Raw genomic sequence first — 225,804 nt, 5'->3', positions numbered from 1 at the left:
TCCATGGGCGTCACCTCCGCCAGGTGGTGGCCGCCTCCGTGGCCACCGCCCTGAACTGGCGCACCGTGTTGGTCCAGCGGTACTGGGCCGCGCGGTCGCGGGCGGACTTACCCATGAGGGTGCGGCGGTGCGTGGACAGGGCGAGGGTGCACCAGGCCGCCGCGAAGGAGGACTCACCGCGCGCCAGCACACCCGTCTCGCCGTCGACCACGGAGTCGCGCAGCCCGGGCACGTCGAAGGCGATCGCCGGGGTCTCGCGCGCCGCCGCCTCCGTGACCACCAGGCCCCAGCCCTCCACGGCGGAGGGATGCAGCAGCAGCCACGCGGCGCACAGCAGTCGGTGCTTCTCGGCCTCCGAGACACGACCGGCGAACTCCACGCCAGGGCCTGCCAGTTGGTGGAGTCTCTCCCGCTCGGGACCGTCGCCGACGATCACCAGCCGGCCGCCGGTGACCGGGCGGACCCGTTCCCACAGCCGCAGCAGCAGATCGATCCGCTTGTACTCGACCAGCCGTCCCATCGCCACGAACAGCGGCTCGGGCGAGCGCTCGGCGCGTGGGCCCGGCTCCTCGACCCCGTTGTGCACGACCCGGATGCGCTCCCGCTGCACCCCGATCGCGCGCAGCGCGTGGGCCGTCGACGGCGAGACGGCGACCAGCAGATTGCCGCGCTGCGCGCCCGCCAGTGCCCAATGTTCGAGTCTTCGGCCGATCCGGGCGGCGGGCGCCAGCGGGCCGCCGAACCGCATCCGCCACAGGTCCGTGTGGACGTGGTTGACCAGGCACAGGGTGGGGCCGTGGTGCCAGAGCGGTGCCAGGTACGGCATGCCGTTGCAGACCTCGACCAGCAGGTCGCAGCCGCCGACCTGACGGTGGAAGGCGGAGCGGGCGCGCAGGAAGTGGCCCAGGTCGCCGCCCGCCGAGACGACCCGGTAGTCGTGGTAGGCGGCGGGCCCGCCGCACACCAGGGTGACCTGGTGGCCGAGCGAGGTCAGTCCCTCGGCGAGCCGGTCGACGAGGATCTCGGATCCGCCCGCGGACCGGTTTCCCAGGTCCCGGTGGGCGAGGAAGACGATGCGGCGCGGCTGTGGGGGAAGCGCCGGGAGGGACTGCGCGTCGCGCGGGACCGCGGCGCGCAGCGGGGAGGGCACGTGCTGGGGCATGGGTGCTCCAACTCGTCTCAGGGTGCGGAACTCAGCGTGGGGGGTAGGGCGTAGGGCGGGTCGGTCGCTTCGAGGGTGAATCCGTCGATCCGGGAGGGTGAATGCGCCGATCTGATGGGGGTGAATCTGCCGATCTGTGGGGGATGTGGATGCCGGCTGTATCGGGAGTGTGGGCGGGCTGTGCTCGGGTGGGGGTGGATAGTTTTCGCCCGGCGCTGGGAAGCTGCTACTCACCGGGGTGACAAATTCCGGGCTTTGTGGAGCTGACAGGCCATCACATCGTGAGTGGTGAAGGGGAGTTAACGGGCGAACCGGGATCCCGTCGCCCTCGTACCAGCAAAACGCCCCCCACAGCGGCGAGGACGAACCCGAGCACACCGGCACCTATCGGCAACGTCTGCCCCAGCAGGCGCAGTTGACCGCTCTCCTTCTTCGCCTGCTTCACCTGGTCCTTCTGGGTGGCCGTGGTGAAGGCCAGCTTGTCGGCGTCCAGGAGCAGCGTCGAGTCGTACGTGGAACCCGGGGCGCGCAGCGTCCTGCGCGGACCGACCTGGGCGTAGAGCACCCGGCCGGTGCTCTGGTCGACGACCAGCTCGATGCCGTGGTTGGAGTACCACTCCTCGGCCAGCACCTGGGGGCGGCCGGGCTGGTCGACGATGCTGCCGGGCACCAGCCGGGTGCCGATCTTCGTCGGGGGGACCGTGCCGGTGAAGCGGTAACCCGTGTAGCCCTGGATCTTCTTGGTGCCCCGGTAGGCCAGCGTGATGGGTGCGCCCAGGGAGTTGTCCCACCAGCGGTACGCGTGTTTCTGCACGTCGAAGGGGAACTTGAGGTAGGCGTCGCCCTCGAAGCGCGGGTTCTCCTGGCAGCAGTGGACCGGCTGGTTGGTCTTCCGGTCGGTGACCCAGCGGTTCGGGAAGAACTCCAGCGCGTCGTGCGGGTCGGCCGCGGGCAGCGACTTGTCCGTGTCGACCGTCGTCGTCACGTCCCAGATGGCGCGCCCGCTGTGCTCACTGTCGGCGACATCGCCTCTGACCTGCTGGGTGATGGTGATCCGCTTGTCGAACAGGGTCTGGATCTGGGCGGTGTCGAAATAGGCGCCCGTGCCGGTGTAGACGGCGGTCGTGTCGATGTCGACGGGGTTCACGGCGGCCCGCGGTTCCACGTACCACGCGAGCATCGGGGCCAGTACGAGCAGAAACGTGCCGAGGCCGAGCAGGACCAGTGCGAAGGGTGAGGGTTTCCGGCGCATCCGGGCACTCCAGGGGCGTGAGGAGGCTCGACGCACGAGTGATCACGGCTCACGGCTGATCACGGCCGGTCACGGGTGATGCGGGTGATACGGGTGGAACGCGGTGATACGGGTGCGTCGACACCAGGAGGGAAAGTGCACGTGCGGTATGGGCCGGGAACCGTACGGGCACCCTTGACGGGGTGTCAATGCATTGTCGAGACTGAGGACTTGCCGGACGGGACCGGCGAAACGGGCTGCGCGGATCACGGGAACGGGTGGGGACGACCTCCGACAGAGAGGCTCACCCTGCGATGTCCAGACTGTTGGCCGCCGTACTCACCGTCGCTGCCGCCGCCGCGCTCGCCGTGGGTGCCGCACTCGGCATCGTCGCGCTGCTCGACGCGACCCCCGATCAGCCGAACACCCCCCTGATCACGTACGAACATGCCGACCAGGAGCACTGACCGTGCCGCGGAGCGCGCCGGAGGCGGACCGGAAGGTGCAGGCCGGCCACGGGACCGTCGCCATACGCTCGGCCTGGCATGACGTCCCCCGTGCCCAGGTGCGGCAGTTCGCGGCGATCGCCCTCGCCGAGGCGCCGGATCTCGCCGAGGAGATCCTCCGGGAGATCCGCCACGAGTACCCGAACCTGCCCCTCGTCCTCGACGACTCCGGTGAGCCGATGGCCCTCGTCGGCATCCGCCGGGCCATCGAGGTCTTCGTGCAGCACCTGGAGACGGCGGAGGGCAGACCCCGCGTCCACCCCGAGGTCTTCCAGGAGTTCGGCCGCGGCGAGGGACTGCACGGCCGCAGCCTCGACTCCCTGCAGGCGATCTACCGGCTGGGCGTCCGCCTCGCCTGGCGCCGGTTCGCGGATATCGGGCAGCGGGTCGAGATCCCGCCACCGGCGATGTACGAGCTCGTCGACGCGGGATACGAGTACCTGGACGGTCTGGTGGACCAGTCCGTACGGGGTTACGCCGAGGCCGCGGCCCGGCAGGCGGGGGAGCGCCTGCGCCTCCAGCGCCGTCTGATGGAGCTGTTGCTCGCCGAGCACCACCAACGGGGCGACCCTGCCGAGGCGCTCGTCGAGCGGGCCGCGCGGATCGGCTGGCCGCTGCCGGACAGGGTCGCCGTCGGGGTGCTGCTGCGGCCGGCGCGGGAGGCCGTGGCGCCCGCCGTCGGGCAGGGGGTGCTGCTCGACATGGAGTACGAGCAGCCGCGGATGGTGGTGCCCGAGCCGGATGCCGCCGGGCGGCCGGAGCTGCTGCACCGGGCGCTGACCGGGTGGTCCGGGGCGATCGGGCCGCCGGTGCCGCTGGCCGACGCGGCGAAGTCGCTGCGCTGGGCGGATGCGGCGGTACGGCTGATGGAGCGGCGGCTGCTGCCCGCCGGGGAGGTGCTGCACTGCACCGAGCACACCGAGGCCCTGGTGCTCCTCCAGCCCGAGGAGCTGATCGACGACCTCGCCCTGCGCTGCCTGGCGCCGCTCGCGCACTGCGGGCCGACGCACGGGCGGCGTCTCGCGGAGACGTTGCTGGCATGGCTGGAGACCCGCGGCGGCGCGCCGGAGGTGGCCGCGCGGCTCGGTGTCCACCCCCAGACCGTCCGCTACCGCCTCCGCCAGATCAGGGAGCTGTGGGGTGACGAGATCGACGATCCGGACCGGCGGTTCGAGCTGGAGCTGGTACTCCGCGCGCAGCGTCTCCGCGGTGAGCTGGGTGATCCCCACCCCCGCCGCTGACCTTCCCTCGCGCACGGCCGGCTCCGCCCGCACGCCCGTGCACTGTGACCCCCCGCACCTCACAGATACCCACCCATTGCCCGTGCAAGAGCACTATGAGTAGCCTGTGTTCGTCATGCCGATCGGCTGTTGAAATTTCGAACATAGGGAGGGGGCCGGTTGTGGGACGCCTCGTACCTGCCGTGACCCGAGCTCTCGACATACTCGAGCTCTTCCTCGACGGGGACGGGACGCTCTCCGCCCCCGACATCGTGCGCAAGCTCCAGCTTCCCCGGACGACGGTGCACGAGCTGGTCACCACGCTCGCCGCCCGCTCGTACATCGTGCAGGTTCCCGGCCAGCCGGGACGCTACCGCCTCGGGGTGCGCCCGTACCAGCTCGGGAGCAGGTACGCCGAGCAGCTGGACCTCGCCGCCGAGGGCCAGCAGGTCGCCCGGTCCGTCGCCGAGACCTGCGACGAGACCGTCCACGTGGCGATCCTGGAGGGCACGGACGTCATCTACATCGCGAAGGTCGACTCCACGCACGCCGTGCGCATGGTGTCCGCGGCGGGCCGGCGGCTGCCCGCCCACTGCACCTCCGTCGGCAAGATGCTGCTCGCCTCGCTCCCCGACGTCGAGCTGACCTCGCGTATCCCGGACAACGCGGACCTGGTCGCGATGACGCCGAACAGCATCACCGAGCCGGGTGCCCTGCGCGAGGCCCTCGCCGAGATCCGCAGCCGCGGCGTCGCCGTGGAGAGCCGCGAGTCGAACCCGGACGTCAGCTGTGTCGCCGCCCCGGTGCGCGACCGTACGGGCCAGGTCGTCGCCGCTCTCTCCATCTCCGTACCGATGATCCGCTGGAGCGACGAGCGCCGCGTGGAGCTGGAGCAGCTCGCCGCGAAGGGCGCCGTCGAGCTGTCCGAGCGGCTCGGCCACCGGAGCGTGGGGGGATGACCGGGGCGAGCGGGACGGCCGGCGCCACGGGCGGCACGGCCTTCGACGTCGCGATCCGCGCCGAGGCGGCCCTCGGTGAGGGCCCGACCTGGGATCCGGACGCGCAGCGGCTCATCTGGGTGGACATCCTCGGTTCCCGGGTCCACACGTACGACCCCGTCTCCGGGCGCCGCACGGTCATGGTCACCGAGCAGCACGTGGGAGCCGCCAAGCCCCGCGCGGGCGGCGGCCTCGTCGTCAATCTCCGGGACGGCGTGGCGACGTACGGCGGCGCCGAGGGCTTCCGGTGGCTGCACCGCGACCCCGTCCCCGGCCGCCGCGCGAACGACGCCGCGGTCGCCCCGGACGGCTCGCTGCTCTTCGGCACCATGCGCTACGACGAGGCCCCGGGCGGTGGCACCCTGTCCCGGATCACCGCCGACGGCACGGTCACCCCGCTCCTCGACGACGTCGCCGTCAGCAACGGAACGGGCTGGAGCCCGGACGGCCGGCTGATGTACTACGTCGACTCCCCGACCCGCCGCGTCGACGTCTTCGATGTGGGTGACGGTCAACTCCCCCTCAACAGGCGTCCGTTGGTCGTGATCGAAGAGGGCGCGGGCTGGCCCGACGGGCTCACCGTCGACGCCGAGGGTTGCGTCTGGGTGGCTCTCTGGGACGGCGGAGCGGTCCGCCGCTACACACCGGACGGCGAGCTGGACCGGGTCGTGGAACTCCCCGTCCCCCGCCCCACCGCCTGCGCCTTCGGCGGCGCGGACCTGACCGACCTGTACATCACCACGGCGCGTACGGGCCTGGAGGCGCCGCATCCGCTCTCCGGCTCGGTGCTCGTCGTCCCCGGCGCGGGGAAGGGCCTGCCGCAGCCACCGTTCGCCGGCTGACAGTTTTCCCCTCGTATTACCCCTCGTAGGTCCCCGTATTTCCCCTCGTAGGTCCCCGTCCGGTCGTCGACCACCGGACGGGGACCTTCGATTTTTGTGCAAACCATTGACGAGAAAGCGCTTCCTATCTACGGTCCCGTTCGAAGTTACGAGCGATCAACGAAATTTCGAACAGTGAATCTCGAACAGCGAGGGCAGGGCATGGGACGACCTGACCTGAACGACGGGTATCCGAACCGTGGAAACCTGAACCGCAGGAACGTTTTGGCGGCGCTCGGCGGCCTGACCGTCGCCGGCAGCCTCGGCTTCGCCGCGCTCGGCACCGGCGCGGACGCGCTCGCCTCCAGCGCGCGCACCCGGGTCCGTTACTGGAACCTCTTCCAGGGCGGCGACGGCACCAACCAGGTCGCGATGGTGGACGCCTTCCGCAAGGAACATCCGGACATCGCGGTCAAGGACTCCACCCTGACCTGGGGCGGCCCCTACTACACCAAGCTCGCCATGGCCGCGGCAGGCAACCGCGCACCGGACCTCGCCGTCATGCACCAGGGCCGCGTCCCCGGGTTCGCGCCCGGCCGCCTCCTGGACCCCTGGGACATCGACCTTCTGGCCAAGTACGGCGTGCGGGAGAACGACTTCAACCCCGTGCTGTGGAAGCGCGGCGTCGTCGGCGGCAAGCTCTACGCGCTGCCCCTCGACATCCACGTCCAGCTCTGCTTCTACCGCAAGGACGTCTGCAAGAAGGCCGGACTGCTCGACGCCGACGGCCGGCTGCCGGCCGCCGGCTCCACCGACGAGTGGTTCGGCATCCTCAAGGCGGCCAAGAAGCAGCTGAAGAACGGGCAGCAGACCCTCGGCCTGCACGCCAGCGACCAGAACTTCGCCTGGTGGTTCTTCGTCGCCTTCTACCAGCAGCTCGGCGGTGGCTACTTCAATGACGACCAGACCGACGTCACCTTCGACACCGACAAGGCCACCGAGGTCCTGGAGTTCTTCCGCAAGCACGTGACCGACGGCTACGTCACCGTCGGCGAGGCCGACGGCGAGGCCTTCCTCACCGGGTCACCGTTCACCTGGGAGGGCAACTGGTCGGTGCCGTACTTCAACGGCGAGAAGCTCGACTTCGGCGCCCAGCCGCTGCCCCCGGTGTTCGGGAAACCGGCCACCCACGCCGAGTCGCACTCCTTCATCCTGCCCCACCAGTCCGGCCGCGGCGGCGCCGCCGACGAGGGCGCCTACCGGCTCGCCGCCTACATGGTCACCCACGCCACCACCTGGGCCATCGGCGGCCATGTCCCCGCCTATCTGCCCACCTTCAAGGACCCCGCCTACCTCAAGCTCAGCCCGCAGAGCGAGTACTCCAGGCCCGCCATGGAGCACCCGGCCACCGAACCGCACATCTGGTTCGCCGGCTCCACCGGCGTCCTCGCGCAGCGCGTCGGCCCCATCGTCGCCTCCTCCAACCTCGGCTCCGCGAAGCCGGCCGCGGCGGCCCGCCGTATGAAGTCCGCCCTGGAGCAACTGCTCGCCATGAAGAACCCCATGGACGGCAGGACGGCCGCCCAGGAGCTGAAGGGAGCAGGCGCATGAGCAGCGCCACGAGCACGGTCGCCGCCACCACCCTGCGCCCCCGCGCGACCACCGCCGCCGACTCCGCCCGCGTGCGCTGGGGCCGTCGCTTCCAGCACGGCGGCTGGTTCGTCGCCCCGTTCTTCGTCCTGTACGGGCTCTTCGTGCTGCTGCCGGTCGTCCGCGGTCTCTACCTCAGTTTCACCGACGCCAACATCTCCGGCGACCACACCAATTTCGTCGGCCTCGACAACTACCGCGAGGCCTTCAAGGACGACCTGGTGTGGAACTCGCTGTGGCACAGCGTCCAGTTCACCCTGTACGTCGTTCCGTGCATCGTCGTCGTGGCCCTGCTGATGGCGCTGATCGCCCACCACACCGTGCACTTCAAGTGGCTGTGGCGGCTGTGCTTCTTCGCGCCGTTCCTGCTGCCCTCGGCCGTCATCGGCAACCTGTGGTGGTGGCTGTTCCAGCCCACCAACGGCATGGTCAACCACGTCCTCGGCCTCACCACCCCCTGGCTCACCCAGAAGTCCACGGCCCTGCTCGCCGTCGTCGTCGCGACCCTGTGGTGGACGGTCGGGTTCTCCTTCCTGCTTATCCTCGCCGCTCTCCAGAACATCCCCCAACACCTCTACGAGGCAGCTGAGTTGGACGGCGCGAACGCCTTCCAACGCATGCTCCACATCACCGTGCCGAACCTGCGCAACATCACCGGCCTCGTCATCGCGCTGCAGATCCTGGCCTCGCTCCAGGTCTTCGACCAGGCCGTGGTCATGTACCAGTTCGGCCCGGGGCCGGAGGAATCGACCCGCACCTTCGTCCAGTACACCCTCGAACAGGGCTTCACCAGCTACCGCGTGGGCTACGCCTCCGCGATCTCCTTCGTCCTGTTCCTCATCATCGCGGCCGTCGCCCTCGGGCGGATGTGGCTGCTCCGCAGCCGAGAGGAGGGCATCTCCCGATGACCACGCCGTCTCCCACCCTCCGCAAACCCCGCAGCACCTGGACGCCCGCGCAGATCGCCCTGACGGTCGTCGCCCTCGCCCTGTCCGTGATCTGGATGGCGCCGCTGGTGTGGGCCCTGTCCACGTCGCTCAAGACCCCGGCGGAATCGGTGGCCTCGCCGCACTGGATCCCCAAGGACTTCACCCTCGACTCCTGGCGGAAGGTCTTCGAGGCCGGCAACATCCCCAACTGGTTCGTCAACTCGCTGGTCGTGTCGGTCTGCGTCACCTTCATCGTGCTGCTGGTCGCCTCCCTCGCCGGATACGGCTTCGCCCGCACCGAGTTCCGCGGCAAGTCCGTCCTGATGGCCGTGACGATGGCGGGCCTGATGTTCTCCCCGGCGATCCTCGGCGTCCCGCTCTTCACCACCGTGCAGTCGCTCGGCATGGTCGACACCTACTGGGGCATGATCCTGCCGCAGTGCGCCCCCGCCGCGATGGTCTACATCCTCTACAAGTTCTTCCAGTCGCTGCCCCGCGAGCTGGAGGAGGCGGCGTTCATCGACGGCGCGGGCCGCTGGCGGATCTTCTTCACCCTCGTCCTGCCGCTCTCGAAGCCCTCGCTGTCGGCCGTCGGGATCTTCACCTTCATCGCCTCGTGGAACAACTTCCTGTGGCCCTACATGGTCACCAACAACCCCGACCTGATGACCATGCCGAACGGCATCGCCACCGTGCAGAACGCCTTCGGCATCGTCTGGCCGCAGCTCATGGCGGGCGGCCTGATCGCGGGACTCCCGCTGATCGTCGTGTTCGTCTTCTTCCAGAGTCAGATCGTGCGGGGCGTGGCCCACACGGGTCTGGCCGGCCAGTAACAGGCATGACAGGCACAACAGCCATGAGGAGAGAGTGAGTTGAAGCGCCTCAGACTCGCCGCGCTGCTCGCCGCGGCCACCATCGCCCTGCTCCCGTCCACCGCGTCGGCCGACGTCACCTACCCCGACCCCCTCCCGCTCACCGGCCAGCAGATCATCCACGACCCCACGGTCGCCCACCTCAGGAACGGCCGCTACGTCGCCTACTCCACCGGCGGAGTCATCGGCGCCCGCCTCTCCACCGACCTCCACCACTGGGACGACGCGGGCAACGCCTTCACCACGCCGCCGAGTTGGTGGTACGACTACAACTCCACCGCCGACCCCTGGGCCCCCGACCTCTCCTACCGGGACGGCCGCTACTGGCTCTACTACGCCGTCTCCTCCTGGGGCACCAACCACTCGGCGATCGGCGTGGCCACGTCGAAGACCGGCATGCCCGGCACCTGGACCGACCACGGTCCGGCCTTCACCTCCCGGACCACCGACGCCTGGAACGCCATCGACCCGGCGGTGATCCGGGCCGACGGCAAGCTGTGGATGGCGTTCGGCTCGTACTGGACGGGCATCCGCATGGTCGAACTGGACCCCAGCACCGGCAAGGCGATCGCCGACACACCCGTGGAGCACCTGGCCACCCGCCCGGACGCCCCGTACGCGGTCGAGGGCCCGTACATCGTCAAGCACGGCCGCTACTACTACCTCTTCGCCTCCTACGACGCCTGCTGCGCGGGCGTGAACTCCACCTACAAGATCCGGGTGGGCAGGTCGACGACGGTGACCGGCCCCTACACGGACAGCACGGGCAAGCCGATGCTGGAGGGCGGCGGCGACCTGTTCCTCGCTTCTCACGGTCGCTATATCGGTCCCGGTGGTGAGTCGGTCTTCCGTGCTCACGGCGAGGACTGGATCGCCTATCACTACTACGACGGCAACGACTCAGGCACCCCCAAGCTGGGGCTGAACAGGCTGAACTGGACGAGGAACGGCTGGCCCGTCGCCGGTTAGGGGCGCGGGGAACTGCGCGACCAGCCACAGCAAACCCGCAGACAAAACTGAACCCCCGGAAGGAAAGAATGCATACCGCCCGCTTCGCCCTGGACCCCGCCTTCACCATCGGTGAGGTCAACCCCCGCCTCTTCGGCTCCTTCGTCGAACACCTCGGCCGCTGCGTCTACACCGGCATCTACGAACCCGACCACCCCTCCGCCGACGCCGAAGGCCTCCGCACCGACGTACTGGAACTGGTCCGCGAACTGGGCGTCACCGCCATCCGCTACCCCGGCGGCAACTTCGTCTCCGCCTACAACTGGGAGGACGGCGTGGGCCCCGCGGAGGAACGGCCCCGCCGCCTCGACCTCGCCTGGCGCTCCACCGAGACCAACCGCTTCGGCCTGTCCGAGTACATCGCCTTCCTGAGGAAGATCGGCCCCCAGGCCGAGCCGATGATGGCGATCAACCTCGGCACGCGCGGCGTCGCCGAGGCCCTGGAGCTCCAGGAGTACGCCAACCACCCGGGCGGGACGGCCCGTTCGGACCTTCGGGTGGCGCACGGCGACAAGGAGCCCTTCGGTATCGGCCTGTGGTGTCTGGGCAACGAGATGGACGGGCCCTGGCAGACCGGCCACAAGACGGCGGAGGAGTACGGCCGTCTCGCCGCCGAGACCGCCCGCGCGATGCGTCAGATCGAGCCGGACCTCGAACTCGTCGCGTGCGGATCGTCGGGGCAGAGCATGGAGACGTTCGCCGCGTGGGAGGCGACGGTGCTGGCGGAGACGTACGACCTCGTCGACTACATCTCCCTGCACGCCTACTACGAGGAGACCGACGGCGACCGCGACTCCTTCCTCGCCTCCGCCGTCGACACCGAGTCCTTCATCGAGAACGTGGTGGCGACCTGCGACCACGTGGGCGCCCGGCTGAAGTCGAAGAAGAAGATCAACCTCTCCTTCGACGAGTGGAACGTCTGGTACCAGAGCCGGCCGAACCCGCATCCGGTCGAGGACTGGCAGGAGGCCCCGCGCATCCTGGAGGACGTCTACAGCGTCACGGACGCGGTCGTCTTCGGCTCCCTGCTGATCGCGTTGCTGCGGCACGCGGACCGGGTGACCGTCGCCTGTCTCGCCCAGCTCGTCAACGTCATCGCGCCGATCATGACGGAGCCGGGCGGCGCGGCCTGGCGGCAGACGACGTTCTTCCCGTTCGCGCAGGCGGCGAAGTACGGGCGCGGGGAGGTCCTCGACGTCCGCGCGGTGTCGCCGACGTACGAGACGAAGAAGTACGGGGAGGTCGACCTGCTGCACGCCACCGCCGTGCGTGCCGAGGACGGCTCGGTCACCGTCTTCGCGGTCAACCGCAGCCAGACCGAGCCGCTGCCGCTCGAAGTCGCCCTGAACCGGCTGGGGTTGACGACGGTCGTCGAGCACAGCGCGGTCGCCGACGCGGACCCCGACGCCCGCAACACCCTCCAGGACCAGGAACGGGTCACCCCGCACCCCGTCGAGGGCACCACCCTCCAGGACGACGGCACCCTGACCGCCGTCCTGGAGCCGCTGTCCTGGAACGTGATCCGGCTCAGCTAGCGCGCGCGTGCGCGCGGCCGGGGGAGTCCACCGGTGTCACCGGTACCCCTCCGGCCGCGCTGCCCATCAGCGTCAGCCTCACCTCGCCGGGACCGGCCGGGGTGGTGCCGTCGGACAGTACGGCGAGGGCCAGGGTGTTGGCGCCCCGGGTGCGCAGGACGCCGCCTGGCAGGACGAAGGTGTGCTGGGGGCCGACGTCGTTGATGTACTGGCCCATGTTCCAGCCGTTCAGGAAGATCTGGACGCGGTAGGCGCGGGCCGGGTCGTCGGTGAGGGTGAGCCCGATCGAGGCGTCCACGCCCGGGTCGATCGCGAGCCGGAACCCGGTGCGGTACCAGGCGACTCCCTGCCCACGCGCCGCCCGCGGGAAGTCCACGGCCTTCCAGCCGCCGTCGGCGAACCCCGGCAGATGCCAGCCCTGCCGTTCCCCGTACAGCCCGCCGTGGTTGAGCGGTCCCCGCACCGGGTCGGGCGCCGCCTCGCCCTGGATCCGCCAGGTGACGGCCGGGCTCGCCCCCGCGAACGTCACCGCCGTGAGGCCCCGTGCGGCCTTGTGCGTGTCCTTCGCCGCGCCGTCCATGTCGTGCTGCATCCGGCGTACGAGGACGGAGAGGACGTGCGGTCCGCTCGCGTACCGCACGGGGAAGGTGGCCGTGGCGGACCAAGTGCCCTTCCGCACCGTCGACTTGTCCGGCACCGGCATCCGGTGCGCGCCGAGCGGTTTCCCGTCCAGCCACGCCATCAGCAGCCCCTGTGTGCCCGTGACGTACGAGAGGGACACCGACTCGGCGGCGCCCGCGTCCCCCGCTTCCTCGAATCGCCCCCGGTACCAGACGTCTCCGTAGTGGAAGCCGTAGTCGTCGGCGAAGAGGACGGGCTGCCCGGCCGGTACGGGGGTGGTGCTGTACGAGGAGGTCCTGTCCGCGACCTTCCAGGCGGAGTCGTCGAACCCGGCGTCCGACTCGGGGTTCTCGGTGTGGAAGCGCCAGTTGTCCAGCGCGGGGAGGTGGACCGCCGCGACCCCCGGCAGCCGCCGCTCGGCCCGCAGACTCCCGGAGGTGGTCGCCCGGGCCTTCAACCTGCCCTGGTTCCACACCACTTCACTCATCCCGCGCGGCCCCCACACCTCCAGGTCGGCCGCCTCGACGGTGTCCCCGGTGAGATGGACGGTCGTGTCGCGCAGGGCGGCGGTGCGCAGGAGCGCCGGGCCGTACGCGAGCACGGGCCCCGACGGGGTGTCGTGGCGCCACAGCCGTACGGACGTCTCGTCGTCGGCGAGCAGCAGGAGGAAGGGGGCGTCCGTGCCGCCGCCCTCCACCAACACCCGGGTCAGACCGTCGAGTTCGGCGTCGACGCGCAGTGCGCCGGACGTGTACGCGTGGTCGGCCTTCCCCTCCAGCACGGTGACCGTGGGCTTGCTCGCGCACTCGACGGCCGTCCGTGTCGCCTCCCCCTTGCGCCCCGTGAACACGGCGATGTCCTGCCGTCCGGCGGTGAGCCACAGCATCGGCTGGGCGCTGGAGTACCTCAACGTCCGCCGCCCGAGCGGAAGTCCGGTGGCGAGCAGCCGGGCGTCGAGGGCGGGGACCGGCACCGGTAGCGGAACGTCCACTCCCGCGAGGGGGACGGCGGCGAGGACGTCGTCGGCCCGGTCGTTGCGCAGGATGTGGAAGTGCGCCTCGGTGTCCGGGTTGACCAGGTGGTACGCCGTGATCCCGGCGGCCTCCCCCGACGCGCCGCCCTTCGCGCCGACCTGGATGTCGGCCGCCCGGTCCAGCTTGGCGAGGTCGGGCACGGAGTGCAGGAGCTGCCCGAGCTGGTGCATGGGGACCAGCTTGGGGGTGGGTCTGCGGGCCTCGTCGAGGGCGGCGCCGTAGTCGTACGAGGTGTAGACGACCGGCGCGGGCAGCCAGCCCCAGGAGGTCCCCCCGAACGTCATGTAGACGTTGTGGACCTTGATGCCGTTGGCGAGGTTGGTGAGGTAGAAACGCCGCTCGTACGCCGCGTCACGGGTCCGCGCCGACTCCGCGTACCCCTTCCCGTCGAACTCCACCCCGCCCCACGGATCGAACCAGCCGCCCCCGAACTCGGCCAGCAGCCCCGGGGTCTCGGGACTCGCCGTCGAGCCGCCCTTCGTACCGCCGACGCCGTAGTAGCCCCAGTCGGGCGGCGGTGCGAGGGTCGAGGGGTAGCCGTCGAAGCCGTACAGATAGCGGCCGCTCTCGCCGCCCGTGTCGAACGTTCCCGGCGCCCAGTACCCGTTGCGCCCCTTGTCGTTGTGGAAGAGCGGCACGTCGATGCCGTCGGCGCGGACCTTGGCGTAGAGGTGGGCCATGTAGTCGCGCCCGCGGGGGCTGGTGACGTTGTTCGCGTACTCGTTCTCCAGCTGGTAGAGGACGATCGTGCCGCCGCCGTGGGTGTAGAGGTGCCGGACCGCGATCCGGTTCACGGCGGTCAGCCACTCGTCGACGTACGACAGATAGGTCGGGTCGGAGGTGCGGGCGGTGCCCCGGGTGGCGGTCAGCCAGCCGGGGAAGCCGCCCGCGTCGACCTCGGCGTTGATGTAGGGGCCGGGCCGCAGGATCACGTACAGGCCGGTCTCGGCGGCCGTGCGCAGGAACAGGTCGAGGTCGCGGACGCCGGTGAAGTCGTACCGTCCGGGCGCGGGGGAGTGGTAGTTCCAGGAGACGTAGACGCTGATGGTGTTGTAGCCGTGGGCGCGCAGCTTCTCCAGGACATCCCGCCAGAGGGAGGGGCTCGGCAGCCGGAAGGGGTGGACCTCGCCGGACCACAGGACGACACGGCTGCCGTCGACCAGCATCGAGTACTTGTCGAAGCCCACGGTGTGGCGGGTGCCGTCGGCGCCGGGCGGGTCCGGCGCCGGGCCGGTGGGGGCGCTCGCGCGGGCGAAGGCGCCGCCGCTCCCGCTGAGCGTGAGTCCGAGCGCGGTGGTGCCGGCGAGTGCGCTGAAGGTACGTCTGCTCCACACCATGCGGGGCCTTTCGGGGACAGCGATGGGCATCCCCCCCCGGTTGTTCGAGCGAACCCGAGAACTTGGGGGAGGATGCGGCCATTGTCCACAGCGGTGCGTCTTCCCATGGCCGTATGAGGGGCTCGGCGCGGGCGGATTACGCGGTACGGCCGGTACGGTCGGGGCGGATGGGTCAGGAGGGCTTGGCCGCCGAGAGGGCGGTGACCGTCACCTTGTCGTCGCACTCGGCGATGACACCGTCCGTCAGCGCGACCTGGTGCGCCCCGGCACCCGGGACGCCCACCACCAGCGTCGGGTAGCTCGCGGGTGTGGCTCCGGACTTGCAGTAGCCGTCGGCCTCACCCTGGACCTGCACGAACGTCAGCTTCGTCCACGCCTTCCCGCCCGCCGCGACCTTCACCGTGGACGCGCCCCCGGTCGTGGTCACCTTGAGCGGCCGGTTCTTCTCGGGGGAACCGTTGCCCGCCCCCGCCACGGTCGGATACCCCTGGACGGTGCACGCCTTGCCGGACACGTTGGTGAACTCGACGATCGCCGCGCCGGTCCCGGTACCGTCCGGCCGCACCGCGGCCTGGTACATGGACGCCTTGAGATCCGGCAGGCCGCAGGCCTTCGCACCGGTGGACGGCGTCGTGGTGTGCGCCGGAGAGCCGGACGTGGCGGATGCGGCGGGTGTGGAGGGTGTGGAGGGGGAAGCGGAGCCGGAGGTGGAGGTGGACGCCGCCGGCTTGACCGGAGCGCCCGACGGCGAAGAGCCCGCCCCCGCCGGGGTCCCGCCCGGCTGACACGCGGTCATGAGCAGGGTGGCCGCCGACGCGGTCACCATGGCCGTCGCGACTCTGCGGATACCGATGCCGTACATGAAATCCCCCGAAGTGGTTCAGGCGCCGGTCTCTCGCCGACACTCGTCGCTTCAGAGCGCGTCATCGGCTTCCGGGGTTCACCTGCCGGGCTGTCTGTGACATGACGGTGACACAGCAGGTCGCACTGTGCATTTCGGGACAGCTCGATCGCCGACGGCCCGCATGTTCGATCAACGGCCCGCATGTTCGATCAATCGAGCGGCGGTCGGGGAGCCGCCCACAGGAGGTCGCGGGTCAGTTCGAGCACGCTCGGTGTGCCGGTCAGGCTCATCGCCTCGACGAGTTCGTCGGTGAGGTCGTCGATCAGGCGGGTCACGCCGGCGGCGCCGCGGACGGTCAGCGCCCACAGGACGGGCCGGCCGATGAACACGGCACGGGCACCGAGAGCGAGGGCGGCGAGGATGTGGGTGCCGCGGCGCAGTCCGCCGTCGGCGTAGACCTCGGCACCGGTGCCCGCCACCGCGTCGACGACCTCCGGCAGGGCCCAGGCGGTGGGCACCAGCCCGTCCAGTTGCCGTCCACCGTGGTTCGACACGATGAGGCCGGACGCTCCCGCGGCCACCAGTTCCCGGGCGTCGTCGCCGCGCAGCACGCCCTTGACGACGATGGGGAGGCCGCGGGCCCGTTCACGCAGCCAGCCGATGACGTCGAGGGTCAGATCGGGTGCGCGCTCGGCCGCCTCGGGCGAGGGAATCCCGGTGACGTTGCCGTACAGGTCCTCCGGTCCGATGAAGTCGTCGACCTGCGTGCCACGTTGGCCCCGCGACCCGTTGACCGGCGGCGTGTCGGCGGTCAGTACGACCGCCCGCGCCCCGGCGGCGAGGGCCCGCTCCAGCGTCTCGATGGTCAGTACGGGGTCCCGGGCCACGTACACCTGCACCCACCACGGTGCCCCGCTCGGCACCAGGTCCGCGAACGGCACCGCGGTGTTCGAGGTCACCGCCAGCAGCGAACCCGCCGCCGCGACGCCCCGCGCGGTGGCGGCCTCCCCGTCCGGGTGGGCCTTGCGCTGCAGGGTGCTGGGCGCGACGAGTACGGGGGTACGAACGGGCGTGCCGAGTACGGTCGTAGACGCGTCGCACGTCGAGACGTCCCGCAACAGCCGTGCCCGGAAACGGAACTGGTCCCAGGCCGAGGTCGCCTCCGCGACGCTCATGCCGCGACCGGTGCCGCGCCGGAAGTACGCGTAGACGTCCTCCGGCAGCACCTCGGCGGCCCGCTCCTGAAGACCGTCCATCCAGCGACCGATGTCTGTCACCTGACATCCCTTCGTCGTACGGTACGACGAAGCAAGGGTGCCCCAGGCACCCGCCTCGGCGGTCTAATTCGCTCGACACCGAGGGGCGGGACGGTGATGCTGCACCCCTATGACGCGAACCGATACGCCAACCGCCTGGGACGAACGCACCCAGCTGACCACCTTCCTCGACTACGCCCGTGCCACCGCCCGCGCCAAGTGCGAGGGGGTCTCGCCGGAGGGCGCGCGGCAGGCCCCGCTCCCCGGATCCCCGCTGATGACGCTGTGCGGGCTGATCAGCCACCTGCGCTGGGTCGAGCACTACTGGATCCACGTGATGTTCCTCGGTGAGGAGGACGACGGGCCGATCGCGGCCGCGACGGAGGAGGATCCCGATCCGGAGATGCGGATCGCCGTCGACGTGCCGTTGCCCCAACTCCTCGACGAGTACGAGGAGCAGAGCGCCCGCTACCGTCTCCTGGTCGCCGAGCACGACCTGGACACCAAGGCCAAGCGTCCCTTCCGCGACGGCCGGTACATGGACCTCCGCTGGATCGTGCTCCATCTGATCGAGGAGACCGCCCGGCACAACGGCCACCTGGACATCGTCCGGGAACTGGTCGACGGCGAGAAGGGAGCCTGAAGCCATGGGCGAGTCGGCGGGGCTGAACCCGACCATCCGCACCCTCACCTTCGACTGCACCGGCGATCCGTACGATCTCGGCCTGTTCTGGAGCGAGTTGCTCGGCCGCCCGCTGGACGACGACGACAAGCCGGGCGACCCGGAGGCGTTGCTGCGAGACCCGTCCGGCGGCCCGACACTGCTTTTCGTGCGCGTCCCCGAGGGCAAGTCGGCCAAGAACCGCATCCACTTCGACCTCCAGCCGCAGGGCCGCACCCGCGCCCAGGAGGTCGCCCGCGCCCTCTCCCTCGGCGCCCGCCAGATCGCCGACCACACCCGCCCGGACGGCGGCGGCTGGGTCACCCTCACCGACCCCGAGGGCAACGAATTCTGCGTGGAGCGCGGCGAGTTGGGCTGAGCGCGCGCCAGTGCTACGCGCGCGTCACTCCGTTCACTGGCGCTACGCGCGCGTCACCCCGTTCAACGGCACCCGCCGTGCCTCCACCCTCCGCCGCGCGATGCGCCACACCCCATCACGTCGCACCACGACGTCCTCGTACGACACCGATCCGCACCGGCCGTCCGCCATGACCCCCAGTCCTTTGGACCGCACCCGCGCGCGGCCGTCCCCGAGGTCGTCGGTGATGACGATGTTGGTGACGTGATGGGCGACGGGGTTCGCGGCGCCGAGGACGAGGGTCGCGTCCCGGATCGCCGCGATCCCGGCCAACTCGCCCTGTCCGAAGGCGGACACGTCGTAGACGACGTCCTCGGTGAACAGTTCCGTCAGTTCGTCGAGGCGTCCGTCGTCGAAGAGATGGCCGTGCAGGGAAACCAACTCGGCGATGGCCAGGCGGTCTTCGGTGGCGAGTGTCATGGCGGGGCCTTCCATGTGCGTACGTCGCGTGTGACATGAGGTGTGACGGGCGTCACGTTCTTGGGTTCGAACTTTTGCGCTTGCCGTGCATCTGGTCGGTGTCGGGTCACTGGGTGGCTTCGGAACAGCACATCTCCGTAGCCGTCCATTCCATTTCACCGAGGAACTTTCATGGGCTATCTGCGCGGATTCATCCCCTGGATCGTCGCCGGCGTCGTCTCGTCCTTCGACTGGCGCTGGGGCGCGATCGCGGGCCTTGTGTCGGGGCTCCTGCTCCTGCTGCAGGACCGCTTTCGCGGGGTCGGCCTCGACGCGCTGATCCTGGAGATCAGCACCGTCGTGTACTTCGTCGTGGTCGGCGCCGTGGCCGTCGCCGACCCGGGCTCGGCGCTGGCGGACCACACGGACGTCGTCTCCTTCGGCTGGCTGGCCGCCACCGCCTGGGGGACCCTGGCGATCCGGCGCCCCTTCACGCTGGGCATCGCCAAGCGCCAGACTCCCCCCGAGTACTGGGACATGCCGGAGTTCGTCCGGGTCAACAACCACATCACCAGTGCCTGGGGCGCCGGCTTCACCTTCATCGGCGTCAGCCTGGCCGTCTGCGGCGCGGTGGACGCCCCGGCCTGGGTGGGCATCGCCGCCCATGTCGCCGGTCTCGTCGGCCCCGCCGTCTTCACGAAGGTCTACCCCGCCCGGGCCCAGGCGCGCCTGCTGGCCGCCCAGGCGCCGGTCACGGCCGTACCCCGATAGACCGTCCCCTGCGTACGAGAAGGAGCAAACACATCGTGACCACCACCCCGGAAGCAAAGAACGTCGTTCTCGTCCACGGCGGATTCGTCGACGGATCGGGCTGGAGGGGGGTCCATGAGCTGCTGCGCGCGGACGGCTGCACCGTCAGCGTCGTCCAGAACCCCACGCTCTCGCTCGAAGGCGACGTCGCCACGACCCAGCGGGTACTCGACGCCCAGGACGGCCCGACCGTACTGGTCGGACACTCCTACGGCGGCGCGGTGATCTCCCAGGCGGGCAACCACGAGAACGTGTCCGCACTCGTGTACGTCGCGGCGTTCGCACCCGACAAGGGCGAGTCCGTGAACACCCTCATCGCCGACCCGCCGCCCGGAGCTCCCGTCCCGCCGATCCTGCCCCCGAACGACGGGTTCCTCTTCCTCGACCGGGAGAAGTTCGCCGCGTCCTTCGCCGGTGACCTGCCCGCCGACGAGGCCCGGTTCCTGGCCGACTCCCAAGTGCCGTGGGGCCTGGACGCGTTGGGCGGGACCGTCACCCTCCCCGCCTGGCGCACCAAGCCGAGCTTCTACCTGGTCGCCACCGACGACCGCATGATCCCGCCCCCGGCCCAGCGCGCCATGGCCGAGCGGGCGGGCGCGACGGTGAGCGAGACCGGCGGCAGCCACGCCGTCTACGTGTCCAAGCCCGGCGAGGTCGCCGCGCTCATCAAGAAGGCCGCCGCGGGGGCGACCGCGTGACGAACGAGACAGCTCTTCCCTTGTATCTCCGGGGCCGCTTCGCCCCGGTCCCCCAGGAGCACGGCGCGGCCGACCTCACCGTGCGGGGCTCCCTGCCGCCCGACCTGGACGGCCGCTATCTGCGCAACGGCCCCAACCCGCTGCCCGGCCAGGACAACGGGCACTGGTTCACCGGTCCGGGCATGCTCCACGGCATCCGGCTGCGGGGCGGACGCGCCGAGTGGTACCGCAACCGGTGGATCCGCACCCGGCAGCTGGACGGGCACCCGTTCATCCGCGCGGACTCCACCGTCGACCTGGCCGCGACGCCCGCCAACACACACGTGATCCGGCACGCCGACACCGTCCTGGCCCTGTGCGAGGTCGGTCTTCCCCACTGGGTCACCCCCGAGCTGGAGACCGTCGGACCGTACGACTTCGGCGGGCGGCTGACCACCGCGATGACGGCCCACCCCAAGGAGGACCCGGTCACGGGTGAACTTCACCTGTTCGGGGCCGGGTTCGCCCCGCCGTACCTCACCTATCACCGGGTCACCGCGGACGGACGGCTGCTCGACAGCCGGCCGGTCGAGGTACCTGGCCCGACGATGATGCACGACTTCGCCATCACCGAGCACCACATCGTGTGGATGGACCTGCCGGTCGTCTTCGATCCCACCCTGGCCGGTTCCGGCGGCGGCATGCCCTACCGGTGGGACGAGGAGTACGGCGCGCGGCTCGGCGTCATGTCCCGTACGCCCGGCAGCACCGACGTGCGGTGGTACGACGTCGATCCCTGCTACGTCTTCCATGTGGGCAACGCCTACGAAGATGGGCGGGGGCGCATCGTGCTGGACGCGGTGCGCTACGACCGCGCCGGCTTCCAGCACACCTGGTCGGACATCGGCGGCTCCACGGGGGCGAGCGGTCTGGTCGGGGTGAGGGAGCCGGGCCACTCCCAGGCCTCCTCCGTCCTGCACCGCTGGACCCTGGACCCGGCCACCGGCCGCGCCTCCGAGTCCCCACTGGACGATCGTGACGTCGAGTTCCCCACGCACAACGAGACCCTCACCGGGCGCGCGAACCGCTACCTCTACACCGTCTCCGGTGCCGGCATCGCCAAGCACGACCTCACGCGCCACACCAGTCACGCCTACGAGACGCCCGGCAGCCGCTACGCGGGCGAGGCGGTCTTCGTACCGGCGGCGGACACCACCGGCGAGGACGAGGGGTGGCTCCTGTCGCTCGTCTCGAACGACGACGGCGAGGCCGGGGAACTGCTCGTCCTCGACGCCGCGGAGATGACCGTCCAGACAGTGGTGGAACTGCCCCACCCCGTCCCGGCGGGGTTCCACGGAAGCTGGCTGCCGGAGCCCGTCCAGCGGCCCTGAAGGGCCAGGGCTCTCACGACCCCAAGTGCGAGGTCTATCCTGCGCGCATCGCCATCGCGACGGAGGCGTTCGGACATGATGCCCCTCACCTCACCCACGGACGAGGAACTCACCCGCCGGGCGCAAGCCCGCGAGACCGGAGCCCTCGGGCTGCTGCTGGCTCGCCATCAGGCGCCGATGCGCGCGGTGGCGATGAGCCTGCTCGGCTACGGCCCCGACGCGGAGGACGTGGTGCAGGACGCCGCACTGACCGCGCTGCGACGCATCGGGGACGTACGGGATCCCGCGGCCGTGGGAGCCTGGCTGCGGGCGGTCGTGCGCAACGCCGCCCGCATGCGGCTGCGTGTCGCCCGGGAGACGCCAGGACTGGACGGCCTCGACCACCTGCACCCGTGTGATCACGAGCCGTCGCACCCGGAGCGGGTCGTCGAGCAGCACGCGATGCGGGACTGGATCTGGGACGCGGTGGAGGAACTGCCCGAGCAGTTGCGGCTGGTGCTGATGCTGCGGCACTTCAGCGGCATCACCTCGTACCAGGACATCGCCGCCGCCTGTGAGATACCGGTGGGCACGGTGCGCAGCCGGCTCAACCAGGCCAGGGCGAAGCTGGCCCAGGTGCTGTTGTCGACCGCCGCCCAGGCGCACGACGACGCTTCCGTTCTCACGGAGGGCAGCAGGCAGGAGGCCCTGGAGACCCTGGAGGGTGCCGCGCGTGGCAACCTGCCTCGGGAGATAGCCGAGCTGTGGCCGGCCGAGACCGAGCTGGTCGGTGCGCTCAGCCGAACAGGAGAACGCACCCACCCCTTCCCGGCCATGCGGCAGAACCGGGAATCCGGGGTGCGCCAGCACCTGCGCCACGTGGTGGCCAGCCGGGACATCACCATCTGGGAGATGGACGTCATCAATCCCGTCGGCGCCGTCAGCCCCTGCCCGCCGACCCTCGCCTGGCTCATGTTCCGGCGGGACAGAAGAGTTCAACGACTACGGGTGGTCTTCCCCGAACCTCCGCGCTGAGCGTTGTTCCGGCGGGGACGGCCGTGACGATCAAGGTCTTGGCTGCTTGGGCCGCCTCAGGGTCTGGCAGGCGTGACGAGGTCCGTGGTGGGGCGAGATCTGGCCGACGAGTTCCCGGAAGCAGATCAGGGCGGTGATGGGTGGGATTCCGACGACGACCATCGCCAGCAGGGAGCGCGGGGACTGGCCGACGCAGAGGGCGACCGCCGTGGCGGAGGCGATCAGCATCACGGACCAGGACCGTCTGGCGCTCCGGTGCTGAACGGACGCCCGAAGAATGGACAGACCCGCCACGAGCCACGGTCCGTACACCATGAGCGGCCACCATCGGGCCAACTTTGCCGAAACGACCAGTAGTGAAATACCACGCAGTTGGTTGTATGAATAAGAGACGGACCATCCCAGCATCATCACCGCGGATACAATGATCATTACGACCAGGAAAACAACCGTGATGATCCTGTGTTTAGCTGCAATGGCCTGGAATCCCGGCCGGGGCCTGCGCCGGTTGACCGGGCGGCGCGGCAGGGCGTGGCTGTGCGGCGGGGCCGGAGCGGCGGGCGTCACGCTCGACGTCGTGTACAGCATCTGCGCCAGCTCTTCGTCCGGATCCCACGCGTCCGGCTCGATCGCGGGCTCGGGGACGTGCCAGAAGTGTTGCGTCCCGAGCGGATCGGCGCCGGTGAACGGGGGGTTCAGCGGATCGTAGGCGGTGGCTCGCGGATCGAGCTGAATGTCGCGGAGGGTGGGATCGTCCTGAGTCCAGTCCATCTGTCTGCGGCTCCTTTGCGCCCTGGCTCAGCGGGATCCATCTGCGGTGTGTCCGTCCCACGTGGCCCGCAGGTATTCGCTTTCCATGCGGGTCATGGCCTTGAGGAACTCCTCGAGCAGGTCCGCGCAGTGCTCCAGGCGTGCCCTCCCGTCGGCGGTATCGAGCCAGTCGTTTGCGTGCATATCTTTTGTCGTCACGGCTGAATAACGAGCACCATAGGGCGTAAGGCATTCGGTCATTCAGGGGAATGTGCGTCCATAGATCCACAGATCAATTGAGATGATCGTGGTGTTATCGAGGCGAGGGCCCCGCCGGTCTCCGGCGGGGCCCGTTGTGGGGATCCGTGGGTCGGACGTCAGCTCGTTTCGACGCCGACCGTCAGCGTGCCCGTGTAGCCCGACGCGGCCGTGCTGCCCAGGGCCGTCAGGGTGAGGAGGCCGGACGCGGCGCCTCCGTCGTCGTAGATCGAGTCCTGGGCGAGGGTGGTGCGGGTGACCGTGTTCGTGGAGTACGGGGAGATCCTGGCCACCGCCGTGGTGATCGTCTCGTCGAAGAAGAGCTGGCCGGTGTGGAGTTCCCGGCCGCCGGTGAAGCTGCCGTCCGAGGTGAGCGTGACTCCCGTGTGCACCTTGAGGTGGATGTGGATGCAGCGGCCCCGGTACCAGCCGGGGTAGATCGTGGTGAGGTTCGCGACGCCGCCGGCGTTGGTGAGGACGCCGCCCCGCAGGAACGAACCGTCGTCCGGTTCGCTGTGGCCGTTGTTGCCGACGAAGCCGGAGTACTCGCCCAGCGCGTCGCAGTGCCAGATCTCCACGAGGGCGCCGGAGAGCGGGGCGCAGGTGCCGTCGTCGACGACGGTGAGCGCGAGCTTGAGCGGGACGCCCGGCTTGCTCTCGGTGATGTCGGCGCGGACCAGGGCGCCGTCCAGGTAGTAGGGGCCTTCGGTCATCTCCTTGGTGAGGGTGCAGACGGCCGCCGCGGCGACGGGGGCCGAGTGCACCGCGTTCGTCGTGTCGGTTGTGGGGGCTTCCGGTGCGGCGGCGCCCACGGCCAGGGTGGCGGCCGTGGCGCCGGTGGCGATCAGCACCGTTCGGCGCCCGATCGGGTGGGCTGCTCCTGAAGTGTCTGTCATGAACACGGCAGATTAGGAACGGATGCTGTTGGTCAGCTGTCAGTACGGCAAAGTGATGAGCCGTCAAGTTCCTTGTAGGACAGGTGAACCGGGTCCGGGTCGGGTTGGCTCAGACGGTCGCTTCGAGGGTCACGTCGATGTTCCCCCGGGTGGCGTTGGAGTAGGGGCAGACCTGGTGCGTGGTCTGTACGAGCCGGTCTGCGGTCGCCTGCTCCACGCCGGGCAGGTGGACCGAAAGCTTCACGGCCAGGGTGAAGCCCCCGTCCTCCTTGCTGAGCAGGCTCACGGTCGACGTGACGGTGGAACCGGGCACCTTCACGTCCTGCTGGGCCGCGATCAGCCGCAGTCCGTTGTGGAAGCAGGCCGCGTAGCCCGCGGCGAAGAGCTGCTCGGGGTTGGTCCTGTCGCCACCCGGGCCGCCCATCTCCCTCGGCACGGCGAGGACCTCGTCGAGGACTCCGTCGAGGCTACGGACCTCCCCGTTGCGGCCGTCGCCGGTCGAGAGGGCCTCGGTGGTGTAGAGCGTGGTGGTGGACATGGTGTCTCCTTCTGGTTGGACTTGGGCAGGTTTGAGTAGGCATGCGTGGGCATGCCGAAGAGAGGGGTGAGGGTCACCCCGGCTACTGGACGGAAACGGAATCCGTGTCGACGGCGGTCCGCGTGCGCGGGGCGGTGACCTGGGCGAGCAGGGTCAGCGCGGCCTGTGAGGAGGAACCCGCCGCCGCGGTGACCGCGACGATGCGCTGCCCGGGCTCGTTCGGGACCGGCATCGCCTGCTGGACGACGTCCATCGGGCCGACCAGCGGATGCCGCATCCGGTGTGTCGCGATGTCCCACGCACGAACGCGGTGTTCGGACCACAGAGAAGTGAACTCGCGGCTCTTCATCGTCAGTTGACCGATCAGCTCGGCCAGCTCCGGATCGTCGGGGTGCTCGCCGACCGCGAGCCGCAGCTTGCCCACCGCGTCCCGGGCCTTGCGCTGCCAGTCCTCGTACAGATCACGCGTGTGCGGATCCAGGAAGACCAGCCGCGCGGTGTTGGGCCGCCGGGCCGGCTGCTCGGGACTGTCCGGATCGAGATGCCCGGCGAACAGCGCGTGCCCGGTGCGGTTCCATGCCAGGACGTCGCTCCGGCGGCCGAGCACGATCACCGGGGTGTCCCCGAAGGCGGCGATCAGCTGCCTCGTCGCCTCCGAGACGCGCTCGGGTGCCGGGCGGCGGGGCCGACTCCTGCCGCTCTTGCGCACCACCCCGGCGAGGTCGTGCAGGTGGCGGTGTTCGGTCTCGTCCAGGCGGAGCGCCCGGGCGATCGCGTCCAGTACCTCCACGGAGGCGTTGAGGGACAGCCCCTGCTCCAGCCGCGTGTAGTACGACTGGCTCACCCCCGCCAGCTGGGCCAGCTCGTCGCGCCGCAGCCCGGGCACGCGTCGGCGCTCCCCGAACGTCGAGAGCCCGACGTCGGCGGGTCGCAGCTGCGCGCGACGCGTACGGAGGAATCGACCGAGCTGGTCCTTGCTGTTCATGGACTCGAGTATGGGCGGGTCCGGCATGGGTAGCCTGCCCCTCCCAGTGACACGTTGTGACTCCGTCGGTTCAGCGGGGGGTGGTCGAGGCGTAGTTGAGGAAGTCGGCCCAGGTGGTGGGGGAGAGGGCGAGGTGGGGGCCGTCCGTGTTCTTGGAGTCGCGGACGTGGATGGTACGGGGGCAGGTGGCGACCTCGACGCAGTCGCCGTCGCCGCTGCTGCTGTAGCTGCTTTTGAACCAGGCCAGTTCGGACGTGCTCATAGCGCTCCTCGCATCCGCTCCAACAGGCTCACGGAGTCCTGAAGGGTGAGAGCCTGCGAACGCATCCTGGCATACCGCCGCTGGAGGACGCTGATCTCTTTTGGGTCGGAGAAGAACAGGCCGCCGCGCTGGGCTTCGTTGTAGGCGTACCACTTGTTGTCGGGGGTCTCCAACTGCTGGAGGGGGCCCGCCATTCCGGCATGCGACTCCAGCACCAACGGCATGATCTGGACCTCGACGTTTCGCAGTGCGGAGACCTCCAGTACATGGTCGATGAGCTCGCGCGTGACCTCGACTCCGCCTGTACGCCGCAGGAACAAGTGCTCTTCGAGGATGAAGCTGAATGCGGTGTTCGGCCGCTCTCGCAACAGTCTTTGACGCTCGGCCCTTGCTGTCCACTGGGCCTCGATCTGCTCGTCGTCCAGGGACGGCAACCGATCGGTGAACAACTGCCGCGCATACGCCTCTGTCTGCAACAGACCGGGAATCAACCGGCACTCATAGGTGTAGAGAGTGATCGCGGTCGTCTCCAACCTCGCCCACTGCCTGAACCACGCTGCCAACCCCGGCTGCCTCGCCAGATGCCCCGCCGCCTTCCGTAACGCCCCGGTGTTGCCCAGCACCTCCTCCGCCCGCTCGACGAACGTCGGATCCGGCATCCTCCGTCCCAGCTCCACCGACGCCACCGTGTGTTTGGAGAACCGCACCCGTTCCCCGAACTCCTCCCGGCTCAGCCCCGCATGCTCCCGCAGGGCCTGTACGACCGCCCCGAACGTCCGCAGACTGTCCGACGACTCGGGCTCTCCACCCGTCCCCACCGCACCATCGACCACCATGGGTCACCTCCCGCACCCCATGGTCACGCCCAGTGACCGGTACTGTCCAGTCCGTCACCGCGTACGCTCCCGCAGCGTACGCGGCGCCGACCTGGTGAAGTGGCCGTGATCACCGCCAGATTGGGCCCATGACCGCACCACCCACCCCCCAACACCCGGTTACCGTACGTGTGTTCACGCAGCGACTCAGCGCCACCCCGCGCGGCGCCCGCCTCGCACGTCACCTCGTCCTGCACCAGCTGCACACCTGGGGCATCCCGCACGGCACGGACGCCTCCGACACCGTCGCCGTGATCGTCGCCGAGCTGGCCGCCAACGCGGTCACGCACGGGCGTGTACCCGGCCGGGACTTCGAGCTGCGGCTGTCGCTCGTCACGGGCAGCGTCCGCGTCGAGGTCACCGACACGCGCAGTGGGCCGCGTCCGCCGGGACCCGGTGACGTACCGGCCGCCCGTCCCCTCGACGAAGGCGGTCGGGGCCTCGTACTCGTCGAGGCACTCGCCGACCGGTGGGAGGTGCTGGACCGGGAGCCGCCCGGCAAGACCGTCCGCGCCGAGGTCGACCTGCCGGGGTGGCTGTCCCTGGTCAGGAGGTCGAGCGGGTCGCCTTCCCGATCGACGACAGCACCGCCTCCGGATCCCCGCCCGGAGCCACCGACCTGCCGATCTCTGCCCTGATCGAGGCCACCACCTGGGACCAGTTGGTCTCGGAGAGGGGGTAGAGCTCCATGTTGCCCAGGGCGTCCAGGCCGTTCCAGAGCTTGCTGTACTGCTTGTCCTGGCGCATGGCGGCGCTCGCCGCGGTGGTGACGGGCAGGAGCTGGTACTCGGCGGCCTGCTGGGTGACGTACTTGTCGCCGTAGAGGAAGTCGAGGAACTTGCCCGTCGCCTCGCGGTGGCCGGCCGAGCGGAAGGCGATCGTCCAGTCGGCCGTGCCCATGGTCGGCACGGTCCGGCCGGTACGGCTCGGGAGCGCGACGGTGCCGTAGGGGACGCTCAGGGTCGAGTCCTCGATCTGGCGCATCAGCGAGAGCGGGGCGTTGACCATGGCCGCCTTGCCGTCCATGAAGGCCTGGAGGGCGGCGCCGCGGTTGAGCTTGCCGGGGAGGGTCGGGCCCGTGAGACCTTCGGCGACGAGGGAGGAGCGCAGCCACTTCAGCGTGGAGACGTTCTCCTTCGAGGTGAGGGCGTAGCTGCCGCTGTTGTCGGTGTAGCCGCCGCCCCCGGCCAGCAGCCAGGTCAGGGTCTCCGCCTCCGCCTCCTCCGGGCCGAGGGGCAGCGCGATCGGGTACGTCACGCCCATGGCCTTCAACACGCGGGCGTCCACGAGGAGTTGCTGCCAGGTGGTGGGGGGCTTCAGGCCCGCCCGGGAGAAGAGGTCCTTGTTGTAGTAGAGGAGGCGGGTGCTCGCCGTGAACGGCAGGCCGTACTGGACGCGGCGCACCTGCCCGGCCTGCGCGAGGCTCGGTACGAAGCTGCCCTGGGCGGAGATCGACAGCAGCTCGTCCGCGCGGTAGAGCATGCCCTTGGCCGCGTACTCGGCGTAGCTGTCGGTCTGCACGACGTCCGGCGCCCTGCCCTGCTTGACGAGTGCGGCGACCTTCGCGTCGACCTCGTCGGCCGGGTAGACCTTCGTCTCCACCCGGATGTCGGGATGGGCGGCCTGGAAGGCGAGGCCGACGCGGTCCCAGAAGCCGATGGAGTTCTTGTGGACACTGTCGCCGTAGTTCGTGGCGACGACGGTGAGGGTCGTGGTCTTCGCCCCCGACCCGGAGTCCGTGCCGCAGCCGCTCACGCCCACCGTGAGGCCCAGCGCGGCCGCCATCGTCATCATGATCCGGGCTCTACGACGCACGGCACCCACCCCTCCTGGACGAAGAGCGTTGATCGTAGGCCGGGAGGGGCGGTGGCCACAGGGCCGCCGCCATTGCGTTTTGGTTCCGGTGGTGTGACGGGACAGGTGATCTCATGGGCGCCGTCAACGACTCACAAGGAGATCGACCGTTGGTTGCCAGCAATCTTGTTCTCATCTCCAACGCCGGTGACGTGGGCCGCACGGTCCTCGACCAGCTGCGCGCGCAGGACGTGCCCACGCGGGTGATGGTCCGCCGCGACGACGCGCGTGCGGCCGAGTTGCGTGTGCTCGGCGCGGAGGTCGTCATCGGCGATCTGACCCGGCCCGAGACCGTCGCCGCCGCGCTGGAGGGTGTCGGGCGGATGTACTTCGCGATGCCCGTGTCGCCGGACCAGCTGCTCGCGGCGACCGTGGTGGCCAGCGTGGCGCGCGAGCACGGGGAGCTGGACGGCCTGGTCGACATGTCCCAGATGACGGTGTCGCAGATGACCGCCACCAGCACCGAGGAGTCGGACCAGCAGCGGCTGCACTGGCTGTCTGAGCAGGTGTTCGACTGGTCGGGCCTGCCGGTGGTGCACGTCCGGCCGACGGCGTTCCTGGACAATCCGCTGTTCACCACACTGGCGGCGCGATCGATCCGGGACAACGGCACGATCGCGCTGCCGTTCGGCACCGGACGCACCTCGCCGATCGCCGTGGACGACGTCGCCCGCGTCGTCGCCACCGTGCTCCGCGACCCGGCCCCGCACATCGGGCACGTCTACGAGCTGACCGGGCCACGCACGGTCGACATGAACGAGATGGCCGAGGAGTTCTCACGGGCGCTGGGGCGTCCGGTGTCCTATGTCGACGTGCCGCTGGACCGGTGGCGGACCGAGGTGCTGTCCAAGGCGGGCCTGCCGCCGCACACCGAACAGCACATCGCCACGATGGCCCGACTGCACCGGGAAAACCGCTACGACCGCACGTCCGACGACGTCGAACGCGTCACGGGCGTGCCGGCCCGGACGATCGAGGCGTTCGTGGCCGCGCGCAGGGACTTCTACTTGGGCTGAACCCCGCGCACGCCGTGACGGACAGGTCCTCGGACAGGGCCTGAGCGGGCCCGGCGAAGTCCGCCGCGGTTCGGCAGCGCCCTGAAGGGGCGCGGGGAACTGCGCGACCAGCCACGACGGACTCGCAGGTGGCGTACCGCACTTTCAGCGGAGCGCTCAGCCGACCTGGTTGTACATCGCGCCCGCCGCCGGCCAGCCCGTGGGCTGGGGCGCGGGTGCCGGTTCCGGCTCGGTGCGGCCCCGTACCTGGGCGGCGGTCAGGCCCCGGTTGCGCAGGCCCGGCATGCCGGTCTGGCCCAGCCCGGCGGCCGGGGCGGGGGCCATGGCGGGCATCGCAGGTACCTGCGGCGGCGGCTGCATCGACCGTGCCTGCGCCTGGGCCGCCGGTGACGGGGCCTGGGCGACGGCGGGGATCGGCGCCTGCTGTCGTTGTGCCTGAGCCTGTGCGGCCTGGGCCATCTGCGCCATCTGGGCGACCGCGGACATCTGCGGCGCCTGCGGCATCATCTGGGCGGCCGGTTGCATCTGCGGGGCGGGCTGCATCTGGGCCACCCCGGGCATCTGCGCGACGTTGGGCATCTGGGCGACCGCGGGCATGGGCTGCTGCTGCGGCGGCATCATCGCGGCGGCCGGAGCAGGGGCGGGGACCAGACCCGGCATTCCGGTGGGGGCCTGCGCCGGGGCTGGGCCCGGCCAGGTCTGGGCGGGCGGCAGGCTCGGCATCGCGGCGGCCTGCGCGGCCAGTGGCATGCCGACCCCGTTCGTCTCGCTGATCAGACGGTCCACCGCCGCCGTACCCGAGCTGTAGCTGGTCCCTGTGCCCAGCTCGGGTACGGCGGCTCCCCTCCTGGACCCGTAGAGCACCTGTTCCATGCCGGACACCAGGCGACGCACGTCCGTCTCGGGGCGCACTACGAGTCTCAGGAAGCGACTGGACGAGCCGATCTTGTTGCCGCACTCACGGACCAGGATCCGGTGCTCGCTCAGCAGTCGGTCGCGCACGACGGTGCCCTCGGCGCCCACGGGAAGCCGTACGAAGAGGAAGTTGCCCTGCGAGGGGTAGACCGTCAGGCCGGGGAGCGCCGACAGCTGGCGGGCCATGTCGAGACGGTCGCGGCGCACCAGGTGCAGGCTCTCCATGTACTCGGCGCCGTGCTCCTTGAGCATGAACACCACGGTCTCCGCGAAGGAGTTGAGGTTCCACTTGGGCAGCATGGAGCGGATCTTGCCCGCGAGCGCGGGGTTGGCCACGAGATAGCCGAAGCGGATGCCGTGCAGGCCGAAGTTCTTGCCGAGGCTGCGCAGGACGATGACGTTGGGCCGCAGGACGGCCTCTTCCACGACGCTCGGGTCGTTCTCGGCGTCGGCGAACTCCAGGAACGACTCGTCGATGACGATCAGGTCCAGGTCCTGGAGCTGATCCATGAAGTTGACGACCGCACGGCGGCTGAGGAAGCCGCCGTCGGGGTTGTTCGGGTTGCAGATGACGGCGACACGGGTGCCGCGGGCGCGGATGAACTCGATGTACTGGGCCGGGTCCAGAGCGAAGCCGTTGGACTCCATGAGCGGGAACATGTCGACCCGCTTGCCGGTCTCCATGGGCTGGTCGGTCCAGCGGCCGAAGGTGGGGACGGGGATGGCGAGGGACTCGCGCACGAGCAGGTGGTCGATCCAGGTGATCAGTTCCGTGGAACCGTTGCCCATCGCGACGCAGCTCGGCGGGAGTTGGAGCAGCGCGCACAGCTCGGCCGTGATCGTGTCGGCGCTGCTCGGGTAGTACGTGATGATCTCGCGCAACCGCCCGGCCAGTTCGTCGAACATACCGGGGGTGGGGAAGTACGGGTTGCACGGGATGCAGAAGTCGATCGGGCCGACTCCATCGCTCTCGCGGGCCAGCGCAGCCATCGAGGGGCTGTGCGCCGCAGTGCCGCGGAACAGCGAGGCGACGTTGTCGGCCATGGAACCTCCGGTCTCTGGGTGGCCCGTGCGGGGGAGCACGGGCCGCCCTTTCATACGGAGGCGGAGGGGGCGCCGTTCAACTCGTGGGGATCGAGTAAGGGTTGACTTTTCCAGGCAACCGAAAGGGCCCCGGTGGCGTCACCCACCGGGGCCCCGATGTCACACGGACGTCAGGCGGACGTCAGGCGGACGTCACGCGCTGAACGAGTGGACCGTCGTCGTGCGGTACGTCTGCCCAGGTCGCAGCACCGTCGAGGGGAACGACGGGTGGTTCGGCGAGTCCGGGAAGTGCTGGGTCTCCAGGCACATGCCGTCGCCCTGCCGGTAGGTGTGACCGGAGGGGCCGACCAGGGTGCCGTCCAGGAAGTTGCCCGAGTAGAACTGCACGCCCGGCTGGTCCGTCGCGATCTTCAGGGTGCGGCCGGACTTCGGGTCGCGCAGGGTCGCGATGTGCTCGGGCTTGGCGGTGACGCCCTTGTCGAGGACCCAGTTGTGGTCGAAGCCCTTGGCGGTGACCAGTTGCGGGTGGCCGACACGGATGTCCCGGCCGATCGGCTTGGCCTTGCGGAAGTCGAAGGGGGTGCCCGCGACCTTGGCCAGCTCACCGGTGGGGATCAGTCCCGAGTCGGTGGGCGTGTAGCGGCCCGCGGCCAGGTGCAGCTCGTGGTCGTAGATGCCGCCGCTGCCCTCACCGGCGAGGTTGTAGTACGTGTGGTTGGTGAGGTTGACGACCGTGGCCTTGTCGGTGGTGGCCCGGTAGTCGATGCGCCAGTCGCCGTGCCTGGTGAGGGTGTACGTCACCTGTACCTTCAGCGTGCCCGGGTAGCCCATCTCGCCGTCGACGCTGGTGTAGTGCAGGTGCAGGCCGACGTCGGAGCCCGAGGTGAAGCCCTCGATGTCCCACACCTTGGTGTTGAAGCCCTTGGCGCCGCCGTGCAGGCTGTTCACGCCGTCGTTGACGGAGAGCTGGTAGGCCTTGCCGTCCAGGGTGAACCGGCCCTTGGCGATGCGGTTGCCGTAGCGGCCGATCGTCGCCCCGAAGAACGTCGTCCCCGCGACGTACGAGGCGAGGTTGTCGTAGCCGAGGGAGACGTTGGCGTAGCGGCCGTGCCGGTCGGGGATCTCCAGGGACTGGACGATGCCGCCGTAGGAGATGACCTTCAGGCGCGTGCCGCCGTTCTCCAGCGACCAGCGGTAGACCTTGGTGCCGTCGGCGAGCTTGCCGAAGAGCTCCTTCACCGGCTTCCTGCCTCCTGTGCTGGCGTGGGCGGTGCCGACCGTGCCGGCGGCGAGTCCCGCGGCCGCGGCCGCGGCGATGACCGTACGTCTGCTCGTTTCCATGTGCGGCTCCTGCAGTGGAAGAGGAAGGCCCCCACCGTGGTGGGGGCCTTGACGAGACTTACGAACCGACCTTGCGCTTGTTCCACACGTCGAAGCCGACCGCGGCCAGCAGTACCAGACCCTTGATGACCTGCTGCCAGTCGGAGCCGATGCCGACGAGGTTCATACCGTTGTTCAGCACGCCCAGGACGAGACCACCGATGATCGCGCCGAGGACCGTGCCCACGCCGCCGCTCATCGACGCACCGCCGATGAACGAGGCCGCGATCGCCTCCAGTTCGAAGTTCAGACCGGCCTTGGGCGAGGCCGCGTTGAAGCGGGCGGCGAAGACCAGACCCGCCAGGGCCGCGAGCATGCCCATGTTCAGGAAGACCAGGAAGGTGACCTTCTTGTCCTTCACACCCGACAGCTTGGCCGCCGGGAGGTTGCCGCCGATCGCGTAGATGTGCCGGCCGATGACCGCGTTGCGCATCAGGTAGCCGAAGCCGGCGACCAGGACGCCGAGGATCAGCAGGACCACCGGGGCGCCCTTGTAGCTGGCGAGCAGCATGGTGACGGTGGCGACGGCGGCGATCAGCGCGACGAGCTTGAGGAGGAAGAGGTTGCGCGGGAGTACGTCGAGGGAGAACTCCGTCTGACGCTTGCGGTCGCGGGTCTCCTTGACCACCACGAACGCCATCAGCCCGATGCCCAGGAGCAGGGTCAGGTTGTGGTAGTTCGTGTTGGGGCCGACCTCGGGCAGGAAGCTGTTGGCGACCTTCTGCAGACCCTCGGGGAACGGGCCGATCGTCTGGCCCTTGAGGAAGATCTCGGTCAGACCGCGGAAGGTCAGCATGCCCGCCAGGGTCACGATGAACGACGGTATGCCGAGATACGCGATGAGGAACCCTTGCGCGGCGCCCGCGGCGGCGCCCATGGCCAGACACAGCACCAGGGCGATGGGCCAGGAGATGTTGTGGTTGACCATCAGCACGGCTCCCACCGCGCCCACGAACGCCGTCAACGAGCCGACCGACAGGTCGATGTGGCCCGCGATGATGACGAGCATCATGCCGATCGCGAGGATCAGGATGTAGCTGTTCTGCAGCACCAGGTTGGAGACGTTGCGCGGCAGCAGCAGGTCGCCGTTGGTCCACACGGCGAACAGCACCACGATCAGACCGAGGGCGAACAGCATGCCGTACTGCCGCATGTTGCGGCGCATGCCGTCCAGCATCAGCTGAAGCAGGCTCTCGCCCGTGGCCGATCCGCTCTTGCCGGGCGGCGCCGGGGCCGGCGTCTTGGCGGTCACATCCGTGCTCATCGGGTTACCTCTTTGTCCTTCGTCATCTGGCGCATCAGCGTTTCCTGCGAGGCCTCCGCCCGCGAGAACTCACCCGTCAGCCGTCCTGCGGCCATCGTGTAGATGCGGTCGCACATTCCGAGCAGCTCCGGGAGCTCGGAGGAGATGAAGACGACCGCCTTGCCCTCGGCCGCCAGCTTGTCGATGACCGTGTAGATCTCGAACTTGGCGCCCACGTCGATCCCGCGGGTCGGCTCGTCGAGAATCAGCACCTCGGGGCCCGCGAAGATCCACTTGCTGAGGACGACCTTCTGCTGGTTGCCGCCCGACAGCTTGCCCACCGGCTCGAAGACGGTCGGCGCCTTGATGTTCATGGACTTGCGGTAGCCCTCGGAGACCTGCCGCTCCTCGTGCTCGTCGACGATCCCGCGCTTCGACACCTTGCCCAGGGCACTGAGCGTGATGTTGCGGTTGATGGTGTCGATGAGGTTGAGGCCGTAGTGCTTGCGGTCCTCGGTGACGTACGCGATGCCGTGTCCGACCGCTTCGGAGACGGTCTTGGTACGGATCTCCTTGCCGTCCCGGAGTACCGTGCCGCCCGCGTAGCGGCCGTAGGTGCGTCCGAAGACGTTCATCGCCAGTTCGGTGCGTCCGGCGCCCATGAGTCCCGCGATGCCGACGATCTCGCCGCGCCGCACGGAGATCGACACGTCGTCGACCACCTTGCGCTGCTGGTCGATCGGGTGGAACACGGTCCAGTCGCGGATCTCCAGGGCGGGCGCGGCGCCCTCCTCCGGGTGGTGCGGCGTCCGCTCCGGGAAGCGGTGTTCGAGGTCGCGGCCGACCATGCCGCTGATGATCCGGTCCTCGTTGGTCTCCGGGGCCTTCACGTCGAGGGTCTCGATGGTCCGCCCGTCGCGCAGGATGGTCACCGAGTCCGCGACCCGCTCGATCTCGTTCAGCTTGTGGGAAATGATGATCGAGGTGATGCCCTGGTTCTTCAACTCCAGGATGAGATCGAGGAGTTTGCCGCTGTCCTCGTCGTTCAGGGCGGCCGTCGGCTCATCGAGGATGAGCAGCTTCACCTGCTTCGACAGCGCCTTCGCGATCTCCACGAGCTGCTGCTTGCCCACGCCGATGTCGGCGACGCGGGTCTGCGGGTTCTCGTCGAGCCCGACCCGCCGCACCAGCTCGGAGGCGTGCCGCAGCGTCTCGGTCCAGCTGATGAGCCCGCGGGTGGCGTGCTCGTTGCCGAGGAAGATGTTCTCCGCGATGGAGAGGTAGGGCACCAGCGCCAGTTCCTGGTGGATGATCACGATGCCGCGGTGCTCACTGGCCCTGATGTCCTTGAACGAGCAGACCTCGCCCTCGAAGAGGATGTCCCCCTCGTAACTCCCGTGCGGGTGAACGCCGGAGAGGACCTTCATCAAGGTCGACTTGCCGGCGCCGTTCTCCCCGCAGATGGCATGGACCTCGCCCTGTTGGACGGTCAGAGTGACGTCCGACAGCGCCTTGACGCCGGGAAAGGTCTTGACGATCGAGCGCATTTCCAGGACGGGTCCCGCCATGGTCGTGCCTTCCAATCACTAGAGGGTGGCGGTTACTTGAGGTCGCTGTCCTTGTAGTAGCCGGTGCCGACCAGTTCCTTCTCGTAGTTGGTCTTGTCGACGCTGACCGGCTGGAGCAGGTAGGCGGGGACGACCTTGGTGCCGTTGTCGTACGTCTTGGTGTCGTTCAGCTCGGGCTTGTTGCCCTTGAGGGCCGCGTCGACCATGCCCGAGGCCACCGTCGCCAGCTTGCGGGTGTCCTTGTAGACGGTCTGCGTCTGCTCGCCCGCGATGATCGACTTCACCGAGGCCAGCTCGGCGTCCTGGCCGGTGACGACCGGCAGCGGCTTGCTCTTGGAGCCGTAGTCGTCCGACTTCAGCGAGGAGAGGATGCCGATGGAGATGCCGTCGTAGGGCGAGAGCACCGCGTCGACCCGGGCGCTCTTGTACGACGAGGTCAGGATGTCGTCCATGCGCTTCTGGGCGGTGCCGCCGTCCCAGCGCAGGGTGGTGACCTGGTTCAGTGCGGTCTGGCCGGACTTGACGACGAGCTGCTTCTTGTCGATGTACGGCTGCAGGACCTTCATCGCGCCGCCGAAGAAGTACTTCGTGTTGTTGTCGTCGTTCGAGCCGGCGAAGAGCTCGATGTTGAACGGGCCCTTCTTGGAGCCGTCCGCGAGACCGAGCTTCTGCAGGATGTAGTTGCCCTGGAGCTCGCCGACCTTCGAGTTGTCGAAGGACGCGTAGTAGTCGACGTTCTTGGTGCCGAGGATCAGTCGGTCGTAGGAGATCACCGGGATCTTGGCGTCGGCGGCCTGCTGGAGCACGTTGTTCATCGACTTGTTGTCGATGGCCGCGATGATCAGGGCCTTCACGCCCTGCGTGATCATGTTCTCGATCTGCGAGACCTGGGTGTCGGGGTCGTCCTCGCCGAAGGCCAGCTTGGTCTTGTAGCCCTTCGACTGAAGGTCCTTGACCACGTTGTTTCCGTCGCCGATCCAGCGCTCGGAGGACTTGGTCGGCATCGAGATGCCGATCGTGGCGCCCTTGGTGCTCCCCGAGGAGTCCTTGCTGCCGCCGTCGCTGTTCTGGCCACAGGCGGTCAGGGTGAGGGCGAGGGAGGCCGCGCCGGCGATGGCGGTGAGAGCGGCTCTGCGGTTGCGCATGATCATCATCCTTGATGTCTTGGACCGGCTCGGTCTCGCGTTACGGGGATGCTCCGAGAGCGTTGCGAGGGATGACCGAGTAGAGGTGTGTGGGATTGTGCGCGGCTGTGTCGTCTTGTGTGAAGGGGGTTTGTGCGAACGTTATGAGGTGGTGTTGAAGCGCGTGAGAGTTCCGGGCAGCCGGGATCCGAGCGGCGCCATGTCGCCGTCCGCTCCGTGCCGCGCGAGCAGGTCCAGGGCGAGCCTGCCGCGACGCACGCGTTCCTTGGCGGTGTTGAGGGTCAGGTCCCTCAAGTGGTGCCCGTACGGGTAGATTCCGGGGGCTTTGGACAGGCCGAACTTGAGGTACAGCGGTGCGCCGCGCCGGATCAGCTCGGCGACCTCGTACATCCGCACATAGCCTCCGAGGTCGTCGGGAGCCTCGATGTACATGTCCATGGGGGCGGCCGAAACTCGCCGTATCTCGGTGAGATGATCGAGCGTCAGATCACTCGGCACGTTGATGGAGTCCGCGCCGAGGTTCTCGTACACCGCGTACGAGGCCGGGTTGACCGGCCCCACCAGTGCCGAGAGCTTGAGGGTGGTGTCGGCCGGGATGATCCCCGCCGCACGCGCCCGGTGCAGGGTCCACAAGACGCCCTCGTCGGCGACGAGGAGGCACTTGACGCCCAACTCCGTTGCGCGGAGAGCGTCTTCGACGCAGCCGGCCACCGCGTCGTGGCCGCGGGCCCGCAGACCGCCGCCGCGTGAGTCCGAGCGCACCGAACCGCCGATGTCCCAGGTGCCGCGCGGCCCGGTGAACAGGCAGAGCTCGATGTCTCGTTCACCGGTGGCCTCGACCATCTCGGTGATCTCGGCGTCGGTCAGCATCCAGACACCGCTGCCCTGGCTGATCCGGTGGATCGGTACGTCGAGCCGCGAGGACTCCTTGAGGACCACGGCCAGGGCCTCGGGCCCCTCCACGGAGGGAACCTCGGTGCGCCAACGGCCGCCCCCCGGGAAGGTGTGCGGCGAGGCGTCGGCGGGGGAGAGGGCGGGCGCGCCCAGGCCGAGCGCGGCGAGCGCCTGCTCACCGGGTCGACGGGCTGCCGTAGGGGCGGCGTCGGTCACTGGCTGTCCTTCGTGTTCGAGGGTGGCGCGTACAGATGTGGTGCGGGTGCAGATGTGGTGCGTGTACAGAGAGGTGGTGCGTGTCCTGGCGCACGGTGCGTGCACCGGTATGTTCGATATTTCGAACGAGGTTCGCGACCTTGGGTGTGCGGGGCCTTGGTGGTACGCCGGTACGGAGCCGTCAGGTAACTCCGTACCGGCGTACGGCTCGGGGGACTACGGCTTCAGCAGGACCTTTCCGACCTTGGGATCGCCGGACCCCACCAACTCGATGGCCTGCGGGAACTCGGCGAGCGGCAACTCGTGCGTGACCAGCGGCAACGGGCTGAGCAGCCCGGCCCCGAAGACCCGCACGGTGTGCGCCCAGGCCGCCGGCGGCGCACCGAACACGGTGTGCACCTCCAGCTGCCGTACGACGAGATCGGTGGGGTCGAGCCCCTCGGCGCCCGGCGCCGGGATCCCCGTGAGGACCAGACGTCCGCCGCGCCTCAGTAGGGAGGCGGCGGTGCGCGCGGCGGACGCGGACCCGGCGGTCTCGATGACGACGTCGAAGTCGTCGGGGAGTTCCTGGTCCCTCGTACGGAAGTCGGTGGCGCCGAAGTCCCTGGACAGTGCCGCCCGGTCCGGCCGGGTCCCGACCACGAGCAGCTCCGCCGGAGAGTTCGCCTTCAGGAACTGGATCGCGAACATCCCGAGCGTGCCGGTCCCGACCACCGCGACCCGCTCACCGGGCAGGGCGTTCGCCTTCAGCGCGGCGGCCGCGATGCAGGCGGCGGGCTCCAGGAGGGCCGCCGCCGTCAGGTCGGCGTCGTCCGGCAGCACGTGCAGCAGCCGCGCCGGGAGGGTCAGCGTGGTCGCCATCGCGCCCGGCTGGGTGAACCCGGTCTCCTCGTACCCCGCCGTGCACAACGTTGTCTCGCCCGCGTGGCAGCGGTCGCAGACCTGGCAGTTGCGGAACCCCTCGCCGACGACCTTGCGTCCGACGATCGACTCCGGGACCCCGGCCCCGACCGCCTCGACGGTCCCCGACCACTCGTGGCCGGGCGTGAGCGGATAACGGACGTACCCGTCGGGACGGTTGCCCTGGTAGACCTCGCGGTCGCTGCCGCAAATACCCACGGCGTGCACCCGCACCAGGGCCTCACCGGCGCTCGGCCGCACCGGCTCGTGCTCGATCAGCCGGTGCTCGCCCGGCGCCTCGACGACGACCGCGGTGCTCACTGCGACCCCTTGGGCTTGCGCTGCTCCCAGCCGTCGGCCCACAGGTCGAAACGGGCTTGCTGCTGCGGGAACTCGGCCGCCGCGTCGACGTCCAGCTCGACGCCGAGACCGGGCTCGTGGGACAGCTCGAAGTAGCCGTCGACGACCTGCGGGGCGCCCTTCACGACCTTCTTGATCTCCGCGTCCGCGAAGTCGTTGAAGTGTTCGAGGATCTTGAAGTTGGGGGAGGTGAAGCCGACTTGGAGGGAGGCGGCGGTGAGGACGGGGCCACCGACGTTGTGGGGCGCGACGAGGACGTAGTGCGCCTCGGCGGTGGCGGCCAGCTTCCGCGTCTCCCAGATGCCGCCGATGTGACCGACGTCGGGCTGGATGATGTCCACGGCCTGGCTCTCGAAGAGCTCGCGGAACTCGATGCGGTCGTGGATGCGCTCACCGGTCGCGACCGGGATGTCCACCTTGGCGGCGACCTTCTCCAGGGCCTTCAGGTTCTCCGGCGGGACCGGCTCCTCCAGCCACGCGGGCTTGAAGGGTGCGAGTTCGCGGGCGAGCCGGACGGCCGTGGAAGGGGAGAAACGGCCGTGCATCTCCAGCATCAACTCGGCCTCGGGGCCGATCGCGTCGCGCACGGCCTCGATCAGCGAGACGGAGTAGAGCGTCGCCTCGTGGTCGAGCTCGAAGTGCCCGGTCCCGAAGGGGTCGATCTTCAGCGCCTTGTACCCGCGCGCCACGACCTCCTGGGCGGCCTTGTGATAGGCCTCCGGAGTTCGCTCGGTCGTGTACCACCCATTGGCGTAGGCCTTGACCCTGTCGGTGACCTTGCCACCGAGCAGCTGCCACACGGGGACGCCGAGCGCCTTGCCCTTGATGTCCCAGCAGGCCATCTCGATGACCGCGATGCCGGACATCACGATCTCGCCGGCGCGCCCGTAGTCGCCGTACTTCATCCGTCGGACGAGGTCCTCGACAGCGAACGGGTCGGAGCCGAGAATGTGATTGGCCTCCGCCTCCCGCAGATAGCCGATCAGTGCGTCGGTGTGGCCCAGCATGCGGGTCTCGCCGACTCCGGTCAGGCCCTCGTCGGTGTGCACCTGGACGTAGGTCAGGTTGCGCCAGGGCGTCCCGACCACGTGTGTGCTGATTCCCGTGATGCGCACGGCAGTTGCCCCCTGTGCTCTTGCGGCTCTGTTCGAAATTTCGTCACACGTTCGAAATGCTGGCGTGACAGTAAGGACGTGGCCCCGGAGGTGTCAATGGGTCGAACGGAACGGTCGGCGACGGATTTTGCCGGTATGCCTCGGCTCGTCGCGCGCGCGATGGTGCGAACGGGGTGCGGGGCGCGCCGGAACAGGTGGTTCCCTACATAACTTTCACAGCTGTGACTATGAACGTTACCTGTGAGGAACTTACTCTTCCGGCGTCATGGACTACTGCGACCCGTGCCGACGGCACCTCAATGGCGCCCTTGCCTGCCCGGGGTGCGGCACCTCAGCCGAACAGCTCCGCACGCATGCGGACCAGACCGACATGCGTGCCGGAACGGGCGCGGGGGCGGTCGATGCCGGTGTCGACTCGTTGTACGAGGGCGACAACGACGACGATGAAGATCCCGACGACGAGGACGAGGACGGCGAGGGGGAGCGGTCCGGACGGGCCGCTGCCCGGCGGCGGAACCGTGGGCGCGGGCGGGGCCGGGGCCGGGACTCGGAGGGGCCCGGCGGTGCGAGCCGTCGGGACCGGAAGGCCGCGGCGCATCGTCGGCGTCGGCGTCGGGTGCTGCTCATCGCCGCGGGGTTCGTGCTGGCGGCGGGTGGGCTGAGCCTCGCCGAGCTCGGCATAGACGGGCCGGGGCTGCTGCCGAAGCCGGCCGCGGCCGGGGGTGAGCCGGCGGACGGGTCGGCGTCCTCGGACGCCGGGACGGCGCGGCCGATCACCGACGCGGGGGGTTCGTCCGGGGGTACGTCCACCGCGACGGCCTCTCCTGATGCGTCGGCGTCTCCCTCCGCTTCCAAGTCCGCCAAGGGTGACAAGTCCAAGGACGACAAGAAGAAGGGCACGCAGGAGCAGTCGGCGACGACGGGTACCGGGGTGGTGCCGTCCGCGACGTCCGGCCCCGTGTCCTCGACTCCGCCGAAGTCGTCCCCCAAGCCGACGGCCGCGCCGACCTCGGCCGCGCCGTCGCCGTCGCCTTCACCTTCGCGGTGCAACCGTTTCCTGTGGTGGTGCACGTAGGGGGTTCCGTGGTCTTTTCGGCTGCGGGCGGGTGGGGGTTGCTCGCGCAGTTCCCCGCGCCCCTAAAAGCTCGGGGCGAAGCCCCGTCTTAGGGGCGCGGGGAACTGCGCGACCGGCCCCCACTCAGCCGCACCCGAAAACTACGGCGCGAGCATTCTCTGCAGGAGGTCCCGGAGGGACAGGCGCTCCTCGGTGGAGAGGCCCGCCAGGGGCTCACGGGCGAAGTTGAGGGCGTCGCGGAGGGAGCGCGCGACACGCCTGCCCTCCTCCGTCGCCGCGGCCAGCTTCACGCGGCGGTCGGACGGGTCGGGGCGCCGCTCGACCAGGCCCCGCGCCTCCAGCCGGTCCACGATCCCGGTCACGTTCGACGGCTCGCACTTCAGCTTCTGGGCGAGCCGCCGCATCGGCAGCGGCTCCAGGGAGAGCAGGCTCAGAAGTCGCGCCTGCGCCCCGGTCAGCGCATGCTCGGCGGCAGCGTCCTCGTACTCCTCGTGATAGCGGGCCACAACCGTGCCGATGAGGTCCACGACCTCGAGGGTCAGCGGGTCGATACGGGTTGTTCTTTGCGTGGCCATGGGCTCCAGGCTACTCCGTTACTTGACATCATGAAATATGGAGGAGCATGGTTGTTTCAGGTACTGAAGTATTAGAGCCGTAGTCGCACGTACCCGTGCATGCACGCAGGAAAGGCACCCCCTCATGACCGAGACCCAGCTCCCCGCCGTCAACCGCGAATGGCACCTGGTCAGCCGCCCGGTCGGCTGGCCGAAGCCCGAGGACTTCGCCCTGGTCGAGGCCGAGGTCCCGCAGCCGGGGGAGGGCCAGGTCCTCGTACGGAACGCGTACGTGTCCGTGGACCCGTACATGCGCGGCCGCATGAGCGCCGCCAAGTCCTACGTCGCCCCCTTCGAGCTGGGCAAGGTCATGCAGGGCGGCGCGGTCGGTGAGGTCATCGCCTCCAACGCCGAGGGCGTCGAGGTCGGCGACCACGTCCTGCACTTCTTCGGCTGGCGCGAATTCGCCGTCGTGGACGCCAAGCAGGCCGTCAAGGTGGACCCGCAGGCCGCGCCGCTGTCGACGTACCTCGGCGCCCTCGGCATGACCGGTCTCACCGCCTACGCGGGCCTCCTGCGCACCGCCTCCTTCAAGGAGGGCGACTCCGTCTTCGTCTCCGGCGCCGCCGGCGCGGTCGGCAGCCAGGTCGGGCAGATCGCCAAGCTCAAGGGCGCCTCGCGCGTCATCGGCTCCGCCGGCTCCGACGAGAAGGTCAAGCTGCTCGTCGAGGAGTACGGCTTCGACGCCGCCTTCAACTACAAGAACGGCCCGGTCAGTGAGCAGCTGCGCGCCGCCGCCCCGGACGGCGTCGACGTCTACTTCGACAACGTGGGCGGCGACCACCTGGAGGCGGCCATCGGCTCCCTCAACCGGGACGGCCGCATCGCCGTCTGCGGCATGATCTCCGTCTACAACAGCACCGAGCCCGTCCCCGGCCCGAAGAACCTGGCCCGCCTCATCCAGACCCGCGGCCGCATCGAGGGCTTCCTGGTCGGCGACCACTACGACCTGCAGGCGCAGTTCGTGCAGGAGGTCGGCGCCTGGGTCCGCTCCGGCGAGCTCAAGTACAGCGAGACGGTCGTCGAGGGCATCGAGAACAACCTGGAGGCGTTCTTCGGCGTCCTGCGCGGCGACAACGTCGGCAAGATGATCGTCAAGCTCTGACCCTCCGGGTCCCCGGTCCCCGGTCTCCGGTCCTCCGGAGATGCTGTCGCTGGACTTTCGGTATACGGTAACTTCTTTCCGAAACCGTCGCGATCGTGGGCGCGAGTCGCGACGGACCAAGGAGGAACGCACCGTATGTCCATCCAGCAGACCGATGTCCTCTACACCGCCGTCGCCACCGCCGAGAACGGTCGCGACGGCCGGGTCGCCACCGACGACGGCAGGCTCGACGTCGTCGTGAACCCGCCCAAGGAGATGGGCGGCAGCGGCGCCGGGACCAACCCGGAGCAGCTCTTCGCCGCCGGGTACAGCGCCTGCTTCCAGGGCGCCCTCGGTGTCGTCGCCCGCCGGGAGAACGCCGACGTCTCCGGTTCGACGGTCACCGCGAAGGTCGGTATCGGCAAGAACGAGGACGGGTTCGGGATCATCGTGGAGATCTCCGCGACGATCCCGAACGTCGACGGGGCCACCGCACGGGACCTCCTCGAAAAGGCCCACCAGGTCTGCCCCTACTCGAAGGCGACCCGCGGCAACATCACCGTGACGCTCGTCTGACAGCGCTCGTTGTACACGGCGGAGGCCGCACCCTAGGACGTGGGGTGCGGCCTTTGCCCTGTCGTGGGAGACGGACGGCAGTGTCCTACGAGACGGTCAGCAGCGCCCTTCCCACCTGCGGGAACTCCCCCTTCGGATGATCACGGAAGAGCGGCTCCGTACCGAAGAGCACGGCATGCGGACCGCTGACGACAGCGGCCTGGCCGCCGGCGGCCTCAGGCCCTCCCGTCCCGTCGGCCAGCGGGCGCCAGTGCCCGGAGACGAGCGGATCGCCCGGCGCGTAGGCCTGCTCGACACGCACCCCGGGGCCGAGATCGGTGAACCAGACGGGCGCGTAGACGAAGCCGTGGTCGGGCGCGTTCGCGGTGAGCGGTCCGCCCGAATTCACCACCCGCACCACACCGTTGGCGTCACCGTTGCCCTCCACCGGCCGCACCGCCAGCAGCCCGGCCGCCGAGTTGAGCGCGGCTCCGACGGCTCCGCGGCCGACGAGACCGTGGGTGTGGAGGAAGGCGTCCAGCGCCGCCCGCGCGCCCTCGTTCAGACCGGCGTGGTCGAGCCCCGAGGACACGAACAGCACGTCCACCGCGGACCAGTCGAAGCCCGCGTTCAGGACGGCCGTCGACACCGGCACCACGTCGAAGTTCATCTCCCGCAGCGCGAAGAGCTCACCCGGCGTGACGGCCGCGGCGACGCGGACGCGGTGCAGCGGTGTTCCCGGGCTGCCTTCGGTCGTCCTGGTCTGTCCGGTCGCGTCGAAGGCCACGTCGTACGTACGGGCGAGAGCGGCGGCCCGTGCCCGCGCCGACCCCGGCACGACGACACTGCCGTCCGCGAGCCGCCGTACCGAAACCCCCTGCTCGAGAAGGGAGTTGAGGGCGGCGATCTCCTGCGGGGTGTCGAGACGCAGACGCAGATCACCACGCGGGGCGACGTACCCGACCCGCGCGGCGGCCTCGACCCGACGGGTGGCCACGGCCGACAGCCCCCCGCTCCGTACGGGCACGACCGTCGCGCCCCACAACCGTCCCAGGCTCCAGCCCGAGATGTCGTACATCACCGACACCTTGTCACTGATGTCCCGCCCGTCGGCCAGCATCACATTGGCCAGACCGCGTTTGGGCTGGTGCAGGTCGACGACGTACGAGCCCTTCGCGTACGACCGTCCGGCCAGCCGGAAGTCGCGGGTCGCGCGGGTGACGCGGACGTCGTTGGCGAGGAGATGGTCGACGAGGCGGGCGGCGGCCGTCGCCGAACGCTGGGCGCCGCCCGCCGGGATCACGTAGGCACGCGGGAAGTCCGTCGTGTAGACGTCCTCGGGACCGATGCCGGGCACCCCCGGCACCGTCTCGGCCGAGACCGGCACCTGGGCCGCGCCTGTCGCGCCGCGCCGGAAGACCTCGATCTGGTCGGCGATGATCGAGGCGCGGTGGGTCCGGGCGTAGGCGAGGGTCGCGCGCATGGCCGCGCCGGCCACGTCCACGTTGATGGCCGACCTGCGCCGGAGTTCGGCCACGGGCAGGGTGTCGTACTCCGAGTTGTTCACCGCCAGCGGGATCTCCACGGTGTGCGCGGCGACCGCGCCGTGGAACGCCTGGTACTGGGGCGTGAAGATCGGCGGCCAGTCGTCCCAGCCCTCCCGCTGGTCGCGGAAGGGGATCTGGACGGGCTCGACACCGTCCTTCGCGGGGGTGTGACCGAGGCCGTTGACGGCGGCCTCCATGCCGAGGGCGTTGGCGTAGGTGTTCTTGAGGAAGAGGTCGTACTCGTAGTTCTCGCCGTGCGGCGGGGTCGTCGGCTCGATCAGGGTGCCGTTGACGTACCCGTGCAGGTCGAGCATCACGGCCGGCTGCTTGTCGATGGCGATCTGGCGGATCGCGCGCGCCTCGGGCTGCGAGGCGGTGATGAAGTCCCGGTTCAGGTCGAAGCCGTTGGCGTTGGCGCGGGTGCCCGCGATCCGGCCGTCCGGGTTCGCCGTGATGTTGAAGTAGAGACGGCTGTGGGCGAGGAGGTCGGTCGTCTGCGCGTCCTTCGCGCTCGCGAGCCGCTCGATGAGCTGGAGGGCGGCGTCGGTGCCCTCCCATTCGTTGCCGTGGATGTTGTTGTCGAAGAAGACCGGCGTCTTGTACGACGCCTTGACCGCCGGGTCCTTCGCCGCCGCCTGCGGCGCGTTCTCGATCAGCTCGCGCATCCGCTCCTGGTCGAGGGACTCGCGGGCGGACTCCGGGGCGGTGACGGTGACCAGGTAGAGCCGGTGACCGCCGGCCGAGCGGCCCGCGACCTCCACGCTGACACGGTCGCCGAGCCGTTGGAGGGCGTTCAGCTTCGGGGCGATGGCGTGGTATGGGGTGAGGCCCAGCTTGATGGACTTGTCCGCCGGGTTCTCCGGGTCGGGGGAGAGGACCTGCTCACGCGGATAGCCACGGCGGGGGGCGGCGAGGCCGGAGTCGGACAGGTCGGTGACGGGGCTGGTGAGGGCGTTGCGGGCGGCGTTCGCCGGGGCTCTGGCGGCACCCGTGGGCTGGTCCGTCCCTTCACGGACAGGGGGTTCGCGGTCCGCGGTGGCGCTGGGCGGGGCGAGGAGAAGCGATCCGGTCGCGGCGGTGAGGACAGTGGCGATCAGGACGGGTCTCGGTAGGCGCACGCGTCGTACCTCCGGTGGGGGGCCTGAGATCGGTACGGGTCGGTAGGGCACGGGTCAGTAGGGCACGGGTCGGTAGGGCGTACAGGTCGGTAGGGCGAGGTGTACCCGTTCGACTCTTCCTCAACAAGAGGGCCTGGGGGCCACGGTGGCCCCCCCTGGACGCCATGGATGCCACGGATGGTGCATCGCCGACGGGCCGAAGGGGGCATGCTGAGGCCATAAGACGCCGTAGGGGGCCAGCGGACGGGTCCATGTGGCGAGGTGCCGTGCGTGGCGAGGAGGGCTCATGTCCCCGATTCCGTCGCTCCCCAGCATCCCCAGCAGGGATGACGTGCTGCGTATGGCGCGCAGCACGACCGACATCACCGGCCAACTCCTCGACACGGCCGGGAACATCACCAGAATCGCCCTCAACACCTTCGACCCCCGGGACGGGTCGGGGGCGGAGGCGCTGCGTGTGCTCCGGGAGACCACGGCGGAGTTGGCGGAGGCGAGTGCGTCTCCGCAGGCGCAGGAGGCGTTCTACCGGATCGTGGACACACTGACGCGGCTCGGAACGACCGGGGCGCCGCTCGCGGTGCATCCCGTGAGCCGGCCCGCGCAGGCGTTGCTGGCCGCGCTGGGGGACAGTCTGCTGCCGATCCTCGACGCGGTGGAGCCCGCGGTGCAGGAGGCGGCGGACGCGTTGGGGGACTTGCTGGAGGCGGGGTCGCCGTTGCTGCCCGCGGTGGCCGGGGTGGCGGCGGGGGCGTTGCTCGCCTTGACGCCGGTGATACGGGCGGCGGCGGACGTGTTGCGCGACTCCTCGCCCGAACTCCGGCGTATCGCCGACGCGTTGACCTCGGCGTTGGCTCCGTTGCTGCCGCTGCAGGTGGCGCTGGCCGAGCGGGCGGCCGCGGCGGGGGTGGGGGTGGTGCGGGCCGCGCTGCCGCCGCTCGCCGACCTCACGGAGGCGGCGGCGGCCACGACGGACGCGGTCCGGCCGGTGCTGATCGCCGGCGAGGAGTTCCTCGTCTCGGGCCTCGAACATCTACAGCCCCTGCTCCTGGCGTCGGCGTCACGGACGGGGCGGGTGGCTCGGGCGGTGGCGGTACGGGTCTCCGCGGCGGTGTCGCCTGCGGCGGAACGGGGGCTTGTGGTGGCGGTGACGCCGACCTAGCCGAGTCGCCGCCTCCCGCCTCCGACCGCGGACCGGCGAGGGCGGGGGCTGCGCCCCCACGCCCCCGCCCGCCCGGATCCATTCGGCCGCGGACCGGCGGTGGCTGGTCGCGCAGTTCCCCGCGCCCCTGAACCGGGGCTGCGCCCCGTATTCTCCGGTCGTCCGGGTTCGTTCGGCTGCGGGCCGGTGGGGGTTGGTCGCGCAGTTCCCCGCGCCCCTAAGAGCCTCGGGGCGTCCGGCGTTCGAGCCCAATGCCAAACACCGCACCCCACCCACCCCGTCCCGCACCATTCAGCCTGTCCGGCGATTGAGGACAAGGCCGAAGGCCGATGCCCCACCCACCCCGGTGCGCACCATTCAGCCTGTTCGGCGTTTGTGGACGGGGCCGGAGGCGAGCCCCGTCCACCCTCCCCCCGGTCCACCCGCCCACCCGGCCCGTATCACTCAGCCCGTCCGGCGTTTGAGGACGAGGCCGTTCAGGCCGTGCGGGGGTCCAGGGGGCGCAGCGCCCCTGGCGGGGGTGAGGGGGCGGAGCCCCTGGGGATGGGACGGGTAGGGGCGGCGGGGGCGAGGAAAAGGGCCGGTAAAGTTCGGCGTATGCGTGATGTCGGGGCGGGGTTCGGTTATCTCATACAGGGCCAGCGATGGGTGGCACGGCACGGGAAGCAGTACGGGTTCGGACTGCTGCCCGGCCTGATCACCCTCGTGCTGTACGCGGCAGCGCTCGTCACCCTCGCCCTGTACGGCGAGGACTTCGTCACCTGGTCCACCCCCTTCGCCGACGACTGGTCCAGCCCCTGGCTGGGCCTCTTCCGCGGCTTCCTCACCGCCGTACTCTTCGCCCTCGCCCTCCTCCTCGCCGTCCTCACCTTCACAGCCGTCACCCTCCTCGTCGGCCAGCCCTTCTACGAGTCCCTCTCGGAGAAGGTCGACAGGGACGTCTCCCCGGACGGCACGGCCCCGGAGTCCGGCCTCCCGCTCTGGCGCGAGCTGTGGATCTCCGCGCGAGACAGCCTCCGCATCCTCGTGCGGGCCGCCGTCTGGGGCGTCCTCCTCTTCGCCTTCGGCTTCCTCCCGTTCATCGGCCAGACCGTCGTCCCCGTGATCGGCTTCTTCGTCACCGGCTTCTTCCTCACGGAGGAACTGACCGCGGTTGCCCTCCAGCGCCGAGGCGTCGACCTCCGCGACCGCCTCACCCTGCTCCGCTCCCGCAAGACGCTGGTCTGGGGCTTCGGCACCCCGCTGGGCCTCGCCTTCCTGGTCCCGTTCGTCGCCGTCTTCCTGATGCCGGGCGCGGTCGCGGGCGCCACACTGATGGCCCGCGACCTGCTGGACGAGGAAACGGACGAGCCGGACGACGACCACGACGACCACGGCGGTCACGACAACCACGACGACCACGACGACCACGAACAACGCGCCGCCGCGTGACCGAGACGACCCTCGCCGTGGCCGTCGTCATGGTCCTCGCCGCTATCGCCCCGTCCCGCTGACGGCCACCGTCACGATCGCCCGCACCTGAGCGATGATGTCCAGCCGGTTCCGAACGAACTCGGGGTCCGTGACCGTACCCGTCGCCGGGTCCGTGTTGCCCGTGCCGAACTGCAGTACGGGCGTGTGGACATGCCCGCCGGGCAGGCTGTCGTGCAGACCGAGGCGGTCGCGCAGCAGCGTCGCTCGGTAGGCGATCTCGTTGGAGAGATAGTCCCCGCCGCCCCCGGCACGCGCCGTCGAACCCGGGGTCGGCCCGTCGGGACGTACGACCGGATCGGTGCCGCCCGCCGGGATCTCGGTCACCGAGGTGTGGTCGTACACGGGGAAGCGGCCCGTGGGCGCGGCCACGATCCGCGCGTACGGGAGCGTCGTCGACGTCCACTGCGGCTGCGAGGCCGGGTCGGTGACGGGGATCGTCTCGGTGCGGGAGACGTTCTCGTTGTCGGGGAAGCCGCCCCGCCAGGCCCCGTTGGTCCGCTCCACGTCGAAACGGCCGACGCGGCCCTGGCTCACCGTGGTGAACAGATCCACGCGCGGGAGCTGGCGGCGCAGCGTCCGTTCCACCGTGCCCTCGGCGAAGTCCTGCCAGCGGACCGGGAACACGGCGGTCTCGATGCGCGCCGGGCCGTCCGCGGTCAGGATCGTCGTGCCGTCCAGGGCGAGGGCGGTGGCCCCGGACGGGTTGGAGATCCGGACGTCACGGTCCAGCGTGAACGGGTCGAACCCGGTGAGCAGAATCCGCTTCACGCCCTTGGCGTGCGGATAGCGGATGGTGTTCTCGCCGCGCGAGTTCTCCTCCAACTCGGCCAGTAGCCTGGCGCGTTGCGTGTCCGTGAGACCGAACTCCGGCTCCCACTGCCGCACTTCGCGGGTCATGCCCAGCCGCGCCCAGTACAGCGGCCGGTCGTCGTCCCGGCTCAGGTCGCCGCCCGCCGGGCCCCGTCCCTGCGCCCGGTCGACGGCCCGCTGCCACAGCCGCGCCCCCTGCCGTACGACGACACGCTCGGCCTGCCCGAACGAGCCCGCCCGCTCCAGCGCCCGCGCGAACCCGGGGGCCACCGTGTCGAATCCGGAGCGCCGCAGGATCTCCTGGGGAGCGGCCTGGTCGAGGCGCTGCTCCTCGACGGTGACGGGGGCCGCCGCTGCCGCCGACGCGGTGGGCGCCGCGGCCAGGCCGCCCACCAGGGCCAGTCCGAGTACGCCTGCTCCGAGTCGAACGCGTATGTGAGTCAAGGGAGTTCATGCCTTCCGTCGCCGTGGGGTGCTGCCGGACGGCCGCAGTATCGCGTGACGGAGGGGACGTACGCCATGAGGTGTGGCACCGGCAGCCGAAGCGGCCGGGGTGGCTCGGGCGACGGGTGGCTCAGGTGGGCAGGTGGGTCGCCGCCTCCCGCAGTGCCCCCAGGAACGCCCGCGCCGCCGGTCCCAGTGACCGGCCCCGCACCGTCGCCGCGTACACCGCCCGTGCCGGCGCCTCCTCGTCGCGCACCGCGAGCAGCGCGATGTCCGGGCGTACGGACTCGGCGGCGAGCGCCGGGACCAGGGTCACCCCGAGCCCGGCTGCGACGTACCCCTGCTTGGCCGTCCACTCGGCCACGACATGCGCGACGCGTGGCCGGAAGCCGTGCCGCAGGGCCGCGTCCAGCAGGGTGCCCTCGGGGCGGGCGGAGCCGGATATCCAGTCGGCGTCGGCGAGTTGGGGGAGGCGGACGGAGGGCTCGGCGGCGAGCGGATGGTCGGCGGGGACGGCGACGTACAGGGACTCGTCGAGGAGGTGGTGCAGGGCGTACGGGTCCAGCGGGGCGCGGCCCGTCGTGGAGACGATCGCCAGGTCGAGGCCGCCCGCGGAGAGCCGCTCCAGGAGCACGGGCGTCAGGCCCTCCTCGCGGGTGAGCCGCACCCCCGGATGGCGCACCCGGAACGCGGCGATGGCACGGGGTACGAGCGCGGCGTCGGCCGTGGCGAACGCGCCGAAGCGCAGCCGGCCGCCCGCGACCCGCCGCAGCGCGGCGAGTTCGCGGTTCGCGTCGTGTAGCCGCTCGACCACCGCCTCGGCGTGCGGCACGAGGAACCGCCCGGCCTCCGTCAGCCGTACGCCCCGGGGCAGCCGGTCGAAGAGCGGGGCTCCGCCGAGCGCCGACTCCAGCGAGGCGATCTGCCGGGACACCGCGGACTGCGTCCAGCCGAGGGCCCGCGCGGCCACCGTGAACGAGCCGTGCCGGGCGACCTCCAGGAAGACCCGCAGCCAGGTGGTGGAGAGGTCGGGTACGGCATGCGGGTTGGGCATGAGAGCCATGCTAGACATTCGCTTGTCGCATCACGTGGGCCCGCCTAGCGTCGAAGGCATGGAAAAGATCGCATTCCTCGGGCTCGGGCACATGGGCGCCGCGATGGCACGCCGACTTCTCGCCGCGGGATTCCCGCTGACCGTCTGGAACCGCACCGCCGAGAAGGCCGAGCCGCTGGTCGCCGAGGGCGCCACCCTCGCCCCGTCCCCGGCCGAGGCCGTACGGGACGCGGACGTGGTGATCACCATGCTCGCCAACCCGGCCGCGCTCGACACGGTCGCGGACGCCATCGTGCCGGAGCTGCGCCGGGGCACCACCTGGGTGGAGATGTCGACCGTCGGACCCGACGTGGTCAAGGAACTCGCCGCCCGGCTCGGGGAGGGTGTGACGTTCGTCGACGCGCCCGTGGCGGGCAGCACGGACAAGGCGGCCGCCGGGCAGCTCGGCATCCTCGCGGGCGGCGAGCTGACGGGCGTCGGGCACGTGCTCGTCCATATGGGCACCGTCACCCGCACCGGCCCGCTGGGCTCCGGCGCCGCGCTCAAGCTCATCGTCAACACGGCCCTGCTCGGCGGGGTCGCCCTCGTCGCCGAGACCATGGCCCTCGCGGACAAGCTCGGCATCGACGAGAAGGTGGCGCGCACGGCGCTCGCGAACGGCCCGCTCGGCGGCGCCGTCGGCCGCGCCTTCGCCGAGGACGTGCACTTCGCCACCGCGCTCGCCGCCAAGGACGTCGCCCTCGCCACGAAGGTCGCCGAACTCCCCGTACTCGAAGCGGTGTTGGAGCACTACAAGCGGGCCGCCGCCGATCCCGCCGTCGCCGGCGCGGACATCACGAAGGCCGTCGAACACATCCGCCGCTCCGCCTGAGAGGGCCTCCCATGCAGATCACGCTCGACAACCCGCCCTCGGCGCCGGGTCCCGCCAACGGCTACTACTCCCAGGTCGCCCGGGTCGAACTGCCGGGTGCGGGCGCCCTGTTGTACCTCTCCGGGCAGGTCGCGGAGGGCGCCGACCTCACCGAACAGAGCCGCGGGGTCTTCGAGACCATCGACGCCCTGCTGGGGGCGCACGGGGCGGGCCTGGCGGACATCATCAACATCCGTACGTATCTGACGGACATCACCCAACTCCCCGCCTACGGTGCCGTACGTGCCCAGTACCTCACCGGTGCCCCGCCCACCAGCATGACCTTCGAGGTCTCCCGCCTCTTCAAGCCGGAGGCCCTGATCGAGATCGAGGTCGTGGCCGCCGTACCGGCCGTACCGGCCCCGCGTGACGCACACGGGCCGGAGTGATCCCTTCCGGGTGATACTGCCGCCCATGAAGGCAGTGAACCTGGGCGTCCTCTTCCTCATCGAACTCGGCGCCCTCGCGGCCGTCGGGTACTGGGGGTTCACCCGCGCCGCGGCGACGCCGCTGACCTGGCTCCTCGGCCTGGGCGCCCCGGCCGTACTCATCACGCTGTGGGCGCTGTTCGGCTCGCAGAAGGCGTCGTACAAGACGCGCGGCGCGGTCCGTGTCGGTTTCGAACTGCTCTGGTTCGGGGCCGGCGTGGCCGCGCTGGCCTTCGCCGGGGCCAACGGGTGGGCGATCGCCTTCGCCGCCGTCTGTGCGGTGAGCAAGACGCTGGCCGTGATCTGGCACCAGTAGCGCGGGCGGTGGCGGAGGCGGAACAGTGGTGGTCGGGTTCAGTCCTCGCCGAGCAGCGCGAGGAAGTCCCGGAAGGCGCCCGGCATGTCCACCGACTCCGGGTCCAGGAGCCACTGGAACTGGAGGCCGTCCATCACCGCCACCAGCAGCGGGGCGGTGCGCTCGGGCGTGAGCCCGTTCGGCAGCCGCTCCCCGTACTCGGCGCGCAGCACCGCCGCCATGCTCGCGCGCACCCGCGCGTACCGCTCGGTGAAGTACTCGCGCGCCGGGTGCCCCTCGGTGACGCTCTCGCCGAGCAGCGCCGAGAACGTCTGGATGATCCCGGGCCGCATGGCGTTGTACTCGACCAGTGAGGCGAGCAGGTCGACCCGCCACTGGGTGTCGGGCACGGCGTCCCACTGGTCCCGCTCCTTGAGCACCGCGACGAGCAGCGCGTCCTTCGTCGGGAAGTAGTGCAGCAGCCCCTGCTGGGTCAGCCCCACGCGTTCCGCGACCGACGCCATGCTCGCGCCCCGGTAGCCGCGCTCGGCGATCACCTCCAGGGCCGCCCGGACGATCTCGGCGCGTCGCTCCTCGCTTCTGGCCCTGGTGCCCATGGCGTCACCGTACGGCATGCGCACCCATAGAATGTAACGAAGAAATCACGAAACCTACTGCTCTACAGGTATCGGATGCAGGATGGACGCGCAGAGCGGATTCAAGGGCTCACGGATTCCCGGGCTCACGGATTCCCGGGCTCAGGGATTCCCGGGCTCACGGATTCGCGGATTCACGGACTCACGGACTCAATGAGGAGGCACCGCGATGGCGGGAACGCGCACACCGGCCGACGAGGCCCGCGAGGCGGTCGTCGAGGCGGCCCTCGGCAAGCTGGACCTGGACGCGAAGACGAGGCTGCTCGCCGGGCAGGACATGTGGTCGTTGCCCGCGCTGCCCGAGATCGGCCTCAAGTCCCTCGTCATGTCCGACGGCCCGATCGGCGTACGCGGTGTCCACTGGACCGCCGACGACCCGTCGATCGCGCTCCCCTCGCCGACCGCGCTCGCCGCCACCTGGGACCCGGCCCTCGCCCGCCGGGCGGGCACCCTGCTCGCCCAGGAGGCCCGCCGCAAGCAGGTCCACGTCCTCCTCGCCCCCACCGTCAACCTGCACCGTTCCCCGCTCGGCGGCCGCCACTTCGAGGCGTACAGCGAGGACCCGTACCTGACCGGCGAGATCGGCTCCGGCTATGTCCAGGGCGTCCAGTCGGGCGGCGTCGGCACCACCGTCAAGCACTTCGTCGCCAACGACGCCGAGACCGACCGCTTCACGGTGAACAACCTGCTCTCCGAACGCGCCCTGCGCGAGCTGTACCTGGCCCCCTTCGAGGCCATCGTCGCCCATGCCCATCCCTGGGGCATCATGACCGCCTACAACACGGTCAACGGCACCACGATGACCGAGCACCACCACCTCGTGAACGAGATCCTGCGCGGCGAGTGGGGGTTCGACGGCTTCAACGTCTCCGACTGGACCGCCGCCCGCGCCACGGCCGGCGCCCTCGAGGGCGGTCTCGACGTCGCCATGCCCGGTCCCCGGACCGTGTACGGGGAGGCGCTCGCCGCCGCCGTCCGCGCGGGCGAGGTCGAGGAGGCCAAGGTCGACGAGGCCGTCCGCAACGTCCTGCGGCTCGCCGCCCGCGTCGGCATCCTGGAGGGCGCCGAGCCGGTCGTCACCGAACCGCCCGCGACGGTGGACGGCGAGGCCCTGGCCCGCGAGATCGCCCGCCGCTCCTTCGTCCTCGTGCGCAACCAAGGGGCTCTTCCGCTCGGGGGAGGGCGCGGGGAAGGGCACGGGGAAGCGCGCGGCGAAGGGCACAAGGTCGCCCTGATCGGCGCCGCCGCCCGCGACGCCCGCATCCTCGGCGGCGGCTCCGCCACCGTCTTCCCCGCCCGGGTCGTCCCGCCCCTCGACGGCCTCACCGCCGCCCTCCCCGAGGGCAGCCTCACGTACGCCGTCGGCGCCGACCCGAACGAGGAACTCGCCGTCGCCGACAGGGGGTTCACCCTGCGGGCCGTCTGCCGCGACCGGGACGGCGCGGTCGTCGGCACCGGCTCGGCCCCCAACGGCCAGATCCAGTGGATGGGCGACGACCTCCCCGAGGGCGTCACCCACGCCACCCTCCACAGCGTCGAACTGACCGGCACCTTCACCCCGCGCGAGAGCGGCACCCACACCCTCGGCATCAAGGGCCTCGGCGCGTTCACGCTCACCGTCGACGGCACGGTCCACTTCGACGACATCCAGCGCGGCACGAAGGACGACCCCTTCGAGGCGTTCTTCGGCGCCCCCGTCGAGCGCGCCCAGGTGGATCTCGTCGCCGGTGAGACGTACGAGGTGGCGCTGCGTCACGTCATCGTCGTCCCCGAGGGCGCGCCGCTGAAGGTGGTCGGCTTCGCACTCGCCCACCAGGACCCGCGCCGCGACCCCGACGAACTCATCGCCGAGGCCGTCGAAGCCGCCCGCGCCGCCGACACCGCCGTCGTGGTGGTCGCCACCACCGACCGCGTCGAGTCCGAGGGCTTCGACCGCAAGGACCTCCGGCTGCCGGGCCGTCAGGACGAGTTGGTGCACGCCGTCGCCGCCGCCAACCCGAACACCGTCGTGGTCGTCAACGCCGGCTCCCCGGTCGAGCTGCCGTGGCGCGAGGAGGTCGCGGCCGTACTGCTCAGCTGGTTCCCCGGCCAGGAGGGCGGCGCCGCCCTCGCCGACGTCCTCACCGGCGCCCACGAGCCCGGCGGCCGGCTGCCCACCACCTGGGGCTCCCTCACGGCCGCCCCGGTCACCCAGGTGGTCCCGGCCGACGGCGAACTCCCGTACACCGAGGGCGTGTTCATCGGCTACCGCGCCTGGGAGAAGGAAGGCAGGACCCCCTCGTACGCCTTCGGACACGGCCTCGGCTACACCGACTGGACGTACGAGTCGATCGAGCTCGGCGACGGCGACGGGGGTGCCGGTGCCGGTTCGGGTGCCGGTGCCGGTTCCGGTTCCGATTCGGGTACGACGACGGTCACGGTCCGCGTCCGCAACTCCGGTGCGCGGGCCGGGCGCGAGGTCGTACAGGTCTATCTGGCGCCCGTCGAGGCCGACGCCGAGCGTCCGGCCCGGTGGCTCGCCGCCTTCGCGGGCGTCGAGGCGGGCCCCGGCGAGAGCGTCGACGTCGTCCTCGTCCTCCCGCGCCGGGCCTTCGAGGTCTGGGACGAGAGCACCGGAGCCTGGGTGTTTGTGAAGGGTTCGTACGAGATTGCTGCGGGTCGCTCGATCGTCGACCGTCGGGTCGCGGCGACGATTAACGTCTGACGCGGGACGAGTCCACCCCGAGCAGCCCCGGTCCGGAACCTGACATCCGGATCGGGGCTCGTCGGTTCTCGGCCACCTGTGGCAGACTCGCGGGCCGGAACACGCCGGTTCGGGGGAGAACAACGCATGTACCCAGGTCAGCAGCCAGGCCCGTACCCACCGCAGGGGCCCTATCAGGGGCAGCAGCCCTCCTACCCGCCCCCGCAGCAGGTCCCGTACCCGCCTCAGTACCAGCAGCAGCCCCAGGCCCCTCAACAGCACCTGGGCGAGGGCGAGATGCGGCTGGACCCCCACCTCACCCCCGACCAGCGACAGCTGGTGCTGCGCATCCAGCAGCAGGCGAAGACATACGCGTACGGCTTCGTCCTCGGCATCCCGCTGACCTTCGGCGGCGCCCACTACGGCGTCACGCGGACACCGGTCGGCTTCGCGGCCACGGCCGTCGGACTGGTCGCCGTGGCCGTCGGCCTCTTCGCCATGACGCGGATGCGGGCCCTCAAGCAGCAACTGCGCCTGATCACCCCGGACGCCTGGCGCTCCCCGGCCGCGCATCTGCCGGGCGCCCGCAAGGCCGCCACCCTCGCCGCGTACCTCAACGGCGTACTCGTCCTGCTGTCCCTCGGCGCCGCGGGCTATCTGCTCTACAAGGGCGCCGGATGGGGCGCGTACGGCAACTCGTTCGGCTTCGGCGCCCTGGTGCTCGGCGCGTTCATCCCGTTCGGCATGGGCATCGCCGCCGCCACGACGATCCCGCAGCTGCTGCGGGTGATCCCGGCCGGCGCCAAGGTCGGCCGGAGCCTGTACTCGATCATCATGGTGCTGGCCACCACCGTGCTCGTGGAGGGGATCAAGGGCAAGTCCCCGCTCCCCGCGCTGATCGGGGCCGTGGTGGTCGCGGTCTGCCTCGGCGCGATGACCCTGCTGGGCAGGGCCACCAAGCGGATGCGCGGCGAGAGCGTCTGACGGTCGGTCGCCGGTCGTCGGTTACTGGTCGCGGACGCCGAACCCGTACACGGTCTCCGACCGGTACACCCCGCCCGGCCGCAGTTCCGTGCTCGGGAACTCCGGCCGGTTGGGGGAGTCGGGGAAGTGCTGGGTCTCCAGCGCGACGCCGTCCCCGGGGGCGAAGGGGTCGCTCAGGTGCTCCGCGGTGTACAGCTGGAGCCCGGGTTCGGTGGTCGCGACCGTCAGCGTCCGCCCGGAGGACGGGTCGTGCAGCTCGGCGACCTCGACGGCGGTCTGCGTGAGCCCCTTGTCGAGGACGAGGTTGTGGTCGTAGCCGGCGCCGACCTTCCGCGCCGTACGGAAGTCGAACCGCGTCCCGTCGACGGCGTCCAGCGCCCCGGTGGGGATCAGATCGGCGTCCACCGGCGTCAACCGCGAGGCGTCCAGGCGGAGTTCGTGGCCGCCGGCGTTGCCCGTACCGGCCAGGTTCCAGTACGTGTGGTTCGTCAGGTTCACCACGGTCGGCGCGTCCGTGACCGCCTCGTACGCGATCCCCAGCGCGCCCCCCTCGTCCAGGGTGTACGTCGCCGAGACCTCCAGACGGCCCGGGAAGCCCTCCTCGCCGTGCGGGGAGACCCTGGTCAGGCGCAGCCCGTGATCGACCGGCTCCGCGTCCCACACTCGCTTGTCGAAGCCGCGCTCCCCGCCGTGCAGGGAGTTGGGCGGGTTGTTCGGCGCCAGGTGATAGGTGAGGCCGTCGAGCAGGAAGCGGCCCCCGGCGATCCGGTTCGCGTACCGCCCGACGAGTGCCCCGAAGTACGGCCCCGTGTGCGTCAGATAGCCGTCGAGGTCGGAGAACCCCAGCACCACGTCCGCGCGCACCCCGTCCCGGTCCGGGACCTCGACCGACTGGACGATCCCGCCGTACGTCAGGATCCGCACCCGCACCCCGGCACGCTCCAGCGTCCAGCGGTGGACCGGGGTGCCGTCGGGAAGAGTGCCGAAGAATTCGCAGTGCATGATCGAAAGCCTAGGCCAAGGATCCGAACGACAGGGCCCAGGGCCTGCCGTTCGGATCAGGTCGTTTCAGGAGACGGTGCTTGACCAGCGCCGGTGCGTGCCAGACCCCGTGGCCCAGGCCTGATCCGAACGGCAGGCCCTAGCTCACCGGCTTCGTCGCCGTCACCACCCGATAGGCCATCTCCGCGAGCCGCGCCTGCCCGTCCCTGCTCGGGTGGAACCAGTCCCAGTGGCTCAGCTGGTCCGTGCCGAAGCGGTAGTCGAAGACCGCGCCCCCGTCGAAGCGGCAGTGCTGGTCCTTGGCGCACACCTCCTTAAGGACCTGGTTGTACGCCTCCACCCGGTCCTGCACCGTCGTGCGCCGCCGCATCGCCGTCGTGGTCAGGGAGTCCGCGTCGCCCAGCATCGAGGGGCAGATACCCAGCTTCCAGATCTGCTTGCCCAGCGGGTTGCTCCGCCCCTCGGACCACAGCCGCTTCAGATCCGGCACGCTCGACACGTACACCTGGGTCTTGGGCAGCGCCTTGCGCAGCGTGTCCATGGCGTCCTCGAACTCGGCGCGGAACTCGGCGACGGGGGTCATCGCCGACACCGACGAGCGGCAGGCGTCGTTCGCGCCCGCCATCACGGTCACCAGCTCTGGCTTGTTCGTGACGGCCTGTGCCATCTGGTCGGGGAGATCCGCCATCCGGGCACCGGTCACCGCGTAGTTCCAGCTGCGCTCGGCGGCCCCGGCCTGCCCGAGCAGCCGCACGGCGAGGCTCTTGACCTTCGTGTCGCTGCCGGTCGCCCAGGACACCTCCGGACAGTCGGACAGCACGGTGCACGCGTCGAAGCCGCGGGTGATGGAGTCCCCGACGGCGGCCATCGACGTCGGGCTGCGGTCCCAGGTGGGGGTCGGCTTCGGGAACGCCTTGGCCGTCGTGCCCCGGGGCGCCGGGGAGTTGTCACCGACGGCGTCGCAGCCGGCGACGGCGACGCCCAGGAGAGCCGCCGACGCGATGGCGAGGGCGGCCCGAGAACGGTGAATCCTGTGACGCATCCCCTGGTCCCCTCGTTCGTCAAGCACGATTGCTCAGCACCATTGCTCAGCACCCATGCGACACGGTTGGCCGACACCCCGCAGTACGCGACCGGTCGCACCGCGTCCCCTTGGGTGAAACCTCAATGTTTCTGGGCGCTGGGACCGACGGTACGTCACACTCCTTGCGCCGCCGCACGGTAGCCTCGCCACGTGGCCGCCCTGCCACAGCCTTTCCGCTAAGTTACAAGATGTCTCGCTCTGTCCGGAGGCCCCAGTGACGACACGTGGAGTTCTCTACGTGCACTCCGCGCCCCGCGCGCTGTGCCCGCACGTCGAGTGGGCGGTCGCGGGCGTGCTCGGTACCCGCGTCAACCTCGACTGGATCCGGCAACCCGCCTCGCCGGGCACCTGGAGATCCGAGTTCTCCTGGAAGGGCGAGGTCGGCACCGCCTCCAAGCTGGCCTCCGCGCTGCGCGGCTGGCAGATGCTGCGCTTCGAGGTCACCGCCGAGCCCTGCCCCACGGCCGAGGGCGAGCGCTACAGCTGCACCCCCGAACTGGGCATCTTCCACGCGGTCACCGGAATCCACGGCGACATCCTCATCCCCGAGGACCGCCTGCGCGCCGCCCTCCTGCGCTCCCAGCGCGGCGAGAGCGACCTGGAGTCCGACCTCGCCAAACTCCTGGGCAAGCCCTGGGACGACGAACTGGAACCCTTCCGCTACGCGGGAGAGGGCGCTCCGGTCCGCTGGCTCCACCAGGTGGTTTGACTCTTAGTCGCCCTCAGGGGCAGCTCCCTGTTTTTAGGGGCGCGGGGAACTGCGCGCCCAGCCCCCACCAGCCCCCACCCGACGAACAAGCAAATGTGGCCCGAACTCCACCAGGGAGTCCGGGCCACACGCCGGTTCAGTACACCTACGGCCGAATTCAGATCGTACGGAACGCCAGCACCACGTTGTGCCCACCGAACCCGAACGAGTCGTTCAGGGCGGCAATGCGGCCCTCGACAGGCAGCTTGCGAGCCTCCCCGCGCACGATGTCGGCGTTCGCCTCGGCCTCGGGGTCGAGGTTCTCGACGTTGATGGTCGGCGGAGCGATCCGGTTGTACAGCGCCAGCACCGACGCCACCGACTCCACACCCCCCGCGCCACCGAGGAGATGACCGGTCATCGACTTGGTCGCGGAGACCGCCATGTGGTCGGCGTCGTCCCCGAAGACCTTGCGCAGCGCCTTCAGTTCCGCCACGTCACCGGCGGGCGTCGAGGTCGCGTGCGCGTTCACGTGCACGATCTCGGCCGGGTCCAGGTCGGTGTTGTCGAGCAGGTTCTGCAGGGCGTGGGAGATGCCGCGCCCCTCCGGCTCCGGCTGCACGATGTCGTGGCCGTCGGCGGAGATGCCCTGGCCGACCGCCTCCGCGTACACCCGGGCGCCGCGCTTGGCGGCGTGCTCGGCGGACTCCAGGACGAGGACGCCGGCGCCCTCACCGAGGACGAAGCCGTCACGCGCGACGTCGTAGGGGCGCGAGGCGCCCTGCGGGTCGTCGTTGTTCTTGGACATCGCCATCATGTTGCCGAACGCGGCGATGGGCAGCGGGTGGATCGCCGCCTCCGTACCACCGGCGACGACGACGTCGGCGCGCCCGGTGCGGATCATCTCGATGGCGTAGCCGATGGCCTCGGCGCCCGAGGCGCAGGCGGAGACGGGGGTGTGCACGCCGGCGCGGGCGCCGACGAGCAGACCCACGTTGGCGGACGGGCCGTTCGGCATGAGCATGGGAACGGTGTGCGGGGAGACGCGGCGGACGCCCTTCTCCTTCAGCACGTCGTACTGGTCGAGCAGCGTCGTCACGCCACCGATGCCGGAGGCGATGACGGTGCCGAGCCGGTCCGGGTCGACGGAGGCGTCGTCGCCGGCCTTGTCGGTGAAACCGGCGTCGGCCCAGGCTTCCTTGGCGGCGATCAGAGCGAACTGCGCCGAGCGGTCGAGACGGCGGGCCTGCGGGCGGGGGATGACCTCGCCCGGCTCCACGGCGATCTGCGCCGCGATTCGGACCGCCTGGTCGGCGGCCCAGTCCTGCTCCAGGGCGCGGACACCGGACTTGCCGGCGACGAGGCCCTCCCAGGTAGAGGCTGCGTCGCCACCCAGCGGTGTGGTTGCGCCGATACCGGTGACGACCACGGTGCGATTGGTCGAGCTCACGGGAATTCTTTCTCCAAATACGAGGATTCAGCGGCGCCACCGCCGGGTGGCGGGGCAACGGACTGATCGGTGGACCGGGCCGGGCGAACCGGGCCCGATCGCTGGATCAGGCCTGGTGCTTGAGGATGTAGTCGGTCGCGTCGCCGACGGTCTTGAGGTTCTTGACGTCGTCGTCCGGGATCTTGACGTCGAAGCGCTCTTCGGCGGCGACGACGACCTCGACCATGGACAGCGAGTCGACGTCCAGGTCGTCGGTGAAGGACTTGTCCAGCTGGACGTCCTCGGTGGGGATCCCGGCGATCTCGTTCACGATCTCGGCGAGACCTTCGACGATCTCTTCCTGAGTGGCGGCCATGTCAGGCGCTCCTTCGGTGTGTATCCAGAGAGGGTTGGCGGTATTCCGTACGGACCGGATGATCCGGCACGGAGTGCCTAGGGGAGAGTAACGACCGTCGCGGCGTACACGAGACCCGCCCCGAAGCCGATGACGAGCGCGGTGTCGCCGCTCTTCGCCTCGCCGGTCGCCAGAAGCCGCTCCATCGCGAGCGGGATCGAGGCGGCCGAGGTGTTGCCGGTGGTGCGTACGTCACGCGCGACCGTGACGTGCTGCGGCAGTTTCAACGTCTTCACCATCGAGTCGATGATCCGCTCGTTGGCCTGGTGGGGAATGAAGACGTCCAGGTCGTCCGCGGTGATTCCGGCCGCGTCCAGCGCCTGCTGGGCGACCTTCGCCATCTCGAACACGGCCCAGCGGAACACCGCCTGGCCCTCCTGCGTGATCGCAGGGAACTTGATCTCGCCCTTGGAGTCGAGGGGAAGCTCGGACACGTCGCCGATGCGGAAACGGTCCCACGGCACGGTCTGCTTGATCGTGCCGGCCTTGTCGCCCTCGCTGCCCCACACGGTCGGGCCGATGTGCGGCTCCTCGGAGGGGCCCACGACGACCGCGCCCGCGCCGTCACCGAACAGGAAGGCCGTCGCACGGTCCTCCAGGTCGGTCAGGTCGGACAGCCGCTCCACGCCGATGACGAGGACGTACTCCGCCGAACCCTCGACGATCATGCCCTTGGCGAGCGTGAGGCCGTAGCCGAAGCCCGCGCAGCCGGCCGAGATGTCGAAGGCGGCGGCCTTCTGCGTGCCGAGCTTGTCGGCGATCTCCGTCGCGACGGCCGGAGTCTGGCTGAAGTGCGAGACGGTCGAGACGACCACGGCGCCGATCTGGTCGGCGTTGATCCCGGCGTCGGCGATGGCCTTGCCGGACGCCTCGATCGACATCGCGGCGACGGTCTCCTCGTCGGAGGCCCAGTGCCGGGTCTCGATGCCGGAGCGCGAGCGGATCCACTCGTCGGAGGAGTCGATCGTCTCGAGGATCACCTCGTTCGGCACGACCCGGACGGGACGGTAGCCGCCCACACCCAGGATCCGCGCGTACGGGGCGCCCTTGCTGGGCCTGATCTTCGACATGCTCTGTCGGCTCCTTAGGCGGAGGCGTGCTCGGCGATGAGCTCGCGAGCCGCGTCGAGGTCGTCGGGGGTCTTCAGCGCCAGGGTCTTCACACCCGGCAGCGCGCGCTTGGCGAGCCCGGTCAGGGTGCCGCCCGGGCAGACCTCGATCAGCGCGGTCGCGCCGAGCTCCTGGAAGGTCTCCATGCACAGGTCCCAGCGGACCGGGTTCGCGACCTGGCCGACCAGTCGCTGCACGACCTCGGCGCCGGTCGTGACAACCTTGCCGTCCTTGTTCGAGACGTACGCGATCTTCGGGTCCACGGGGCTCAGGGCCTCGGCGGCCTGCGCCAGCTTCGCGACCGCGGGTGCCATGTGGTGCGTGTGGAACGCGCCGGCGACCTTCAGGGCCACCACGCGGCGGACGCCCTCGGGCTTGTCCGCCTCCAGGGCGGCCAGCTGCTCCAGCGTGCCGGCGGCCACGATCTGGCCCCCACCGTTCACGTTCGCCGGGGTCAGACCGAGCTTCTCCAGGTGCGGGACCGTGGTCTCGGGGTCCCCGCCGAGCAGCGCCGACATACCGGTCTCGGTGATCGCGGCGGCCTCGGCCATCGCCAGACCCCGGGTGCGCACGAGCTTCAGCGCGGCCGTGGCGTCGAGCACGCCCGCGAACGCGGCGGCGGTGATCTCACCGACGCTGTGACCGGCGACGGCACCGGGGCCGAGCTCGGCGACGTCACCGAGCGCGGCGGCGGAGAGGAGACCGGCGGCGACCAGGAGCGGCTGCGCGACAGCCGTGTCCCGGATCTCGTCCGCGTCTGCCTGTGTGCCGTAGCGGGCAAGGTCGAGCCCGATGGCGTCCGACCACGCGGCGAGGCGGTCGGCGGCACCGGGGAGATCGAGCCAAGGGGTCAGGAAGCCAGGCGTCTGAGCGCCCTGGCCGGGAGCGACGAGTACGAGCACTCTCACACTCTCTCTTGTGGACGGCCACGGCCGCCCGTGGGGACAGGGACGAAGAACACGAAGGGGAATTGTAGAGCCCCGACAAAAGCCTAGGCTTGAGGATCCCCATCGGCCAGACGCCCCAGGATCAGCGCGATCCGCAGTGTGAACGCGGATCGTACATCCGAAGGCGACCAACCGGTGACGTCAGTCACACGTCGGAGCCGGTAGCGCACGGTGTTGGGGTGAACGAAGAGCATCCGGGCCGCGCCTTCGAGGCTGCTCGCCTGTTCCAGATAGACACTGAGCGTTTCCAGCAGCGCGGAGCCGGCTTCTTCAAGCGGTCTGTAGATCTCCTCCACCAGTTGCTCGCGCGCCGAGGGGTCTCCGGCGATCGCGCGCTCCGGCAGCAGATCGTCCGCCAGAACCGGGCGCGGGGCGTCCTGCCAGGCGAAACACGCCTTCAGCCCGGCGGCGGCGGCCTGCGCGGAGCGGGTCGCGGCGAGCAGATCGGGCACGATCGGCCCCGCGACGACGGGCCCGGCGGCATAGGGCCCGATCAACGACTTCGCGACCCCGAGCGGGTTGTTGTTACCCCCCGCGATGACCACGAGCCGGTCCCCGAGCACACCGGTGAGCACCTGCAGCTTGGCGTGCCGGGCGGCGCGCCGGATCGCCTCGACCGTCAGCTCGCTGTCACCGTCGGGCGCCGTACCCAGCACCACGCAGACATGTTCGGGCGAGTTCCACCCGAGGGCGGCGGCCCGGCTGACGGCACCCTCGTCGGCCTCGCCGGAGAGCACGGCGTTCACGACGAGCGATTCGAGGCGGGCGTCCCAGGCGCCCCGGGCCTCGGCGGCCTGCGCGTACACCTGGGCGGTGGCGAAGGCGATCTCCCGGGCGTACACGAGCAGCGCCTCGCGCAGTACGGACTCGTCGCCCGGGGCGGCGACCTCGTCGATCGCGCTCTCCATGACCTCGATGGTCGTGCGCACCATCTCCACGGTCTGCCGCAGGGTGATCGCCCTGGTCAGCTCGCGTGGCGCGGTCCCGAACACATCGGTGGAGATGGCCTGCGGGGCGTTCGGGTGCCGGAACCACTCGGTGAAGGCCGCGATACCGGCCTGAGCGACGAGCCCGATCCAGGAACGGTTCTCCGGTGGCATGGCCCGGTACCACGGCAGCGTCTCGTCCATCCGCGCGATGGCCTGGGCGGCGAGACTGCCGGAGGACTTCTCCAGCCGCTTCAGGGTCGCGGAGTGCGCGTGGATGTCGTGCGCTGGGCGCTCGGTGTTGCTGGATTCGGGTTCGGGCACGGGACAAGACTGCCTTATCAGGACGGAGGCGTGCGGCGGCGGGTCGCAAGTAGGCGGGGGGAGGGCCTGGGGCGGGGCTACGGTGTCCGTTGTGACGGACGTACGGCGACGACGGCGGAACGAGCGGATCTGATGGACGTACGGCGCGCGGACGAGCGCTACCACGGAGGTGACCCGGACGCCGGGATCACCTCCTTCCACGCCTTCTCCTTCGGACCGCACTACGACCCCGACAACCTCCGCTTCGGCGCGGTGATCGCCTGCAACGAGGAGTGGCTCGCGCCCGGCGCCGGCTTCGACGAGCACCCGCACAGCCACACCGAGATCGTCACGTGGGTGGTGGAGGGGGAGCTGACCCATCGCGACTCGGCGGGCCACGAGTCGGTGGTCCGCCCCGGGGACGTCCAGCGCCTCAGCTCCGCGGGCGGCGTCCGCCACGTGGAACGCAACGACGGCTCGGTCCCCCTCGCCTTCGTCCAGATGTGGCTGGCCCCGCTGTCACCCGGCGGCGAACCGTCCTACGAAGTCGTCCACGGCATCGCCGACTCCACGCCGTACGCCGTCCCCGAGGCCGGGGCGATGCTTCATGTGCGGAGGCTGGCGGCGGGGGAGCGGACGGCGGTGCCGGACGCCGGGTTCGTGTACGTCCATGTCGTCCGCGGCGAAGTGCTCCTGAACGGCGAGGAGTTGGGCCCCGGCGACGCGGCCCGCATCACCGAGGCCAAGGACCTGGAAGCGGTGGCGGGAGCCCCCGCGGAGCTGTTGCTGTGGGAGATGACCCCCACGATCTGAAACTCCGATCGCCATCGAGCCCCGGCCGACCGGAGGCTTTTAGGGGCGCGGGGAACTGCGCGACCAGCCCCCACCCACCCGCAGCCGAAGAACCGGTGGGATCAGGGTCGTAGGGCTGTCACCACGGCATCCGTGAACGGGGGCCAGGACTCGACCGCCCAGGGGCCGAACGCGCGGTCCGTGAGGGCGACGCACGCCGCGCCCGCCACCGGGTCGATCCACAGGAACGTACCGGACTGACCGAAGTGACCGAAGGTCCGCGGGGAGGAGGAAACCCCCGTCCAGTGGGGGGACTTGGAGTCGCGGATCTCGAAGCCGAGCCCCCAGTCGTTGGGGTTCTGGTGGCCGTACCCGGGCAGCACCCCCTTCGTACCGGGGTACTGGACGGTCATGGCCTCCAGGACCGTACGCGGATCGAGCAGCCGCGGCGCCTGCACCTCGGCCGCGAAACGCACCAGGTCCGCCACCGTCGACACCCCGTCCCGCGCGGGCGAGCCGTCCAGCGACGTCCTCGTCATCCCCAGCGGCTCCAGCACCGCCTGCCGCAGATACTCCCCGAAGGGGATGTCGGTCGCCTTGGCGACATGGTCCCCGAGCACCTCGAACCCGGCGTTGGAGTACAACCGCCGCTCCCCGGGCGCGGACGTCACCCGGTGCTCGTCGAACGCGAGCCCGGAGGTGTGCGCGAGGAGATGACGAACCGTCGACCCGGCAGGACCGGCAGGCTCGTCGAGCTCGATCGCCCCCTCCTCGTACGCGACGAGCGCGGCGTACGCGGCCAGCGGCTTGGTGACCGAGGCGAGGGCGAAACGCTGATCGACGGGACCGTGCGACCCGAGCACCGCCCCGTCCGCGCGGACGACGGCCGCCGCCGCCGTGGGAACGGGCCAGTTCTCGATCGACGCCAGGCTGCTCTGCAAAGACATGCCTACGAGCCTAAGCGGCTCACAGCTGCAGCCGCATCGACGGGTCGGCCTTGCGGACGAATCCGAGCGAGGCGTACAGCGGCTCGGCCGCGGCGGACGCGTTGAGGTCGACCTGGCGGACGTTCCGTTCGCGGAACCAGTCGAGGAGCGTCTCCATGCACGCCCGCGCGTACCCCCGCCGCCGCGCGTCCGGATCGGTCGCGACGCTGAAGACGTGCCCGACCGCGCCGTGCGGATTGCCCGCGCGCCCGATCCGGTACTCGATCGTCCCCGCGACGAGCGCCGCGAGAGCGCCGGGCCGGTCGGGGTGGTCCGGGTGGTCCACGACGAAGGCCACGAAGTCCCCGTCGAGGTCGGCGAGCCTGCCGCGTATGGTCGGAAGGGACTGGGCGTGCCACTCGGTGGACGAGGGGCCGGCGGAGGCGAAGACCGAGTCGATCATCACCTGGCGCAGCCGCAGCACTTCCTCGGCGTCCTCGGGCACGGCACGGCGTACGAGACTCATGATCCGCACGGTAGTCAGGGTGCCCCGCGCACGTCTCCGTATTTTCGGCGGGCACCCGTCGGACGTCGCCGGGCGGGTTCTCACCCGAATCCACTTGCTTCGAGTGCACTCGAAGGTTTTAGCGTGGAGGTCATGACGGTGATGGAGACCACGGCCGAGGCCGCCGAGACCGGCACCAGTACGCGTACCCGGGACTGCGCCGCCCCACCCCATCGGCACCGGCGCCCGGACGGTCAGGACAACTACACGATCAGCGAGGTCGTCGCCTTCACCGGCCTCACCGCGCACACCCTGCGCTGGTACGAGCGGATCGGGCTGATGCCGCACATCGACCGCTCGCACACCGGCCAGCGCCGCTACAGCAACCGCGACCTGGACTGGCTCGACCTCGTCGGCAAGCTCCGGCTGACCGGTATGCCGGTCGCCGACATGGTCCGGTACGCGGAGCTGGTGCGCGAGGGGGACGAGACCTACATCGCGCGCTTCGAGCTCCTGGAGGCGACCCGCCGCGACGTCAAGGCGCGGATCGCCGAGCTCCAGGACACCCTGGCGGTTCTCGACCACAAGATCAGTTTCTACGCGGACGCCGGGCGTGCCCTGGCGTCGGAGAGGTCCCGATGACGGACAGCAGGATCGCGAACGTGGAGCTGGGCACCGGCGGCCCCGAGGTCGGCGTACAGGGCCTCGGCTGCATGGGCATGAGCGCCGCGTACGGGCCCACGGACGCCGACGAGGCCCGGGCCACCCTGGAACGGGCGCTGGAACTGGGCGTCACGCTCTTCGACACGGCCGACGTGTACGGCCTGGGGGAGAACGAGAAGTTCATCTCGCCCTTCGTCAGGGCGCACCGCGACGAAGTCGTCCTCGCCACGAAGTTCGGCATCTTCCGTGATCCCGCCGATCCGACGAAGCGGACCATCCGCAACGACACGCCGTACATCCGCCGGGCCGTCGAGGGGAGCCTGCGGCGGCTGGACGTCGAGGTCATCGACCTCTACTACATGCACCGCCGTGACGTGAACATCCCCATCGAGGAGACCGTCGCCGCGATGGCCGAGCTGGTGCGCGAGGGCAAGGTCAAGCACCTCGGGCTGAGCGAGGTCACCGGCGGGGAGCTGCGCGCCGCGCACGCCGTGCACCCGATCGCGGCCGTGCAGTCGGAGTGGTCGCTGTTCAGCCGGGACATCGAGGCGGGCGTGGTGCCGGCGGTCCGTGAGCTGGGCGTCGCTCTGGTGCCGTACTCGCCGCTCGGGCGCGGTTTCCTCACCGGTTCGTTCGTCCACGCCGAGGATCTGACCTCGGACGACTTCCGCCGTACGATGCCGCGTTTCACCGGCGACAACGCGGCCGCCAACGCCGCGCTGCTGGAGCCGGTGCGTGCGGTCGCCGAGGCGCACGGGGCGTCGCCGGGGCAGATCGCGCTGGCCTGGGTGCAGCAGCAGGCGTCGTCGCTCGGGTTGCCGGTGGTGCCGATCCCGGGCACGACGAGGCGCAGCCGGGTCGAGGAGAACACCGCGGCCACGCGGATCGTCCTGACGGAGGACGAGTTGGCGGTGCTGGAGCCGATCGCCTCGAAGGTGGCCGGGGAGCGGTACGCGGACATGTCGTTCGCGTCGGCGGGGCGGGAGTAGAGCTCTGCGGGGCGGGAGCGGAGCCGCGCCCCGCGGACGACATCAGAGCTCGGCCAGCAGTTCCGCCTTCTTCGTCGTGAACTCCTCGTCCGTGACGAGGCCCGCCTGGTGGAGTTCGCCGAGGTGGCGGATGCGGTCGGCGATGTCGGCCGGGTCGCGGCGGGGAGCCGCGGTCGCCGGGGTGGGACCCGAGGCCCGTACGGCCGCGAGGACCGAGGCGGCGAACGGGAGGGACTCGTGGACGGGGCCGTAACCGAGGCCGAAGACGACCGCCGCCGGGTCCTGGTCCGCCTGGGCGGGCTGTGCGGTGGCGGGCTCGCGCCGCAGGAGCCGCAGATGGCCCTCGAAGACCTCGGGGGAGCGCCACTCGACCCCGCTGAGGCCGGTGACCGGGAAGCTCTGGTCGCCGGCCTTCCACTTGGCGGAGGACGCGCCCGTCCAGAACCAGCGGAAGGACACCGCCCTGCCGTCGAAGGAGGCCTTCCCGTCGTACGCCTTGAAGTGGAGCGGCGCCTCGGGCGGCGCGACGAGGTAGCGCTCGGGCGGTTCGGCGTCCTCGGTGAGCGCGGCGCGCAGCTCGTCCGCGTAGTACTCGGCGAGGGTCTCCCGGTCGGCCGGCAGCACCAGCCGATAGGGGTCGCCCCCTTCCTTCAGCTGTCCCGCGGCCGCCTCCATCAACGGATCCGCGCCCGCTCGCGGCACGGCGTGCAGGACGACCGTTCCGCGCTTGCCCGGCGTCAGTGTGACCCCCGCTATCGCCTCCAGGGGGATACGCCGTTCGCCGAGCGCCTGGAACAGCTTCGGCGTACGGATCCCCCGTTCGAAGCGGATGAGCACGGAGTCGGACTCGAACTCCCAGGCGGCATGAAATCCGGCCAGTACGTCACCCATGCGGGCCATCGTAAGCGGCTCGCACGTCTGCGTCGCCTCCCTGGGCGAACCGCAGTTTTTCGACCTCTACGCGCGTCCCGCCGCCGGGGTGTCGGACAAACCCTGTCGGCACGCGTCATCCTCGTGTGCGCACTGCACCGCCTGGTACGCGCCAATGCCGATCTCGGCGAAGTTGCGCAGGCTCTCGGTGCCCGGCTCGAAATAGCCTCCGTGGCCGTTCGCGCCCCGCGCGGACAGCACCCGGGCCCCGAACGCCTTCGACACCGGGTCGGCGCCGTGTCCGAGCCCGCCGAATTCGAGGTAGGGCACGTCCTGGATCCAGTCGCCGGAGTCCCGCATCGCCCAGACCCGGGCGGTGGTGTGCAGCGAGGACGCCTTCTGGGCCCGCATGCCGGGGCTGCCGGCGACCGCTATGTCGGAGACCCGGGAGGGCAGGGTGCGGGCGGCGAGACCGCACAGCACGGAGCCGTAGCTGTGGCAGTAGAGCGCGACGGGCGCACGGCCGGGCAGGGCGCGCAGCAGCGCGTTCAGCCGGATGGCGCCCTCCTCGGCGCGGCTGCCGGTGGCGGCGTCCATGCCGAGTCCGCTGGGCGTGGTGTAGTCGGCCCAGGCGATCACGGCCGTACGGGCGTGGGGGGCGGCGGCGTGCTCGGCCCCGTACAGGGCCTGCGCCATGCCGACCGGCGCCGAGTACTTCTTGTTGGTGCGCTGGAACGTGAGCAGATCGGTGTCGACGCCCGGCACCACGATGGAGATCCGCTCGGCCCGGTCGAGGTTTCCGAAGACCTCGGCGACCCGGCCCGAACCCATGGGGTCGAAGGCGAGGAAGTCGCGCCCCTTCTCCAGCATCGCCTCGTAGCGGTGCATACGGCGCCCGGCCTGCTGCTGTCCCAGGGACGAGAGCCGGTTGTCGTGCATGCGCTTCGTCTCGACCTCGCGCTGCTGGTCGATGGCGACGCGGTTGGCCTCGTAGCGCAGGGTCACGGGCGCGCCGTTCATGTTGCCGACCGCGAGCGGATAGCGGTGGGCGAGACGGGTGCGCTCGTGGACGTCGAGGGACGCGAAGAAGCGGGCGAGGCGGCTCGGCGTGGTGTCCGGGTCAGGCAGTCGCTGTCCGGCGACGCTGCCGTGCTCCCACGCGGAGCGGGACGACTGGAGAGGGGTTGCCCCTCGATGGCCCTGGAGTGCGGTCCAGCCACTGGTGGCCAGCATCACGAACACCACGGCCAACGCGAGCAGTGCGCGCCAGACGTTCAGTTGGGGGGATGAGTCGAAGGAAGTCACTGAGAGGACACCCTAGGAGAAGGTTGGCGCCTCCCGTTAAACGAGTGACTGGTATCACGTTTCTGGCAGGGTAATTGGGGCAAACCGGGTTCAGTTTCAGATAAATAGTGACGCTGTGTGCGCGGAGTTGATCGTTCCGTGCGTCGCTCCAGACGCCATTCCGCCCGCCGTTGCGTACGTCACTCCGCACGTCACGCCGCACGTCACTCCGCGCGCCACTTCTCCGCCAACGCGGGCCCCACCTGGTCGAGGTAAGCGGTGGTCAACTCGCGGATCGCCGGGATGCTGTGGTCGGCCCCCTCGCTCCACAGACGGCCCGTGATGCGCATCACTCCGCCGAACACGGCCACCGCGACGCGCGGTCTCGGGTCCGCGTCCACGTCGAGTCCCTCGCGCTCGGCGATGACCCGCGCGATCTCCTCCTCCAGTTCCGCCGAGCGGCGCAGGTAGGCGGCGAGGAGGGCGGGTGTCGACTCGATCAACTGGTAGGCGCGCATGTGCAGTTCGAGCGGCACGACGGACTCGATCGACTCGCCGATGGTGTCCCAGCCCTCCAGGACGGCGCGGCGCAGCGCCTCCAACGGGGCTTCCTGGGGCGGGCGTTCGCGTACGGCGTCGAGGAAGCGCGCCTCCGCGACCCCCTGGGTGAACAGGGCGACCTCCTCCTTGCCCGCGAAGTACCGGAAGAAGGTGCGCTGCGAGACGTCGACGGCCTCGGCGATCTCGTCGACGGTCGTCCGCTCGTAACCCTGGGTGGTGAACAGTTCGAGGGCGGCCCGCAGCAGCGCCTCCCGGGTGCGCTGCTTCTTGCGCTCGCGCAGGCTCGCCGGGGGCGACGTCTGGGCGGCTGTCGTCTCCATGAGGTCCTCTTCTGTTCTTTCAGCCCAGCTCAGCGTACTGGTGGGTGACGTGACAGTTACCGACTTGTGAATTGGTTTGTCAACTGTCAGTGGCTGTCACTAGCCTCGAAGGTATGACTAGTCAGACCACCATCGACACGACGGGTTCGGGGGACAAGGCTCCGGTCGCTCCGTCGGACAAGGCGCCGTCCGACGGACTGCGCGGCCATCCGTGGTTCACCCTGTTCACCGTCGCCGTCGGCGTCATGATGGTCGCCCTGGACGGCACCATCGTGGCCATCGCCAACCCGGCCATCCAGAAGGACCTGGGCGCGAGCTTCGCCGACGTCCAGTGGATCACCAACGGCTACTTCCTCGCGCTCGCGGTCACCCTGATCACCGCGGGCAAGCTCGGTGACCGCTTCGGCCACCGCCAGACCTTCCTCATAGGCGTGGTCGGTTTCGCCGCGGCCTCCGGCGCGATCGGCTTCTCCAGCAGCATCGCCCTGGTCGTCACCTTCCGCGTCTTCCAGGGCCTGTTCGGCGCGCTGCTGATGCCGGCCGCGCTCGGCCTGCTGCGAGCCACCTTCCCGGCCGAGAAGCTGAACATGGCGATCGGCATCTGGGGCATGGTCATCGGCGCCTCCACCGCGGGCGGCCCGATCCTCGGCGGTCTGCTGGTCCAGCACGTCAGCTGGCAGTCGGTGTTCTTCATCAACGTGCCGGTGGGCGTCATCGCGCTGGTCCTCGGCCTGATGATCCTGCTCGACCACCGCGCCGAGAACGCCCCCCGCTCCTTCGACGTCCTGGGCATCGCGCTGCTCTCCAGCGCCATGTTCTGCCTGGTGTGGGCGCTCATCAAGGCCCCGACCTGGGGCTGGGGCGACGGGGTGACCTGGACGTTCCTGGGCGCCTCGGTACTCGGCTTCGTGCTCTTCGCCCTGTGGGAGAAGCGGGTCGAGGAGCCGCTGATCCCGCTGGGGCTGTTCCGCTCCGTACCGCTGTCGGCCGGTGTGGTCCTCATGGTGCTGATGGCCATCGCCTTCCTGGGCGGCCTTTTCTTCGTCACGTTCTACTTGCAGAACGTGCACGGTATGAGCCCGGTCGACGCCGGTCTGCACCTCCTCCCGCTCACCGGAATGATGATCGTGGGCTCACCGCTGGCCGGCGCCCTGATCACCAAGACGGGCCCGCGCATCCCGCTCGCGGGCGGCATGGCCCTCACCGCGATCTCCATGTACGGCATGTCCACGCTGGACACGGGCACCAGCGGCGCCGTCATGTCGCTCTGGTTCGCCGGTCTCGGTCTCGGTCTCGCGCCGGTCATGGTCGGTGCCACCGAGGTCATCGTGGGCAACGCGCCGATGGAGCTCTCCGGTGTGGCCGGCGGCCTCCAGCAGGCCGCGATGCAGATCGGCGGCAGCCTCGGTACGGCCGTGCTGGGCGCCGTGATGGCCTCCAAGGTCGACGGCGACCTCGCGGGCAACTGGGCCGACGCCAAGCTGCCGCCGCTCACCCCGGCCCAGCTCGACCAGGCCTCCGAAGCCGTCCAGGTCGGCGCCGCACCGGTCGCCCCGGGCACTCCGGCCGCACTCGCCGAGAAGATCACGACCGTCGCCCACGACACGTTCATCTCCGGCATGAGCCTGGCCTGCCTGGTCGCCGCCGGGGTCGCCGTCGTGGCGGTCTTCGTCGCGCTCCTCACCAAGCGGGGCGACAACGCCGAGGCGGCGGGGGCGGGCGCGGGCCATATCTGAGTCTGCGTGTCTGACCAGCCCTGTTTTGCGCAGGTTTCACCTATCCGGGTGACACCGCCGAAGATCCCTCCCACCCGGCAGCCGTCGCACCTCACAGTGGGTCAAGTCCTCCGCACGACATGGGAGGACCACCGGAACTGCGGCGCGCTGCCGGAGGGGGGCAGCGCGCCCGCAGTCCGCAGAGGGGCGGGGCCGCCCCTTCAGGGGCGCCCTTCAGGGGCGCGGGGAATTGCGCGACCAGCCACAACGGACCCGCACCCGACAACGAACCCCCCGCTAGTGCGAACGTTCTTCCGCACCCTCTGGCACCGGGTGCCGAACCCCACCAGCCAGCGCAGCCACCTCCGCCCGGAGCGCCCGCACTTCCTCCGTGAGCGACTCGATCGCCGCCGTCTGTCGCCGCTCCTCCACGTCGTCCTTCTCGAACCGCGAGATGAACCACGCGGCGATGTTCGCGGTCACGACACCGAGCAACGCGATACCGGAGAGCATCAGCCCGACCGCGATCATCCGCCCGAGACCGGTGGTCGGCGCGTGATCCCCGTACCCCACCGTCGTCATCGTGGTGAACGACCACCACACGGCGTCACCCAGCGTCTTGATGTTCCCGTTCGGCGACTCCCGCTCCACCGACAGCACCGCGAGCGAGCCGAACATCAGCAGTCCGACGACCGCGCCCCCGACGTAGGTCGTCAGCCGGATCTGCTCATCCATCCGGGCCCGCCGCCCGACCAGCGTGAGCGTCGCGACGAGCCGCAGCAGTCGCAGCGGCTGGAGAATCGGCAGGATCACCGCGCACAGGTCCATCCAGTGCGTACGGACGAAGTCCCTGCGGTCCCGGACGAGTATGAGGCGCACGAGGTAGTCGGCGGCGAACGCGCCCCAGACCGTCCACTCCACGGCCGTGCACGCGCCGGTCAGGCCACGGCTCGCGTCGCTGTCCACGATCGGCACGGCGTAGGCGACGGCGAAGGCCACCGCGAGTCCCAGCAGGGGCCGCTGCGTGCGCTGCTCCCAACGGACCTGCACGGATTGCTCGTTCATGTCCGCATCGTAGGTGCACACAGCACACGCGAGAGGCGCGGGAAACCGGCTGGCCGGCTCCCCGCGCCTCTCGTTCCTGTCGTTTGTTTCCCCGGCGCTCGCGAGGAGCGCCTACGCGTCGCCGCCCGCGGCTCCCGGGTCGGCCGACGCCACGTCGAGCAGCTGATAGCGGTCGATCGCCTGCTTCAGCACCGACCGGTCGACCTTGCCCTCACGGGCCAGTTCGGTCAGCACCGCGACCACGATCGACTGCGCGTCGATGTGGAAGAAGCGCCGGGCCGCGCCGCGCGTGTCCGCGAAGCCGAAGCCGTCCGCGCCCAGCGACTGGTACGTGCCCGGCACCCACCGCGAGATCTGGTCCGGAACCGATCGCATCCAGTCGGAGACGGCCACGAACGGACCCTCGGCGCCGCTCAGCTTCTGCGTCACGTACGGGACGCGCTGCTCCTCCTCGGGGTGCAGCAGATTGTGCCGCTCCACGTCGACGGCCTCGCGCCGCAGCTCGTTCCAGGAGGTCGCCGACCAGACGTCGGCGCGCACGTTCCACTCCTCGGCGAGGATCCGCTGCGCCTCGACCGCCCACGGCACGGCGACACCGGACGCCAGGATCTGCGCCGGGACGGAACCCGAAGTTCCTTCCGCGTAGCGGTGGATGCCCTTGAGGATGCCGTCCACGTCGACGTCCGCGGGCTCGGCCGGGTGCTGGATCGGCTCGTTGTAGACGGTGAGGTAGTAGAAGACGTCCTCGCCGTGCGGGTGTTCGTCGGACGAGCCGTACATCCGGCGCAGACCGTCCTTGACGATGTGCGCGATCTCGAACCCGAACGCCGGGTCGTACGCGACACAGCCCGGGTTGGTCGAGGCGAGCAGCTGCGAGTGGCCGTCCGCGTGCTGCAGGCCCTCACCGGTCAGAGTCGTACGCCCGGCGGTCGCGCCCAGGACGAAACCGCGCGCCAACTGGTCGGCCATCTGCCAGAACTGGTCACCGGTGCGCTGGAAACCGAACATCGAGTAGAAGACGTAGACCGGGATCAGCGGCTCGCCGTGCGTGGCGTACGCCGAACCCGCCGCGATCAGCGAAGCCGTGCAGCCCGCCTCCGAGATGCCGTCGTGCAGCATCTGACCGGTCGGCGACTCCTTGTAGGCCAGGAGCAGATCGCGGTCCACGGACTCGTACTGCTGACCGAGCGGGTTGTAGATCTTCGCGCTCGGGAAGAACGAGTCCATGCCGAACGTGCGGTACTCGTCGGGCGCGATCAGCACGAACCGCTTGCCGATCTCCTTGTCCCGCATGAGGTCCTTCAGCAGTCGTACGAACGCCATGGTCGTGGCGATCGACTGCTGACCGGAGCCCTTCTTCACGCTCGCGTACGCCTTGTCGTCCGGCAGGGCCAGCGGCTGCGACCGTACGACGCGGGTGGGGACGTATCCGCCGAGTCCCTTGCGGCGGTCGTGCATGTACTGGATCTCTTCCGAGTTCCGGCCCGGGTGGTAGTACGGCGGCGCACCGGACTCCAGCTCCTTGTCGGAGATCGGCAGGTGCAGACGGTCCCGGAAGCCCTTGAGGTCGGCGACCGTCAGCTTCTTCATCTGGTGCGTGGCGTTGCGGCCCTCGAAGTTCGGGCCGAGCGTCCAGCCCTTGACCGTCTGCGCCAGGATCACCGTCGGCTGGCCCGCGTGCGCCTTGGCCGCCGAGAACGCCGCGAAGATCTTCTTGTGGTCGTGACCGCCGCGCCCCAGGTGCAGGATCTGGTCGTCGGTCATGTTCTCGACCATCGCGCGCAGCCGGTGGTCGTCACCGAAGAAGTGCCGACGGATGTAGTCGCCCGTCTCGGTGGCGTACGTCTGGAACTGGCCGTCCGGGGTGGTGTTCAGCTTGTTGACCAGCACGCCGTCGCGGTCCTGCGCGAGCAGCGGGTCCCAGGTGCGGTCCCAGACCAGCTTGATGACGTTCCAGCCGGCGCCCCGGAACTGGGACTCCAGCTCCTGGATGATCTTTCCGTTGCCGCGCACCGGGCCGTCGAGGCGCTGGAGGTTGCAGTTGACGACGAACGTCAGGTTGTCCAGGCCCTCTCGAGCGGCGATGGACAGCTGTCCGAGCGATTCCGGCTCGTCCATCTCGCCGTCCCCGAGGAACGCCCAGACGTGTGACTTGGAGGTGTCCGCGATGCCGCGCGCCTCCATGTAGCGGTTCATCCGCGCCTGGAAGATCGCGCCGAGCGGACCGAGGCCCATGGAGACGGTCGGGAACTCCCAGAAGCCCGGCATCAGGCGGGGGTGCGGGTACGAGGACAGACCGTACGGGGCCTTCGACTTCTCCTGCCGGAACGCGTCGAGCTGCTGCTCGGAGAGTCGGTCGAGGAGGAACGCGCGGGCGTAGATACCGGGGGAGGCGTGCCCCTGGAAGAAGATCTGGTCGCCGCCGTCGCCCTCGTCCTTGCCACGGAAGAAGTGGTTGAAGCCGACGTCGTAGAGCGAGGCGGAGGAGGCGAAGGTGGCGATGTGACCGCCGACGCCGATGCCGGGACGCTGGGCGCGCGAGACCATCACGGCGGCGTTCCAGCGGGTGGCGTTGAGGATCTTGCGCTCGATCTCCTCGTTGCCGGGGAAGAAGGGCTCGTCCTTGGTGGCGATCGTGTTGACGTAGTCCGTGCTGCGCATCTCGGGCACGGCCACGCGCTTCTCGCGGGCCCTCTCGATCAGCCGCAGCATCAGATAGCGGGCGCGCTCACGGCCGCGCTCGTCGACGGCGGCGTCGAGGGAGTCGAGCCACTCCTGGGTCTCTTCGGGGTCGAAGTCCGGGACCTGACTGGGAAGGCCGCCAATGATGATCGGATTGCGATCGGATCCGGAAACCACGCTGTTCCTTCACTGTCAGAGGGGCGTGTGAGGGCTGCCCGAGGGGTTGTCTGGGAAGCTGTCTGGGGCGGTTTTTCGGTCTGTCTGCACCGTTCCCCATCGTGTACCTCGGGAACGGAATCGTCATCTCTACCGAGAGGTAACCAACACATTCCTGCAGTTCGTTGGGACGTGCCCGACCAAAACGCAACGATACGCTCACTCCGTGACGCGTTCCGCAAAGTCGTTCGGGTCTCGTACGCTCCAAGGGTTCCGAAATTCATAAATGGGGCAGAAGGGTGTGGTGTGCGTCACTTGTGGCCTTGAATCCACGCCTGGGGTTGCGCCGACACCGCCGGGATCGTCACCGTTTCGGCGGTCTCGACGGCCGGGTACTTGCGCGATCCGCCCCGCCCGTGTGGACTACGGCCAATGCTTCGCGTACGCGCGTGGCTGAGACATCTACCGAAACATGATCAGGAGGCAAGCCGTGAGCGCGACCGCGGACCACGCGGAGGAGCGGACCAACCCGGCCGGCAGGCTGGGGTTCGAGCCCGGACAGGTGGTCCAGGAGATCGGCTTCGACGACGACGTTGACCACGAGCTCCGTGAAGGTATCGAATCGTTGATCGGCCAGGACCTGGTCGATGAGGACTACGACGACGTCGCTGACGTCGTGTTGCTGTGGTTCCGCGACGAGGACGGCGACCTTACGGACGCTCTGGTGGACGCCATCGGTCTCCTTGAGGACGGCGGCATGATCTGGCTGCTGACCCCGAAGACCGGCCGGGACGGCTACGTCGAGCCCAGCGACATCAGTGACGCCGCCCAGACTGCCGGCCTCTCCCAGACGAAGAGCATCTCGGTCGGGAAGGAGTGGTCGGGCACGCGTCTGGCCACGCCCAAGTCGAAGCGCTGAGCTCTCGCTCCGTCTGCCGCACCAAACCACCCAAGAGGCCCCCGTCGGCGTCCCGCCGTCGGGGGCCTCCCCCATGCCCCGGCCGTCCCACGCGTCCGCCGGGGCCTCCGCGACCAGGCCTGTGGGGGCGCGCGAGCACCACCCGCGCCGGACCACCGCACCGCCACACCCCACCCGAGCCCGGGCTCCGGGGCAGGCCGGCACCCACCCGGATGGCGGCAGCCCCCACGAGACGTTGCACCCCGGGCGCGCCGCGTCGGGATGGGGGTGGCGCGTGGGGCGCGTGGTCGGGGTGCGACCGGTGGGGTGGGGGGTGCTGCGTAGGGTGGGGTTCACCCGAACAGGCCCTTGGAAGGGGAGCGTGTGACTATGGCGATCGAGGTCGGCACCGAGGCACCGGACTTCGAGCTCAAGGACAACCACGGCGCCACCGTGAAGCTGTCCGACTTCCGTGGTGAGAAGAACGTGGTGCTGCTCTTCTACCCGTTCGCCTTCACCGGCGTGTGCACCGGCGAGCTGTGTGCCCTGCGCGACGAACTGCCGAAGTTCGTCAACGACGACGTCCAGCTGCTGGCCGTCTCCAACGACTCCATCCACACCCTGCGCGTCTTCGGCGAGCAGGAGAGCCTGGAGTACCCGCTGCTCTCCGATTTCTGGCCGCACGGCAACACTTCGCGCGCGTACGGCGTCTTCGACGAGGACAAGGGTTGTGCCGTGCGCGGCACCTTCATCATCGACAAGGCGGGCGTCGTCCGCTGGACCGTCGTCAACGGTCTGCCGGACGCGCGTGACCTGAACGAGTACGTGAAGGCGCTCGACACTCTGTGAGCCCGACACCCTGTGATTGTTCGGTCGCAGGGCCTGCAGGGTGCGGGAACCCGTCACTAGGATCGACACGTTGATCCGATACCAACGCACGACGGGGCTCCCCGCCCCTGGACACCATTGGGAGGACTCGTGGGAGTCAGCCTCAGCAAGGGCGGCAACGTATCGCTGACCAAGGAGGCCCCGGGACTGACCGCGGTCATCGTCGGTCTGGGATGGGACGCCCGAACCACCACCGGCGTCGACTTCGACCTCGACGCCAGCGCCATCCTCACGAATGCGGACGGCAAGGTGAGCACCGACCAGAACTTCGTGTTCTTCAACAACCTGAAGAGCCCGGACGGTTCGGTCGAACACACCGGGGACAACATCACCGGTGAGGGCGAGGGCGACGACGAGCAGATCAAGGTCAACCTCGCCGCCGTGCCCGCCGACGTCCAGAAGATCGTGTTCCCGGTCTCCATCTACGACGCCGAGAACCGCCAGCAGTCCTTCGGCCAGGTCCGCAACGCGTTCATCCGCGTGGTGAACCAGGCCGGCGAGGCGGAGATCGCGCGCTACGACCTCTCCGAGGACGCCTCGACGGAGACCGCCATGGTCTTCGGCGAGCTGTACCGCAACGGCCCGGAGTGGAAGTTCCGTGCCATCGGCCAGGGCTACGCCTCGGGCCTGCGCGGCATCGCGCAGGACTTCGGCGTCAACGTCTGACACGACCGTCGGGCGGGCCCGCGTCGGACGCGAACGTTTGATCTGAACGTTTGACGCGACCGTCCGACGTGAACGTCTGAGCCGTACGGCCTTCGGCTCCAGGCCCGGCGCCGCACGCTTCATGTGCGGCGCCGGACCCGCTGTACCACCGCGCGCAGGCCGCGCGGAACAACTGAAAGTCTGACCTCGGGGAGGACCAGCATCATGGGCGTCACGCTCGCCAAGGGAGGCAATGTCTCCCTCTCCAAGGCCGCACCCAACCTCACGCACGTGATGATCGGGCTCGGCTGGGACGCGCGCTCCACCACCGGAGCCGATTTCGACCTCGACGCCAGCGCCCTGCTGTGCAATTCCGGCCGGGTGCTCGGCGACGAGTGGTTCATCTTCTACAACCAGCTCAAGAGCCCGGACGGCTCCGTGGAGCACACCGGTGACAACCTCACGGGTGAGGGCGAGGGCGACGACGAGTCGATCCTGATCGACCTCTCCAAGGTGCCGGCCAACGTCGACAAGATCGTCTTCCCGGTCTCCATCCACGACGCCGACAACCGCGGTCAGACCTTCGGCCAGGTCAGCAACGCGTTCATCCGGGTGGTCAACCAGGCCGACGGCCAGGAGCTGGCGCGCTACGACCTCTCCGAGGACGCCTCGACGGAAACAGCGATGATCTTCGGCGAGGTCTACCGCTACAACCAGGAGTGGAAGTTCCGAGCGGTCGGACAGGGGTACGCGTCCGGTCTGCGCGGCATCGCGCTCGACTTCGGAGTCAATGTTTCCTAGGGCCCGCCCGAGTCAGCCGAAGGGGCGGCCCTCTAGACTTCGTGGTCAACAGTAGGTAAAGCCGAGTACGGCGCGGGGGAGACCCGTACATACACGATGATTGGGTAGCCAGTGCTTCTGAAAACCTTCGGCTGGTCGTTTGCGGTCACCGCGCTCGGCTTGGTCGCAGCGGTGATCTACGGGGGGTGGACCGCCTTTGGCATCGTGGCGATCCTGGCCATCCTGGAGATCTCGCTGTCCTTCGACAACGCGGTGGTCAACGCCGGGATCCTGAAGAAGATGAGTGCCTTCTGGCAGAAGATCTTCCTCACGGTGGGTGTGCTGATCGCCGTCTTCGGTATGCGACTGGTCTTCCCCGTCGTGATCGTGGCGGTCACGGCCAAGAAGGGTCCGATCGAGGCGGTCAACCTCGCGCTGACCGACAAGGACCAGTACCAACAGCTGGTCACGGACGCCCACCCGGCGATCGCCGCCTTCGGTGGCATGTTCCTTCTGATGATCTTCCTCGACTTCATCTTCGAGGACCGGGACATCCAGTGGCTGCGCTGGATCGAGCGCCCGCTCGCCAAGCTCGGCAAGGTCGACATGCTGTCGGTCTGCATCGCCCTGGTCGTGCTGCTGGTCTCCTCCATGACTTTCGCGGTCCACGCCCACCAGCACGGCGGCGCGCACATCGACAAGGCGCAGACGGTGCTGATCGCCGGCATCGCGGGCCTGATCACGTACATGGTCGTCGGCGGACTCTCCGGCTACTTCGAGGACAGGCTCGAGGAAGAGGAGGAGCGGGAGCACGAGGAAGAGGAGGAGGCCGCGCGGACCGGCAAGAAGAAGCCGGCCGTCGTCCTCGCGGGTCAGGCCGCGTTCTTCATGTTCCTCTACCTCGAGGTCCTGGACGCGTCCTTCTCCTTCGACGGTGTCATCGGCGCCTTCGCCATCACCAACGACATCGTGCTGATGGCGCTCGGCCTCGGTATCGGCGCCATGTACGTCCGCTCGCTCACGGTCTACCTGGTCCGCCAGGGCACCCTCGACGACTACGTCTACCTGGAGCACGGCGCGCACTACGCCATCGGCGCCCTCGCCGTGATCCTCCTGGTCACCATCCAGTACCAGATCCACGAGGTCATCACCGGTCTCGTCGGTGTCGTCCTGATCGGCTGGTCCTTCTGGTCCTCGGTGCGTCGCAACAGCGCGCTCGCGGCGGCCGAGGGAAAAGCGACGGCCTCGGACGACAAGACTGAGGTCTCGTCCGGGGTGTGAGTCCGGGAGCGTGATTCCGGGAACGCTCTGAGCGGGGCGGCCGTCGAGGACGAGTCCTCGTGGCCGCCCCGTCGCATATCCAGGCAACGTGGGGGCGGGACAAGGCAATGGGCTTCTGGGACGACCTGTGGCGCGGACGCTCGACGGACTTCGACTCCGGCAGTGCCGCCACCAATTCCATAGAACTGACCAAGCGGAACCACACGGTCTCGCTCACCAAACAGGGCGCGGCCACCGGCAACCTGCGCATCAACCTGTCCTGGCGCATGCGCACGTCGGACATCGGCGGCGGCCAGCAGCGGGGCAGCCTGCTGCGGCACCCCTTCAAGACCTTCAAGCCGGACGTGGTCCAGGCGCACACCCAGAGCATGGTGAACGTCGACCTCGACCTGGGCGTCATGTACGAGCTCGCGGACGGCTCCAAGGGCGTCGTGCAGCCCCTGGGCAACTTCCTCGGCGACATCAACGACCCGCCGTACGTGAAGCTCAGCGGTGACGACCGGTTCGGTTCCGCGTCCGGCGAGACGGCCTACGTCAACCTCGACCACCGCGACGACATCAAACGGCTCCTGGTCTTCGTGTACATCTACGACCAGACGCCCGCCTTCGACCGTACGCACGCCATCATCACGCTCTACCCGAGCAACGGGCCCCGGATCGAGATCGGCCTCGACGAGCGGCATCCGCAGGCCCGCTCCTGCGCGGTGGTGATGATCGAGAACAACAAGGGCGAGATCACCGTGCGGCGTGAGGTGAAGTTCGTGTACGGCTTCCAGGCGGAGCTGGACCGGTTGTACGGGTGGGGGTTGCAGTGGGGGCGGGGGTACAAGTCCAAGGCCGACCGTTGATGGTGCGCCCAGGAGCTCGGGTGCGTCGCTGTGTCGCACGACTGCGGGTTCGTTGTGGCTGAGCGCGCCCACGCGGCGGAGCCGCATATCGAATACAGCCCCGCGCCCCTTCGGGGGCGCTTTCCTAGCGTCCGATGAATTGCGGGCCCTGCGGCGGCAGCCTGAAGTCCGGGTCGGGGAGGGAGCCGACCGCCTGCGGGAAGCCGTAGGCCGGCTGGACGGCCGGGGCCGTCTGGGGCCCCGGGTAGCCGTAGGCGGGCTGGCTGGTCGGCTGGGGGTAGCCGTACGCGGGCTGGGCGGGGGCCGTCTGCGCGGGCCCCGGATAGCCGTACGCGGGCTGCTGGGGCACCGGGGCGGCCTGCTCGGGCGGGAGCGGCACCGAGGTCTCCGGGGAGGCCGCGGGGTCCGCCCAGGCGGTGGCGTCGGGTACGGGCGCGACCGCCTCCGGCTCGGACTCGTCCACCGTGATCCCGAAGTCGGAGGCGAGCCCCTCCAGACCGTTCGGATAGCCCTCGCCGAGCGCCCGGAACTTCCAGCCCTGACCGCGCCGGTACAGTTCGCCGCAGATCAGCGCGGTCTCCGTACCGGTCTCCGGCTTGATGTCGAAATAGGCCAGCGGCTCACCGTCGGACCCCGTCGTGCCGGTCGTGGCGGACGCGTCGTACAGCAGAATGCGTAGGGCGCGTACCTGGTCGAAGGTGACGCCGTCCGCCGATGCGACCAGCAGAATCTGTCCGACACCGGACTCGACACCCGCCAGATCCGTCTGGATGGTGTCGGTGAGGCCCTCGGCGACGCGTTTCTTGCCAAGTCGCCACACCTTGCCCGAGGGATGGCGTGGCTGGTTGTAGAAGACGAAGTCCTCGTCGGATCGCACACGACCGTCGGGACCGAGGAGCAGCGCCGAGACATCGACATCGGGGACACCCTGCCCGGGCGTCCAGCGCAGCACGGCACGTACCGCTGTGGCGTCCAGCGGGACGTTAGACCCCTTCAGCATCGCGTGCGTCATGCGGTCATCCTGCCCTCTCGGTCCTGGTCACGACAACGCGGGGGTAAGGATTCCCGGTCGGGATGTGCGGGCAACCGACATGGCCGAGTTACCTGAACTTCACGCCTGGTGGGAACGACTGACATGGATTTGTACGTACTATTACCGGCCACATCACATAGGTCCGCCTAGCCGCAACGGGGGAGTTTCATGCGTCATTTCGGGCATATCGCCCCTGAAGAGCGGCAGCGTCTCTTCCACCGGGAGCCGTGCGTCTTCACCGCCGACTCGCCCGCCCGCGTGCTCGCGGCGGCCCTCGGCGCCACCCTGTACAGCCCCGCGACCAGACCCCACCTCGCCGACGACGTCGTCAAGCAGGCCGGACGCGGCGTGGTCTCCATGGTCCTGTGCCTGGAGGACTCGATCGACGACGCCGAGGTCGTGGGCGCCGAGGAGAACCTGGTCCGGCAGTTCGCCGACCTCGCCGGACGGCCGGAGACCGACGGGCTCCCGCTGCTGTTCGTACGGGTCCGTGAGCCCGAGCAGATCCCGGACCTCGTCCGGCGGCTCGGCGCGTCCGTACGGCTGCTGTCCGGGTTCGTCCTGCCGAAGTTCACCGAGGAGCGGGGCGTCCCGTTCATGGAGGCGCTCGCCGCGGCCGAGTCCGCGAGCGGCCGGCGGCTGTTCGCCATGCCTGTCCTGGAGTCGCCCGGGCTGCTGTACCTGGAGAGCCGCCGGGAGACCCTGGTGGGCATCTCCCGGGTCGTCGACAAGTACCGCGACCGCGTCCTCGCGCTGCGCCTGGGCGTCACCGACTTCTGCTCGGCTTACGGGCTGCGCAGGGCGCCCGACATGACCGCCTACGACGTCCAGATCGTCGCCTCCGTGATCGCGGACGTGGTGAACATGCTGGGGCGCTCGGACGGCACCGGGTTCACGGTCACCGGGCCCGTGTGGGAGTACTTCCGGGTCCAGGAGCGCATGTTCAAGCCGCAGCTGCGCCGCAGCCCCTTCCAGGAGGGTGAGGTCGAGGAGCTGCGCCAGGCGCTGATCGAGCACGACCTGGACGGGCTGCTGCGCGAGATAGCCCTCGACCGGGCCAACGGCCTGCTCGGCAAGACCTGCATCCACCCCTCGCACGTCCCGGCGGTGCACGCGCTGTCCGTGGTCAGCCACGAGGAGTACAGCGACGCGCAGGACATCCTCAGGCCCGAGCGGGGCGGCGGGGGCGTGCTGAGGTCGGCGTATACGAACAAAATGAATGAAGTGAAGCCGCACCGCGCCTGGGCCGAGCGCACCCTCCAGCGCGCCGAGGTGTTCGGTGTGGCGAACGAGGACATCGGCTTCGTGGAACTGCTCGCGGCCGCCCTGCCTGCGTGAACCGCGCCGGCCCGACCGACCGACCAACAAGGAATCGATGAAGAACGTGGTGTGGACGGGGACCTGGGTCGCCGAGCGACTGGGTGTCGAGCTCGTCGGTGACGAGAGGCTGAGCGACCTGCTGGGGCTCGCGCTGCGGCGCAACCCCCGCCGGGCGCATCTGCTCGTGTCGAACGTGCTCGGCAAGCACGTCCCGCAGTCACCGTCCGTGGTGTACGGACACGGGTTCGCGCTCGGCCGGCGGGTACGGGAGCTGCTCGGCGCCGAGGACGCCGGCGCCGCCGTCGTCCTCGGGTACGCCGAGACGGCCACCGGCCTCGGCCACTGCGTCGCCGACGGCGTGGGCCTCGCGCCTTACCTCCACTCGACCCGCCGCCCCGTCCCCGGCGTCGACACGGCGGGCGGCTTCGAGGAGTCCCACTCCCACGCCACCTCCCACCTCCTGCTGCCGGAGAACCCCGCGCTGCTGGCGGGCGCGGGCCCCCTGGTCCTCGTCGACGACGAGTTCTCCACCGGCAACACGGTCCTCAACACCATCCGCGACCTGCACGCCCGCTATCCGCGCGACCGCTATGTGGTCGTGGCCCTGGTCGACATGCGCTCGGCCGCTGACCTGGGCCGTCTGGCGGAGTTCGCGACGGAGATCGGCGCACGGGTGGACCTGGTCACCGCGGCGAGGGGCACCGTGAACCTCCCGGAGGGCGTTCTGGAGAAGGGCCAGGCACTGGTGGCGGAACACGAGACCACCGAGGCCACCAGGACCACCGAGAACACCAAGACCGCCGAGAACACCAGGACCACCGAGCCCGCCGACAACCGTCCCGGGCACCCCGGTGCCGCCCGGGTCGAGCTCGGCTGGCCCCGGGGTCTGCCCGACGGGGGGCGGCACGGCTTCACGCCCGGGCAACGAATACGGCTGGACGCGGCGCTGCCCGCGATGGCCGCGCGGGTCGCCGAAGCGCTGCCGGAGGGGGCGCGGCGCGTCCTCGTACTCGGCTTCGAGGAGCTGATGTACGCGCCGCTCAGGCTGGCCAGGGAGCTGGAGCAGGTGGTGTCCGCCGAGGTGCGGTACTCCACGACCACGCGCTCCCCGGTGCTCGCCCTCGACGACCCCGGTTACGCCATACGGACGCGCCTCGTCTTCCCGGCCCACGACGACCCCGACGACGGACCGGGTGAGCGGTACGCCTACAACGTCGCGGGTGCCGGTTTCGACGCGGTCGTGGCCGTGGTCGACTCCGCCGCCGACACGCCCGCCCTGCACACCCCCGACGGTCTGCTGGCCCGGCTCGCGGAGCACACCCCGAGCGTCCTGCTCGCCGTCGTTCCGGCGTACGTCCCCGCACGGCCGTCCACCGAAAGGCCCTCCATGCTCCCCGAGCCCCTCCGTGGCCCAGCCTTCTCCTCGTACGCGCCCGACGAGGTCGGCTGGCTGCTGCAGGACCTCTCGGACGTGACGCTGGAGGCGCCGACCGAGGAGCGCGAGGAGGCGATCCAGAGCGGCGGCGCCCACTACGCGGAGTCGCTGCCGGTCGAGTACCAGCCGAGCCCCCAGTACCAGGAGCTGTTCCAGACGGCCCTCGGCACCTCGGCCGCCCGGATCGCCCAGGCCGTCGGCGCCGTCACCGAGCTGGTGCTCGCCGAACGCTCTCCGCACCCCGTACTCGTCTCGCTGGCCCGCGCGGGCACCCCCGTCGGTGTCCTGATGCGCCGCTGGGCCCAGCACCGGCACGGCCTCGACCTGCCGCACTACGCCGTCTCCATCGTCCGTGGCCGCGGCATCGACGCCAACGCGCTGCGCTGGCTGGCCGCCCACCACGACCCGGCCGACGTCGTGTTCGTCGACGGCTGGACCGGCAAGGGCGCCATCACCCGCGAACTCACCGAGGCCATCAGGGAGTTCGAGTCCGCCGAGGGCGTCACCGGCTTCGACTCGGAGATAGCGGTCCTCGCCGACCCGGGCTCGTGCGTACGGACGTACGGCACCCGCGAGGACTTCCTCATCCCCTCCGCCTGCCTCAACTCGACGGTCTCAGGGCTGATTTCGCGTACCGTGCTGCGCTCAGACCTGGTCGGCGAGTATGACTTCCACGGCGCGAAGTTCTACCGCGAGCTCGCCGGCTCGGACGTCTCCGTCGACTTCCTGGACGCCGTCGCCGCCCACTTCCCCGATGTCGCCGACGCGGCCTGCGCCCAGGCCAAGGAGCTCCTCGCCACCGACCGCACCCCCACCTGGGAGGGCTGGGCTGCCGTCGAGCGGATCAGCGAGGAGTACGAGATCCACGACGTGAACCTCGTCAAGCCGGGCGTCGGCGAGACCACCCGCGTGCTGCTGCGCCGCGTCCCCTGGAAGATCCTGGCGCGTGCCGGAGCGGGCACCGACCTCGACCACGTACGCCTGCTCGCCCAGCAGCGCGGGGTGCCCGTCGAGGAGGTCGACGAACTCCCGTACACCTGCGTGGGGTTGATCCACCCGAAGTACACGCGCGGCGCGACCGGCGCCGACGGCAAGGCGGTGACGGTCTGATGTCCGTGCCCAAGGTGCTCGTCGCCAGCGATCTCGACCGTACGCTGATCTACTCCTCCGCCGCCCTCGCGCTGACCATGCCCGACGCGCGGGCACCCCGGCTGCTCTGCGTCGAGGTGCACGAGGCCAGGCCGCTGTCGTACATGACCGAGACGGCCGCCGCGCTGCTCACCGAGCTCGGCGACACGGCCCACTTCGTGCCCACCACGACGCGCACCCGCAAGCAGTACCAGCGCATCAACCTGCCGGGCCCCGCGCCCGAGTACGCGATCTGCGCCAACGGCGGGCATCTGCTCGTCGACGGTGTCTCCGACCCCGACTGGCACGCGGCCGTGACCGCGCGGCTCGCCGACGAGTGCGCGCCGCTGGCCGAGGTGCGGGACCACCTCGCGGCCACCGCCGATCCGGCCTGGGTCCGCAAGCACCGGGTCGCCGAGGACCTGTTCGCCTATCTGGTGGTGGAGCGCGAGCTGCTGCCCGAGGAGTGGGTGAAGGAGCTCGCCGTCTGGGCGGAGAGCCGGGGCTGGACGGTGTCGCTGCAGGGCCGCAAGATCTACGCCGTGCCGAAGCCGCTCACCAAGAGCGCGGCCGTGCGCGAGGTCGCCCGCCGCACCGGCGCCCTCCTCACGCTCGCCGCCGGTGACTCCCTTCTCGACGCCGACCTGCTGCTCGCCGCCGACCGCGGCTGGCGGCCCGGCCACGGGGAACTGGCCGAGGCCGACTGGACGGCGCCGGCGATCACCGCCCTCCCGGAGCGGGGGGTCGCGGCGGGGGAGCGGATCCTGCGGGAGTTCACGCACGCCTGCCGACCGGGCGCGGTCTGAGCGGGGGTCGGCGCGGCCTGTGCGGGTGCCACGTTCGGCCTGAGAGTGCGACACGCCCGGGCCGCACGGAGGATTCGGGCGAAGAAAAGCTGAAGACTTCCTGAAAAATCCTGGTCGATCAGCCGCAGCAACCGCCGCCGCAGCACCCGCCTCCGCCCCCTGCGGACGGGCCCGGGGAAGGCGCGGACGCCGACCCGCCGGTGGCGACCGCGACGGTCGACAGGAGTTTCACCGTGTCGTCGTGCCCGGCGGGACAGTCCGCCGGAGCGGCGGATTCCGCCATCGGGCGGCTCAGTTCGAAGGTGTCGCCGCAGGTCCGGCAGCGGTACTCATAGCGAGGCATACGCACAGGTTAGCGGCCGGGAGCCGACGATCGAAGCCTTCCGCGGCCCGGTCACGCACCGGGTCGCGCCGTGATCCGGAACCCGGACCTCCTCGATTCCTCCCCGATTCCCGCCCGGTGCCTTCAGAGGGCCGACTTGACCTGCTGAACATTTCTGTCTGGTTCCTGGGCGAGGAGATCGTATTAGTCGCTGATAATTTAAGAGGGCCGCGACGAGCCGCAAGGTCGGGGAGGGGGGCTCGCAGCCGCATGTGCGGCAGCTGCATCTACCCGCGCGCGCAATTCCGAAGTGCGGAGGGAGACGCAGTCGTGACCGAGGCATGGCATCGAACAGATGCCCCGCAACTCCTGGGCCGTCCAAGCGCCGGAGCCGTCCGTGGCTAGCGGGGAGGGCGACGACCGCCGGAATCGCCGCGGGCTCGGTCCGCAACGGCCCGCGAGCCGTGATGCGGAGGATTCCGCGAGCCGTCGTACGGGAGACCCTGCGAGTCGTCGTGCGGAAGACTCCGCGAGCCGTCGTGCGAAAGACACGGAGAACGAGACTCCCGCCGAGCGAACCACTCAGCTTCGCCTCCCGCCCGGCATCGAGGAGACCACTCAGCTTCGCCTCCCGCCCCGCGCCGAGGAGACCACTCAGCTCCGCCTCCCGCCAGGCGCCGAACGTCCCGCCGAGAAGACCACGCAGCTTCGCGTCCCCACACGCGCCGAGATCGAGGCGCACTCAGGTGCGGAGGACCCCGCACAACGCGCCGATCGAGGGACGACTTCCGGCCATCGCGGCACCCGCCGCAAACCGGCCATGCCCTCCGCGCTCGCCGGACGCTGGGCGCGCATCGCGCGCCGTCTGAAACCGGCGTACCCGCGCCCCGGCCGCACCGGCTGGCGGCGCTGGGTGCCCTCCTGGCGCCAGTGGCTGGGAGCCTGGGGCCTGGCCATCGGGCTGAGCGGAACGTTTCTGGTGATCGCCTACGCTGCGACAGACATACCCCAGAACCTCAACACGTACGCCACCCAGCAGGACAACGTCTACTTCTGGTCCGACGGGACGCCCATGGCCCGTACCGGATGGGTGCGGCGGCAGGCGATGCCGCTGAAGGACATACCCCAGGACGTGCGCTGGGCGGTGCTGGCCGCGGAGAACCAGAGCTTCTACTCCGACCCGGGCATCTCCTTCAAGGGCATCACCCGCGCCCTGGTGCGCACGATCGGCGAGGGCAACACCGAGGGCGGCTCGACGATCACCCAGCAGTACGTCAAGAACGTCTACCTGAACCAGAACCGCTCGGTGAGCCGCAAGTTCACCGAGGCGATGATCTCCCTCAAGCTCGACCAGAAAATGAGCAAGGACAAGATCCTCGAGGGCTATCTCAACACCAGCTGGTTCGGCCGCGGCACGTACGGCATCCAGCGCGCCGCCCAGGCCTACTACGGCAAGGACGTCGGCGAACTCAACGCCAGCGAGGCCGCGATGCTCGCGTCCCTGCTGAAGGGCGCCGGCCTGTACGACCCCACCCTGAGCCAGGCCAACCACAAGCGCGCCGTGGAGCGCTGGTCCTGGATCCTCGACCGCATGGTCAAGATCGGGAAGCTGTCGCCGGCCGAGCGGGCCAAGTACACGAAGTTCCCCGAGCCGACCACGCAGTCCCAGACCTTCGACACCGGCAAGCAGAGCGACTACCTGGTGGAGCTTGCGACCCAGTACGCCAAGAAGGCCGCGCACATCTCGGACCAGCAGTTCGACCTGGGCGGCTACCAGATCTACACGACCTTCGACCGGAAGCGGGAGACGGCGCTCGCCGACGCCGTGACCAAGGCCCGCAACAAGGCCCTGAAGAGCGACCCCAAGGCGGCGAAGACCGCCCACTACGGGGCCTCCTCGGTGGCCGCCGACGGCAAGATCCTCGCCGTCTACGGCGGCCCCGACCACCGTACGCAGGGCTACAACGAGTCCAACGCGAGCACCGTCCCGGCCGGTTCGGCGTTCCTGCCGTTCGTCTACGCGGCCGGGCTGGAACACGGCGTCCACAAGACCCGCGACAGTACGGCGACACCGGTCACGCCGGAGACGCTCTACAACGGTGACGACAACATCCCTGTCACCACACCCGAAGGGCCCTACTGGGACCGCGCCAACAAGAAGGTCGCCGCCCACAACGACGGCAACAAGTCCTGGGGGCAGATCAGCCTGCGCAAGGCGCTCGCCCAGTCCGTGAACGTGCCGTTCATGCAGCTCGGCATGGACACGGGCCTGGACAAGGTGCGGCAGACCGCCGAAGCGGCCGGGCTGCTCTCGTCGACCATGGGTCCCCAGGTGCCCGCGCTGTCCCTGGGCAACTCCACGCCCAGCGCGATCCGGATGGCCAACGCCTACGCCACCTTCGCCGCGGGCGGGTCGCACACCGAGCCGTACTCCGTGCGACGCATCACCCGCAACGGCTCCCAGGTCGCCCAGGACACCCCCCGACCCCAGCGCGCGGTGAGCCCCGAGGTGGCCCGCGAGGTCACCGAGGGGCTCACGGACGCCTTCGGCACGGCGCACCCCACCGCGGCCCTGAGCGCACCGGAGACGGCCGGGAAGGCCGGCACCACGGCGGACGACACCGCCGCCTGGTACGTCGGCACGAATCGTTCCGTGTCGACCGCCGTCGTCCTCTACCGCATCGACCTGGCCAAGAGCCTCGAACCACTGCCGCTCAAGGGGCTCGCCGGCACGTCCGCCGACGACGTCCCGTACGGCATCTGGGCCGGCGCCATGAGTCCGCTCGGCTGACCGCGACGGCCACGAGGCCGCCCACCCCGACGGCCGAGAGGCCACCGCGCATCCCGATGGCCGAAAGGCCCCCGCCCGCTCCTTCCACCCCCCTCGCAGAATGTGCCCCGTATGAACTCGAAGCACAGCGGTCACCGCCGCCGCGAACCCGCGCCCGCTCCCGGTTCCGCCCGCCAGGGTTTCGTGGCCATGGCGGCCTTCCTCGTCGTGACGTCGACGACCGCCACCTACCTGGCCCTGAACCACTCGGACGACACCACACCGGCCGCCTCGGCCGGCGGTCCCCGCTCCGGGGCCGGCGCCACCAAGACGACCAAAGAACCCCCGTGGGACGGCAAGACGAAGGTGCTCGGGGACGGCTCCACGTCCTACACCGGGCCGCAGAAGGGCCAGTTGAAGCCCGTCCCGCTCAAGCCGGGTGAGAAGCCGCCCCAGTTCGTCGTCTTCTCCTGGGACGGCGCCCTCCAGGGCGACGACAAACTCTTCACGCACTACCAGGAGTTGGCGAAGCAGTACAACGCCCACATGACGTTCTTCCTGACCGGCATCTATCTGCTGCCCAAGGACAAGAAGACCCTCTACAAGCCGCCGATGCACGCGCCGGGCGCCGCGGCGATCAGCTACGCCACCGACCAGCACATCCGCGACACGCTGGTGGAGCTCGGCAAGGCGTACAAGGAGGGCAACGAGATCGGCACCCACTTCAACGGTCACTTCTGCGAGGACAAGGGCGGCGGGGACTGGAGCGTGGCGGAGTGGGAGAGCGAGATCAACCAGTTCTTCTCGTTCGTCGAGAAGTGGAGGACCAACACCGGCTACACCGACCTGCCGGCCCTGCCGTTCGACCCCACGAAGGAGGTCAGCGGCGGTCGCGCGCCGTGCCTGGAGGGCCAGAAGAACCTGCTCAAGGCCATGAAGGCGACCGCCAAGGACTACGACTGGCGCTACGACGCGAGCTCCTCGGGCAACCTCCAGATATGGCCCAACAAGAAGGAGGGCGTCTGGGACTTCCCGCTGCAGCTGCTCCCCTACGAGGGCGGCAAGTTCCAAGGTCTGTCCATGGACTTCAACTTCCTCGCCAACCAGTCCGGCGACTCGACCGAGGGCGACCCGGCCAAGTACCCCGAGTGGGAGCAGCAGACCGTCGCGTCGTACATGGACGGTTTCAACCGCGTGTACTACGGCAGCCGCGCACCGCTGTTCATCGGCAACCACTTCGAGAACTGGAACGGTGGCATCTACATGAAGTCCATCGACCAGGTCGTCAAGAACGTGTGCACGAAGAAGGGCGTTCGCTGTGTGTCCTTCCGTGAACTGGCCGACTGGCTCGACGTGCAGAAGCCCGCGACCCTGGAGCGCCTGCGCAGTCTGGATCCCGCGCAGTCCCCGGACTGGTCGACGGTGGTGAAGTAGCCGTGAACGGCGCCCCGACTTTCGGTGCGTCAACTTACCCTTTTCTCAAGGGAGTTGACCTGGGCGTGCATGAAATCCACCCGGGTTCACCACAGTTGAGGAGGACGTGTAAAGATTCCCTCCCCGGCATCTGATCGGGTGTAAGGAGATCATCAGTGAGATCGAAGATGTTGAGCCGATGCTCGACCCTGACGGCGATAGCCGTCTCCGCAGTCCTGCTGCCCCTTTCCTCCGCCCACGCGGCGACCGCGTCCGGCACCGTGAACCGGGCGACGGCCGACGCGTTCGGCCGGATGGCGGACGCCGTGCTCACCGACCGCACGGCGGCCCTCCTCGACAAGAGCCAGGCGGCACCCCGCACGGCCCTCGCGTCGAAGTCGACGGGAGGCGTCAGGCTGACCGCCGCGCTGGCGAAGACGGAGGACACCGCGGTGACCTCCCTGCGCGGCACCCGCTCCCGCCTCGCGGCGCTGGGTGAGGCCTACACCGCCGCCGACACCAAGGTCACGGTCGACAGGACGCGCAGGTGGGGCAAGGTGGCCACCGCCTGGGTCACCGAGACCACCGTCCTCACGTACAAGAAGATCCGCGGCGACGAACCCGGCACCACGGGCTTCAACGCGCACCACGTGCTGACCTTCGCCGCCCAGCCGGACGGCACCTGGAAGCTCTCGGGCCTGCGTACGACCGACAAGGGCGCCCACCAGGTCAACGAACCCGTCACCGCCGCCCCCGCGCGCAGGACCCCGATGGCCGTTGTCGACGCCCCCCCGGCAGCGACCACGTATCCCGCGCCCGCCAACCCCAAGAAGCTCACCGGAGGCGCGTACGACTACGCGGCGATGGCGACCTACGCGGAGAAGTACTGGAAGAACTACAACACGGCCTACCGGAAGTTCAACGGGGTCGGCGGCGACTGCACCAACTTCGTGAGCCAGAGCCTGCTGGCGGGCGGCTGGCAGCCGATCAGCACCGTGACCCCGGAGGAGTACGACACCTGGTACTACGTCGCCAACGGCCAGTCCGACTCCTGGGCGGGCGTGAACGAGTGGTCCTGGTTCACCCAGACCGCCAAGCGCACCACGCCGCTGGCGAACGTCTACCAGATGGACGTCGGTGACGTCCTGCAGGTGGACTTCGACAGGGACGGGGCCAAGGACCACACCATGATCACGTCCTACCGCAGCTCCAGCGGCATGCCGTACCTGACGTACCACGACGCCGACACCTACCGCCGGTCGCTGTCGAGCATCATCGCGTCGTACCCGACCTCGGCGTACTACGCGTACCGCACCTGATCACCTGGTCACCTGATCTCCTGAGGTGACCTAGGGGTCCGTGGTCCCGGGCGGCTCGGCGGCCTTGGTCTCCGATGCCTTGGTCTCCGAGGCCTTGGATTCCGCCGCCTCGGTGGATTCCGATGCGTCGGTGGATTCCGCTGCCTTGGTTTCCGTGCCGCCCACGGCCTTGGGCGTCGGCGCGGCCCTGTGCGACTGCTGCAGGGCCGTTGCCGAGGCCGACTCCCGCAGCGCCCGGATCTGCTCCGCCCGCTCGGCCTCCTCGGGGTGGCGGGCTTTGTAGTACGGGTTGTCGTGCGGCAGGGCCGAGCCGACCCTCCCGTACATCCCGAAGAACATCAGCAGGACGCCGACCACAAAGCTGAACAGCACGTTCTGGATGTGGAAGGCGAGGAAGTTGTAGCGGCCGTCCAGCAGCGCCAGGTTCAGGAAGCCGTCGAGGATGAACAGGACGCCGAGGACCATGTTGAGCGTCGAGGCGAAGTTCCCGCCGATCACCATGCCCGCGAACAGCAGCAGCCCCACGCAGATGGACAGCACGCTGAGCGAGCCGTTGGTGTTCAGCCCCATGACCGTGTCCCCGCGGGTGGTGAAGAAGCCGACCTTGTTGGTCAGGCCCAGGATGCCGAAGGCGAGCAGGAAGAGGCCCATCAGGCCCGCGCCGATCCGGTAGAACGTGTTCAGCCGGTGATCGACCGGCAGATGGTCGTCGAAGGCGATGCGTCGTCGGGTTCCGGGACGAAGTACGTGCGTGGCCATGTCCGCCTCCCTCTCCAGCTAGCGGAGGCCGTACGTACATCCCAGCATCCGCCCGGAGGCCGGGGACCGCCAACACCGGGGACCGGGATCGCCGGCACCGGAGAAGCTCAGACCGGGCCGCCGCGCTCCTCGCGGATCTGGGAGACCACCCGGGCGGCCGTCGCCCGTACCGCCTCCGTCTCGGTCAGGAAGTGCCAGTAGTCGGGGTGGCGCCCCTCCAGCGCGGCGATGGCACGCTCCAGCCGGGCGACGGAGTCGTCGAGCGGGCGGGCGTGCCGCGGATCCGGGGTGTTGCGGCCCGCCATGGCCAGGCGCTGGGCGTCCCGGACGGCGAAGCGGGTGCGGTCGATCTCCTGCTGGGGGTCCTTGGACACGGCGTTCAGCCGTCGCAGCCGGTCGCCGGCCGCCGACACGGCCTCGTCGGTACCGTTCAGCAGCGCGCGCACCGTGGACAGCAGCGCGGTGGCGTCCGGCCAGCGCTGCGCGTCGCGCGCGGTCTGCGCCTCCTTCAGCTTCAGCTCGGCCTGCCGTACGTTCTCGGTGGCCTGCTCCGGTACGTGCTGCAGGTCCTGCCAGCACGCGGCCGAGAACCGGCGCCGCAGCTCGCTCAGCACCGGCTCCACCTGCCCGGCGCGGGTGGTCAGCGCCTGGGCGCGGGTGCGCAGCGACACCAGCCGGTGGTCGATCTCCGCGGCCCGCTCCGGCAGCCGCTCGGCCTCCGCGCGCACCGCCCCGGCCTCCCGGGAGACCCGCTCGGCGCGCTCCAGCGTCTCCGCTACGCCATGCTGTCCGGCCCCTTGGTTGAGCTTGGTCAGCTCGGGCCCGAGCGCGGCGAGCCGGCCGGCCAGATCATCGGCTCTGAGGCCTGTCTTGCGGACGTTGTCGAGGGCGTTCGAGGCGGCGAGCAGGGCCTGACGGGCGCGCTCGACGGCGGGCGCGAGCCGGACGAGCTGCGTCTCGGCCTTCCCGAGCAGCGGCGCGAGTCCCTGGCCGAACCGGTCCAGGTCCTGTTTGACCCGCCCCAGCTGGTCCTTGGCGGCGGTGAGTTCGGCGCGGGCGCGGGTGGCGACCGACGCCTCCAGCTCGTCCCGGTCGAGGTCGTGGGCGTCGACGGCCTCAATGTACTTCCCACTGGCCTCGTCGATGCGCCGGCCCAGCGCCTCGAAGTCGGAGACGGCGCGGCGGGCCGCGGGGGAGTCGTCGACGGCGATGATGGTCTCGATCGAGATCCGCAGATCGCGCTGGGCGGTGTCCAGCTCGTAGAACGCCGCCGCGGCGGCGTCCTTCGCGGCCTGCGCCTCGGCCCGCTGACTCTCGGCGCGCCCGCCGAACCAGCGCCGGGTGCCGCCACCGGCGAACGCCGCGGGCAGCACGAGGGCGGCGAGGAGCGGGAGGGTGACGAGGGTCAGCACGTCACGGTATCGATGGAGCTGACGGCGTACCGACTGCGCGCGTGGCGCAGACGGCGTGTACGGCTCTGAAGGTGTCGCCGTCACATCCCTCTCCCGTGCTGTCATCCGCCTTGCCCGGTCATTCTCCCACCGGTTAAGGACGAACACACGGGCCGGTTAGTTCGCGGTTCGTACTGTGATGCTTCCGTCGTTCGCGCGGGCGGACACGACGTGCGAACTGGCCGGGTCCCGGGGCACGGACACCCGCACGGATCCGTCCCCGCTCTCGGCCGTCACCCGGTACGTGTCGTGGGGCAGCCCGATGGTGAGCGAACCGTCCTGGCTGCGGGCCTCGACCAGGTCGGGTACGACGCCGAGTTCGAGTTGTACGGACCCGTCCGAGGTCTGGGCGCGCACGTGACGCGAGTCGATGCCGAGGGCGTGGATCGAGCCGTCGGCGGTACGCAGGTCCAGCGCGCCGGAGGAGTTCGTCACCCGGACGCTCCCGTCCGACGTACGGATCCCGAGCGCCTCCTTGAACCCCTCCGCCCGTACGCTCCCGTCCCCGTCCACGACCTTCACCGCGACACCGCGCGGCACGACGATCCGGTGCTTGGCGCTGCAGTCGGCGACCACGCCGGAACACTTCATCCGCAGCGTCAGCCGGTCGTCCTTCATCGTCCAGGTCACGCGCGGATCCCCACCGACGACGATGTGCCCCTGGAACCACCGGGTGACCTCGACCTTGTCCGCCGCGGCGGACCCGGCGACCACGAGCTCAAGCGCGGAGTCGTCCGAGTCCACGGTGAGCGTACGACCGTGCAGCGCGAACGCCCGATGCTCCGGATGCCTGTCGTCCCCGGCACTCGCCCCGCAACCTGCGGCGGTCGCGACGAGAGCGCCGACGGCACCGGCGACGGCCGCGGTCCGCGCAGCCGTCTGTGTCCGAGTCCGAGCCATGAAGATCTCCCCCTGGAATGAAACGCCGACGCGCTCCGATGCCCTTCGACGCCTTTCGACCGTACGGTTCCGGGGTCCGCCGGGGGATCCGGGCTGCTCCCGGACCTGAGGTGGGGTTAACCCCCGGATACGGGTTTGCGGGGCATCCCCCCGGGCAATGTAGGCTGTCGACTCGTCCTGGGCGCGTAGCTCAGCGGTAGAGCGCCGCCCTTACAAGGCGGATGTCGGCGGTTCGAAACCGTCCGCGCCCACCAGTCTCAGGACATGACTAAGGCCCAGGTCAACCGGTGTGAATCCGGGGACCTGGGCCTCTGTAGAGCGCGGCCGGTGTCCGCAAGGTGGCCTTCCCGGCCTCGCTCGTGCCCGAGCTGAGGCCTTCGACTTCTGGAACCCTGGGTGCCAGGAGCCATTCGCCGAGTGGCTGTGGAAGCGGCTGGGTCGGCACAGCTCCCTGGGATGGGCAGCTGAGATCGAGCGCGAGGCTGAAGCCTCCAACACACCAGCGGTCGAGCTGTTCTTCAGCCTGCTGGACGAGTACCGCGCTGAGCGCGGTCAGCCCAAGGGATAGAACTTTCTCTACTTCATCAAGGCGCCGCGCGAGCGCGGCGTGCGCGGCCCGGCCCCCGGCCGGGCCTGCGCTTCTGTCTCCGCCGCGAACCTCTCGTGCGGTGGCCCGCAGACCAGGGAGACATGCGTCAAGGTTCCCTCCTGCACGTCTTCGGCCCAGGGGGCCTGATCGTCTTGCCGACGCACTGGAGCACGACAAAACTGGCTATGTGGGCATTCCGGAACGTGCTCGGAAGGGAGGAGATCCCGCAGCCCGGCCGATAGACGATCAAAGGGAGAGGGAGTCATGACGGCACAGAGTTCCGCGACTCCAACCGTGACCAGGCAGCCCGACGGTCTCGGCAAGCGGGTCGGCGAGGTAGCGGAAATCACCGTTCTCTTCGATGCCAAGCCAGGCGGGGCAGAGAGGTTCCACCAGAACGCCGCCAAGATCCAGGACGACGCCTTTCAATACGAAAAGGTCGTCGGCACTGTCCACGACTTCCGTGTCACTTTCATCAACAATGACACCCAGGTCATAGGCGCGGTCACCTATGACGGTGACTTCAAGCCGTACATGGCTGACATCTTCGCCAACGCCGCACCGTGGTTCGACGAGATGTTCGAAGGTGTCGTTGAGGGCTGGCCCGGGGCGACCTCTCCGAACATCGTCGACTGGCTGGCGACGAAGATCGTGGAGGCCGACATGTGGTACGCCTCCAATCCGACCATGACGGTCGAGGACACCGCCAAGGCACAGAAGGTCACGCAGGCGTTCAACGCGTTGCTGGATACCGCGTCCAGCTAGCGGCTGTCTCGCGTCCCAGGTGCCCACAGCCCCGTGGCCATGGCGCCTGGGTACCACCAGGCGGCCTGGCAACGGCGCGCGGTCGTCGGCTCGGGCCCCGTCAGGGAGGTCGCAGCATCATGTCCGACCATCTTTCCGGCACTCGCGCCCTGGCCGATCCGGCCATAGACCTGACCGACCTCTATGCCTTTCCCAGCCCCTCCCGGTCGGGTCGGCTCGTCCTCGTCATGAATGTCTTTCCCAACGCGCGGCCGGGAGCCCTGTTCTCTGACGCTGCCGGCTATCGTTTCCGCGTCCGTCCGGCATCCGTGCCCATGGGAGACTCCGGCTCACTCCTCGATGTCGGCACCGACGAATTCGCGCTTACCTGCACCTTCTCGATTCCGATCGGACCCGATGACAACGGGGAGTTGGCGCAGCGGGGAACGTGCGAGCTGCCCAACGGGGAATCGATTTCGTTGCTGGTGAATGACGAGCGGGGCGGCGAGGGACATGGCGTGCGCTGCTACGCCGGGCTGCGGCTGGATCCCTTCTTCATGGACGTGGCCAAGGAGGTGGAGACGCGGGCGAGGCGGCGGCTCGCCTTCGTACCGAAGGGCACCAACTCCCTGGAGGGCGCCGACGTCCTGACCGTCGTGGTAGAGCTCGACGTCGCCAGGGTGTTCGGGGCGGCCTCGGGGAGCGTCTTCGCCGTTGCGGCGGAAACCGTCACGGTCGGGCCGTATCCGGTGCGCCTCGAACGCCTCGGCCGCCCCGAGGTCAAGAACATTCTCCTGTCGGACAACGGGGTCGACGCCGCCAATAAGGTCGTTGACCTGCGCGATCTCTACAACGAGGAAGATCCGTTCCGGCTGGGGCCGAGCTACGAGGCCGCCTATCGCTCACGCCTTAACGCCAACCTGGTCTTCTTCGACGGTCTCGACGGCGAGCTGGACTGGACGACGCAGCCGGACGGGACGCATCCGCTGACGGAGCTGCTGCTCGCGGACTTCCTGGTCGTGGACGTTGCCAAGCCGTACGCCGAAGACAGCTATTTCGAGATCGAGCGGGCCCTGCTGGAGGGACGGGAGCATGCGACCTGTGGCGGCCGGTCGCTCAACGACGATGTCATCGACACGCTCTACACGCTGATCGTCAACGCGGGCCATGGCCCGCGCGTGAGCGACGGCGTCGACGGGACCGTCCCGGCTTCGCGCGAGTTCCCGTACCTGGCACCGCCCAACCCCGACCCGCCCGAACCCGTTTCCGTCCCGACGGCCGCCGCAGGCTGATGAGCAGTTCCAGGGCGGCCACTCTTGCAGACGGTGAGAGGGGGCCCGACCTTGTGGGCGGGCCGCCCACGACAGCCGGCATCATCGCCATGGGCAACCTCGACGCGCGCATCGAAGGTCTGACGGCGCAGGCGACACGGGGACGACTCACTGCCGACGGCTGGGGCGAGTTGGTGGAGCTGACCGCCCTGCGCGGGCATGTACGGGGCCGCATCGACGAGGCCGAGCGCGCGGCATCGCTGGCCGAGACGTTCGTCGACCAGGTGCCGTGTGATCCTCGCTCGTTTGTGGCGCGTGCCAGGCTGGCGGGCCTCTTCCATCGATTCGCGGCGGCGCTGGATGATCTGGACGCGGCGGCTGCGCTGGGGCTCGATCGGCGCAGCGTGGACCGGGAGCGAGCCGCCGTCTGTCAGGCGGTCGGGCGGTACGACGAGGCGCTTGCGCTGCATCGACAGGGGCTGTCGATGCAGCAGGACTTCTGGACCCTCGGCGCCATGGCCCGCTGTCGGGCCGAGAGCGGCGAGGTGGACGAGGCCGAGTCGTGGTTTTTGGCAGCGAGACGCGTCTTCCGCGGGGTCAGTCCCTTTCCGCCGGCGGTCCTCGAATTCCAGTGCGGGCAGATGTGGCTGGCCCAGGGTGGACTGGTGAGCGCGCGCGTCTGGCTGGAGTCGGCCACTCGCCGACTGCCGTCCTACGTGCCGGCGCATGGCCACCTCGCTGAGGCCGATGCCGCCGAAGGCAGGGTGGCCGTAGCGATAGAGCGCCTGCGCCGATTGGCCCTCGCCAGTGACGATCCCGACTACGCGACCCGGCTTGCCCGCCTCCTGGGCAGGTGCGAGGCATCGACGGAAGCTCGGTTCTGGCGTGCCCACGCTGCCGCACGCTACGAGGAGTTGATGGCGCGCCACCCCGAGGCGTACGCCGATCACGCGGCGGAGTTCTGGCTGACCGTCGGCGGCGATCCCCAGCGAGCGCTTCGGCTCGCGCGGTGGAACCTCGCGCTCCGAGCGACCCCGCGCGCTCAGGCGCTCGTCAATCGCGCGATGTGCCGTGTCGGACAGCACCGAAAGTAGCGGCAATTGGTACAAAGTCGCCGATAGTCGACCGGAAGGACGTCATGACAGCGACTGAAGCAGCGCCGCTGCAGCTGGACGAGATTCAGGGCATCGTGCTGCGTGACCGGCCGTCACCGTACGTCGGCACCTACATCCTGTTGCGTGTGGACGATCCCGGCGCCGGGCGCGAGTTGATGGGGCGTCTGGCCGAGCTGGTCGACTCCGCTGCGAACTGGTGGCAACCGGACCTGCCCGCGCTCCTCAACGCCGGACTGACGTACCGGGGGCTCGAAGCGCTCCAGGTCTCACCGGTCGCCCTGGGCACCTTCCCCGAGGAGTTTCGGCAGGGCATGGCGGCGCGTGCCGAGTTCATCGGTGACACCGGGGAGAGCGCGCCCGCCCGCTGGGAGCCGCCCTTCGGTACCGGCCAGGTACATGTCGTGCTGTCCCTCCTGGCTGCCGACCAGGAGTCATTGGCGGTCGTCCTCGAACGTGCGCGCAAGGCCCACGCGCAGCTTCGCGGTCTTCAGGTTGTCCATCGGCAGGACTTCTACCAGCTGTCCAGCGGGCGTACCAGCTTCGGCTACAAGGACGGCATCGGCAACCCCGCGATCGAAGGCAGCGGTGCCGAGAGTCCGCCCGGTGACGGTTCCGTGCTCAAGGCAGGCGAATTCGTGCTCGGCTATCGCGACGAGACGGGAAACCTGCCGCCGATGCCGCAGCCGGCCGAGCTGGGCCGCAACGGCACCTTCGTGGCCTGGCGGAAGCTGCACACGCGCGTCGCGGCCTTCCGCCGCTATCTCCACGACAACTCCGGCAGCCCGGAGGAGGAGTCGCTGCTCGCCGCCAAGATCGTGGGCCGCTGGCAGAGCGGCGCCCCGCTGATCCTGGCGCCCGAGCACGACGACCCGGCCCTGGGAGCGGACGCCCAGCGCAACAACGGCTTCCGCTACGAGTCCGATCCGCATGGCGCGATCTGCCCCCACGGCGCCCACGCCAGGCGAGCCAACCCGCGCGACTCAGAGATCATCGGTGACGTCCGCCTGCACCACATGATCCGACGGGGCACCAACTACGGTCCCCCGCTTCCGGCCGGCATCCTGGACGACGACGGCGCCGACCGTGGCATCGTCTTCGTCTTCATCGGCTCGCACCTTGACCGTCAGTTTGAATTCGTGAAGTCGCAATGGTTGAACGACGGCCATTTCACCGGCCTCGACCAGGAGAAGGACCTGCTCACGGGCGACAACGACGGCACGGGCATCTTCACGATCCCGCAGCACCCCATCCGGCGCCGCCTGCACGGCGTAGAGCGTTTTGTCACCACCCGCGGCGGAGAGTACTTCTTCCTGCCGAGCCTCAGCGCGCTGCGCTGGCTGGCCGACGTCCAGTGAACCGAGCTCGCGGCTTGCTCTGATCGACGGCAGGGTAAGCGTGGCTGAGGCCGGTGGGGAGCAGCCAGGCAACGCGCGCCTGGTCGGTCGGAGCACCCGCCGTCGTGGCTGGCTGGGTACAAGGGCAAGGCCCCGGACCGATCATGGTCCGGGGCCTTTGACATCCACGGCTGACATCAACGAGCACGGTCACTGACGACCGGTGCGCCTCCTGAGCAGCCGATCCAGGTTGTCATTGGTCGTGGCGATCGCAGTGGTCATGACGTCCGTCGTGGCCGTCGTGCCCGTCGCCGTCGTGCCCGTGGTGCTCGATCGTGGTGGTGTCGGTGGCGGTGTGAGTGGTGGTGTCACCGCCTCCAGTGACGGTGGCGGTGTTGGTGACCCGTGCACGGGCGTTGCAGGAGACGTCGACCTTCAGGGTGACGGGCGGGTAGCTGTGCCCGGCAGGCAAGACGTCGCTGCGGGTGCAGGTGAGGGTGGCCGGAGTGCAGTGCCATCCCCTGCCGGTGATCCTGTCGGCCCGTAGACCTGTGGGGAGGATGTCGTGGACGGTGACCTTGGTGCCGTTGGTCGGGCCGACTGCGGTGACGTTACCCACAGTGATGGTGTAAACGCCGTCCTCGCCCCGGGTGAAGGTGCCCGCGTGACTCTTGGCGATGGTCAGGGAGGGGTGGCCGACTGGGATGACCGTAAATGTGAGGCCGGTACTGCCGGTGCTGTCGGTGCTGTCGGTGCCGCTGGGGTCAGTGGTGGCGGTGCCACTGGGTTCGGTGAGGCCGGTGGTGGTGAAGGTGTCGTTCACCGGCACCGTCCTGTCGTTGGCCTGGGCGACGTAGGCGCGCTGAACCGTGGCGGTCCAGGCTGTGGCCAGGACGATCGCCAGGACGGCCAGCCCGACTGTCACGACCGCCCCCGGCTTGCGGGGCCACACCCTCAGCCACAGTCGGAACATGCCGCCCGTACCTCCCGTGCCGCGGCTTGCTTCAGCCCGCCCTCTCCCATGCCTGAACACCGACATCTCCGCTTCCAAACCGTCGATAACAAGCCATAGCTACTCATCGTGACATAAATATCACTTTACGCTTCCGCGAGTCGGCTCGCGGATACGACACGACGGTGATCGCGGCGAGCACACGAGACTCGACCAACACAGCGGGGGCTCCGTCGGAGTGGTCACCGGCGGCGCCGGAGGAACGTGGAGAGCAGAAGGCACAGAGCGGTGAGGACGAGGGCTGAAAGCCCGGCGACCACAGGGGTGGGGAAGTGTCCTTGCTGGGCGACCGACGCGGCGACCGCTCCGGCGCTACCGGGAGTCGTCGGGAAGGTGATGGTGGCGCGCGTGGTGTGCTCGACCAGGCCGCTTTTGAGCGTGAGCTTCGCGGTCCACGGGCCGTCCGGCAGCCGTGCGTCCAGCGGGACGACCGCCTCCGCAAGGTCGCCCGGAGCCAGTGTGGTGCCCGTCTTGGCCGAGAACGGTCCAGCGCGCAGTCCGGCAGACCCATCGAAGAGGGAGAGTGCCCCGCTGATGTCCAGGGCGCGGCCCCCCGTGTTGTGGATCCGGGCGCGAACCTCCCCCCGCCCGTCGCGGGCTCGGGTCGGATAGAGCCGCTCGATCTTGAAGTCCGAGGGTGGCTCACCACCGGGACCGACGTCGATGTACATGCGGACGCCCACCCGGCCCAGCATCGCCACATTGTGCGTGCGGTCCGTGGCGGTGCCCGTCTGCGCCCAGATGACACCGTATCGCTCCCCGGCGGCGGCGTCCCTGGGCACCCGGATGGTGGTGCGTACTCGCGCCGTTTCGGAGGCCGCCAGCTCAAGGTCCGCCGTATCGAGTGACGTCCAGCCGGTCAGCTCGTTGGAGGTGCGCTCCGGCGCGAAGGTGAACTCACCCTTCGCGATGGTGGCCGCCGCGGCGTAGACGTTGACGTGCATCGGTGTGGACGACTCGTTGGTGACCTCCACCCGCCGCTCGATGGTCGAGCCGGGCGCGACGTGGTCGACGATGTAGGCCTGCGCCCTGGGATCGACACGGCGGCTTTCCGGAGCGTCGAGCAGCTTGATACTGATGATCCTGCCCGCAGCCGGGTCCTGGGGGGAGGACACCCCGGGCGCCCCGTGCCCCGCCGCCGGCATCACCCCGGCCGCCTGTACGAAGGCCAGCACCAGCAGCAGAACCCAGTACCGGCGCGCACCCTTCATTCCGTCAGGCAACGGATTGGGTCAGCGTTCCGGTGTAGGCCCCGCCGATGGCGCCGGCGGGCACGCTGACGGTGACTGTCGGGTTCCAGGTCGCGGTGTTGTCTCCGACACCGGCGCTCCCGGTGACCACCGTCTGCCCGGAGTTGCTCAGCGTCACGCTCGTTGGAGTGGCGGTAATGGTGCCGGTCGTCGTTACCGTCCCGGTCGTGTAGGTAGCTCTGGTGGCGGGGATCGTCGACGCACCGCTCGTGAAGTCCGTCTCCGCCGCGGTCGCCGTCCAGGAGGCCGAGAGGAGGGCGCGATCGTCGGTCACGGTCACGGGGCCGATCGGCGCGCTGATCTGGGTGCCGGGCGCTCCCGAGCCGAGGGCGGCGCTGGCCGGTACCGACAGCGTCAATGCGCCGGACGTGACGGTGTACGTGACTGTGGTGCTGGGGTCGTCCGCCGCGACGGCGGGGCCCGGCTGGATCAGGACGAGAGCAGCGGCTGCGGCCGCGACAGATAGGCTTCGTGCGCGCACGGTAACTCCCGAAGTAGCCGCCCGCCAGCGGACATCCTGGCTGACAGCGGACATGCTGGCTGACGTGACGCAGACAATCGGGCGCGGCCTGTTCACACAAGCCGACGCGCGCCGCACTCCACCACACGAATGACCACATTTCAGCTGGAGCGGGGTGACCTGCGGCATTAATACGTCAAGCTGAGCGACTAACGGGCCGTGACGTGCCGATGGCAGCGAGTCGGCCGCAGCCCCGCACGTGGGCACGCCTCTGCCGTGAAGTGGAACGGCGTCGGCGAGCCGGTACACCTCGGGCACGGAAAGGTACGGCCGCTCGGGTGTCAACTGGCTCAACCCGGTAAGGGGAAGACACGACGCCCTATCGCTGTCTGTCGAAGTCTGTTTCTTACCTAGCCTTACTTCGGCGGTCGTATAGTGCGTCGGTTACTGGCGGACCCCCGAAGGGCTACGGCGAAACCCCATGTCTTTGCCAGGCATACGGGCAGTGGTGACACCCCTCCCCAAACGCCTCGACTCCCTCACGAGCCTGCGCTTCTTCGCGGCCTTCGCTGTCTTCACCACCCACTTCACCGGGAGCGGCGGCAAGACCGGGCTGGGACGGGCGCCGTTGATCTTCCCCTACGCGCAGTTCGGCGGAAACGGCGTCAGCCTCTTCTTCGTTCTGTCCGGTTTCCTGATGATCTGGGTCTTCAAACCGAACGAGCACCCAGGCGCCTTCTACTGGCGCCGCGTAGGCCGGATATGGCCCGCCCACCTGGTCGCCCTGCTGCTGGGCACCTACGCGTACTACACGGCGGCGCACCTCGCGATCAGCTGGCCCAGCCTGATCTCCTCCGCCTTCCTGGTGCAGACCTGGTCCCCGAACGTCACCCCGGCCCTCCCCGGGAACGAGGTGACCTGGACGCTCAGCGTCGAGCTGCTCTTCTACGCCCTCTTCCCGCTGCTGGCCCGGATCGCGGTCAGGCTGCGCACCCGCTGGCTCGGGGCGGTCACGGCAGGCGGACTGGTGGGAATGTGGGCCGTGGACTGGTTCGCCACCACCCACTACTCGCCCGCCCACGCGGCCTGGGTGATGCGCCACCCCGTGGTCTACCTGCCGGAGTTCCTGCTCGGCATGACGGTCGCGCTCGCGGTCAAACGCGGCTGGCGGCTGCCGCTGCACCCCTCGCTGCCGGTGGTGCTGTTGGCGGCCTGGGTCTACTGCTACTACGAGGGCCAGGCCGGGTTGCCGGCGGGGGCCGCCGCGCAGCTCGACTATCTGGTGCGGCCGGTGGTCGCGGTCCTGGCCGCACTGATCATTCTCGCCTGCGTCCAGCGCGAGGTCCGCGGACTGCGCGGCGTACTCAACGCCAAGCTGATGGTCCAGCTCGGCCTGTGGTCGTACTGCTTCTACCTCCTGCACCACTCGATCAGCCGGCTGGCCATCTACCAGTGGGGCCGCATGCCCGACAACAACGGCACGCTGTTCGCGCTGGTCGGCATGTGCGTGGTCGTCACCGTGCTGGCCTGGGCGTTGTACTCCGCGGTGGAGGAGCCCGCGGAGAAGTGGTGGCGGCGGCACACGCCGCAGCGGTGGCTGCCGCAGGGGCCGCCCGGCGGGCGAACAGCGGCGGTTCCGCCGTCTCGCCGGCCGGAGAGCGAACCGCGCGAGGCGGTCGCCAACACGTCGTGAAGCCGGCCTCGTGATCGTCATGTGCGTCGGATGACCAGCACGGCCACGTCGTCGAGGTGGTCCACCGCGACCGCGGCGTCGAGGACGCGGTCGGCGATCTGCTCGGCGTTCAGTCCGTCATGGAGGGCCGCGCCGGCCAGTGTTCCGGCTCGCTCCAGTCCGGCGTCCAACGTGAGGCCCGGTCCTTCGACCACACCGTCCGTGACCATGACGAGCGCGCTGTCCTCGTCCAGGGTGAAGGTCTCCTCGCCGTACTCGGTGTCGGGCACGACTCCCAGGACCGGGCCGCCCGGCAGCTCGCGGATGCTGTGGCTGCCGTCCTTGCGCGCGCACAGCAACGGCACGTGGCCGGCGCTGGTGCCGATGACCTGTCCGTCGCGTGGGTCGAAATGCAGCATGGTGCAGCTGGCGAATCGTGGGGGAACCATCGTCGTCAGCAGCTCGTTGGTGCGCATCAGTACGGTCCCCGGATTCCGTTCCTGGGCGGCGATCGCGCGCATGGACAAGCGCACCTGTCCCATGAGGGCGGCGGCGTCCACGTCATGCCCCTGGACATCGCCGATCTCCAGGGCGACCGCGCCGTCGGGCATCTCGAAGGCGTCGTACCAGTCTCCGCCGATGTCCAGCCCGTCCCGGCTCGGCCGGTAGCGGGCGGCGACCTCCAGGCCCGCGAGATGCTCGGGCAGCCTGGGGAGCATGGTCTTCTGCAGCGCCGTGGCCAGCTCGACTCGTGCCTGCTGCAACCTGATGCGCCTCAGTGCCTGGCCCGCCAGGTCGGCCAGCGTACCCATGAGGATCCGCTCGTCCAGGGACGGCCGGTGTCCGCTGTGGTAGGTCACCAGCCACGCCCCGAGCGGTTGATTGCCTGCCTCGCTGAGGGGGGTGATCGAGGTGGCGTAGTCGGAGCCGAGGAGGCCGAGCCGCGGAAATTCAGCCCCGTGGGGCCAGCGGTGGATGTAGTCCTTCCGGTCGGGGATGAACTGCGGCTTGCCGGTGCGGATCGACTCGGGCAGGGCGCTCGGGTGGTCCAGCGGCAGGCCGTGCAGGACGTCGGCCTCCCACATGGCTATCCCGGCATCGGTGGAGACGCGCAGGCGGCCTTCGTCGACGAGTGCGAGCAGGGCGCCGCTGGCGCCGAAGGTTGCGGCGAGCCGGGTGAGGGCGACCTGCTGCAGCTCCTGCTCCGTGGCCGCGGTGATCAAGCCGGAAGAGAAGTCGGCGATGTCTTTGGCCCGCTGTCGCTCGGCGATCAGTGCGGCCTGCGCCGCCTCCTTGCGCTTCTCCTGCTTGGTGTCGTCGCGGACCAGCCCGAAGATCCGCTCGGGGCCGCCGTATCCCAACTGGATCCGACGGGTCTGGGCGGCCAGTTGGTGCCAGCCCTCGTGCTGGGGGAGGTACCGCACCCTCACCCAGGGGGACTCCTGGGCGGACGCCGAGCGCAGGAGCTGCCGCAAGGCCTCCCGGTCGTCAGGGTGCACTGCCGACACCACTCTGGAAAGCGACGTAGCGGGATCAGGGAAGAGCGCGGCCACGGCGGGTGCGCCACCGAGCCACTCCATCTGGTGGTCATGGGGTGAATACATCCACAGGCCGAGGTGGGCGGCCGTGGTGGCCATCCGGAACGGGATCAACAGGCTGGTCAGGTCGTTCCGCGCATCCAGTGAGTGCACCCAGACCAACTGCTCGTCACCGGTGGGATCCTTGACCGACCGCGCCTCGATCAAGCTGGCGACGGGTGCTCCGTCTCGCGCGGGGAAGTCCAGCACCCGCATCGCGACGGCCTTCGTCTTGGCGGCGTGGGCCACGAGGCTCTCGGCCGACATTTGCTGGCCTGCGGGCCACAGATCACCGAAGTCACGTCCCAGGCACTCCTCCGCAGACCTGCCCAGTGCTGTGGCCATCGCGGTGTTGACGCCGAGGACAGCACCGTCCGGGGTCAGAAGAGCCGCCGGGTCAGCCCCTTGAAGGAGTTCGTCCGAGGTGTCCATCTGCGGCTCCCTGGCCCATTCCAAAACGGCCTGTTCATCCATAATCGCGCATTTTGCCGTGCCTTTGGATTGCGCGATGGAGATCCGAGGCCCAGGCCGGCCTGGTGCTCCGCCGCTGGATCAGGACCGTGCCGGGCAGGCCGTCGCGGGACCCGAGGACGCCGGAAATTCGGTGGTTGCGCTTGTGGGTGCTGGCCATACTGCGGCCATGGATCCCGTGACTCTGGAGACCGCGCGACTTCTGCTCAGGCCCTTCGGCCCCTCCGACGCGGACGCGGTGTACGCGGCCTGTCAGGACGAGGACATCCAGTACTACACGCCGGCGCCGTCACCGTTTCGGCGTGAGGATGCCGAGAAGTACGTCGGGGAGACCGCGCCCCAGGGCTGGGCCGGGGATCGCGACCACATCCTGGGTGCCTTCCGGTCGGACAACGGTGCGCTGGTCGGTTCGTTCTGTCTGACGAGGCTCTCCGAGGGGGTCTACGAACTCGGCTACTGGGCGGCCAAGGAGCAGCGCGGCCGGGGGTACTCCGCGGAAGCGGCCCGGGTCCTGTGCGACTGGGGTTTCGCCGTACTCGGGGCACACCGGATCGAGTGGTGGGCGATGGTCGGGAACGTGCCCTCCCGCGCACTCGCCGAGAAGCTCGGCTTCACCGTCGAGGGAACCCTGCGCCGTCGCACCGTGGTCAGGGGTGAACCGCGTGACTGGTGGGTGGGCGGACTTCTTAAGCCCTGATGGTCGAGAGCTCTGACAGTGGAGAGTTCTGACGGTCGAGAGTTCTGAGGGTCGGACGTCCGGCCCCGTCATTCCTCGGCGAAGACCAGGTCCTCGATGGGGTGGGTCATGCGTACCGTCCCGCCGTTGACCTCGACCACGTGGTGCAGGCCGGTGAGGGTCTTGGCGGTGGGGCCCTGGGAGAGGATGCGGAATCGGTCGGCGCCGCCGAAGAGGTAGCTGGGGAAGCAGTCCAGCGAGGTGTCGGGCGCGAAGCGCAGGTGGTCCGCGAGGCGGCGGAAGAGCTTCGGGAGCAGCACCAGGTCGTCCGTGAGGGAGGACAGGCCGGTGATCGCCGCCCCGGTGGTCGTCGTGTCCTTGGCCCATACGCCGAGGCCCGCCGACCTCGCCTGCTGGGACACCGCGGTCAGCTCGGTGCGCAGGTCGGGGAAGAGGTTCGAGTAGAAGGTCGGGAAGACCAGGCCGAGCTCGAGCAGGTGGTGGTTGGCGGTGGTGCGGAGCAGCGGCACGTCCACGGTGATCCAGTCGCCGCTCTTCTTGCCCGCGGGTGGTGCGCCGCGACCGGCCAGCGCGACACAGCGGCTGTGTACGTCGATCGCGCTCGCCAGGATGAAACCGGGCACGCTCTCCGGGGTACTGGCGGTGACCTTCTCGCCCGCGTGCTGGACGGTGGTGAAACCGAGCCAGCTCAGCAGCTCGTCCCGGGCGGCGTGGGCGAGGTCCAGCGGCTGGTGCACCTCGTGCGGGCCCGCGCCCAGATAGTGGGTCTCCAGCGCGTCGATCGCGTCGAGCCGCAGGTTGGCGCCGCCACGGCTGTTCCGGTGAGTCTTGTCGATCTTGTGCGTGCCGGGGATCTCGTACCAGAAGGCCGCGTCGTGCGGGTCGAAGCGGACGGTGTCGCCGTCCGGTTTCGCGTTCAGGATCCGGTAGTCGCCTTCGATGAGGAGCATGGGCATGAGTACCTCCGCGTCGACGCCGGTGACTCATTGTTGCCGCGCGGGGGCTCCCGCGTACCCGGAGCGACATGGAATTACGACGTTTGTGGCGGGCCTTCGTGGGCGTGCTTCAGCTTCGCGCGGGCGTCCACCGTGTCCGGTGGGGCGACCTCCGACCAGAAGCGGTGGCAGGTGACGAAGACGGCGAGTTCTCGTTCGCGTTGGCGGAGCTTCTCGACCTCGGCCTGTTCGTCGGGTGTCCAGCCGGGGGAGGCGGGGCGTTCCACCTTGCGCCAGCCCTTGTCGTCGCTGAAGCCGTCCAGGGGCTCCACCGACCAGGGGAGCCTCTTGAGCAGGGCCAGGAGCTCCGCCCGGACCTGATGCAGCTCCTCCTGGCCTGCCAGGAGGTCACTCGGGAAGTCATAGGTCGCAGCCACGCGGCAATGGTACGCCTGTTCGAATTTGAGGTGCGAGTTCCTTCGGGGACTTCACGCGAACGGGTGGGGCGTCCGCGGCGGACGGCTTCCTGTCGCGGCGGCCCGAACCGTCAGTCGTCGTCGGCGAGTTCGCGGCTGCGCGCGTTGGCTCGGTCCACCTCGGCCATGTGCTCCTCGGCCCAGGCCCTGACCATGGCCAGCGGACCCTCCAGCGACAGGCCGAGCGGAGTGAGCCGGTAGTGCACGCGCGGCGGCACCGACGGTTCCACCCTGCGGTCGACCAGGCCGTCGCGGGTCATGCCCTGGAGGGTGACCGACAGCATCTTCTGTGAGACCCCGGGCATCCTGCGCCGCAGTTCCGCGAAGCGCACCTCCTCAGGGGACGCCTCCGCCAGCACTTTGACGGCCATCGACATCCACTTCGTACCGATCCGGTCGAGCAGGCGACGGGTCGGGCACTGCGGATCGAACAGATCCCCGCGGTTCCCGTCGCGGGGCTGTGGTGGAGAAGGGGTCATGAGGGGGTCACCTGGGGCTCACTACCTGTCGTGGAAGTGCGGTCTTGGCGTCTCCAGGTTAGTCACCTAGCGTTTGGTTGTCACCATTGGTAACCACCTCGCCACCCCACCCCCCACCTGGAGGTCTCATGTCCGTCGCACTCCGGCAGGTCGAAGCCAACGGCGTCGAACTCAACGTGGCCCTGGCCGGCGAGGGCCCGGCCGTACTGCTGCTCCATGGCTTTCCGCACACCTGGCAGCTGTGGACCCACGTCCTGGACGGGCTCGCCGGGCGGTACCGAGTCATCGCACCGGACCTGCGCGGATGCGGCGCGAGCGCGCGCACGGCGGGCGGCTACGACGCCGGTACGCTCGCGGCCGACGCCGAAGCCCTCCTCGACGCCCTCGGAGAGACCTCGGCCGCCGTGGTCGGCATCGACGCGGGCACCCCGCCGGCGTTCCTGCTCGCGATGCGCCGCCCCGACCTCGTCCGGCGACTCGTCGTCATGGAGTCGCTGGTGGGCAGGCTGCCGGGCGCCGAGGAGTTCCTCGCCCACGGCGCGCCCTGGTGGTTCGGCTTCCACGCGGAATCCGGCGGCTCGGAACCGGGCCACTCGGAACCGGGCCTCGCGGAATCCAGCCTTGCGGAATCCGACCACGCGAAACCCGGCCTCGCGGAATCCGTCCTGACCGGGCACGAGGACCGGTACATCGACTGGTTCCTCGACGCGGGCACCCTCGGGCAGGGCGTGGACCCCGCCGTCCGTGACGCCTTCGTCCACGCGTACACCGGGACCGGGGCCCTGCGCTGCGCCTTCTCGTACTATCGCGCCCTGCCCGAAAGCTCCCGGCAGATCCAGGAAGCCGTCCGTACGGCCCGGCTGACCGTGCCCACCATGGCCGTCGGCGCCCACCCCGTGGGCAGCGCGCTCGAACGACAACTGCGGCCGGTGGCCGACCACTTGATCGGCCACGTCATCGAGAACTGCGGGCACATCATCCCGCTGCACCGCCCGGACCGGCTCCTCGGTCTGCTGGAGCCGTTCCTTGCCCCGGCGGGGTCAACGGGTCAGCTCCAGCATCATGGCCGGCGGCAGTGACGGATTGGCCGCGGCCGCCTCCGCTACGCGGCCCTCGGCGTCGCCGAGCAGTTCGACGACGACCGGTACGGGCAGGGACGGGTGGGCGGCGGCGATCGGTCGCGCCTGTCGGTCGGTCAGGCAGGCGAGCAGGGCCGGCGCCGTCGCGTTGCGGTGCCGAGCGACCTCGCGGAACGCCTTCGGGACCGGTGGGTCGTGTCTCGTCACGTGCTCCAGGAGGGACGGCGACGCGTCCGGGTTCGTCGCCACCCTGGCCAGCACCCGTACTCCGTGACGGTCGATCATGTCGCGCAGCCGGGCCTCGGAGAGGCCGGGGTGAGGGGCGATGGACTTGAGCACCTTCGCGTCGGTGTCGGCGGCCAGCGCGTCGCGTGTCCCGGGCGGCAGATCACGTCGTGCGGCCAGAAGCATCCGTACGGCCGGGTCGGGAGACTTGGCCAGGCTCTCGACCTCGGCAGGGGTGGCGGCGGCGATCCGTGGCAGCAGGGTCGCGCCGATCTTGGCGGTGCCCGCCAAGGAGGCGAGCAGATCCAGTGGCACGCGGGGATTGTGGGCCAGGCTGCGCCGTACGTCGGGGCTCACGTCGGTGGCCAGCGCGCGCAGGTGGGCGGCGTCGACCCCGGGGTTCTCGGCGAGGTCGCCCCGTATGCCGGGCAGCGGATCGTCGGCCAGCCGTCCCCATACCTCCGGGGGCAGATCGGAGCGGCCGGCGAGCGACCAGCGCAGCAGCGCCGAGGAATGGCCGGCGAAGCCGGCGGCGGCGCGGGCGGGAGTGGCCGGGTTGCTCAGTGCCTGCCGCCACATGTCGTGCACCGTGGACTCGTGGGAACCGGTGCAGAACGCGCCCGGCGGCAGGTCGTCGGCCGGGTGCGGGTGCGGGTGCGGATGTGGGCGAGCGTGAGGGGCCGGAGTCCGCTCACGGTCGCAGACCAGGCAGTGCCGCGCCGGAGGCAGCCCGTCCCCGGTCAGCATCATCTCCAGTACGGCTGGTGGCGTCGCCTCGTTGGCCGCGACCGCGCGGCGGACCTCCGCATGCGGGTGTCGCGCGAGCCGGGCGGCCATGTCCGGCGTGGTCCACAGCGCGAGCTCGGCCACCACCGCGATCTCCGAGTCGGCGGCGAGCGTGTCCGTCACATCGGGGGGAAGGTCCGGGCAGGCGGCCAGTTTCTCGCGGCGCTCGGTGACCGGATCCGTCGCGAAGCGGCGCGCCCACTCCGGGAGGCCGGCCCCCGTGTCGAGCAGGGCGAGCGCGGCCTTCGGCTGGGCCACGGGATCGATGTCGGCGGACGTCAGCCGTCCCTCGTACGCGAGGTGTACGGCGGTGCCCTCGTCGCGGGCGGCCAGCGCGAGTGCCTGGGCGCGGCCGAGGTCCTTGCGGGCGGCGAGTTCCGTGGCGATCTCGTCGTCGGCGACCGTGATCAGCCGGTCGACCAGCTCGGCGGGGAGGGCCGGGTTGGCGGCGAGCCCGCACAGGATGTGGTTCACGGGGGCACATCCTGCCCGGGACGGGTGGGAAGCGCCCGCGGATTTCTTTCCGGTTCCCTTCGCTCCCCGTATCACCGGACATTGCTCAGCCCAGTAGTTTGCTCAGCCTGGACTGTGCAGTTCGAACTGGACAGTCTGGACTGAAGGTCCTAGCGTGGGGGCATGGACGACAGCAGGGATGACACCGAAGGTGTCGACGGCGTCTCCGGGTCCGCCGCCCGTGCCGCGCGGGATCTCCGGGTCGCGTTCAACCGGCTGCGCCGGCGGATCCGGGAGGTCGCCGAGACGGAGGGTGAGGCGCAGGACCTCACCCCCTCCCAGGTGTCCGCGCTCACGCTGGTGAGCAAGAGCGGCGCCGCGACGGCCAGTGGACTCGCGGCCTCCGAGGGGGTGCGCCCGCAGTCGATGGCCGCCACGCTCGCCGCGCTCGACCAGTACGGGCTGATCGAGCGCAACCCCGACCCCGGGGACGGCCGACGGCAGCTCGTCACGCTCACCGACGCGGGGCGCGAGCGCATCGAGGGCACCCGGCAGGCCCGTGCGGAGTGGCTGGCCCGGGCCTTCGAGGACCGCTGCACGGAGGCCGAGCGGCAGACCGTCATCGAGGCCATGGCCGTACTGGACCGGCTCACCCGGCCGTGATGCCCAAGATATCCGGACTCGCTCGCTCCGACCGGCCCTCGCGCCCTCGCCCCGCGGACTCCTTCGACCGGCGGCTGATCGCCCCGATGGTCCTCGGATCCGTGCTGAACCCCATCAACTCCGCCATGATCGCGGTGGCGTTGGTGCCGATCGGGGCCGCGCTCGGGGCACCGCCCGCGCAGACGGCCTGGCTGGTCACGGGGCTGTACCTGGCCACCGCCGTGGGGCAGCCCGTCATCGGACGGCTCGTGGACACGTACGGACCTCGTCGTCTCTATCTCATCGGGACGGCGCTCGTGGGGATCGCCGGACTGCTCGGCGCCCTCGCTCCGAGCCTCGGCGCGCTGGTCGCCGCCCGGGTGCTGCTCGGAGTCGGCACCTCCGCCGCGTACCCCGCCTCGATGAGCCTCACCCGCAGCGAGGCCGAGCGCACCGGGCGGGACAGCCCGGCCGGAGTGCTGACCGCGCTCGCCGTCTCCGCCCAGACCGTCTCCGTCGTCGGCCCCACCCTGGGTGGACTGCTGATCGGCGTGGGTGGCTGGCGCACCATCTTCCTCGTCAACGTGCCGCTGTCGGTGGCCTGTCTGGTTCTCGGTGTGCTGCGGCTGCCGAAGAGTCCGGGCGGGCGGCGGGAGAGGCGGAGCGTCGATCCGCTCGGCATGGCGCTGTTCGCCGGTCTGCTCGCCGCCCTCATGTTCTTCCTGATGAAACCGCGGGCCGACCACTGGTGGCTCCTCGTCCTCGCCGGCGGCGCGGCAACGGCCTTCGCGCTGAGGGAGGTTCGCGTCGCGGAGCCGTTCATCGATCTGCGGGTGCTCGGCGGCAACGTCCCCATGCTGGCGACCTTCCTGCGTCAATTCCTCAGCTTCACGACGGCGTACGCGTTCCTGTACGGCTTCACGCAGTGGCTGGAGGAGGGGCGGGACCTGTCCGCCGCCACCGCCGGACTCGTACTGCTGCCCCTGTCGCTCAGCGCGCTGGCCGTCTCCGCCGTCACCGGGCGCCGCGAGGCGATCCGGGGCAAGCTCGTCGTGGGCGGTCTGGTGCAGATCGCCGGGTGTGCCGCGCTGTTGGGCGCGAACTCCGGCAGTGCGATCTGGCTGCTCGGCGCAATCGGGATCGTCATGGGCATCCCGCAGGGCCTCAACGGCCTCGCCAACCAGAACGCCCTCTACCGGCAGGCCGACCCCGCCCGTATGGGCTCCGCGGCCGGCCTCCTGCGCACCTTCATGTACCTCGGCGCGATGGTCGCCTCCGCCGCCGACGCGGCCGTCTTCCCCCATGGCGCCGACACCGGGGGCCTGCACGACCTGGCCCTCTTCATGCTCGCCGGAGCCACGCTGCTCCTGGCGGTGACCCTGCTCGACCGATCCCTGCGCTCCCTCGCGCCCTCCACCCCCCGAAAGGCCTGACCATGGCTGTCACCACGCTCGACCCGAAGACCGCGCTTGTCGTCATCGACCTGCAGAACGGCATCGCCGGAAACCCCGGCCTCGCCCCGCACCCGGCCGCCGAGGTCGTGGAGCGGGCGGCCCGGCTCGCGGACGCGTTCCGCGAGCAGAGCCTCCCCGTCGTCCTCGTCCGGGTCACCGCCGCCACCGACGGCGCGGACGGCGTCCCCGGGCGCATCGACGGCCCCGCCCGCGCCCCGCGCGTCTGGCCGGAGGGCTGGGACGTCCTCGTCGACGAGCTCGCCGGTCACCCGGAGGACATCGTCGTCACCAAGCGGAACTGGGGCGCGTTCTACGGCACCGACCTCGACCTGCAGCTGCGTCGCCGCGGGATCACCCAGATCGTGCTGGTCGGCATCGCCACCAGCATCGGCGTCGAGTCCAGCGCCCGCGCCGCCCACGAGCACGGCTACCACGTCACCCTGGCGACCGACGCGATGTCCGACATCGACGCCGAGACCCACCGCAACAGCGTCGAGCGGATCTTCCCCCGTCTCGGTGAGACGGGCACGACGGACGAGATCCTGGAAGTGCTGGCCAAGACCCACGTCTGAGCCGCGCGTCGGGTGAACCGTCGTCGGGGTGAGCCGTAGCCGGGGTCAGTGGCGGCGGTTGCCCTCCAGCTCCTCGGGCTCCTCCGGCTCCTCCAACTCCCGCACCAGCCCCCGCGCCACCGGCACGGACACCCCGTGCCGGTCCGCGGCCCGCAGCAACGCGCCGCCGATCGCGTCCAGTTCGAGCGGACGGCCCGCCTCGGCGTCGCGCTGCATGGAGGACTTGGTGTCCGGCGGGAAGGCGTCGTAGCGGGCGAGGGCCACGGCCGGGTCCGCCGGGGCGCCGCACGCCCGGCTGACGGCGGCCGTCTCCGCCACCAGGGCCGTCAACTCCTCGCGGTGGCGTGTACGGACCTCGCCCAGCGCTACCCCGTAACGGGTCGTCAGCAGCGCGAACGGCGCGAGGAACGACATCTTCGCCCACAGCGTCGCCGCCTCGTCGTCCTGCACGCGGACGGTGGGGCCGGTGGGGCCGGTGGCCGCCAACACCCCGGCGAGCGCGTCCAGTCGGCCGCGCGGCACGCTCTCGCCGGTCAGGTCGATCTCGGCGAAGGGGCTACCGTGTTCGACGACCCCGGGTGCGGTCCGGGTCGACTCGACGCGGATGACGGCGGGGGCGACGCGGGCGGCGCCGTAGCGGGCGCGCAGCGTCGCGGGGTGTTCGACACCGTTCAGGAACGGGACCAGCAGGCCGTCGCCGAGCACCTCCGGCCGTACCCGCTCCAGGGCCGCGTCCAGCGCCGTGTGCTTGACGGTGATCAGGCAGGCGTCGACCGGTTCGCGCAGTTCGGTGTCGGCCTCCACGGCCGCCGTGAAGTCCCCGAACCGGCCGCTGCGGACGCGGATGCCGTCGGTGCGCAGCGCCCGCGCCGTTTCGTCCCCGGCCAGACAGATCACCCGGTGTCCGGCCCGGGCCACCAGCGCCGCCAGCAGCCCGCCGACGCCGCCCGGGCCCAGTACCGCCACGGTCGACCGTTCCTGAGACCGTTCCTCGGCTCGTTCCTTCGACTGGTCCTTCGTCATGGCTGTTCGATCCTCTCGTCGGTCGGCCCCGGAAGGTGGCCGCCTCGACGTAGATCATCCCGCTACGGCGACAGGACCGACGCCCCGGGTTCCCACAGGTGTGCGCGAGACTGGACGCATGTGCCGCAGCATCAAGACACTCCGCCCGCCCGTGCTCCCCGAAGAGGCCACCGAGGAGGAGATCCGGGCCGCCGCCCTCCAGTACGTCCGCAAGGTGTCCGGATTCCGCGCCCCGGCCGCCCACAACCGTGAGGTGTTCGACCGCGCGGTCGAGGCGATCGCCGCCGCCACGGCCGAACTGCTGGACGGGCTGGAGGTACGGGGAGCCGCTCAGCCGCAGCGCGCCGGATAGCACCCCGCGCGTCCGCAGGTCCGCGCGTCCGCGCATCCGCAGGTCCGCGCATCCACAGGTCCGCGCGGACGCGTATCCGCGTATCCGCAGGCCCGTGGGTCAGGCGCCGGTGCCCGACTCCTGGGGTTCGGGACGGCGCATGAGGTACGCCGCGCCCGCCCCCGCGCCGAACAGCGCCAGGAACGACACCCCGGTCGCGAACCAGCTCGCGCCCAGCCACTGGCCGCCGAAGTAGCCGAGGGCGACGCTGTAGGCGGCCCAGACCAGGCCCGCCACGATCGACCACGGCAGGAACTCGCGGACCCGGCGGTGGGCCGCGCCCGCGCCGAGTGAGACGACGGAGCGTCCGGCGGGCGCGAAGCGGGCGAGGACGACCAGCGCGCCCCGGGCGCCGCCGCCGCGCGCGAGGACCGCGCCGAGGCGTTCCTGCGCGCTGGACAGCCGGCGCGAGCGGGCTATGGCCCGGTCCAGGCGTTCGCCGCCGCGCCAGGCCAGCCGGTAGGCCACCAGGTCGCCGAGGACCGAGGCGGTGGCCGCGGAGAGGGTGAGCGCCAGGATGTTGGGGACCGCCTGCCCGACGGCGGCCCCCGCGGAGGAGCCCGCCGCCGCTGCCGTGGCCGCCGTGATGACGAGGACGCCGCTCGGGAGGACCGGCAGGAAGACGTCCAGCAGGACCGAGACGGCCACCGCCGCGTAGATCCATGGGCTGCCCGTCAGCGGCCCCACACTCTCCAACACCGAAACTCCCCTGTACTCCCCCGTTGGCACGACCTCGCCGCTACGTCGCGGGGGAGCGGCAGGCGGCCTGTGACAGCCATACAGCGTACGCGGCGGGTGTGACAGGAGGGTCACTGGGGGTTCAGGTGGTGAGGGGAGGTGGGCGCCGGGCCGGATGACGGCCGGGTCAGGCCGCGACGGGCTCCGAGGCACGCTCGTCCGCACGGGACGCGGCCGTGCGCCCGGCGAGGAGACGGTCGAGGCCGAGCGCGCCGGAGCCGGTGAAGACCAGCAGCAGCATGGTCCAGCAGAACAGCACGGAGAGCTCGCCGCCGTTCTGGATCGGCCACAGGGCCATCGACTGGTGCACGTCGAAGTACGCGTACGCCATCGAGCCCGACGCGATGAAAGCCGCGCCGCGGGTGCCGAGGCCCAGCAGCACCAGGGCGCCGCCGACGAGCTGGATCACGGCCGCGTACCAGCCCGGCCAGGTGCCGGACGGGATGGAGCCGCCGTCGGTGCCGGCCGCGCCGCCGAGCACACCGAAGAGTGAGGCGGCGCCGTGCACGGCGAAGAGCAGGCCTATGACGATGCGGAACAGGCCGATGGCGTACGGCTGGGCGCTGTTGAGGCGGTCGGTCATGTGGGGGACTCCTTCGGTCTGGTCCGGCCCGTGGGGGAACCGGATCCTGGGGGCGGAACCGAGTGAGTCACCAACGTTAGGTGAACCTAATCAATGCTTGCAAGTTCAACATTTAGCCATGCTCCGGGTTCCGCTCGGGCTTCCGTTTCCGCTGTCGCCGCACGTAGCGCGGCCCGCGCCACCGCGTCGGCGTCCGAAAGCGTGACCGAATCCACACCCGGCCGGGCCCCGGCCGCGGTCACCCAGTGCACGCCCTCCGTGGGCACCCCGAAGGCGAACCGCCTTGCGTGCGCGCGACCTTGACGGTCGATCACACGGTAGGGGCGCGGTGTTACGTCCAGCCCTCCGGTTTCGTAACCGTCGCTCGTGTGCGGGCGGCACGCGCCCGTCCTCAGCAGCCGGGTGAGCAGCTCGTCGCCCGTCCGCCTGAGGTCCGGTTCCGGCAGTCGCGCCTCTATCAGCGTCGTCGCGCGCACGGTCGAACCCGGCACGTCGGGGGAGTGCGCGACCCACGCCCCGTCCTCGGCCCGCACCTCCAGCCGGGGGCCCAGGACGTCCAGGACACCCGCCTCGATCAGCGCGGCCATCTCCTCGACACGGCGGCGGGGCGGCCCGATGGAGAGGAAGGCGTTGAGCGGTGTGTACCAGCGGTCCAGGTGGTCACGCCGGGAGCCGCCCGGCAGGCCCCCGTGGTCCACGATCCGCCGCACCTCGTTGCGCAGGTCGCGCAGTACGTCCAGGGCGGCCTTCAGGGGGCCGTCGACGTTCCCGAGCGCGGCCTGCTCGGCGTCCTCGCGCAGATGCGCCAGCAGCCAGGAGCGCCAGGCGCCGGGCGTGGCGAAGTCGCGGCCGGCGTACGGGCGCGAAACGCGGTCCCAGCACCAGCGCTCGCCCTCCGGGACGCCGAACTCGTCGAGGACGCGGGCCTCTTGAGGGCTCCGGTGCGGGGTGGCGAGGAAACGGTCCCGGAACTCCAGCAGCCTCGGACGCTCCCAGCGCCCGGCGCACACCCCCTCGTAGTAGACCGTCTCCACCTCCTTCGCGATCAGCGGCCATATCTCGCCCAGGAAGTCCGGCGCCTCACCGGAGTCGGCGCGCTTGCGGAAGCCGGCGATGACCTCGTCGGTGAGGGCGAGGGGGAGGTGGCGGCCGTAGGGGCCCTTCGCGTTGTCGCCGCGGGCCTGGTACGGGACACCGCGGCGCGAGCCCGCGTACAGACGGGGCTCGCGGCCGGAGGGGAGGTAGCGCAGGCCCTCGGCGGTGCGGGTGAAACGGCCGCCGCGGCCCGTCGTGAGCAGGGCCATGTGGTCGAAGAAGTTGAGACCGAGGCCGCGCAGCAGGACGCCTTCGCCGGGCGCGAGGGCGGCGGCGGAGAGGTCGACGTCCGCCGGGTTGGCGGGCGGGATGTGGCGCAGGCCGTGCCGTTCGGCGTACGCCGTGAGCTCGCGATGGGCGCGGTCCGGGGCCGCCGGCAGATGGCCCTGGGCGAGGACGACCGCGGACAGCTCCGGCAGGGCGCGCCCGTTGTCGAGGGTGAGGGTCTGGCGGCCGTCGGGGTCGTCGTCGAGCCGTACCGCGCGCGCCGGGTGCACCTCGACGCGCACGCCGGGCGGCGCCCCGCGCACCGCCTCGGCGAACACCCACTCCAGGTAGCGGCCGTAGTGCGCGCGGGTCGGGTAGTCGTCCGGGCCCAGCTCGCCGCCCGCCCAGGTGTGCAGGCTCGGCCCGGGGCGGACCGGACCCGAGCAGTCCACGCTGTCGTCGGTGAAGAGGGTCACCTGCGAGGCCACGGTGTTCATCAGCAGATGCGGCGACTGCGCGGTGCGCCAGACGCGGCCGGGGCCGGGCGGCGACGGGTCGACCATGTGGACCGTCAGCCGTGCTCCGGGCGGGAGCAGCTCCGGCGCGGAGGCGCACAGGCGTTCAAGGACGCTGGTGCCCCGCGGTCCCGCGCCGACGACGGCGAGGGACACATCGACGGCAGGGGTGGTCCCGGAGGGCGCGGCGCTCACTGCAGACAAAGGTGTGACTCCCGGGCATGGAGGGCGCATGACGGCGAACCGCCTGCTGGGAGCTCCACGGGAAGGTCCCCTGGAAGCGGACGGTCCGCCTCATCATGCCGTCGGCGAGAACTCGAACCGAGCCCCGGGCGGGGGGATCGCCGCCCGCTGTGGGATGCGTCACGGGTATCTCACGCGGCCCTCACGCACCCCTCGCACGGCTATCACGCTTGCTTCACAAGCGTGTTGTGAACGACAGGAGACGTTCACGAAGCGATCTCGGACTCCATGACCGTACGCAGCCGGGCGGCGCCCCCGCCCTTCCCCGCCCGCGCCTGTTCCAGCCGCAGCCGGGCCGAACGTCCGTGCAGGGTCAGGGTCATGAGCTGGTTGCCGAACCAAGGGCCGCCCGTCTTGCGCCAGTCGACGGGCGGCCGGTCGCACTTGCCGTGCCGGGCGAACCTGCGCCCGATCGCCCGGCCGACCGCGCTCCACCCGAAGCGGAAGCCGAGCCTTATGGACAGGGGGATGGAGTTGTGGACGGGGGAGCAGGTCAGCTGGAGGACGCGGGCGTCGGGGGAGCGGGGGGAGGCGGGTGTCCCAGGGGTCCGGGAAGGCCACTGGGGCTCGGCGATGTAGGCGTGGTGGACGTCTCCGGACAGCACGGACACCGTCGCCGGGGCGTCCGGCCCGGAACCGGCCTCGGCGATCAACTCCGCGAGCGCGGCGAAGGACGCGGGGAAGGCCGCCCAGTGCTCGAGGTCGGCCCGGCGGCGCAGCTTCTCCCCGAACCGGGCCCAGCGCGCGCCCCGTTCACCCCGGCACAGGGCGGCGTCCCAGGCCTCGGCGTCGTGCACGAGGTGGGGGAGTAGCCAGGGCAGTGAGGTGCCGATCAGGAGGTGGTCGCGGGAGCCCGGCGCGTCCAGCGCCTGCTCGCGCAGCCACCGCTCCTCGCCCGCGTCCAGCATCGCCCGCCGGTCCTCGGCCAGCACGCGGGCCGCCCGGGTGTCCACCATCAGCAGCCGTACGCGGCCGAAGTCGCGGCGGTAGCTCCAGCGGACGGAGGCCGGGTCGGCGTCGGACTGGGCGGCGAAGGCGCTCAGCACGTCGGTGCCGTCGGGGGTCTCGCGGACGGCGGCGTACAGGGCGTCCTCGGCGAGTTCGCGCGGTGAGAGGTTGCCGAGGTGCTGGTGGACCCAGTACGACATCAGTCCGCTCAGCAGCCGCTCGCGCCACCACGCCGTGGCCCGCATGTCGGCGAGCCAGGAGGCGCTGGTGTTCCAGTCGTCGATGACGTCGTGGTCGTCGAAGATCATGCAGCTCGGCACGGTCGACAGCAGCCAGCGCACTTCCGGGTCGAGCCAGGATTCGTAGTAGAGGCGGGTGTACTCCTCGTAGTCCGCGACCTGGTCGCCCGGGGGGTCCGCGAGGTTGCGGCGGGCGGCGAGCCAGCGCTGGGTGGCCTTCGAGGTCTCGTCGGCGTACACCTGGTCGCCCAACAGGACCAGGACGTCCGGCCGTTCGCTCCCGGGCTCGCCCGCGATACGGGCCGCGAGTGTGTCCAGCGCGTCGGGGCCGGCCGGGTCCTTCTCGTCGGCGGGCGGCGCGGCCCAGCGGCAGGAGCCGAAGGTGACACGGACGGCGTCCTCCTCGCCCCGGGTGCGGACGACGGAGGGCGGGAAGGGGGAGCCGGGCAGCGGCCAGACACCGACGCCGTCCAGCAGTACCTCGTAGGTGGTGTCCGTGCCCGGGGTCAGACCGCTCACCGGCACCAACGCGTAGTGATGCCCGGCGACTTGGAAGGTGCGGGCCGAGCCGCGGGCGCCGTCGGCGCAGCGCACCTCGGCGGTGCACGGACGGCTCGCCTCGACCCAGAAGGTCGCGGACGAGCCGTCGACGTACCTCAACAGCGGTCCCAGGCGCAGCTCCGCCAAGGTGATCACCCCTCTCCGTCGCCCCGTACGGTACGGAACGACGGAGAGGAGCGGGGAGGTTCCGGGAACTGCGCCGGTTTCCGTGGGGGGAGGGGACCGGTGGGGATCCGTGGGGGGAGAGGTGCGGGGATCGGTGCGGGGGATCAGCAGCCGCTGAGGACCGAGCTGAGCTTGCTCTTCTCCGCCGAGTCGACCTTGAGGTTGTAGTAGTACTTCACCTGGACCCAGGCGCGGACGTAGGTGCAGGCGTAGGAGCTGAGCGGGGGCATCCACTCGGCCGGGTCCTGGTCGCTCTTCTGCTGGTTCACGTTGTCCGTGACGGCGATGAGCTGCGGACGGGTCACGTCGTTGGCGAAGGCCTGGCGCTGGGCCGTGGTCCAGGCGCTGGCGCCGGAGTCCCAGGCCTCGGCGAGCGGGACGAGGTGGTCGATGTCCAGGTCGGAGGCGGCGGTCCAGGTGGCGCCGTCGTAGACCGAGTACCAGGTGCCGCTGGTGGCGGTGCAGGCGGAGTTGGTGACGACGTTCGAACCGTCGCGCTTGAGGACGTACTCACGGGTGTTGCAGGTGCCGCTGATGGTGATCCAGGTGGGGAACAGGTCCCGGCTGTAGCCGGTGCGGTTCTCCGTCGCCACGGTGAGCGAGGCGAGGTAGGTGCGCGCGGTCGCGGCGCTGACCGGGGTGGGGAGCGCGGCGGAGGCGGTCGGGCCGTTGAAAATCCCGACCATGGCTATCAGGCCGGTGAAGGCCGCGAGTATGCTCAGCCGTCGACGCGCGTAGACCTTTGGCATGTGAACTCCCTTGAGGTGGGGGGACGTTGGGGCGAGCGGGCCCATGCTCGCGGTGGCGCATTTCCGGAAGGTGTGAGGCAGGTAAGAAGCTAGTGACGTGCGCATGACATGCCAAGGGGTTCGGGGTAATCGGTTTCTGCGGATCGGGGAAGGCGGGCTCCGAGGGTGCGGCGGTGTGGCCGGTCCGAGGGGCTCGGGACCTTTGGCCCTGTCCGGCCCGTTTCGGCATCCCGTACGATGGGTGGCGCAGAAGGGGAGTAGCTCTTCGCCGGACCGTCGACATACTGCTCAGCTCGTCTGAGCCGGCGCCCGGAGGCAGACCGTCACGGTCGGCCAGCGAGACCTTCGGCAGAGCAGTGCACTGTCCGCGCGTATGTCCTCGTGCGGGCGCCGATGTGTGCTGCCGTGCCGAGGTGTCGCGTAGCAGTCACAGCACTCTCGGTGGGGCAGCCCCGACCGATTGAGGGATTTTGATCAGCATCACCGTGATGGCGCTCGTCTTCGGCGTCGTCTTCCTCGCCGAGCTGCCGGACAAGACCGCGCTCGCCGGGCTCGTTCTCGGCACCCGTTATCGCGCCTCGTACGTCTTCGTGGGCGTCGCCGCCGCCTTCGCCGTGCACGTCGCGCTCGCCGTCGCCGCGGGCAGTGTGCTGACCCTGCTGCCGCAGCAGATCGTGCACGCGATCACGGGTGTGCTGTTCCTCGCCGGTGCCGCCGTGCTGCTCCTGAAGAAGGGCGACGGCGAGGAGGAGATCCGTGATCCCGCGAACCAGAGCTTCTGGAAGGTCTCGGGGGCGGGCTTCATGCTCATCCTGGTCGCCGAGTTCGGTGACCTCACGCAGATCATGACGGCGAACCTCGCGGCCCGCTACGACGACCCGCTCTCGGTCGGTCTCGGTGCGGTGCTCGCGCTCTGGGCGGTGGCCGGACTCGGCATCGTCGGCGGCAAGGCCCTGATGAAGCGGGTTCCGCTGGAGCTCATCACCAAGGTCGCGGCCATGCTGATGCTGGCGCTGGGGGTCTGGAGTCTGTACGAGGCGGTGGCGGCCTGAGCCACTGGCGCCCTGCTCGTCGGGGTGCCGTGGCCGGGTCCGACGCTCGTCCGTCGGGGTGTCGTCGCAGGGGTTGACGCTCGTCCCTCGGGGTGCCGTCGAAGGGTCCGACGCTCGTCCTGGTCGGAGGTGGTGGCGCCGGTCCCTCTTGTTTTGTATCGTGGAGAAACAAAGTGGCTCCCGTCCGCACTCCCTGACCGGCGGGCGGGGCCGCCTTGTTCCCGGGGGGCCCGGTGCTGATCCAATGGACGCCCCCGGCCCCTTCCCCCATGCTCTGGAGCCTGCCGATGACGGCCACCACCGTTCTGACCGCCCGCGCCCTCCTGCTCGACATGGACGGCACCCTCGTCAACTCGGACGCCGTGGTCGAGCGCTGCTGGCGCCGCTGGGCCGAGCGGCACGGGCTGGACGGGGACGAGGTCATGAAGGTCGTCCACGGGCGGCAGGGGTACGCGTCGATGGCGGTGCTGCTGCCGAACCGGCCCATGGAGCAGAACTACGCCGACAACGCGCGCATGCTCGCCGAGGAGACCGCGGACATGGACGGGGTCGTCGCGATTCCGGGTGCCGCGGAGTTTCTTGCCTCGCTGGAGGGGGTGCCGCATGCCCTTGTCACCTCCGCGGATGTGGGGCTGTCCACGGCGCGGATGGCTGCCGCCGGGCTGGGGCTGCCGGATGTGCGGGTCACCGCGGAGTCCGTCGGTGCGAGCAAGCCTGATCCCGAGGGTTTTCTGAAGGGTGCTGCCGAGTTGGGTGTGGCGCCTGAGGACTGTGTGGTCTTCGAGGACTCGGGGGCGGGGATTTCTGCTGGGCGGGGGGCCGGGATGCGGGTGGTCGGGGTGGGGCCCCGGGCCGGCTTTCATCGGCCGGATGTCGTCGTGCGTGATCTGACGCAGGTGCGGGTGGAGGTTGTCGGGGGCGGGACGATACGCCTGCGCATCGCCTGACACCCGTTTTCCTCGCCCCCGCCGCCCCTACCCGTCCCATCCGCGTCTGGGGGCTCCGCCCCCAGACCCCCGGGTGGGTTCGTCGGCCGCGGGCCGGTGGGGGCCGATCGCGCAGTTCCCCGCGCCCCTGGGGGGCCGGGGCTGCGCCCCAGGCCCCCCATCGGCCTCAACGGCCTCGTCGATGCGCGCCAGCGCTCTCAAGGGGCGCAGGGGATGCGGGGCGAAGCCCCCGCCTCAGGGGCGCGGGGAACTGCGCGAGCAACCCCCACCGGGCCGCAGTCGAAGTGCTCCGGGTGGGCGGGGGATGTGGGGCGCAGCCCCGTTTTTAGGGGCGCGGGGAACTGCGCGATCGGCCCCCACCGGGCCGCAGTCGGCGTGTTCACCGAACCCGCCGAACCGCTACGGCGTCTGTGTCTCGCTCTCCAGGCTCGCCCGCGTCGGCGTCCCGTACACCCCGGACTTGTCGCCCGTGATGCCACGAGCCCACTGGTAGCGGCGTACGGCGTCCTCGACCTGGCGGGAGTACGTGCCGTCGGCCCGGCCGGTGTAGAGGGACAACTGGCGCAGGCGCAGTTGGAGTTCGGTGACCTGGGGGCCCTGGTCGCCGCGGCGCAGGGTCTGGGCGGGCTGATCGCCCGTGGAGCCCTGGCCCGGCGCCAACGAGGCAGCCGCGGTGGGCGTGGGTGTGGGTGTGGGGGACTGTGCGGGGGTGGGCGGCTGTGATCGCGTCGCCGTCGCCGTCGCCGACGCTGACGCCGAGCGTGTGGGACTTCCGCCGGGTGATGGGGGTGCCGTGGTCGTGGGGGACGTGGCGCCTTCGGGGGCCGACCCCGAGCCCGATCGCGGGGACGCGGACGTCGGCGTCGGCGTCGACGTCGGCGTCGGTGACGGATCCGGGACGCTCGCCCGTACGTCGTCCGGCAGCGCCCTGTCCCGCGCGGGGGCGTCGTAAGAGAACAGCCCGCTCGCGAACCCCGCCGCCGCCACGACCGCCACCGCGGCCCCGGTCACGGCCAGCAGAGCCGTACGCCGTCGGCGCCGGGGAGGTTCCTCCGAGAGGGGGAGTGGGGCTGGTTCCGGCGGTGGGTACGGGGTCTCGTTCGCGGAGTAGACGTGTTGTACGGCGGTGAGGGCCTCCGACGGCACCGTACGCAGGCGCATGGTGGCGGGGGCGGACTCGTTCGCCGTCAGGTCCACGTACGGGCGGATGCGCAGGGGATCGAAGTCCTCCGCGGCTGCCGCCTCCGCGGTGCGCGCGTCGCGCAGGGCGTCGGACGCGCGCCGGGTGCAGGCGCAGGACGGGGTACCGTCCGGCGTCCGTGGCGCGGCGCACTCGGGGCAGACATGCCCGTTCGGTTCAGTCACGCGTTGGGTCCCTCCCCCTGAGACTCGCCCCCTCGGAACTCCCGAGGTTAGTCACATCCACCACACCTTCTCCCAGGAGCCCCCGGAATCCCGCCTTCCGCACCCGTTACAAGCTTCAACAGGCCATAACCCGCCATACCGACCACCATGGAGGGTGACCCAGACCCCAGGGGCTCATGGGAGGTCCGCATGACGGGCGAGACACCCGGTGATGTGCACGACCCGGACGCACCGCCGCACGACCCCCCGTACGGTGTGAACGAGTCGGCCGTGCGGAGGCGCTCGGCGGCCGCCGTCGACGCCAAGGAGGCGCCGGTGCACGGCAGCGTCGTCGTCTCGATCGGCGCGCTGCTGCTGGGCATGCTGCTGGCGGCCCTCGACCAGACGATCGTGTCGACCGCGCTGCCCACCATCGTCAGCGACCTGGGCGGGCTCGAACATCTGTCGTGGGTGGTCACCGCGTATCTGCTCGCGTCGACCGCGGCCACTCCGCTGTGGGGCAAACTCGGCGACCAGTATGGCCGGAAGAAGCTGTTCCAGGCCGCGATCGTGATCTTCCTCGTCGGGTCCGCATTGTGCGGAATGGCGCAGAACATGGGCGAGTTGATCGGCTTCCGGGCCCTGCAGGGCCTCGGTGGCGGTGGGCTCATCGTGCTGTCCATGGCGATCGTCGGCGACATCGTCTCGCCGCGCGAACGGGGCAAGTACCAGGGGCTGTTCGGGGCCGTCTTCGGGGCGACGAGCGTGCTGGGCCCCCTGCTCGGCGGGCTGTTCACCGAGCACCTCAGCTGGCGCTGGGTCTTCTACGTCAACCTGCCGGTCGGCGTGGTCGCGCTCATCGTGATCGCGGCGGTCCTGCACATCCCGAGGAAGTCCGCCCAGCACGTCATCGACTACCTCGGCACGTTCCTCATCGCCGCGGTCGCCACCTGTCTCGTTCTCGTGGCCTCGCTCGGCGGCACCACCTGGGGGTGGAGTTCGCCGCAGATCATCGGTCTCGCGGTGCTCGGTGTCCTGCTCGCCGTGGCCTTCGTGGCGGTGGAGCAGCGGGCGGCCGAACCCGTCCTGCCCCTGAGGCTCTTCCGCATCCGCACCTTCTCCCTCTCCGCCGTCATCAGCTTCATCGTCGGTTTCGCGATGTTCGGCGCGATGACCTATCTGCCGACCTTCCTCCAGGTCGTCCGGGGCGTGAGCCCCACCCTGTCCGGCGTGTACATGCTGCCCATGGTGTTCGGGCTGCTGCTGTCCTCGACCGTCTCCGGGCAGATCGTCAGCCGTACCGGACGCTGGAAGGTCTTCCCCATCGTGGGCACCGGTGTCACGGCGCTCGGTCTGCTCCTGCTCCACAAGCTCGACGAGCACAGCAGCACCGGCGAGATGAGCGTGTACTTCCTCGTCTTCGGCCTGGGCCTCGGCCTGGTCATGCAGGTCCTGGTCCTGATCGTGCAGAACGCGGTCTCGTACGAGGATCTGGGCGTCGCCACCTCCGGCGCCACCTTCTTCCGCTCCATCGGCGCCTCGTTCGGCGTGGCCATCTTCGGCACCGTCTTCGCGAGCCGCCTCGGCGACAACCTGGTGGCCGTGCTGACCGGAAGGCAACTGCCCGCCGGCATCACGCCGAACAGTCTCAAGGCCGACCCGAAGGGCATCGCCGACCTGCCGTCCGCGCTCCGCCAGCCCGTCCTGCACGCGTACGCCTCGTCGATCACCGACGTCTTCCTGTACGCCGCCCCGGTCGCCCTGCTCGGCTTCGTCCTGGCCTGGTTCCTGCGCGAGGACAAGCTGCGGGGTTCGGTCACGGCACCCGACATCACCGAGACGCTCGCCACCAATCCGGTGGAGCGGTCGTCGTACGACGAGGTGTGCCGCGCGCTGTCCGTGCTCGGCACCCGGGAGGGCCAGCGGGAGATCTACGAGAAGATCACCGAGCGGGCGGGGTACGACCTGCTGCCCGCCGCGAGCTGGCTGCTGCTGCGGATCAAGAAGTACGGCTGGGCGGAGCCCGCGCTGCTGGCCGAGCGCAGCACCGTACCGCTGCCCGTCGTACTGGCCGCGGCCCGGCAGTTGGAGGAGCGCCGCCTCGCCGCCCGCGAAGGGCTCGACCTCGTCCTCACGGACGAAGGCCGCGAGGTCGCCGGGAAGCTGGCCAAGGCCCGTGAGGAGTCCCTGGCGGAGCTGCTCGGCGACTGGTGGGGCCCGGACCGCCCGACCGATCTGACCAAGCTGGTCAAGGAGCTGAACGGCGAGCTGTGCGGGTCCGACGCGGAGCGGCCGCACGACGGGACGGTGCCGCGTACGCATCCGCGCGGGACACCGGCGTGAGTCCGGACACCGGCTTGAGTCCTCCGCCGGACTTCAGCGCGTCAGCTTCTTCGTGAACCAGTGGTCGGCGTAGGTCTCGTCGTTGTGCGGCTCGGTCTCCTCGTAGCGGTGCCGCGCGTACAGGGCGCGTGCCTCCACCAGGTCACCCCGGGTGTCGAGGATCAGCCGCTCGGCGCCGAGGCCGCGCGCCGCCTCCTCGGCCGCCGTGAGCAGCAGCGCCGCGCCGCCCCGTCCGCGCAACCGCTCGCGCACGAACACGCGCTTCAGCTCGCCCGTCGTGGCGTCGAGCATCCGCACCCCGGCCATGCCGCCGGGGCCGCCGCCGTAGCGCGCGACCAGCAGCACCCCGCCGGGCGCCTGGAACTCGGCACCCGGGGTCGCCGCGATCTCCCGCTCCAGTTCCTCGGGGTCGGTCGGGTGCCCCTCGTGCAGCAGGTACCAGCGGTCGCTGACCTCCGTGTAGTACGCGCGCCACAGTGCGGCGGCGACGGACGAGTCGAAGGGCTCGGGGGCGATGGTCCAGTTCATGGCGGTCATTGTCGGGAGGCGCGGCCCCTGGTTCGCAAGCGGATTTCGGCGGGGCGCCGGTGGGGGATTCGTTTGAGTGCGGGGTTCCGGGCAACCCGGTCCTCGAACCGGCCCGTCGGGTCGAGAACCCCGGAAGGCACCCATGTCCACAGGCCTCATCATCGCTTTGATCGTGATCGTGGCGGTCGCCGTCGTCGCGGCCGCGCTGATCCTTTTGGCCCGCAGGCCGCAGGGCGGGCGCACACTGCGGCGGCGCTTCGGGCCGGAGTACGACCGGGCCGTCGCCCAGCACGACGGCGACGCCAGGGCCGCCGAGCGTGACCTCGCCGAGCGGGTGAAGCGACACGGCTCGCTGCGTGAACGGCCGCTGGAGCCCGCGGCCCGCGACGAGTACGCGGCCCGCTGGGGGGCCGTTCAGGAGCGCTTCGTCGACTCGCCCCAGGAGGCGGTGGCCGAGGCGGACCGGCTGGTCGCCGAGCTGGCCGGCGCACGCGGCTTCCCCGACGGCGAGCGCTACGAGGAGCAGCTCGACGCGCTCTCCGTCCACCACGGACACCATCTGCACGGCTACCGGCGCGTCCACCAGGCCACGTACGCCACCACCGCGGGCGCCGACGGCGGCACGGAGGAACTCCGCGCGTCCATGGTGGAGGCCCGCGCCCTCTTCGAGGAGCTGCTGGCCCCGGTTCGCGAGGACGGCCGCCAGGACACCGCCGGCACCGCCCCCGCCGCGGCATCCGTCCCGGACGGGCGTTCCCACCGAGCTCATGTTCCGTCGGTACTGACCAGGCGTCATGCGAAGGGGAGTTGAGGAAGTGAAGAAGATGACTTCGGACAACGGCGATGAGAACACTCCGCGTCGTGAGGCGATGACGGGTCGCGGCGACGTCGACCCCCTCGTCCACCGGCACGCCGAGGACGCCCGGGCGACCGGCCCCGGCACCCCCGCCGACCCGGCCGTCCGCGACCCCGGCGAGGCCCCCGGCGGTGGCGAGGTCCCCGGCGGTACGGGGTCCCGCGAGACCGCGAACCCGTCCCGTTCGACGGCCGACGGCACGCGGACCATGCCCGCCGACGATCGCGACACCCGCGCAGGACAGGGCGCCGACATGCGGGTCGGGCAACAGAAAGCCATGCGCGCCATGCAGCCGGATTCCGCCCGCGCCGGGCAGCAGGAATCGGCCCGTGCCGGGCAGAGCGGTCCCACCTCCGCGGGGCAGCGCGGTACCGGTCCGCAGGGGGAAGGCGACGGGGCGTTGCTGTCGCACGACGAGTGCGACAAGTACGCGTTGCGGATGCAGCACGCCGTCGGTGGGTTCGTGGACGGCCCGCGGGCGTCCGTCGAGGAGGCGGACCATGTCCTGGAGGAGCTGACCACCGAGTTCACGGACGCCATGACCCGGCGCCGCCGCAACCTGCGGACGACCTGGCAGGCGGCCGGTGAGAGCGACACGGCCGACACGGAGAAGCTGCGGCTCGCCCTGCGCGACTACCGCGAGGTGACCGAGCGACTCCTGCACCTGTAGGTGACCGAGCGACTCCTGCACCTGTGGGAGAGCGAGCGACTCCTGCACCTGTGGGAGAGCGAGCGACTCCTGCACCTGTGGGAGAGCGAGCGCCTTCTGCACCGGTCAGGAGGCCGAACCGTCGAGTACCACCGTGAGGCCGCGCCCCGGACCATGTTCCGGGGCGCGGCCTCACCCGTCGACGGGGTCATCCGGCCCGGCGCTCGCGCCACTCCCGGACGATCTCGTCCACGTCGTACGGCTTGAGGCCGAGGGGAGGTCCCGGCGGCGGCTTGAACATGACCTCGCGGATCTTGGCGTTGATGTCCTCGACGATCCGGCGCACGACGCGCTCGGAGGGCGCCACCGAGGCCGCCGCGAGCGCGTCCTCGGCCTCCTTGCGCAGGGCCAGCGTCGGCGGCAGCACCGACAGCCCCTCGCGGGCCATCTTCCGCTTGATCCACCACAGTTCGTCGTACGGCGTGTCGGTCACGCCGGGCATCGGCCTGCCCGCACCGGGCAGGTCCGCGAACTCGCCGCGGGCCTCCGCCTCACGGATCTGTCGGTCGACCCAGGTCTCGAAGCTGACCCCGGGTGGCTTCCGTTCGGTCATGCGTCCATTGTGCCGTACGACACACGATCGGACGATCGGGAGATTTATCATGCGGCGGCGGCGCGTCAACCACACTCGGTAGCAGGAGGGTTGAAGCGCCGCGGACCGGATGAACGCTGGAACTCGAAGGAGCGCACGTGCTCGAACTCACCATGGCCTCGGTCACCGGGGCGGACGCTGGTGCGACGGCCGGAATGCTGATGGCCGACGCGCCGAGCGACCCCGGAGCCGTGCTGCGGGTGGGCCGGGACCGGGCCGTGTGCCGGCTCGCGACCCCCGACGACTGGCTGTTCGTCTCCCGGGTCCACCTGGAGTTCCTGTGCGGCCCGGACGGTACCTGGCAGGTCACCTGGCTGCACGGGTCACGCCCGGAGCCCTCCGCCGAGGTACGGCTGACGCTGGCCGGACTGCCGACCCAGGCCGTCCCGTACGGCGGGACGGCGAAGCTCCCCGCGGGAGGTTCGGGGGAGATCGTCATCCTCGACCGCACGGGACCGCACAGCGTGAACGTGGGTTTCTACCACGAGACCTGAGCCCGCCGGAGGGGGGAAGCGGGCGTCAGGCCAGCACGCGCGCCAGCGCGAACCCGTCGTACCCCTTGCTGCCCACCGTCTGGATCGCCGTACCGCTCAACTTCGGGTGGGCGGCGATCAGTTCGAGGGCGGCCCGGGTGCCCCGCACGCTCGGTTCGGCGCTGCCCGCCTCGGTGACCCGCCCGCTGCGCACGACGTTGTCGACGACGATCAGGCTGCCGGGGCGGGTGAGCTTGAGGGCCCACTCGACGTAGTGCGGGTTGTTCACCTTGTCGGCGTCGATGAACACGAAGTCGAACGGCTCCGGGTTCTCCTCGGCCAGCTTCGGCAGCGACTCCAGCGCGGGTCCCACCCGCACCTCGGTGATCTTGTCGAGGCCCGCGCGGGCGAGGTTGCGGCGGGCGACCTCGGCGTGCGTGGCGTCGTACTCGAAGGTGATCAGCCTGCCGTCGGCCGGGAGCGCGCGGCCCAGCCAGATGGTGCTGTAGCCGCCGAGGGTGCCGATCTCCAGGATGCGGCGGGCGCCCTGGATCTCGGCGAGCAGCTGGAGCAGCTTGCCCTGGTTCGGCGCGACGGCGATCTGCGGCAGCCCCGCGGCGTCGCTGTCGCGCAGGGCCGCCGTCAGGGTCTCGTCGGCGGGGGCGAGGAGGGTGGCGAAGTAGTCGTCGACTTCGTTCCAGAGCTGCGACTCGCTCATGAACCATGCCTTTCGTATGCCTAGTTAGAGGTCCTAACTAGTCCCGCGACCCAACCTACACGGCGGGCGCGGAGCCCGGCAGCGGGCGACCCGCGGACTCGGTCATGAACCACACCGCCACGCCACCGACGACGGCCGCGGCCATCATGTAGTAGGCGGGCATCATCATGTTCCCGGTCGCCCCGATGAGCGCCGTGGTCACCAGCGGGGTCGTACCGCCGAAGAGCGAGACGGAGACGTTGAAGCCGATGGACAGCGAGCCGTAGCGGACCTTCGTCGGGAAGAGCGCCGGGAGTGCGGCGGGCATCGCGGAGGTGAAGCAGACCAGCAGCAGGCCCAGCGCGCCCATGCCGAGCGCGACCGCGAGCAGACTGCCCTGGCGGATCAGCAGGAGCGCCGGCACGGACAGGGCGAGGAAGCCGACGCAGCCCGCGGCGATCACCGGGCGGCGGCCGATGCGGTCGGTCAGCGCGCCCGCGAAGGGCTGGACGATCATCATCAGCGCCATCACGCCGAGGACGACCAGCAGGCCGTGCGTCTCGTCGTACTTCAGCTCGCTCGTCAGATAGCTCGGCATGTACGACAGCAGCATGTAGTCGGTGACGTTGAAGACGAGCACCAGGCCGACGCAGAGCAGCAGCGCGCGCCACTGGCCCGCGACCATGTCGCGCAGCCGCACCTTGGGGCGGTCCGCCTCCTTCTTGGAGGCCTTCGCCAGTTCCGCCGCGAACGCCGGGGTCTCCTCCAGGCGCATCCGCAGATACAGGCCGATGATCCCCATCGGGCCCGCGATCAGGAACGGCACGCGCCAGCCCCAGGACAGCAGGTCCTCGGTGGACAGGAAGGCGGTCATGAGGGTGACCAGGCCGGCGCCGCCGATGTATCCGGCGAGGGTGCCGAACTCCAGCCAGCTCCCGAAGAAGCCGCGCTTCTTGTCGGGCGCGTACTCGGCGATGAAGGTGGAGGCGCCCGCGTACTCGCCGCCGGTGGAGAAGCCCTGGACGAGCCGGGCCGCGAGCAGCAGCAGGGGAGCGCCGACGCCGATCGTGGCGTACGACGGGATCAGGCCGATCGCGAAGGTGCCCGCCGCCATCATGATCATGGTGAGGGCGAGGACCTTCTGGCGGCCGACGCGGTCGCCGAGCGGGCCGAAGACCATGCCGCCGAGCGGGCGGACGAGGAAGGCCGCGGCGAAGGCGCCGAAAGTGGACAGCAACTGCGCGGTGGGGTTGCCGGAGGGGAAGAAGACCTTGCCCAGCGTCACCGCGATGTAGCTGTAGACACCGAAGTCGAACCACTCCATCGCGTTGCCGAGGGCCGCCGCCTTGACGGCCCGTTTGACCAGGGCCGGATCGGTGACGTAGGCCTCGGGCGGCGCGGGGGTCCGGGGTCGGGGTACGGCGGGGGTGACTGCTGTGGCGGACGGCAAGGGCATGCCCTTCGTAGGGGACGGGGACGTGGCTCACCCGGAAGTGGGCCGAAAAGCGACCATAGGGGCACTCGTCCGCATCACGTGCCGTAGGCAACTCGATGCATAGTGCAAATAAATGCGCCGTACGCAGGGGTGCAGGCCCGGTCGAGCGCCGCTTTTCCGGGGCCTCTCTGTGAGCTATGTCGCGAACGAACGGGGGAACCGGAACCATGCACGCACTATCTTCATCCGGACAAAAGGCGGGGGGCCGTCAGGTGAAGAGGGGGTTGACTGCGTCTCTCCATCGGGGCGTGCGAGCCTCGTAAGGTCCGAGCGGGGTCCGGACGCACGGGGCACGCGGGACGAACGGGACAAACGGGGTGGGAGGGTCGGCGGGGCGTGGCGAACGTTGAGCACGGCGGGACAGCGGGCAATGCCTTCGGGGCGGGGGCGGCGGAATCGGCGAGAGCGAGACTGCGCGCGATCCGGATAGGACTGTGGGTGATAGCCGCGGTCCTGGCGATACGGCAGGTCACCGTCGTGCTGAGCACCCCGAAAGGGGAACGGCTGACGGACCTGGAGACCTGGGTCGGACCCAACGGCGTCCTGCATGTGAAGGGATCGCTGTACGACTCGACGCAGTTCACCGGCACCCCCTTCGGAGGACTCGTCCTCAAACCCCTCACCCGCGCCGCCGAACAGGCGCTCGGCTGGGGCTGGACCTTCGGCAGTCTCTCGCTGGTCGTCGTGCTCGGCCTGGTCGTCGCACGCGCCCTGCCCCAGCCGGTGAGCCGGCGCACCGCCCTGCTCGCCGCGCCCGTCGCGATCAGCCTGCTGATGCTGTCACTGCCGGTGCGCAACGCCCTCTACCTCGGCCAGACCAGCATCATCCCGGTGCTGCTCGTCCTGCTGGGCTGCTTCGCCGTCCGGGGTGAGCGTGCCAGTGGCCTGCTGATCGGTGTCGCCGCCGCCCTGCAGCCCACCATGCTGCTCTTCGCGCCGCTGCTCTGGTTCACCGGGCGCCGCCGCGCCGTCGAGTCCACCGCGATCACCTTCGCCGGCCTCGGCGCGCTCGCCTGGGCCGCGATGCCGCACGACTCCACCACCTACTGGGTGCACCACCTGGCGGGCGTCGGCCTCGGCGGGGACGCCGACGACCTCTCCAACCAGTCGCTGCACGGCGCGCTGCTGCGGCTCGGCCTCAACGGCCCGCTGGAGATCACCCTGTTCCTGCTGCTGGGTGCCGCGGTCGCCGCCCTCGGCCTGCGCCGCGCCATCCGCTACGCACGGGACGGGCAGCTGCTGCTGGCCGTGGCGATCACCGGCTGTGTCGCCGTCGTCGTCTCGCCCACGTCCTGGCAGCACCAGCTGCTGTGGGTGCTGCTCGCGCTGGTCGGCAGGGTCGGCAAGAAGACCTCGGACCGCCCCATGTGGCCCGTCGCCGTCATCCTCGTCATGACGCTGCCCGCGAAGATGATGCTGCCGAACATGGCGGCGCTCTTCCCGCTGCGCGACAACGTGGTGCTGCTCGCCGCGCTCGCCGCCGCCACGATCGTGCCCTTCCTCTCCCGCACCTCGGAGTACTACCGGGCGCCGATCCCCACCGACTACGCCCGGCCCGTCCCCACGCGCTGGAAGCGGGTGCCGCTGCTCCCCTTCCTCGGCCGCGTGTTCACCCGCCCGAACCTGCTGCTCGAACTGCTCCTGATCCGCGTCGGCTACTCCGCCTACCAGCAGGTCAGGCTCGCCGCGACGGGCGGTACCAACGCGGGCGGCCGGACCACCGCCGAACACCACGGCGACCAGATCCTCTCCATCGAGCGGTTCCTGCACATCGACATCGAGCACTGGGTCAACCACGCCGTGTTCAAGGTCGAGTGGCTGCGGGACTTCTTCGACTTCTATTACGAGTCGTTCCACTTCGTCGTCCCGCTCACCGTCCTCGCCGTGCTCTACGCCCGCCGCCCCGGCGACTACCGCTGGGCGCGCTCGGCGCTCGGCTTCGCCACCCTCATCGCGCTCCTCGGCTTCTGGCTCTTCCCGCTCGCCCCGCCGCGCCTGATGCCGGGCCTCGGCGTCGTCGACACCGTGCACGGCGTGCAGGACTTCTCCAAGCCGGACTACGGCACGCTGACCGCGCTGACCAACCAGTACGCGGCGATGCCCTCGCTGCACTTCGGCTGGTCCCTGTGGTGCGGAGTCGTCATCGCGGTCCTGGCGCCCAAGTGGTGGATGAAGGCGCTCGGTCTGCTGCACCCGCTGTTCACGGTCTCCGCGATCGTGGCGACCGGCAACCACTGGGTGCTGGACGCGGTGGGCGGCGCGGCCGTCGTCGGCGCGGGCTTCGGCCTGACTCACCTCCTCCAGGGGCCGCGGCCGAGGCCGCTGATGAAGCCCGTGGAGGTCAGCATGAAGGAGCCGGTCCCGGCGACGGGCCGTACCCCGAGCTGATCCGGTACTCACCCGGCTCGGTCACCGTCAGCCGCGTGAACTCGCCGTCCCGTGTCAGGCAGCCGCCCGGCGCGCGCAGCCAGGGCGAGTACGCGACCCGCACGGTCACCGGGCCGGGCCTCGGCACGCGTACGTCCACCTCGGCGCTCGTCGTGCGCAGCACGGAGCCGGGCGCCGACACCAGCGGCACGGCGTCGCGCACCCGCAGCACCTGCCAGTTGGCGTCGCTCCACACCGGCTCCAGCCACGCGGGCCGGCTCCGCACCAGCCGCGCCTCCGCCTCGGCGAACCCGTCCGGCTTTCCCGCCGGCAGCACGACGAATCCCACCGCCCAGCGGTCCAGCCAGGCCCGATAGGTCGCCTCCGAGAACGTGCCGTCGTAGAAGAGCCGCCCCCGCTCCATGTCCAGCTGACGGTTCCAGCCGCGCGCCAGGTTCACATGCGGGGCGAGCGTGGAGGCCTCGCGGTGGTTGCGGGCCGGGACCACCTCGACACGGCTGCGGCCGGCGCCGAGCCGCTCCAGCGTCCGTACGACGCCGTGCGTGTCGGCGGCCCAGGCGGGCACGGCCGTGGACACCTCCAGGTCGTCCACGGTCTTCTGCCCGACCCAGGCGACGGAGAGCACGAGCGCCACCACCAGCGCCACGCGCCGCACCACATGCCGCCCCCCGGGCGCGGTGAGCAGCGCCGCGAGGAGCGCGGCGGGCGCGAACAGCTCCGCGAACCGCTCCACGTTCGTCCCCACCGGGGAGGCGATCAGGTACGTCAGCACGGTCCCGACCGCGTACACGACCCCGCACCACCGGGCCACCCGCCAGCCGCGCGGGGCCAGCGTGGAGATGGTCAGCCCCAGCAGCACGGGCGGCCAGATCCGGCCCGAGGGCATCAACTGCTGTCCGGCGAAGGGGAACAGCAGTGTGGTCGCCCCGACGACGACCACCGGCGGCACCAGCAGCACCGCGGCCCGCACCCGGTCCCGTACGGCGAGATGTCCGGCGCCCACCACCACCAGGAACAGTCCGGCCACCGGGCTCGCCATGGTCGCCAGTGCCGCGTACGCCGCCGCCTGCAGCGTCCGCCGCTCGCCCGTCAGCAGCACACAGGCGGCGAGACCGAGGGCGACGCCCAGCGCGAAGGTGGTACGCCCGGAGGCGACGTCGCACCACAGCGCGAGCGAGGCCAGCAGCGCGGGGCCCACCGGTCGCCGTATCCCCGTGCGGGCGATCAGTACGGCGGCCAGCCAGGTGGCGGCGAGCCCGGAGACCACCGTCACCGGGCGCACACCCAGCGCGGCCATCAGATACGGCGAGATCAGGCTGTAGTTGGCGGTGTGCATCCCGCCGTACCAGAAGAGGTTGTACGCCGATCCGCCGTGCCGCGCCACGAACTCCGCCCACGCCACCTGGGCCGCGAGATCGCCACCGCCGGTCGCGAGGAAGGCCCACCACACCGCGTACAGCGGCAGCACGGGGAGGGTGGCGAGGAGAGGGAGACGGTGGCGCAGCCAGAACGCGTGAGGCGGGCGTTCTCCGCGTACGGCCGGGTGGTCGGGCCGGACGGGGGTCAGCTCGGCAGAGACCACGGTGCACCGGTTCCGTTCGAAGCGTCGGTTGTCTTCGGAGGTGGGGGGATGGCTGAGCCACCGGTGAAGACGCGAAACGGAACGGTGACGTTCATCGGAGGTTCGTCTCGGGGGAGGCAGGGGCGGGGCGTAGGAAGGATGCCCCTGCCTCCCGCGGGACGGGCCGGCGGACACCGGGAGTCCGTCGGCCCGAGCGTGCGGTGCGGTCAGCCGGCGTCGACCTGGAGTTCCTTGACGCCGTTGATCCAGGCGGAGCGCAGTCGGCGCGGGTCGCCGACCAGGGTGAGGTCCGGCATCGCGTCGGCGATCGCGTTGAAGATGAGGTCGATCTCCAGGACGGCCAGGGACTTGCCGAGGCAGTAGTGGGGGCCTCCGCCGCCGAAGCCGAGGTGGGGGTTGGGGTCGCGGGTGATGTCGAAGGTGTCCGGGTCATCGAAGACCTCGGGGTCGTGGTTGGCGGAGGCGTAGAAGATGCCGACGCGGTCGCCCTTCTTGATCTGCTTGCCGCCGAGTTCGGTGTCCTGGGTGGCGGTGCGCTGGAAGGAGACGACCGGGGTCGCCCACCGCACGATCTCCTCGGCCGTGGTCGCCGGGCGGGTGCTCTTGTACAGCTCCCACTGCTCGGGGTGGGTGAGGAAGGCGTGCATGCCGTGGGTGATGGCGTTACGGGTGGTCTCGTTGCCGGCGACCGACAGCATCAGCACGAAGAAGCCGAACTCGTCGGAACCGAGGTTGCCCTCGTCCTCGGCCGCCACCAGCGTGCTGACGATGTCCTTGGCCGGGCACTGCTTGCGGTCGGCGGCCATGTTCATGGCGTACGAGATGAGCTCGGCGGCCGACTCGGCGCCGACCTCCTCGGTGATGGCGTACTCCGGGTCGTCGTACGCGATCATCTTGTTGGACCACTCGAAGATCTTGATGCGGTCGTCCTGGGGGACGCCGATCAGCTCGGCTATCGCCTGGAGGGGCAGTTCGCAGGCGACCTCGGTGACGAAGTCGAAGGGTCCCGAGTGGGCGCGGGCGCCCTCGACGATCGCGAGGGCGCGGGAGCGGAGCCGTTCCTCCAGCGCCCGGATGGCCCTTGGCGTGAAACCGCGTTGCACGATCTGGCGGACACGGGTGTGCTCGGGTGGGTCCATGTTGAGCAGGATCAGCCGCTGGGCGTCGATCGCGTCGCGCTGCATGTGCTCGTGGAAGCGGATGATCGCGGTGTTGAGGTAGGAGGAGTAGATCTCCGGGTGCGTGGAGACGTACTTGACGTCCGCGTGCCGGGTCACCGCCCAGTAGCCCTCGTCCTGGAAGCCGGCCAGACCGGCGGGCTGGGGGATCCAGCGGACGGGTTCGGCCCGGCGCAGTTCGGCGAACTCCGGCAGGGGCACGCGGTGGTGCAGCAGATCGGGGTCGGTGAAGTCGAACCCGTCGGGCAGCGCGGGACAGGGCATCGGCGACCACCCACCATTCTGACGGTCCATCAGGAATCCGGAATTGCCGTGAAGGTAGTAACGGGTTCTACAAGTCGCAAGGGGTATGGCGCCCCGAATTCCGTGGGGAGTTCGTGCAGATCACGACTTCGGGCGCTGCACGACCCTTGCGGCGCGGGGGCTCCGATCCGCAGACTGCACACAGAACTGGTACGCGTTCTAGTTCTGCGCGGTGGGTGGGCCGGGACGCCCCGCGCTGCGCGGGTCAGCAGGGCCTGGCCGCCGGACAGGCCTGAGGAGAGGACGAGCCCCCATGGCCGCGGAACCCGTGATCGTCGAAGCCGTACGCACCCCCATCGGCAAGCGAGGTGGCGCGCTCGCCAACCTCCACCCCGCCTATCTCCTGGGCGAGACCTACCGTGAACTCCTCGGCCGCACCGGCATCCACGCCGACTGCGTCGAGCAGATCGTCGGCGGCACGGTGACGCACGCCGGCGAGCAGTCCATGAACCCCGCGCGCACGGCCTGGCTCGCCATGGGCCTGCCGTACGAGACGGCGGCGACGACGGTCGACTGCCAGTGCGGCTCCTCGCAGCAGGCCTCCCACATGGTGGCCAACATGGTCGCGGCGGGCGTCATCGACGTCGGGATCTCGTGCGGCGTCGAGGCGATGTCGAGGGTGCCGCTGGGCTCCGGCTCCAAGCACGGCCCCGGGAAGCCGTTCCCGGACGAGTGGAACGTGGACCTGCCCAATCAGTTCGAGGCCGCCGAGCGCATCGCGCGACATCGTGGCCTGACGCGCGAGAACGTCGACTCGCTGGGGCTCGTCTCCCAGGAGCGCGCCGCGAACGCCTGGGCGGAGGAGCGCTTCAAGCGCGAGACCTTCGCCGTCCAGGTGCCGACCACCGAGGACGAGCAGCGGGCCGGACAGGGCATGTGGCGCCTCGTCGACCGCGACGAGGGGCTCCGCGACACGTCCATGGAGGCGCTGGCCGGCCTCAAGCCGGTGATGCCCACGGCCGTCCACACGGCGGGCAACTCCTCGCAGATCTCGGACGGCGCGGCGGCGATCCTCTGGGCGTCCAAGCGGATGGCCCGGGCGCTGAAGCTGCGCCCGAGGGCGCGGATCGTGGCCCAGGCGCTGGTGGGTTCGGACCCGCACTTCCATCTGGACGGGCCGATCGACGCGACGCGCGCGGTGCTGGGCAAGGCGGGGATGTCCTTGAAGGACATCGACCTCGTGGAGATCAACGAGGCGTTCGCCTCAGTGGTGTTGAGCTGGGCCCAGGTCTTCGAACAGGACCTGGAGAAGGTCAACGTGAACGGCGGTGCGATCGCGCTCGGGCACCCCGTCGGGGCGACGGGTGCCCGGCTGATCACCACCGCCCTGCACGAACTGGAGCGACGGGACAAGGAGTTCGCGCTGATCACGATGTGCGCGGGCGGCGGACTGGCCACCGGGACGATCATCCAGCGGTTGTAGTCCACGAGACGAAGGTGGCGAAGGCGGCGGGGGCGATCGTGAGGATCGGGCCGGTGGGGTTTTTTGAGTCTCGTACGGCGATGGTGGTGTCCAGGGTTTCGGCGATCTCTATGCACTGTCCGCCCTGGTCACCGCTGTAGCTCGACTTACGCCACTGGACCGCCGTCAGAATCGCGTTGTTCTCCATAGCGTTCCTCCATCGCGCGCCGGATCAGCTCCGCCGAGTCCCTGAGGGAGAGCGCGGAAGCTCGGAGATGATCGTAACGGAGTGAACAGTCCTTGACCGTGTCCGGGCTGGCGGTCGGATGCCCGCTTCCGTAGCTCTCGGTGTAAACGATGGTCGGGTCACTCGCGAAGCGGTAGAGGTCGAACGAGCCTTGCAGTCCAGCGTGTTCTCCAGCCGAGAACGGCAGCACCTGGATGTTGATCCGGGAGTTGTCCTCGAACGACAACAGGTGGGCGAGTTGCTCTCGCATGGTCTTCGGGCCGCCGATCTGCTGGTGCAGCGCGGCCTCGCTGAGGACCGCCCAGAAGACCGGCGGTTCCCCCTTCTCCAAGATGCGCTGGCGGGCCAGCCGTACAGCGGTACGGTCGTCAAGGTCGGTCTGGTCCAGTGCGCCCAGCACGGCACGCGCGTATGCGTCGGTCTGGAGGAGACCGAGGACCATGTGCGTCTGGAAGGAACAGATCTCGACCGCCCGCGCCTCCAACTCCGCCACCTGTTGGAACCAGGCCGGAAGTTGACTACGCATCACCAGTCCGACCAGCCGGGACAGTAACCCACCCGTTCCCAGCGCCGCGTCCACCCGCTCGCTGAACTCCGGCGTCGGCAGCTTCCTCGCCGTCTCGATCTGGCCGACCAGTGAGCCGGTGTAGTTGACGATGTCGCCGAGCTGCCGCTGTGTCAGGCCCGCGGACTCGCGATGGCGTCGCAACTCGAACCCGTAGTAGTCGAGCGGGGACGCGCCCGGGTCGAGGATGTTGATATGGGTCACGTACGGCCCCTCTCGCGCGCAACTCGGTCCACTCCGGGACCCGTTGTATTCGTTCCGTAGCCGAGCGTAGTCGTGCGAGGTCAGTCTCGTAGCGTGAACGAACACATTCCCCCCACCCTCCTGGGCCCCCGCCCCGCCCAGTACGCGATGCGGATCACCGTCGGCGCACACTCGGTCCGGCACATCCGGCGGATCGTCAGGTCGCTGCTGGAGGAGTGGGACTTGGCGGAGCTGGCCGACTCCGTGGAGCTGGCCGTGACCGAGCTGGTCGCCAACGTCGTACGCCATGTCCCGGACCGGCGCTGCGCGTTGCTGGTGCTGCGGCTGACGGCAGGTGTGAGGGTGGAGGTCGCGGACGGCTCCCCGCAACCACCCCGCGTGCCCGCCGAGTTGTCGCCGGAGGCGGAGGGCGGGCGCGGGCTCGTGCTGCTCGACGCGGTGGTCGACAAGTGGGGTGTGGGCCCGGGGCCCGGGGGTGGCAAGACGGTCTGGTTCGAGTGCCGACCGGCTCGGCCGCCGGGCCAAACCCGGGGGGCTGGGAATCACTCATGGTGATGATGATCGTGCGAGGGAACCCGAACATCCGTTTTTGCCCCCTGATGATGAGCCTCACATCCACATCGCACGACCCCGGGGCATATGCCCCGGGGTCTTCGTGCGGCCCGACGGAAGGGGATCAACCGCAGTGAGCAATGAGAAGGCGGCCCGCGAGCAGCAGTACGTCGGTTCGATCGGGCTGATGGCCCCGCTGGACCAGCCGAAGCCGCCACCGGCCCCGGCGCCGGACGAGACGTGGCACTTCGGACGGCACCTGAACGCCGACCAGGAGGGCCAGGAAGGCTACGTGCCGGTCTACGACGGCACCGCCTGGGTGTACTACGGCAAGGGCCACAGCGGTGTGCAGCGGCCGGTGCTGATGTCCGACGGCTTCAACATGGGGCCGAGCAGTCTGGACGAGCTCTACGACGGCTTCGAGCGGGGCGAGTACCCGCTGATGAGCCAATTGCGCGAGCGCGGGCGGGACGCGGTCATCTTCGGCTACGGGGAGCGCTCCGCGTCGATCCTCGACAACGCCGGGTACGTGATCGAGGCGATCACGAGGCTGATCGACGAGCGCACGGGCAAGGCACCGCTGGTGGTCGGCGGGTTCAGCATGGGCGGTCTGGTCACCCGCTATGCCCTGGCGCGGATGGAGACCCAGAAGATGGACCACCAGACCGAGATGTACTTCTCCTACGACAGCCCGCACCGCGGCGCGTGGGTGCCGATCGGTCTGCAGGCGTTCGCGCACTACATCAAGCGCGGCAACCCGGCCAACAGCGCGCTGTCGGACCAGATCAACAGCCCGGCCTCGCGCGAGCTGATGTGGCGGCACATCGAGACGGTGGACGGCACTCCCGGGCAGGACAAGGCCCGCTCCGACTTCCTCGCCGCCCTGGAGCGCGTCGGCAGCTGGCCGAGGCGACCGCGGAAGATCGGTGTCGCCAACGGCACCGGGAACGGCCAGGGCACGGGGATCGCGCCCGGCGCGGAGGCGTTCCGCGCCACCGGGGTGCTGTTCCCCGGCACCACCATCTACACCCAGTCCGAGGGTGACGACGCCCTGGTCGCCGAACTGAAGGCGAACTTCGGGAAGAACGAGACGATCACCACCGACGGGTTCCCGGAGATCGACGGCGCTCCCGGCGGCACCCTGGCGACCTTCGCCATCGCCGCCAACACGCTCAACAAGCTGATCCCCGGCAGTGCCGTGGCCCCGGTCCCCGAGATCTGCTTCGTGCCCTCGGTCAGCGCGGTGGCCGTCCGCGACCTGGACACCACCGCCCTGTTGAACACCGACATCGACGCCCTCGACCCCAGCGAGAGCGAACTCGACGCGTTCCTGTGCGCCTCCCAGAACGAGGAGCACACCAAGATCACCGAAGAGCTGTGCACCTGGCTCCTCGCCGAAATCGACCAGCGGTAGCCCCGCCGGGATCCGTGACGGTCACAGCCGCCCGGCCGCGGCAGCACATCGGTGCTGCCGCGGCCGGTCCGCGTCACTCCCGACCGGACGTCGCGACCGCCAGCACCCCCGCCAGCACTGCCGCGAGCAGCAGGGGGATGCCCAGGCCGTGGTGGATCACCAGCCACGCGCCGAGTGCCGCGCCCGCCAGCATGGCGATGACGGCCGCCGTACGGCGCGGGGAGCGGTGGCCCGAGCCGTCGCCGACCGCGGACTCGGAGGCGAGGCCGGTCAGGGTCATCGTCAGGACGGTGGTCGTGAGGTCCGGCACACCGAGTTTGCGGACCGTCGCGTTGCGCAGGCCCATCGCGAAGGCCGTGAGGGCGATCAGGGTGTAGGTGGTCGCGGTGGCGCCCGGCGCGACGAAGGCGACCACCGCGGACACGCCCACGAACACCGTCTCCGCGACGAGTGTGACCCGCGCCCAGGTCCGGCGCGAGCCGCCGCCGTAGCGGCCCGCGATCCGGCCCCCGGCCGCCGCGCCCGCCAGGAAGAAGGCCAGCGAGGTCGAGGTGTGCGGGATGGAGAAGCCGGGGGCGCCGGCCGCGGCGAAGCCGAGTACCACCACGTTGCCGGTCATGTTCGCCGTGAAGACGTGCCCGAGCCCCAGATAGCTCACCGCGTCGATCAGCCCGCTCACCACGGTCAGCGACAGCAGCACCACCACCAGACGCACTCCGCGCGCCTCGGGGTCGGCGGGCCGTGGCCCGATGTTCCCCGCGCCCTCTGCGCTCGGATCGCTCATGGGGGCTCCGGGGGGAGGTGGCGGGCACGGTGCGCTCAAGTCCACCACGTACGCGGGGGGACTCCCGGACACCGGGGCGCCCCGCGTGTCCGTCCGGTGCGTCGCACCCCTGGGGCAGCCGTGCCCGTGAGGTCCTCCGCGGTGCCCCTTGTGTCCTTCCGTCCGGGTGCGTCCCGGAGTCACCATGGCCCCTTATACCTCTGGGGACAACGGAAGCGGGCGCTCAGGCGTACGACGGGAGCCCGGTGGATGAAGAGGTGGGTGGAGGGGCGTATGGACAGGCGGCAGTACGGCGAGGGCGGGCGCTCACGGGCGGGATCACCGGCACGTACCGCGCCCCTGCCACGCCCCGCCTCCCCGGGCCCCCACCAGGCCAGGACCGTCTCGGACGCCACCCCCAGGACGCCCGCCGAGATGACGGCGATCCAGCGCACGGCCGGCAACCGGGCGGCGTCCGTGACCGTGCAGAGGGTGGGGGAGGCGAGCACGAGCGCGCCTCCCACCGCCGAGGAGTCCGGCCGGGAGGACCAGGGCGCGGCCGTGATCACGCGGCTGAGCCGGTCGATCGAGGGCCATGTCGTCGTGGCGAAGATGAAGGTGAACCCCCTGGCGCCGGGCACGTGGTGGCCGGAGCACTGGATGCCGGAGGGGCCCGCGCGCCTGAAGCGCACCCTGGAGCGGCGGGTGATCAGCGGCGAGCTGTTCGGCGCCCAGGACCTTGAGGACATCAGGACGCTCTCCCAGGTGAACCCCCAGTGGCTCGCGAAGGTGGGTATCGGCACCCTCAAGGAGTCCGAGGACTACATCCAGGGCGACCACAAGGACTGGCTGCGGAACCCTCCGGGCAAACGCATCCTCGCCGCGACCCTGGCCTTCCAGCGGAACGCGCCGGGCACACGCCCGGCGGGCGCGCCCACCCCGATCGCCCCGGACTACACCCTCGGCCGTTTCATGACCACCAAGGCTCCCGGGGTCTCAGACGCGGAGAAGCAGACCCTGCGGGCCGAGCGTGACGAGCAGATACGGCAGACCGCCGTCGACACCCTGCACCCGGCCGGACTCCCGTCCGAGCGCCTCCACCCCGACGCGGACAAGGCCGAGACGGTGAAGCACGCGGCGAAGGACGCGAAGGCCCGTGACGTCTTCACCTCCGTCCTGCTCCTGCTCCAGCACGGACTGAAGACCTACGACCCGGGGGCGGAGGTGGCCGCGCACGTCGACTATCGCGAGGGCGACGTCGTGCGGGCGCTCGCCCACGGCGGCCGGGTCAACATCCGCATCCCCGCCCTGCGCGCGGGCGAGTCGCCCCAGTCGTTGACGGACTTCCTGGGCGTCACCGACCGGGGCCGACGCGCGGGGTTCGTCGACAAGCGCGACTTCGCCACGCACCGCACCGCCATCGAGAAGAACAAGGAGGGGGGCGAGCCGGGCAAGTTCCAGGAGAAGGGCGGCATCGGCGCGTCCGTCGCGAACTTTCTGACGCCTGCCGTGCCCCATGTCGGGCCCGAGCGTCCGCAGCTCATGGGCATGGACATCTCCGGCGGCGGGTTCGGCTCGCAGGACTGGAACGGCGACGTGGTCCTGCCGAACGGCTCGTACGGCCACATGCTGCTGATTCTCACCCCGCCGACCGCCGCCAAGGACGGCTCCCTGCTGGTCGGCATCGAGACGATCAAACCCCATGCCGTGAGCCCGGTCGGCTATGTGCACAACGCCCGGTCCACCGAGGCCACGGCCAACCCCGAGTCGGTCCTGCACGGTCACAAGGGGGACAAGGTCGGCACCGGTGGGCTGAAGCGCAACGAGCGCCTGGTGGAGCTGCGGGAGCTGGGGAAGGCCCAGGGAAGCGGGGACTGGCGCGCGTTCCTGGACAAGATCAAGCGGGAATGGCTCGACGAGCTGGAGAAGAACAAGGGCGACGTCGCCGAGCAGCGGAAGATGTACGAGCGGCTCGTCGGCCGGCGGCAGCACTTCTACGAGCAGACCGAGCAGGTTGAGCGGGCCGGGCAGACCGAGTAGGCCGATTCGTTCGATGTTCGGTGGGCATGGCGAAGGCGGCGGCCCCGGGGATCGGGGGGCCGCCGCCTTCGCGTATGCGGGTGCCGTGGGGCGCCGGTGGTCACCGGTGGGCCGCTCAGTACCAGTTGTGGGCCTGCCAGAAGTTCCACGCGGCGGCCGGGCTGCCGTAGCGGGAGTTCATGTAGTCCAGCCCCCACTTGATCTGGGTGGCCGGGTTCGTCTTCCAGTCGGAACCGGCGGCAGACATCTTCGAGCCGGGCAGGGCCTGGACCAGGCCGTAGGCGCCGGAAGCGGAGTTCGTGGCGCTGGGGTTCCAGCCGCTCTCGTGCTCGACGATCTTGCTGAAGGCGGTGAACTGCGCGGCGTCCGGGATCATCTTGTGCGCGATCGCCTGGGCGGAGGAGGCCTGGCCGGTGGCGGCCTGAGCGGGGCTCGCGGCGAGGACCATGCCGGTGGCGGCGGCGGCCACGGCGGCGGTGGTGAGGACCTTCTTCGGGGAAGCGGCGATGTTGCGGATGAAGGAGACGGACACGCGGAGAACCTCTCTTAGGAAACAGGGCGGTCGCGGTGCGCCCTGTTCCACACGACGTGTGGTGGAGGCGTACATCGGCGCCGCGACCCGGGTGGGTTCGTGGCGCCTGGCGACTGCTTCAGAGAAACAGGCTCAGGGGGGTGTCCGCAATGACCCCTTTTACTAGTGGTGGTCGCATCCGGGGGAAACGCCCCTTGTGTGACCTGGGTCTCAAACCCCAGGTCAGAGGGGTTGACGACGCGTCCATGCCAGGCCTTCGGGGCTACTAGCCCGCTTCGTATGTGACGTGGGTCCTATGGGCTGCTTCACCCCGCGACTGGCGGAAGGTGTGCGGGCGGCTACGGGGCGCGTCCGAGTGGTGTGACCTGGGTCGCACGTCACCGGGGTTCGAAGGTGACCGGGGTCTCAAAGGCGGCCCGCCGCGTCGCCCTGCGCAGCGCCTTGAGGAGGGGCGCGCCGAGCGTGAGGGTCAGGACGACGGTGACGACGGCCCGGCCCAGGTCCCAGCCGAGGGAGGTGGCCACGCAGTAGGCGAGGAAACGGGCCAGGTTGGCGGTCACGTCGGCATGCGGGTCGAAGGCGACGTTCGAGGCCAGCGCGCCCATGAAGGGCCAGCCGGCCAGGTTCATGACCGTGCCGTAGGCGAACGCGGCGCAGAACCCGTACGCCGCGAGCAGGGCGAGTTCCCCGCGCCCGCGCATCCGGTCGGGGCCCGGCAACAGCCCGGCGCCCATCGTGAACCAGCCCATCGCGAGCATCTGGAACGGCAGCCACGGGCCCACCCCGCCCGTGAGCAGCGCGGAGGAGAACATGGTCACGGATCCGAGCACGAACCCGAACCCCGGTCCGAGCACCCGGCCGCTCAGGACCATCAGGAAGAACATCGGCTCGATCCCGGCCGTCCCGGCGCCGATCGGCCGCAGCGCGGCGCCGGTCGCGGCCAGCACTCCGAGCATGGCCACCGCCTTCGGGCCGAGCCCGGACTCGGAGATCGTCGCCGTGACGACGGCGACGAGCAGCACCAGCAGCCCCGCGAACAGCCAGGGCGCGTCCTGCGCGTGCGCGGCGACCTGCGAGGTGGGATCGGCGAAGAGTGGCCAGCCGAACCCGGCGACCCCGACGGCGCTCACGAGGCAGAGGGCGGCGAGGGAGCGGGGGCCGAGGCGGACGGCTCTGGTCCTGACCTCCGGTGTCGTCATGCCAGGGCCTCCCTGACCTGGGTGACCGTGAGCCACGGCTGCGGCGCGAGCACCTTCGTGACCTGGGGGGCGAAGGACGGGGAGGCGACGACCACCTCGGCCGTGGGGCCGTCGGCGACGATCTCGCCGTCCGCGAGGACGACGACACGGTGCGCGAGCTCGGCGGCGAGTTCCACGTCGTGGGTGGCCAGGACGATGGTGTGCCCCTCGGCGGCCAGGCCGCGCAGGACCGTGACCAGACGGGCCTTCGCCGCGTAGTCCAGGCCTCGGGTCGGCTCGTCGAGGAGCAGGAGCGGAGGGCGGGCCGTCAGGACGACGGCCAGCGCGAGCGCCAGCCGCTGGCCCTCCGAGAGGTCACGGGGGTGGGTGTCGTCCCCGATGTCCGGCAGCAGTTCGGACACCAGGGCCCGGCAGGTACCGGGCTCGGCCCCCGCGTCCTCGTCGGCCGCCGTGCACTCGGCGGCGACCGTGTCGGCGTACAGCAGGTCGCGTGGTTCCTGCGGTACGAGACCCACTCGACGTACGAGGTCCCGTGGTGCCGTCCGGTGCGGGACCGCGCCCCCGACCAGGACCGAACCGGCCGCCGGTGCGACCAGTCCGACCAGCGTGCCGAGCAGGGTGGACTTCCCGGCCCCGTTGCGGCCCATCAGCGCGATGATCTCGCCGGGGGCGGTGGTGAGGTCGACGCGCCGGAGCGCCTCGACGCGGCCGTGGCGGACGGCGAGGGCCTCGATCGAGGCCGGGGCCGTCGCCCGTGGAACCGCCGTCCGTGGAACCGTCGCCCGCGGGGCTGTCGCCCGCGAGGTCCTCGGCTGCGGGGTCCTCGGCTTGGGGACGAGTTCCGTGAGGCGTTCCCGCAGGGACCCCGCCCTGCGTCGTGCGTCGCGCACCGTGAGGGGGAGCGGGGACCAGTCGGCCAGCCGGCCCAGGTCCACCACCGGCGGGTACACCGGGGAGACGGCCATGATCTCGGACGGGGTGCCGAGCGTCGGCGCGGCGCCCGGGGACGGGAACAGGGCGACCTGGTCGGCGTACTGGATGACCCGTTCGAGGCGGTGTTCGGCCATGAGGACGGTCGTGCCGAGGTCGTGGACGAGGCGTTGCAGGACGGCGAGGACCTCCTCGGCGGCGGCCGGGTCCAGGGCCGAGGTGGGCTCGTCGAGGACCAGGACGCGCGGGTGGGGGGTCAGGACCGAGCCGATGGCGACGCGCTGCTGCTGGCCGCCGGAGAGCGTGGCGATCGGGCGGTCGCGGAGGTCCGCCAGGCCCAGCAGGTCCAGTGTCTCCTCGACGCGGCGGCGCATCACGGCCGGCGCCAGACCCAACGACTCCATGCCGTAGGCGAGTTCGTCCTCGACCGTGTCCGTGACGAAGTGGGACAGCGGGTCCTGGCCCACCGTGCCGACCACGTCCGCGAGCTCGCGCGGCTTGTGGGTGCGGGTGTCCCGTCCGGCGACCGTGACCCGGCCGCGCAGGGTGCCGCCCGTGAAGTGCGGCACGAGACCGGAGACCGCGCCGAGCACGGTCGACTTGCCGACGCCGGAGGGCCCCACGAGCAGGACGAGTTCACCCTCCGGGACCTCGAAGTCCACGCCCTGGACGGTGGGTTCGACAGCTCCGTCGTACGTCACGGAGACATCCTCGAAGCGGATCATGAGGGGTCCTTGGGGGTGGAGGGTTCCCGCGAGTGGGGTGTCGGGGCCACGAAGGCGGGGAGCAGGCCGAGCAGGATCGCCGCCGCGGGCCACAGGGGCAGGGCGGGGGCGGTCAGCGGGAGGACACCGGGGCTCAGCGCCGAGGCGTCGTACGCGGCGGAGGCGATCAGTCCGGCGGCGACCGCGACTCCGGAGCCCGTCACCAGCCAGGCACGTGCGCCCCACACGTCCGGGCGGTAGCGCGTGCGGACCGAGCGGCGCCCGCCCAGCCACAGCCCGCCGAGCGCCGCGGCCACTCCGGCGAGCAGCACGGGCAGGCCGTAGGTGCCGCCCTCGGCGGTCAGCACTCCGTACGTGCCCGCGCAGACGCCGAGCAGACCGCCCAGCGTCAGGACGGTGGTCGTACGGCGGACGGCGGGCGGTACCTCGGCGGTGCGGCCGTAGCCGCGGGCGTCCATCGCCGCCGCGAGGGCGACCGAACGCTCCAACGCGCCCTCCAGGACCGGGAGTCCGACGTGCAGCAGGCCACGCAGCCCACGGTCGGGGCGGCCCCGCAGACGGCGGGCGGCGCGCAACCGCCGGCCGTCCGCGATCAGGTTCGGCGCGAAGGTGAGCGCGACGACCACCGCGACGCCCGCCTCGTACAGGGCGCCCGGGAGCGACTTCAACAGCCGCGCCGGGTTCGCGAGGGCGTTCGCCGCGCCGACGCAGATGAGGAGCGTGGCCAGTTTCAGGCCGTCGTACAGCGCGAAGAGCAGGCCCTCGGCGGTGACCCGGCCGCCGACACGGATGCCCTGGGCCCAGTGGGGGAGGGGGAGTTCGGGGAGGGTGACGAGGAGGTGGGTGCCGGGGACGGGGGAGCCGAGGAAGACGGCGAACGCGAGCCGGATGCCGAGGACGGCGATGCCGAGTTTGACGAACGCGGTGTAGGAGTGGGCCCAGGGCGCGTCGGTCCTGCGGGCGGCCACCACGTAACCGGCCACGGCTATGAGGAGGGCGAGCAGGAGGGGGTTGGTGGTGCGGGAGGCGGCGGTTCCCAGGCCCAGGGCCCAGATCCACCAGGCCCCTGGGGGGAGGGCGTTGGAACGGTGTGCCTTCGGCGCGCGCGTCATCGTCGGTCGCCGTACTCAGGGCCGGCGGCGGCGGGTCTGCCAGACTGCCGCCCCGCCGAGCGCGGCGACCGCGACGACTCCCGCGAGCAGGCCGAGCGACGGGCCGTGCCGGGTCGGTTCGGACGTGGCGTCGGTGTTGTCCTTGGTGCCGGCTTTCGCGGTGGTGGCGGGCGCGGTGTGTGACGTCGCGACCTGGTCGCCGCAGCCCTTCCCCGGGTAGCCCGAGATGGCGCACAGGAGGGCGTTGGTGTCGTAGCGGAGAGGCTTGGCGACCGTCGCGAGGGCCTCGGCCGTGGTCGCGTCGGCGGGGACGCGGGCACAGACCGTCCGCGGTGCGGGCGGCGTCTCGCCGCCCGGGGCGTCCGCGGTCGTGCCCGAGTCGATGACGAGGGCCACCCGCTTGTGGCCCGCCTGGGCGGGCGTCTTCGCGCAGATGGACGCGAAGTCGGCGTGGCCGCGTGGCTTGGAGGCGTCCTGCGAGTCCGCGCTCACCGCGAAACGGAAGCCCTGTACGTCGCCGTCGGACGGTCGCGCGGTCGACGGGCCCTGCGTCGCGTAATTCCACTTCCCGCCGGTCAGGTCCCAGAACGACCAGTAGCGGTAGCCGACGGCTTGAGCCTGTCCCGCGCCGCCGATGACGAGGAGGAGCAGGGACAGGACCAGCGCGTACGTCCGACGGCGGTTCACGGCTGCTGCTTCTTGTTGCGGGCGCTGATCAGGAAGCCGATGCCGATGCCGCCGACGAGACCGACGCCGATGATCCACCAGACGCTGACGCCGCTGTCGTCCTTCTTCTTCGCGGCTTCCGCGGCGGACGCGGACGCCGTGGGTTCCGCAGGGAGGGACGCGGGCGCGGGGCCGGTGGCGTTGAGCTGCTTGACGAGGTCCTGGCCGCCGAAGTCGCGCGGGTCGAACGTCGCCGCGTCGGCGGCGAGGACGAGCTGCGCGTACGCGGCGGGTCCGGACTGCTCGGCCCACTGCGCGGAGTGGGTCTCCAGCCAGCGCATCGCGTCGGCCGCCTTGTCGCCGTGCCCGGCGGTCGCGAGCGCGACGACCGCGTCCGCCGTGTTGCCGTAGTCGGGCTGGTTCTTGGCGCCGGGCATCACCGACGTGAGGTGGTGGTCCTTGGCGAGCGCCTTGACGAGGTACGCGGCACCGTTCTGGGCCGCCCGCTGGGGGCTGTCGGCGGCCTTGCAGGAGAGGGGGTCGGCCACGGGCTTCAGGGGCTCACCGGCGAGGCCCTTGCCCAGGGCTCCGACCACGGCCGCCGCCGTCGCGTCCGCGTTGGCCGCGAGCTTGCCCTTCTTGTCCGGCTGGTAGGCGAACGCGCCCCCGTCGGTCCCGCCGCACGGGATCGACAGCTTGACGAGGGCGTCGTACGGCGACTTGCCGCCCTTGGAGACGTCCGCCGGCTTGGTGCCCATCGCCGCCAGTGCCCCGATCACCACGGACGTGGAGTTCGCGTCGCTCGCGCCGCCCGCCGTGTAGCCCCAGCCGCCGTCCTTGTTCTGCACGGACTTCAGCCACGCGACGGCCTTGCCCGTCTCGCCGCCGTGGCCGCCGAGCGCGGCGAGGGCCTGTACGGCCGCCGAGGTGCTGTTGGTGTCGACCATCGTCTTGGCGTCGCACTTCGCTGCCGCGTCGGCGCGGTATGCCGCGAACGCCCCGCTCGCGCACTGCTGCCCGGCCAGCCAGTCGACGGCCTTCGCCGCGGGCTTCACACCGACGGTGTGCTGGGCGAGCAGCGCGAGGGACTGCCGCCAGACGCCGTCGTAGGTGGGGTCGGAGGTGCCGTAGAGGCCGGAGGGTATCGCCGGGGCGGGCGAAGGCGAGGCGCCCTCGGCCACGGCGGCCGGGGCCAGGGCCGTACCGATCACTACGGTGGCGGCCAGTACCGCGGCGCTGCGGCGAACAATCATGACTCTCCCTGCGGAAGCCGGGCAGCACCGGGCGCAGGCTTGGCCCCGAGCGGCTCCGGCCCCGTATCCCTCGACGGTGCCGGCCACCGACGGGCTGCCGGTGGCACGAGCCGGTCACGTCCCGCACGAGGCGATCCGGCTCGCCACCCCTGCGGGTGGCTCACGGTTGCGGGTCAGCGCCGGAATTGCACCGGCTTCTCCGCGTACGGGTGTGATGACGACCTGCTCACTGTACCGGCCCGTAGGAATCGCCTGAGGAGTGGCTGTGCGGCCCCCTCGCGGGCCTATGCTGCGCTCGCGACGTGCTCTGTTCGAACACGTCGGAATTCGCCGGTCCCGGGGGGGACTTGGAGTCAGGGGGGACACGAAGATGCGCGGCACTGTGGACGAGAAAGCTCAGTCGTGCCCGGAATGCAGCACTGAGGTGCGCACCGACCCGCGGTTCACGGCGTGGTGTGCGGCCTGCGGATGGAATGTGGATCCCGGCGAGCCGGAAGAGAGACCGGGGCGGCTGGAGGGACTGCGGCGGTCGCTGGCCCGGCGGCACGGGGAGGCACTGCTGGCCGAGGTGTCGGCCGACGGCGATCCGCGTCCGCGCCGCGATACGGCCGCTGTCCTGGCGTACGCCGTCGCGCTGGCCATCCACGGCGCCACGATCGCCCTGCTCGGCACGGGGGTCCTGCTGGTGATACTCGGCTGGGGCACCGCTCTGCCGGTGGTGGGAGTGATCCTTCTCCTGCTGGCCTGGCTCCTTCGGCCCCGCTTCGGACGGCTGCCGGACGACGCGCCCGTGCTGCACCGGGCCGAGGCGCCCCAGCTGTTCGCCCTCGTCGACGAGATCGCCTCCGTCGTCGGTACGACCGGGGTCCACGCCATCGCCCTGACGACCGACGTCAACGCGAGCGTGACCACGTACGGAGCGCGCCGGCGCCGACTGCTGGCCATCGGGCTCGGGCTCTGGGAGATCACCACCCCGCAACAGCGGATCGCGCTGCTCGGACACGAACTCGGTCACTACGCCAACGGGGACACCCGGCAGGGACTGGTCATCGCCAACGCGCTCCAGTCCCTGGCCACATGGCGCTATCTGATGCGCCCGATCTCTCACCCCACCGTCCCCGAGATGGCGCTCAACGTGCTCTATCTGCTGCCCTACGGAGCCGCCCAGGGCCTGCTGATGCTGCTCGACCAGCTGACGATGCGCGCGAAGCAGCGCGCCGAGTACCTGGCCGACGCCGCCGCGGCCCGGGCCGGTTCCAGCGAGGCCGCCGTGGCGCTCATGGACCGCCTCCTCGTGACCGACTCGGCGGAGACCCTGCTGCTCCGCATGTCCAACGTCGGCCAGGTGATCCGGGCCCAGGACGCGGAGCGTCGCGAGCCGTGGCGCGATCTGTGGGACCAGCTGGCCGCCCACGTGGACTCGATCCCCGAGCACGAGTACGAGCGCCAGCGCCGCGTCGGAATCCTGCGCGGACACAGCGTCGACTCCACCCACCCACCGACGCACCTGCGCCGGGCCTGCCTGCTCGCCAGGCCCGCCGTGGCCGCCGCGGTGGTCACGGACGACGAACGACAGCACGCCCTCGACACCGAACTGGCCCCGCCCCGAGCCCGCCTCGCCCGCCACGTACTCGCCCGGTAGGAGCGGATGGCGGCGGTACCCGGATAGGTTCGGCGGCATGAGGACGGGGAGACTGATCGGTTCGGGTCGTTCGGCGGATGTGTTCGAGGTGGAGGGGGAGCGGGGCTGGGTGGTGCGGCGCGACCGGGACGGGTGGGGGGACGCGTCGGCCGAGGCGGCGGTGATGGAGTACGTGCGGGGGCATGGGTATCCGGCGCCGGCCGTGCGGGCGGCGAGCCGGACCGAGATGGTGATGGAGCGGCTTTCGGGGCCGACCATGCTGGCGGCGTTCGAGACGGGGGAGATCGGCGCGCGGGAGGGTGGTGGCGTGCTCGCCGGACTGCTGCGCGCGCTGCACGCCGTGCCCGGTCGGGGTTCCGGCGACGCGGGCGTCCGCGTACTGCACCTGGATCTGCACCCGGACAACGTGATGCTCACCCCGGACGGCCCGAAGGTCATCGACTGGTCCAACGCCGAGGACGGGCCGCCCGGCCTGGACTGGGGCATGTCCGCCGTGATCCTCGCGCAGGTCGCCGTCGGCGGTGAGGTCTACGCGGAGTTGGCCCGCGAGACGCTGGTCGCGATGCTCGACGGGAACGCGGACCGGGTGACGGAGGAGGGGCTCGCGGAGGCGCGGGTGCGGCGGGCCGCCAATCCGACCATGAGCGCACACAAGGTCCAACTCCTCGGGAGCGCCGAGAAGTTGATCCGGACGTTGCTCCTCTGAGTGGTGTGGCGCCAGATGTCTCGCACCAACGGCATCGGTCACGGCACGGGTGTCGGAATGGTTGCCTCCGTGGGCTGGCACAGGACCAGGGCGAGATCGTCGGCGAGGGCGGCTCCGGTGTGGGCGAGCAGGCGGGCGTGCAGGGACCGCAGGGCCTCGTCGGGGAGCGGCTCGCGCAGGGCGAGCGCCGCCTCGCCGAGGAGGGGGAAGGGGGCGCCCTCCGCGTCACGGGCCTCGGTGAGGCCGTCGGTGTAGAGGAGCAGCCGGTCGCCGGGCTGGAGCCGTACGCGGTACTGGCGCGGATCGGGACCGAGGCCCAACGGCGGGGTGGGGACGGGGGGTTCGAGGAGTTCGATGCGCCGGCCGGAGCGCAGCGGGGGCGGATGGCCGCAGTTGACGAGCCGCACCTCGCCGGGCGCGAACTCGGCGAGCACCGCGGTGACGAAGTCCTCGGGGCCCAGTTCGGGGGTGAGAAGGGCGTCGAGTTCGGCGGTGAGGGTCGTCAGGTCGGGTGCGGTGTGGACGAGTTCACGGAAGGCCGTGATGGTGTCCGCGGCCAGCCGGAGCCCCTCGACGCCGTGGCCGCGTACGTCGCCGACGAGGACCCGCAGGCCGTACGGCGTCACCGCGACGTCGTACAGGTCGCCGCCGACGGCCGATTCGTGGGAGACGCTGTGGTACCGGGTACAGACCCGGGTGCCGTCGAAGGTACGGGAGATGGGCCGCAGGATCGCGGTCTGGGTGACCCGGGCCACCTCGTGGGCCCGCGCCAGCCGCTCGCGGAGGCGGTCGCGCTGCCGGGCCGCGTACACGGTGAGCGCGCAGCCGACGAGGAGTCCGCCCCAGCGGATGCCGAAGCCGGTGCTCGGCACCGCGTCGTCGCCGATCCCCATGGCCAGGCCCAGGACCGCCGACCAGCAGCACACCAGCACGGTGTGCCGGACGCCGAGCCGGGCGCAGGCCAGCAGTGGGCCGATGAGCAGCAGGGTGATGAGCGGTGGTACCCGGTCGAAGAAGAGATCCGGGACGGCGATCAGCAGACAGGTGGCGAGCGGCGCGAGCAGCATTCGGCGTTCCCGCCGCTCCGGCCGATCCCGCTGTTCTTGATGTCCTTGGTCTTCTTGGCGTTCTCGTCGATCTCGCTGCCCCTGCTCCCTCGTGCCCATCACCCGACGATCTCCGAACAAAGACCGCCACACCCTCACCAACAGGGAGTTGATCGCATCTCGTCGAAAGGTGCCCGGAACTGTCGTGGTGCCGACGCTCTTCTGTCCGAGTTCCCGGACAGTCTCCGGAGCCGGTCATGATCCGTCCAGACTGGTTGTCGTGTCCGACAAAACGACCGAGCCGACGCATCCCACCGGCGGCGGCCCCGGCAATCTGCCGCCCGAGACGCACAGCTTCGTCGGACGGCGGGAGGAACTGCGCTGGCTGGAGACGGAGTTGGACCCCTCGGTGGGCATACACCGGCTCCTGAGCGTCGTCGGCGTCGGCGGAGTCGGCAAGACCCGGCTCGCCCTGCGCGCCCTGGCCCGGCTCCAGGAGGCCTACCCCGACGGCGTCTGGCTGGTGGAACTCTCCCCCCTGCACACCGCGGGCCTGGTCGGCCTCGCCGTCGTGGAGGCGCTGCGGCTCACCGACCAGTCCACCGGCCCCGTCACCGAGGTGGTGGCCGAATGGGCCTACGGCAAACGGCTGTTGCTGGTGCTCGACTCCTGCGAACACGTCCTCGCGGACTGCGCCGTGCTCGTCGAGACCCTGCTGCCCGCCCTCCCCGGCCTGCGTGTCCTCGTCACCAGCCGCGAACCGCTCGGACTGCCCGGCGAACTCGTACTGCCCCTGGACCCGCTGCCGGTCGCCGACGACGCGGTCACCCTGTTCGCCGACCGCGCCGCCCTCACCGGGTTCACCCTCGACGACACCAACCGCCCCACCGTGGAGTCCGTCTGCCGCCGCCTCGACGGCATCCCGCTCGCCCTCGAACTCGCCGCCGCCCGCCTCTGCGAACTGTCCCTGGCCCAGCTCCACGGCCGGCTCGGCGAACGCCTGCCGTCCCGGCTCGACCTGCTCAGCGCCCCGCGCGACGGCGCCGGACCGCCACGCCACCAGACACTGCGCACGGCGATCGGCTGGAGCCACGAGCTGTGCGCACCGCTGGAGCGGCTGCTGTGGGCCCGGCTCTCGGTGTTCGCGGGCGGCTTCTGCGTGGGCGCCGCCGAGGAGATCTGCGCGGGCGGCCCGCTGCCCGCCGGACGGATCGCCGCACTGCTCGCCCGGCTCGTCGAGCAGTCCATCGTGCAGCGCCACCGCACCGACCCGGCCCGCTTCCGGCTCCTCGACACCGTCCGGGAGTTCGGCGCCGACTGGCTGCGCGCCCTCGGCGAGGAACACGCCGTACGGCTGCGCCACCGCGACCACTTCCGGCGGCTGGTCCGCCAGGGGTGGACCGAGTGGAACACCGGACGGCAGGTCGCCTGGTGCGAACGCACCCTCACCGAACACGCCAACCTGCGCGCCGCGATGGACTGCGCGCTCACCGACCCCGACCGCCGGATCGCCCTGGGGATGGCGGCCGACCTCGGCTTCCTGTGGCGGCACTGCGGCTCTCTGCGCGACGCCCAGCACTGCCTGGACCTCGCGCTCGCCACCGACCCGCCGCCCGGACCCGACCGCACCCGCGCCCTGTGGGCACGCGGCGCGGTGGCGCTGCTCCAGGGCGACCTGGAGGTCGCGGCGGACTGGGCGGAGCGTTGCACGGACGCGGCGGACACCCAGGCCGACCCGGTGGCCGTGGTGGCCGCCGCGTACCTCACCGGGGGCCAGCTGGCGCTGAGCGGCCGGCTCGGCGAGGCGATCGACGTACTGTCCGCCACGCCCCGACTGCCCATCAGACAGGACGGGTTCGGGGCCGCCCAGCTCCAGGTCCGGGTGGCGCTGTCCTTCTCGCACCTGCTGCGCGGTGACCACGACCGGGCGCGGACGGTGGCCGAGGAGGTGCGCGAGGCCAGCGTGGAGTGCGGGGAGTCGTGGGCGGGCGCCTTCGCCGACGGGATCGTCGCCCAGACGGACCTGGCCCGCGGCGCGGTCCGCGCCGCCGTCGACAACGCCCGCACCGCGCTCGCCGGGCACGGCCTGCTGCACAACACCGTCGGCGCGGCCATGGCGCTGGACGTCCTGGCCGCCGCGGTCGTCGCGGCCGGGGACGGCCCGCGCGCCGCCCGCCTCCTCGGCATCGGCGAACGCGTCTGGGAACTCACAGGCCGGGCCCAGATGGACTCGCCCGACCTCCTCGCCACCCGCCGTTCCCACGAACTGCGCATCCGTGCCGAGATCGGCGACAGCGCCTACCGCGCGGCGTACGAGGAGGGTTTCGGGATGGCGTACGAGGAGGGGCTCGACTACGCGGCGGAGGGCCGCTGACGGGGGGTGGGGCCGCCGAAGGGCAGGAACAGGGTGCGGGTCGAGAGCAGCCACGTCCCGTCGACCCTGCGGAAGGTGTCCTCGTAGTGTCCGATCTGCACGGGAGGTCCGGACGGGACCATGCCGCCGGTGTGGCCGTCGACCCGGTAGGTGGTGAAGTACGAGGTGGCCCGCGCCTCGGCCGGTGAGTCCACGGTGACCAGCACGTTCGCCATCATGCGGCGCGAGAGCCGGTCCGCGGGGCGCCCGCCGAAGTACGCGCGCAGGGCGGCACGCCCCTCGACGAGCCGATCGCCCTCCGGCCACCGCCAGACGCCGTCCTCGGTGAACAGGTCGGCGACGGAGGAGGGTTCACCGAGGTCGAGACGGTGGACGAAGCCGAGGACGAGACGCTCGCAGGCGCGCTCGGCGAGAAGTCGTTCGAGGGCGGGCTGTTCGAGAGGGTCCATGAGCTGTTGCTATCAGCTCCGGGCTTGCGGTCTCCAACGCATTACAGCGCCGCGCGAACGCGATGCAACGCCACACGAACGCGTCACAGCGCCACGTACGTCACCGGATCACTCCCCGTCACCGCCTCCGCCCGGCCCAGTTTCACCAGGCGGCGCACATGGGCCTCGGCCTCCGACACCGCGATGTTGCGGGAGGTGAAGGGGATCTGGTCCCACGGGCGGTTCCACTCCATGCGCTCGGCGAGCTGCCAGGCGGTGAGCGGGGTCTCCAGGAGGGCGAGCAGGCCGGTGAGCCGGTCCTCGTGGTGGGCGAGCAACTCCCGTACGCGGCCGGGGGCGTCGGTGAAGGCGTGCTGGTGGGCCGGGAGCACCTCGGCCGGGTTCAGCCGGCCGACGCGCTCCAGGGCGTCCAGATAGTCGCCGAGGGGATCGGCGACGGTGGCGTCGTCGGGATCCTCGTACAGGCCGATGTGCGGGGTGATCCTCGGGAGCAGGTGGTCGCCGGAGAAGAGGCGGCCGTTGCCGGGGAGGGCGGCCGGGTGGGTCTCCTCCAGGTGGAGGCAGACGTGGCCGGGCGTGTGGCCCGGGGTCCAGATCGCGCGCAGACGGCGGCCCGCCAGGTCGAGGAGCTCGCCGGGGACGATCTCGCGGTCGGGGAGCGCGGGGGCGAAGGTGGGCAGGCCGGTGGAGAGCCGGGCCGTGCGGGCCGCGCGCAGCTGGGCCACGTGCTCCTCGGGGGCGCCCGAGGACGCCAGCTTGTCCGCCATGTAGGAGAACCAGCGGTCGGGCCGGTTCTCCCGGGTCCGCCGCACGATCGCGGTGTCCAGCGCGTGCATCGCGATCCACGCCCCGGAGGCCTCCCGCACCTTGCCCGACAGACCGTGGTGGTCGGGGTGGTGGTGGGTGATGACCACCCCGTGCACCTCGGCGACGGAGACGCCGCAGGCGGTGAGCCCGGCGGCGAGGGCGTCCCAGGAGGCCGGGTCGTCCCAGCCGGTGTCGATCAGCACGGGGCCCAGGTCGGTGTCGACGAGATGGACCAGCGTCGTGCCGAGCGGGTTGTCCGGGATGGGGACCCTGATCGACCGTACGCCCCCGCCGTGATCGGTCACCTGCGTCATGGATTCCCACCAATCGCCGTGTTCTCGCCACTATAACTAGAACCGATTCCATTGGGTGCTCGAACCAACCGTTCTGTGGACGGTGTGCGAGTCATGGGTCCGGCCCGTGGACTCCGTCGACCGGAGCTGGTATCAGTTCTCATATCTGATGAAGCGTCAGAAACCAGGGAGGCGGTCGGTCGTGACCGAGCTCGTGGAGCACGGACAGCTGTTCATAGGCGGGGAGTTGACGGACCCCCTGGGCAAGGACGTCATCGAGGTGATCTCGCCGCACACCGAGGAGGTCATCGGACGCGTCCCGCACGCGTCGACCGAGGACGTGGACCGGGCGGTCGCCGTCGCGCGCCGGGCGTTCGACGAAGGACCCTGGCCCCGGATGAGCCTCGACGAGCGGATCGCGGTCGTCACCCGGATCAAGGACGGGATCGCGGTACGGCACGAGGAGATCGCCCGGGTCATCTCCTCCGAGAACGGCTCCCCGTACTCCTGGAGCGTCCTCGCGCAGGCCCTCGGGGCGATGATGGTGTGGGACGCGGCGCTCACGGTCGCGCGGAACTTCACGTACGAGGAGACACGCGACGGCGTCCTCGGGCGGATCCTCGTGCGGCGCGAGCCGGTGGGCGTGGTCGCGGCCGTGGTGCCGTGGAACGTGCCGCAGTTCGTGGCGGCCGCCAAGCTCGCGCCCGCGCTGCTGACCGGCTGCACGGTCGTACTGAAGCCGTCGCCCGAGTCGCCCCTGGACGCCTATCTGCTGGGCGAGATCGCGAAGGAGGCCGGGCTGCCGGAGGGTGTCCTGTCGATCCTGCCCGCCGACCGCGAGGTCAGCGAGTACCTGGTCGGACACCCCGGCATCGACAAGGTCTCCTTCACCGGATCGGTCGCGGCGGGCCGGCGCGTGATGGAGGTCGCCTCGCGCAACCTCACCCGTGTGACGCTGGAGCTGGGCGGGAAGTCGGCGGCGGTGGTCCTGCCGGACGCGGACCTCGCCACCGCCGTCCCCGGAATCGTCTCGGCGGCCTGGATGAACAACGGGCAGGCGTGCGTCGCGCAGACCCGGATCCTGCTGCCGCGCTCGCGCTACGACGAGTTCGCGGACGCCTTCGCCGCGGCGGCGGGCGCGCTGGTCGTCGGGGACCCGCTGGACCCGGCCACCCAGGTCGGCCCGCTGGTCGCAAGGCGCCAGCAGCAGCGCAACCTCGACTACATCCGCATCGGCCAGGAGGAAGGCGCCAAGATCCTCACCGGCGGTGGCCGTCCGCACGGGCTCGACCGGGGCTGGTACGTCGAGCCGACCCTCTTCGGGGACGTCGACAACTCCATGCGGATCGCCCGGGAGGAGATCTTCGGGCCGGTGATCTGCCTCCTCCCGTACGGCGACGAGGACGAGGCCGTGAAGATCGCCAACGACTCCGACTACGGGCTGAGCGGCAGCGTCTGGACGGCGGACGTCGCGCACGGCATCGACGTCGCGCGGCAGGTCCGTACCGGCACGTACTCCGTGAACACCTTCAGCCTCGACATGCTCGGCCCCTTCGGCGGCTACAAGAACTCGGGGCTGGGGCGGGAGTTCGGGCCCGAGGGGTACGGCGAGTTCCTCGAGCACAAGATGATCCATCTGCCGGCCGGCTGGGAGGCCTGAGGATGGGCGACCGCTGGGGGGTCGAGGTCGACCGCTCCGTCTGCATCGGCTCCGCCCAGTGCGTCCACCGCGCCCCGGAGGCCTTCCGGCTCGACACCGCCATGCAGTCGCATCCGGCCGAGGCCGAGACCGACGCCAACGAGAAGATCCTCGAGGCGGCGGAGAGCTGTCCGGTGGAGGCCATCATGATCACACTGCTGGGCAGCGGGGAGCCGGTGTTTCCACCGGAGGACTGAGGGCGGGAGAGGTCGGGCGCGATCCTGAAAAAAGTCCCTCTTTGGGTGGGTTCATTCCGCTGTAGGCGTTCTATCCTGGTAGTGGCCTACGAGGCGAGTGAGGGAGTTCAACCGGAGTAGCCGACTTTGGCGAGAGGCAGCAACTTCCGCCGGGGCCGACGTCGACGGTCGGGCTGAGAGGCCTGAAGGTAGTAGTCGGACCGGAAGGCGACCTCCATCACCTGATCCGGACCATGCCGGCGAAGGGAACCCGTCTCGTAGGTTTTCACGTGCCTTCGCGCACCGACGCCATGCCTAGCGCCTCTCGGTCGGCTCCGTCGGCTCCGTCAGGTCGATCAAGCGGCACACCGTCTCGATGTCGATCTTGACCTGGGCGATGGAGGCACGGCCGGAGAGCCAGGTGATCAGGGCCGAGTGCCAGGTGTGCTCGATGACCCGGACCGCGGAGAGCTGCGCGGGGCTCGGGTCGTCCAGCCCCATCGCGTCCAGGATGATCACCGTGGTCTGCCGGGACACCTGGTCGACCTCGGGGCTCACACTGCGGTCCGCGAAGGTCAGCGCGCGGACCATGGCGTCGGCGAGGTGCGGCTCGCGCTGCAGGGCGCGGAAGGCCCGCATCAGCGTCTCCGCCACCCGCTCCGCCGCCGTGTCCCCGGCCGGCGGCTTCTTGCGGAGGGTGCCGTGCATGTGCTCCAACTGGTCCTGCATGGTGGCGACCAGCAGATGCACCTTCGAGGGGAAGTAGCGGTACAGCGTGCCGAGGGCGACCTGCGAGGACTCCGCGACCTCGCGCATCTGCACCGCGTCGAAGCCGCCCCGGCTGGCCAACTGCGCGCTCGCGTGCAGGATCCGGCGGCGGCGTGCCTCCTGCCGCTCGGTGAGCGGGGGAGAGGCCGGCTGCGCGGCGGGTCGCGCGGACTTGGCTTCCACCTTGACTTCCGCAGGCATGGGTCCCGTTCCGTGGTTCAGCTGGAGGAGCGACGAGACAGCATGGCAGACACTTCCGTGGGTCAGAACACATCCGTCATGTCATCCGTCCCGACGCTTCCGTCGTGGCGCGGATCACCTGATCCACTGCTCACAGAGACGCTACCTGCCGGTAGATTCAGTGCTCCTCGAACGATCAAGTCTGAAACTTGTTCTAGATTAGCGTCCCGGCGTAATCTCGCGGGAATGTGCAGGGAGAAGGGGGCCGTAAGTGACCGCTGAGGCCATGGAGGCGGGCCCCGGAGCGGGCGCGGCCACCAACGGTGACGGACCGTTGCGCATCGCGCTCCTCACGTACAAGGGGAACCCGTTCTGCGGCGGTCAGGGCGTGTACGTACGGCACCTCTCGCGCGAACTGGCCCGTCTGGGCCACCGGGTCGAGGTCATCGGATCCCAGCCGTATCCCGTGCTGGACGAGAACCTCCCCGAGCTCGGCCGCAATCTCACCCTCACGGAACTGCCCAGCCTCGACCTGTACCGCCAGCCGGACCCCTTTCGCACCCCGAGGCGCGAGGAGTTCCGCGACTGGATCGACGCGGTCGAGGTCGGCACGATGTGGACCGGCGGCTTCCCCGAACCCCTGACCTTCTCCCTGCGCGCCCGCCGCCATCTGCGCGCCCGGCGCGGGGACTTCGACGTCGTGCACGACAACCAGACGCTCGGGTACGGGCTGCTGGGGGACGTCGGCGCGCCGCTGGTCACCACCATCCACCACCCCATCACCGTCGACCGCCAGTTGGAGCTCGACGCCGCCGAGGGGCGCCGGCGCCGCGCGTCCGTACGCCGCTGGTACGCCTTCACGCGCATGCAGAAGCGTGTCGCGCGCCGTCTGCCGTCCGTGCTCACCGTCTCCGGCAGCTCGCAGCAGGAGATCGTCGACCACCTGGGCGTCGCCCGGGACCGTGTCCACGTCGTGCACATCGGCGCGGACACCGACCTCTTCTCGCCCGATCCGTCCGTGCCGCAGGTGCCGGGCCGGATCGTCACCACGTCCAGCGCGGACGTGCCCCTCAAGGGGCTCATCCACCTCGTCGAGGCGCTCGCCAAGGTGCGCACCGAGCACCCCGGCGCGCATCTCGTCGTCGTCGGCAAACGCGCCGAGGACGGGCCGGTCGCCCAGGCCATAGAGCGGTACGGCCTCGAGCGCGCCGTCGAGTTCGTCAAGGGCATCTCGGACGCGGAGCTCGTCGACCTCGTACGGTCCGCCGAGGTCGCCTGCGTGCCGTCCCTGTACGAGGGGTTCTCCCTGCCCGCCGCCGAGGCGATGGCCACGGGGACGCCGCTGGTGGCCACCACCGGCGGGGCGATCCCGGAGGTCGCCGGACCCGACGGCGAGACCTGCCTCGCGGTTCCGCCCGGCGACTCGGGGGCGCTGGCCGCCGCGCTGAGCCGGGTGCTGGGCGATCCCGAACTCGGGCTGCGGCTCGGCTCCGCCGGACGCGCGCGGGTACTGGACCGCTTCACCTGGGCCCGCGCCGCCGAGGGCACGGTGGCCCACTACCGCGAGGCGATGGCCCTCTCCCACGCTCGGCTCCGCTCGCGCGGGGGGACCCCCGTCGCGCCGACGGCCATCGCGCCGGGCGCCGCCCTGTCCGGCGCTCCTGCGCAGGGGGCCGTCGCGCCAAAGGTCACCGCACCGGCAGCTGCCGCAGCGGTCCCGGCCGCGCAGGCGTCCGCCGTCGCGCCGGACGACCCCGCCCCGGCAGCCGTCGCCACGGTCGGTGTGGGCGCTGTTTCCGCCCCCGCAGGGACCCCCGGCCCCGTAGATTTCGGCCCGGCGACGGGCGTCACTCCCACCTCCGATCGTGAAAGCAGGGCCACGTGCTGACCGTCGACTTCTCCCGGTTCCCGCTCGCCCCGGGCGACCGCGTACTGGACCTCGGATGCGGTGCCGGCCGGCACGCGTTCGAGTGCTACCGGCGCGGCGCCCAGGTCGTCGCGCTGGACCAGAACGGCGAGGAGATCCGCGAGGTCGCCAAGTGGTTCGCGGCGATGAAGGAGGCCGGCGAGGCCCCGGTCGGCGCCACCGCGACCGCGATGGAGGGCGACGCGCTCGCGCTGCCCTTCCCCGACGCGTCCTTCGACGTCGTGATCATCTCCGAGGTCATGGAGCACATCCCGGACGACAAGGGCGTCCTCGCCGAGATGGTGCGCGTGCTGAAGCCGGGCGGGCGCATAGCGATCACCGTGCCGCGCTACGGACCGGAGAAGGTCTGCTGGACCCTGTCCGACGCGTACCACGAGGTCGAGGGCGGCCACATCCGCATCTACAAGGCGGACGAACTGCTGGGCAAGATGAAGGAGGCCGGGCTCAAGCCGTACGGCACCCATCACGCCCACGCCCTGCACAGCCCCTACTGGTGGCTGAAGTGCGCGTTCGGCGTCGACAACGACAAGGCGCTGCCCGTGCGGGCGTACCACAAGCTGCTGGTCTGGGACATCATGAAGAAGCCCCTGGCCACCCGCGTCGCCGAGAACGCGCTGAACCCGCTGATCGGCAAGAGCTTCGTGGCGTACGCGACCAAGCCCCACCTGCCCCTCGACTCCGCCGCGGTGGACGCTTCGTGACGACTCCACGCACGCCCCGGACAGAACACCTCGTCCTGCCCGGGGTCCTCACCGCGGAGGAGGCCGCCGCCACGGTGCGGGCCGTCCTCGGGGTGCAGCGACCCGACGGCGCCATACCGTGGTTCCGCGGACACCACCTCGACCCGTGGGACCACACCGAGGCGGCCATGGCACTGGACGCGGCGGGGGAGCACGAGGCGGCCGAGCGGGCGTACGAGTGGCTGGCCCGGCACCAGAACCAGGACGGCTCCTGGTACGCGGCCTACGCAGACGGGGACGCGGACGACGTCACCGACCGCGGCCGGGAGACCAACTTCTGCGCCTACATCGCGGTCGGCGTCTGGCACCACTACCTCGCCACCGGCGACGACGCCTTCCTCGACCGGATGTGGCCCGCGGTCTACGCGGCCGTGGAGTTCGTGCTGCGCCTCCAGCAGCCAGGCGGGCAGATCGGCTGGAAGCGCGAGGACGACGGCACGGCGGTCGAGGACGGCCTGCTGACCGGGAGTTCGTCCATCCACCACGCGCTGCGCTGCGCGCTCGCCATCGCCGAGCAGCGTGAAGAGCCGCAACCCGACTGGGAGCTGGCGGTCGGCGCGCTGCGGCACGCGATCCGCAGGCACCCCGAGCGGTTCCTCGACAAGGGCCGCTACTCGATGGACTGGTACTACCCGGTGCTCGGTGGCGCGTTGACCGGCGCCGAGGCCGAGGCCCGGATAGCGGAGGGCTGGGACCGGTTCGTGGTCCCGGGGCTCGGCGTGCGCTGTGTGGTGCCCAACCCGTGGGTGACCGGCGGTGAGTCGGCCGAACTCGCCCTGGCGCTGTGGGCCGTGGGCGAGTCGGACCGTGCCCTGGAGATCCTCCAGTCCATCCAGCACCTGCGCGACCCGAAGACGGGCCTCTACTGGACGGGCTACGTCTTCGACGCCCGGACGATCTGGCCCGAGGAACTCACCAGCTGGACGGCGGGTTCGCTGCTCCTCGCCGTCGCCGCGCTCGGCGGCGACGAGCCGACCTGCGCGGTCTTCGGCGGCGAGCGCCTGCCGCTGGGCCTCGACGCGGAGTGCTGCTAGGGCCTGTCCGGCGGATCAGGTCGGAGGAAAGTAACGACGCCTCTGCGGCATGATCGGCCGGACAGGCCCTAGGTGTACTGACCTGTGAGGTTGGGGACGCGGCTGGCGGGTGGTTGGCCCTTGAGCGCGGTGTGTCCGCGGTGGTGATTGTAGGTGTGGAGCCAGACGGGGTATGCCTCGCGTCGCTCGGCTTCGCTCCGGTAGGGCTGTGCGTAGGCCCATTCGTCGAGGAGGGTTCGGTTGAACCTCTCCACTTTCCCGTTGGTCTGGGGCCGGTAGGGGCGGGTGCGTTTGTGTGAAATCCCCGACTCTGCAAGGGAGTTGCGCCAGAGGTGCGATTTGTAGCAGGAGCCGTTGTCGGTCAGGACGCGTTCGACGGTGATCCCGGCCTGGGTGAAGAAGGCGTGGGCGCGGGTCCAGAAGGCGACGGCGGTCTCCTTCTTCTCGTCGGTGAGGATCTCGCTGTAGGCGAGGCGGGAGTGGTCGTCGACGGCGTTGTGGAGGTAGCTGTAGCCGGCGCCGGAGCGGGTCTTGCGGCCCGCCTGGCGTCCGAGGGTCTTGTGTCCGCCGCCGTCGGGGATGTTGCCGAGCTTCTTGATGTCGACGTGCACCAGCTCGCCCGGGCGGTCGCGCTCGTAGCGGCGGATCACCCGGCCGGTGGCCCGGTCCAGGTGCGTGAGCCGGGCCAGGCGGTAGCGGGTCAGGACGCGGTGGACGGTGGCCGGGTTCAGGCCCAGGAGGTAGGCGATGCGGGCCGGTCCCCAGCGGCGCAGCACGCGGACCTTGATGATCCGGCGTTCGGTGCGGGTCGGGGTCCGGCGCGGGCTGCGGTGTGGGCGCGAGGACCGGTCGGCCATGCCTGCCTCGCCGAGTTCGCGGTAGCGGCCGGCCCATCGCTGAGCCGTCGTGGGTGAGACCTGGAAGCGTTCGGCGGCCCGGCGCAGCGTCCAGCCGTCCTCTACGACGCAGCGGGCCAGACGCAGGCGTCCGGTCTCGGTCAGGGGTGCATTACGGTGGAGCACGAGGGCCTTTCGGTCGGTGTAGACGTCGCAATCCACACCGAACCCGGAAGGCCCTCACTCGTTCAAGATCACCCCACCGTGAAACCTGTCACCAACCTCCGTGGACAGAACACCTAGGGCCTGTCGGCAGCCCGGCGGGGGCGGCTCAGTGGCGGTGCATGCGGTTGGCGATGGCGTGGCCGATGAAGAGGTACACGACGGCGGCCAGGCCGTAACCCGCGACCACGCGTGCCCACGCCTTGTCGAAGGTGAACAGGTCGCGGGACCAGCCGGCCAGCCAGCTCGCCACGTTGTGGACGAACTGGACCAGGTCGTTGGCCCGGTTCGCGTCCAGGAGGTACATCAGGATCCACAGGCCGAGGATGACGGCCATCACGTCGGCGACGATCGCGATGACCGTGCCCGCTTGGTTGGAACCGTTGCGATATCGAGGGGACATGACCTCCGGGTTGCCGCGTATGCGTGGATGAAACCCGTGGGGGACGGAACCCGAACGCCTCGCTCGAGTGGCGCAGCGGCCGTGTTCGGGTGAGCCTGCTGGAAGAGCCGTGTCTCCCGGAAACCGGGAGAACCGTTCCCTTCCCCGGAGGACCCCGTGCCCGTACCGATACGGCGCCTCGTCGTGGCGCTCACCGTCTGTTGCGCCCTGCTCGCCGGCGCCACGGCCTGCGGCAGTGGCAGCAGCGCCACCAAGGACACCGCCGCCGTCGTGGCGGCCGCCACCCCGTCCAGCAGCAGCACCGTGGAGAAACAGAAGCTCTCCAAGACCCGCTTCGTGGCGAACGCGGGCCTGGCCGCAGGAGCCACCTACCAGTGGATCGTGAAGCCCTGGAAGGCCGGCAAGTTCAAGAAGGGCGCCAAGGGCCGCAGGACCGCCCTGATCAAGGCGGCCCTGGCCGGCACGTTCGCGTACAACCGGCTCAAGGCCGCGAAGAGGAACGCCGAGGGCGACCCCACTCTCTCCAAGGCTCTCGCCCCGCTCAGCGCCGGCATCGACTCCCTCAAGAACCTGCCGTCCAAGCTCCGCAAGGGCGACTCGACGGACGCGACCGCGGGTGCCTTCGACGACATCATCAACAAGGTGAAGGACGCGGGCAAGAGCGCGGGCGCCCCGGTCACCGACAAGGTGCCGTCGGCCTCGCAGCTGTCCGGCGGCTGAGCCCCGCCCGCCGTGCCGCCCCTGGGAGTTGAGCTCGGCGAGGACCGTGCCGGGGCTAGGAGTTGAGCTCGGCGAGGACCCGTAGCGTGTGAGGGTCCGGTGACAGGACCAGCAGGTCCGTCACCGGGCCCTTGCGCCACAACTCCAGCCGCTCGGCGATGCGTTCTCGCGGTCCGACGAGGGAGATCTCGTCGGCGAACGCGTCCGGGACGGCGAGCACCGCTTCCTGGCGGCGTCCGGCGAGGAACAGCTCCTGGATGAGCCGGGCCTCCTCCTCGTACCCCATCCGTGCCATCAGATCGGCGTGGAAGTTGCGCGCCGCGTGCCCCATCCCGCCGATGTAGAAGCCGAGCATCGCCTTCACGGGCAGCAGCCCTTTGGCGACGTCGTCGCAGACGCGGACGTGGGCCATGGGGGCGACGAGGAAGTCGGCGGGGAGATCGCTCAGCGCGGCCTCGTAGGCCCCTGGGCGGGTCGGCGACCAGTACAGCGGCAGCCAGCCGTCCGCGATCCGGGTCGTCTGCGCGATGTTCTTCGGTCCCTCGGCGCCGAGCAGGATCGGCAGGTCGGCGCGGAGCGGATGCGTGATCGGCTTCAGCGGCTTGCCGAGCCCGGTGCCGTCCTCGCCCCGGTAGGGGTGCTGGTGGAAGCGGCCGTCGAGCTCGACGGGCCCTTCGCGCCGGAGGACCTGGCGTACGACGTCGACGTACTCCCGCGTCGCGGTCAGCGGCGACTTCGGGAACGGACGCCCGTACCAGCCCTCCACGACCTGTGGCCCCGACAGCCCGAGGCCGAGCATCATGCGCCCGCCCGAGAGGTGGTCGAGGGTGAGCGCGTGCATCGCGGTGGTGGTGGGGGAGCGGGCGGCCATCTGCGCGACGGCCGTGCCGAGCCGGATACGGGTCGTGTGCGCGGCGATCCAGGTCAGCGGGGTGAAGACGTCCGAGCCCCAGGACTCGGCGGTCCACACGGAGTGATAGCCGAGCCGCTCCGCCTCCTGGGCGAGCGGCAGATGGTCCGCGGAGGGGCCGCGCCCCCAGTAGCCGAGTGCGAGGCCGAGCCGCATGAACCCTCCAGGTGTTTGGTTCTGACGGGACGTCAGTCACGTGCGGGCCAGGCGACTGTACGGCAACGGCCCCCCGCCCGGAAGGACGAGGGGCCGTCGGAGGCCGTACGGGAGCGGACGAGGCGGGTCAGCCGCGCTGGATCCCGGAGGTGTCCTGCAGCACGCCGCGACGGCCGTCCTGCGTCTGCGCCACCAGATTCGCGCCGCGCTGCTCCACGGCCAGGTACCAGGTACCCGGCGCGAGTTCGGCGATCGGCGTCTGCGAACCGTCCTCCGCGAACAGCGGACGCGGCACCGGTACGGCGAACCAGAACGGCGAGAAGTCACCGGCGGGCGGCTGCGGTTGCGGGGTCGGCGCCTGCTGCGGCTGGCTGGGCTGACCGCCGAACGCCTGCGCCTGCTGCGGCTGACCGCCGAAGGCCTGACCCGGCTGCTGGGCACCGGGGTAGCCGTAGCCCCCGGGCGGCTGGGCGCCGTAGGGCTGGGGCGCGGCGGGCTTGGGGGCGGGGACGAGCGCGGCCTGCAGGGCCGGGACGAGCGGGGTGGCGATGGCGCCGGCGGCCATGATCAGCGTCGCGATGAACGCGAGGATGAGGCCGGTGCCGGCGCTGACGCCCGCGTCCGAGGCGCTGCCGACGTTGTCGACGCCGCCCATCGGGTCGAAGACGTTCCCGAGCGCGCTCCACGCGGCGAAGACCGTGAAGGCGACGCCGAACTGGCCGAGGTCGAGTCCGACGATCTTGGGCACCTGCGGCAGGCCGTGGGAGACGACGACCAGCGCGGCCCCGATGAGGCCGGCCAGGACCACGCCCAGCAGCAGCGGTCCGCTCGACCAGGCGCTGGGGATGCTGGCACCGCTAGAGGCCCCGTCGATCGAAAAAATGTCGAGGAACGACGCGATGAACAGCAATACCGCTGCTCCGATCACCACGCCGTCGCCTCGAGTGAGGGAGCGGATATTCACTTCAGGTCCTTCGTCAGTCGTCTCGTCGTCGGTGGAGGCGTCGCTGACACCATGTCGCCGTAAGGCCCTGGTGTGAAGCGCGGGGGTGGCCCCTCATCGTAGGGACGACACTATCGCCCGTCCGATCAGGGTGTCCGTCGGGTTCGATCCGCCGATCACTACCCGCGCAGGAAACTCACGATTCCCTCAGAGATCCCACGTGCCGCCTTCTGCCGCCATGCGCCACTGGTCAGCAACGCAGCGTCCTTGCTATCGCGCATGTTGCCGCACTCGATGAACACCTTGGGAACCGTTGACAGATTGAGACCGCCGAGATCACTGCGGACGTCGAGTCCGGTGCCGCCGCCGACGTAGTTGGAGGGCGCGCTGCCGGTGTCGCGGACGAAGTTGCCCGCGATGCGCTCGCCGAGATCGCGGGAGGGGGCGACGATCGCACGGGTGTCGGCGCCGCCGGAGTGGACGGACGCGGGAAGGATGACGTGGAAGCCGCGGTTGCCGGCCGCGGAGCCGTCCGCGTGGATGGAGACGACCGCGTCGGCGTGCGCGTCGTTGCCGAGGCGGGCCCGCTCGTCGACGCACGGGCCCCAGGAACGGTCGCCGTCCTGGGTGAACTTCACCGTGGCGCCCTCCTGTTGCAGGAGCGTACGCAGCCGGCGGGCGACGTCGAGCGTGAACCGGGCTTCCGTGTAACCCGCGTTGGTCGACGTGCCGGTCGTGTCGCACTCCTTCCAGTTGGTGCCGATGTTCACCTTGCGGTTGATGTCGGCCGAGTGCTGGAAGTTGCCGGGGTTGTGGCCCGGGTCGATGACGACGACCTTGCCCTTGAGGGGCCCCGCGGCGGCGGGCAGGTCCGAGGCCGCGGGAGTGGCGGGGCCGGAGAAGGTCGAGCTCGGCGGCTTCCCGTCGTCCGTCCCGGACGCGCTCGGTGTCCGCGCCGCGGCGGAGGCGGATCCGGGTGCCGCGGAGGAAGCCCCGGGTGCGCCCGAGGAGGTCGTCGACGTGGCGGACGTACTGCCCCCGCCGCCCGAGTCACCCACCGCCTGCCACACCAGCCACCCCACCAGCGCACCCGGCACCAGCGCGGCGACCGCCACCGTCATCGGCCCACGCCGGGAGCGGCGGGGGCCGGGAGGATCGAAGTCAGGACCTACGTACGACACGTCAGCGACTCTAACCGCGCTCTCAGATCCCCGCTCCCGTTCGCCGCAGGACGCGCAGTGAGTCGGTCGCCGAGACCTCGGTGAACGCGCCGGACTCCAGGGCCCGGAGGTAGACGCGGTAGGGGGCCTGGCCGGTGAACTCGTCGGCCGGGTCGGGGAACACGTCGTGGATGAGGAGCAGGCCGCCCTCGGCGACGTGCGGCGCCCAGCCCTCGTAGTCGCCGGAGGCGTGCTCGTCCGTGTGGCCGCCGTCGATGAAGACGAGACCGAGGGGCGTGCGCCAGAAGGCGGCGATCTGCGGTGAACGGCCGACCATCGCGACCACCTGGTCCTCCAGACCCGCCTTGTGGAGGGTGCGGCGGAAGGTGGGAAGGGTGTCCATCCGGCCGATCTCGGGGTCGACCGTGGCCGGGTCGTGGTACTCCCACCCGGGCTGCTGCTCCTCGCTGCCCCGGTGGTGGTCGACGGTGATCGCCGTCACCCCGGCCGCGCGCGCCGCGTCCGCGAGCAGGATCGTGGAGCGCCCGCAGTACGTGCCGACCTCCAGCAGGGGCAGTCCGAGCCGGCCCGCATCGAGGGCGGCCTCGTACACCGCGAGCCCCTCACGGAGCGGCATGAACCCCTTCGCGGCCTCGAAGGCGGCCAGGATCTCCGGCTTGGGTGCCGCGGGCGTGGGGTCCTGCATCGGGAGTCCTCCATCGGGTGCGAACGGCAGCGTCGCACGTCTGCCTGTGCGGGTCCGCGCGTACGTGCCTGTGAGCGCCCCATGGTGCACCACACCCCCGCCGCGGCGGGGACGGGGGTGTGGTGCGGTGGGGCCGGGCCCCAGGGTCTGCCGTTCGGGTCAGGCCTGGGCCGGGACGGTCTCGCTCGGCAGCGCGAGGTCCAGCTCGACGGGGCGGTCGTCGCCGGAGTGGGTCGCCGAGGAGGCGAGCGGGCCGTGGCCCGGTGCCCTGGCGGCGAGGACGTACGCGCCCTCGGCGGGCACGGCGAGCACATAGCTGCCGTCCGCCTCGGAGAGCGTGGCGCCCGCCTGGCGACCGCGGCGGTCGATCAGGGTGACCTTGGCACGGGCGACCGTGCCGCCGTCGGCGTCCAGCACCCGGCCGCGGAAGCCGCGGAGCACCTCCTGGGCGCGTTCCAGGGCCGCGTCCTCCTCGCTGCTCGCGCGCAGCTGCGGCTTGGTCGCCGGGCGGCGGCCCGGCAGCAGCAGGGCGAAGAGCAGACCGATGGCGACCGCCCCGGTGGCGATCAGGAAGGAGACCCGGAAGCCGTGCATGGTGGGGACCTCGAGGCCCCCGACGTTGTTCGCGGTGTTGGCCAGGACCATGCCGATGACGGCGCTGGAGACCGACGTGCCGATCGAGCGCATCAGGGTGTTGAGGCCGTTGGCCGCGCCCGTCTCCGAGGCCGGGACGGAGCCGACGATCAGCGCGGGCAGCGAGGAGTAGGCGAGGCCGATGCCCGCGCCCAGGACCACCGAGATCACGATGGTCTGCCAGGCGGCGCTCATCAGACCGAGGCCGGCGCCGTAGCCGATCGCGATGATCAGCATGCCGAGGATCAGGGTGACCTTGGGGCCGTACTTGGCGGAGATCCGGGCGTAGACCGGCGCGGTGAACATCATCGTCAGGCCGAGCGGCGCCACGCACAGACCCGCGACCACCATCGACTGGCCGAGGCCGTAGCCGGTGGCCTTCGGCAGCTGGAGCAGCTGCGGCAGGACGAGCGAGACGACGTAGAAGGAGACGCCGACCATGATCGAGGCGAGGTTGGTGAAGAGCACCGAGCGGCGGGCGGTGGTGCGCAGGTCGACCAGCGGCGCCTTCACGCGCAGTTCCATCACGCCCCACAGGAGCAGGACGACGGCCGACGCGGCGAACAGGCCGAGCGTGGTGGTCGAGGTCCAGCCCCAGTCGCTGCCCTTGGTGATCGGCAGCAGGAAGAGGACGAGGCCCGCGGACAGGCCCGCCGCGCCCAGTCCGTCGAAGGTGCCCTCGGCGCGCATCGGGGACTCCGGTACGGCGACGAGGGTCAGGACGATCGCGACGGCGCCGAGACCGGCGGCGAGGAAGAAGAGGGCGTGCCAGTCGGCGTGCTGCGCGACCAGGGCCGCGACCGGCAGCGCGAGTCCGCCGCCGACGCCGATGGAGGAGCTCATGAGGGCCATCGCCTCGCCGAGCTTCTCGCGGGGCAGCATGTCGCGCATCAGGCCGATGCCGAGCGGGATCGCGCCCATGGCGAAGCCCTGCAGGGCGCGGCCGACGATCATCACCAGCAGTGTGCTGGTGAAACCGGCTATGAGCGAGCCGACGACCATCACGGACAGGCTCGCGAGCAGCATCCGCCGCTTGCCGTAGAGGTCACCGAGCCGACCCATGATCGGTGTGGCCACGGCTCCCGCGAGCAGCGTCGAGGTCATCACCCAGGTGGCGTTGCTGGGTGCGGTGCCCAGCAGCTCCGGCAGGTCCTTGATGACCGGAACGAGCAGGGTCTGCATCACCGCGACAACGATGCCCGCGAAGGCCAGCACCGGCACGATCGCGCCGCCGGGCCTCCGGGTGGGCTGGTCGGTCGTCGTGTGCGTCATTGCGTGAGGCCTCCAGGCCAAAAGAGAGAGGGAGGAAGGAGGGGAGGAGCGGTGGACGTCCGTGCGGGACTCCGTGCGGGACCGCGCGGGATTGCGTGCGGGATACGTGCATCAGGAACCCGGTGCGCCTGGGCAACTATTCCGATGCTTCGGCGTACTAACAAAATCTTGACCTTCCCATGAGGAACTGACCCGGCATCAGACCTGGCGGCCAAGTGAAACGTGTTCTAGTCTGGCGCGCCATGAAGGCCTACGTCGCCGGGGTCGGGATGACCAGGTTCGAGAAGCCCGAGACCCGTGATTGGCAGTATTGGGACATGGCACGAGAGGCGGGGAGTGCCGCGCTCGCGGACGCCGGGATCGCGTACGCCGAGGTGGAACAGGTTCCTGTCGGCTACTGCTTCCAGCCCTCGACCGCCGGCCAGCGCGCCGCGTACGAACTCGGCCTGACCGGCGTCCCCGTCTACAACGTCAACAACAACTGCGCCACCGGATCGAGCGCGCTGATGCTGGCCCGGCAGTTCGTCGAGGGCGGGGTCGCGGACTGTGTGCTCGCGCTGGGCTTCGAGAAGATGAAGCGCGGGGCGCTGGGGGGCGGTGCGGACGGGGGAGACTTCTCGACGTCTCCGGTGGCCCGCCACTACGGCGTCATGGCCGCCCGGCACGGCTTCGAGATGTCCCCGCCCACCGCGCAGATCTTCGGCGACGCGGCGCGCGAGCACATGGAGAAGTACGGCACCACCGAGGCACAGCTCGCCGCCGTCGGCGCCAAGAACCACCGCCACTCGGCGAACAATCCCTACGCCCAGTTCCAGGACGTGTACGGGGTCGACGAGATCCTCGCCGCCCGGGTCGTGCACCGGCCGCTGACGAAACTCCAGTGCTCGCCCACCTCGGACGGGGCCGCCGCCGCGGTCGTCGTGTCCGAACGGTTCCTGGAGCGGCACGAGCCGGCGCGCCAGGCCGTCGAGATCGTCGCGCAGGCCATGACCACCGACACCGAGGAGTCCTTCGCGTCCGGCTCCTGCGTCGACGTCGTCGGACAGCCGATGTCGCGGGAGGCCGCGCGCCAGGTGTACGAGCGGTCGGGACTCGGCATCGACGACGTGGACGTCGTGGAACTGCACGACTGCTTCTCCATCAACGAGCTGCTGACCTACGAGGCGCTCGGGATGTGCGAGGAGGGGGAGTCCGGCGAGCTCGTCGAGTCGGGGGCCACGACGTACGGCGGGCGGTGGGTCGTGAACCCGTCCGGCGGGCTGATCTCCAAGGGACATCCGCTGGGGGCGACCGGGATCGCCCAAGTGGCCGAGCTGGTATGGCAGTTGAGGGGCGAGGCGGGGCTCCGGCAGGTGTCGGGCGCACGGGTCGGGCTCGCCCACAACATCGGGCTGGGCGGGGCGGCGGTGGTCACGCTGCTACGGGCGGCGGGCTGATCACCAAGGGTCCGCTCGAGGCTGCCGCGATGTTCGGGCTGCCGCGATGTTCGAGGCCGCCTCGGTGTCGGGTGCACGGGTGGCCCTAGGACCTGTGGCCCAGGGCGAGTGCGGCGAAATCCCGATGCAAGGACCGTAGGGCGGTTGAGAGCATGACACTCATGCTTCGAGCCGCGGAAGACACCCGAATATCAGCTCGCGTCGCGCCGCCCACCTGGCTGGTGGTGGCGCTCGCCTGCGCCGGACAGTTCCTCGTGGTGCTCGACGTGTCCGTCGTGAACGTGGCGCTGCCGTCCATGCGGACCGACCTGGGGCTGAGCGCGCCGGGGCTGCAGTGGGTGGTCAACGCGTACGCGATCGCCTTCGCCGGGTTCATGCTGCTCGGCGGGCGGGCCGGTGACCTCTACGGGCGCAAGCGGATGTTCCTGGTGGGGCTCGCGCTGTTCACGGTGGCCTCGCTGGGCGGCGGGCTCGCCCAGGCGGGCTGGCAGTTGCTGGTCGCGCGGGCCGCGCAGGGGCTCGGAGCGGCGGTGCTCGCGCCCTCGACGCTGACGATCCTCACCTCGGCGGTCCCGGAGGGCGCCGCCCGCGCGCGGGCCATCGCGACCTGGACGGCGGTCGGCGCCGGGGGCGGGGCGGCCGGTGGTCTGGTCGGCGGGCTGCTGGTGGACGGGCTGTCGTGGCGGTGGGTGCTGCTGATCAACGTGCCGGTCGGCGCGGTGGTGCTGGCGGGCGCCGCACGGTGGCTCGTGGAGAGCCGGGCCGGGGACGGGCGGCGGCTCGACCTGCCGGGCGCGCTGCTGGTGACGGCGGGGCTCGCGACCCTCGCGTACGGGATCGTGCAGACCGAGGCGGAGGGGTGGGCGGCGGCCGCGACCCTCGTACCGCTGTGTGCCGGGCTCGCGCTGATCGGCCTGTTCCTCCTGGTCGAGGCGCGGACGCGGGTGCCGCTGATGCCGCTGCGCCTGCTCGGTGTGCGGGCGGTGGCGTCGGCGAACGCGGCCATGTTCGTGTGCGGCTCCGCGATGTTCTGCATGTGGTTCTTCATGACGCTGTACGCGCAGAACGTGCTCGGCTACTCGCCGCTGGGCGCCGGGCTCGCGCTGGTGCCGAGCTCACTGGCGGTGGTCCTCGGCTCGAAACTCGCACCGCGGCTCATGCCGGTGGTCGGGGCGCGCAACGTCGCCGTCATCGGGTCGCTGGTCGCCGCGGCGGGCTTCGGCTGGCAGTCGACGATGACGGCCGACGGCTCCTACCTGACGGCGATCATGTTCCCCGGGATCCTGATGATGGCGGGCGCGGGGCTGGCCGCCACCCCGCTCGCCTCGCTCGCGACCTCGGGCGCGGCGCCGGGGGACGCCGGTCTGGTGTCCGGGCTGGTCAACACCTCCCGCACGATGGGCGGTTCACTCGGACTCGCCGTCATGTCGACCATCGCGGCCTCGCGTACGGGGAGCGGCGCGTCGGCGCAGGCACTGACGGCGGGATACGCGCTGGCCTTCCGTACGGGCGGGTACGTACTGCTCGGCGGGGCGGTGCTGATGCTGCTGTGGCTGCCCTCGAAGATCTCCGCTCGCTGAGGCCGCCGAAGATCTCCTGCGGTCGGGGCAACGAAATCCGGTCCTCGTGGACTCCTTTGTACATCTAGGAGGTGCCCATGGGGGATCGGAAGCAGGCTCGGGACGAGGAGTTCCAGCGCTTTGTCATCGGCCGCTGGCCGCGGTTGATGCGTACGGCATTTCTCCTTACGGGGGAGCAGCACGCCGCCGAGGACCTGGTCCAGACGACGCTGGAGCAGGTCTATGTGGCCTGGCGCAGGGTCGGCGCGGCCGACGACCCGGAGGCCTACGTACGGCGCGTGATGATCAACGCGCATGCCCGCAAACACCGCAGAAGGCTCAAGGAGTTCCTGGCGCCGAAGGACGACTCGGGGCTCACGCACGAACTGCCCGACCAAGGTGACCGGATCGCCCAGGCCGACGACCGCAGCGCCCTGCTGACGGCGCTCGTCCAACTGCCGCCGCGCCAGCGCGAGGCGGTGGTCCTGCGGTACTGGGAGGACCTGAGCGAGAGCCAGGCGGCGGAGGCGATGGGTTGTTCGGTGGGCGCGGTGAAGAGCAACGCGGCGAAGGGGATCGCGAAGCTGCGCGCCATACCGGGCCTGGCGGACATGGTGACGCACGGAGGGCGGAAGTGATGAGCGCGGACCGGGAGACGAACCACGACATGACACACAGGGACATCGCCTTCCTGCTGGCCGACGCCGCGGACGAGGCGGAGATCGGCATAGCCCCCTACCAGGCGGTGGTCCGCGGTGGCCGCCGCCGCAAGGCCCGCCGCTGGGCACTGGCGGCAGCGGCGGCGCTGGTGATCGCCGGTTCGACGGGGACGCTGGCGCTGGCCGGGGTGACGGGCGGCGACGCGCAGAAGGTCGCGCCGGCGGCGACACGGCCGCCGGCGGGCGACGAACGGCATGTGTACGAGCCGCAGCGCAGCGACCTGGCCAGGGGAACCGAGCACGGCAAGAAGTGGAAGGTCGTCATCGACGTCTGGGGAGCGCCCCGGAACAAGGCGGAGGCGCAGGGTCAACTGGACGCGATGACCGGGTCCGGGCTCGGCAAGCCGTGGGTGAACGTGCGCGACGCTTCCGAGCTCATCGGCAAGAGCTCGTACTTCGTCCGCCTGACCTTGGACGGCAAGGCGTCGATCAAGTTGCTGGGAGCGTTCGAGAAGGGCGACACCATGGCGGGCACGGACCTCACGTCCGGCGCGATGCCGCTGGACACCAGTGGGACGGCGACGAGCAGGACCGACCAGCGGCTCGTGGTCGGTCAGGTCGCCACCACCGCCCAGGAGGTCACCTGCACCTGGGACGACGGCTCGACGACCGAGGCGTCGAGGCCCTCCCCGGGCACGGGCATCGTCGGGGACTTCGAGGATGCGATCCGCCCGGCGGACGGTTCCCGGTCCGACTGGTTCGTCTGCCTGGGACCGGAGGGAAGGACCTACAAGGCGGCGGCGGTGACGAAGTAGGGCCCTGGCGCGCGGTGCGGCGGGCGGCCGGCGGTCGGCGGTCAGAGCCAGCCCTGTTGGCGGGCCTCCCGCATCGCCTCCATGCGGTTGCGGGTGCTCGTCTTGCCGATCGCGGAGGAGAGGTAGTTGCGGACGGTCGACTCGGAGAGATGGAGCTTGGAGGCGATGTCGGCGACGGTGGCGCCGTCCACCGAGGCCTTCAGGACGTCGCACTCACGGGCGGTGAGCGGATTGGGTCCGGCGCTCAACGCGGCGGCGGCGAGCGCCGGGTCGATGACCGTCTCGCCGGTCAGCACCCGCCGGATCGCCTCGGCCAGGTCCTCCACGGGGCCGTCCTTGACCAGGAAACCGGCGGCGCCCGCCTCCATCGCGCGCCGCAGATACCCGGGCCGGCCGAAGGTGGTGAGGATCAACACGCGGCAGTCCGGCGCCTGTTCGCGCAGTACGGCGGCGGCGTCCAGACCGCTCATCCCGGGCAGCTCGATGTCCAGCAGGGCCACGTCCGGGCGGTGGGTCAGCGCCGCGTCCACGATGGCGTCGCCCGCCGCGAGCTGGGCGACGACCTCGATGTCCGGCTCCATCCCCAGCAACAGGGCGAGCGCGCCGCGCATCATTCCCTGATCCTCGGCAAGCAGGACACGCACGGACTTCGTGGGCCGGTGGTCCCGGGGCATCTCGTTCACGGGGCCAAGCGTAAGGCGGGGGAAGGCGCGTGACCCGTCGTGGTGCGCACTTCGCCGGAAACTAAAAACTCTCCATGGTTCGACTCCGCGCGTCTTGACGGCCCTTGACTCCGGGCAAACAATCGCCTCGACATTCCGTGATCGCCTTTGCCGATCCTGTCCCGAGCCGATATTCGCAAACGTTCGACATTTCGACCGGGAATTGTTCGGCATTTCGATCGAACGATGTCCGGTATTTCGACCGGGTACCCGCACTGTCCTACCAGGAACGGAAGAGGTGCATTGTGTTACCAAGATCGTCGCGCCCGAGAAGCGCCGTGCTGGCCGTGCTGTCGGTGCTGGCGGCCGTCGTCGCGCTCGCCGTCGGCACCCCGGCGGCCACCGCCGCGGGATCGCTGCCCTGTGACGTCTACGCCGCCGCGGGCACGCCCTGTGTCGCCGCGCACAGCCTCGTCAGAGCGCTCTACTCGTCGTACAACGGCTCGCTCTACCAGGTGCAGCGCGCCTCCGACAGCGCCACCGCGAACATCGGTCTCCTGGCGGCCGGCGGGTACGCGAACGCGGCGGCACAGGACTCCTTCTGCTCCGGCACCACCTGCGTCATCACCAAGATCTACGACCAGTCCGCGCGCCACAACGACCTCACCGTCGAGGGTGCGGGCGGGGCGGGCGCGGCCGACGTCGGGGCGCCCGCGGACGCGCTGCCGGTGACCGTCGGCGGCCACCAGGTCTACGGCCTGGAGATCTCGGCCGGCATGGGTTACCGGGACAACTCCACCTCGGGCGTGGCCACCAACGGGGCGGCCGAGGGGATGTACATGGTGACCTCCGGCACCCATGTCAACGGCAGCTGCTGCTTCGACTACGGCAACGCCGAGACCAACAACAAGGACACCGGCAACGGCCACATGGACGCGATCAACTTCGGCACCGAGTGCTGGTTCTCGCCCTGTTACGGCCAGGGCCCCTGGGTGCAGGCCGACCTGGAGAACGGCCTGTTCCAGTCGGACTCCGGCTACAGCAAGAACACGTCGAACACCGGCACCGGATCGATGCCGTTCGTGACCGCTTTGCTGAAGAACAACGGTCAGAACCATTTCGCGCTGAAATACGGCAACGCCCAATCGGGCGGCCTCACGACCACTTATTCCGGGGGTGAACCCACCACCAGTGGTTACTCGCCCATGCATCAGGAGGGCGCGATCGTCCTGGGCACCGGCGGCGACAACAGCAACGGTTCCATCGGGTCCTTCTTCGAGGGCGTCATGACCTCGGGCATCCCGACGGACGCCGCCGACGACTCCGTCCAGGCCAACATCGTCTCCGTCGGCTACGGCGGTGCGACCGGCAGCACCGGCTCGCTGACGGCCGGGTCGGAGATCTCGCTGCGCGCGACCACCTCGTGCTGCACGACCGACTACATCCGCCACCAGAACAACGCGGCGGTCATCTCGGCCATCACGTCGAGCAGTTCGACGCTCGACAAGGGCGACGCCACCTGGATCGTCCGCAGGGGCCTCGCCGACAGCTCCTGCTACTCCTTCGAGTCACGCAACTACCCGGGCGACTTCCTGCGGCACTTCAACTACCAGCTCTACCGACAACCCATGGTCGGCACCACGCAGTTCAGACAGGACGCCACGTTCTGCGCCGGGACCGGCAAGAGCGGGACGGGGTCCTCGTTCGCTTCGTACAACTACCCGACGAGATACCTCCGGCACTACAACTACAACGTCTACATAGCCAGTGACGGCGGCTCGAACACCTTCGACAGCGCCACCTCGTGGACGGACGACGTGAGCTGGGCGGTCACGGCTCCCTGGGCGCCGTAGCCACCGAAGAGGACGCCAAGTCCGCCGCGTCCACCGGAAGTTCGGCGGTCACCGTGAAGCCGCCGCGTGGCGACGGGCCGGCCGTGAGCGACCCGCCCGCCGCCGCGAGGCGTTCCGTCAGGCCCTTCAGACCGGTGCCGCCGATGCCCTCGGCGGGACCGGTCGCGGAGGCGCCCGTGCCGGTGCCGTCGTCCGTGACGGTCAGGCGGACATGGCCGCCCGGTACGCCCTCGACGGTGATCTCGCAGCGGGTCGCGCCGCTGTGCCGTACGACGTTCGTCACCGCCTCCCGCACCACCCAGCCCAGCAGGGCCTCGCTCTGCGGGGTCAGCGGGGCGCCGGACTGGCGGACCACGGGGTCGACGCTCGCCGCGGACAGGGCGGAGCGGGCCCGGTCCAGTTCCGTGGTGAGGCTGCCCTCGCGGTAGCCGGTCACCGCCTCGCGGATCTCGGTCAGCGCCTGCCGGCCCACGGACTCGATGTCCGTGATCTGCGTGAGGGCCGCGTCCAGGTCGCGCGGGGCCAGTCGGCGGGCCGCCTCCGACTTCACCACGATGACGGAGAGCGTGTGGCCGAGCAGGTCGTGCAGGTCGCGGGAGAAGCGCAGGCGTTCCTTCTCCACGGCACGGCGGGCCAGCTCCTCGCGGGCGGCGCGCAGCTCCCGTACGGCCTCGGAGAGGGAGAGGATCGCCGCCGTCACCATGGTGGACAGGAAGGTGCCGTAGGCGACGTTCACCGCGTCCCAGCCCGCGCGGAAGAAGGAGACCGCCGCCGCGAGCGCGGTCAGGCCGAGACCGATCTGACCGAGCCGCGGGCCCCGCAGCACCGCGCCGGTGGCCAGGCCGAGCAGCGGGAAGAAGTACAGCCAGCTGCCGCCGTAGCCGAGGGCCAGCCCGCAGGTGACCAGGCCCATCAGGACGAGGGCCACCTTGGTGGAGCGGGCCTCGCGGGCCTCTTTCACGAAGGAGCGGAACGTCACGTAGATGTAGAGGGAGTTGAAGGCGAACAGACCCAGGCCGCCGATCCAGGGGTTCGCGGTCTTGCCCTGGAGGAGGTTGGAGAAGGAGCCCATCCCCATCAGCAGCCACGGCAGCAGCGCGAAGCCGGTGGGTGGCGGCCCCGGGTTCTCGGGCATCTTCCCGCCGCTCCTGCGGGCGGCCCGCTGCTCGGCCTTGAAGCGTTCCATGTCGGCCCGCCAGCGCGCCCGCGCCGCCCGCCACCCCTTCACCTGGCAGGTGACCTCTCGTATCCAGGACATGTCCCCGCTCCCCCTTCGGACGTTCCGCTTCAGATGGTCCGCGCGGCCCTGCGGTACGAGACCACAGCGTACGAACCGAAGACCAGTAGCCAAGCCGTGAGAACCGCCACCGCACCCAGCGCCGGTGCGTCGCCGTCGGCGACGGAGGTGCCGAGCTGGGCGATGCGGTTCGTGGGGGTGAAGCCGGACAGGGACCGGAGCCAGCCCGGGAAGAGCGTGAGCGGGAACCATAGACCGCCGACCACCGAGAGCCCCAGATTGCACACCATGTTCGCGACGCCGGTCGTCTGCGCGGTGAGCCGGTAGCCGTTGCCGAGGCCGAGCAGGGTGAAGGGTATCGAGCCGAGCCACAGCAGCACCGCGACCGCGGCCCACTGCCAGACCTCCAGCCGTACGCCGTTGACCAGGCCGCCCGCCGCCAGCACCGCGGCGATCGCGGGCAGCACGGTCACCGAGCCGGTCAGCGTCCGCCCGAGCACCACCTCCCGCGGGGTCATCGGGGTCACCCGCAGCTGCCGCAGCCAGCCGATCCCCTTGTCCTCGGCGACCCCGCCGCCGGTGTTCAGGGCCGAGCCCACCGCCCCGTACGCGGCCATGCCGATCATCGAACCGGTCTTCCAGCCGCCGTCACTGGCGCCACCGAGGTTGGTGAACAGGAGGTACATCATCACGGGCATCGCGATGCCGCCGATGACGAAGCCGGCGTCACGCAGCGTCCGGCGCACTTCGAGGCGCAGATAGTCCAGCATCACACCGTCTCCAGAACATGCGAGGTGAGCACCATGAACGCGTCGTCCAGGGACGCGGGGACGACCTCCAGGCCGCGGATCGCGCCGAGCCCGGCCAGCGCGAGCACCGTCGCGTCCGAGTCGTCCGTGCGCAGCAGGGCCCGGTCCCCGCGCACCTCCACCGACACCACACCGGGCAGCAGGGTCAGCCCCTCGGTGCCCCGGCCCGCGAGGTCGAAGGAGACCAGGTTGCCGCCCACCGACCGCTTGAGCTGCTCGCCGGTCCCGTCGGCGACGAGCCGGCCGTGGTCGATGACGAGGATCCGGTCGGCGTGCGCGTCGGCCTCCTCCAGGTAGTGCGTCGAGAACAGGACGGTGTGACCACGCCGCGCGTAGGACCGCATCGAGTCCCAGAACGCGCGCCGCGCCTCCACGTCCAGCGCGGCGGTCGGCTCGTCGAGCACGATCAGGTCGGGGTTCCCGGCGAGCGCCACCGCGAACCGCACCCGCTGCGCCTGCCCGCCGGAGAGCCGGTCGACGCGCCGCCCGGCCAGATCCCCGATCCCCGCGAGCTCCAGCGCGTCGGCGACAGGGAGCGGCGCGGGATAGCGGCCCGCGACGAAGGAGACCAGCTCACGGACGGTCACGCGGGGCACCGGCCGGGTCTCCTGAAGCATCGCGCCGACCCGCCCGGCACGCACCGCCGCCTCCGGGGGGCCGCCGAAGAGCGCGACCGTCCCCTCGTCCGGCTCGTTCAGACCGAGCAGCAGGGAGATCGTGGTCGACTTCCCCGCGCCGTTGCGCCCCAGCAGCGCCACCGTCTCGCCACGGCCGATCTCCAGATCCACCCCGTCCACCGCGCGCACCGCGCCGAACGCCTTGACCGCCCCCGTGAAGGACACGGCACGCTCTGTCCCACCTGTCTGTGTCATGCCTGAGACGGTACGAATCCGCGGCCCCTGCCCGACAGATGCGCTTGTACGGACTCCGGCAGGACAAATGTCACGGCCGGGCGGACGGACCGTTGACCTGACAGAGCGTCAGGAGCCTTCACAACTGCCGAGTGCTGGGCTATACAAGGGTCGCCGGACTGGAACGCGTTCTAGATCGGCCAGTGTCGACCTCGGTGCGGCCGACGGTGCGGACGGCCGCACCGAGGTCTTTCGCGCTACTGATCAGGAGCCCCATGCCCATCGACGCCGCCAAGGCCCTCGCCGCCGAACCCCGCAGCGGTGAGATCACCTGGGACCGCAAGGACGTCCAGCTCTACCACCTCGGCCTCGGAGCGGGCGTCCCGGCGACGGATCCCGACGAGCTGCGCTACACCCTCGAATCGAAGCTGCACGTCCTGCCGAGCTTCGCCACCGTCGCGGGCGCCGGTTCCCCCGGAGTGATCAGCGGCCTGTCCATGCCCGGCGTCGACGTCGACCTCGCCCGCGTCCTGCACGGCGGCCAGACCATCGAACTGCACCGCCCGATCCCGGTCGAGGGCAAGGCCCTGGCCACCGGGCGGATCGCCGCCGTGTACGACAAGGGCAAGGCGGCCGTCCTGGTCATGCGCACCGAGGTCGCCGACGCCGAGGGACCGTTGTGGACGAACGACGCCCAGATCTTCGTACGGGGAGAGGGCGGCTGGGGCGGCGACCGCGGCCCCTCCACCCGCCTCGAGGAGCCCACCGGTGCGCCGGACCGGACCGTCGAGCGCCAGGTCCGCGAGGAGCAGGCGCTGCTCTACCGGCTCTCCGGCGACTGGAACCCGCTGCACGCCGACCCCGAGTTCGCCAAGCTCGCCGGGTTCGACCGGCCGATCCTGCACGGGCTGTGCACGTACGGGATGACGCTCAAGGCGGTCGTCGACACGCTGCTCGGCGGGGACGTGGCGCGCGTCCGCTCGCACACCACGCGCTTCGCCGGGGTCGTGTACCCGGGGGAGACCCTGCGCATCCGCATGTGGCGGCGGGAAGGCAGCGTCCGGGTGGCCGTGAGCGCCGTCGAGCGGGACGACGCGCCGGTCCTCGCCGACACCGTCGTCACACACTCCTGAGCCCAGCCCGTCAGTGATCAGCCCGTTGTCGAGGGGAGCCGCACCATGCGCGCAGCCGTACAGCACGAGATAGGCCAGGACAAGCTGGAAGTGCTCGACGACATCGAGGCGGTGGGCTTCGGGCCGGGCAAGGTGCGGATCCGGGTACGGGCCACCGGGCTGTGCCACTCCGACCTGTCCGCGATGAGCGGCGTACTGCCGCAGCCCGCGCCGTTCGTACCCGGCCACGAGGGCGCCGGGGAGATCGTCGAGGTCGGCGAGGGCGTCACCCATCTCAAGCCCGGCGACCGGGTCGTCGTCTGCTGGCTGCCTGCCTGCGGCGTCTGTCCCGCCTGCAAGCGCGGCCAGAGCCAGCTGTGCCTGGCCGGGTTCATGAACGCCGGCACGCCCAACTTCCGGCGGCCCGGCCAAGACGTCTTCGGCTTCGCCGGGACCGGCACCTTCACCGAGGAGGTCGTGGTCGACGCGGGCTCCGCCGTGCCGATCCCGGACGACGTGCCCTTCGACATCGCGGCCCTCATCGGCTGCGGAGTGACGACCGGCCTCGGCGCCGCCCTCAACACCGCGGACGTGGCGGCCGGTTCCTCGGTCGCCGTGATCGGCTGCGGGGGCGTCGGCATCTCCGCGATCCAGGGCGCGCGCCTCAAGGGCGCCGCCGAGATCGTCGCCGTCGACCCGGTCGCCTCGCGCCGGGAGGCCGCGCTGCGGTTCGGCGCGACGAAGGCGGTCTCGCCCGACGAACTCCCGGGCGCGAAGCAGTCGGTGACCGGTGGCGAGGGCTTCGACTACGTCTTCGAGGTCGTCGGCCGCTCCGCCACCGCCCGCACCGCGTACGAGAACACCCGCCGCGGCGGCACCCTCGTCATCGTCGGCGCGGGCGCCATGGACGACTTCCTGCAGCTCAACATGTTCGAGCTGTTCTTCGACGAGAAGCGGATCCTGCCGTCCATGTACGGCGGCGGAGACGTCCTGCGGTCGTACGAGCGGACGGTCGCCCTGTGGCGCGCGGGCCGCATCGACCTGGAGAGCCTGATCACCCACCGGGTGCCGCTGTCCGGGATCAACGAGGCGCTGGACCAGATGCGGACGGGAACCGCGCTGCGTACGTGCATCGAGATCTGACCCCCACGACCGCCGCCACGATTGCTGAGGACTTCGATGTCACTGCCACTTGAAGGGCTCGCCGCGATCGTCACCGGCGCGGGGCGCGGGCTCGGCCGGACCGAAGCGCTGGAACTGGCCCGCCTGGGTGCCGCCGTCGTCGTCAACGACTACGGGCAGCCCGGGCGGGACGGCTCCGGCGCGGCCTCGGCCACCCCCGCCGAGGAGGTCGCCGCCGAGATCCGCGCCGCGGGCGGCCGCGCCCTCGCCCACACCGGGGACGTCTCCGACCGCGAAGGGGCCCGTGAGCTGGTCGACCTGGCGATCGGCGAGTTCGGGAAGCTCGACATCCTCGTCAACAACGCGGGCATCCTGCGCGACCGGATGGTCTTCTCGATGTCCGAGGACGAGTGGGACTCCGTCATCCGCGTGCATCTGAAGGGGCACTTCAACACGACCCACTTCGCGTCCGCGCACTGGCGGGCGCGGTCCAAGGCGGCGAACGGGCCGGTGTACGGGCGGATCGTGAACACCTCCTCGGAGGCGTTCCTCGCGGGCTCGGCGGGACAGCCCAACTACGCGGCGGCCAAGGGCGGCATCGTCGGGCTGACGACCTCGACCGCGCTGGCGCTCGCGAAGTACGGCGCGACGGCCAACGTCATCTGCCCGCGCGCCCGGACCCGGATGACCGAGGACGTGTTCCACGGGTTCGAGGTGCCCGATCAGGGCCTCGATCCCCTCGCCCCCGAGCATGTCGCGCCCCTCGTCGGCTACTTGGCCTCGCCCGCCGCCGCGCACGTCAACGGACAGCTGCTCGTGGTGCACGGCGGCATGGTCGCGGTCGTCGAACGGCCGCGGGTGGCCGCCAAGTTCGACACCAAGCAGGATGCCTTCACCTACGACGAACTCGACGCACTGCTCGGCCCGTACTACGCGCAGCGGCCACCGGGGGAGACGTTCGCGGCGGCGGAGGTACTGGGACTCAAGCACACCTAGCTCGCCCGACAGCTACCCCTGGTCGTCGTGCTCCGGGCTGAGCAGTCGGCCGTCGGTCGACAGGGGCGGGTGTGCCAGCTGGGGCAAGTAGTGCCGGAAGAACAGTTCGGCGACCAGCTCGCGGCGGCTGCGCACCCCCACCTTGCCGAAGACCTGCTTCAAATGGTCCTGCACCGTGTACTCGGAGACCCCGAGGTGCCCGGCGATCTCGCTCGTCGAACGGCCCAGCAGGACGTGCTGGGCGATCTCCCGGGCCCGCGGCGACAACCCGTACACATCCAGGACCAGCGCGGTCAGTTCGGCGGGCTCGGTGGGGCCGACGGAGACCACCACGGCCGGCTCACCGTCCTGTTCGAGGGGCCAGGCCCGCAGGGAGATCCACCGGCCGGTGCCCGTGGGCGCCCGGACGTGCGCGCCGGCCCCGGCCTGTTCGCCCCGGGCCTGCACGGCCAGCGCCCGCAGCAGGTACGGGCCCCCTTCGCCGCGCCCGGGCGCGTGCTGCTCCTGGAGCTGGTCGAGCCAGTGCTGCGCGGTCGGTGACATCGAGCGGATGCCGAGGTCGCCGTCGAGCACCACCCAGCCGGGCGCGTCCGGCAGCGGTCCGCAGTCCACGCCGGACAGCAGCAGCGAGCGGCGCAGCGCGGCGCACGCGGGCACGCTCACGGCCTCGGCGACGGCGAGCTCGGCCGCGGAGAAGGGGCGGGTGTGCGCGTCACGGCACAGCACGAGCAGGCCCCAGGTGCGCGGTCCGTGGCGCAGCAGGATCCGTAACTCGTCGGTGAGGCCGAGAGGCCGGAGGATCTCCCGGTAGTACTTGCTCTCGTCCAGCCGCCCGTCGGTCGATCTGCTGAGCAGGCTCACCTTGCCCGAACGCCGGGTCAGCGCCCGCAGGTTGTCGACGTCGTCCTGCTCCACGTGCTCGATCTCGAAGAGCCGCCGCATGCTCGACTCGGGGAACCCCGACTCGTGCTGGCCGCCCGTGTCGAGGAGGGTCGACGGGTCGAGGACGACCCCGCACCACACATCGGCCGGTACGGCGTCCAGCAGCACCCGGGTCGTGCGGTCGAGCACGGCGAGGGCGCTCAACTCGCCCCGCAGCCCGCGTTCGAGGCGGCTGGTGGTCTCGGAAAGGATCATAGGCGTGTCCCGGAAGCTGGAATGCCCTGAATACCCTGAATGCCTTGGCTGCTGAATATCCGGAATGACTGGAAGAGCTGGAATATCGGTCTGTCATATCCCAGGAATCTGGGATACCCCCGCGGATGTCGGTTCCGTACCGTGAGACTCGATTGTGGGGGTCGGCCCACGCTCCGACAAGAGGACGTCACCCGCGCGTGGGGCCCGGGGGAGCCCCGCATGAAACGGCCCCGCTCGCGCCGAGCGCGAGCGGGGCCGTATCGCTGGTCCTGCTTACCGTCAGGCCGATGTGTTCTGCTGGTCGGACGGCTTGCGGTGGCGGCCGTGAGGGGTCGCCTCGTCGTCCCGGCCGGAGACCGGGCCGCGGTGCTTGCCGTGGCCTTCGTCCTGGACCGTCGCCTCGTGGGCGTCGGTGGCCGGCGGTTCCATGGTGCTGGTTTCGCTCATGTGGAAGTGTTCACCCCGTCAACAAGATCCTTCTTTGTAGCCGGGGGATTCTAACCGGTCGCTCACGCGGGAACGGGGGCGGGTGACCTGTTCTCGCCCCCGGGCCCGCCGTCGGCCCGGAAGGCCTCGTCCTCGGGTACCGCGCGGGCGAAGAGGGGCCGCCTCTTCACGGGGGACTGCCCGCTCAGCGGTGCCTGTTGGAGGGGGACCGGGCGCGCCGCGGGCCGTTCCGGCGGAGGGGGCGCCTCCGCCGTCACCGCGGCGGCGGGCGCCGTCACCTTCGCCACCCCGCACGGCACCGCCCCCGTCGTGTACGGCAGTTGGAGGACCCCCTCCCTGGTCCACAGGCCCGCGCCCGCCAACCAGCCCTCCGGGGCAGCGAGATGGTGGACCTGGCGTTCGAACGGCCGCCACACGCCCACCCAGCTGCCGGCCGGCCCGTCGATGCGCAGGGCCACCGCGCAGGCCTCCGGCGTCAGTACCTGCCCCGGCTGGACCGCGAACGGCGTCACCGCGCAGTCGGTGGCGCGCAGACAGTCGGGGAAGCGGATCGGCAGGGTGCTGCCGAGGACCCCCCAGCCGAGGCGGTCGTGGCCCGGGGACGGCGCGTCGGAGCGGACCAGCAGCAGTCCGCTGTCGGCGTCCGCGAGCAGCAGCCGGTCGTCGCTGTCCTCGGCGATCTGCAGCAGTGGCGTTACTTCACCGCCGCGCCCCAGGTCGACGACCACCGTCTTGGTGCGGCCGTCCTGGTGGCGGTCCAGGGCCAGCAGGCGCCCCGTGCCGTCCAGCCAGACCCCGCCCGAACAGTGGCCCGGCACCTCGGCCAGGTGCTCGGGCCCGAACACCCCGCCCGCCACCAGCCACACCGCCGTGGAGCCACGGCCCGCGGCGAGGGCGTACGCGTGCTCCCCGTCCGGCGCGGGCGGCAGCAGCCACAGCCGGGTGTCCTCGTCGTGGCACTCCACCGCGCCGAGGAGCAGTTCCCCGGTGCCGGGCCCGGTCGGGTACAGCAGCGAGAACGTGTGCCGCCCGTCCGCGACGCGGTGGATCAGCACCCGCCCGTCGGACATCGGCAGCACCTCGGTGCCGGGCTCCTCCGGCTGGTGGGACGGCAGCGGTACGGCGTAGGGCTCGGGGCCGTCCAGCGTCCAGCGCTCGGGGAACCAGCACTCGCCGTCGAGGACGAGGCGGGCCGCGTAGGTTCCGTCCGCGGCGATCACACAGGTGGGGCGGGCGATCACATCCATGGGGCGGGCGATCGCATCCGCGGGGCGGGCGGTCGTATCCGTGGGGCGAGTGGCCCGCTCGTCCCCGGGTTCCGCCGCAGGCTCGGTGGCACAGGCCGTCATCGTTCGGTCACCTCCGGCGACGAAGCTAGTTTTCGCACGCACAGACGTGGGACCGGCGGGCGGGCGCTTCACACATAAGGGTGGCCGTGCCGCGATTCGCCTGAGGGAACGGCGATGCGTGTGCTGAACGGTGCGGGGAGAAGGGGGTGGGGCCCGGATCATCAAGGGCCGCCCGCGGCCGGGACCCCTGGTCGCGCACCCCGGGACCGGCCCGCGACCGGTGGGGCACCGGCCCAAGCCAGGTAGCCTTTTCCCCGTGCCCCGTCTGTCTGAAGTCATCGCCGCGCTCGACACCCTCTGGCCCCCCGAGAGGGCCGAGGGATGGGACGCGGTCGGCACCGTGTGCGGCGAGCCGGACCAGGAGATCACCCGCGTCCTGTTCGCCGTCGACCCCGTTCGGGAAATCGTCGACGAAGCGGTGAAGCTGGGCGCGAACCTGCTGGTCACCCACCATCCGCTCTATCTGCGCGGGACGACGACGGTCGCGGCCGACACCTTCAAGGGCCGGGTCGTGCACACCCTCATCAAGAACGACATCGCGCTGCACGTCGCCCACACCAACGCCGACCGCGCCGACCCGGGAGTCAGCGACGCCCTCGCCGGGGCGCTCGACCTCCGGGTCGTACGGCCGCTCGTGCCCGACCCCACCGACCCCGAGGGCCGCCGCGGCCTCGGCCGTGTCTGTGAGCTGGACCACCCGCTGACCGTCCGCGAACTCGCCGCGCGCGCCGCCGGGCGACTGCCCGCCACCGCGCAGGGCATCCGCGTCGCCGGTGACCTGGAGGCGGTCGTACGGACCGTCGCGGTCAGCGGCGGCTCCGGCGACAGCCTCTTCGACGACGTGCGCGCCGCCGGCGTCGACGCCTTCCTCACCGCGGACCTGCGCCACCACCCGGCGTCAGAGGCCCGCGCCCACAGTCCTCTCGCGCTGCTCGACGCGGCGCACTGGGCCACCGAGTGGCCCTGGTGCGAGCTGGCCGCCGCCCAGCTCGACGAGATCTCCGACCGCAAGGGATGGGACCTGCGGGTCCACGTCTCCAAGACGGTCACCGACCCCTGGACCGCCCACGCGGCGTCCACCGAAACACCTAACGCAATGGGAGCCCCCAACTGAACGCCGCGCCCGCCGACCAGATCCGACTTCTCGACGTCCAGGCCTTCGACGTACGCCTGCAGCAGCTCGCGCACAAGCGCAGGTCCCTTCCCGAGCACGCCGAGATCGAGTCGCTGAACAAGGACCTCACGCAGCTGCGCGACCTGCTCGTCGCCGCGCAGACCGAGGAGAGCGACTGCGCCCGCGAGCAGACCAAGGCCGAGCAGGACGTGGACCAGGTGCGCCAGCGCGCCAACCGCGACCAGCAGCGCCTGGACTCCGGTGCCGTCACCTCCCCCAAGGACCTGGAGAACCTCCAGCACGAGATCACCTCCCTCGCCAAGCGGCAGGGCGACCTGGAGGACGTCGTCCTCGAGGTCATGGAGCGCCGCGAGTCCGCGCAGGAGCGGGTCGCCGAGCTGACCGAGCGGACCTCCTCCGTGCAGTCGAAGATCGACGACGCGACCGGCCGTCGGGACGCCGCCTTCGAGTCCCTCGACGGCGAGATCGCCTCGGTGACGAAGGAGCGCGAGGTCGTCGCGGCCTCCGTCCCCGCCGACCTGCTGAAGCTCTACGACAAGCTGCGCCAGCAGCAGGGCGGCGTCGGCGCCGCGCGGCTCTACCAGCGCCGTTGCGAGGGCTGCCGCCTCGAGCTCAACATCACCGAGGTCAACGACGTGAAGGCGGCCTCCCCGGACACCGTGCTGCGCTGCGAGAACTGCCGCCGCATCCTGGTGCGTACGTCCGAGTCCGGTCTGTAAGGGGCGCGGGGCGTGCGGGAGTTCATCGTCGAGGCCGACGGCGGTTCCCGGGGCAACCCGGGACCCGCGGGGTACGGCGCCGTGGTCATCGACGCGGCCACGGGGGAGACGCTGGCGGAGCGTGCCGAGTACATCGGCATCGCCACCAACAACGTCGCCGAGTACCGGGGCCTGGTGGCGGGCCTGCGCGCCGCCCACGAACTGGACCCGGCCGCGCGCGTACGGGTCCGGATGGACTCCAAGCTCGTCGTCGAGCAGCTGTCCGGCCGCTGGAAGATCAAGCACCCGGACATGAAGCCGCTGGCCGCGGAGGCGGCCCGCGTCTTCCCGCCCGACCGGATCACCTACGAGTGGATGCCGCGCGAGCAGAACAAGCACGCGGACCGACTGGCCAACGAGGCGATGGACGCGGGGCGGCGCGGCGAACAGTGGTCCCCGTCCGCATCGACGGCGGAACTGCTGACGCCGGGTTCCGCGGCGCCCCTTCAGGGGCGCGAGGAACTGCGCGACCAGCCCCCACAGCCCCGCACTCCGACGACTCCCGGCTCCGCCCCGTCACCCCGCGGCGAAGCCACGAAGTCCGAGGACGACGCACGGGCCGCACGCAACGTGGCCACACCGGCCCCGTCGACCGGCTGGGGCGCGACCGCCGACATGGGCGCCCCCACCACCTTCGTGCTCCTGCGTCACGGCGAGACCCTGCTCACCCCCCAGAAGCGTTTCTCCGGCAGCGGCGGCACCGACCCGTCGCTCTCGGACGTGGGCCGGGAGCAGGCCGAGCGCGTCGCCGCCGCGCTGGCCGCACGCGGCACCGTCCAGGCGATCGTGGCGTCGCCACTCACCCGTACCCGCCAGACCGCCGCCGCCGTCGCCGCCCGCCTGGGACTGGACGTCGCCATCGAGGACGGCCTGCGCGAGACGGACTTCGGCGCCTGGGAGGGCCTGACCTTCGCCGAGGTGCAGGAGCGGTACCCCGAGGACCTGAAGACCTGGCTCGCCTCCCCGAAGGCCGAACCGACCGGCGGCGGCGAGAGCTTCGCGGCGACCGCCCGCCGTATCGCCACCACCCGCGACAAGCTCATCGCCTCCTACGCGGGCCGCACCGTCCTGCTCGTCAGCCATGTCACCCCGATCAAGAGCCTCGTACGGCTCGCGATCGGTGCCCCGCCGGAGTCCCTGTACCGGATGGAGCTCTCCGCGGCCTCCCTGTCGGCGGTGGCGTACTACGCGGACGGCAACGCCAGCCTGCGCCTCTTCAACGACACCTCTCACCTGCGCTGAGCGACCCGGGCCCGCAGGTCACCCGCGCCGAGCGGCCCGGGCCCGCAGGATCTCGGCGGTCTCCCGGTCCGCCGGCAGGAACGCCTCCAGGTGGAGCTCGGCGAGCGTCACGTCGACCGCGGTCGCGAACGACGTCAGCGTGGTGAGCAGTCTCAACTCGCCCTCCGCGCACCGCAGTCGCAGCGGCACGGCGAACCCGAGATAGTCGGCGCCGGGCTCACTCGCCGGTACGTAGTCCGCCAACTCCTCGGCCAGGGAGGCGAGTCGGGTATCGGGACTGCGCACGGCACGAGCCCGCAGGTTCTCCACGATGTGCTGCCCCCACGCGTCCAGGTTCACCACCCGTGAACCCATCCCGCGCGGATGCAGCGCGAGCCGCAGCACATTGACGGGCGGCGCGAGCAGCGCGGGGTCCGCGCCCTCGGTGAGCACGTCGAACGCCTCGTTCGCCGCGACGAGTTCACCCCGCGGACCCGCCACCACCGCCGGATACGGCAGATGCCCTTCGAGGATGCTGTCCAACGCCTCACGTACGGGCTTCAGCGTGACCGCGTCGAGCGGTGACTCCGCGAACGCGGGCGCGTAACCGGCCGCCAGCAGCAGCGAGTTGCGCTCCCTCAGGGTCAGGCCGAGCGACTCGGCGAGCCGGATCACGATCTCCCTGCCGGGCACCGAGCGTCCGCGCTCGATGAAACTGACGTACCGCTGGGTCGTGCCCGCCCGCGAGGCGAGCTCCAGCTGACTGACCCGGCGGCGGTGCGCCAGCGCAGCAGCTCCCGGGCGAAGGGCGGGGGTTCGGTCACCGAGGCGGCTGCGGTGCTGATGGTCATGGCTCAGTTGTACGTCACGGGTAGGACAGTCCGGCCATACCCCACGGGGAATTGAGCGGCGTACCCCGTCCGAGCAGCATGGACGCATCCACGGAGCACACCCCAGAGAGCCGACATGCGCGCCTACCACCTCGAAACGCCCGGCACCGTCGACGGCATCGCCCCGCGTGAGACGGACCGCCCCGAGCCCGGCCCCCGCGACATCCTCGTCCGCGTCCGCGCCGTCTCCCTCAACAAGCGCGATCTGCTGATCCTGAACGGTACCTATCCGCTGAAGGCCGTGCCGGACGTGATCCCGCTGAGTGACGGAGCGGGCGAAGTCGTCGCGGTGGGCGCGGAGGTGACCCGGTTCGCGGTCGGGGACCGGGTGGCGAGCACGTACTTCCCGAAGTGGATCGACGGCAGGATCACCTCCGCGCGGATCGACCAGCCCGGCGCCACCCTGCCCGGCATGCTCACCGAGTACGCGCGCCTCGACGAGAACGCGGCGGTGCGGGTGCCCGGCCACCTCGGCTGGGAGGAGGCCGCCTGCCTGCCCTGCGCGGGCGTCACGGCCTGGCACGCGCTGACCGGCGGGGAGGCGGTGGTCCCCGGCGAGACGGTGCTGACCCTCGGCACGGGCGCGCTCTCGCTGTTCGCCGTGCAGTTCGCGAAGCTGCTGGGCGCCGAGGTCGTCGCCACGACGTCGAGCCCGCAGAAGGCCGAGCGGCTCAAGGCCCTGGGCGCCGACCACGTCGTGCGGTACGCCGACCACCCCGCGTGGGGACGGACGGTCCGCGACCTCACGGGCGGGCGTGGCGTGGACCTCGTCGTCGAGACCGTGGGCCCGGAGACGATCGAGCAGTCGGTCCGCGCCTCGGCGCTCTACGGCAGGATCGTCCTGGTCAGCGCCAACAGCCCGCGCAAGGCCTCTCTGGAGATCACGACGGACGCGCTCGCGTCGAGCCTGGTGACGATGCGGCGGCTCTTCGTCGGCAGCCGTACTCACTTCGAGTCCATGAACCGGGCCCTCACCCTGCACGGCACCCGCCCGGTCGTCGACCGGACCTTCGGCTTCGACGAGGTCCACGAGGCGTTCCGTTACTACGAGTCCGGCGTGGCCTTCGGCAAGGTCGTCATCCGCGTGGCCTGAGCGCGGCCGCCTCGCGCGCCAGGCTCTCCACCCGCCCCCAGTCCTTCGCCGCGATCGCGTCCTCGGGAAGCATCCATGTCCCGCCCACGCAGCCGACGTTGGGGAGGGCGAGGTAGTCCGGCGCGTAGGTGGGGCCGATGCCGCCCGTCGGGCAGAACCTGGCCTGCGGCAGCGGTCCGGCGAGCGACCTGAGGTACGCCGTGCCGCCCGCGGCCTGCGCCGGGAAGAACTTCATCTCCCGCACCCCGCGCTCCAGCAGCGCCACCACCTCCGAGGTCGTGGACACCCCCGGCAGGAACGGCACCCCGGACGCCTTCATGGCATCGAGCAGTACGTCGGTCCAGCCGGGGCTGACCAGGAAGCGGGCGCCCGCGGCCACGCACTCCGCCACCTGCGTCGGCGTGATGACGGTGCCCGCGCCGACCACCGCGCCGGGCACCCCGTCCGCGATCGCCCGGATGGCGTCGAGCGCGCACGCCGTCCGCAGGGTCACCTCTATCGCGGGCAGCCCACCCGCCACGAGTGCCGTGGCCAGGGGTACGGCGTCCGCGACCTGGTTCACCACGACGACGGGTACCACGGGGGCGAGATCCAGCACGGAGGCGGCGGGAACCGAGGGCAGCGGTGAGCTCATGGGCTCATCGTGCCCTCGTCGTGCAGCATGCGCAAAGGGCGTTGCATATGCTGCAACGACCCCTGCTCCGGTGCACCGGGCCGCTCCAGTGCACCTCGTGCGGCTCTAGTGCACCTCGTTCACCAGCACATCCAGCGCCCAGGCCGTCCCCGCCCGCGCGGGCGCCTGCACCTCCACCTCGTACCCGAGGTCCCGCAAGGTCTCCACCAGCTCCGCCGGACCGGCGGGCGCGGCGCCCGCCGCCAGCAGACTCCGTACGATCCGCCCCTTCGTCGCCTTGTTGAAGTGGCTGACCACCTTCCGGGTGGGCGCGTGCAGCACCCGGACCGTCGCCGTCCGCCCGGCCACCTCACCCTTCGGCTTCCACGCGCCCGTGTACGCCGAGGACCGCAGGTCGAGCACCAGCCCGTCGCCGGCCGCCTCGGGGAGCGCGGCGGCCATCGGCGTACGCCAGTGCGCGCCCAGCGCCCCGAGCCCCGGCAGCCTCACCCCCATCGAGCAGCGGTACGACGGGATCCTGTCCGTCACCCGGACCGCGCCCCACAGCCCGGAGAAGACCAGCAGCGAGCGGCTCGCGCGCCGCTTGGCCGCCGTGTCCAGCGAGGCCAGGTCCAGGGCGTCGTACAGCACCCCCGTGTAGATCTCCCCGGCCGGGCGCGCGCCCGCGCTGCGCAGCTGCGTGTTCTTGGCGATCTCGCCGCGCAGGCCCTCGCTCAGTCCGAGCACCTCGCGGGCCTTCTCCTCGTCGCCGGCGCACAGCTCGGCCAGCTCGTCGAGGACCGCCCGACGCGCCTCGGTGAGCCCGGGCAGGGACAGCGACTCCAGCTTCAGCGCGGTTCCCCGGCCGGAGGGTGCCTTGCCCTCGGAAGGCGGCAGCAGCACGAGCACGGTGGTGTTCTCCTAACGGTGGGTATGGCCCGGCGCCAGCCTAAGGGGTCCCTCCCGGACGCCGAACGCGCTCGGGGTGCCGCCCGGGGGCACGCGACCTACGCTCGACCCATGCCGTGCCGCCACATCCGCGCCACCTGCGTACCGGGGGCTCCTCTGCAGGCCGCCCTGTCCGCCCTGCGGACCGGTCTCGGCGTGCCCGGGAGCTTCCCGCCCGGCGTACTGGAGGAGGCCGCCCGGCCACCCCGCCTGCCTCCCCATGACGCGACGGACATCCCCTTCCTCACCATCGACCCGCCGACGTCCTCCGACCTCGACCAGGCGATGCACCTGTCCCGCCGCGAGAACGGCCGCGGCTACCGCGTCCGGTACGCGATCGCCGACGTCGCCGCCTTCGTCACCCCCGGCGGCGCCCTGGACGCCGAGGCGCACCGCCGCGTGACGACCCTCTACTTCCCGGACGAGAAGGTCCCCCTCCATCCGACCCGGCTCTCCGAAGGCACCGCGAGCCTCCTGCCCGACCAGACCTGCCCGGCCGTGCTCTGGACGATCGACCTGGACGCGGACGGCCGCACGGAGAGCGTCGACGTACGCCGTGCCCTCGTCCGCAGCCGCGCCAAGCTCGACTACGCGCACGTACAGAAGTCGATCGACGACGGCACGGCGGAGGAACCGCTCGCCCTCCTCAAGGAGATCGGGACGCTGCGCGAGCGTCTGGAGGTGGAGCGCGGCGGGATCTCCCTCAACGTCCCCGAGCAGGAGATCGTCGAGAAGGACGGGACGTACGAACTCGGCTACCGCGCCCCGCTTCCCGCCGACGCCTGGAACGCGCAGATCTCCCTGCTCACCGGGATGGCGGCGGCCGACCTGATGCTCGCGCACGGCACCGGCGTCCTGCGCACGCTGCCCGCCGCCCCCGACGGCGCGGTCGGCCGCCTTCGCCGTACGGCCAGGGCCCTGCACATCGACTGGCCGCACCACGTCTCGTACGCGCAACTCGTCCGCTCCCTCGACCCGCACCTGCCGCGCCACGCGGCCTTCCTCCAGGAGTGCACGACGCTGCTGCGCGGCGCGGGCTACACGGTGTTCCGGGGCGGCGCCCTCCCGGACGTCACCTCGCACGCCGCCGTGGCCGCCCCCTACGCCCACTGCACGGCCCCCCTGCGCCGTCTCGTCGACCGCTACGCCTCGGAACTCTGCCTGGCCGCCGCCGCGGACGAACCGCCCCCCGACTGGGTGCTCACCGCCCTCGACACCCTCCCCAAGGAGATGGCCGAGGGCTCCCGACGCGCGGGCACCGTGGAACGCGAGTGCGTCGACATCGTGGAGGCCGCGCTCCTCAAGGACCGGGTCGGGGACATCTTCGACGGGTGTGTGGTGGACGTGATGGAGCGTCAACCCACGGTAGGCACCGTCCAGTTGGAGTCTCCCGCAGTCGTCGCCCGCATCGAGGGCGGTACCGGGACGCTGCCGCTGGGGGAGCGGTTGCGGGTCCGCCTCACCCAGGCCGACCTGGGGACGGCGAAGGTGCGGTTCGCGCCCGCGTGAGGGCCCGTGCGAGTTCGTCGGGGTCGTCCGCGTGCAGCCGTACGAGACGGACGCGACGTTCCCGGCCGAGGAAGGTGAAGTGCGCCACGGGGGTGGCCAGTTCGAGGGTCACGTCGGTCTGGGCGCCCACGGCGAGGTTCAGTTCGCCCTCGGCGGGCTCGTGCGTGGTGCGCAGCTCGCGGCGCACCGCCGCGATGTCCGCCAGGGGTATCCGCAGATCCACGTGCGCGCCGTCGCGGACGCGCAGGTGCGTGGAGTCGAGGAGGTGCGGGCGCGTCACACAGGCCGCGTGCACGCCGACGACCAGCAGCACGGTGTAGACGTCGAGGACGAGGACGACCGCGTGGACGACCGGCCACCCGCGCAGCAGCACCGCCATCCCGGCCGTCTCGACGACGCACACGAAGGCGAGTCCCCCCATCATGGCGCCCTGGCCCCGCGCGTGACCGAAGGGGCGACCGTCGCGCGTGCCGTGCGTCCGTCGGGTCACCCACAGCAACAGGCTCGCGAACAGGCGCAGTTCATGCCGTACGAGGGCGCGCGCGATCCTCATCGCCCACGCTCCGTGAACATCCGCATCGCCCGCCGGATCGCCTCCGCCTGGGCCGGGGCGACATCGGCGTACAGGGCGCGCAGAAAGCTGTCGTCGAGGCCGGGAGCGAGGTCGGTCTCCGGGAGCAGGGAGTCGGGCAGGCAGTCGGCGAGTGCCCGGGCCGCCTCCTCCACGCGCGGGTCGTCGGCGTCGTAGGGGTCGGCGTCGGCGAGCGCGTCGAGGAGCGCGTACACCTCGTGCGCCCGCGCCACGGCGGCGGGCGTCTCGAAGGCACTGCCCAGCGCCGCCATCAGCCGCTGCCGGCTCTCGGGCGAGGCCACGGTGTCGATCAGAGCGAGCACCTCGCGGTCCCTGGCGGCCATGGGGGACTCGGGGCCGTGCGCCATCCCGGTGAGCAGCGCGGCCAGTTCGGGAGAGACGGGGCCCTCGGCGGGCAGGTTCCCGTCCCGGTCCAGCAGGGCACGCAACCGCTCCCGCCGCTCCCGGATCGCCGCCTCCTGCCGGGCGAGATCGGCGTCGAGCTCCTCCAGTACTTCGGCGAGATCGCGCCCCGCGTCGTCCGCCAGCACGTCCCGCACCTCGGCGAGCCCCAGCCCCAGCTCGGTCAGCCGCCGGATCCGGGCGAGCACGACGGCGTGCCGCAGCGTGTATTCCCGGTAGCCGTTGGGGCGACGCTCGGGCTCCGGCAACAGCCCGAGATGGTGGTAATGCCGCACCGTCCGCGTGGTGACACCGACGGTGACGGCGAGTTCTCCGATCCGCATGCCCTCAGTAGAAACGTTGACGCTGCGGCAAGGTCAAGCGAGAAGATCCTCGGCGGCATGAAAACGCGGCCGCCGGCGTTGCACCCCTGACGAGACGACCGGGGAGGCGGCCATGGGTGCACGACGTGAAGAGGCCCGCTGGACCCGGGCCACTCTCGGCCGTGACGGTCCGCCCCTCGACCTGCTGACCGCACACTTCGACCAGCACCGCTACGCACCCCACGCCCACGACGAGTTCACCATCGGAGTCTGCGTCGGCGGCTCCGAGATCATCGACTACCGGGGCGGCCGCATCCACACCGGCCCCGGCTCGATCGTCGTCCTGGCTCCGGGCGAGATGCACACCGGCGGCCCGGCCGCTTCCGACGGCTACGCCTACCGGGCCCTGTACGCCGAGCCTTCCCTGCTCACCGAGGGAATTCTGGGCAGCCTCCCGCACTTCCGGGACCCCGTCCTCGACGACCCCGAACTGGCCGCCGCCCTGCGCACCGCCCACACCGACCTGAGCGCCTGCCCCGACCCCCTGGAGGCCGAGTCCCGCCTCCCCTGGCTGCTGGCCGCCCTCGCCCTTCGCCACTCCACGGCCCGCCCGGCGTGCGACACGGTCCCGGGAGCGGCCCACATGGCCCACGCCGTACGCGACCGCCTCGCCGACGAACTCCAGGCACCCCCGTCACTCGCCTCCCTCGCCACCGACCTCGGCCTCTCCCGCTACCAGCTCCTGCGCGCCTTCCGTACGACGATGGGGATACCGCCGTACGCCTGGCTGGCCCAGTACCGGGTGAACCGGGCCCGCGCCCTGCTGGAGAGCGGCCTGCGCCCCGCCGAGGTCGCCCCGCTCGTGGGCTTCGCGGACCAGGCGCACCTGACGCGCTGGTTCCGCAGGGTGCTCGGGGTGACACCGGCGGCGTACCGGGCGAGCGTGTCGCCGGCGTCGTAGCGCAACAGCGTTCAAGACACCTGACCGCCGGGCAGCCGAAACTCCCCCCATGACTGCACGCGGCTGGTTCCTGTTCTCCCTGATGGGAGTGGTCTGGGGCATCCCCTACCTGATGATCAAAGTGGCGGTGGACGGCGTGTCCCCGTCGGCGGTGGTGTTCACGCGCTGCGCGGTGGGCGCCGCGCTGCTGCTTCCCTTCGCGATCCGCCAAGGGGGCCTTACTCGGACCGTACGAACGTACTGGCGCCCGATGCTGGCCTTCGCGTGCATCGAGATCATGGTTCCGTGGTGGACCCTCACGGACGCCGAGCGCCACCTGTCCAGCTCCACGGCGGGCCTGCTGATCGCGGGCGTACCGATCGTGGGCGTGGCCGCGGCCCGCCTCTTCGGCGACGCGGAGCACCTCGGCACCCGCCGCTTGTTGGGCCTCGCCCTCGGCCTGTCCGGCGTCGCGGTCCTCACCGTCCCGCACCTGACCGGCGGCGACGCCCGCTCGCTGGCCGAGGTACTGCTGACGGTGATCGGGTACGCGACCGCCCCCGTCATAGCCGCCCGCCACCTCAAGAACGTCCCCTCGCTCCACCTCACGGCCGCCTGCCTGACCCTGGCGGCCCTGGTCTACGCCCCCGCGGCGGCCGTCACCCACCCCTCCGGGCTCCCCTCCCCGCAGATCCTGGCCGCCCTCGCTGGCCTCGGCGTCATCTGCACCGCGGTCGCCTTCGTGGCCTTCCTGGAACTGATCAAGGAGGCTGGCCCGACGCGGGCGACGGTGATCACGTACGTCAACCCGGCCGTCGCCGTCGCCGCGGGCGCCCTCTTCCTCGACGAACGCCTGACCCCCGGCGTCCTCGCGGCCTTCGCCCTCATCCTGGCCGGCTCTGTGCTCGCCACGGCCGGCCCGAGGCGCACCCCACGCCCGGTACCATGGTCCACACGGCAGACGAGCCGGGCGGACGGCCGCGTGGAGGTCCTTGTGGACCTTCCCGAGGAACGTCCGGGCTCCACAGGGCAAGGTGGTGGCTAACGGCCACCCGGGGTGACCCGCGGGACAGTGCCACAGAAAACAGACCGCCTTGGACCTCGGTCCTCGGTAAGGGTGAAACGGTGGTGTAAGAGACCACCAGCGCCTGAGGTGACTCAGGCGGCTAGGTAAACCCCACCTGGAGCAAGGTCAAAAGGAAACACCTCGGTGTTTCTGCGCGGACGATCGAGGGCTGCCCGCCCGAGTCCGCGGGTAGACCGCACGAGACCGGCGGCAACGCCGGTCCTAGATGGATGGCCGTCTCCCCGGCCGCCGCGAGGCGACCGGGCGACAGAACCCGGCGTACAGCCCGACTCGTCTGCCGCTCTTTATTTCCTCAGGTCAGAGGCCATGTTTTTTCGCTGAACAAACTGGCTCATCGCAGAAGAGGGTGCAGTCGGGGTCTGAAGCCGCCGGTGTCGAGCAGGCTGCGGGTGATGTAGTTCGTCAGGTTGCGGAAGCCGAGGGCGGTGCCGCGGAGCTGTTCGAGTCGGCCGTTGACGGCCTCGGTCGGGCCGTTGGACGTGCCGGGTCGGTCGAAGTGGGCCGGCGCGTCAGCGGCGCGCTGGTTCAGTGTTCTGCCGAGTCGACTCAGCGCAGCGGGTCGGGTCGGCGATCAGCAACTGGTGGCCGGTCGCCAGGACGGCGTCGTTGACGGTGTTCCAGGACACCCCGAGCCCGGCGGTGATCCGGGCGATCGACATCCGGTCGATGACCACAGTCTTCAACGCCCACACCACCGCCTGCGTCGAGAGTTTCACCCTCGACGCGGCGGCCGCGGTCGTGTCTTGGCACCAGTCATCAGGGTCGGCCACTCGACAGAGCAACATCGCGTGGTCGGGATGCGGCTGTTGGTCGACCACTTCCAAGCCGAGGTCATCCATCCGGCAGAACGTCGTCGGGCCAGCAGGGCAGAAGGTGGCGTCACGCACGAGCCCAGGGCGCAACCGCGGTCTTTGGGGATCGGTGATCGTCCGGTGGCGTTCGGCCGATCAGGCGCGGTCGTGGAGAGTGACCTGGTAGCCGTCGGGGTCGGCGAAGGTGAAGGTCCGACCGAAGGGGCCGTCGATCGGTGCGGAGACGATGGTGTGACCGTCGGCGACGAGAGCATCGTGAATGGCCTGGACGTCTGTGGCGTGGAGCCAGATCGCGGCACCGATGCCGGGCTGGGCGACGGATGTGAGATCGGTGCCGGGAACGACGTCGCGGAGTGCGAACGCGATCGGCTTCGTCTCGAAGACGACGGCGTGCGGAGGTCCGGCCTGCGAGCGGACCAGGCCGAGGTACTGCTCGTAGAACGCCCGCGAAGCGTCGAGGTCGCGCGCTTGGAGCGAGATGAAGTCGGGGCCGGTGGCGGGCATGGTGATGCTCCTTCTTTTCGTGTCAGCTTTCTGACACGGGCAACCTATGTCAGAATGCTGACATGAATCAAGACGGTGTCGACCTGGAGACGTCACTGGGCTATCTGCTGAAAGAGGCGTCGAGCGTCCTCCGCGCAGCCATGGAGGAGGTGCTGCGGCCGCTCGGGATGAGCGTGACGCACTACTCCTGCCTCGAACTGCTGGCTCAACGACCGGGCTTGTCGAACTCCGAGCTCGCGCGGGGCGCGTTCGTGACACGGCAGACGATGAACGTGCTGCTCCAGGCCCTGGAACGAGAGGGCCACGTGACCAGGCCCGCGGAGGCACCCGTCGGGAAGGTTCTTCCCGCGCGGCTCACGCCTCGCGGCCGACAGAGCCTCGAGAAGGCGACCGTAGCGGTCCGGTCCGTCGAGGTCAGAATGCTGGCCGGCATGACCGAGACCGAGCAGTCAGGCGCGTTCCGGATCCTGCGGAGCATGATCCATTCCCTGCGCGAGGGCAACGACGGCGCATAGCTCGTTCCCCGGCGCACGTCTCGTCGCGCCCGGACAGGAGTGCTGCCGAGCGTGAAAATCCGTGCCGGCGACCTCGAAAACCGACGGACCCCGACTGCACCCTCTTCTGCGGTGAGCCCCATAACTTCTCTGCCCGACTGTCTCGACCGCCGATCGGCCCTGGCCGGACCCGTCATCCGGGTGTCGCGCGAGGCATGGGCGCGCAGGCGCGCATCCAGGAGTTGCGTCCGAGTACCGAGAGCGATGCATGGATGTCAGTCCGTCCCACGACCGGCACGCCAGTCGGAAGACATGAACCAGAAGACATGAACTAGTGCGCCAGGAAAGGGAGTTCGATCGTAGGATGTGCCGCGAATGATCCGCGCCCCGGTTGAAGGACGTACACGAATCATGAGCGACCCTGTGACGACGCCCGAGCCGGCGGACCAGCAGAAGATCGACACGTCGGTGCCGCACTCCGCCCGTATCTGGAACTACTGGCTCGGCGGCAAGGACAACTACCCCGTCGACGAGGCGGCCGGTGACGCGTACACCGAGGTGTTTCCAGGGATCGTCACCATCGCCCGCTCCAGCCGTGCCTTCCTGCGTCGCAACATCGCGTATCTCGTCTCCGAGGCGGGTATCCGGCAGTTCCTGGACGTCGGCACCGGCCTTCCGACCGCGCAGAACACCCACGAGGTCGCCCAGGGGCTCGCTCCCGAGGCGCGGATCGTCTACGTCGACAACGATCCGATGGTGCTCGCCCACGCCCGCGCCCTGCTGTACTCCACCGAGGCGGGCGCGACCGCCTACATCGACGCCAACGTGACGGACCCGGACCGCATTCTTGAAGTCGCCGCCAAGACACTGGACTTCGGTCGTCCCACCGCGCTCATCCTCAGCAACATCCTGGGCCATGTCGCCGACTACGATCAGGCCCGTTCCATCGTCACCCGGCTGATGGAAGCCCTGCCCTCGGGCAGTTACCTCTCCATCAACGACGGGTCGCGCGGCATCGACCCGGTCTTCGAGCAGGCCCAGGACGCCTACAACAACAGCGGCGCCGTTCCGTACAACCTGCGCTCCATTGATGAGATCACCGCGTTCTTCGACGGTCTGGAGCTTGTGGAACCCGGTGTCGTCTCCGTGACGGAGTGGCGTCCGGAGCCTGGTTCGGGCGTCCGGGAGGTCATCGCCGAGCACGGTGGACTTGCGCGTAAGCCGTAACGACGGGAGGGGCGCGGTCAGGTCGACGGTACCGGGTCGGCCCTGGCGGGAGGCGGTGCGGCGGTCTTTCGGGCGGCACCACCGCCGTACCGTTCGCTGCCCCTGCCGGCACAGGCCGGCGCACGCGGAAGACACTGAGGTCTCACGGGGCGGTTGGTGCTGGACGGGCCTCTGCGCCGCAATGGGCTACTCCACTGTGCACAACCTTCCGGAAGGCCGCCGGTCTGAACAGACACACACCTACGCGAGCTACCGGGGGGTAGTCATGCGACGGATAGGTACTGCACTGGCCGCGATGATGCTGGCGGGCGGCGGTCTGTTGGCCGGCACGGTTCCGGCGGTGGCCGCGCCGGCGGCCGTGGACTGCGCCGTGACGTGGGGGAGCCTGGACAAGACCGGTGACTCCGTTGCCTCCAGGCGACTGGTCGACGTGAGGGCCGGACAGCACGAGTGCTTCGACCGTCTGGTCTTCGACGCCCAGGGCACGGCGGCCGACCCCATCGGCTACACGGTCCGCTATGTCGACGTACTGCACCAGGACCCGAGCGACGTCGTGGTTCCGATCAAGGGCGGAGCCATCCTGGAGATCTCGCTGTTCTCCCCGCGCTACGACCCGGCGACCGGACAGCCCTACCCACCGCTTCCCTCCGTCGACGTCACCGGGTACCGGACCTTCCGGGAGTTCAAGTTCACAGGTGGCTCCGAGGGCTACACCCAGGCCGGACTGGGCGTGCGCGCCCGGCTGCCGTTCCGGGTCTTCCAGACGGCCAACCATCTCGTAGTGGACGTGGCTCACACCTGGTGATCCCGTACGGCCGGGGGTGCGCCCGGAAGAAGCAGAGGTCAGAGCGCGTCGACCCCGCTCACCCTCCAGCCGTCGGACGTAAGGGCCACCGTCATCCGCACCCGGTTCAGGTCCACGCGGGAGCCCGAGACCTGGGTGCTCGTGGTCACCTGGTTGACGAAGAGGAGGACCACGGCCCGGTCGGCCGAGGCCGAGATCACGGAGGCCGCAGGGGAGCCGCCGGTGGGCTGCGCCACCGTGGCCTTCACCACCCCCTGGTACTTCCTGGCCGTCGGCCCGACCACCGTCGTGGTGGTCTTCCGGTACTCGTCGCGGAAGTGCCCGGTGAGCCGGGCGAGGGCCGCGGCGAAGTCGCGGTCCAGGTGCCTGTAGTCGTACGACAGCACGACCGGCGCCGCCTGGCGTGCGGCCGCGAGTGCCTGACCGCGCGCCTGTTCGGCCCGCACGCCCTCCCGGTAGCGCCACCCGAGAACGGTGGCCGCGACCAGGCCCGCCAGGAGCAGGACACACAGGGCGGCGGTGAGCAGCCGCCGCCGACCGTGCCGCCCAGCCGTACCGGGGCCGGGCTCACCCTCCTCCTGTGGTGCGTCCTCCTCGAAGCACTCCGGCGAGGGCTCGGGCGGGTCGTCCCAGCCGTCCTCATCGGGGGCCTCGATGAGCACGGTGCGGCCGGCGGCCGGTGCCTCGGGCCGTCCCGGGGCCGCCTCGTCGGTGGACGCCGGGTCCGGTTCGAGGTGGCCGCGCTCCGCGCGCTTGGCCGCCGCGCGGGCGACCGCGGTCATGGTGTGCCGGGTACCGGATCCGGCACCGGAACCGGAGCCGCGGCTTCGGGTGGTCGTCTTCGCCACGGTCTTACTCCTCATGTCCTCGTGTCCTCATGGGTCGTACGGCGGGGAGGGCGCGGTCAGCCGACGAACTCGACGTCGGAGGTCAGCCAGCGGCCGTTTCGGTGCACCAGGTCGAGCTGCAGGCGGTAGGTGCGCGCCTCGCCCTTGGGGGCGGCGGTGTTGGTCACCGTGCTGTCGGCGACCACCAGGACGCGGGCCGAGTGCTCGTCGGAGCGGACGATGCCCGCGTCGAGGATCTGGCCCTCGGACACGGACTCGTTCGCGGCGACGAGCTTGGTCAGCTGCTCGGTCTGCGCGGCGAACTGTTTCTTGAAGTCGCCGGTGGCGCCCTGGAGGACGTTCGCGCTGTCCCGGTCGTAGTGCCGGTAGTCGAGCGAGGTGAAGTTCAGCGCCGACTGGCGGGCCGCGGCCAGGATGTCCTGGCGCCGCTGCGCCCTGTCGTGCTGGTCGTAGAGCCCGAGGACCAGCCAGATCGTCAGCGCCGTCGTGAGGACGGTCGCCACGGCGAGCGCCACCGACGACGCCCTGCCCGACCACGCCCTGCTCGACAGGGTCTTGCCCGACACGGTCACGTTCATGGTCCTGTTCATGGTCCCGCTCATGCCATCGGCCCTACCAGCAGCCATTGCCACGACTCCTTTCCGAACATCGCCTGTTGGCCGCCCGTCGAGCCGATCTCGACCGGTCTGCCGTCGGGGCCGGTCGCGGTGCCGGTCTCCGGGTCGTAAGGCGTGATGTACGGCGTCACGTACGCCGCCTGGTTCGCATCGCCGGAAGCGGCCGACGCTCCGGGGGCGTTCTGCGCGCCCCGTACCGACGTCTTGCTTCCGCGCGGGGCCGTGCAGCGTGCGTCGGTGTTCGCCTCGCGCGGGCTGGTGTCCGAGGGGTCGCGCCGTGCCGTGCCGTACCCCTGGGTGCACGGCGGCGGGTCGTCGGCGTTGACCACCAGGCCGAAGTGGGTGGTGCCGTCGCCCGGGACGACCGTGTAGCTGCCCGCGACCAGTGCCGGGAAGGTGACCAGGGACTGCTCCACGCCGGGCAGGTTGGCCAGCGTGACCTGGCCACCGCTGATCAGATTGGCCAGCAGGACCGACAGGCGCGGAGAGATGTTCTTCAGCAGCGAGTTCACCTGCTGCGCGGCCGGTGTCGCGTTGCCGATCAGCTTGCGCAGGTCTCCGTCGCTCGACTTCAGCTGTGCCGTGAGAGCCGAAAGGTCGTGCGCGAACGACTTGATGGACGAGCCCTGGTCGGACTGCGTCTTGAGGACCTTTCGCGAGTCCTCGATCAGCGAGATCGTCTGGGGGAGTGACTCGGAGGCCGACTCCACGAGCGCGTTGCCCGAGTCCACCAGTCGGCTCAGATTCGGGCCGGTGCCCGAGAAGGCCTTGCCCAACTCGTCCACGGTGACCCGTAGATCGTCCTTGCCGACCGAGTTCACCAGCCGGTCCAGGCTCAGGACCAGGTCCGTCGTGGGCAGTGGCACGCGCGTGCTGCCACGCGGGATGGCGCTGCCGTCGAGGAGGTACGGGCCATGCGAAGTACGTGGCTGTAGATCCACGTATTGCTCGCCCACCGCCGAACGGTTCGCCACCACGGCGAGGGTGTCCGCCGGGATGCGTGGCGTGCCGTCCTTGATGTCGAGAGCGACCGAGACGCCGTCGGAGCCGGTCAGTCGCAGTGTGCCGACGCGACCCACCGGCACTCCGCGGTAGGTGACCTCGGCGCCGGGGAAGATGCCCCCGGAGTCGGCGAAGTCCGCTTGCACGGTGTAACCGCGGCCCAGGACGTCGTCCACGAGACCGGTGTACTCGGCGCCGACGTACGACACCCCGACGGCGGTGACGGTGGCGAAGGCCAGGAGCTGGGCCTTGACCGTACGGGTGATCACGGCTGAACCCCCTTCAGCATCAGCTCCGCGAGCGCGAGGTCGATTCCCTCGGGCAGCCCGCGTCGGGTGGTGTAGCTGCTGGTGCACACCGGCGGGCACAGCGGCCCGCCCCCGCCCGAGGGGGCCGACGGCAGCGCCGGGGACGACGGCAGGCTCGGTGTGCTCGGCAGCGCCGTGGGCGTCGGCACGCTCGGCAGATCGGGGAGACCGGGGAGATCCGGTACGTCGGGAGTGCGGGGCTTGTGGGAATCGCCCTTGCCGCGGCCGGAGTTGCCGTCCGTCAGGTTTCCGTAGAGGTCGGACAGATCGAGGTCGGCCGTGATGTCGAGGTTGACGTAGTCGCCCTTGACGGCGTCCACCGCGTTGCGCGGGAACGGGTAAGTGGTCAGCAGCTCGAGGGAGTTGGGCAGATCGTCGCCCGCCTTGTTCAGCTGTTGCAGGATGGGCCGCAGCTGTCTGAGGTTCGCGACCGTGTCGTCGTGCGAGGCGTTGACCACCTTGGTGCCCGTCGTGCCCAGCTTCGACAGGGCGGTGAGCATCCTCGTCAGATCGCGGCGCTGGTCGGCCAGGACCTTCAGGGCAGGTGGCATCGTGTCGACGGCCTGGGCGATCGTCTTCTTCTCCTTGCCGAGCCGCCCCGCGAGCCGGTCGACGGCCTCGAGAGCGTGGACGATGTCCTTCCGCTGGTCGTCCAGGCCGCCGATGAAGGTGTTCAGCTCCTTGAGCAGCGATCTGACCCGGTTCTCCCGGCCGTCCAGGGCCTTGTTCAGCTCCACGGTGATCGTCTTGAGCTGGGCCACTCCGCCGCCGTTGAGCAGCGCGGAGAGCGCGGACAGCACCTCCTCGATCTCCGGGTTGCGGCCGCTGCGGGACAGCGGGATGCGGTCGCCGTCCCCGAGCCGGCCCATGGGGGCCGTGCCGGTCGGGGCGGAGAGCGCGACGTACTTCTCGCCGAGCATGCTGGTCTGCCGCAGCTCGGCGACCGCGTTGGCGGGCAGCTTCACCGAGTCGGCGACCCGCAGCCGTACGCGCGCGTGCCACCCGTCCAGTTCCACCTTCTCGACCGCGCCCACGGTGACGTCGTTGACCTTCACGGCCGACTGCGGCACCAGGTCGAGGACGTCGCGGAACTCGACGGTGACGTGGTACGCGTGGCCGTCGGAGGCGGCTCCGCCGGGCAGCTGGACGTCGTACCAGCCGTTGAACTCGCAGCCGGACAGCAGGAGCGAGCCGGCCGCGGCCCACGCGACCGCCCCGACCTTGCGCAGTGCGCTCATGCGCTCGCCCCCAGAATTCCGCCGAGCGTCCGGTCGACCGTGCCCGTCACCGCGGGGCCCTGAGGCACCTTCGGCAGGGAGTCGAAGAGGTCTTTGAGCTCCTTGCAGTCGGGGTTCTTGCCGCCTTCGTCGCCGGTCGTCCTCAGTACGGAGCACAGCAGTGAGGCCGGATCCTGTGCCTGCTGCGCGTTGTTGCGGGTGTCGAGGGTGCCCGAGGACGGGTTGTAGGCGTTGTTCAGGTTCGACAGACCCGTGGGAGCGACCTCCAACAGCTCGGCCAGTGCGGCCCGTTGGGTGACGAGCACCTTGGTCACCTTGCTGAGGCCCCGTACGTTCGAGGTCAGCGACTTCTTGTTGTTCTTCACGAAGGCGGACACGTCGCCGAGCGCCGTCCCCAGGTTCTTGAGTGCGTCCGCGAGGTCCTTGCGCTCGCCCGCGAGCTGTCCGGCGACCTCGGCGAGGCTGGTGTTGAAGGACCGCACGTTTTTGTCGTCGGCGGCCAGCGCGGCCGTGAACACCTGCAGGTTCCGCACCGTGCCGAACAGGTCCGTGCGGCCGTCGGACAGCGTGGTGACGGCCTGCGAGAGGTCTTCGACCGTCTGGTTGAGGTTCTCGCCCTGGCCGTCGAGGTTGTCCGCGCTCACCCCGAGCAGCCGCGACAGCGAGCCGTCCTTGTTGGCGCCCTGGGGGCCGAGCGCGTCGGCCGTCGTGTGCAGGCTGTCGAAGACGCGGTCCAGTTCGACCGGTACGGCCGTCCGCGTCTCGGGGATGACGGCGCCGTTCCGCAGTACCGGGCCCTTTCGGTACACCGGCAGCAGTTGTACGTAACGGTCGCTGACCACCGAGGAGTTGATGACGGCGGCCTTGGCGTCCGCCGGCACCTTGCGGCCTTCGTCGTACTTCAGCTCCACCCGCACCCGGTCGCCCTCCGGCGTGATCTTCTCGACCTCGCCGATCCGGACGCCGAGGACGCGGACGTCCGAGCCGGGGTAGATGCCGACGGTGCGCGGGAAGTACGCGGTGACGTGCACGGACTCGGAGCGCGGCCACAGCACGTAGGTGAGCGCGGCGACGAGGGCCAGTGCGGTGACCACGGCCACGCGCCTCTTCAGGTTCTTCACCGGGTGCCTCCCGTGCGCGGCACCACTGGAGCGGCGACCAGGTTCTGGACATAGCTGTCGAACCAGCGGCCGTTGCCGAGGGCGTTGCTGAAGACCCGGACGTAGGGCGCGAGCAGCTTGACGCTCCGGTCGAGGCTGGATTGGTTCCGTTCGAGCATCCGCACCACGGTGTTCAGGCCCTTGAGCGCGGGCCCGATCTCCTTGTCGTTGTCCTCGACCAGGCCGGAGAGCTCGATGCCGAGCGCGGCGGAGGTCTTCAGCAGCTTGTGGATCGCATTGCGCCGCTTGCTGATCTCCTTGAACAGCTGGTCGCCGTCCTTGACCAGCGCGGTGAAGTCCGCGGAGTGCTCGGCCAGTACACCCGTGACACCGCTCGCGTGGTCGAGGAGTTCGCCCAGCGCCTTGTCGCGCGAGGCGACCGTACGGGAGATCTTCGACAGGCCCTTGATGGATGCCCGTACCTCGGCGGGCGAGTCCTGGAACGTGGTGGAGATGGTGTCCAGGGCCTTCGCCAACTGGTCGGTGTCGACCTTCTCCGTCGTCGTGGTGAGATCGCTGAACGCCTGCACGACGTCGTACGCCGGAACCGTCCTCTTCAGCGGTATCTCGCTGCCGGGCTTCAGCTGTCCCGGTCCCTTGGGATGCAGCGCGAGGTACTTCGCGCCGAGGATCGTCTTGACCCGGATCGAGGCGCCGGTCTCGGTGCCGAACCCCGGATCGCCCTTGATCTTGAAGGTGACCTTGACGTGGTCTCCGTCCAGATCGACGTCCTTGACCTTGCCGACCTTGACGCCCGCGATCCGCACCTCGTCGCCGGGCTTGAGGCCGCCCGCCTCCGAGAAGGCCGCGCTGTACGTCTCGCCGCCGCCGATCAGCGGCAGGCTGTCGGCGTTGAACGCGGCCACGGTCAGCAGCGCGAGGAAGGTGAGGCCGACGGCTCCGATCACCACGGGGTTGCGCTCGCGGAACGGGGTCAGCCGCGGGCGGCGTATCCGTATGCGGGGCAGCTTGGGCGGGTCGATGCGGACTTTGACCAGGGGTTCGGGGCGGCGGGGGCGGGGTGCCCGGCGCGGCAGGAGCCGTATCTTCGGGAGCTTGGGCGGGTCGATGCGGACTTTGACCAGGGGTTCGGGGCGGCGGGGGCGGGGTGCCCGGCGCGGCAGGAGCCGTATCTTCGGGAGCTTCGGCGGGTCGATGCGGACCTTGACCAGCGGCTCCGGGCGGCGCTCACGGGTCCTGCGCGGAAGGAAGTGCTTTGTCATGCGCCGCACCTCGCCCTCGCCACGTGCAGCTCGGGAGTGAGCACCTGCTTCGTCTTCGGCAGCACGATCCGGCCGTCGAAGTCGCAGAGGTAGAAGTTGAACCACGAGCCGTAGGACGCCGTCCCCGTCAGCTCGCCCAGCTTGTTCGGCAGCCGCTTCAGCACGCCCTCCACGGTGTTCTCGTTCTTGTTCAGCGTTCCGGTGAGATCGGTCAGCTCGGCGATGTCGTCCTTCAGGGGCGGACGCGCGTCCTTGAGCAGCCCCGAGGTGGCGTCCGTCAGATCGCCGATGCCCACCAGGGACTGCCCGATGGGCTTGCGGTCGGCGGACAGCCCCGAGATCACCCGGCGCAGCTGCTTGAGAAGCCCGGAGAAACGGGCGCCGCGCTTGTCCAGCGTCTCCAGCACGGTGTTCAGGTGGTCGACCACCGAGCCGATCAGCTTGTCGCGGCCGGCCAGCGTGGTGGTGAGCGAAGCCGTGTGCGCGAGCAGGCTGTTGACGGTGCCGCCCTCACCCTGGAGGGTCCGGATGATCTCGGTGGCGAGCTGGTTGACGTCCTGCGGGCTGAGCGCCGCGAACAGTGGCTTGAAGCCGTTCAGCAGCGCGTTGAGGTCCAGTGCGGGCTGGGTGCGCGACAGCGGGATCGTGCTGCCGGGCTTCAGCCGGGTGCTGTCTCCCGCGCCCTCGGTCAGGGCGACGTAACGCTGTCCGACCAGGTTCCGGTAGCGGATGACCGCGCCGGTGCTGTTCAGCAGTGGCCGGTCCTCACCGACAGTGAAGGTGACCTCCGCCAGCGTCCGGTCCTTGATCCGGATGCCCTCGACCTGGCCGACCCGCACCCCGGCCACCCGGATGTCGTCGCCCTTCTCCAGGCCCGTCACGTCGCTGAACACCGCGCGGTACGTGTGCTCGGGGGTGAGGGAGATGTTGACGATGGTGGCGGCGAGCAGGGCCGTCGCCAGGATCGTCACCAGGGCGAAGAGGCTGAACTTGATCAGCGGGGCGGCGGCCTGCCGGGCTCCTGACGTCCTCGTGGACCTCGTAGTCTTCGCGGTCTTCGCGGTCTTCATGATCCTCGTGATCCTCATGCGACGCTCACCGCCGTCCCGCGCGCCATCGGTCCGAACAGCAGCGTCGCGACCGGCGGTACCTCGTCGGCGGGCACGCCCATGACGGGCGCGACGAGCGAGCCGACTGCGCGCTGCTCGGCCCGGGTGGCGGAGACGCCGCCCGGGCGGGACGAACCGCCCTTCGCCGAACCGTCGTTGAGGTGGACCCCGGGCGCGGGCACCGGCGGATGGGGCAGGTCGCGGCAGTTGGGCCCCGACCGATCGTCGTAGCGCGGATACTCGCCGGGTTCGTACGCCCCCTGCGGGCGGACGACTTCGAGCGTGATGTGCATCTTGCCGCCCCGGAAAGCCTGCTCGGATGCCTGCTCCTCGCGCACCAGGCCGGCGAAGAGGCAGGGGTACTCGGGCGAGTAGCGGGCGAAGAGGTCGAGCGTGGGGCGGGAGACCCGGCCCAGGGTGATCAGCCGGTCGCCGTTCGCGTCGAGGAAGTCGTTCGCGGTGCCCGCGGCAGTGGCCGTCGTGGTGAGCGCGGACGCGAGCCGGTCCCGCTGATCGACCAGGGTACGGCTGGTGGTGACGGTGTTGCGCAGGATCTCCATCAGGTCGGGAGCCGCGTCGCCGTACACCTGGGCGACATCGGCCAAGCGGGCGAAGTCCTCGGTGAGGGACGGCAGGTGCGGATTGAGCCGGTGCAGATAGTCCTCCACGCGCGTGAGGTTGTCGCCGATCCGGTCGCCGCGCCCCTCGAGGGCGGTGGCGAACGCGGAGAGCGTGGCGTTGAGCTTGCCGGGCTGCACGGTCCGCAGCAGCGGCAGGAGGTCGTTCATCAGCTGCTGGAGCTCGATGCCGACGCGGGTGCGGTCCTGGGTGATGACGTCCCCCGCGCGGATGGGCCTGGCCGAGGAGCGGGCGGGCGCGACCAGGTCGACGTACTTCTCGCCGAACAGGGTCTTGGGCAGCAGGCGTGCGTGCACGTCGGACGGGATGGACGCGACGTACTCCGGCTTGAGCGCGATGTCGAGCGTCGCCTTCGTCCCGTCGGCGTGGACCGCGCGCACCTCGCCGACCAGCAGCCCGCGCAGCTTGACGTCGGCGCGGGGATCGAGCTGGTTGCCGATGCTGTCGGCCTCCAGCTCGATCCGTACGGCCGGGGTGAACACCTGTTGGTACACGGCGACGGACAGGGAAAGCAGCAGCGCGAGCACGGCGAGGAACACCACGCCGTACAACCGCAGTCTCAGCACTCTCATACGGCTCACCCCGCAATCCGTACGGTCGTGCTGGCGCCCCAGATCGCGAGCGACAGGAAGAAGTCCAGGACGTTGATCGCGACGATCGAGGTGCGCACGGCGCGGCCCACGGCGACGCCGACGCCCGCCGGGCCGCCGCTCGCGTAGTAGCCGTAGAAGCAGTGCACCAGGATGATCAGGACGGCGAAGACGAGCACCTTCCCGAAGGACCACAGCACGTCGACCGGCGGCAGGTACTGCTGGAAGTAGTGGTCGTAGGTGCCCGCCGACTGCCCGTAGTAGCCGGTGGTGATGGTGCGGGCGGCAAAGTACGAGGACAGCAGCCCGACCACGTACAGCGGGATCACCGCGACGAAACCGGCGATCATCCGGGTGGTCACCAGGAACGGCAGCGAGGGCACGCCCATGACTTCCAGGGCGTCCGTCTCCTCGCTGATCCGCATCGCGCCCAGCTGCGCCGTGAACCCGGCGCCCACCGTCGCGGACAGCGCGAGCCCCGCCACCAGTGGCGCGATCTCCCGGGTGTTGAAGTACGCCGAGAGGAACGCCACGAAGTTCGAGGTGCCGAGCTGGTTGAGCGCGGCGTAGCCCTGGAGGCCCACCTCCGTGCCGGTGAAGAACGACAGGAAGGCGATGACGCCGACCGTGCCGCCGACGACGGCGAGGGCGCCGCGTCCGAAGCTCACCTCGGCGAGCAGCCGCAGGATCTCCTTCTTGTAGCGGCGTACGGTGCGGCCCGTCCACGCCAACGAGCGGCCGTAGAAGGACAGCTGGCTGCCCAGTTCCTCCAGACGATTCAGCAGCGCCACGACTCAGCCCCTCTGCGGAACGACTTGGAAGTACACGGCGGTCATCACGAAGTTCGTCACGAACAGCAACATGAAGGTGATCACCACCGACTGGTTCACCGCGTCGCCCACGCCCTTCGGGCCGCCCTTCGCGTTGAGTCCCTTGTACGAGGCGACGATCGCGGCGATCGCGCCGAACACCAGCGCCTTGATCTCGGCCGCCCACAGGTCGGAGAGCTGGGCGAGCGTGGTGAAGGAGGCGAGATACGCGCCCGGCGTGCCGTTCTGCAGGACGACGTTGAAGAAGTAGCCGCCCGCGACGCCCACCACCGACACCAGGCCGTTGAGCAGCACCGCCACCACCATCGACGCCAGGACCCGCGGGACGACCAGCCGATGGATGGGATCGATGCCCAGCACCTGCATCGCGTCGATCTCCTCGCGGATCTTCCGCGCCCCGAGATCCGCGCAGATCGCCGTACCGCCGGCGCCCGCGATCAGCAGCGCGGTGACGATCGGCGAGGCCTCCCGCAGCACCGCGAGGACCGAGGCCGCCCCGGAGAAGGACTGGGCGCCGAGCTGCCGGGTCAGGCTGCCGATCTGCAGCGCGATGACCGCGCCGAAGGGGATGGACACCAGGGCCGTCGGCAGGATGGTGACGCTCGCGACGAACCAGGCCTGCTGGATGAACTCCCGTGCCTGAAACGGCCGTCGGGGCATGGTCCGGACGACGTCCAGCGCCATCGCGAAGAGGTTCCCCGAGTGCCTCAGCGCCCCGGTGGGTGACAGTCTCATGCGCCGGTCACCGCCTTCCGGTGCAGCTCGGCCTCGCGTCTCGCGATCGCCTCCCAGCGGGCCGGACGGGCGATGCCGGGGCCCGGCATCAGGCGTGGCGTCATGTCGTTGCCGACGTGGCGGGGTTTCCGGTCCGCGTCGGCGAGCCGCGCCAGCTCCTGCTCGACCTGCGCGGCGTCCTTCTCCTCCGCCATCCCGATCGGCCCCTGCATCCGGCCGTTCAGGAACTGCCGTACGACAGGCTCGTCGCTGGTCAGCAGCTCCTCGCGGGGCCCGAACATGACCAGCTCACGGCGGAACAACAGCCCGATGTTGTCCGGCACCTGGCGGGCCGAGGCGATGTCGTGCGTGACGATCAGGAAGGTCGCGTTGATCTGCGCGTTGAGGTCGACGATGAGTTGGTTGAGGTACGCGACGCGCACCGGGTCGAGGCCCGAGTCCGGTTCGTCGAACAGGATGATCTCCGGATCGAGGACCAACGCTCGTGCCAGCCCGGCCCGTTTGCGCATCCCACCGGAGATCTCGCCGGGCAGCTTCCCCTCCGAACCGATCAGCCCGACCATGTCCATCTTCTCCAGCACGATGCGCCGGATCTGGCTCTCGGACCTGCGGGTGTGCTCGCGCAGCGGGAAAGCGATGTTGTCGTACAGGTTCATCGAGCCGAACAGCGCGCCGTCCTGGAACAACACCCCGAACAGCTTCCGCACCTCGTACAGCTCGTGCTCGCGCAGCTTGGTGACGTCCCGGCCCGCGACCTTCACGGAACCCCGGTCCGGCTTCAGCAGTCCGACGAGCGTCTTGAGGAACACCGACTTGCCCGTGCCCGAGGGGCCGAGCATGACCGAGACCTCCCCGGCGGGCAACGTCAGCGAGACGTCCTGCCAGATGACCTGGTGACCGAAGGACTTGGTCAGCCCTTCCACACAGATCTCGACACCCATCCGGTCCACCCTTCGGCCGTGGAGCAGCTCCGACATCTGCTCTACGGGGAGGGGCCTGGCGTCCGTCGCGACGGGGGCGGATTTTTTTCGGGGGTCTTGCGGCCGGGTTTCCGGCGGCTCGACGGCCGCGCGTTTTCCGCTGGTTCTACGGCAGTCCTTTTCCGGCGGTTCTGCGGCAGCTTTCCGGCGGTTCTACGGCAGCGCGGTCGGGGTCGGTACGTCGACCGGGGCCGAGGACGTGGCGGGAGCCCCCGGGAGGGCCGGAGGCGTCGTCGGGACCGTGGACGTGGCCGGCAGATCGGGGAGGCCGGGCACGCTTGGCAGGTCGGACACGCCGGGGACATCGGGGACGGACGGCACGGGTGACAGCGAGGCGTCCGGCAGCGGTGGCACCGACAGAGGCAGCAACGACCGGACGTCATCGCCGGGCGGCATCGTCGGCGTCGCCGCGTGGGACGCCGAGGCGGACGACAGATCACGGGCGTTCGGGGCGGCCACCCGGCCGACGCCGTCGGGCCGGACGGTCTGCTTGGTCGCCTGGGCCATGCGCGACACGGAGGGTCGGGGAGCCGTGCCCTGCCTGTCCCCGTCGTGGACGTACGGCAACACGAACCCCGCCACCACCAGGGTCGCGGCCGTCGAGGTCACCGCCACGGCCTGCGCGTGCCCGCCCGCGCGTAGCTTGCCGCGCTCCCACAGGAACAGGGCGAGGCTCAGCGTTCCGGCCAGCGAGTTGCGCAGCGTGCGCCGGGCCCGGGCGAGCAGCGACTCGACGGTGCGATAGCTCAGCCCCATGCGCACGGCGACCTGTCCGACGTCGAGGCCCTCGGACTTCAGCCGGAGCGCCTCGGCCTGGCGCCCGGGCAGCTCCCCGCTCCGCACGGCCAGCCACTTGGCCTCGGCCCGGTCGCACACCGCCTCCTCGACGGGCACCGGACCCGGCGCGGCGAGCGTCGGGCTGCGGTGTACCTCGGCCTCACGGTTGACCTGGCGATACCGATCGACGCACAGCCGCATGGTCACGGTCGTCAGCCAGCCGCCGAGGCGCTCGTCGTCCAGGTCGGGGCGCTCCGCGGCGCGCAGCATGGCCTCGTGCACCGCGTCCTCGGCGTCCTCCGGGCTCATCGACCTGCGCCGGGCCACCTTGAGCAGTTGCTCGCGGTGGCTCCACATGCGCTGCCAACGGTCGTGGGCCGCCTGTATTTCCGCAGGCATGTCCGGCATGTCCGTCGCCATGAGGGCCCCTTTGCGCTCACCCGCCGGTCCTGTGCCGTCCGGCGGGTGGTGACATTACCGCCCGGTAGTCGCGGTTGTGGAGGGGGCGGAGGTCGTCGAGTCCCCGCTGTTACTGGTCAGCGGACCGCCGCTGGGCAGCAGGTCGTCGCCGGGCAGTTCGATGTCCGTGCCGGGCGTGGGGAGTTGGGGCTTCTCCGTCGGGGTGGCCCCGCCTGCCGGACGGGACGTGACGGGGGTCGGCGAGGGACGTGCGGACGGTGTCGGGGAGGGGGCGGCGCTCGGACGGGCGGACGGTGTCGGCGAGGGCTTCGGCGTGGACGGCGGCCGCGACGGCTCCGGGTGCGCCGAGGACTTCGCGGGGCTGTCCGGCGCGACCCGGTACCCCTCCAGGAAGTACGCGTACCAGGCCCTGACGGTGCGCAGATACGCCTCCGAGTGGTTGTAGCCGAGGATCGCCCGGTCCAGCTCGGCCGGGTCGGAGAGGTCTCGTCCGCCCGCACACAGGTAGCGCCCGGCGGCGAGCGCCGCGTCGAAGACGTTCTCCGGGTCGGCCCGCCCGTCGCCGTTGCCGTCCGTGCCCCAGCGGGCCCAGGTCGACGGGATGAACTGCATCGGTCCGACCGCCCGGTCGTAGGCCGCGTCCCCGTCGTACGCGCCGCCGTCGGTGTCCCGCACGACGGCGAAGGCGCCGCCGTCCAGCCGCGGCCCGAGGATGGGCGCCACGGTCGTACCGTCCGCCGTCACCCGACCGCCGCGCGCCTGCCCGGACTCCACCTGGCCGATCGCGGCCAGCAACTGCCACCGCAGCCGGCAGCCGGGCGCGGTGCGTGCGAGTTCCGCCTCGGCGTGCCGGTAGGCGGCGAAGACGCTCGCCGGCAGCGCGGCGTCCGCCACCGACGCCTCGCCCTTGCCTTCCCGGGCCCGCAGCGGCGGGAGGTCGGTGCGGTACCGGGTGTCGCCCGACACGCTCGGCCCCTGCTCGGCGGGCGCCTGTCGCGGGGGTACGGAGTCCCGTGCCGGGACCGCCCCCGGCGCCTGTGACGCGGTCAGCGCCGCCATGGCCGCCGCCGCGACCGCCGCACTCCTGGCGCCTCTGACTCTGTGCCCTGCCACGTCGCGTTCCCCTCGCTGTGAGCTGATGTCGTCTGCTCTACGGGGCGGGGCGGCGGGTCCGTCGCACGGAGCGGGGCGATTTCGGGAAACGAGGTCCGCACCCGCCTCCGTCAAGATCTCCCCGAGCGGCCGGGGCGGTGCGGTCTTGAGGACCCGGCGGACGCGGGGGTGCCGACGCGAGGGCTTCGCGGTGCCAGGCCAGTGTTTGCACGGCCCGGCCAAGGGCGTGACCCCTGAAGGGAAGCCGCGTACCAGGCCGCTCGGGGAACATTGGCCCGACGGCCCCCGGGGCGCCGTCAGCCCGAGGTGCCCCGGCCGGCCTCCCGGCCCCCCGCCGCCCACGACGCAAGGAACCGCAGGCCCTCCTCGGTGGGGGTGTCGGGGGTGGCGGTCCAGATGATGAGTTGTTGGTCGGGGTCGGTGCCGGCGGTGAGGGTGTCCCAATCGAGGACGAGGGTGCCGGCGATCGGATGGTTGAGGGTCTTGGTGCCGGTGGTGCGCGCGGCCACGTGGTGGGCGGACCACCAGCGGCGGAAGTCGGGGTCCTGCTCGGAGAGGTCGTTCACGAGAGTGGTGAGGCGGGGGGAGCCGGCGTTGTGGGCGGCCTCCATGCGGAGTTGGGCGACCGTCGTGCGGGCCGTGGTCTCCCAGTCCGCGTACAGCTCGCGCATGGCCGGGGAGAAGACCATCCGGGCGTAGTTGCGTTCCTCCGCCGGGAGCTGGGCGAAGTCGCCCACCAGGGCTGCGGCCAAGGGGTTCCACGCCAGTACGTCCATCTGGCGGCCCAGGACCATGGCGGGGAGGGAGGCGAGGTCGTCGAGCAGTCGCCGCAAATGTGGGTGGACCTTCTGCATGCCTTGCGGGCGTGGGCGTGCGGGTTCCTTGCCGGCGAGTTCGAAGACGTATGCGCGCTGGTCCTCGTCCAGGTCCAGGACGCGGGTGATGGCGTCCAGGACGGGCTCGGACGCCTGGACGCGGCCCTGTTCCAGGCGGGTGTAGTAGTCGGTGCTGATCGCGGCCAGCGTAGCCACCTCCTCCCGGCGCAGGCCCGGCACCCGCCGGACGGTCCCGCCGGGCAGCCCCACGGAACGGGGGGTGAGCTCCGCGCGCCGGGCCCTGAGGAATTCGCCCAGTTCGGTGGATGCGTTGCGCGTCATGGCCCCTATTTTCGCAACTCTCGCAGGAACCCGGGTGGTGACTCCGTAGGGGGCTTCAGGCGTGGTGTTCGGCCAGTGCGTGTGCTGCCGTGGTCAGGAAGTCGTTCACGTGTCCGTCGCGGCGGGCTTCGAGTACGGCGAGGCAGATCTCGGTCGGTGGGACGTCGGTCACCGGCCGGTGTACCAGGTCGGGGCGCGAGTAGGAGCGCGCGATGCTGCGCGGTAGCAGCGCGATGCCCTGCCCGACCGCGACCAGTTCGAGTTTCTCCTCCACCGTCGCGGTGCGGCGCGCCTGGAAGTCCAGGATCGTCTCGCCGTCGAGGGCGGCCAGGGTCAGCCGGCGGCGGGACGCCAGGGGGTGGGTGGTGGGGAGGCACACGACCTTCGGTTCGCTGCCCACCGGGATGGTGTGGATCCCCTCCGCGTCGAAGGGGTGGCGCAGGAAGCCGACATCGGCCCGGCCGTCCCGGAGCGCCTCGCCCTTCTCGTACCAGTTCAGGTGGAGCAGTTCGATCTCGATGTCGGGGTGGGTCCGGGTGAACGCGCGGACCGCGGGGGAGACGCTCAGGCCGGGGGCGAAGCCGACGACCAGACGGGCGGTGCGGGCGGCGCCGTGCACCCGGCGGGTGGCGGCCTGCGCGGCGGCGAGTACGCCCGGCGCGTCTTCGTAGAGTTGCCGGCCGGCCGGGGTCAGACGCACGCTGCGGGTCGTGCGCACCAGCAGCGCGCAGCCCAACTCCTCTTCCAGCGCGCGGATCTGACGGCTCAGCACGGGCTGTGCGATGTGCAGTTGCCGGGCGGCGCGGCCGAAGTGCTCGTGCTGCGCGACGGCCGTGAAGTACCGCAGTTTGCGCAGGTCCAGATCCATGCCCTGAGGGTATCAATGTGCCCGAAGAGGTATTGGACGCGTGATGTGCCGCGAGCGCAGAGTGACCGGGTGTGGTGTTCGGGCAGCCCGTTCGCCGTTCCCCAGGAGGTTCCTTTCGTGATCGTCATTACTGCGCCCACCGGGCAGATCGGCCGCCAGGTCCTCGACATCGTCCTGGACGACGTTCTCGATGGAGGGGAGTCGGTTCGGGTGATCGTGCGCGATCCCTCCCGGCTCTCCCCGGAGGTGCGTGAGCGGGTCGAGGTCGTGGTCGGCTCGCACGGCGACCCCGATGTCGTCGACGCGGCGTTCGCCGGTGCGGACAGCGTCTTTTGGCTGGCGCCGCCGAATCCGCGGGCCGCGCGGGTCGAGGACGTCTATGTGGACTTCAGCAGGCCCGCGTGCGAGGCCTTCAAGAGGCGGCGGGTTCGGCGGGTCGTGGGGATCTCGGCCCTGGGGCGCGGGGTGCCCGGCGATGCTGGGCTGGTGTCGGCGTCCCTGGCGATGGACGACCTGATCGCGGGTACGGGGGTGGGCTATCGGGCGCTGACTTTGCCCTCGTTCATGGACAACATGCTGCGCCAGGTCGAGGCCATCAAGAGCCAGGGCATGTTCTTCCAGCCGGTCAGCGGGGACCTCAAGGCGCCGACCTGTGCCACTCGCGACATCGCCGCCGTGGCCGCCGGGCTGCTGCTCGACCACTCCTGGAGCGGGCAGGGCGAGGTGCCGGTGCTCGGGCCCGAGGACCTGTCCTTCGAGGACATGGCGCGGATCATGTCCGAGGTGCTGGGGAAGCCGGTGCGGTTCCAGTACGTCGCCGTCGAGTCGTTCAAGGACACGTTGACGCGGCGGGGGATGTCCGAGGCGATGGCGCAGGGCATGGCGGACATGGCGACGGCCAAGGACCGTGGCCTCGACAACGCCGAGCCTCGCACCCCGGAGGCCACCACCCCCACCACGTTCCGGCAGTGGTGCGAGGAGATCCTCAAGCCGGCCGTTCTCGCCTGACGGCCGCGACGCGCGAGGGCCGCGACGCACGAGGGCCGTAACGCACGAGAGCCGTAACGCGCGAGAGCCGGACGGCGGCCCCGGGTCTTCGGGCGCGCCGACCGGCCCTGCCGCGTCCGGCGGTCAGGCCTCGCGTACCTCCTCCAGGCGTACGGGACGGTGCTCGGCCAGTGAAAGGGCGCAGGCCTCGGCGATCCAGCCGGCCTCGATGGCATCGGCGACCGTGCACGGCGAGGTGGCGCGGCCCGCGACGACCTCCGTGAAGGCGGTGAGTTCGGCGCGGTAGGCGGGGGCGAACCGGTCCATGAAGAAGTCGTGCGGCGGACCCGCCGGGAAGGTGGCGCCCGGCTCTACGGAACGCAGCGGCAGCTTGTCCTCCAGGCCCACGGCGATGCTGTCGCGCATGCCGTGCAGCTCCAGGCGGACGTCGTAACCCCGCGCGTTGTGGCGGGAGTTGGAGACCAGGGCGATGGTGCCGTCATCGAGGGTGAGGATCGCGGACGCGGTGTCGACGTCACCCGCCTCGGCGATGTACTCGGCACCCCGGTTGCCACCGGCCGCGTACACCTCGACCACCTCGCGGCCCGTGACCCAGCGCACGATGTCGAAGTCGTGCACGCTGCAGTCACGGAAGATGCCCCCGGAGACCGCGACGTACGCGGCGGGCGGCGGCGCCGGGTCCAGCGTGGTGGACCGTACGGTGTGCAGCTTGCCGAGTTCGCCGCTCACCACGGCCTTGCGGGCGGCCACACAGCCCGCGTCGAAACGCCGGTTGTAGCCGATCTGCACCTCGACACCGCTGTCCCGGACGCTTTCCAGCACGTCGAGGCTCTCCTCGACGGTCCGCGCCACCGGCTTCTCGCAGAACACCGGGATACCCGCCTTGACCGCGGCGAGGATGAGCGCGGGGTGCGCGTCGGTGGCGGCCGCGATGACGATGCCGTCGACCCCGGCGGCGAGCACCGCCTCGGGGGAGTCCACCGCCGTCGCCCCGAACCGCTCCACCGCCGCCGCGGTGGCCGCCGCCACCGGGTCGCTGACGACCAGGGTGTCCACCGCGTCGAGCCCGGCTAGGGTCGCCGCGTGGAAGGCGCCGATCCGGCCCAGTCCCAGGATGCCGATACGCATGAGATTGCTCCTAAAGCCAGTGAGGGTGTGCCCGCCGAGAGGGAGGGGCGAGAGGGGAGGGAGAGGAGGGGGAGGGGGAGGCTGGGGAGAGAGGGGGAGTCCGGCGAGGGG

At 70.7% G+C, this 225,804-nt stretch carries 211 protein-coding genes, 1 tRNA gene, 1 other RNA gene, 2 pseudogenes and 2 riboswitches (1 of these 217 cut by a window edge); of the genes and pseudogenes, 96 read left to right on the top strand and 119 right to left on the bottom strand.

Annotated elements, in window-relative coordinates; genetic code table 11:
- The 3 genes from FNV62_RS18445 to FNV62_RS18435 form a co-directional block, all read right to left on the bottom strand.
- Positions 1–5, bottom strand: partial view of a class I SAM-dependent methyltransferase gene (locus FNV62_RS18445; protein ID WP_097284582.1) — the 5' end (the start) only. 775 nt of this gene lie to the left of the window's left edge; the window shows 5 of its 780 coding nt (coding positions 1–5); the start codon lies at positions 3–5; the stop codon falls past the left edge of the window.
- Positions 6–10: 5 nt separating this feature from the next.
- A complete protein-coding gene (locus FNV62_RS18440; protein WP_060901984.1) occupies positions 11–1,162 on the bottom strand; it encodes a glycosyltransferase family 4 protein in 1,152 nt (383 codons plus the stop codon).
- 274 nt (positions 1,163–1,436) lie between these two features.
- A complete protein-coding gene (locus FNV62_RS18435) occupies positions 1,437–2,414 on the bottom strand; it encodes a DUF3068 domain-containing protein (protein WP_144315422.1) in 978 nt (325 codons plus the stop codon).
- A 293-nt stretch (positions 2,415–2,707) separates the two neighbouring features.
- Between FNV62_RS18435 and FNV62_RS54595 the strand changes: the two genes are divergently transcribed.
- The 9 genes from FNV62_RS54595 to FNV62_RS18395 all read left to right on the top strand — a co-directional run bounded on the left by FNV62_RS54595 (position 2,708) and on the right by FNV62_RS18395 (position 11,932).
- On the top strand, positions 2,708–2,860 hold the full coding sequence (locus tag FNV62_RS54595; RefSeq protein ID WP_167552120.1) for a hypothetical protein: 153 nt from the start codon (positions 2,708–2,710) through the stop codon (positions 2,858–2,860).
- A 35-nt stretch (positions 2,861–2,895) separates the two neighbouring features.
- On the top strand, positions 2,896–4,140 hold the full coding sequence (locus tag FNV62_RS18430) for a helix-turn-helix domain-containing protein (protein ID WP_144316491.1): 1,245 nt from the start codon (positions 2,896–2,898) through the stop codon (positions 4,138–4,140).
- Positions 4,141–4,301: 161 nt separating this feature from the next.
- Positions 4,302–5,078, top strand: a complete 777-nt coding sequence (locus FNV62_RS18425) for an IclR family transcriptional regulator (protein WP_054233578.1) — start codon at positions 4,302–4,304, stop codon at positions 5,076–5,078.
- On the top strand, positions 5,075–5,959 hold the full coding sequence (locus FNV62_RS18420; protein ID WP_097284579.1) for an SMP-30/gluconolactonase/LRE family protein: 885 nt from the start codon (positions 5,075–5,077) through the stop codon (positions 5,957–5,959). Before FNV62_RS18425 ends, FNV62_RS18420 begins: the two co-directional genes overlap by 4 nt.
- A gap of 201 nt (positions 5,960–6,160) precedes the next feature.
- On the top strand, positions 6,161–7,549 hold the full coding sequence (locus FNV62_RS18415; RefSeq protein WP_144315421.1) for an extracellular solute-binding protein: 1,389 nt from the start codon (positions 6,161–6,163) through the stop codon (positions 7,547–7,549).
- Positions 7,546–8,496 carry a carbohydrate ABC transporter permease gene (locus tag FNV62_RS18410; protein WP_144315420.1) on the top strand — a complete coding sequence of 317 codons (951 nt, stop codon included), beginning with the start codon at positions 7,546–7,548 and terminating at the stop codon, positions 8,494–8,496. Before FNV62_RS18415 ends, FNV62_RS18410 begins: the two co-directional genes overlap by 4 nt.
- The gene (locus FNV62_RS18405) at positions 8,493–9,350 is read left to right on the top strand and encodes a carbohydrate ABC transporter permease (RefSeq protein WP_097284574.1); all 858 of its coding nucleotides are present in this window, start codon (positions 8,493–8,495) and stop codon (positions 9,348–9,350) included. Before FNV62_RS18410 ends, FNV62_RS18405 begins: the two co-directional genes overlap by 4 nt.
- Positions 9,351–9,389: 39 nt before the next feature.
- Positions 9,390–10,358 (top strand): arabinan endo-1,5-alpha-L-arabinosidase, encoded by a 969-nt coding sequence (locus tag FNV62_RS18400; protein ID WP_143601543.1) that lies wholly within the window; start codon positions 9,390–9,392, stop codon positions 10,356–10,358.
- A 68-nt stretch (positions 10,359–10,426) separates the two neighbouring features.
- On the top strand, positions 10,427–11,932 hold the full coding sequence (locus tag FNV62_RS18395; protein ID WP_060900693.1) for an alpha-N-arabinofuranosidase: 1,506 nt from the start codon (positions 10,427–10,429) through the stop codon (positions 11,930–11,932).
- Here FNV62_RS18395 and FNV62_RS18390 read toward each other — a convergent pair.
- The 3 genes from FNV62_RS18390 to FNV62_RS18380 all read right to left on the bottom strand — a co-directional run bounded on the left by FNV62_RS18390 (position 11,925) and on the right by FNV62_RS18380 (position 17,045).
- The gene (locus tag FNV62_RS18390) at positions 11,925–14,924 is read right to left on the bottom strand and encodes a beta-galactosidase (RefSeq protein ID WP_144315419.1); all 3,000 of its coding nucleotides are present in this window, start codon (positions 14,922–14,924) and stop codon (positions 11,925–11,927) included. The genes FNV62_RS18395 and FNV62_RS18390 overlap by 8 nt on opposite strands.
- Positions 14,925–15,096: 172 nt before the next feature.
- Positions 15,097–15,786, bottom strand: a complete 690-nt coding sequence (locus FNV62_RS18385) for a DUF4232 domain-containing protein (RefSeq protein WP_143601541.1) — start codon at positions 15,784–15,786, stop codon at positions 15,097–15,099.
- A 191-nt stretch (positions 15,787–15,977) separates the two neighbouring features.
- Entirely contained in the window at positions 15,978–17,045 is a 1,068-nt protein-coding gene (locus FNV62_RS18380) for an alpha-hydroxy acid oxidase (protein WP_097284570.1), read from the bottom strand.
- Between the two features lie 109 nt (positions 17,046–17,154).
- Between FNV62_RS18380 and FNV62_RS18375 the strand changes: the two genes are divergently transcribed.
- Together FNV62_RS18375 and FNV62_RS18370 are read left to right on the top strand one after the other, a co-directional pair.
- Positions 17,155–17,667 (top strand): DinB family protein, encoded by a 513-nt coding sequence (locus FNV62_RS18375; protein WP_054233588.1) that lies wholly within the window; start codon positions 17,155–17,157, stop codon positions 17,665–17,667.
- A gap of 4 nt (positions 17,668–17,671) precedes the next feature.
- Positions 17,672–18,064 (top strand): VOC family protein, encoded by a 393-nt coding sequence (locus FNV62_RS18370; RefSeq protein WP_060900698.1) that lies wholly within the window; start codon positions 17,672–17,674, stop codon positions 18,062–18,064.
- 42 nt (positions 18,065–18,106) lie between these two features.
- Here the strand turns inward: FNV62_RS18370 and FNV62_RS18365 are convergent, their stop codons facing one another.
- Positions 18,107–18,523 (bottom strand): nuclear transport factor 2 family protein, encoded by a 417-nt coding sequence (locus FNV62_RS18365; protein ID WP_144315418.1) that lies wholly within the window; start codon positions 18,521–18,523, stop codon positions 18,107–18,109.
- A 171-nt stretch (positions 18,524–18,694) separates the two neighbouring features.
- Between FNV62_RS18365 and FNV62_RS18360 the strand changes: the two genes are divergently transcribed.
- The 4 genes from FNV62_RS18360 to FNV62_RS18345 all read left to right on the top strand — a co-directional run bounded on the left by FNV62_RS18360 (position 18,695) and on the right by FNV62_RS18345 (position 22,394).
- Positions 18,695–19,273 carry a hypothetical protein gene (locus tag FNV62_RS18360; RefSeq protein WP_143607994.1) on the top strand — a complete coding sequence of 193 codons (579 nt, stop codon included), beginning with the start codon at positions 18,695–18,697 and terminating at the stop codon, positions 19,271–19,273.
- Between the two features lie 35 nt (positions 19,274–19,308).
- The gene (locus FNV62_RS18355) at positions 19,309–20,010 is read left to right on the top strand and encodes an alpha/beta fold hydrolase (RefSeq protein WP_060900700.1); all 702 of its coding nucleotides are present in this window, start codon (positions 19,309–19,311) and stop codon (positions 20,008–20,010) included.
- Entirely contained in the window at positions 20,007–21,380 is a 1,374-nt protein-coding gene (locus FNV62_RS18350) for a carotenoid oxygenase family protein (RefSeq protein ID WP_144315417.1), read from the top strand. Before FNV62_RS18355 ends, FNV62_RS18350 begins: the two co-directional genes overlap by 4 nt.
- Before the next feature lie 75 nt (positions 21,381–21,455).
- On the top strand, positions 21,456–22,394 hold the full coding sequence (locus tag FNV62_RS18345) for an RNA polymerase sigma factor (protein ID WP_144315416.1): 939 nt from the start codon (positions 21,456–21,458) through the stop codon (positions 22,392–22,394).
- Positions 22,395–22,424: 30 nt separating this feature from the next.
- Here the strand turns inward: FNV62_RS18345 and FNV62_RS18340 are convergent, their stop codons facing one another.
- The 7 genes from FNV62_RS18340 to FNV62_RS18310 form a co-directional block, all read right to left on the bottom strand.
- Positions 22,425–23,165, bottom strand: coding sequence for a DUF2637 domain-containing protein (locus tag FNV62_RS18340; protein WP_079090163.1), 741 nt, complete (start codon positions 23,163–23,165; stop codon positions 22,425–22,427).
- Between the two features lie 27 nt (positions 23,166–23,192).
- Complete coding sequence (locus FNV62_RS18335; protein WP_143601534.1) at positions 23,193–23,405, bottom strand: hypothetical protein; 213 nt, start codon at positions 23,403–23,405, stop codon at positions 23,193–23,195.
- A gap of 116 nt (positions 23,406–23,521) precedes the next feature.
- Entirely contained in the window at positions 23,522–24,298 is a 777-nt protein-coding gene (locus FNV62_RS18330) for an intradiol ring-cleavage dioxygenase (protein ID WP_097288934.1), read from the bottom strand.
- Positions 24,299–24,407: 109 nt separating this feature from the next.
- Complete coding sequence (locus tag FNV62_RS18325; RefSeq protein WP_144315415.1) at positions 24,408–24,836, bottom strand: organic hydroperoxide resistance protein; 429 nt, start codon at positions 24,834–24,836, stop codon at positions 24,408–24,410.
- Positions 24,837–24,918: 82 nt separating this feature from the next.
- Positions 24,919–25,821, bottom strand: a complete 903-nt coding sequence (locus FNV62_RS18320; RefSeq protein WP_097288933.1) for a helix-turn-helix domain-containing protein — start codon at positions 25,819–25,821, stop codon at positions 24,919–24,921.
- Between the two features lie 70 nt (positions 25,822–25,891).
- A complete protein-coding gene (locus FNV62_RS18315; protein WP_144315414.1) occupies positions 25,892–26,083 on the bottom strand; it encodes a DUF397 domain-containing protein in 192 nt (63 codons plus the stop codon).
- A complete protein-coding gene (locus FNV62_RS18310) occupies positions 26,080–26,919 on the bottom strand; it encodes a helix-turn-helix domain-containing protein (protein ID WP_143601530.1) in 840 nt (279 codons plus the stop codon). The genes FNV62_RS18315 and FNV62_RS18310 overlap by 4 nt, the downstream gene beginning before the upstream one ends.
- Before the next feature lie 128 nt (positions 26,920–27,047).
- Here FNV62_RS18310 and FNV62_RS18305 point away from each other — a divergent pair, with 128 nt between their 5' ends.
- On the top strand, positions 27,048–27,596 hold the full coding sequence (locus FNV62_RS18305) for an ATP-binding protein (protein ID WP_144315413.1): 549 nt from the start codon (positions 27,048–27,050) through the stop codon (positions 27,594–27,596).
- On the opposite strand, the gene FNV62_RS18300 is transcribed toward FNV62_RS18305, so the two are convergent.
- Positions 27,505–28,773 carry an ABC transporter substrate-binding protein gene (locus FNV62_RS18300; RefSeq protein WP_225900287.1) on the bottom strand — a complete coding sequence of 423 codons (1,269 nt, stop codon included), beginning with the start codon at positions 28,771–28,773 and terminating at the stop codon, positions 27,505–27,507. The two genes, FNV62_RS18305 and FNV62_RS18300, sit on opposite strands and share 92 nt — an antisense overlap.
- Before the next feature lie 149 nt (positions 28,774–28,922).
- On the opposite strand from FNV62_RS18300, the gene FNV62_RS18295 reads away from it, so the two are divergent.
- Positions 28,923–29,828, top strand: coding sequence for an NmrA family NAD(P)-binding protein (locus FNV62_RS18295; protein WP_225900286.1), 906 nt, complete (start codon positions 28,923–28,925; stop codon positions 29,826–29,828).
- 156 nt (positions 29,829–29,984) lie between these two features.
- Here FNV62_RS18295 and FNV62_RS18290 read toward each other — a convergent pair whose 3' ends face one another.
- The 8 genes from FNV62_RS18290 to FNV62_RS18255 form a co-directional block, all read right to left on the bottom strand.
- Positions 29,985–31,787, bottom strand: a complete 1,803-nt coding sequence (locus tag FNV62_RS18290; protein ID WP_144315412.1) for a pyridoxal phosphate-dependent aminotransferase — start codon at positions 31,785–31,787, stop codon at positions 29,985–29,987.
- Between the two features lie 192 nt (positions 31,788–31,979).
- Positions 31,980–33,128 carry an aldose epimerase family protein gene (locus FNV62_RS18285; RefSeq protein ID WP_097284557.1) on the bottom strand — a complete coding sequence of 383 codons (1,149 nt, stop codon included), beginning with the start codon at positions 33,126–33,128 and terminating at the stop codon, positions 31,980–31,982.
- A gap of 58 nt (positions 33,129–33,186) precedes the next feature.
- The gene (mmsB, locus tag FNV62_RS18280) at positions 33,187–34,431 is read right to left on the bottom strand and encodes a multiple monosaccharide ABC transporter permease (protein ID WP_054233602.1); all 1,245 of its coding nucleotides are present in this window, start codon (positions 34,429–34,431) and stop codon (positions 33,187–33,189) included.
- On the bottom strand, positions 34,428–35,978 hold the full coding sequence (gene mmsA / locus FNV62_RS18275) for a multiple monosaccharide ABC transporter ATP-binding protein (protein WP_144316490.1): 1,551 nt from the start codon (positions 35,976–35,978) through the stop codon (positions 34,428–34,430). The genes mmsB and mmsA overlap by 4 nt, the downstream gene beginning before the upstream one ends.
- Before the next feature lie 32 nt (positions 35,979–36,010).
- Positions 36,011–37,123 (bottom strand): multiple monosaccharide ABC transporter substrate-binding protein, encoded by a 1,113-nt coding sequence (gene chvE / locus FNV62_RS18270; RefSeq protein ID WP_351831178.1) that lies wholly within the window; start codon positions 37,121–37,123, stop codon positions 36,011–36,013.
- 141 nt (positions 37,124–37,264) lie between these two features.
- On the bottom strand, positions 37,265–38,233 hold the full coding sequence (locus FNV62_RS18265) for a hypothetical protein (RefSeq protein WP_054233605.1): 969 nt from the start codon (positions 38,231–38,233) through the stop codon (positions 37,265–37,267).
- Between the two features lie 216 nt (positions 38,234–38,449).
- Positions 38,450–39,454, bottom strand: coding sequence for a zinc-dependent alcohol dehydrogenase (locus tag FNV62_RS18260; RefSeq protein ID WP_060901990.1), 1,005 nt, complete (start codon positions 39,452–39,454; stop codon positions 38,450–38,452).
- Complete coding sequence (locus FNV62_RS18255) at positions 39,451–40,608, bottom strand: mandelate racemase/muconate lactonizing enzyme family protein (protein ID WP_054233607.1); 1,158 nt, start codon at positions 40,606–40,608, stop codon at positions 39,451–39,453. Before FNV62_RS18255 ends, FNV62_RS18260 begins: the two co-directional genes overlap by 4 nt.
- 370 nt (positions 40,609–40,978) lie before the next feature.
- Between FNV62_RS18255 and FNV62_RS18250 the strand changes: the two genes are divergently transcribed.
- Complete coding sequence (locus FNV62_RS18250; protein ID WP_143601527.1) at positions 40,979–41,683, top strand: hypothetical protein; 705 nt, start codon at positions 40,979–40,981, stop codon at positions 41,681–41,683.
- Between the two features lie 140 nt (positions 41,684–41,823).
- Here FNV62_RS18250 and FNV62_RS18245 read toward each other — a convergent pair whose 3' ends face one another.
- The gene (locus FNV62_RS18245) at positions 41,824–42,258 is read right to left on the bottom strand and encodes a MarR family winged helix-turn-helix transcriptional regulator (RefSeq protein WP_060899262.1); all 435 of its coding nucleotides are present in this window, start codon (positions 42,256–42,258) and stop codon (positions 41,824–41,826) included.
- A gap of 124 nt (positions 42,259–42,382) precedes the next feature.
- On the opposite strand from FNV62_RS18245, the gene FNV62_RS18240 reads away from it, so the two are divergent.
- Together FNV62_RS18240 and FNV62_RS18235 are read left to right on the top strand one after the other, a co-directional pair.
- On the top strand, positions 42,383–43,402 hold the full coding sequence (locus tag FNV62_RS18240) for an NADP-dependent oxidoreductase (RefSeq protein ID WP_060899263.1): 1,020 nt from the start codon (positions 42,383–42,385) through the stop codon (positions 43,400–43,402).
- A gap of 135 nt (positions 43,403–43,537) precedes the next feature.
- Entirely contained in the window at positions 43,538–43,957 is a 420-nt protein-coding gene (locus tag FNV62_RS18235; RefSeq protein ID WP_097284553.1) for an organic hydroperoxide resistance protein, read from the top strand.
- Positions 43,958–44,042: 85 nt separating this feature from the next.
- Here the strand turns inward: FNV62_RS18235 and FNV62_RS18230 are convergent, their stop codons facing one another.
- A complete protein-coding gene (locus tag FNV62_RS18230) occupies positions 44,043–46,601 on the bottom strand; it encodes a M14 family zinc carboxypeptidase (RefSeq protein WP_144315411.1) in 2,559 nt (852 codons plus the stop codon).
- 286 nt (positions 46,602–46,887) lie between these two features.
- Here FNV62_RS18230 and FNV62_RS18225 point away from each other — a divergent pair, with 286 nt between their 5' ends.
- Both FNV62_RS18225 and FNV62_RS18220 read left to right on the top strand, forming a co-directional pair.
- On the top strand, positions 46,888–47,760 hold the full coding sequence (locus tag FNV62_RS18225; protein ID WP_225900285.1) for a hypothetical protein: 873 nt from the start codon (positions 46,888–46,890) through the stop codon (positions 47,758–47,760).
- Between the two features lie 597 nt (positions 47,761–48,357).
- A complete protein-coding gene (locus tag FNV62_RS18220) occupies positions 48,358–49,191 on the top strand; it encodes an EI24 domain-containing protein (protein WP_144315410.1) in 834 nt (277 codons plus the stop codon).
- A 42-nt stretch (positions 49,192–49,233) separates the two neighbouring features.
- Here the strand turns inward: FNV62_RS18220 and FNV62_RS18215 are convergent, their stop codons facing one another.
- Positions 49,234–50,487 carry a pyroglutamyl peptidase gene (locus FNV62_RS18215; protein ID WP_144315409.1) on the bottom strand — a complete coding sequence of 418 codons (1,254 nt, stop codon included), beginning with the start codon at positions 50,485–50,487 and terminating at the stop codon, positions 49,234–49,236.
- Between the two features lie 130 nt (positions 50,488–50,617).
- Positions 50,618–51,550, bottom strand: coding sequence for a LysR family transcriptional regulator (locus FNV62_RS18210; RefSeq protein WP_382141474.1), 933 nt, complete (start codon positions 51,548–51,550; stop codon positions 50,618–50,620).
- Between the two features lie 49 nt (positions 51,551–51,599).
- On the opposite strand from FNV62_RS18210, the gene FNV62_RS18205 reads away from it, so the two are divergent.
- Genes FNV62_RS18205 through FNV62_RS18195 form a run of 3 tightly spaced genes read left to right on the top strand, consistent with a single transcriptional unit; the run spans position 51,600 to position 53,195 of the window.
- Positions 51,600–52,412 (top strand): NAD(P)-dependent oxidoreductase, encoded by an 813-nt coding sequence (locus tag FNV62_RS18205; RefSeq protein ID WP_097284545.1) that lies wholly within the window; start codon positions 51,600–51,602, stop codon positions 52,410–52,412.
- 11 nt (positions 52,413–52,423) lie between these two features.
- On the top strand, positions 52,424–52,840 hold the full coding sequence (locus tag FNV62_RS18200) for a RidA family protein (RefSeq protein ID WP_054231019.1): 417 nt from the start codon (positions 52,424–52,426) through the stop codon (positions 52,838–52,840).
- Between the two features lie 25 nt (positions 52,841–52,865).
- A complete protein-coding gene (locus FNV62_RS18195; RefSeq protein WP_097284542.1) occupies positions 52,866–53,195 on the top strand; it encodes a YrdB family protein in 330 nt (109 codons plus the stop codon).
- Positions 53,196–53,233: 38 nt separating this feature from the next.
- On the opposite strand, the gene FNV62_RS18190 is transcribed toward FNV62_RS18195, so the two are convergent.
- Positions 53,234–53,809: a TetR/AcrR family transcriptional regulator gene (locus FNV62_RS18190; protein WP_097284540.1), complete on the bottom strand. Its 576-nt coding sequence runs from the start codon at positions 53,807–53,809 to the stop codon at positions 53,234–53,236.
- A gap of 190 nt (positions 53,810–53,999) precedes the next feature.
- On the opposite strand from FNV62_RS18190, the gene FNV62_RS18185 reads away from it, so the two are divergent.
- Both FNV62_RS18185 and FNV62_RS18180 read left to right on the top strand, forming a co-directional pair.
- On the top strand, positions 54,000–56,534 hold the full coding sequence (locus FNV62_RS18185) for a glycoside hydrolase family 3 protein (protein WP_144315407.1): 2,535 nt from the start codon (positions 54,000–54,002) through the stop codon (positions 56,532–56,534).
- Between the two features lie 126 nt (positions 56,535–56,660).
- Complete coding sequence (locus FNV62_RS18180; RefSeq protein WP_144315406.1) at positions 56,661–57,497, top strand: hypothetical protein; 837 nt, start codon at positions 56,661–56,663, stop codon at positions 57,495–57,497.
- A gap of 21 nt (positions 57,498–57,518) precedes the next feature.
- Here FNV62_RS18180 and FNV62_RS18175 read toward each other — a convergent pair whose 3' ends face one another.
- Complete coding sequence (locus FNV62_RS18175; protein ID WP_097284536.1) at positions 57,519–58,499, bottom strand: aldose epimerase family protein; 981 nt, start codon at positions 58,497–58,499, stop codon at positions 57,519–57,521.
- A gap of 139 nt (positions 58,500–58,638) precedes the next feature.
- On the bottom strand, positions 58,639–59,541 hold the full coding sequence (locus FNV62_RS18170; RefSeq protein ID WP_060896025.1) for an SGNH/GDSL hydrolase family protein: 903 nt from the start codon (positions 59,539–59,541) through the stop codon (positions 58,639–58,641).
- Between the two features lie 256 nt (positions 59,542–59,797).
- Here FNV62_RS18170 and FNV62_RS18165 point away from each other — a divergent pair, with 256 nt between their 5' ends.
- On the top strand, positions 59,798–60,292 hold the full coding sequence (locus FNV62_RS18165; protein WP_054231012.1) for a DUF3145 domain-containing protein: 495 nt from the start codon (positions 59,798–59,800) through the stop codon (positions 60,290–60,292).
- Positions 60,293–60,449: 157 nt separating this feature from the next.
- Here FNV62_RS18165 and fabF read toward each other — a convergent pair whose 3' ends face one another.
- From fabF to fasR, 5 genes are all read right to left on the bottom strand, one after another.
- On the bottom strand, positions 60,450–61,721 hold the full coding sequence (fabF, locus tag FNV62_RS18160; RefSeq protein WP_054231011.1) for a beta-ketoacyl-ACP synthase II: 1,272 nt from the start codon (positions 61,719–61,721) through the stop codon (positions 60,450–60,452).
- Between the two features lie 106 nt (positions 61,722–61,827).
- The gene (locus FNV62_RS18155) at positions 61,828–62,076 is read right to left on the bottom strand and encodes an acyl carrier protein (protein WP_028800941.1); all 249 of its coding nucleotides are present in this window, start codon (positions 62,074–62,076) and stop codon (positions 61,828–61,830) included.
- A gap of 77 nt (positions 62,077–62,153) precedes the next feature.
- Positions 62,154–63,185, bottom strand: a complete 1,032-nt coding sequence (locus FNV62_RS18150) for a ketoacyl-ACP synthase III (protein WP_054231010.1) — start codon at positions 63,183–63,185, stop codon at positions 62,154–62,156.
- Between the two features lie 14 nt (positions 63,186–63,199).
- The gene (locus FNV62_RS18145) at positions 63,200–64,126 is read right to left on the bottom strand and encodes an ACP S-malonyltransferase (RefSeq protein WP_097284533.1); all 927 of its coding nucleotides are present in this window, start codon (positions 64,124–64,126) and stop codon (positions 63,200–63,202) included.
- Positions 64,127–64,215: 89 nt separating this feature from the next.
- Complete coding sequence (gene fasR, locus FNV62_RS18140) at positions 64,216–65,421, bottom strand: fatty acid biosynthesis transcriptional regulator FasR (RefSeq protein WP_054231008.1); 1,206 nt, start codon at positions 65,419–65,421, stop codon at positions 64,216–64,218.
- 132 nt (positions 65,422–65,553) lie between these two features.
- Between fasR and FNV62_RS18135 the strand changes: the two genes are divergently transcribed.
- Complete coding sequence (locus tag FNV62_RS18135; RefSeq protein ID WP_097284532.1) at positions 65,554–66,213, top strand: pirin family protein; 660 nt, start codon at positions 65,554–65,556, stop codon at positions 66,211–66,213.
- A 101-nt stretch (positions 66,214–66,314) separates the two neighbouring features.
- Here the strand turns inward: FNV62_RS18135 and FNV62_RS18130 are convergent, their stop codons facing one another.
- Both FNV62_RS18130 and FNV62_RS18125 read right to left on the bottom strand, forming a co-directional pair.
- Entirely contained in the window at positions 66,315–67,139 is an 825-nt protein-coding gene (locus FNV62_RS18130; RefSeq protein ID WP_097284531.1) for a serine hydrolase domain-containing protein, read from the bottom strand.
- 19 nt (positions 67,140–67,158) lie between these two features.
- Complete coding sequence (locus FNV62_RS18125; protein ID WP_097288930.1) at positions 67,159–67,644, bottom strand: GNAT family N-acetyltransferase; 486 nt, start codon at positions 67,642–67,644, stop codon at positions 67,159–67,161.
- A gap of 132 nt (positions 67,645–67,776) precedes the next feature.
- Here FNV62_RS18125 and FNV62_RS18120 point away from each other — a divergent pair, with 132 nt between their 5' ends.
- Together FNV62_RS18120 and FNV62_RS18115 are read left to right on the top strand one after the other, a co-directional pair.
- Complete coding sequence (locus FNV62_RS18120) at positions 67,777–68,265, top strand: MerR family transcriptional regulator (RefSeq protein ID WP_054231051.1); 489 nt, start codon at positions 67,777–67,779, stop codon at positions 68,263–68,265.
- Positions 68,262–69,275 carry an aldo/keto reductase gene (locus FNV62_RS18115; protein WP_054231006.1) on the top strand — a complete coding sequence of 338 codons (1,014 nt, stop codon included), beginning with the start codon at positions 68,262–68,264 and terminating at the stop codon, positions 69,273–69,275. The genes FNV62_RS18120 and FNV62_RS18115 overlap by 4 nt, the downstream gene beginning before the upstream one ends.
- Before the next feature lie 42 nt (positions 69,276–69,317).
- On the opposite strand, the gene FNV62_RS18110 is transcribed toward FNV62_RS18115, so the two are convergent.
- The 3 genes from FNV62_RS18110 to FNV62_RS57105 all read right to left on the bottom strand — a co-directional run bounded on the left by FNV62_RS18110 (position 69,318) and on the right by FNV62_RS57105 (position 72,310).
- Complete coding sequence (locus FNV62_RS18110; protein ID WP_181360879.1) at positions 69,318–70,166, bottom strand: DUF4429 domain-containing protein; 849 nt, start codon at positions 70,164–70,166, stop codon at positions 69,318–69,320.
- Positions 70,167–70,232: 66 nt separating this feature from the next.
- Positions 70,233–71,450 (bottom strand): alpha/beta hydrolase, encoded by a 1,218-nt coding sequence (locus tag FNV62_RS18105; RefSeq protein ID WP_143654968.1) that lies wholly within the window; start codon positions 71,448–71,450, stop codon positions 70,233–70,235.
- 203 nt (positions 71,451–71,653) lie between these two features.
- Positions 71,654–72,310 carry a TetR family transcriptional regulator gene (locus tag FNV62_RS57105; RefSeq protein ID WP_060896032.1) on the bottom strand — a complete coding sequence of 219 codons (657 nt, stop codon included), beginning with the start codon at positions 72,308–72,310 and terminating at the stop codon, positions 71,654–71,656.
- 113 nt (positions 72,311–72,423) lie between these two features.
- Here FNV62_RS57105 and FNV62_RS18095 point away from each other — a divergent pair, with 113 nt between their 5' ends.
- A complete protein-coding gene (locus FNV62_RS18095; protein ID WP_097284527.1) occupies positions 72,424–74,046 on the top strand; it encodes an MFS transporter in 1,623 nt (540 codons plus the stop codon).
- 276 nt (positions 74,047–74,322) lie between these two features.
- Here FNV62_RS18095 and FNV62_RS18090 read toward each other — a convergent pair whose 3' ends face one another.
- Positions 74,323–75,090 carry a potassium channel family protein gene (locus tag FNV62_RS18090; protein WP_143601514.1) on the bottom strand — a complete coding sequence of 256 codons (768 nt, stop codon included), beginning with the start codon at positions 75,088–75,090 and terminating at the stop codon, positions 74,323–74,325.
- A 111-nt stretch (positions 75,091–75,201) separates the two neighbouring features.
- Entirely contained in the window at positions 75,202–77,949 is a 2,748-nt protein-coding gene (gene aceE, locus FNV62_RS18085; protein WP_060896035.1) for a pyruvate dehydrogenase (acetyl-transferring), homodimeric type, read from the bottom strand.
- Between the two features lie 469 nt (positions 77,950–78,418).
- On the opposite strand from aceE, the gene FNV62_RS18080 reads away from it, so the two are divergent.
- The 6 genes from FNV62_RS18080 to FNV62_RS18055 all read left to right on the top strand — a co-directional run bounded on the left by FNV62_RS18080 (position 78,419) and on the right by FNV62_RS18055 (position 83,268).
- Positions 78,419–78,847, top strand: coding sequence for a DUF3052 domain-containing protein (locus tag FNV62_RS18080; protein ID WP_054231000.1), 429 nt, complete (start codon positions 78,419–78,421; stop codon positions 78,845–78,847).
- A 369-nt stretch (positions 78,848–79,216) separates the two neighbouring features.
- Positions 79,217–79,675, top strand: a complete 459-nt coding sequence (locus FNV62_RS18075) for a peroxiredoxin (RefSeq protein ID WP_060896037.1) — start codon at positions 79,217–79,219, stop codon at positions 79,673–79,675.
- 129 nt (positions 79,676–79,804) lie between these two features.
- Positions 79,805–80,380 (top strand): TerD family protein, encoded by a 576-nt coding sequence (locus tag FNV62_RS18070; protein ID WP_054230998.1) that lies wholly within the window; start codon positions 79,805–79,807, stop codon positions 80,378–80,380.
- A gap of 204 nt (positions 80,381–80,584) precedes the next feature.
- Complete coding sequence (locus FNV62_RS18065; protein ID WP_054230997.1) at positions 80,585–81,160, top strand: TerD family protein; 576 nt, start codon at positions 80,585–80,587, stop codon at positions 81,158–81,160.
- Between the two features lie 111 nt (positions 81,161–81,271).
- Entirely contained in the window at positions 81,272–82,420 is a 1,149-nt protein-coding gene (locus FNV62_RS18060; protein ID WP_097284526.1) for a DUF475 domain-containing protein, read from the top strand.
- Between the two features lie 107 nt (positions 82,421–82,527).
- A complete protein-coding gene (locus FNV62_RS18055) occupies positions 82,528–83,268 on the top strand; it encodes a TerD family protein (RefSeq protein WP_060896039.1) in 741 nt (246 codons plus the stop codon).
- A 124-nt stretch (positions 83,269–83,392) separates the two neighbouring features.
- Here FNV62_RS18055 and FNV62_RS18050 read toward each other — a convergent pair whose 3' ends face one another.
- Complete coding sequence (locus FNV62_RS18050; protein ID WP_097284525.1) at positions 83,393–84,280, bottom strand: TerD family protein; 888 nt, start codon at positions 84,278–84,280, stop codon at positions 83,393–83,395.
- A 189-nt stretch (positions 84,281–84,469) separates the two neighbouring features.
- Here FNV62_RS18050 and FNV62_RS18045 point away from each other — a divergent pair, with 189 nt between their 5' ends.
- The 3 genes from FNV62_RS18045 to FNV62_RS18035 are packed head-to-tail and all read left to right on the top strand — an operon-like array spanning position 84,470 to position 88,990.
- Positions 84,470–85,639 (top strand): HpcH/HpaI aldolase/citrate lyase family protein, encoded by a 1,170-nt coding sequence (locus FNV62_RS18045; RefSeq protein ID WP_060896041.1) that lies wholly within the window; start codon positions 84,470–84,472, stop codon positions 85,637–85,639.
- Positions 85,640–85,676: 37 nt separating this feature from the next.
- The gene (locus FNV62_RS18040; protein ID WP_144315405.1) at positions 85,677–88,166 is read left to right on the top strand and encodes a phosphoribosyltransferase; all 2,490 of its coding nucleotides are present in this window, start codon (positions 85,677–85,679) and stop codon (positions 88,164–88,166) included.
- Positions 88,166–88,990, top strand: a complete 825-nt coding sequence (locus FNV62_RS18035; RefSeq protein ID WP_144315404.1) for an HAD family hydrolase — start codon at positions 88,166–88,168, stop codon at positions 88,988–88,990. The genes FNV62_RS18040 and FNV62_RS18035 overlap by 1 nt, the downstream gene beginning before the upstream one ends.
- Before the next feature lie 118 nt (positions 88,991–89,108).
- On the opposite strand, the gene FNV62_RS18030 is transcribed toward FNV62_RS18035, so the two are convergent.
- Positions 89,109–89,333, bottom strand: a complete 225-nt coding sequence (locus FNV62_RS18030; RefSeq protein ID WP_079089420.1) for an FmdB family zinc ribbon protein — start codon at positions 89,331–89,333, stop codon at positions 89,109–89,111.
- Positions 89,334–90,132: 799 nt separating this feature from the next.
- On the opposite strand from FNV62_RS18030, the gene FNV62_RS18025 reads away from it, so the two are divergent.
- From FNV62_RS18025 to FNV62_RS18015, 3 genes are all read left to right on the top strand, one after another.
- Complete coding sequence (locus FNV62_RS18025; RefSeq protein WP_225900283.1) at positions 90,133–92,103, top strand: transglycosylase domain-containing protein; 1,971 nt, start codon at positions 90,133–90,135, stop codon at positions 92,101–92,103.
- 111 nt (positions 92,104–92,214) lie between these two features.
- Positions 92,215–93,516: a hypothetical protein gene (locus FNV62_RS18020; protein ID WP_097284520.1), complete on the top strand. Its 1,302-nt coding sequence runs from the start codon at positions 92,215–92,217 to the stop codon at positions 93,514–93,516.
- A 167-nt stretch (positions 93,517–93,683) separates the two neighbouring features.
- On the top strand, positions 93,684–94,814 hold the full coding sequence (locus FNV62_RS18015) for an amidase domain-containing protein (protein ID WP_097284519.1): 1,131 nt from the start codon (positions 93,684–93,686) through the stop codon (positions 94,812–94,814).
- A 30-nt stretch (positions 94,815–94,844) separates the two neighbouring features.
- Here FNV62_RS18015 and FNV62_RS18010 read toward each other — a convergent pair whose 3' ends face one another.
- From FNV62_RS18010 to FNV62_RS18000, 3 genes are all read right to left on the bottom strand, one after another.
- Positions 94,845–95,573, bottom strand: a complete 729-nt coding sequence (locus tag FNV62_RS18010) for a DUF4383 domain-containing protein (RefSeq protein WP_143654966.1) — start codon at positions 95,571–95,573, stop codon at positions 94,845–94,847.
- Between the two features lie 107 nt (positions 95,574–95,680).
- Positions 95,681–97,069, bottom strand: a complete 1,389-nt coding sequence (locus FNV62_RS18005; RefSeq protein ID WP_144315402.1) for a hypothetical protein — start codon at positions 97,067–97,069, stop codon at positions 95,681–95,683.
- Between the two features lie 72 nt (positions 97,070–97,141).
- A complete protein-coding gene (locus FNV62_RS18000; protein WP_143607972.1) occupies positions 97,142–97,924 on the bottom strand; it encodes a DUF4097 family beta strand repeat-containing protein in 783 nt (260 codons plus the stop codon).
- A 179-nt stretch (positions 97,925–98,103) separates the two neighbouring features.
- Between FNV62_RS18000 and FNV62_RS17995 the strand changes: the two genes are divergently transcribed.
- From FNV62_RS17995 to FNV62_RS17975, 5 genes are all read left to right on the top strand, one after another.
- Positions 98,104–98,178 (top strand) — tRNA-Val (locus FNV62_RS17995).
- 599 nt (positions 98,179–98,777) lie between these two features.
- Entirely contained in the window at positions 98,778–99,278 is a 501-nt protein-coding gene (locus FNV62_RS17990; RefSeq protein ID WP_060896063.1) for a hypothetical protein, read from the top strand.
- 119 nt (positions 99,279–99,397) lie between these two features.
- The gene (locus FNV62_RS17985; RefSeq protein ID WP_143613249.1) at positions 99,398–100,549 is read left to right on the top strand and encodes a DUF4331 family protein; all 1,152 of its coding nucleotides are present in this window, start codon (positions 99,398–99,400) and stop codon (positions 100,547–100,549) included.
- Positions 100,550–100,638: 89 nt separating this feature from the next.
- Complete coding sequence (locus tag FNV62_RS17980; RefSeq protein ID WP_144315400.1) at positions 100,639–101,622, top strand: tetratricopeptide repeat protein; 984 nt, start codon at positions 100,639–100,641, stop codon at positions 101,620–101,622.
- Between the two features lie 44 nt (positions 101,623–101,666).
- Positions 101,667–102,998 (top strand): Dyp-type peroxidase, encoded by a 1,332-nt coding sequence (locus tag FNV62_RS17975; RefSeq protein WP_143601505.1) that lies wholly within the window; start codon positions 101,667–101,669, stop codon positions 102,996–102,998.
- A 232-nt stretch (positions 102,999–103,230) separates the two neighbouring features.
- On the opposite strand, the gene FNV62_RS17970 is transcribed toward FNV62_RS17975, so the two are convergent.
- From FNV62_RS17970 to FNV62_RS17960, 3 genes are all read right to left on the bottom strand, one after another.
- Positions 103,231–103,950, bottom strand: coding sequence for a DUF11 domain-containing protein (locus tag FNV62_RS17970; RefSeq protein WP_144315399.1), 720 nt, complete (start codon positions 103,948–103,950; stop codon positions 103,231–103,233).
- Positions 103,951–104,171: 221 nt separating this feature from the next.
- Positions 104,172–105,200 (bottom strand): peptidase, encoded by a 1,029-nt coding sequence (locus FNV62_RS17965; protein ID WP_205522250.1) that lies wholly within the window; start codon positions 105,198–105,200, stop codon positions 104,172–104,174.
- Between the two features lie 4 nt (positions 105,201–105,204).
- Positions 105,205–105,720, bottom strand: a complete 516-nt coding sequence (locus FNV62_RS17960; protein ID WP_205523153.1) for a hypothetical protein — start codon at positions 105,718–105,720, stop codon at positions 105,205–105,207.
- Between the two features lie 487 nt (positions 105,721–106,207).
- On the opposite strand from FNV62_RS17960, the gene FNV62_RS17955 reads away from it, so the two are divergent.
- Positions 106,208–107,392 carry an acyltransferase family protein gene (locus tag FNV62_RS17955; protein ID WP_164331698.1) on the top strand — a complete coding sequence of 395 codons (1,185 nt, stop codon included), beginning with the start codon at positions 106,208–106,210 and terminating at the stop codon, positions 107,390–107,392.
- Positions 107,393–107,409: 17 nt separating this feature from the next.
- Here FNV62_RS17955 and FNV62_RS17950 read toward each other — a convergent pair whose 3' ends face one another.
- Entirely contained in the window at positions 107,410–109,380 is a 1,971-nt protein-coding gene (locus FNV62_RS17950) for a SpoIIE family protein phosphatase (RefSeq protein ID WP_164657631.1), read from the bottom strand.
- 208 nt (positions 109,381–109,588) lie between these two features.
- On the opposite strand from FNV62_RS17950, the gene FNV62_RS17945 reads away from it, so the two are divergent.
- Positions 109,589–110,116 (top strand): GNAT family N-acetyltransferase, encoded by a 528-nt coding sequence (locus FNV62_RS17945; RefSeq protein WP_060896069.1) that lies wholly within the window; start codon positions 109,589–109,591, stop codon positions 110,114–110,116.
- Between the two features lie 68 nt (positions 110,117–110,184).
- On the opposite strand, the gene FNV62_RS17940 is transcribed toward FNV62_RS17945, so the two are convergent.
- The 3 genes from FNV62_RS17940 to FNV62_RS17930 form a co-directional block, all read right to left on the bottom strand.
- Positions 110,185–111,072 carry a nuclease gene (locus FNV62_RS17940; protein WP_097284505.1) on the bottom strand — a complete coding sequence of 296 codons (888 nt, stop codon included), beginning with the start codon at positions 111,070–111,072 and terminating at the stop codon, positions 110,185–110,187.
- A gap of 74 nt (positions 111,073–111,146) precedes the next feature.
- On the bottom strand, positions 111,147–111,488 hold the full coding sequence (locus FNV62_RS17935) for a hypothetical protein (RefSeq protein ID WP_054230980.1): 342 nt from the start codon (positions 111,486–111,488) through the stop codon (positions 111,147–111,149).
- Between the two features lie 110 nt (positions 111,489–111,598).
- A complete protein-coding gene (locus FNV62_RS17930; RefSeq protein ID WP_097284503.1) occupies positions 111,599–112,006 on the bottom strand; it encodes a winged helix-turn-helix transcriptional regulator in 408 nt (135 codons plus the stop codon).
- Between the two features lie 128 nt (positions 112,007–112,134).
- Between FNV62_RS17930 and FNV62_RS17925 the strand changes: the two genes are divergently transcribed.
- A complete protein-coding gene (locus FNV62_RS17925) occupies positions 112,135–113,085 on the top strand; it encodes an alpha/beta fold hydrolase (protein WP_144315396.1) in 951 nt (316 codons plus the stop codon).
- Here the strand turns inward: FNV62_RS17925 and FNV62_RS17920 are convergent.
- Complete coding sequence (locus FNV62_RS17920; protein ID WP_144315395.1) at positions 113,047–114,570, bottom strand: hypothetical protein; 1,524 nt, start codon at positions 114,568–114,570, stop codon at positions 113,047–113,049. The two genes, FNV62_RS17925 and FNV62_RS17920, sit on opposite strands and share 39 nt — an antisense overlap.
- A 162-nt stretch (positions 114,571–114,732) precedes the next feature.
- On the opposite strand from FNV62_RS17920, the gene FNV62_RS17915 reads away from it, so the two are divergent.
- The 3 genes from FNV62_RS17915 to FNV62_RS17905 are packed head-to-tail and all read left to right on the top strand — an operon-like array spanning position 114,733 to position 117,217.
- Entirely contained in the window at positions 114,733–115,212 is a 480-nt protein-coding gene (locus FNV62_RS17915; RefSeq protein ID WP_060896074.1) for a MarR family winged helix-turn-helix transcriptional regulator, read from the top strand.
- Positions 115,212–116,624, top strand: coding sequence for an MFS transporter (locus FNV62_RS17910; protein WP_186003082.1), 1,413 nt, complete (start codon positions 115,212–115,214; stop codon positions 116,622–116,624). Before FNV62_RS17915 ends, FNV62_RS17910 begins: the two co-directional genes overlap by 1 nt.
- A 2-nt stretch (positions 116,625–116,626) precedes the next feature.
- On the top strand, positions 116,627–117,217 hold the full coding sequence (locus FNV62_RS17905; RefSeq protein WP_144315394.1) for a hydrolase: 591 nt from the start codon (positions 116,627–116,629) through the stop codon (positions 117,215–117,217).
- A 45-nt stretch (positions 117,218–117,262) separates the two neighbouring features.
- On the opposite strand, the gene FNV62_RS17900 is transcribed toward FNV62_RS17905, so the two are convergent.
- Positions 117,263–118,240, bottom strand: a complete 978-nt coding sequence (locus FNV62_RS17900) for a ketopantoate reductase family protein (RefSeq protein ID WP_144315393.1) — start codon at positions 118,238–118,240, stop codon at positions 117,263–117,265.
- A 118-nt stretch (positions 118,241–118,358) separates the two neighbouring features.
- On the opposite strand from FNV62_RS17900, the gene FNV62_RS17895 reads away from it, so the two are divergent.
- Positions 118,359–118,592, top strand: coding sequence for a DUF2277 domain-containing protein (locus tag FNV62_RS17895; RefSeq protein ID WP_054230973.1), 234 nt, complete (start codon positions 118,359–118,361; stop codon positions 118,590–118,592).
- Positions 118,593–118,691: 99 nt separating this feature from the next.
- On the opposite strand, the gene FNV62_RS17890 is transcribed toward FNV62_RS17895, so the two are convergent.
- The 5 genes from FNV62_RS17890 to FNV62_RS17870 form a co-directional block, all read right to left on the bottom strand.
- Positions 118,692–119,330 (bottom strand): DedA family protein, encoded by a 639-nt coding sequence (locus FNV62_RS17890; protein ID WP_097284497.1) that lies wholly within the window; start codon positions 119,328–119,330, stop codon positions 118,692–118,694.
- A 166-nt stretch (positions 119,331–119,496) separates the two neighbouring features.
- Complete coding sequence (locus FNV62_RS17885) at positions 119,497–119,952, bottom strand: DoxX family protein (protein WP_054230971.1); 456 nt, start codon at positions 119,950–119,952, stop codon at positions 119,497–119,499.
- Between the two features lie 86 nt (positions 119,953–120,038).
- A complete protein-coding gene (locus FNV62_RS17880) occupies positions 120,039–122,003 on the bottom strand; it encodes an FAD/NAD(P)-binding protein (RefSeq protein ID WP_144315392.1) in 1,965 nt (654 codons plus the stop codon).
- Between the two features lie 215 nt (positions 122,004–122,218).
- The gene (locus tag FNV62_RS17875; protein ID WP_144316489.1) at positions 122,219–123,886 is read right to left on the bottom strand and encodes an alkaline phosphatase D family protein; all 1,668 of its coding nucleotides are present in this window, start codon (positions 123,884–123,886) and stop codon (positions 122,219–122,221) included.
- 143 nt (positions 123,887–124,029) lie between these two features.
- Entirely contained in the window at positions 124,030–124,674 is a 645-nt protein-coding gene (locus FNV62_RS17870) for an HNH endonuclease family protein (RefSeq protein WP_054230969.1), read from the bottom strand.
- 470 nt (positions 124,675–125,144) lie between these two features.
- Here FNV62_RS17870 and FNV62_RS17865 point away from each other — a divergent pair, with 470 nt between their 5' ends.
- The gene (locus FNV62_RS17865) at positions 125,145–125,726 is read left to right on the top strand and encodes a TMEM165/GDT1 family protein (RefSeq protein WP_054230968.1); all 582 of its coding nucleotides are present in this window, start codon (positions 125,145–125,147) and stop codon (positions 125,724–125,726) included.
- Between the two features lie 287 nt (positions 125,727–126,013).
- Positions 126,014–126,673 (top strand): HAD family hydrolase, encoded by a 660-nt coding sequence (locus tag FNV62_RS17860; RefSeq protein ID WP_205523152.1) that lies wholly within the window; start codon positions 126,014–126,016, stop codon positions 126,671–126,673.
- Positions 126,674–127,072: 399 nt separating this feature from the next.
- Here FNV62_RS17860 and FNV62_RS17855 read toward each other — a convergent pair whose 3' ends face one another.
- The gene (locus FNV62_RS17855) at positions 127,073–128,038 is read right to left on the bottom strand and encodes a peptidoglycan-binding domain-containing protein (protein ID WP_144315391.1); all 966 of its coding nucleotides are present in this window, start codon (positions 128,036–128,038) and stop codon (positions 127,073–127,075) included.
- A gap of 189 nt (positions 128,039–128,227) precedes the next feature.
- Here FNV62_RS17855 and FNV62_RS17850 point away from each other — a divergent pair, with 189 nt between their 5' ends.
- Positions 128,228–130,360 carry an MDR family MFS transporter gene (locus tag FNV62_RS17850; protein ID WP_143613232.1) on the top strand — a complete coding sequence of 711 codons (2,133 nt, stop codon included), beginning with the start codon at positions 128,228–128,230 and terminating at the stop codon, positions 130,358–130,360.
- 33 nt (positions 130,361–130,393) lie between these two features.
- Here FNV62_RS17850 and FNV62_RS17845 read toward each other — a convergent pair whose 3' ends face one another.
- Positions 130,394–130,888: a GNAT family N-acetyltransferase gene (locus FNV62_RS17845; protein WP_144315390.1), complete on the bottom strand. Its 495-nt coding sequence runs from the start codon at positions 130,886–130,888 to the stop codon at positions 130,394–130,396.
- 142 nt (positions 130,889–131,030) lie between these two features.
- Between FNV62_RS17845 and FNV62_RS17840 the strand changes: the two genes are divergently transcribed.
- Positions 131,031–131,699: a hypothetical protein gene (locus FNV62_RS17840; protein ID WP_097284492.1), complete on the top strand. Its 669-nt coding sequence runs from the start codon at positions 131,031–131,033 to the stop codon at positions 131,697–131,699.
- Between the two features lie 13 nt (positions 131,700–131,712).
- Positions 131,713–132,414 (top strand): hypothetical protein, encoded by a 702-nt coding sequence (locus FNV62_RS17835; RefSeq protein ID WP_225900845.1) that lies wholly within the window; start codon positions 131,713–131,715, stop codon positions 132,412–132,414.
- A 187-nt stretch (positions 132,415–132,601) separates the two neighbouring features.
- Here FNV62_RS17835 and FNV62_RS17830 read toward each other — a convergent pair whose 3' ends face one another.
- Positions 132,602–133,006 carry a DUF1992 domain-containing protein gene (locus FNV62_RS17830; protein ID WP_060895843.1) on the bottom strand — a complete coding sequence of 135 codons (405 nt, stop codon included), beginning with the start codon at positions 133,004–133,006 and terminating at the stop codon, positions 132,602–132,604.
- Between the two features lie 137 nt (positions 133,007–133,143).
- Here FNV62_RS17830 and FNV62_RS17825 point away from each other — a divergent pair, with 137 nt between their 5' ends.
- Positions 133,144–133,539 carry an FHA domain-containing protein gene (locus FNV62_RS17825; RefSeq protein ID WP_054230963.1) on the top strand — a complete coding sequence of 132 codons (396 nt, stop codon included), beginning with the start codon at positions 133,144–133,146 and terminating at the stop codon, positions 133,537–133,539.
- A 25-nt stretch (positions 133,540–133,564) separates the two neighbouring features.
- Here the strand turns inward: FNV62_RS17825 and FNV62_RS17820 are convergent, their stop codons facing one another.
- Entirely contained in the window at positions 133,565–134,236 is a 672-nt protein-coding gene (locus tag FNV62_RS17820; RefSeq protein WP_143613229.1) for an O-methyltransferase, read from the bottom strand.
- Positions 134,237–134,291: 55 nt separating this feature from the next.
- Complete coding sequence (gene proP / locus FNV62_RS17815; protein ID WP_373559476.1) at positions 134,292–135,671, bottom strand: glycine betaine/L-proline transporter ProP; 1,380 nt, start codon at positions 135,669–135,671, stop codon at positions 134,292–134,294.
- Positions 135,672–136,046: 375 nt separating this feature from the next.
- On the opposite strand from proP, the gene FNV62_RS17810 reads away from it, so the two are divergent.
- Positions 136,047–138,098, top strand: coding sequence for a bifunctional glycosyltransferase 87/phosphatase PAP2 family protein (locus FNV62_RS17810; protein WP_143601492.1), 2,052 nt, complete (start codon positions 136,047–136,049; stop codon positions 138,096–138,098).
- Here the strand turns inward: FNV62_RS17810 and FNV62_RS17805 are convergent.
- Positions 138,052–139,680 carry a hypothetical protein gene (locus tag FNV62_RS17805; RefSeq protein ID WP_376229292.1) on the bottom strand — a complete coding sequence of 543 codons (1,629 nt, stop codon included), beginning with the start codon at positions 139,678–139,680 and terminating at the stop codon, positions 138,052–138,054. The genes FNV62_RS17810 and FNV62_RS17805 overlap by 47 nt on opposite strands.
- A gap of 206 nt (positions 139,681–139,886) precedes the next feature.
- Positions 139,887–141,122: a cytochrome P450 gene (locus FNV62_RS17800; protein WP_060895838.1), complete on the bottom strand. Its 1,236-nt coding sequence runs from the start codon at positions 141,120–141,122 to the stop codon at positions 139,887–139,889.
- A gap of 292 nt (positions 141,123–141,414) precedes the next feature.
- On the opposite strand from FNV62_RS17800, the gene FNV62_RS17795 reads away from it, so the two are divergent.
- A complete protein-coding gene (locus FNV62_RS17795) occupies positions 141,415–142,584 on the top strand; it encodes a steroid 3-ketoacyl-CoA thiolase (RefSeq protein ID WP_060895837.1) in 1,170 nt (389 codons plus the stop codon).
- Here the strand turns inward: FNV62_RS17795 and FNV62_RS17790 are convergent.
- Both FNV62_RS17790 and FNV62_RS17785 read right to left on the bottom strand, forming a co-directional pair.
- Positions 142,568–142,771, bottom strand: coding sequence for a DUF397 domain-containing protein (locus FNV62_RS17790; RefSeq protein WP_143607943.1), 204 nt, complete (start codon positions 142,769–142,771; stop codon positions 142,568–142,570). The genes FNV62_RS17795 and FNV62_RS17790 overlap by 17 nt on opposite strands.
- Positions 142,731–143,579, bottom strand: coding sequence for a helix-turn-helix domain-containing protein (locus FNV62_RS17785; RefSeq protein ID WP_143607942.1), 849 nt, complete (start codon positions 143,577–143,579; stop codon positions 142,731–142,733). The genes FNV62_RS17790 and FNV62_RS17785 overlap by 41 nt, the downstream gene beginning before the upstream one ends.
- A 93-nt stretch (positions 143,580–143,672) precedes the next feature.
- On the opposite strand from FNV62_RS17785, the gene FNV62_RS17780 reads away from it, so the two are divergent.
- Positions 143,673–144,134 (top strand): ATP-binding protein, encoded by a 462-nt coding sequence (locus FNV62_RS17780; protein ID WP_225900282.1) that lies wholly within the window; start codon positions 143,673–143,675, stop codon positions 144,132–144,134.
- Positions 144,135–144,264: 130 nt separating this feature from the next.
- Positions 144,265–145,545 carry an esterase/lipase family protein gene (locus FNV62_RS17775; protein ID WP_144315389.1) on the top strand — a complete coding sequence of 427 codons (1,281 nt, stop codon included), beginning with the start codon at positions 144,265–144,267 and terminating at the stop codon, positions 145,543–145,545.
- A 73-nt stretch (positions 145,546–145,618) separates the two neighbouring features.
- On the opposite strand, the gene FNV62_RS17770 is transcribed toward FNV62_RS17775, so the two are convergent.
- Positions 145,619–146,329 (bottom strand): YoaK family protein, encoded by a 711-nt coding sequence (locus FNV62_RS17770; RefSeq protein ID WP_054230953.1) that lies wholly within the window; start codon positions 146,327–146,329, stop codon positions 145,619–145,621.
- Between the two features lie 273 nt (positions 146,330–146,602).
- Here FNV62_RS17770 and FNV62_RS17765 point away from each other — a divergent pair, with 273 nt between their 5' ends.
- Positions 146,603–148,348, top strand: coding sequence for a PE-PGRS family protein (locus tag FNV62_RS17765; protein WP_225900281.1), 1,746 nt, complete (start codon positions 146,603–146,605; stop codon positions 148,346–148,348).
- Positions 148,349–148,463: 115 nt separating this feature from the next.
- On the opposite strand, the gene FNV62_RS17760 is transcribed toward FNV62_RS17765, so the two are convergent.
- The 6 genes from FNV62_RS17760 to FNV62_RS17735 form a co-directional block, all read right to left on the bottom strand.
- Positions 148,464–148,880, bottom strand: coding sequence for a transglycosylase SLT domain-containing protein (locus FNV62_RS17760; protein ID WP_054230952.1), 417 nt, complete (start codon positions 148,878–148,880; stop codon positions 148,464–148,466).
- Positions 148,881–149,257: 377 nt separating this feature from the next.
- Positions 149,258–150,079 (bottom strand): ECF transporter S component, encoded by an 822-nt coding sequence (locus FNV62_RS17755; protein ID WP_143601489.1) that lies wholly within the window; start codon positions 150,077–150,079, stop codon positions 149,258–149,260.
- Positions 150,076–151,734 (bottom strand): ABC transporter ATP-binding protein, encoded by a 1,659-nt coding sequence (locus FNV62_RS17750; RefSeq protein ID WP_144315388.1) that lies wholly within the window; start codon positions 151,732–151,734, stop codon positions 150,076–150,078. Before FNV62_RS17750 ends, FNV62_RS17755 begins: the two co-directional genes overlap by 4 nt.
- Positions 151,731–152,846 carry a CbiQ family ECF transporter T component gene (locus FNV62_RS17745; protein ID WP_054230949.1) on the bottom strand — a complete coding sequence of 372 codons (1,116 nt, stop codon included), beginning with the start codon at positions 152,844–152,846 and terminating at the stop codon, positions 151,731–151,733. The genes FNV62_RS17750 and FNV62_RS17745 overlap by 4 nt, the downstream gene beginning before the upstream one ends.
- Positions 152,847–152,861: 15 nt before the next feature.
- Positions 152,862–153,533, bottom strand: a complete 672-nt coding sequence (locus FNV62_RS17740) for an SCO2322 family protein (protein WP_143613222.1) — start codon at positions 153,531–153,533, stop codon at positions 152,862–152,864.
- The gene (locus FNV62_RS17735; protein WP_097284479.1) at positions 153,530–154,765 is read right to left on the bottom strand and encodes a prenyltransferase/squalene oxidase repeat-containing protein; all 1,236 of its coding nucleotides are present in this window, start codon (positions 154,763–154,765) and stop codon (positions 153,530–153,532) included. The genes FNV62_RS17740 and FNV62_RS17735 overlap by 4 nt, the downstream gene beginning before the upstream one ends.
- Before the next feature lie 111 nt (positions 154,766–154,876).
- Positions 154,877–155,006, bottom strand: a riboswitch (cobalamin riboswitch).
- Positions 155,007–155,240: 234 nt separating this feature from the next.
- On the opposite strand from FNV62_RS17735, the gene FNV62_RS17730 reads away from it, so the two are divergent.
- Together FNV62_RS17730 and FNV62_RS17725 are read left to right on the top strand one after the other, a co-directional pair.
- On the top strand, positions 155,241–156,407 hold the full coding sequence (locus tag FNV62_RS17730) for a M48 family metallopeptidase (protein WP_225900280.1): 1,167 nt from the start codon (positions 155,241–155,243) through the stop codon (positions 156,405–156,407).
- A 37-nt stretch (positions 156,408–156,444) separates the two neighbouring features.
- Positions 156,445–157,113: a phosphotransferase family protein gene (locus FNV62_RS17725; protein ID WP_144315386.1), complete on the top strand. Its 669-nt coding sequence runs from the start codon at positions 156,445–156,447 to the stop codon at positions 157,111–157,113.
- Positions 157,114–157,151: 38 nt separating this feature from the next.
- Here FNV62_RS17725 and FNV62_RS17720 read toward each other — a convergent pair whose 3' ends face one another.
- Positions 157,152–158,180, bottom strand: a complete 1,029-nt coding sequence (locus FNV62_RS17720) for a PP2C family protein-serine/threonine phosphatase (RefSeq protein ID WP_225900279.1) — start codon at positions 158,178–158,180, stop codon at positions 157,152–157,154.
- A gap of 259 nt (positions 158,181–158,439) precedes the next feature.
- Between FNV62_RS17720 and FNV62_RS17715 the strand changes: the two genes are divergently transcribed.
- Positions 158,440–160,533, top strand: a complete 2,094-nt coding sequence (locus FNV62_RS17715) for an ATP-binding protein (RefSeq protein ID WP_144315384.1) — start codon at positions 158,440–158,442, stop codon at positions 160,531–160,533.
- Here FNV62_RS17715 and FNV62_RS17710 read toward each other — a convergent pair.
- Together FNV62_RS17710 and FNV62_RS17705 are read right to left on the bottom strand one after the other, a co-directional pair.
- Positions 160,512–160,982: a nuclear transport factor 2 family protein gene (locus tag FNV62_RS17710; protein WP_143601481.1), complete on the bottom strand. Its 471-nt coding sequence runs from the start codon at positions 160,980–160,982 to the stop codon at positions 160,512–160,514. The genes FNV62_RS17715 and FNV62_RS17710 overlap by 22 nt on opposite strands.
- Before the next feature lie 83 nt (positions 160,983–161,065).
- Positions 161,066–162,103: an MBL fold metallo-hydrolase gene (locus tag FNV62_RS17705; RefSeq protein WP_054230943.1), complete on the bottom strand. Its 1,038-nt coding sequence runs from the start codon at positions 162,101–162,103 to the stop codon at positions 161,066–161,068.
- Between the two features lie 181 nt (positions 162,104–162,284).
- Between FNV62_RS17705 and FNV62_RS17700 the strand changes: the two genes are divergently transcribed.
- A complete protein-coding gene (locus FNV62_RS17700; protein ID WP_143601480.1) occupies positions 162,285–163,742 on the top strand; it encodes an aldehyde dehydrogenase in 1,458 nt (485 codons plus the stop codon).
- Positions 163,743–163,744: 2 nt separating this feature from the next.
- Positions 163,745–163,978 (top strand): ferredoxin, encoded by a 234-nt coding sequence (locus FNV62_RS17695; protein ID WP_054230941.1) that lies wholly within the window; start codon positions 163,745–163,747, stop codon positions 163,976–163,978.
- An 89-nt stretch (positions 163,979–164,067) separates the two neighbouring features.
- Positions 164,068–164,243, top strand: a riboswitch (TPP riboswitch).
- Positions 164,244–164,272: 29 nt separating this feature from the next.
- On the opposite strand, the gene FNV62_RS17690 is transcribed toward FNV62_RS17695, so the two are convergent.
- Positions 164,273–164,926 (bottom strand): TetR family transcriptional regulator, encoded by a 654-nt coding sequence (locus tag FNV62_RS17690; protein ID WP_054230940.1) that lies wholly within the window; start codon positions 164,924–164,926, stop codon positions 164,273–164,275.
- A 250-nt stretch (positions 164,927–165,176) separates the two neighbouring features.
- On the opposite strand from FNV62_RS17690, the gene FNV62_RS17685 reads away from it, so the two are divergent.
- Genes FNV62_RS17685 through FNV62_RS17675 form a run of 3 tightly spaced genes read left to right on the top strand, consistent with a single transcriptional unit; the run spans position 165,177 to position 168,606 of the window.
- A complete protein-coding gene (locus FNV62_RS17685) occupies positions 165,177–166,793 on the top strand; it encodes a glycosyltransferase family 4 protein (protein ID WP_164657630.1) in 1,617 nt (538 codons plus the stop codon).
- On the top strand, positions 166,787–167,533 hold the full coding sequence (locus FNV62_RS17680) for a class I SAM-dependent methyltransferase (RefSeq protein WP_054230938.1): 747 nt from the start codon (positions 166,787–166,789) through the stop codon (positions 167,531–167,533). The genes FNV62_RS17685 and FNV62_RS17680 overlap by 7 nt, the downstream gene beginning before the upstream one ends.
- Positions 167,530–168,606 (top strand): prenyltransferase, encoded by a 1,077-nt coding sequence (locus FNV62_RS17675; RefSeq protein ID WP_060902002.1) that lies wholly within the window; start codon positions 167,530–167,532, stop codon positions 168,604–168,606. The genes FNV62_RS17680 and FNV62_RS17675 overlap by 4 nt, the downstream gene beginning before the upstream one ends.
- Positions 168,607–168,674: 68 nt before the next feature.
- Here the strand turns inward: FNV62_RS17675 and FNV62_RS17670 are convergent, their stop codons facing one another.
- Both FNV62_RS17670 and FNV62_RS17665 read right to left on the bottom strand, forming a co-directional pair.
- Complete coding sequence (locus FNV62_RS17670) at positions 168,675–169,628, bottom strand: IS481 family transposase (protein WP_144314686.1); 954 nt, start codon at positions 169,626–169,628, stop codon at positions 168,675–168,677.
- 145 nt (positions 169,629–169,773) lie between these two features.
- Positions 169,774–170,067 (bottom strand): hypothetical protein, encoded by a 294-nt coding sequence (locus tag FNV62_RS17665; protein WP_054230936.1) that lies wholly within the window; start codon positions 170,065–170,067, stop codon positions 169,774–169,776.
- 156 nt (positions 170,068–170,223) lie between these two features.
- Between FNV62_RS17665 and FNV62_RS17660 the strand changes: the two genes are divergently transcribed.
- Complete coding sequence (locus FNV62_RS17660; RefSeq protein WP_054230935.1) at positions 170,224–170,787, top strand: hypothetical protein; 564 nt, start codon at positions 170,224–170,226, stop codon at positions 170,785–170,787.
- A 55-nt stretch (positions 170,788–170,842) separates the two neighbouring features.
- On the opposite strand, the gene FNV62_RS17655 is transcribed toward FNV62_RS17660, so the two are convergent.
- The 5 genes from FNV62_RS17655 to FNV62_RS17635 all read right to left on the bottom strand — a co-directional run bounded on the left by FNV62_RS17655 (position 170,843) and on the right by FNV62_RS17635 (position 176,567).
- The gene (locus FNV62_RS17655) at positions 170,843–171,853 is read right to left on the bottom strand and encodes an LLM class F420-dependent oxidoreductase (protein WP_097284471.1); all 1,011 of its coding nucleotides are present in this window, start codon (positions 171,851–171,853) and stop codon (positions 170,843–170,845) included.
- 127 nt (positions 171,854–171,980) lie between these two features.
- Positions 171,981–172,817 (bottom strand): hypothetical protein, encoded by an 837-nt coding sequence (locus FNV62_RS17650; RefSeq protein ID WP_054230933.1) that lies wholly within the window; start codon positions 172,815–172,817, stop codon positions 171,981–171,983.
- Positions 172,818–172,975: 158 nt separating this feature from the next.
- Positions 172,976–173,977, bottom strand: coding sequence for an N-acetylmuramoyl-L-alanine amidase (locus FNV62_RS17645; protein WP_143613216.1), 1,002 nt, complete (start codon positions 173,975–173,977; stop codon positions 172,976–172,978).
- 22 nt (positions 173,978–173,999) lie between these two features.
- The gene (locus FNV62_RS17640; RefSeq protein WP_054230931.1) at positions 174,000–174,662 is read right to left on the bottom strand and encodes a class I SAM-dependent methyltransferase; all 663 of its coding nucleotides are present in this window, start codon (positions 174,660–174,662) and stop codon (positions 174,000–174,002) included.
- Between the two features lie 159 nt (positions 174,663–174,821).
- Positions 174,822–176,567, bottom strand: coding sequence for an MFS transporter (locus FNV62_RS17635; RefSeq protein ID WP_144315383.1), 1,746 nt, complete (start codon positions 176,565–176,567; stop codon positions 174,822–174,824).
- A 242-nt stretch (positions 176,568–176,809) separates the two neighbouring features.
- On the opposite strand from FNV62_RS17635, the gene FNV62_RS17630 reads away from it, so the two are divergent.
- The 4 genes from FNV62_RS17630 to FNV62_RS17615 all read left to right on the top strand — a co-directional run bounded on the left by FNV62_RS17630 (position 176,810) and on the right by FNV62_RS17615 (position 181,036).
- Positions 176,810–178,003 carry a lipid-transfer protein gene (locus FNV62_RS17630; RefSeq protein WP_144315382.1) on the top strand — a complete coding sequence of 398 codons (1,194 nt, stop codon included), beginning with the start codon at positions 176,810–176,812 and terminating at the stop codon, positions 178,001–178,003.
- Between the two features lie 152 nt (positions 178,004–178,155).
- Positions 178,156–179,583, top strand: a complete 1,428-nt coding sequence (locus FNV62_RS17625; protein ID WP_143601474.1) for an MFS transporter — start codon at positions 178,156–178,158, stop codon at positions 179,581–179,583.
- Between the two features lie 77 nt (positions 179,584–179,660).
- A complete protein-coding gene (locus FNV62_RS17620; protein ID WP_054230928.1) occupies positions 179,661–180,200 on the top strand; it encodes a SigE family RNA polymerase sigma factor in 540 nt (179 codons plus the stop codon).
- A complete protein-coding gene (locus tag FNV62_RS17615) occupies positions 180,200–181,036 on the top strand; it encodes a hypothetical protein (protein WP_179858152.1) in 837 nt (278 codons plus the stop codon). Before FNV62_RS17620 ends, FNV62_RS17615 begins: the two co-directional genes overlap by 1 nt.
- A 41-nt stretch (positions 181,037–181,077) precedes the next feature.
- Here FNV62_RS17615 and FNV62_RS17610 read toward each other — a convergent pair whose 3' ends face one another.
- Positions 181,078–181,710: a response regulator transcription factor gene (locus FNV62_RS17610; protein WP_143611170.1), complete on the bottom strand. Its 633-nt coding sequence runs from the start codon at positions 181,708–181,710 to the stop codon at positions 181,078–181,080.
- A gap of 326 nt (positions 181,711–182,036) precedes the next feature.
- Here FNV62_RS17610 and FNV62_RS17605 point away from each other — a divergent pair, with 326 nt between their 5' ends.
- Positions 182,037–183,551: an alpha-L-arabinofuranosidase B gene (locus FNV62_RS17605; protein WP_225900278.1), complete on the top strand. Its 1,515-nt coding sequence runs from the start codon at positions 182,037–182,039 to the stop codon at positions 183,549–183,551.
- On the opposite strand, the gene FNV62_RS17600 is transcribed toward FNV62_RS17605, so the two are convergent.
- The 3 genes from FNV62_RS17600 to FNV62_RS17590 are packed head-to-tail and all read right to left on the bottom strand — an operon-like array spanning position 183,529 to position 186,469.
- Complete coding sequence (locus tag FNV62_RS17600; protein ID WP_144315381.1) at positions 183,529–184,809, bottom strand: sensor histidine kinase; 1,281 nt, start codon at positions 184,807–184,809, stop codon at positions 183,529–183,531. The genes FNV62_RS17605 and FNV62_RS17600 overlap by 23 nt on opposite strands.
- A gap of 29 nt (positions 184,810–184,838) precedes the next feature.
- Entirely contained in the window at positions 184,839–185,558 is a 720-nt protein-coding gene (locus FNV62_RS17595; protein ID WP_144315380.1) for an ABC transporter permease, read from the bottom strand.
- Positions 185,558–186,469, bottom strand: a complete 912-nt coding sequence (locus FNV62_RS17590; protein ID WP_144315379.1) for an ABC transporter ATP-binding protein — start codon at positions 186,467–186,469, stop codon at positions 185,558–185,560. The genes FNV62_RS17595 and FNV62_RS17590 overlap by 1 nt, the downstream gene beginning before the upstream one ends.
- Before the next feature lie 254 nt (positions 186,470–186,723).
- Between FNV62_RS17590 and FNV62_RS17585 the strand changes: the two genes are divergently transcribed.
- The 3 genes from FNV62_RS17585 to FNV62_RS17575 are packed head-to-tail and all read left to right on the top strand — an operon-like array spanning position 186,724 to position 189,678.
- The gene (locus tag FNV62_RS17585) at positions 186,724–187,581 is read left to right on the top strand and encodes a MaoC/PaaZ C-terminal domain-containing protein (RefSeq protein ID WP_060897707.1); all 858 of its coding nucleotides are present in this window, start codon (positions 186,724–186,726) and stop codon (positions 187,579–187,581) included.
- A gap of 45 nt (positions 187,582–187,626) precedes the next feature.
- The gene (locus FNV62_RS17580; protein WP_060897708.1) at positions 187,627–188,703 is read left to right on the top strand and encodes a Zn-dependent alcohol dehydrogenase; all 1,077 of its coding nucleotides are present in this window, start codon (positions 187,627–187,629) and stop codon (positions 188,701–188,703) included.
- Positions 188,704–188,739: 36 nt separating this feature from the next.
- The gene (locus tag FNV62_RS17575) at positions 188,740–189,678 is read left to right on the top strand and encodes a 3-oxoacyl-ACP reductase (protein WP_060897709.1); all 939 of its coding nucleotides are present in this window, start codon (positions 188,740–188,742) and stop codon (positions 189,676–189,678) included.
- Positions 189,679–189,690: 12 nt separating this feature from the next.
- Here FNV62_RS17575 and FNV62_RS17570 read toward each other — a convergent pair whose 3' ends face one another.
- From FNV62_RS17570 to FNV62_RS17565, 3 genes are all read right to left on the bottom strand, one after another.
- The gene (locus tag FNV62_RS17570) at positions 189,691–190,815 is read right to left on the bottom strand and encodes a helix-turn-helix transcriptional regulator (RefSeq protein ID WP_143601469.1); all 1,125 of its coding nucleotides are present in this window, start codon (positions 190,813–190,815) and stop codon (positions 189,691–189,693) included.
- A 279-nt stretch (positions 190,816–191,094) separates the two neighbouring features.
- Positions 191,095–191,262 carry a hypothetical protein gene (locus FNV62_RS54590; protein ID WP_165854109.1) on the bottom strand — a complete coding sequence of 56 codons (168 nt, stop codon included), beginning with the start codon at positions 191,260–191,262 and terminating at the stop codon, positions 191,095–191,097.
- Between the two features lie 62 nt (positions 191,263–191,324).
- Positions 191,325–192,611 (bottom strand): hypothetical protein, encoded by a 1,287-nt coding sequence (locus FNV62_RS17565; RefSeq protein ID WP_225900277.1) that lies wholly within the window; start codon positions 192,609–192,611, stop codon positions 191,325–191,327.
- A gap of 256 nt (positions 192,612–192,867) precedes the next feature.
- On the opposite strand from FNV62_RS17565, the gene FNV62_RS17560 reads away from it, so the two are divergent.
- From FNV62_RS17560 to FNV62_RS17550, 3 genes are read left to right on the top strand one after another with little or no spacing between them, the layout of a single operon-like run.
- A complete protein-coding gene (locus FNV62_RS17560; RefSeq protein WP_143601468.1) occupies positions 192,868–193,725 on the top strand; it encodes a Nif3-like dinuclear metal center hexameric protein in 858 nt (285 codons plus the stop codon).
- Complete coding sequence (locus FNV62_RS17555) at positions 193,722–194,465, top strand: zinc ribbon domain-containing protein (RefSeq protein WP_054230916.1); 744 nt, start codon at positions 193,722–193,724, stop codon at positions 194,463–194,465. The genes FNV62_RS17560 and FNV62_RS17555 overlap by 4 nt, the downstream gene beginning before the upstream one ends.
- Before the next feature lie 12 nt (positions 194,466–194,477).
- The gene (locus tag FNV62_RS17550) at positions 194,478–195,746 is read left to right on the top strand and encodes a bifunctional RNase H/acid phosphatase (protein ID WP_143607923.1); all 1,269 of its coding nucleotides are present in this window, start codon (positions 194,478–194,480) and stop codon (positions 195,744–195,746) included.
- A gap of 18 nt (positions 195,747–195,764) precedes the next feature.
- On the opposite strand, the gene FNV62_RS17545 is transcribed toward FNV62_RS17550, so the two are convergent.
- Complete coding sequence (locus FNV62_RS17545) at positions 195,765–196,484, bottom strand: helix-turn-helix domain-containing protein (protein WP_318658502.1); 720 nt, start codon at positions 196,482–196,484, stop codon at positions 195,765–195,767.
- 207 nt (positions 196,485–196,691) lie between these two features.
- Here FNV62_RS17545 and FNV62_RS17540 point away from each other — a divergent pair, with 207 nt between their 5' ends.
- Positions 196,692–197,708, top strand: coding sequence for a zinc-dependent alcohol dehydrogenase family protein (locus FNV62_RS17540; protein ID WP_144315378.1), 1,017 nt, complete (start codon positions 196,692–196,694; stop codon positions 197,706–197,708).
- Here the strand turns inward: FNV62_RS17540 and eda are convergent.
- Positions 197,692–198,342, bottom strand: coding sequence for a bifunctional 4-hydroxy-2-oxoglutarate aldolase/2-dehydro-3-deoxy-phosphogluconate aldolase (eda, locus tag FNV62_RS17535; protein ID WP_144315377.1), 651 nt, complete (start codon positions 198,340–198,342; stop codon positions 197,692–197,694). The two genes, FNV62_RS17540 and eda, sit on opposite strands and share 17 nt — an antisense overlap.
- A 105-nt stretch (positions 198,343–198,447) precedes the next feature.
- The gene (gene yaaA / locus FNV62_RS17530; protein WP_097284455.1) at positions 198,448–199,230 is read right to left on the bottom strand and encodes a peroxide stress protein YaaA; all 783 of its coding nucleotides are present in this window, start codon (positions 199,228–199,230) and stop codon (positions 198,448–198,450) included.
- Positions 199,231–199,341: 111 nt separating this feature from the next.
- Between yaaA and FNV62_RS17525 the strand changes: the two genes are divergently transcribed.
- The gene (locus FNV62_RS17525; RefSeq protein ID WP_097284454.1) at positions 199,342–200,778 is read left to right on the top strand and encodes an RNB domain-containing ribonuclease; all 1,437 of its coding nucleotides are present in this window, start codon (positions 199,342–199,344) and stop codon (positions 200,776–200,778) included.
- On the opposite strand, the gene FNV62_RS17520 is transcribed toward FNV62_RS17525, so the two are convergent.
- Together FNV62_RS17520 and FNV62_RS17515 are read right to left on the bottom strand one after the other, a co-directional pair.
- Positions 200,729–201,331 (bottom strand): hypothetical protein, encoded by a 603-nt coding sequence (locus FNV62_RS17520; RefSeq protein WP_143607919.1) that lies wholly within the window; start codon positions 201,329–201,331, stop codon positions 200,729–200,731. The genes FNV62_RS17525 and FNV62_RS17520 overlap by 50 nt on opposite strands.
- A complete protein-coding gene (locus tag FNV62_RS17515) occupies positions 201,328–202,095 on the bottom strand; it encodes a MerR family transcriptional regulator (protein ID WP_143607918.1) in 768 nt (255 codons plus the stop codon). The genes FNV62_RS17520 and FNV62_RS17515 overlap by 4 nt, the downstream gene beginning before the upstream one ends.
- A 112-nt stretch (positions 202,096–202,207) precedes the next feature.
- Between FNV62_RS17515 and FNV62_RS17510 the strand changes: the two genes are divergently transcribed.
- The 3 genes and pseudogenes from FNV62_RS17510 to rnpB all read left to right on the top strand — a co-directional run bounded on the left by FNV62_RS17510 (position 202,208) and on the right by rnpB (position 204,378).
- Positions 202,208–203,035 (top strand): AraC family transcriptional regulator, encoded by an 828-nt coding sequence (locus FNV62_RS17510; RefSeq protein ID WP_144315376.1) that lies wholly within the window; start codon positions 202,208–202,210, stop codon positions 203,033–203,035.
- A 49-nt stretch (positions 203,036–203,084) separates the two neighbouring features.
- Positions 203,085–203,912 (top strand): annotated as a pseudogene (locus FNV62_RS58020) (DMT family transporter); the annotation flags it as partial.
- Between the two features lie 64 nt (positions 203,913–203,976).
- Positions 203,977–204,378, top strand: an RNA gene (rnpB, locus tag FNV62_RS17500) — RNase P RNA component class A.
- A 54-nt stretch (positions 204,379–204,432) separates the two neighbouring features.
- Here rnpB and FNV62_RS58015 read toward each other — a convergent pair.
- The 3 genes and pseudogenes from FNV62_RS58015 to FNV62_RS17490 all read right to left on the bottom strand — a co-directional run.
- Positions 204,433–204,651, bottom strand: a pseudogene (locus tag FNV62_RS58015) (transposase); the annotation flags it as partial.
- Entirely contained in the window at positions 204,611–204,988 is a 378-nt protein-coding gene (locus FNV62_RS58010; protein WP_413083853.1) for a hypothetical protein, read from the bottom strand. The pseudogene FNV62_RS58015 and the gene FNV62_RS58010, both read right to left, overlap by 41 nt.
- A gap of 60 nt (positions 204,989–205,048) precedes the next feature.
- Positions 205,049–205,417: a VOC family protein gene (locus tag FNV62_RS17490; RefSeq protein ID WP_097284449.1), complete on the bottom strand. Its 369-nt coding sequence runs from the start codon at positions 205,415–205,417 to the stop codon at positions 205,049–205,051.
- Positions 205,418–205,479: 62 nt separating this feature from the next.
- Between FNV62_RS17490 and FNV62_RS17485 the strand changes: the two genes are divergently transcribed.
- From FNV62_RS17485 to FNV62_RS17475, 3 genes are all read left to right on the top strand, one after another.
- On the top strand, positions 205,480–205,932 hold the full coding sequence (locus FNV62_RS17485) for a MarR family winged helix-turn-helix transcriptional regulator (protein ID WP_060899952.1): 453 nt from the start codon (positions 205,480–205,482) through the stop codon (positions 205,930–205,932).
- 390 nt (positions 205,933–206,322) lie between these two features.
- A complete protein-coding gene (locus FNV62_RS17480) occupies positions 206,323–207,138 on the top strand; it encodes an SAM-dependent methyltransferase (RefSeq protein WP_143601461.1) in 816 nt (271 codons plus the stop codon).
- Between the two features lie 265 nt (positions 207,139–207,403).
- Positions 207,404–207,943, top strand: a complete 540-nt coding sequence (locus FNV62_RS17475; protein ID WP_225900275.1) for a hypothetical protein — start codon at positions 207,404–207,406, stop codon at positions 207,941–207,943.
- Positions 207,944–207,981: 38 nt separating this feature from the next.
- Here FNV62_RS17475 and FNV62_RS17470 read toward each other — a convergent pair whose 3' ends face one another.
- The 15 genes from FNV62_RS17470 to FNV62_RS17400 form a co-directional block, all read right to left on the bottom strand.
- Positions 207,982–208,791, bottom strand: coding sequence for a hypothetical protein (locus FNV62_RS17470; RefSeq protein WP_225900274.1), 810 nt, complete (start codon positions 208,789–208,791; stop codon positions 207,982–207,984).
- Positions 208,792–208,847: 56 nt separating this feature from the next.
- Positions 208,848–209,369 (bottom strand): hypothetical protein, encoded by a 522-nt coding sequence (locus FNV62_RS17465; protein ID WP_240362542.1) that lies wholly within the window; start codon positions 209,367–209,369, stop codon positions 208,848–208,850.
- A 20-nt stretch (positions 209,370–209,389) separates the two neighbouring features.
- Entirely contained in the window at positions 209,390–210,679 is a 1,290-nt protein-coding gene (locus tag FNV62_RS17460) for an MCE family protein (protein ID WP_097284446.1), read from the bottom strand.
- On the bottom strand, positions 210,676–211,956 hold the full coding sequence (locus FNV62_RS17455; protein ID WP_143601459.1) for an MCE family protein: 1,281 nt from the start codon (positions 211,954–211,956) through the stop codon (positions 210,676–210,678). The genes FNV62_RS17460 and FNV62_RS17455 overlap by 4 nt, the downstream gene beginning before the upstream one ends.
- Complete coding sequence (locus tag FNV62_RS17450) at positions 211,953–213,077, bottom strand: MCE family protein (RefSeq protein WP_225900272.1); 1,125 nt, start codon at positions 213,075–213,077, stop codon at positions 211,953–211,955. Before FNV62_RS17450 ends, FNV62_RS17455 begins: the two co-directional genes overlap by 4 nt.
- Entirely contained in the window at positions 213,074–214,054 is a 981-nt protein-coding gene (locus tag FNV62_RS17445; protein ID WP_143605374.1) for an MCE family protein, read from the bottom strand. The genes FNV62_RS17450 and FNV62_RS17445 overlap by 4 nt, the downstream gene beginning before the upstream one ends.
- A gap of 281 nt (positions 214,055–214,335) precedes the next feature.
- Complete coding sequence (locus FNV62_RS17440; protein ID WP_225900271.1) at positions 214,336–215,409, bottom strand: MCE family protein; 1,074 nt, start codon at positions 215,407–215,409, stop codon at positions 214,336–214,338.
- Between the two features lie 14 nt (positions 215,410–215,423).
- Positions 215,424–216,659, bottom strand: coding sequence for an MCE family protein (locus FNV62_RS17435; protein WP_143601458.1), 1,236 nt, complete (start codon positions 216,657–216,659; stop codon positions 215,424–215,426).
- 5 nt (positions 216,660–216,664) lie between these two features.
- Positions 216,665–217,468 (bottom strand): MlaE family ABC transporter permease, encoded by an 804-nt coding sequence (locus tag FNV62_RS17430; protein WP_060899958.1) that lies wholly within the window; start codon positions 217,466–217,468, stop codon positions 216,665–216,667.
- Between the two features lie 3 nt (positions 217,469–217,471).
- A complete protein-coding gene (locus FNV62_RS17425; RefSeq protein ID WP_060899959.1) occupies positions 217,472–218,242 on the bottom strand; it encodes an MlaE family ABC transporter permease in 771 nt (256 codons plus the stop codon).
- On the bottom strand, positions 218,239–219,183 hold the full coding sequence (locus FNV62_RS17420) for an ABC transporter ATP-binding protein (RefSeq protein WP_144316484.1): 945 nt from the start codon (positions 219,181–219,183) through the stop codon (positions 218,239–218,241). Before FNV62_RS17420 ends, FNV62_RS17425 begins: the two co-directional genes overlap by 4 nt.
- Positions 219,184–219,375: 192 nt before the next feature.
- A complete protein-coding gene (locus tag FNV62_RS17415; protein ID WP_143607912.1) occupies positions 219,376–220,419 on the bottom strand; it encodes a sigma-70 family RNA polymerase sigma factor in 1,044 nt (347 codons plus the stop codon).
- Positions 220,420–220,473: 54 nt separating this feature from the next.
- On the bottom strand, positions 220,474–221,532 hold the full coding sequence (locus tag FNV62_RS17410) for a lytic transglycosylase domain-containing protein (RefSeq protein ID WP_382142728.1): 1,059 nt from the start codon (positions 221,530–221,532) through the stop codon (positions 220,474–220,476).
- Between the two features lie 296 nt (positions 221,533–221,828).
- Entirely contained in the window at positions 221,829–222,689 is an 861-nt protein-coding gene (locus FNV62_RS17405; RefSeq protein ID WP_144315374.1) for a helix-turn-helix transcriptional regulator, read from the bottom strand.
- Positions 222,690–222,744: 55 nt separating this feature from the next.
- Entirely contained in the window at positions 222,745–223,557 is an 813-nt protein-coding gene (locus FNV62_RS17400; protein WP_097284439.1) for a LysR family transcriptional regulator, read from the bottom strand.
- Positions 223,558–223,674: 117 nt separating this feature from the next.
- Between FNV62_RS17400 and FNV62_RS17395 the strand changes: the two genes are divergently transcribed.
- Complete coding sequence (locus FNV62_RS17395) at positions 223,675–224,565, top strand: NAD(P)H-binding protein (RefSeq protein WP_144315373.1); 891 nt, start codon at positions 223,675–223,677, stop codon at positions 224,563–224,565.
- Between the two features lie 123 nt (positions 224,566–224,688).
- Here FNV62_RS17395 and FNV62_RS17390 read toward each other — a convergent pair whose 3' ends face one another.
- Positions 224,689–225,693 carry a Gfo/Idh/MocA family oxidoreductase gene (locus FNV62_RS17390; protein WP_060897193.1) on the bottom strand — a complete coding sequence of 335 codons (1,005 nt, stop codon included), beginning with the start codon at positions 225,691–225,693 and terminating at the stop codon, positions 224,689–224,691.
- Between the last annotated feature and the right edge of the window lie 111 nt (positions 225,694–225,804).

It is taken from the genome of Streptomyces sp. RLB3-17 (genome assembly GCF_007113425.2).
Lineage (GTDB): Bacteria > Actinomycetota > Actinomycetes > Streptomycetales > Streptomycetaceae > Streptomyces > Streptomyces mirabilis_D.
The sequence above is the reverse complement of the archived record's forward strand: the minus strand, read 5'-3'. Positions and strand labels throughout refer to the sequence as shown.

What these genes read in the sequence shown, in the direction of transcription:
- FNV62_RS18440 (WP_060901984.1), bottom strand. Translation starts at nt 1,162, where the DNA reads ATGCCCCAGCACGTGCCCTCCCCGCTGCGCGCCGCGGTCCCGCGCGAC.
- FNV62_RS18435 (WP_144315422.1), bottom strand. Translation starts at nt 2,414, where the DNA reads ATGCGCCGGAAACCCTCACCCTTCGCACTGGTCCTGCTCGGCCTCGGC.
- FNV62_RS54595 (WP_167552120.1), top strand. Translation starts at nt 2,708, where the DNA reads ATGTCCAGACTGTTGGCCGCCGTACTCACCGTCGCTGCCGCCGCCGCG.
- FNV62_RS18420 (WP_097284579.1), top strand. Translation starts at nt 5,075, where the DNA reads ATGACCGGGGCGAGCGGGACGGCCGGCGCCACGGGCGGCACGGCCTTC.
- FNV62_RS18415 (WP_144315421.1), top strand. Translation starts at nt 6,161, where the DNA reads ATGGGACGACCTGACCTGAACGACGGGTATCCGAACCGTGGAAACCTG.
- FNV62_RS18410 (WP_144315420.1), top strand. Translation starts at nt 7,546, where the DNA reads ATGAGCAGCGCCACGAGCACGGTCGCCGCCACCACCCTGCGCCCCCGC.
- FNV62_RS18405 (WP_097284574.1), top strand. Translation starts at nt 8,493, where the DNA reads ATGACCACGCCGTCTCCCACCCTCCGCAAACCCCGCAGCACCTGGACG.
- FNV62_RS18395 (WP_060900693.1), top strand. Translation starts at nt 10,427, where the DNA reads ATGCATACCGCCCGCTTCGCCCTGGACCCCGCCTTCACCATCGGTGAG.
- FNV62_RS18390 (WP_144315419.1), bottom strand. Translation starts at nt 14,924, where the DNA reads ATGGTGTGGAGCAGACGTACCTTCAGCGCACTCGCCGGCACCACCGCG.
- FNV62_RS18385 (WP_143601541.1), bottom strand. Translation starts at nt 15,786, where the DNA reads ATGTACGGCATCGGTATCCGCAGAGTCGCGACGGCCATGGTGACCGCG.
- FNV62_RS18375 (WP_054233588.1), top strand. Translation starts at nt 17,155, where the DNA reads ATGACGCGAACCGATACGCCAACCGCCTGGGACGAACGCACCCAGCTG.
- FNV62_RS18370 (WP_060900698.1), top strand. Translation starts at nt 17,672, where the DNA reads ATGGGCGAGTCGGCGGGGCTGAACCCGACCATCCGCACCCTCACCTTC.
- FNV62_RS18365 (WP_144315418.1), bottom strand. Translation starts at nt 18,523, where the DNA reads ATGACACTCGCCACCGAAGACCGCCTGGCCATCGCCGAGTTGGTTTCC.
- FNV62_RS18360 (WP_143607994.1), top strand. Translation starts at nt 18,695, where the DNA reads ATGGGCTATCTGCGCGGATTCATCCCCTGGATCGTCGCCGGCGTCGTC.
- FNV62_RS18345 (WP_144315416.1), top strand. Translation starts at nt 21,456, where the DNA reads ATGATGCCCCTCACCTCACCCACGGACGAGGAACTCACCCGCCGGGCG.
- FNV62_RS18340 (WP_079090163.1), bottom strand. Translation starts at nt 23,165, where the DNA reads ATGGACTGGACTCAGGACGATCCCACCCTCCGCGACATTCAGCTCGAT.
- FNV62_RS18335 (WP_143601534.1), bottom strand. Translation starts at nt 23,405, where the DNA reads ATGACCGAATGCCTTACGCCCTATGGTGCTCGTTATTCAGCCGTGACG.
- FNV62_RS18330 (WP_097288934.1), bottom strand. Translation starts at nt 24,298, where the DNA reads ATGACAGACACTTCAGGAGCAGCCCACCCGATCGGGCGCCGAACGGTG.
- FNV62_RS18325 (WP_144315415.1), bottom strand. Translation starts at nt 24,836, where the DNA reads ATGTCCACCACCACGCTCTACACCACCGAGGCCCTCTCGACCGGCGAC.
- FNV62_RS18320 (WP_097288933.1), bottom strand. Translation starts at nt 25,821, where the DNA reads ATGAACAGCAAGGACCAGCTCGGTCGATTCCTCCGTACGCGTCGCGCG.
- FNV62_RS18315 (WP_144315414.1), bottom strand. Translation starts at nt 26,083, where the DNA reads ATGAGCACGTCCGAACTGGCCTGGTTCAAAAGCAGCTACAGCAGCAGC.
- FNV62_RS18310 (WP_143601530.1), bottom strand. Translation starts at nt 26,919, where the DNA reads ATGGTGGTCGATGGTGCGGTGGGGACGGGTGGAGAGCCCGAGTCGTCG.
- FNV62_RS18305 (WP_144315413.1), top strand. Translation starts at nt 27,048, where the DNA reads ATGACCGCACCACCCACCCCCCAACACCCGGTTACCGTACGTGTGTTC.
- FNV62_RS18290 (WP_144315412.1), bottom strand. Translation starts at nt 31,787, where the DNA reads ATGGCCGACAACGTCGCCTCGCTGTTCCGCGGCACTGCGGCGCACAGC.
- FNV62_RS18285 (WP_097284557.1), bottom strand. Translation starts at nt 33,128, where the DNA reads ATGGAAACGAGCAGACGTACGGTCATCGCCGCGGCCGCGGCCGCGGGA.
- mmsB (WP_054233602.1), bottom strand. Translation starts at nt 34,431, where the DNA reads ATGAGCACGGATGTGACCGCCAAGACGCCGGCCCCGGCGCCGCCCGGC.
- mmsA (WP_144316490.1), bottom strand. Translation starts at nt 35,978, where the DNA reads ATGGCGGGACCCGTCCTGGAAATGCGCTCGATCGTCAAGACCTTTCCC.
- chvE (WP_351831178.1), bottom strand. Translation starts at nt 37,123, where the DNA reads ATGCGCAACCGCAGAGCCGCTCTCACCGCCATCGCCGGCGCGGCCTCC.
- FNV62_RS18250 (WP_143601527.1), top strand. Translation starts at nt 40,979, where the DNA reads ATGCGTGCCGGAACGGGCGCGGGGGCGGTCGATGCCGGTGTCGACTCG.
- FNV62_RS18245 (WP_060899262.1), bottom strand. Translation starts at nt 42,258, where the DNA reads ATGGCCACGCAAAGAACAACCCGTATCGACCCGCTGACCCTCGAGGTC.
- FNV62_RS18240 (WP_060899263.1), top strand. Translation starts at nt 42,383, where the DNA reads ATGACCGAGACCCAGCTCCCCGCCGTCAACCGCGAATGGCACCTGGTC.
- FNV62_RS18235 (WP_097284553.1), top strand. Translation starts at nt 43,538, where the DNA reads ATGTCCATCCAGCAGACCGATGTCCTCTACACCGCCGTCGCCACCGCC.
- FNV62_RS18225 (WP_225900285.1), top strand. Translation starts at nt 46,888, where the DNA reads ATGTCCCCGATTCCGTCGCTCCCCAGCATCCCCAGCAGGGATGACGTG.
- FNV62_RS18220 (WP_144315410.1), top strand. Translation starts at nt 48,358, where the DNA reads ATGCGTGATGTCGGGGCGGGGTTCGGTTATCTCATACAGGGCCAGCGA.
- FNV62_RS18210 (WP_382141474.1), bottom strand. Translation starts at nt 51,550, where the DNA reads ATGGCTCTCATGCCCAACCCGCATGCCGTACCCGACCTCTCCACCACC.
- FNV62_RS18205 (WP_097284545.1), top strand. Translation starts at nt 51,600, where the DNA reads ATGGAAAAGATCGCATTCCTCGGGCTCGGGCACATGGGCGCCGCGATG.
- FNV62_RS18200 (WP_054231019.1), top strand. Translation starts at nt 52,424, where the DNA reads ATGCAGATCACGCTCGACAACCCGCCCTCGGCGCCGGGTCCCGCCAAC.
- FNV62_RS18195 (WP_097284542.1), top strand. Translation starts at nt 52,866, where the DNA reads ATGAAGGCAGTGAACCTGGGCGTCCTCTTCCTCATCGAACTCGGCGCC.
- FNV62_RS18190 (WP_097284540.1), bottom strand. Translation starts at nt 53,809, where the DNA reads ATGCCGTACGGTGACGCCATGGGCACCAGGGCCAGAAGCGAGGAGCGA.
- FNV62_RS18185 (WP_144315407.1), top strand. Translation starts at nt 54,000, where the DNA reads ATGGCGGGAACGCGCACACCGGCCGACGAGGCCCGCGAGGCGGTCGTC.
- FNV62_RS18180 (WP_144315406.1), top strand. Translation starts at nt 56,661, where the DNA reads ATGTACCCAGGTCAGCAGCCAGGCCCGTACCCACCGCAGGGGCCCTAT.
- FNV62_RS18175 (WP_097284536.1), bottom strand. Translation starts at nt 58,499, where the DNA reads ATGCACTGCGAATTCTTCGGCACTCTTCCCGACGGCACCCCGGTCCAC.
- FNV62_RS18170 (WP_060896025.1), bottom strand. Translation starts at nt 59,541, where the DNA reads ATGCGTCACAGGATTCACCGTTCTCGGGCCGCCCTCGCCATCGCGTCG.
- FNV62_RS18155 (WP_028800941.1), bottom strand. Translation starts at nt 62,076, where the DNA reads ATGGCCGCCACTCAGGAAGAGATCGTCGAAGGTCTCGCCGAGATCGTG.
- FNV62_RS18150 (WP_054231010.1), bottom strand. Translation starts at nt 63,185, where the DNA reads ATGTCGAAGATCAGGCCCAGCAAGGGCGCCCCGTACGCGCGGATCCTG.
- FNV62_RS18135 (WP_097284532.1), top strand. Translation starts at nt 65,554, where the DNA reads ATGGACGTACGGCGCGCGGACGAGCGCTACCACGGAGGTGACCCGGAC.
- FNV62_RS18130 (WP_097284531.1), bottom strand. Translation starts at nt 67,139, where the DNA reads ATGTCTTTGCAGAGCAGCCTGGCGTCGATCGAGAACTGGCCCGTTCCC.
- FNV62_RS18125 (WP_097288930.1), bottom strand. Translation starts at nt 67,644, where the DNA reads ATGAGTCTCGTACGCCGTGCCGTGCCCGAGGACGCCGAGGAAGTGCTG.
- FNV62_RS18120 (WP_054231051.1), top strand. Translation starts at nt 67,777, where the DNA reads ATGACGGTGATGGAGACCACGGCCGAGGCCGCCGAGACCGGCACCAGT.
- FNV62_RS18115 (WP_054231006.1), top strand. Translation starts at nt 68,262, where the DNA reads ATGACGGACAGCAGGATCGCGAACGTGGAGCTGGGCACCGGCGGCCCC.
- FNV62_RS18110 (WP_181360879.1), bottom strand. Translation starts at nt 70,166, where the DNA reads ATGGGTGACGTACTGGCCGGATTTCATGCCGCCTGGGAGTTCGAGTCC.
- FNV62_RS57105 (WP_060896032.1), bottom strand. Translation starts at nt 72,310, where the DNA reads ATGGAGACGACAGCCGCCCAGACGTCGCCCCCGGCGAGCCTGCGCGAG.
- FNV62_RS18095 (WP_097284527.1), top strand. Translation starts at nt 72,424, where the DNA reads ATGACTAGTCAGACCACCATCGACACGACGGGTTCGGGGGACAAGGCT.
- FNV62_RS18090 (WP_143601514.1), bottom strand. Translation starts at nt 75,090, where the DNA reads ATGAACGAGCAATCCGTGCAGGTCCGTTGGGAGCAGCGCACGCAGCGG.
- FNV62_RS18075 (WP_060896037.1), top strand. Translation starts at nt 79,217, where the DNA reads ATGGCGATCGAGGTCGGCACCGAGGCACCGGACTTCGAGCTCAAGGAC.
- FNV62_RS18065 (WP_054230997.1), top strand. Translation starts at nt 80,585, where the DNA reads ATGGGCGTCACGCTCGCCAAGGGAGGCAATGTCTCCCTCTCCAAGGCC.
- FNV62_RS18055 (WP_060896039.1), top strand. Translation starts at nt 82,528, where the DNA reads ATGGGCTTCTGGGACGACCTGTGGCGCGGACGCTCGACGGACTTCGAC.
- FNV62_RS18050 (WP_097284525.1), bottom strand. Translation starts at nt 84,280, where the DNA reads ATGACGCACGCGATGCTGAAGGGGTCTAACGTCCCGCTGGACGCCACA.
- FNV62_RS18045 (WP_060896041.1), top strand. Translation starts at nt 84,470, where the DNA reads ATGCGTCATTTCGGGCATATCGCCCCTGAAGAGCGGCAGCGTCTCTTC.
- FNV62_RS18040 (WP_144315405.1), top strand. Translation starts at nt 85,677, where the DNA reads ATGAAGAACGTGGTGTGGACGGGGACCTGGGTCGCCGAGCGACTGGGT.
- FNV62_RS18035 (WP_144315404.1), top strand. Translation starts at nt 88,166, where the DNA reads ATGTCCGTGCCCAAGGTGCTCGTCGCCAGCGATCTCGACCGTACGCTG.
- FNV62_RS18030 (WP_079089420.1), bottom strand. Translation starts at nt 89,333, where the DNA reads ATGCCTCGCTATGAGTACCGCTGCCGGACCTGCGGCGACACCTTCGAA.
- FNV62_RS18025 (WP_225900283.1), top strand. Translation starts at nt 90,133, where the DNA reads ATGCCCTCCGCGCTCGCCGGACGCTGGGCGCGCATCGCGCGCCGTCTG.
- FNV62_RS18020 (WP_097284520.1), top strand. Translation starts at nt 92,215, where the DNA reads ATGAACTCGAAGCACAGCGGTCACCGCCGCCGCGAACCCGCGCCCGCT.
- FNV62_RS18015 (WP_097284519.1), top strand. Translation starts at nt 93,684, where the DNA reads ATGTTGAGCCGATGCTCGACCCTGACGGCGATAGCCGTCTCCGCAGTC.
- FNV62_RS18010 (WP_143654966.1), bottom strand. Translation starts at nt 95,573, where the DNA reads ATGGCCACGCACGTACTTCGTCCCGGAACCCGACGACGCATCGCCTTC.
- FNV62_RS18000 (WP_143607972.1), bottom strand. Translation starts at nt 97,924, where the DNA reads ATGGCTCGGACTCGGACACAGACGGCTGCGCGGACCGCGGCCGTCGCC.
- FNV62_RS17990 (WP_060896063.1), top strand. Translation starts at nt 98,778, where the DNA reads ATGACGGCACAGAGTTCCGCGACTCCAACCGTGACCAGGCAGCCCGAC.
- FNV62_RS17985 (WP_143613249.1), top strand. Translation starts at nt 99,398, where the DNA reads ATGTCCGACCATCTTTCCGGCACTCGCGCCCTGGCCGATCCGGCCATA.
- FNV62_RS17980 (WP_144315400.1), top strand. Translation starts at nt 100,639, where the DNA reads ATGGGCAACCTCGACGCGCGCATCGAAGGTCTGACGGCGCAGGCGACA.
- FNV62_RS17975 (WP_143601505.1), top strand. Translation starts at nt 101,667, where the DNA reads ATGACAGCGACTGAAGCAGCGCCGCTGCAGCTGGACGAGATTCAGGGC.
- FNV62_RS17970 (WP_144315399.1), bottom strand. Translation starts at nt 103,950, where the DNA reads ATGTTCCGACTGTGGCTGAGGGTGTGGCCCCGCAAGCCGGGGGCGGTC.
- FNV62_RS17965 (WP_205522250.1), bottom strand. Translation starts at nt 105,200, where the DNA reads ATGAAGGGTGCGCGCCGGTACTGGGTTCTGCTGCTGGTGCTGGCCTTC.
- FNV62_RS17950 (WP_164657631.1), bottom strand. Translation starts at nt 109,380, where the DNA reads ATGGACACCTCGGACGAACTCCTTCAAGGGGCTGACCCGGCGGCTCTT.
- FNV62_RS17945 (WP_060896069.1), top strand. Translation starts at nt 109,589, where the DNA reads ATGGATCCCGTGACTCTGGAGACCGCGCGACTTCTGCTCAGGCCCTTC.
- FNV62_RS17940 (WP_097284505.1), bottom strand. Translation starts at nt 111,072, where the DNA reads ATGCCCATGCTCCTCATCGAAGGCGACTACCGGATCCTGAACGCGAAA.
- FNV62_RS17930 (WP_097284503.1), bottom strand. Translation starts at nt 112,006, where the DNA reads ATGACCCCTTCTCCACCACAGCCCCGCGACGGGAACCGCGGGGATCTG.
- FNV62_RS17925 (WP_144315396.1), top strand. Translation starts at nt 112,135, where the DNA reads ATGTCCGTCGCACTCCGGCAGGTCGAAGCCAACGGCGTCGAACTCAAC.
- FNV62_RS17915 (WP_060896074.1), top strand. Translation starts at nt 114,733, where the DNA reads ATGGACGACAGCAGGGATGACACCGAAGGTGTCGACGGCGTCTCCGGG.
- FNV62_RS17910 (WP_186003082.1), top strand. Translation starts at nt 115,212, where the DNA reads ATGCCCAAGATATCCGGACTCGCTCGCTCCGACCGGCCCTCGCGCCCT.
- FNV62_RS17905 (WP_144315394.1), top strand. Translation starts at nt 116,627, where the DNA reads ATGGCTGTCACCACGCTCGACCCGAAGACCGCGCTTGTCGTCATCGAC.
- FNV62_RS17900 (WP_144315393.1), bottom strand. Translation starts at nt 118,240, where the DNA reads ATGACGAAGGACCAGTCGAAGGAACGAGCCGAGGAACGGTCTCAGGAA.
- FNV62_RS17895 (WP_054230973.1), top strand. Translation starts at nt 118,359, where the DNA reads ATGTGCCGCAGCATCAAGACACTCCGCCCGCCCGTGCTCCCCGAAGAG.
- FNV62_RS17885 (WP_054230971.1), bottom strand. Translation starts at nt 119,952, where the DNA reads ATGACCGACCGCCTCAACAGCGCCCAGCCGTACGCCATCGGCCTGTTC.
- FNV62_RS17880 (WP_144315392.1), bottom strand. Translation starts at nt 122,003, where the DNA reads ATGCGCCCTCCATGCCCGGGAGTCACACCTTTGTCTGCAGTGAGCGCC.
- FNV62_RS17870 (WP_054230969.1), bottom strand. Translation starts at nt 124,674, where the DNA reads ATGCCAAAGGTCTACGCGCGTCGACGGCTGAGCATACTCGCGGCCTTC.
- FNV62_RS17860 (WP_205523152.1), top strand. Translation starts at nt 126,014, where the DNA reads ATGACGGCCACCACCGTTCTGACCGCCCGCGCCCTCCTGCTCGACATG.
- FNV62_RS17850 (WP_143613232.1), top strand. Translation starts at nt 128,228, where the DNA reads ATGACGGGCGAGACACCCGGTGATGTGCACGACCCGGACGCACCGCCG.
- FNV62_RS17845 (WP_144315390.1), bottom strand. Translation starts at nt 130,888, where the DNA reads ATGAACTGGACCATCGCCCCCGAGCCCTTCGACTCGTCCGTCGCCGCC.
- FNV62_RS17840 (WP_097284492.1), top strand. Translation starts at nt 131,031, where the DNA reads ATGTCCACAGGCCTCATCATCGCTTTGATCGTGATCGTGGCGGTCGCC.
- FNV62_RS17835 (WP_225900845.1), top strand. Translation starts at nt 131,713, where the DNA reads ATGACTTCGGACAACGGCGATGAGAACACTCCGCGTCGTGAGGCGATG.
- FNV62_RS17830 (WP_060895843.1), bottom strand. Translation starts at nt 133,006, where the DNA reads ATGACCGAACGGAAGCCACCCGGGGTCAGCTTCGAGACCTGGGTCGAC.
- FNV62_RS17820 (WP_143613229.1), bottom strand. Translation starts at nt 134,236, where the DNA reads ATGAGCGAGTCGCAGCTCTGGAACGAAGTCGACGACTACTTCGCCACC.
- proP (WP_373559476.1), bottom strand. Translation starts at nt 135,671, where the DNA reads ATGCCCTTGCCGTCCGCCACAGCAGTCACCCCCGCCGTACCCCGACCC.
- FNV62_RS17800 (WP_060895838.1), bottom strand. Translation starts at nt 141,122, where the DNA reads ATGCCCTGTCCCGCGCTGCCCGACGGGTTCGACTTCACCGACCCCGAT.
- FNV62_RS17795 (WP_060895837.1), top strand. Translation starts at nt 141,415, where the DNA reads ATGGCCGCGGAACCCGTGATCGTCGAAGCCGTACGCACCCCCATCGGC.
- FNV62_RS17790 (WP_143607943.1), bottom strand. Translation starts at nt 142,771, where the DNA reads ATGGAGAACAACGCGATTCTGACGGCGGTCCAGTGGCGTAAGTCGAGC.
- FNV62_RS17770 (WP_054230953.1), bottom strand. Translation starts at nt 146,329, where the DNA reads ATGAGCGATCCGAGCGCAGAGGGCGCGGGGAACATCGGGCCACGGCCC.
- FNV62_RS17765 (WP_225900281.1), top strand. Translation starts at nt 146,603, where the DNA reads ATGGACAGGCGGCAGTACGGCGAGGGCGGGCGCTCACGGGCGGGATCA.
- FNV62_RS17755 (WP_143601489.1), bottom strand. Translation starts at nt 150,079, where the DNA reads ATGACGACACCGGAGGTCAGGACCAGAGCCGTCCGCCTCGGCCCCCGC.
- FNV62_RS17750 (WP_144315388.1), bottom strand. Translation starts at nt 151,734, where the DNA reads ATGATCCGCTTCGAGGATGTCTCCGTGACGTACGACGGAGCTGTCGAA.
- FNV62_RS17745 (WP_054230949.1), bottom strand. Translation starts at nt 152,846, where the DNA reads ATGACGCGCGCGCCGAAGGCACACCGTTCCAACGCCCTCCCCCCAGGG.
- FNV62_RS17735 (WP_097284479.1), bottom strand. Translation starts at nt 154,765, where the DNA reads ATGATTGTTCGCCGCAGCGCCGCGGTACTGGCCGCCACCGTAGTGATC.
- FNV62_RS17725 (WP_144315386.1), top strand. Translation starts at nt 156,445, where the DNA reads ATGAGGACGGGGAGACTGATCGGTTCGGGTCGTTCGGCGGATGTGTTC.
- FNV62_RS17720 (WP_225900279.1), bottom strand. Translation starts at nt 158,180, where the DNA reads ATGCTGCTCGCGCCGCTCGCCACCTGTCTGCTGATCGCCGTCCCGGAT.
- FNV62_RS17710 (WP_143601481.1), bottom strand. Translation starts at nt 160,982, where the DNA reads ATGGACCCTCTCGAACAGCCCGCCCTCGAACGACTTCTCGCCGAGCGC.
- FNV62_RS17705 (WP_054230943.1), bottom strand. Translation starts at nt 162,103, where the DNA reads ATGACGCAGGTGACCGATCACGGCGGGGGCGTACGGTCGATCAGGGTC.
- FNV62_RS17695 (WP_054230941.1), top strand. Translation starts at nt 163,745, where the DNA reads ATGGGCGACCGCTGGGGGGTCGAGGTCGACCGCTCCGTCTGCATCGGC.
- FNV62_RS17690 (WP_054230940.1), bottom strand. Translation starts at nt 164,926, where the DNA reads ATGCCTGCGGAAGTCAAGGTGGAAGCCAAGTCCGCGCGACCCGCCGCG.
- FNV62_RS17665 (WP_054230936.1), bottom strand. Translation starts at nt 170,067, where the DNA reads ATGTCCCCTCGATATCGCAACGGTTCCAACCAAGCGGGCACGGTCATC.
- FNV62_RS17655 (WP_097284471.1), bottom strand. Translation starts at nt 171,853, where the DNA reads ATGCGGCTCGGCCTCGCACTCGGCTACTGGGGGCGCGGCCCCTCCGCG.
- FNV62_RS17640 (WP_054230931.1), bottom strand. Translation starts at nt 174,662, where the DNA reads ATGCAGGACCCCACGCCCGCGGCACCCAAGCCGGAGATCCTGGCCGCC.
- FNV62_RS17635 (WP_144315383.1), bottom strand. Translation starts at nt 176,567, where the DNA reads ATGACGCACACGACGACCGACCAGCCCACCCGGAGGCCCGGCGGCGCG.
- FNV62_RS17630 (WP_144315382.1), top strand. Translation starts at nt 176,810, where the DNA reads ATGAAGGCCTACGTCGCCGGGGTCGGGATGACCAGGTTCGAGAAGCCC.
- FNV62_RS17625 (WP_143601474.1), top strand. Translation starts at nt 178,156, where the DNA reads ATGACACTCATGCTTCGAGCCGCGGAAGACACCCGAATATCAGCTCGC.
- FNV62_RS17620 (WP_054230928.1), top strand. Translation starts at nt 179,661, where the DNA reads ATGGGGGATCGGAAGCAGGCTCGGGACGAGGAGTTCCAGCGCTTTGTC.
- FNV62_RS17615 (WP_179858152.1), top strand. Translation starts at nt 180,200, where the DNA reads ATGAGCGCGGACCGGGAGACGAACCACGACATGACACACAGGGACATC.
- FNV62_RS17610 (WP_143611170.1), bottom strand. Translation starts at nt 181,710, where the DNA reads ATGCCCCGGGACCACCGGCCCACGAAGTCCGTGCGTGTCCTGCTTGCC.
- FNV62_RS17600 (WP_144315381.1), bottom strand. Translation starts at nt 184,809, where the DNA reads ATGTCCTGGATACGAGAGGTCACCTGCCAGGTGAAGGGGTGGCGGGCG.
- FNV62_RS17595 (WP_144315380.1), bottom strand. Translation starts at nt 185,558, where the DNA reads ATGCTGGACTATCTGCGCCTCGAAGTGCGCCGGACGCTGCGTGACGCC.
- FNV62_RS17590 (WP_144315379.1), bottom strand. Translation starts at nt 186,469, where the DNA reads ATGACACAGACAGGTGGGACAGAGCGTGCCGTGTCCTTCACGGGGGCG.
- FNV62_RS17585 (WP_060897707.1), top strand. Translation starts at nt 186,724, where the DNA reads ATGCCCATCGACGCCGCCAAGGCCCTCGCCGCCGAACCCCGCAGCGGT.
- FNV62_RS17580 (WP_060897708.1), top strand. Translation starts at nt 187,627, where the DNA reads ATGCGCGCAGCCGTACAGCACGAGATAGGCCAGGACAAGCTGGAAGTG.
- FNV62_RS17575 (WP_060897709.1), top strand. Translation starts at nt 188,740, where the DNA reads ATGTCACTGCCACTTGAAGGGCTCGCCGCGATCGTCACCGGCGCGGGG.
- FNV62_RS17570 (WP_143601469.1), bottom strand. Translation starts at nt 190,815, where the DNA reads ATGATCCTTTCCGAGACCACCAGCCGCCTCGAACGCGGGCTGCGGGGC.
- FNV62_RS54590 (WP_165854109.1), bottom strand. Translation starts at nt 191,262, where the DNA reads ATGAGCGAAACCAGCACCATGGAACCGCCGGCCACCGACGCCCACGAG.
- FNV62_RS17565 (WP_225900277.1), bottom strand. Translation starts at nt 192,611, where the DNA reads ATGACGGCCTGTGCCACCGAGCCTGCGGCGGAACCCGGGGACGAGCGG.
- FNV62_RS17540 (WP_144315378.1), top strand. Translation starts at nt 196,692, where the DNA reads ATGCGCGCCTACCACCTCGAAACGCCCGGCACCGTCGACGGCATCGCC.
- eda (WP_144315377.1), bottom strand. Translation starts at nt 198,342, where the DNA reads ATGAGCTCACCGCTGCCCTCGGTTCCCGCCGCCTCCGTGCTGGATCTC.
- FNV62_RS17525 (WP_097284454.1), top strand. Translation starts at nt 199,342, where the DNA reads ATGCCGTGCCGCCACATCCGCGCCACCTGCGTACCGGGGGCTCCTCTG.
- FNV62_RS17520 (WP_143607919.1), bottom strand. Translation starts at nt 201,331, where the DNA reads ATGAGGATCGCGCGCGCCCTCGTACGGCATGAACTGCGCCTGTTCGCG.
- FNV62_RS17515 (WP_143607918.1), bottom strand. Translation starts at nt 202,095, where the DNA reads ATGCGGATCGGAGAACTCGCCGTCACCGTCGGTGTCACCACGCGGACG.
- FNV62_RS17510 (WP_144315376.1), top strand. Translation starts at nt 202,208, where the DNA reads ATGGGTGCACGACGTGAAGAGGCCCGCTGGACCCGGGCCACTCTCGGC.
- FNV62_RS17490 (WP_097284449.1), bottom strand. Translation starts at nt 205,417, where the DNA reads ATGCCCGCCACCGGCCCCGACTTCATCTCGCTCCAAGCGCGCGACCTC.
- FNV62_RS17485 (WP_060899952.1), top strand. Translation starts at nt 205,480, where the DNA reads ATGAATCAAGACGGTGTCGACCTGGAGACGTCACTGGGCTATCTGCTG.
- FNV62_RS17480 (WP_143601461.1), top strand. Translation starts at nt 206,323, where the DNA reads ATGAGCGACCCTGTGACGACGCCCGAGCCGGCGGACCAGCAGAAGATC.
- FNV62_RS17475 (WP_225900275.1), top strand. Translation starts at nt 207,404, where the DNA reads ATGCGACGGATAGGTACTGCACTGGCCGCGATGATGCTGGCGGGCGGC.
- FNV62_RS17465 (WP_240362542.1), bottom strand. Translation starts at nt 209,369, where the DNA reads ATGAACGTGACCGTGTCGGGCAAGACCCTGTCGAGCAGGGCGTGGTCG.
- FNV62_RS17455 (WP_143601459.1), bottom strand. Translation starts at nt 211,956, where the DNA reads ATGAGCGCACTGCGCAAGGTCGGGGCGGTCGCGTGGGCCGCGGCCGGC.
- FNV62_RS17440 (WP_225900271.1), bottom strand. Translation starts at nt 215,409, where the DNA reads ATGAAGACCGCGAAGACCGCGAAGACTACGAGGTCCACGAGGACGTCA.
- FNV62_RS17435 (WP_143601458.1), bottom strand. Translation starts at nt 216,659, where the DNA reads ATGAGAGTGCTGAGACTGCGGTTGTACGGCGTGGTGTTCCTCGCCGTG.
- FNV62_RS17425 (WP_060899959.1), bottom strand. Translation starts at nt 218,242, where the DNA reads ATGAGACTGTCACCCACCGGGGCGCTGAGGCACTCGGGGAACCTCTTC.
- FNV62_RS17420 (WP_144316484.1), bottom strand. Translation starts at nt 219,183, where the DNA reads ATGGGTGTCGAGATCTGTGTGGAAGGGCTGACCAAGTCCTTCGGTCAC.
- FNV62_RS17415 (WP_143607912.1), bottom strand. Translation starts at nt 220,419, where the DNA reads ATGGCGACGGACATGCCGGACATGCCTGCGGAAATACAGGCGGCCCAC.
- FNV62_RS17405 (WP_144315374.1), bottom strand. Translation starts at nt 222,689, where the DNA reads ATGACGCGCAACGCATCCACCGAACTGGGCGAATTCCTCAGGGCCCGG.
- FNV62_RS17400 (WP_097284439.1), bottom strand. Translation starts at nt 223,557, where the DNA reads ATGGATCTGGACCTGCGCAAACTGCGGTACTTCACGGCCGTCGCGCAG.
- FNV62_RS17390 (WP_060897193.1), bottom strand. Translation starts at nt 225,693, where the DNA reads ATGCGTATCGGCATCCTGGGACTGGGCCGGATCGGCGCCTTCCACGCG.